At 73.6% G+C, this 227,617-nt stretch carries 202 protein-coding genes, 4 pseudogenes and 1 riboswitch (1 of these 207 cut by a window edge); of the genes and pseudogenes, 110 read left to right on the top strand and 96 right to left on the bottom strand.

What is annotated here, in order from left to right; all coding sequences use genetic code 11:
- The 3 genes from pseI to V6U88_RS14910 all read right to left on the bottom strand — a co-directional run.
- On the bottom strand, positions 1-465 hold the 5' portion of the coding sequence (pseI, locus tag V6U88_RS14920; RefSeq protein ID WP_334453410.1) for a pseudaminic acid synthase. 588 nt of this gene lie to the left of the window's left edge; 465 of the gene's 1,053 nt are visible here — the first part of the coding sequence; the start codon lies at positions 463-465; the stop codon falls past the left edge of the window.
- 136 nt (positions 466-601) lie between these two features.
- Positions 602-1,738 (bottom strand): glycosyltransferase family 2 protein, encoded by a 1,137-nt coding sequence (locus V6U88_RS14915; protein ID WP_334453408.1) that lies wholly within the window; start codon positions 1,736-1,738, stop codon positions 602-604.
- Between the two features lie 89 nt (positions 1,739-1,827).
- Positions 1,828-2,376 (bottom strand): polysaccharide pyruvyl transferase family protein, encoded by a 549-nt coding sequence (locus V6U88_RS14910; protein WP_334453406.1) that lies wholly within the window; start codon positions 2,374-2,376, stop codon positions 1,828-1,830.
- Between the two features lie 130 nt (positions 2,377-2,506).
- Between V6U88_RS14910 and V6U88_RS14905 the strand changes: the two genes are divergently transcribed.
- The 5 genes from V6U88_RS14905 to V6U88_RS14885 all read left to right on the top strand — a co-directional run bounded on the left by V6U88_RS14905 (position 2,507) and on the right by V6U88_RS14885 (position 7,705).
- The gene (locus V6U88_RS14905) at positions 2,507-3,721 is read left to right on the top strand and encodes an acyltransferase family protein (protein ID WP_334453404.1); all 1,215 of its coding nucleotides are present in this window, start codon (positions 2,507-2,509) and stop codon (positions 3,719-3,721) included.
- 205 nt (positions 3,722-3,926) lie between these two features.
- Positions 3,927-4,427: a hypothetical protein gene (locus V6U88_RS14900; protein WP_334453402.1), complete on the top strand. Its 501-nt coding sequence runs from the start codon at positions 3,927-3,929 to the stop codon at positions 4,425-4,427.
- A gap of 154 nt (positions 4,428-4,581) precedes the next feature.
- Positions 4,582-5,343, top strand: a complete 762-nt coding sequence (locus tag V6U88_RS14895) for a hypothetical protein (RefSeq protein ID WP_334453400.1) — start codon at positions 4,582-4,584, stop codon at positions 5,341-5,343.
- 301 nt (positions 5,344-5,644) lie between these two features.
- A riboswitch (cyclic di-AMP (ydaO/yuaA leader) is annotated at positions 5,645-5,786 on the top strand.
- Positions 5,787-6,022: 236 nt separating this feature from the next.
- On the top strand, positions 6,023-6,844 hold the full coding sequence (locus V6U88_RS14890; RefSeq protein ID WP_334453398.1) for a C39 family peptidase: 822 nt from the start codon (positions 6,023-6,025) through the stop codon (positions 6,842-6,844).
- Between the two features lie 105 nt (positions 6,845-6,949).
- On the top strand, positions 6,950-7,705 hold the full coding sequence (locus V6U88_RS14885) for an alpha/beta fold hydrolase (RefSeq protein ID WP_334453396.1): 756 nt from the start codon (positions 6,950-6,952) through the stop codon (positions 7,703-7,705).
- A 49-nt stretch (positions 7,706-7,754) separates the two neighbouring features.
- Here the strand turns inward: V6U88_RS14885 and V6U88_RS14880 are convergent, their stop codons facing one another.
- The 5 genes from V6U88_RS14880 to V6U88_RS14860 all read right to left on the bottom strand — a co-directional run bounded on the left by V6U88_RS14880 (position 7,755) and on the right by V6U88_RS14860 (position 14,057).
- Entirely contained in the window at positions 7,755-8,690 is a 936-nt protein-coding gene (locus tag V6U88_RS14880; RefSeq protein WP_334453394.1) for a peptidoglycan-binding protein, read from the bottom strand.
- Between the two features lie 269 nt (positions 8,691-8,959).
- Positions 8,960-10,675 (bottom strand): CDP-glycerol glycerophosphotransferase family protein, encoded by a 1,716-nt coding sequence (locus V6U88_RS14875; protein ID WP_334453512.1) that lies wholly within the window; start codon positions 10,673-10,675, stop codon positions 8,960-8,962.
- A 27-nt stretch (positions 10,676-10,702) separates the two neighbouring features.
- Positions 10,703-12,214 (bottom strand): bifunctional cytidylyltransferase/SDR family oxidoreductase, encoded by a 1,512-nt coding sequence (locus tag V6U88_RS14870; RefSeq protein ID WP_334453391.1) that lies wholly within the window; start codon positions 12,212-12,214, stop codon positions 10,703-10,705.
- 138 nt (positions 12,215-12,352) lie between these two features.
- Positions 12,353-13,171: an ABC transporter ATP-binding protein gene (locus tag V6U88_RS14865; protein WP_334453389.1), complete on the bottom strand. Its 819-nt coding sequence runs from the start codon at positions 13,169-13,171 to the stop codon at positions 12,353-12,355.
- Complete coding sequence (locus V6U88_RS14860; RefSeq protein ID WP_334453387.1) at positions 13,164-14,057, bottom strand: ABC transporter permease; 894 nt, start codon at positions 14,055-14,057, stop codon at positions 13,164-13,166. Before V6U88_RS14860 ends, V6U88_RS14865 begins: the two co-directional genes overlap by 8 nt.
- A gap of 176 nt (positions 14,058-14,233) precedes the next feature.
- Between V6U88_RS14860 and V6U88_RS14855 the strand changes: the two genes are divergently transcribed.
- The 3 genes from V6U88_RS14855 to V6U88_RS14845 all read left to right on the top strand — a co-directional run bounded on the left by V6U88_RS14855 (position 14,234) and on the right by V6U88_RS14845 (position 19,126).
- Positions 14,234-14,872, top strand: a complete 639-nt coding sequence (locus V6U88_RS14855) for a TetR/AcrR family transcriptional regulator (protein WP_334453384.1) — start codon at positions 14,234-14,236, stop codon at positions 14,870-14,872.
- 144 nt (positions 14,873-15,016) lie between these two features.
- Positions 15,017-17,119 (top strand): DUF6077 domain-containing protein, encoded by a 2,103-nt coding sequence (locus tag V6U88_RS14850; RefSeq protein WP_334453382.1) that lies wholly within the window; start codon positions 15,017-15,019, stop codon positions 17,117-17,119.
- A gap of 249 nt (positions 17,120-17,368) precedes the next feature.
- Positions 17,369-19,126: a CDP-glycerol glycerophosphotransferase family protein gene (locus V6U88_RS14845; protein ID WP_334453380.1), complete on the top strand. Its 1,758-nt coding sequence runs from the start codon at positions 17,369-17,371 to the stop codon at positions 19,124-19,126.
- A gap of 60 nt (positions 19,127-19,186) precedes the next feature.
- On the opposite strand, the gene V6U88_RS14840 is transcribed toward V6U88_RS14845, so the two are convergent.
- Positions 19,187-19,525 (bottom strand): DUF952 domain-containing protein, encoded by a 339-nt coding sequence (locus V6U88_RS14840; RefSeq protein WP_334453378.1) that lies wholly within the window; start codon positions 19,523-19,525, stop codon positions 19,187-19,189.
- A 133-nt stretch (positions 19,526-19,658) separates the two neighbouring features.
- Between V6U88_RS14840 and V6U88_RS14835 the strand changes: the two genes are divergently transcribed.
- Both V6U88_RS14835 and V6U88_RS14830 read left to right on the top strand, forming a co-directional pair.
- The gene (locus V6U88_RS14835) at positions 19,659-20,315 is read left to right on the top strand and encodes a response regulator transcription factor (protein WP_334453376.1); all 657 of its coding nucleotides are present in this window, start codon (positions 19,659-19,661) and stop codon (positions 20,313-20,315) included.
- A gap of 10 nt (positions 20,316-20,325) precedes the next feature.
- Positions 20,326-21,708 (top strand): annotated as a pseudogene (locus V6U88_RS14830) (sensor histidine kinase); the annotation flags it as partial.
- 139 nt (positions 21,709-21,847) lie between these two features.
- Here V6U88_RS14830 and V6U88_RS14825 read toward each other — a convergent pair.
- The 4 genes from V6U88_RS14825 to V6U88_RS14810 form a co-directional block, all read right to left on the bottom strand.
- The gene (locus V6U88_RS14825; RefSeq protein ID WP_334453511.1) at positions 21,848-22,750 is read right to left on the bottom strand and encodes a TAXI family TRAP transporter solute-binding subunit; all 903 of its coding nucleotides are present in this window, start codon (positions 22,748-22,750) and stop codon (positions 21,848-21,850) included.
- 121 nt (positions 22,751-22,871) lie between these two features.
- Positions 22,872-23,522, bottom strand: coding sequence for a hypothetical protein (locus V6U88_RS14820; RefSeq protein ID WP_334453374.1), 651 nt, complete (start codon positions 23,520-23,522; stop codon positions 22,872-22,874).
- A 99-nt stretch (positions 23,523-23,621) separates the two neighbouring features.
- Positions 23,622-24,416: a peroxide stress protein YaaA gene (gene yaaA / locus V6U88_RS14815; RefSeq protein WP_334453372.1), complete on the bottom strand. Its 795-nt coding sequence runs from the start codon at positions 24,414-24,416 to the stop codon at positions 23,622-23,624.
- 22 nt (positions 24,417-24,438) lie between these two features.
- A complete protein-coding gene (locus V6U88_RS14810) occupies positions 24,439-26,061 on the bottom strand; it encodes a hypothetical protein (protein ID WP_442934631.1) in 1,623 nt (540 codons plus the stop codon).
- A 118-nt stretch (positions 26,062-26,179) separates the two neighbouring features.
- Between V6U88_RS14810 and V6U88_RS14805 the strand changes: the two genes are divergently transcribed.
- On the top strand, positions 26,180-27,223 hold the full coding sequence (locus V6U88_RS14805) for an App1 family protein (RefSeq protein WP_334453368.1): 1,044 nt from the start codon (positions 26,180-26,182) through the stop codon (positions 27,221-27,223).
- A 350-nt stretch (positions 27,224-27,573) separates the two neighbouring features.
- Here V6U88_RS14805 and glgB read toward each other — a convergent pair whose 3' ends face one another.
- The 3 genes from glgB to glgA are packed head-to-tail and all read right to left on the bottom strand — an operon-like array spanning position 27,574 to position 33,049.
- The gene (gene glgB / locus V6U88_RS14800) at positions 27,574-29,676 is read right to left on the bottom strand and encodes a 1,4-alpha-glucan branching protein GlgB (RefSeq protein ID WP_334453366.1); all 2,103 of its coding nucleotides are present in this window, start codon (positions 29,674-29,676) and stop codon (positions 27,574-27,576) included.
- Positions 29,664-31,802, bottom strand: coding sequence for an alpha-1,4-glucan--maltose-1-phosphate maltosyltransferase (locus V6U88_RS14795; RefSeq protein ID WP_334453364.1), 2,139 nt, complete (start codon positions 31,800-31,802; stop codon positions 29,664-29,666). The genes glgB and V6U88_RS14795 overlap by 13 nt, the downstream gene beginning before the upstream one ends.
- 38 nt (positions 31,803-31,840) lie before the next feature.
- Entirely contained in the window at positions 31,841-33,049 is a 1,209-nt protein-coding gene (gene glgA / locus V6U88_RS14790; RefSeq protein ID WP_334453362.1) for a glycogen synthase, read from the bottom strand.
- 72 nt (positions 33,050-33,121) lie between these two features.
- Between glgA and glgC the strand changes: the two genes are divergently transcribed.
- Positions 33,122-34,354, top strand: coding sequence for a glucose-1-phosphate adenylyltransferase (glgC, locus tag V6U88_RS14785; protein ID WP_334453359.1), 1,233 nt, complete (start codon positions 33,122-33,124; stop codon positions 34,352-34,354).
- 43 nt (positions 34,355-34,397) lie between these two features.
- Positions 34,398-36,041: a phosphoglucomutase (alpha-D-glucose-1,6-bisphosphate-dependent) gene (pgm, locus tag V6U88_RS14780; RefSeq protein ID WP_334453357.1), complete on the top strand. Its 1,644-nt coding sequence runs from the start codon at positions 34,398-34,400 to the stop codon at positions 36,039-36,041.
- A gap of 14 nt (positions 36,042-36,055) precedes the next feature.
- Here the strand turns inward: pgm and V6U88_RS14775 are convergent, their stop codons facing one another.
- Both V6U88_RS14775 and V6U88_RS14770 read right to left on the bottom strand, forming a co-directional pair.
- Positions 36,056-36,985, bottom strand: a complete 930-nt coding sequence (locus V6U88_RS14775) for an NAD(+)/NADH kinase (protein WP_334453355.1) — start codon at positions 36,983-36,985, stop codon at positions 36,056-36,058.
- An 89-nt stretch (positions 36,986-37,074) separates the two neighbouring features.
- Positions 37,075-40,191, bottom strand: a complete 3,117-nt coding sequence (locus V6U88_RS14770; protein WP_334453353.1) for a M14 family metallopeptidase — start codon at positions 40,189-40,191, stop codon at positions 37,075-37,077.
- 350 nt (positions 40,192-40,541) lie between these two features.
- Between V6U88_RS14770 and V6U88_RS14765 the strand changes: the two genes are divergently transcribed.
- The 4 genes from V6U88_RS14765 to V6U88_RS14750 all read left to right on the top strand — a co-directional run bounded on the left by V6U88_RS14765 (position 40,542) and on the right by V6U88_RS14750 (position 45,782).
- The gene (locus V6U88_RS14765; RefSeq protein WP_334453509.1) at positions 40,542-41,807 is read left to right on the top strand and encodes an O-antigen ligase family protein; all 1,266 of its coding nucleotides are present in this window, start codon (positions 40,542-40,544) and stop codon (positions 41,805-41,807) included.
- Positions 41,808-41,896: 89 nt separating this feature from the next.
- Positions 41,897-43,240 (top strand): lipopolysaccharide biosynthesis protein, encoded by a 1,344-nt coding sequence (locus V6U88_RS14760; protein WP_334453351.1) that lies wholly within the window; start codon positions 41,897-41,899, stop codon positions 43,238-43,240.
- 76 nt (positions 43,241-43,316) lie between these two features.
- Entirely contained in the window at positions 43,317-44,666 is a 1,350-nt protein-coding gene (locus V6U88_RS14755) for a glycosyltransferase (protein ID WP_334453349.1), read from the top strand.
- Between the two features lie 27 nt (positions 44,667-44,693).
- On the top strand, positions 44,694-45,782 hold the full coding sequence (locus tag V6U88_RS14750) for a glycosyltransferase (protein WP_334453347.1): 1,089 nt from the start codon (positions 44,694-44,696) through the stop codon (positions 45,780-45,782).
- Between the two features lie 69 nt (positions 45,783-45,851).
- On the opposite strand, the gene V6U88_RS14745 is transcribed toward V6U88_RS14750, so the two are convergent.
- On the bottom strand, positions 45,852-47,024 hold the full coding sequence (locus V6U88_RS14745; RefSeq protein WP_334453346.1) for a glycosyltransferase: 1,173 nt from the start codon (positions 47,022-47,024) through the stop codon (positions 45,852-45,854).
- 425 nt (positions 47,025-47,449) lie between these two features.
- On the opposite strand from V6U88_RS14745, the gene V6U88_RS14740 reads away from it, so the two are divergent.
- From V6U88_RS14740 to wecB, 3 genes are all read left to right on the top strand, one after another.
- The gene (locus tag V6U88_RS14740) at positions 47,450-48,112 is read left to right on the top strand and encodes a sugar transferase (RefSeq protein ID WP_334453345.1); all 663 of its coding nucleotides are present in this window, start codon (positions 47,450-47,452) and stop codon (positions 48,110-48,112) included.
- Positions 48,109-49,005 (top strand): NAD-dependent epimerase/dehydratase family protein, encoded by an 897-nt coding sequence (locus V6U88_RS14735; RefSeq protein ID WP_334453343.1) that lies wholly within the window; start codon positions 48,109-48,111, stop codon positions 49,003-49,005. The genes V6U88_RS14740 and V6U88_RS14735 overlap by 4 nt, the downstream gene beginning before the upstream one ends.
- Before the next feature lie 334 nt (positions 49,006-49,339).
- Positions 49,340-50,425 (top strand): non-hydrolyzing UDP-N-acetylglucosamine 2-epimerase, encoded by a 1,086-nt coding sequence (gene wecB / locus V6U88_RS14730; RefSeq protein ID WP_334453341.1) that lies wholly within the window; start codon positions 49,340-49,342, stop codon positions 50,423-50,425.
- A gap of 190 nt (positions 50,426-50,615) precedes the next feature.
- On the opposite strand, the gene V6U88_RS14725 is transcribed toward wecB, so the two are convergent.
- A complete protein-coding gene (locus V6U88_RS14725) occupies positions 50,616-51,047 on the bottom strand; it encodes a hypothetical protein (protein WP_334453339.1) in 432 nt (143 codons plus the stop codon).
- 215 nt (positions 51,048-51,262) lie between these two features.
- The gene (locus V6U88_RS14720; protein ID WP_334453507.1) at positions 51,263-53,767 is read right to left on the bottom strand and encodes a Tex family protein; all 2,505 of its coding nucleotides are present in this window, start codon (positions 53,765-53,767) and stop codon (positions 51,263-51,265) included.
- A 34-nt stretch (positions 53,768-53,801) separates the two neighbouring features.
- Between V6U88_RS14720 and V6U88_RS14715 the strand changes: the two genes are divergently transcribed.
- The gene (locus tag V6U88_RS14715) at positions 53,802-55,313 is read left to right on the top strand and encodes a deoxyguanosinetriphosphate triphosphohydrolase family protein (protein ID WP_334453337.1); all 1,512 of its coding nucleotides are present in this window, start codon (positions 53,802-53,804) and stop codon (positions 55,311-55,313) included.
- 73 nt (positions 55,314-55,386) lie between these two features.
- Here V6U88_RS14715 and V6U88_RS14710 read toward each other — a convergent pair whose 3' ends face one another.
- The 6 genes from V6U88_RS14710 to V6U88_RS14685 form a co-directional block, all read right to left on the bottom strand.
- The gene (locus V6U88_RS14710) at positions 55,387-56,529 is read right to left on the bottom strand and encodes an MBL fold metallo-hydrolase (protein WP_334453335.1); all 1,143 of its coding nucleotides are present in this window, start codon (positions 56,527-56,529) and stop codon (positions 55,387-55,389) included.
- Between the two features lie 213 nt (positions 56,530-56,742).
- Complete coding sequence (locus V6U88_RS14705; protein WP_334453333.1) at positions 56,743-57,696, bottom strand: SDR family NAD(P)-dependent oxidoreductase; 954 nt, start codon at positions 57,694-57,696, stop codon at positions 56,743-56,745.
- Positions 57,693-58,877, bottom strand: a complete 1,185-nt coding sequence (locus V6U88_RS14700) for a zinc-dependent alcohol dehydrogenase (protein WP_334453331.1) — start codon at positions 58,875-58,877, stop codon at positions 57,693-57,695. The genes V6U88_RS14705 and V6U88_RS14700 overlap by 4 nt, the downstream gene beginning before the upstream one ends.
- A gap of 210 nt (positions 58,878-59,087) precedes the next feature.
- Entirely contained in the window at positions 59,088-59,849 is a 762-nt protein-coding gene (locus tag V6U88_RS14695) for a succinate dehydrogenase/fumarate reductase iron-sulfur subunit (protein ID WP_334453329.1), read from the bottom strand.
- The gene (locus tag V6U88_RS14690; protein WP_334453327.1) at positions 59,846-61,783 is read right to left on the bottom strand and encodes a fumarate reductase/succinate dehydrogenase flavoprotein subunit; all 1,938 of its coding nucleotides are present in this window, start codon (positions 61,781-61,783) and stop codon (positions 59,846-59,848) included. The genes V6U88_RS14695 and V6U88_RS14690 overlap by 4 nt, the downstream gene beginning before the upstream one ends.
- A gap of 2 nt (positions 61,784-61,785) precedes the next feature.
- A complete protein-coding gene (locus V6U88_RS14685; protein WP_442934630.1) occupies positions 61,786-62,517 on the bottom strand; it encodes a succinate dehydrogenase cytochrome b subunit in 732 nt (243 codons plus the stop codon).
- A 29-nt stretch (positions 62,518-62,546) separates the two neighbouring features.
- On the opposite strand from V6U88_RS14685, the gene V6U88_RS14680 reads away from it, so the two are divergent.
- Complete coding sequence (locus tag V6U88_RS14680; protein WP_334453325.1) at positions 62,547-63,482, top strand: LysR family transcriptional regulator; 936 nt, start codon at positions 62,547-62,549, stop codon at positions 63,480-63,482.
- Between the two features lie 45 nt (positions 63,483-63,527).
- Here V6U88_RS14680 and V6U88_RS14675 read toward each other — a convergent pair whose 3' ends face one another.
- The 7 genes from V6U88_RS14675 to hrpA all read right to left on the bottom strand — a co-directional run bounded on the left by V6U88_RS14675 (position 63,528) and on the right by hrpA (position 75,258).
- Positions 63,528-66,971: a ThuA domain-containing protein gene (locus V6U88_RS14675; RefSeq protein WP_334453323.1), complete on the bottom strand. Its 3,444-nt coding sequence runs from the start codon at positions 66,969-66,971 to the stop codon at positions 63,528-63,530.
- Between the two features lie 193 nt (positions 66,972-67,164).
- Positions 67,165-67,956: an ABC transporter ATP-binding protein gene (locus tag V6U88_RS14670; RefSeq protein WP_334453320.1), complete on the bottom strand. Its 792-nt coding sequence runs from the start codon at positions 67,954-67,956 to the stop codon at positions 67,165-67,167.
- A 7-nt stretch (positions 67,957-67,963) separates the two neighbouring features.
- Positions 67,964-68,968: an ABC transporter substrate-binding protein gene (locus V6U88_RS14665; RefSeq protein ID WP_334453318.1), complete on the bottom strand. Its 1,005-nt coding sequence runs from the start codon at positions 68,966-68,968 to the stop codon at positions 67,964-67,966.
- Between the two features lie 51 nt (positions 68,969-69,019).
- A complete protein-coding gene (locus tag V6U88_RS14660) occupies positions 69,020-69,937 on the bottom strand; it encodes an ABC transporter permease (RefSeq protein WP_334453316.1) in 918 nt (305 codons plus the stop codon).
- Between the two features lie 101 nt (positions 69,938-70,038).
- A complete protein-coding gene (locus tag V6U88_RS14655; protein ID WP_334453314.1) occupies positions 70,039-70,776 on the bottom strand; it encodes a cupin in 738 nt (245 codons plus the stop codon).
- Positions 70,760-71,116 (bottom strand): cupin domain-containing protein, encoded by a 357-nt coding sequence (locus V6U88_RS14650; RefSeq protein ID WP_334453312.1) that lies wholly within the window; start codon positions 71,114-71,116, stop codon positions 70,760-70,762. The genes V6U88_RS14655 and V6U88_RS14650 overlap by 17 nt, the downstream gene beginning before the upstream one ends.
- A 98-nt stretch (positions 71,117-71,214) precedes the next feature.
- Positions 71,215-75,258: an ATP-dependent RNA helicase HrpA gene (gene hrpA, locus V6U88_RS14645; protein ID WP_334453310.1), complete on the bottom strand. Its 4,044-nt coding sequence runs from the start codon at positions 75,256-75,258 to the stop codon at positions 71,215-71,217.
- A gap of 147 nt (positions 75,259-75,405) precedes the next feature.
- On the opposite strand from hrpA, the gene V6U88_RS14640 reads away from it, so the two are divergent.
- Positions 75,406-75,879: a cytidine deaminase family protein gene (locus tag V6U88_RS14640; protein ID WP_334453308.1), complete on the top strand. Its 474-nt coding sequence runs from the start codon at positions 75,406-75,408 to the stop codon at positions 75,877-75,879.
- 11 nt (positions 75,880-75,890) lie between these two features.
- Here the strand turns inward: V6U88_RS14640 and V6U88_RS14635 are convergent, their stop codons facing one another.
- Positions 75,891-76,250, bottom strand: a complete 360-nt coding sequence (locus V6U88_RS14635) for a YciI family protein (protein WP_334453306.1) — start codon at positions 76,248-76,250, stop codon at positions 75,891-75,893.
- Positions 76,251-76,386: 136 nt separating this feature from the next.
- On the opposite strand from V6U88_RS14635, the gene V6U88_RS14630 reads away from it, so the two are divergent.
- The 4 genes and pseudogenes from V6U88_RS14630 (at position 76,387) to V6U88_RS14615 (ending at position 80,457) form a co-directional block, all read left to right on the top strand.
- Positions 76,387-77,433 carry a FecCD family ABC transporter permease gene (locus V6U88_RS14630; protein WP_334453304.1) on the top strand — a complete coding sequence of 349 codons (1,047 nt, stop codon included), beginning with the start codon at positions 76,387-76,389 and terminating at the stop codon, positions 77,431-77,433.
- Positions 77,430-78,503: a FecCD family ABC transporter permease gene (locus V6U88_RS14625; protein ID WP_334453301.1), complete on the top strand. Its 1,074-nt coding sequence runs from the start codon at positions 77,430-77,432 to the stop codon at positions 78,501-78,503. The genes V6U88_RS14630 and V6U88_RS14625 overlap by 4 nt, the downstream gene beginning before the upstream one ends.
- Before the next feature lie 26 nt (positions 78,504-78,529).
- Positions 78,530-79,291 (top strand): annotated as a pseudogene (locus tag V6U88_RS14620) (ABC transporter ATP-binding protein); the annotation flags it as partial.
- 221 nt (positions 79,292-79,512) lie between these two features.
- Complete coding sequence (locus V6U88_RS14615) at positions 79,513-80,457, top strand: ABC transporter substrate-binding protein (protein ID WP_334453299.1); 945 nt, start codon at positions 79,513-79,515, stop codon at positions 80,455-80,457.
- A 133-nt stretch (positions 80,458-80,590) separates the two neighbouring features.
- Here V6U88_RS14615 and V6U88_RS14610 read toward each other — a convergent pair whose 3' ends face one another.
- Together V6U88_RS14610 and V6U88_RS14605 are read right to left on the bottom strand one after the other, a co-directional pair.
- On the bottom strand, positions 80,591-81,229 hold the full coding sequence (locus V6U88_RS14610; protein ID WP_334453297.1) for a CatB-related O-acetyltransferase: 639 nt from the start codon (positions 81,227-81,229) through the stop codon (positions 80,591-80,593).
- Between the two features lie 65 nt (positions 81,230-81,294).
- Entirely contained in the window at positions 81,295-82,191 is an 897-nt protein-coding gene (locus V6U88_RS14605) for a sigma-70 family RNA polymerase sigma factor (RefSeq protein ID WP_334453295.1), read from the bottom strand.
- Between the two features lie 358 nt (positions 82,192-82,549).
- Between V6U88_RS14605 and V6U88_RS14600 the strand changes: the two genes are divergently transcribed.
- Positions 82,550-83,194 (top strand): TetR/AcrR family transcriptional regulator, encoded by a 645-nt coding sequence (locus V6U88_RS14600; RefSeq protein WP_334453293.1) that lies wholly within the window; start codon positions 82,550-82,552, stop codon positions 83,192-83,194.
- A gap of 165 nt (positions 83,195-83,359) precedes the next feature.
- Here V6U88_RS14600 and V6U88_RS14595 read toward each other — a convergent pair whose 3' ends face one another.
- Positions 83,360-83,917, bottom strand: a complete 558-nt coding sequence (locus tag V6U88_RS14595; RefSeq protein ID WP_334453291.1) for a GNAT family N-acetyltransferase — start codon at positions 83,915-83,917, stop codon at positions 83,360-83,362.
- Positions 83,914-85,981 (bottom strand): annotated as a pseudogene (locus V6U88_RS14590) (penicillin acylase family protein). The gene V6U88_RS14595 and the pseudogene V6U88_RS14590 overlap by 4 nt, the downstream one beginning before the upstream one ends.
- Before the next feature lie 99 nt (positions 85,982-86,080).
- On the opposite strand from V6U88_RS14590, the gene V6U88_RS14585 reads away from it, so the two are divergent.
- The 7 genes from V6U88_RS14585 (at position 86,081) to V6U88_RS14555 (ending at position 94,911) form a co-directional block, all read left to right on the top strand.
- Positions 86,081-86,791: a siderophore-interacting protein gene (locus V6U88_RS14585; RefSeq protein ID WP_334453288.1), complete on the top strand. Its 711-nt coding sequence runs from the start codon at positions 86,081-86,083 to the stop codon at positions 86,789-86,791.
- Positions 86,788-88,050 carry an MFS transporter gene (locus V6U88_RS14580; RefSeq protein WP_334453285.1) on the top strand — a complete coding sequence of 421 codons (1,263 nt, stop codon included), beginning with the start codon at positions 86,788-86,790 and terminating at the stop codon, positions 88,048-88,050. The genes V6U88_RS14585 and V6U88_RS14580 overlap by 4 nt, the downstream gene beginning before the upstream one ends.
- Positions 88,051-88,162: 112 nt before the next feature.
- Positions 88,163-89,710: a pyridoxal phosphate-dependent decarboxylase family protein gene (locus V6U88_RS14575; RefSeq protein WP_334453283.1), complete on the top strand. Its 1,548-nt coding sequence runs from the start codon at positions 88,163-88,165 to the stop codon at positions 89,708-89,710.
- 29 nt (positions 89,711-89,739) lie between these two features.
- Entirely contained in the window at positions 89,740-91,032 is a 1,293-nt protein-coding gene (locus tag V6U88_RS14570) for a lysine N(6)-hydroxylase/L-ornithine N(5)-oxygenase family protein (RefSeq protein ID WP_334453281.1), read from the top strand.
- Positions 91,029-91,598, top strand: a complete 570-nt coding sequence (locus V6U88_RS14565; protein ID WP_334453279.1) for a GNAT family N-acetyltransferase — start codon at positions 91,029-91,031, stop codon at positions 91,596-91,598. The genes V6U88_RS14570 and V6U88_RS14565 overlap by 4 nt, the downstream gene beginning before the upstream one ends.
- Positions 91,595-93,379 (top strand): IucA/IucC family protein, encoded by a 1,785-nt coding sequence (locus V6U88_RS14560; protein ID WP_334453278.1) that lies wholly within the window; start codon positions 91,595-91,597, stop codon positions 93,377-93,379. The genes V6U88_RS14565 and V6U88_RS14560 overlap by 4 nt, the downstream gene beginning before the upstream one ends.
- Positions 93,376-94,911 (top strand): MFS transporter, encoded by a 1,536-nt coding sequence (locus V6U88_RS14555; protein WP_334453275.1) that lies wholly within the window; start codon positions 93,376-93,378, stop codon positions 94,909-94,911. The genes V6U88_RS14560 and V6U88_RS14555 overlap by 4 nt, the downstream gene beginning before the upstream one ends.
- A gap of 54 nt (positions 94,912-94,965) precedes the next feature.
- On the opposite strand, the gene V6U88_RS14550 is transcribed toward V6U88_RS14555, so the two are convergent.
- The 3 genes from V6U88_RS14550 to trmB form a co-directional block, all read right to left on the bottom strand.
- Positions 94,966-95,610 carry a hypothetical protein gene (locus V6U88_RS14550; protein WP_334453273.1) on the bottom strand — a complete coding sequence of 215 codons (645 nt, stop codon included), beginning with the start codon at positions 95,608-95,610 and terminating at the stop codon, positions 94,966-94,968.
- A gap of 119 nt (positions 95,611-95,729) precedes the next feature.
- A complete protein-coding gene (locus tag V6U88_RS14545) occupies positions 95,730-98,234 on the bottom strand; it encodes a DEAD/DEAH box helicase (RefSeq protein ID WP_334453271.1) in 2,505 nt (834 codons plus the stop codon).
- A gap of 176 nt (positions 98,235-98,410) precedes the next feature.
- Positions 98,411-99,124 (bottom strand): tRNA (guanosine(46)-N7)-methyltransferase TrmB, encoded by a 714-nt coding sequence (gene trmB, locus V6U88_RS14540; RefSeq protein WP_442934629.1) that lies wholly within the window; start codon positions 99,122-99,124, stop codon positions 98,411-98,413.
- A 132-nt stretch (positions 99,125-99,256) separates the two neighbouring features.
- Between trmB and V6U88_RS14535 the strand changes: the two genes are divergently transcribed.
- Together V6U88_RS14535 and V6U88_RS14530 are read left to right on the top strand one after the other, a co-directional pair.
- The gene (locus V6U88_RS14535) at positions 99,257-99,871 is read left to right on the top strand and encodes a hypothetical protein (protein WP_334453268.1); all 615 of its coding nucleotides are present in this window, start codon (positions 99,257-99,259) and stop codon (positions 99,869-99,871) included.
- An 8-nt stretch (positions 99,872-99,879) separates the two neighbouring features.
- On the top strand, positions 99,880-100,560 hold the full coding sequence (locus V6U88_RS14530; protein ID WP_334453266.1) for a class F sortase: 681 nt from the start codon (positions 99,880-99,882) through the stop codon (positions 100,558-100,560).
- Between the two features lie 3 nt (positions 100,561-100,563).
- Here the strand turns inward: V6U88_RS14530 and V6U88_RS14525 are convergent, their stop codons facing one another.
- The 3 genes from V6U88_RS14525 to V6U88_RS14515 all read right to left on the bottom strand — a co-directional run bounded on the left by V6U88_RS14525 (position 100,564) and on the right by V6U88_RS14515 (position 102,790).
- Positions 100,564-100,884, bottom strand: a complete 321-nt coding sequence (locus V6U88_RS14525; protein WP_334453264.1) for an antibiotic biosynthesis monooxygenase family protein — start codon at positions 100,882-100,884, stop codon at positions 100,564-100,566.
- A 78-nt stretch (positions 100,885-100,962) separates the two neighbouring features.
- Positions 100,963-101,760, bottom strand: coding sequence for an exodeoxyribonuclease III (locus V6U88_RS14520; RefSeq protein ID WP_334453261.1), 798 nt, complete (start codon positions 101,758-101,760; stop codon positions 100,963-100,965).
- A gap of 109 nt (positions 101,761-101,869) precedes the next feature.
- Entirely contained in the window at positions 101,870-102,790 is a 921-nt protein-coding gene (locus V6U88_RS14515) for a proteasome assembly chaperone family protein (RefSeq protein ID WP_334453259.1), read from the bottom strand.
- A 420-nt stretch (positions 102,791-103,210) separates the two neighbouring features.
- Between V6U88_RS14515 and V6U88_RS14510 the strand changes: the two genes are divergently transcribed.
- From V6U88_RS14510 to V6U88_RS14500, 3 genes are all read left to right on the top strand, one after another.
- Complete coding sequence (locus V6U88_RS14510; RefSeq protein WP_334453256.1) at positions 103,211-104,089, top strand: peptidase M23; 879 nt, start codon at positions 103,211-103,213, stop codon at positions 104,087-104,089.
- A 67-nt stretch (positions 104,090-104,156) separates the two neighbouring features.
- Positions 104,157-104,303, top strand: coding sequence for a hypothetical protein (locus V6U88_RS14505; protein WP_334453253.1), 147 nt, complete (start codon positions 104,157-104,159; stop codon positions 104,301-104,303).
- A 35-nt stretch (positions 104,304-104,338) separates the two neighbouring features.
- A complete protein-coding gene (locus V6U88_RS14500) occupies positions 104,339-105,118 on the top strand; it encodes an EcsC family protein (protein WP_334453251.1) in 780 nt (259 codons plus the stop codon).
- 127 nt (positions 105,119-105,245) lie between these two features.
- On the opposite strand, the gene V6U88_RS14495 is transcribed toward V6U88_RS14500, so the two are convergent.
- Positions 105,246-106,097, bottom strand: coding sequence for a GDSL-type esterase/lipase family protein (locus V6U88_RS14495; protein WP_334453249.1), 852 nt, complete (start codon positions 106,095-106,097; stop codon positions 105,246-105,248).
- A gap of 133 nt (positions 106,098-106,230) precedes the next feature.
- Positions 106,231-106,842 (bottom strand): antibiotic biosynthesis monooxygenase, encoded by a 612-nt coding sequence (locus tag V6U88_RS14490; RefSeq protein ID WP_334453247.1) that lies wholly within the window; start codon positions 106,840-106,842, stop codon positions 106,231-106,233.
- A 280-nt stretch (positions 106,843-107,122) separates the two neighbouring features.
- Here V6U88_RS14490 and V6U88_RS14485 point away from each other — a divergent pair, with 280 nt between their 5' ends.
- Genes V6U88_RS14485 through V6U88_RS14465 form a run of 5 tightly spaced genes read left to right on the top strand, consistent with a single transcriptional unit; the run spans position 107,123 to position 111,691 of the window.
- Positions 107,123-107,386, top strand: coding sequence for a DUF6343 family protein (locus tag V6U88_RS14485; RefSeq protein WP_334453245.1), 264 nt, complete (start codon positions 107,123-107,125; stop codon positions 107,384-107,386).
- Positions 107,387-107,400: 14 nt separating this feature from the next.
- Entirely contained in the window at positions 107,401-108,813 is a 1,413-nt protein-coding gene (locus tag V6U88_RS14480; protein WP_334453244.1) for an NADP-dependent succinic semialdehyde dehydrogenase, read from the top strand.
- Between the two features lie 41 nt (positions 108,814-108,854).
- Positions 108,855-109,820: a TIGR03885 family FMN-dependent LLM class oxidoreductase gene (locus V6U88_RS14475; protein WP_334453243.1), complete on the top strand. Its 966-nt coding sequence runs from the start codon at positions 108,855-108,857 to the stop codon at positions 109,818-109,820.
- Between the two features lie 36 nt (positions 109,821-109,856).
- On the top strand, positions 109,857-111,437 hold the full coding sequence (locus tag V6U88_RS14470) for a Na+/H+ antiporter (protein ID WP_334453242.1): 1,581 nt from the start codon (positions 109,857-109,859) through the stop codon (positions 111,435-111,437).
- Entirely contained in the window at positions 111,434-111,691 is a 258-nt protein-coding gene (locus V6U88_RS14465) for a UBP-type zinc finger domain-containing protein (RefSeq protein WP_334453241.1), read from the top strand. The genes V6U88_RS14470 and V6U88_RS14465 overlap by 4 nt, the downstream gene beginning before the upstream one ends.
- An 18-nt stretch (positions 111,692-111,709) precedes the next feature.
- Here the strand turns inward: V6U88_RS14465 and V6U88_RS14460 are convergent, their stop codons facing one another.
- Positions 111,710-113,005: an MFS transporter gene (locus V6U88_RS14460; RefSeq protein ID WP_334453240.1), complete on the bottom strand. Its 1,296-nt coding sequence runs from the start codon at positions 113,003-113,005 to the stop codon at positions 111,710-111,712.
- A 139-nt stretch (positions 113,006-113,144) separates the two neighbouring features.
- On the opposite strand from V6U88_RS14460, the gene V6U88_RS14455 reads away from it, so the two are divergent.
- Both V6U88_RS14455 and V6U88_RS14450 read left to right on the top strand, forming a co-directional pair.
- On the top strand, positions 113,145-114,347 hold the full coding sequence (locus tag V6U88_RS14455; protein ID WP_442934628.1) for a snapalysin family zinc-dependent metalloprotease: 1,203 nt from the start codon (positions 113,145-113,147) through the stop codon (positions 114,345-114,347).
- Positions 114,348-114,483: 136 nt separating this feature from the next.
- The gene (locus V6U88_RS14450; protein WP_334453238.1) at positions 114,484-114,993 is read left to right on the top strand and encodes a GNAT family N-acetyltransferase; all 510 of its coding nucleotides are present in this window, start codon (positions 114,484-114,486) and stop codon (positions 114,991-114,993) included.
- Positions 114,994-115,128: 135 nt separating this feature from the next.
- Here V6U88_RS14450 and V6U88_RS14445 read toward each other — a convergent pair whose 3' ends face one another.
- Entirely contained in the window at positions 115,129-117,738 is a 2,610-nt protein-coding gene (locus tag V6U88_RS14445; RefSeq protein ID WP_442934627.1) for a glycoside hydrolase family 9 protein, read from the bottom strand.
- A gap of 221 nt (positions 117,739-117,959) precedes the next feature.
- Between V6U88_RS14445 and V6U88_RS14440 the strand changes: the two genes are divergently transcribed.
- Positions 117,960-118,685 (top strand): PP2C family protein-serine/threonine phosphatase, encoded by a 726-nt coding sequence (locus tag V6U88_RS14440; protein ID WP_334453237.1) that lies wholly within the window; start codon positions 117,960-117,962, stop codon positions 118,683-118,685.
- Between the two features lie 6 nt (positions 118,686-118,691).
- Here the strand turns inward: V6U88_RS14440 and V6U88_RS14435 are convergent, their stop codons facing one another.
- From V6U88_RS14435 to V6U88_RS14425, 3 genes are read right to left on the bottom strand one after another with little or no spacing between them, the layout of a single operon-like run.
- A complete protein-coding gene (locus V6U88_RS14435) occupies positions 118,692-121,328 on the bottom strand; it encodes an ATP-dependent RNA helicase (protein WP_334453236.1) in 2,637 nt (878 codons plus the stop codon).
- 24 nt (positions 121,329-121,352) lie between these two features.
- A complete protein-coding gene (locus tag V6U88_RS14430; RefSeq protein ID WP_334453235.1) occupies positions 121,353-121,553 on the bottom strand; it encodes a DUF397 domain-containing protein in 201 nt (66 codons plus the stop codon).
- A gap of 40 nt (positions 121,554-121,593) precedes the next feature.
- A complete protein-coding gene (locus tag V6U88_RS14425) occupies positions 121,594-122,436 on the bottom strand; it encodes a helix-turn-helix domain-containing protein (protein ID WP_334453233.1) in 843 nt (280 codons plus the stop codon).
- A gap of 143 nt (positions 122,437-122,579) precedes the next feature.
- On the opposite strand from V6U88_RS14425, the gene V6U88_RS14420 reads away from it, so the two are divergent.
- Genes V6U88_RS14420 through V6U88_RS14410 form a run of 3 tightly spaced genes read left to right on the top strand, consistent with a single transcriptional unit; the run spans position 122,580 to position 125,366 of the window.
- Positions 122,580-123,206, top strand: coding sequence for a GOLPH3/VPS74 family protein (locus tag V6U88_RS14420; protein WP_334453231.1), 627 nt, complete (start codon positions 122,580-122,582; stop codon positions 123,204-123,206).
- A gap of 49 nt (positions 123,207-123,255) precedes the next feature.
- Entirely contained in the window at positions 123,256-124,776 is a 1,521-nt protein-coding gene (locus tag V6U88_RS14415; RefSeq protein WP_334453229.1) for an APC family permease, read from the top strand.
- Complete coding sequence (locus tag V6U88_RS14410; protein ID WP_334453227.1) at positions 124,773-125,366, top strand: GNAT family N-acetyltransferase; 594 nt, start codon at positions 124,773-124,775, stop codon at positions 125,364-125,366. The genes V6U88_RS14415 and V6U88_RS14410 overlap by 4 nt, the downstream gene beginning before the upstream one ends.
- A gap of 182 nt (positions 125,367-125,548) precedes the next feature.
- Here the strand turns inward: V6U88_RS14410 and V6U88_RS14405 are convergent, their stop codons facing one another.
- On the bottom strand, positions 125,549-126,373 hold the full coding sequence (locus V6U88_RS14405) for a SigB/SigF/SigG family RNA polymerase sigma factor (protein ID WP_334453225.1): 825 nt from the start codon (positions 126,371-126,373) through the stop codon (positions 125,549-125,551).
- Between the two features lie 379 nt (positions 126,374-126,752).
- Here V6U88_RS14405 and V6U88_RS14400 point away from each other — a divergent pair, with 379 nt between their 5' ends.
- Positions 126,753-127,508, top strand: coding sequence for a hypothetical protein (locus V6U88_RS14400; protein WP_334453223.1), 756 nt, complete (start codon positions 126,753-126,755; stop codon positions 127,506-127,508).
- Here the strand turns inward: V6U88_RS14400 and V6U88_RS14395 are convergent.
- Positions 127,457-129,046 (bottom strand): phospholipase D family protein, encoded by a 1,590-nt coding sequence (locus V6U88_RS14395; protein WP_334453500.1) that lies wholly within the window; start codon positions 129,044-129,046, stop codon positions 127,457-127,459. The two genes, V6U88_RS14400 and V6U88_RS14395, sit on opposite strands and share 52 nt — an antisense overlap.
- Before the next feature lie 135 nt (positions 129,047-129,181).
- Here V6U88_RS14395 and V6U88_RS14390 point away from each other — a divergent pair, with 135 nt between their 5' ends.
- On the top strand, positions 129,182-129,310 hold the full coding sequence (locus V6U88_RS14390) for a hypothetical protein (protein ID WP_257028442.1): 129 nt from the start codon (positions 129,182-129,184) through the stop codon (positions 129,308-129,310).
- Between the two features lie 43 nt (positions 129,311-129,353).
- Here V6U88_RS14390 and V6U88_RS14385 read toward each other — a convergent pair whose 3' ends face one another.
- Positions 129,354-130,340 (bottom strand): pirin family protein, encoded by a 987-nt coding sequence (locus tag V6U88_RS14385; RefSeq protein WP_334453221.1) that lies wholly within the window; start codon positions 130,338-130,340, stop codon positions 129,354-129,356.
- Between the two features lie 10 nt (positions 130,341-130,350).
- On the bottom strand, positions 130,351-130,830 hold the full coding sequence (locus V6U88_RS14380; RefSeq protein ID WP_334453220.1) for a MarR family winged helix-turn-helix transcriptional regulator: 480 nt from the start codon (positions 130,828-130,830) through the stop codon (positions 130,351-130,353).
- A 210-nt stretch (positions 130,831-131,040) separates the two neighbouring features.
- On the opposite strand from V6U88_RS14380, the gene V6U88_RS14375 reads away from it, so the two are divergent.
- Positions 131,041-131,631, top strand: a complete 591-nt coding sequence (locus tag V6U88_RS14375) for a DUF1684 domain-containing protein (protein WP_334453218.1) — start codon at positions 131,041-131,043, stop codon at positions 131,629-131,631.
- 55 nt (positions 131,632-131,686) lie between these two features.
- On the opposite strand, the gene V6U88_RS14370 is transcribed toward V6U88_RS14375, so the two are convergent.
- Positions 131,687-132,274, bottom strand: coding sequence for a general stress protein (locus V6U88_RS14370; RefSeq protein ID WP_334453216.1), 588 nt, complete (start codon positions 132,272-132,274; stop codon positions 131,687-131,689).
- 343 nt (positions 132,275-132,617) lie between these two features.
- Here V6U88_RS14370 and V6U88_RS14365 point away from each other — a divergent pair, with 343 nt between their 5' ends.
- Positions 132,618-133,397: a glucose 1-dehydrogenase gene (locus V6U88_RS14365; protein WP_334453214.1), complete on the top strand. Its 780-nt coding sequence runs from the start codon at positions 132,618-132,620 to the stop codon at positions 133,395-133,397.
- Positions 133,398-133,579: 182 nt separating this feature from the next.
- Positions 133,580-134,080, top strand: coding sequence for a metallophosphoesterase family protein (locus tag V6U88_RS14360; protein WP_334453213.1), 501 nt, complete (start codon positions 133,580-133,582; stop codon positions 134,078-134,080).
- A gap of 3 nt (positions 134,081-134,083) precedes the next feature.
- Here the strand turns inward: V6U88_RS14360 and V6U88_RS14355 are convergent, their stop codons facing one another.
- On the bottom strand, positions 134,084-134,299 hold the full coding sequence (locus tag V6U88_RS14355; protein ID WP_334453212.1) for a DUF3072 domain-containing protein: 216 nt from the start codon (positions 134,297-134,299) through the stop codon (positions 134,084-134,086).
- A 99-nt stretch (positions 134,300-134,398) separates the two neighbouring features.
- Between V6U88_RS14355 and V6U88_RS14350 the strand changes: the two genes are divergently transcribed.
- Together V6U88_RS14350 and V6U88_RS14345 are read left to right on the top strand one after the other, a co-directional pair.
- Complete coding sequence (locus tag V6U88_RS14350) at positions 134,399-135,346, top strand: NAD(P)/FAD-dependent oxidoreductase (protein ID WP_334453498.1); 948 nt, start codon at positions 134,399-134,401, stop codon at positions 135,344-135,346.
- Positions 135,347-135,445: 99 nt separating this feature from the next.
- Positions 135,446-136,438, top strand: a complete 993-nt coding sequence (locus V6U88_RS14345) for an anti-sigma factor RsbA family regulatory protein (RefSeq protein WP_334453211.1) — start codon at positions 135,446-135,448, stop codon at positions 136,436-136,438.
- On the opposite strand, the gene V6U88_RS14340 is transcribed toward V6U88_RS14345, so the two are convergent.
- The 3 genes from V6U88_RS14340 to V6U88_RS14330 all read right to left on the bottom strand — a co-directional run bounded on the left by V6U88_RS14340 (position 136,397) and on the right by V6U88_RS14330 (position 140,634).
- Positions 136,397-137,683, bottom strand: a complete 1,287-nt coding sequence (locus V6U88_RS14340) for a cation:proton antiporter (RefSeq protein ID WP_334453209.1) — start codon at positions 137,681-137,683, stop codon at positions 136,397-136,399. The genes V6U88_RS14345 and V6U88_RS14340 overlap by 42 nt on opposite strands.
- 68 nt (positions 137,684-137,751) lie before the next feature.
- Positions 137,752-138,465: an HAD family hydrolase gene (locus V6U88_RS14335; RefSeq protein WP_334453206.1), complete on the bottom strand. Its 714-nt coding sequence runs from the start codon at positions 138,463-138,465 to the stop codon at positions 137,752-137,754.
- A gap of 42 nt (positions 138,466-138,507) precedes the next feature.
- Entirely contained in the window at positions 138,508-140,634 is a 2,127-nt protein-coding gene (locus V6U88_RS14330; RefSeq protein WP_334453205.1) for a SpoIIE family protein phosphatase, read from the bottom strand.
- Positions 140,635-140,835: 201 nt separating this feature from the next.
- Between V6U88_RS14330 and V6U88_RS14325 the strand changes: the two genes are divergently transcribed.
- The gene (locus tag V6U88_RS14325) at positions 140,836-141,699 is read left to right on the top strand and encodes a mechanosensitive ion channel family protein (RefSeq protein ID WP_334453204.1); all 864 of its coding nucleotides are present in this window, start codon (positions 140,836-140,838) and stop codon (positions 141,697-141,699) included.
- Positions 141,700-141,767: 68 nt separating this feature from the next.
- On the opposite strand, the gene V6U88_RS14320 is transcribed toward V6U88_RS14325, so the two are convergent.
- Positions 141,768-142,136 carry a DUF6401 family natural product biosynthesis protein gene (locus V6U88_RS14320; protein ID WP_334453203.1) on the bottom strand — a complete coding sequence of 123 codons (369 nt, stop codon included), beginning with the start codon at positions 142,134-142,136 and terminating at the stop codon, positions 141,768-141,770.
- A 165-nt stretch (positions 142,137-142,301) separates the two neighbouring features.
- Between V6U88_RS14320 and V6U88_RS14315 the strand changes: the two genes are divergently transcribed.
- Positions 142,302-142,751 carry a hypothetical protein gene (locus V6U88_RS14315; RefSeq protein WP_334453202.1) on the top strand — a complete coding sequence of 150 codons (450 nt, stop codon included), beginning with the start codon at positions 142,302-142,304 and terminating at the stop codon, positions 142,749-142,751.
- On the opposite strand, the gene V6U88_RS14310 is transcribed toward V6U88_RS14315, so the two are convergent.
- A complete protein-coding gene (locus tag V6U88_RS14310; RefSeq protein WP_334453199.1) occupies positions 142,748-142,960 on the bottom strand; it encodes a hypothetical protein in 213 nt (70 codons plus the stop codon). The genes V6U88_RS14315 and V6U88_RS14310 overlap by 4 nt on opposite strands.
- A gap of 162 nt (positions 142,961-143,122) precedes the next feature.
- Here V6U88_RS14310 and V6U88_RS14305 point away from each other — a divergent pair, with 162 nt between their 5' ends.
- The gene (locus tag V6U88_RS14305; protein ID WP_334453197.1) at positions 143,123-144,313 is read left to right on the top strand and encodes an MFS transporter; all 1,191 of its coding nucleotides are present in this window, start codon (positions 143,123-143,125) and stop codon (positions 144,311-144,313) included.
- A gap of 73 nt (positions 144,314-144,386) precedes the next feature.
- Here the strand turns inward: V6U88_RS14305 and V6U88_RS14300 are convergent, their stop codons facing one another.
- The 4 genes from V6U88_RS14300 to V6U88_RS14285 form a co-directional block, all read right to left on the bottom strand.
- Positions 144,387-144,650 carry a hypothetical protein gene (locus tag V6U88_RS14300; protein WP_334453195.1) on the bottom strand — a complete coding sequence of 88 codons (264 nt, stop codon included), beginning with the start codon at positions 144,648-144,650 and terminating at the stop codon, positions 144,387-144,389.
- A gap of 118 nt (positions 144,651-144,768) precedes the next feature.
- A complete protein-coding gene (locus V6U88_RS14295; protein ID WP_334453192.1) occupies positions 144,769-145,230 on the bottom strand; it encodes an SRPBCC family protein in 462 nt (153 codons plus the stop codon).
- Positions 145,231-145,282: 52 nt separating this feature from the next.
- On the bottom strand, positions 145,283-145,699 hold the full coding sequence (locus tag V6U88_RS14290; RefSeq protein ID WP_334453190.1) for a DUF2795 domain-containing protein: 417 nt from the start codon (positions 145,697-145,699) through the stop codon (positions 145,283-145,285).
- Positions 145,700-145,752: 53 nt separating this feature from the next.
- Positions 145,753-146,736, bottom strand: coding sequence for a YihY/virulence factor BrkB family protein (locus V6U88_RS14285; RefSeq protein WP_334453188.1), 984 nt, complete (start codon positions 146,734-146,736; stop codon positions 145,753-145,755).
- 156 nt (positions 146,737-146,892) lie between these two features.
- Here V6U88_RS14285 and V6U88_RS14280 point away from each other — a divergent pair, with 156 nt between their 5' ends.
- Positions 146,893-147,315 carry a ChaB family protein gene (locus tag V6U88_RS14280; RefSeq protein WP_334453187.1) on the top strand — a complete coding sequence of 141 codons (423 nt, stop codon included), beginning with the start codon at positions 146,893-146,895 and terminating at the stop codon, positions 147,313-147,315.
- Between the two features lie 60 nt (positions 147,316-147,375).
- Here the strand turns inward: V6U88_RS14280 and V6U88_RS14275 are convergent, their stop codons facing one another.
- Positions 147,376-148,809: an aldehyde dehydrogenase family protein gene (locus V6U88_RS14275; protein ID WP_334453186.1), complete on the bottom strand. Its 1,434-nt coding sequence runs from the start codon at positions 148,807-148,809 to the stop codon at positions 147,376-147,378.
- Between the two features lie 72 nt (positions 148,810-148,881).
- On the opposite strand from V6U88_RS14275, the gene V6U88_RS14270 reads away from it, so the two are divergent.
- On the top strand, positions 148,882-150,486 hold the full coding sequence (locus V6U88_RS14270; protein WP_334453183.1) for a phytoene desaturase family protein: 1,605 nt from the start codon (positions 148,882-148,884) through the stop codon (positions 150,484-150,486).
- Positions 150,487-150,642: 156 nt separating this feature from the next.
- On the opposite strand, the gene V6U88_RS14265 is transcribed toward V6U88_RS14270, so the two are convergent.
- Both V6U88_RS14265 and V6U88_RS14260 read right to left on the bottom strand, forming a co-directional pair.
- Entirely contained in the window at positions 150,643-151,410 is a 768-nt protein-coding gene (locus tag V6U88_RS14265; RefSeq protein WP_334453181.1) for a polyprenol monophosphomannose synthase, read from the bottom strand.
- 82 nt (positions 151,411-151,492) lie between these two features.
- Positions 151,493-151,951, bottom strand: a complete 459-nt coding sequence (locus V6U88_RS14260; RefSeq protein WP_334453180.1) for an SRPBCC family protein — start codon at positions 151,949-151,951, stop codon at positions 151,493-151,495.
- A gap of 176 nt (positions 151,952-152,127) precedes the next feature.
- On the opposite strand from V6U88_RS14260, the gene V6U88_RS14255 reads away from it, so the two are divergent.
- The 8 genes from V6U88_RS14255 to V6U88_RS14220 are packed head-to-tail and all read left to right on the top strand — an operon-like array spanning position 152,128 to position 160,822.
- Positions 152,128-153,843 carry an HAD-IIIA family hydrolase gene (locus V6U88_RS14255; protein ID WP_334453178.1) on the top strand — a complete coding sequence of 572 codons (1,716 nt, stop codon included), beginning with the start codon at positions 152,128-152,130 and terminating at the stop codon, positions 153,841-153,843.
- Positions 153,840-154,814, top strand: a complete 975-nt coding sequence (locus V6U88_RS14250; protein WP_334453176.1) for a glycosyltransferase — start codon at positions 153,840-153,842, stop codon at positions 154,812-154,814. The genes V6U88_RS14255 and V6U88_RS14250 overlap by 4 nt, the downstream gene beginning before the upstream one ends.
- Positions 154,799-156,016, top strand: coding sequence for a glycosyltransferase (locus V6U88_RS14245; RefSeq protein WP_334453175.1), 1,218 nt, complete (start codon positions 154,799-154,801; stop codon positions 156,014-156,016). The genes V6U88_RS14250 and V6U88_RS14245 overlap by 16 nt, the downstream gene beginning before the upstream one ends.
- On the top strand, positions 156,016-156,711 hold the full coding sequence (locus tag V6U88_RS14240; protein ID WP_334453174.1) for a D-sedoheptulose-7-phosphate isomerase: 696 nt from the start codon (positions 156,016-156,018) through the stop codon (positions 156,709-156,711). Before V6U88_RS14245 ends, V6U88_RS14240 begins: the two co-directional genes overlap by 1 nt.
- An 11-nt stretch (positions 156,712-156,722) precedes the next feature.
- Positions 156,723-158,219, top strand: coding sequence for a PfkB family carbohydrate kinase (locus V6U88_RS14235; RefSeq protein WP_334453172.1), 1,497 nt, complete (start codon positions 156,723-156,725; stop codon positions 158,217-158,219).
- Complete coding sequence (locus tag V6U88_RS14230; RefSeq protein ID WP_334453171.1) at positions 158,216-158,917, top strand: SDR family oxidoreductase; 702 nt, start codon at positions 158,216-158,218, stop codon at positions 158,915-158,917. Before V6U88_RS14235 ends, V6U88_RS14230 begins: the two co-directional genes overlap by 4 nt.
- Entirely contained in the window at positions 158,914-159,855 is a 942-nt protein-coding gene (locus V6U88_RS14225) for a glycosyltransferase family 9 protein (protein ID WP_334453170.1), read from the top strand. Before V6U88_RS14230 ends, V6U88_RS14225 begins: the two co-directional genes overlap by 4 nt.
- Entirely contained in the window at positions 159,839-160,822 is a 984-nt protein-coding gene (locus tag V6U88_RS14220; protein WP_334453168.1) for a DNA topoisomerase IB, read from the top strand. The genes V6U88_RS14225 and V6U88_RS14220 overlap by 17 nt, the downstream gene beginning before the upstream one ends.
- Positions 160,823-161,008: 186 nt before the next feature.
- Here V6U88_RS14220 and V6U88_RS14215 read toward each other — a convergent pair whose 3' ends face one another.
- The 8 genes and pseudogenes from V6U88_RS14215 to V6U88_RS14180 all read right to left on the bottom strand — a co-directional run bounded on the left by V6U88_RS14215 (position 161,009) and on the right by V6U88_RS14180 (position 168,575).
- Complete coding sequence (locus tag V6U88_RS14215; protein ID WP_334453496.1) at positions 161,009-161,287, bottom strand: helix-turn-helix transcriptional regulator; 279 nt, start codon at positions 161,285-161,287, stop codon at positions 161,009-161,011.
- A gap of 212 nt (positions 161,288-161,499) precedes the next feature.
- Positions 161,500-161,943: pseudogene (locus V6U88_RS14210) on the bottom strand (helix-turn-helix domain-containing protein); the annotation flags it as partial.
- Between the two features lie 230 nt (positions 161,944-162,173).
- Positions 162,174-162,677: a hypothetical protein gene (locus tag V6U88_RS14205; RefSeq protein ID WP_334453166.1), complete on the bottom strand. Its 504-nt coding sequence runs from the start codon at positions 162,675-162,677 to the stop codon at positions 162,174-162,176.
- A gap of 50 nt (positions 162,678-162,727) precedes the next feature.
- Positions 162,728-164,359, bottom strand: coding sequence for a RecQ family ATP-dependent DNA helicase (locus tag V6U88_RS14200; RefSeq protein ID WP_334453164.1), 1,632 nt, complete (start codon positions 164,357-164,359; stop codon positions 162,728-162,730).
- 71 nt (positions 164,360-164,430) lie between these two features.
- Positions 164,431-166,269 (bottom strand): vWA domain-containing protein, encoded by a 1,839-nt coding sequence (locus V6U88_RS14195; RefSeq protein ID WP_334453162.1) that lies wholly within the window; start codon positions 166,267-166,269, stop codon positions 164,431-164,433.
- Positions 166,270-166,272: 3 nt separating this feature from the next.
- Positions 166,273-167,316 carry an ATP-binding protein gene (locus tag V6U88_RS14190; RefSeq protein ID WP_334453495.1) on the bottom strand — a complete coding sequence of 348 codons (1,044 nt, stop codon included), beginning with the start codon at positions 167,314-167,316 and terminating at the stop codon, positions 166,273-166,275.
- Positions 167,317-167,421: 105 nt separating this feature from the next.
- The gene (locus V6U88_RS14185; RefSeq protein ID WP_334453160.1) at positions 167,422-168,372 is read right to left on the bottom strand and encodes a TIGR03557 family F420-dependent LLM class oxidoreductase; all 951 of its coding nucleotides are present in this window, start codon (positions 168,370-168,372) and stop codon (positions 167,422-167,424) included.
- A 77-nt stretch (positions 168,373-168,449) separates the two neighbouring features.
- Complete coding sequence (locus V6U88_RS14180) at positions 168,450-168,575, bottom strand: hypothetical protein (RefSeq protein ID WP_255541416.1); 126 nt, start codon at positions 168,573-168,575, stop codon at positions 168,450-168,452.
- 221 nt (positions 168,576-168,796) lie between these two features.
- On the opposite strand from V6U88_RS14180, the gene V6U88_RS14175 reads away from it, so the two are divergent.
- On the top strand, positions 168,797-170,281 hold the full coding sequence (locus V6U88_RS14175) for a glycoside hydrolase family 3 protein (protein WP_334453157.1): 1,485 nt from the start codon (positions 168,797-168,799) through the stop codon (positions 170,279-170,281).
- Positions 170,282-170,353: 72 nt separating this feature from the next.
- Here the strand turns inward: V6U88_RS14175 and V6U88_RS14170 are convergent, their stop codons facing one another.
- Entirely contained in the window at positions 170,354-170,641 is a 288-nt protein-coding gene (locus V6U88_RS14170; protein ID WP_334453156.1) for a GNAT family N-acetyltransferase, read from the bottom strand.
- Positions 170,638-171,864 (bottom strand): cysteine desulfurase-like protein, encoded by a 1,227-nt coding sequence (locus V6U88_RS14165; protein ID WP_334453154.1) that lies wholly within the window; start codon positions 171,862-171,864, stop codon positions 170,638-170,640. Before V6U88_RS14165 ends, V6U88_RS14170 begins: the two co-directional genes overlap by 4 nt.
- Positions 171,865-171,948: 84 nt before the next feature.
- Here V6U88_RS14165 and V6U88_RS14160 point away from each other — a divergent pair, with 84 nt between their 5' ends.
- From V6U88_RS14160 to V6U88_RS14130, 7 genes are all read left to right on the top strand, one after another.
- Entirely contained in the window at positions 171,949-172,314 is a 366-nt protein-coding gene (locus tag V6U88_RS14160; RefSeq protein WP_334453153.1) for a hypothetical protein, read from the top strand.
- A 55-nt stretch (positions 172,315-172,369) separates the two neighbouring features.
- Entirely contained in the window at positions 172,370-173,191 is an 822-nt protein-coding gene (locus tag V6U88_RS14155) for a DUF1206 domain-containing protein (RefSeq protein ID WP_334453151.1), read from the top strand.
- A gap of 70 nt (positions 173,192-173,261) precedes the next feature.
- Positions 173,262-174,458, top strand: coding sequence for a mechanosensitive ion channel family protein (locus V6U88_RS14150; protein WP_334453150.1), 1,197 nt, complete (start codon positions 173,262-173,264; stop codon positions 174,456-174,458).
- A gap of 183 nt (positions 174,459-174,641) precedes the next feature.
- Positions 174,642-175,076 carry a phage holin family protein gene (locus V6U88_RS14145; RefSeq protein ID WP_334453148.1) on the top strand — a complete coding sequence of 145 codons (435 nt, stop codon included), beginning with the start codon at positions 174,642-174,644 and terminating at the stop codon, positions 175,074-175,076.
- Entirely contained in the window at positions 175,073-175,414 is a 342-nt protein-coding gene (locus V6U88_RS14140) for a DUF3618 domain-containing protein (protein ID WP_334453146.1), read from the top strand. The genes V6U88_RS14145 and V6U88_RS14140 overlap by 4 nt, the downstream gene beginning before the upstream one ends.
- Positions 175,411-175,683 (top strand): DUF4235 domain-containing protein, encoded by a 273-nt coding sequence (locus tag V6U88_RS14135; protein ID WP_334453144.1) that lies wholly within the window; start codon positions 175,411-175,413, stop codon positions 175,681-175,683. Before V6U88_RS14140 ends, V6U88_RS14135 begins: the two co-directional genes overlap by 4 nt.
- Positions 175,684-175,970: 287 nt before the next feature.
- Positions 175,971-176,174, top strand: a complete 204-nt coding sequence (locus V6U88_RS14130; protein ID WP_007075740.1) for a cold-shock protein — start codon at positions 175,971-175,973, stop codon at positions 176,172-176,174.
- A 167-nt stretch (positions 176,175-176,341) separates the two neighbouring features.
- Here V6U88_RS14130 and V6U88_RS14125 read toward each other — a convergent pair whose 3' ends face one another.
- Both V6U88_RS14125 and V6U88_RS14120 read right to left on the bottom strand, forming a co-directional pair.
- The gene (locus V6U88_RS14125; protein ID WP_334453142.1) at positions 176,342-176,536 is read right to left on the bottom strand and encodes a hypothetical protein; all 195 of its coding nucleotides are present in this window, start codon (positions 176,534-176,536) and stop codon (positions 176,342-176,344) included.
- An 88-nt stretch (positions 176,537-176,624) separates the two neighbouring features.
- The gene (locus tag V6U88_RS14120) at positions 176,625-177,608 is read right to left on the bottom strand and encodes an aldo/keto reductase (RefSeq protein WP_334453141.1); all 984 of its coding nucleotides are present in this window, start codon (positions 177,606-177,608) and stop codon (positions 176,625-176,627) included.
- 85 nt (positions 177,609-177,693) lie between these two features.
- On the opposite strand from V6U88_RS14120, the gene V6U88_RS14115 reads away from it, so the two are divergent.
- Together V6U88_RS14115 and V6U88_RS14110 are read left to right on the top strand one after the other, a co-directional pair.
- Positions 177,694-178,485 (top strand): trans-aconitate 2-methyltransferase, encoded by a 792-nt coding sequence (locus V6U88_RS14115; protein ID WP_334453140.1) that lies wholly within the window; start codon positions 177,694-177,696, stop codon positions 178,483-178,485.
- The gene (locus V6U88_RS14110; RefSeq protein WP_334453139.1) at positions 178,482-179,507 is read left to right on the top strand and encodes an adenosine deaminase; all 1,026 of its coding nucleotides are present in this window, start codon (positions 178,482-178,484) and stop codon (positions 179,505-179,507) included. The genes V6U88_RS14115 and V6U88_RS14110 overlap by 4 nt, the downstream gene beginning before the upstream one ends.
- 414 nt (positions 179,508-179,921) lie before the next feature.
- Here the strand turns inward: V6U88_RS14110 and V6U88_RS14105 are convergent, their stop codons facing one another.
- Both V6U88_RS14105 and V6U88_RS14100 read right to left on the bottom strand, forming a co-directional pair.
- Positions 179,922-181,325 carry a HAMP domain-containing sensor histidine kinase gene (locus V6U88_RS14105; protein WP_334453137.1) on the bottom strand — a complete coding sequence of 468 codons (1,404 nt, stop codon included), beginning with the start codon at positions 181,323-181,325 and terminating at the stop codon, positions 179,922-179,924.
- A 29-nt stretch (positions 181,326-181,354) separates the two neighbouring features.
- Positions 181,355-182,044 carry a response regulator transcription factor gene (locus V6U88_RS14100; protein ID WP_334453135.1) on the bottom strand — a complete coding sequence of 230 codons (690 nt, stop codon included), beginning with the start codon at positions 182,042-182,044 and terminating at the stop codon, positions 181,355-181,357.
- A gap of 73 nt (positions 182,045-182,117) precedes the next feature.
- Here V6U88_RS14100 and V6U88_RS14095 point away from each other — a divergent pair, with 73 nt between their 5' ends.
- Positions 182,118-183,035 carry an ADP-ribosylglycohydrolase family protein gene (locus V6U88_RS14095; protein WP_334453132.1) on the top strand — a complete coding sequence of 306 codons (918 nt, stop codon included), beginning with the start codon at positions 182,118-182,120 and terminating at the stop codon, positions 183,033-183,035.
- A gap of 2 nt (positions 183,036-183,037) precedes the next feature.
- Here V6U88_RS14095 and V6U88_RS14090 read toward each other — a convergent pair whose 3' ends face one another.
- A complete protein-coding gene (locus V6U88_RS14090) occupies positions 183,038-183,877 on the bottom strand; it encodes a DUF1775 domain-containing protein (protein WP_334453130.1) in 840 nt (279 codons plus the stop codon).
- 222 nt (positions 183,878-184,099) lie between these two features.
- On the opposite strand from V6U88_RS14090, the gene thrS reads away from it, so the two are divergent.
- The 3 genes from thrS (at position 184,100) to V6U88_RS14075 (ending at position 187,565) form a co-directional block, all read left to right on the top strand.
- On the top strand, positions 184,100-186,106 hold the full coding sequence (gene thrS, locus V6U88_RS14085) for a threonine--tRNA ligase (protein ID WP_334453128.1): 2,007 nt from the start codon (positions 184,100-184,102) through the stop codon (positions 186,104-186,106).
- Positions 186,107-186,373: 267 nt separating this feature from the next.
- Positions 186,374-186,886: an HIT family protein gene (locus V6U88_RS14080; protein WP_334453494.1), complete on the top strand. Its 513-nt coding sequence runs from the start codon at positions 186,374-186,376 to the stop codon at positions 186,884-186,886.
- Between the two features lie 46 nt (positions 186,887-186,932).
- Positions 186,933-187,565 (top strand): CG0192-related protein, encoded by a 633-nt coding sequence (locus tag V6U88_RS14075; RefSeq protein WP_334453126.1) that lies wholly within the window; start codon positions 186,933-186,935, stop codon positions 187,563-187,565.
- 117 nt (positions 187,566-187,682) lie between these two features.
- On the opposite strand, the gene V6U88_RS14070 is transcribed toward V6U88_RS14075, so the two are convergent.
- The gene (locus V6U88_RS14070) at positions 187,683-188,192 is read right to left on the bottom strand and encodes a hypothetical protein (RefSeq protein ID WP_334453124.1); all 510 of its coding nucleotides are present in this window, start codon (positions 188,190-188,192) and stop codon (positions 187,683-187,685) included.
- 67 nt (positions 188,193-188,259) lie between these two features.
- Here V6U88_RS14070 and V6U88_RS14065 point away from each other — a divergent pair, with 67 nt between their 5' ends.
- The gene (locus V6U88_RS14065) at positions 188,260-189,318 is read left to right on the top strand and encodes an aldo/keto reductase (protein WP_334453122.1); all 1,059 of its coding nucleotides are present in this window, start codon (positions 188,260-188,262) and stop codon (positions 189,316-189,318) included.
- Positions 189,319-189,411: 93 nt separating this feature from the next.
- Here the strand turns inward: V6U88_RS14065 and V6U88_RS14060 are convergent, their stop codons facing one another.
- Positions 189,412-191,574, bottom strand: coding sequence for an elongation factor G-like protein EF-G2 (locus tag V6U88_RS14060; RefSeq protein ID WP_334453119.1), 2,163 nt, complete (start codon positions 191,572-191,574; stop codon positions 189,412-189,414).
- A 253-nt stretch (positions 191,575-191,827) separates the two neighbouring features.
- Between V6U88_RS14060 and pgsA the strand changes: the two genes are divergently transcribed.
- From pgsA to V6U88_RS14015, 9 genes are all read left to right on the top strand, one after another.
- A complete protein-coding gene (pgsA, locus tag V6U88_RS14055) occupies positions 191,828-192,448 on the top strand; it encodes a phosphatidylinositol phosphate synthase (RefSeq protein ID WP_334453117.1) in 621 nt (206 codons plus the stop codon).
- Entirely contained in the window at positions 192,445-193,383 is a 939-nt protein-coding gene (locus V6U88_RS14050) for a phosphatidylinositol mannoside acyltransferase (RefSeq protein WP_334453115.1), read from the top strand. Before pgsA ends, V6U88_RS14050 begins: the two co-directional genes overlap by 4 nt.
- Before the next feature lie 16 nt (positions 193,384-193,399).
- Entirely contained in the window at positions 193,400-194,569 is a 1,170-nt protein-coding gene (locus tag V6U88_RS14045) for a glycosyltransferase family 4 protein (RefSeq protein ID WP_334453113.1), read from the top strand.
- A 17-nt stretch (positions 194,570-194,586) separates the two neighbouring features.
- A complete protein-coding gene (locus V6U88_RS14040) occupies positions 194,587-195,081 on the top strand; it encodes a hypothetical protein (RefSeq protein WP_334453110.1) in 495 nt (164 codons plus the stop codon).
- A gap of 185 nt (positions 195,082-195,266) precedes the next feature.
- Positions 195,267-196,184 carry a pyridoxal 5'-phosphate synthase lyase subunit PdxS gene (gene pdxS, locus V6U88_RS14035; protein ID WP_334453107.1) on the top strand — a complete coding sequence of 306 codons (918 nt, stop codon included), beginning with the start codon at positions 195,267-195,269 and terminating at the stop codon, positions 196,182-196,184.
- Positions 196,185-196,282: 98 nt separating this feature from the next.
- A complete protein-coding gene (gene pdxT, locus V6U88_RS14030) occupies positions 196,283-196,888 on the top strand; it encodes a pyridoxal 5'-phosphate synthase glutaminase subunit PdxT (RefSeq protein ID WP_334453104.1) in 606 nt (201 codons plus the stop codon).
- A gap of 285 nt (positions 196,889-197,173) precedes the next feature.
- A complete protein-coding gene (locus V6U88_RS14025; RefSeq protein WP_334453101.1) occupies positions 197,174-197,926 on the top strand; it encodes a YebC/PmpR family DNA-binding transcriptional regulator in 753 nt (250 codons plus the stop codon).
- Between the two features lie 4 nt (positions 197,927-197,930).
- A complete protein-coding gene (locus tag V6U88_RS14020; RefSeq protein WP_334453099.1) occupies positions 197,931-198,545 on the top strand; it encodes a DUF402 domain-containing protein in 615 nt (204 codons plus the stop codon).
- Positions 198,546-198,612: 67 nt separating this feature from the next.
- The gene (locus V6U88_RS14015) at positions 198,613-199,176 is read left to right on the top strand and encodes a GNAT family N-acetyltransferase (RefSeq protein WP_334453097.1); all 564 of its coding nucleotides are present in this window, start codon (positions 198,613-198,615) and stop codon (positions 199,174-199,176) included.
- Positions 199,177-199,224: 48 nt separating this feature from the next.
- Here the strand turns inward: V6U88_RS14015 and V6U88_RS14010 are convergent, their stop codons facing one another.
- From V6U88_RS14010 to V6U88_RS14000, 3 genes are all read right to left on the bottom strand, one after another.
- Positions 199,225-200,175 (bottom strand): permease prefix domain 1-containing protein, encoded by a 951-nt coding sequence (locus tag V6U88_RS14010; protein WP_334453095.1) that lies wholly within the window; start codon positions 200,173-200,175, stop codon positions 199,225-199,227.
- Entirely contained in the window at positions 200,172-200,513 is a 342-nt protein-coding gene (locus tag V6U88_RS14005; protein WP_334453090.1) for a PadR family transcriptional regulator, read from the bottom strand. The genes V6U88_RS14010 and V6U88_RS14005 overlap by 4 nt, the downstream gene beginning before the upstream one ends.
- 128 nt (positions 200,514-200,641) lie before the next feature.
- Entirely contained in the window at positions 200,642-201,322 is a 681-nt protein-coding gene (locus V6U88_RS14000; protein WP_334453087.1) for a hypothetical protein, read from the bottom strand.
- A gap of 180 nt (positions 201,323-201,502) precedes the next feature.
- Here V6U88_RS14000 and V6U88_RS13995 point away from each other — a divergent pair, with 180 nt between their 5' ends.
- Positions 201,503-202,972 carry a protein kinase domain-containing protein gene (locus V6U88_RS13995; RefSeq protein WP_334453085.1) on the top strand — a complete coding sequence of 490 codons (1,470 nt, stop codon included), beginning with the start codon at positions 201,503-201,505 and terminating at the stop codon, positions 202,970-202,972.
- Here the strand turns inward: V6U88_RS13995 and V6U88_RS13990 are convergent.
- On the bottom strand, positions 202,969-203,526 hold the full coding sequence (locus V6U88_RS13990) for a hypothetical protein (RefSeq protein WP_334453083.1): 558 nt from the start codon (positions 203,524-203,526) through the stop codon (positions 202,969-202,971). The two genes, V6U88_RS13995 and V6U88_RS13990, sit on opposite strands and share 4 nt — an antisense overlap.
- Positions 203,519-204,058: an RNA polymerase sigma factor gene (locus V6U88_RS13985; RefSeq protein WP_334453081.1), complete on the bottom strand. Its 540-nt coding sequence runs from the start codon at positions 204,056-204,058 to the stop codon at positions 203,519-203,521. Before V6U88_RS13985 ends, V6U88_RS13990 begins: the two co-directional genes overlap by 8 nt.
- Positions 204,059-204,299: 241 nt before the next feature.
- Between V6U88_RS13985 and dnaE the strand changes: the two genes are divergently transcribed.
- A complete protein-coding gene (gene dnaE / locus V6U88_RS13980) occupies positions 204,300-207,833 on the top strand; it encodes a DNA polymerase III subunit alpha (protein WP_334453079.1) in 3,534 nt (1,177 codons plus the stop codon).
- A gap of 33 nt (positions 207,834-207,866) precedes the next feature.
- Here the strand turns inward: dnaE and V6U88_RS13975 are convergent, their stop codons facing one another.
- Both V6U88_RS13975 and V6U88_RS13970 read right to left on the bottom strand, forming a co-directional pair.
- A complete protein-coding gene (locus tag V6U88_RS13975; protein ID WP_334453077.1) occupies positions 207,867-208,577 on the bottom strand; it encodes a response regulator transcription factor in 711 nt (236 codons plus the stop codon).
- Complete coding sequence (locus V6U88_RS13970; protein WP_334453076.1) at positions 208,574-210,160, bottom strand: sensor histidine kinase; 1,587 nt, start codon at positions 210,158-210,160, stop codon at positions 208,574-208,576. Before V6U88_RS13970 ends, V6U88_RS13975 begins: the two co-directional genes overlap by 4 nt.
- A 114-nt stretch (positions 210,161-210,274) precedes the next feature.
- Between V6U88_RS13970 and V6U88_RS13965 the strand changes: the two genes are divergently transcribed.
- The 4 genes from V6U88_RS13965 to V6U88_RS13950 all read left to right on the top strand — a co-directional run bounded on the left by V6U88_RS13965 (position 210,275) and on the right by V6U88_RS13950 (position 215,431).
- Positions 210,275-211,666: a cation:dicarboxylate symporter family transporter gene (locus tag V6U88_RS13965; protein ID WP_334453074.1), complete on the top strand. Its 1,392-nt coding sequence runs from the start codon at positions 210,275-210,277 to the stop codon at positions 211,664-211,666.
- 133 nt (positions 211,667-211,799) lie between these two features.
- The gene (locus V6U88_RS13960; RefSeq protein ID WP_334453072.1) at positions 211,800-212,297 is read left to right on the top strand and encodes a DinB family protein; all 498 of its coding nucleotides are present in this window, start codon (positions 211,800-211,802) and stop codon (positions 212,295-212,297) included.
- A gap of 395 nt (positions 212,298-212,692) precedes the next feature.
- Positions 212,693-214,135 (top strand): FAD-dependent oxidoreductase, encoded by a 1,443-nt coding sequence (locus V6U88_RS13955; RefSeq protein WP_334453071.1) that lies wholly within the window; start codon positions 212,693-212,695, stop codon positions 214,133-214,135.
- Between the two features lie 258 nt (positions 214,136-214,393).
- Positions 214,394-215,431, top strand: a complete 1,038-nt coding sequence (locus V6U88_RS13950; protein WP_334453069.1) for an aminotransferase class V-fold PLP-dependent enzyme — start codon at positions 214,394-214,396, stop codon at positions 215,429-215,431.
- 73 nt (positions 215,432-215,504) lie between these two features.
- Here V6U88_RS13950 and V6U88_RS13945 read toward each other — a convergent pair whose 3' ends face one another.
- Together V6U88_RS13945 and V6U88_RS13940 are read right to left on the bottom strand one after the other, a co-directional pair.
- Positions 215,505-216,905 carry an FAD-dependent oxidoreductase gene (locus V6U88_RS13945; RefSeq protein ID WP_334453068.1) on the bottom strand — a complete coding sequence of 467 codons (1,401 nt, stop codon included), beginning with the start codon at positions 216,903-216,905 and terminating at the stop codon, positions 215,505-215,507.
- A 321-nt stretch (positions 216,906-217,226) separates the two neighbouring features.
- Complete coding sequence (locus V6U88_RS13940) at positions 217,227-218,399, bottom strand: acyl-CoA dehydrogenase family protein (RefSeq protein WP_334453067.1); 1,173 nt, start codon at positions 218,397-218,399, stop codon at positions 217,227-217,229.
- A gap of 85 nt (positions 218,400-218,484) precedes the next feature.
- Here V6U88_RS13940 and V6U88_RS13935 point away from each other — a divergent pair, with 85 nt between their 5' ends.
- The 9 genes from V6U88_RS13935 (at position 218,485) to V6U88_RS13895 (ending at position 227,367) form a co-directional block, all read left to right on the top strand.
- Entirely contained in the window at positions 218,485-219,141 is a 657-nt protein-coding gene (locus V6U88_RS13935) for a TetR/AcrR family transcriptional regulator C-terminal domain-containing protein (protein WP_334453066.1), read from the top strand.
- A 44-nt stretch (positions 219,142-219,185) separates the two neighbouring features.
- Positions 219,186-220,628: an aldehyde dehydrogenase family protein gene (locus V6U88_RS13930; RefSeq protein WP_334453065.1), complete on the top strand. Its 1,443-nt coding sequence runs from the start codon at positions 219,186-219,188 to the stop codon at positions 220,626-220,628.
- Positions 220,625-221,701 (top strand): zinc-binding dehydrogenase, encoded by a 1,077-nt coding sequence (locus tag V6U88_RS13925; RefSeq protein WP_334453064.1) that lies wholly within the window; start codon positions 220,625-220,627, stop codon positions 221,699-221,701. Before V6U88_RS13930 ends, V6U88_RS13925 begins: the two co-directional genes overlap by 4 nt.
- A gap of 333 nt (positions 221,702-222,034) precedes the next feature.
- Positions 222,035-222,796 (top strand): ABC transporter ATP-binding protein, encoded by a 762-nt coding sequence (locus tag V6U88_RS13920; protein WP_334453063.1) that lies wholly within the window; start codon positions 222,035-222,037, stop codon positions 222,794-222,796.
- Complete coding sequence (locus tag V6U88_RS13915; protein ID WP_334453062.1) at positions 222,783-223,475, top strand: ABC transporter ATP-binding protein; 693 nt, start codon at positions 222,783-222,785, stop codon at positions 223,473-223,475. Before V6U88_RS13920 ends, V6U88_RS13915 begins: the two co-directional genes overlap by 14 nt.
- 46 nt (positions 223,476-223,521) lie before the next feature.
- A complete protein-coding gene (locus V6U88_RS13910) occupies positions 223,522-224,778 on the top strand; it encodes an ABC transporter substrate-binding protein (protein WP_334453060.1) in 1,257 nt (418 codons plus the stop codon).
- Positions 224,775-225,656: a branched-chain amino acid ABC transporter permease gene (locus V6U88_RS13905; RefSeq protein WP_334453058.1), complete on the top strand. Its 882-nt coding sequence runs from the start codon at positions 224,775-224,777 to the stop codon at positions 225,654-225,656. The genes V6U88_RS13910 and V6U88_RS13905 overlap by 4 nt, the downstream gene beginning before the upstream one ends.
- Positions 225,653-226,669 carry a branched-chain amino acid ABC transporter permease gene (locus tag V6U88_RS13900; RefSeq protein WP_334453057.1) on the top strand — a complete coding sequence of 339 codons (1,017 nt, stop codon included), beginning with the start codon at positions 225,653-225,655 and terminating at the stop codon, positions 226,667-226,669. The genes V6U88_RS13905 and V6U88_RS13900 overlap by 4 nt, the downstream gene beginning before the upstream one ends.
- A gap of 77 nt (positions 226,670-226,746) precedes the next feature.
- The gene (locus tag V6U88_RS13895) at positions 226,747-227,367 is read left to right on the top strand and encodes a transcriptional regulator (RefSeq protein ID WP_334453056.1); all 621 of its coding nucleotides are present in this window, start codon (positions 226,747-226,749) and stop codon (positions 227,365-227,367) included.
- Positions 227,368-227,617 lie beyond the last annotated feature (250 nt).

Raw genomic sequence — 227,617 nt, 5'->3', positions numbered from 1 at the left:
CAGGGGCTTGCCGGTGCCGGCGACAAGCCGGATCAGCGGCAGGTCGACCAGCTCCGACGAGGCGATCTTGTACGCGGGCGCGTCCAGCTCCTCCAGCAGCTCCACCGCCGTGGCGTCGAACGGCGAGGAGAAGACGGTCAACCCCCGCTCGCGGGCCCGGGCGAAGATCGGCGCGTGCCACTCGTACGGCGTGTGCGCCCGCTCGTAGAGCCGGTACAGGTTCTCCCCGCCCCACAGCTCGTGCCCGCCGGAGATCCGGAAGGCCGGGGTGTCGACGTCGATGGTGATGGTGTCCGGCCGGTACGTCTGGAGCTTGAGCGCGTGCGCGCCGCTGGCCGCGACCGCGTCAACGATGGCCAGCGCCCGGTCCAGCTCACCGTTGTGGTTGCCGGACATCTCGGCGACCACGAAGGGTCGCTCCCCGGTCCCGACCACGTGCGGTCCGATCTTCACTGTCGTCGTCATGCCGACCTCTGTCCGCTGTGCGTCCGCGCCCGGGCGCGGTCCCTGCCTCGTCGTCCGTGGACGACCTGGAAAACTGCGCCGCCGTGGGCCTCCGACCCGGCTCCGGACGCGCACGGCGGTGCGACGGAACTCGTCGTCACGGCGCGCCGCGACCGGCCAGCGCGTCGCTCACCTCGGCCCGGTCCGCCCCGCGGGCGGCGGCCCCGTCCACGGCGGGCGGCGCGGCACCGGCCGGGGCCGCGGCGGGCCGGCGCAGCCGGCCGGCGAGCCGGTGGGCGTGACGCAGCACCGCGTACGCGAGGTAGCTGTCCCGGCCGACCAGCCGGTGCTTGAGCCCGACCACCCCGCCGGGGCGGGGGTAGCCGCCGGTCGGCAGGTGGCGACGGTACTGTGCGGCCACCCGGTGGAAGAACTCCCGGCGCAGGTGCGGGTGCAGCCGGTCGTCGTTGCCGACCACCACCAGCATGTGGTTGACCATCAGCCCGAACAGCTCGGCCCGCAGCCGCTCGTCCGGGTACCGCCGCCCGACCCAGTCCAGCAGCCGGTCGTACTGGTCGAAGGCGTCGAAGTGCCGGCCGCTGCGGGTGGAGGTGATCGCCCCCTGCCGGCCCTGCCGGTAGAGGTAGCAGACCCGGTCCAGCACCGAGATCTTCTCCGCGCCGATCAGCAGCGGATGGCTGAACGGGATGTCCTCGTACCAGCCGGGGTGGAAGCGCAGCTCCAGCTCGTCCATGAAGGCGCGGCGGACCACCTTGTTCCAGGCCGTGTGCTGCACCCGCAGCAGCTGCGGCCGGTCCGCCAGGCGCACCACGTCGGGCACGCCGCGCAGCAGCGGACTGCTGGCGTCGAGCTCGCGCCGCCCGCCGTCGTGCACCCGCACGTGGTCCACGAGCAGCACGTCGGGGCGGTGCGCGCGCAGCCGGTCCAGCACCGCGGGGATGGTGCCCGGCGGCAGCCAGTCGTCGCTGTCGACGAACCAGACGTACTCGCCGGTCGCCACGTCCAGGCCGGCGTTGCGGGCCGGGCCCAGGCCGACGTTGCTGCTCAGGTGCACGGTGTGCACCTCGGGCCGGCCGGCGGCGTACGAGCGCAGCATCTCCCCGCACCGGTCCGGGGAGGCGTCGTCGACGGCGACCAGCTCCACCCTGCCCCGCTCGCCGGCCGGGACGTCCGCCCGGATCGACTCGAGGCACTGGTACAGGTACGCCTCCACCCCGTGGACCGGCACGACGATGCTCAGCAGGACGGTGGCGGGCGTCGGCTCGTTGACCACGCCGCCACCCTGGTGCACCCGGGTGGACGGGCACGGAACCTGACGTATCCGGCGGAGATGGAGTTACTGAACAGCGCCCGAGCGGTGGGTTAACGGCTCAGGATCCGCCGCACCGGCGTGCCGACCGCCTTCCTGACCCGGGCCCGCAACCGCTGCTCCTCCAGCGTCCGCAGCTGGCCGCCCAGCTGGGTGTTGCGCTCGCGCAGCCACTGGATCCGCTCCAGCAGGGCCTCCGGGGAGGTCGCGGTGGCCGGGCGGACGGCGGGCGGGAAGCTGGTGGCGCGTACCCGCTCGTCGAAGCGGGTGGCGGCGTCGCCGTCGTCGAACGCGTTGCCGAGCCGGTGCGCGGCGAGGAACGCGGCCATCCGCTCGTAGCGGGCCCGGTGGCCGGCGTGCAGCGCGGTGTAGTCCGCCTCGGCGTAGAGCTGGGCGGCGTCCACGTCGGCGGGCACCTGCTTCATCGTCCGGTGCGGGATGTCGAAGTACCGGGCCAGTTCCAGGGTGCGCGAGTCGTGCGCGAAGAGGTAGCCGGGGGTGCCGGCGACCAGCGCGGTGATGGTGCCGTGGATCCGGGTGCCGAAGGCGAAGTCGAAGCCGGAGAGGTAGTCCATCCACCGGCCCGCTGGTGGCGGTCCCACCAGCCGGTAGGGTCCCCGGACGGTGGCCCGACCGGTGCCACCGTCCGGGGTCGGGCCGCGGTCGCGGCGGCGAGCGGCCGGGGGAGGAGAGGTACGTGCGGGTGAGCGTGGCGACGGCGGGGTGCCCGACATGACGAGCGCGGTGGGCGCACCGACGGCCGCCGCGAGCCGGCTGCCCTCGCTGACCGGGCTGCGCTGGGTGGCCGCGATGCTGGTCTTCGGCTACCACGCGGGCACCATGCGGATCGTCGGCGAACCGGACTACCAGGCGGTCGTCGGCGCGGTCTTCACCCTGGGCCTCTCCGGGGTGCAGTTCTTCTTCATCCTCAGCGGGTTCGTGCTGGTCTGGTCGGCCCGCGACGGGGACCGGCGGCGCGACTTCTGGCGGCGGCGGCTCGCCAAGGTCTACCCGAACCACGTGCTGACCTGGGCGGCGGCGCTGCTGGTGATGTGGTGGTTCGCCGACACCATCGTGCCCCGCGCCGCGCTGGAGAGCCTCTTCCTCGTGCAGGCCTGGGACCCGACGCCCGGCTACTTCTACAGCATCAACACGGTGAGCTGGTCGCTCTCCTGCGAGCTGTTCTTCTACCTCTGCCTGCCGCTGGTGCTGCCGGCCCTGCGCCGGGCCCGCGCCGGCCTGCTCTGGGCGGTGGTGGCGGCGGTGCCGCTGCTGATCGTGGCGCTCTGGCCGGGGCAGGCGCTGGTGCCGGAGGAGAGCACCTGGTGGTTCACCCAGATCTTCCCGGTGGTCCGCTCGCTGGAGTTCTGGCTGGGCGTGGCGGCGGCCGAGCTGATGCGGCGCGGCCGCTGGCGGGGCCCCGGACTGCCGCTGGCCAGCCTCGTCTTCGTGGTCACCTGGGTGGTGGCGGGGCAGTGGATCCGGGCCGAACTCTGGGCCGCGATCCTCTCCGTGGCGTACATCCTGGTCATCACCGCGGCGGCGGACGCGGACGTACGCGGGCTGCCCTCGCCGTGGCGGCACCGCCGGCTGGTCTGGCTCGGTGAGGTCTCGTTCGCCTTCTACCTGGTGCACGTGCTGGTGATGGTCACCGTGCTGCGGGCCACCGGCCACCTCGGCGTCGGGCTACCCGGCTGGTGGGGCCCGCTGGCGGTGCTCGGCTTCCTGGCGGTGAACCTGGTGCTGGCCGCCCTGCTGCACCGCTGGGTGGAGACGCCGATGATGCGCCGCCTGGCCCCCCGCCGCCGCCGGCCCGCCCCGGCACCCGAGCCGTCCACCCTGGACACCGAGCCGCCGCCGCGCGCCACGCCGGCACCCCGGGCCGCCGGCACCGACGCCCCGGCGGGCCGCCCGATCGAGTACGCGGGCCCGCGCGACCCGCACTGAACCCCCGTCCACCCTGGCCGGTCCAGCGCGGTCCGGTCCCGGGCCCGTCGACCTCGCCCGCTTTGGCGGCATGTCGGGGTGACGTTGCCGAGGGATTGCCCGACACGCCGCAAACGGGAGGCGCTCGTAGGTCGCCCGGTCGTGAGTGCCGCGCCGACACGCCGGCGACGCTGCGATCACCTGGCATCGGCGGTAGCGTGGTGCCGTGCTCCCGGTCGCGCCCACCAGTCCGTTGTGGTGGGTCGCGCGCTGGAGTTCCCGGCTGCTGACCGGCCTCGCCCTGGCGGTCGCGCTCTCCCTCGGCGGTTCGGCCGCGCCCGACGCCGGCGCGCTCGCCGCCGCCCCGCGCCCAGCCAACGCGCCGGCCTTCGCCGACCTGGCGGTTCCCGACGTGTCCGCCGTCCGCGCGGCCGCCGTCGACCTCGCCGCCGTCCCCGCCACCCTCGTCGTCACGTTCGCTGACGGCTCCGCCGCGACGCTCACCGCCGGCCCCGCCGCGACGCTCACCTCCGGGCCCGCCGTCACGCTCGGCGTCGGGGACGCCCAGCGCGCGGGCCGCGCCCTCGTCGCCGCGCCCGCCGCCCCACTCGACCCGGTCGCCTCGATCGACCCGGCCGGCCGGCCGGCCCACCCGGTCACCGCGCCGCTGCCCCTGGCCGGGCTGGCCGTCGGCGCCACCGGTCCCCGCGCCCCGCCGCTCGGCTGACCGCCCACGCGGGGGTGACCCGCGACCGCACCTGTCGAGAACCCCATCACCGCACACGCCCGCCGGTACGCGTCGTCGCCCTCGGCCTCGCCCCGCCGCCCCCGGGCCGCGTGCAAACTCCTCATCCGCGTCCCCCTTCCGGGAGGTGCCGACCATGAACACCGTCGTCTACCAGTTCCTCGTCGAGGTCCCGACCGCCGCCGCCATCTGGTCGGCCCTGCTCGTGCTCGCCCTGACCGTGCTCACCGTGCTGGTCGCCCGCCCGGAGCGGGAGGCCGCCGCCGACCCGGCCGTCGATCCGTCCCCGGCCACCACCCCCGCGACGGAGCTGGCGGACCTGCGCCGGTACGCCGAGGAGGTCGCCGTCGCCGCGGCCGGCGCCGCCCAGACCGCCCGCCGGTGGCGGGAGGCCTGGCTGGCCGCGCAGGAGGAGGTGGACCGGGCCTGGGAGGCGTACGACGAGGCGGAGACCGCCGCCCGCCGCTTCGTCGGCGCCGCCGCGCTGCCCGCCCCGCACACCCCCCGCACGCCGGCCGAGTACGCGGGCCGGGAGCGTTGGCTGCACCAGGCGGCGGTGGCCGCCCACTGGCGGGGTGAGCTGCCCGTGGAGCGGCTGCGGGACGTCTTCGCGCACCGGGACGGCTGGGACCCCCGGCGGCACCCGGTCGAGCAGGAGGTGCTGCTGGCCCGGGCGGTCCGCGACGGCCGGCGGGACGCGTACCGGGTGGCGGCCGGGCGGGAGCGGTCGGCGTGGCGGGACGCCGAACTGGCCGCCGAGGCGGCCCGCGCCCTGGCCGCCGAGGCGTACGCGGCGGCGCAGCGGCTGCGTCCGGGGCGGGTGCCCGCGCCACGGGCGGCGACGGCGGCGGCGCGGACGACGCCCGCGGCGCGCTGGCGTCCGGCCCGGGTGGGCTGACGCGCGACCGAATCGTTACCTGAATTCCGTGAGTCGCGTCACCGGAATCGGGGAAACGGTCATCGGTAACAGTCGGTGACATCGATCGCCGCGAACGGCGGACCTTGCTGCCCGGCTGTCCGGTTGTGACCCGACCGTGCCATAACAAACGCCTGTCCCATTGAGTGACGTCAGTGCCGAACTGTACGGCAAATTCGTGGCACCGATCATGTTTACGCAGCTGGGGACGCTTGGCGGGCAGGTGGAGCGGCCAGTAGTGTCGCCCCGGTCCGGTGCGGTTTCCGATCGCAAGAGGCGACGCCGCGCCGACCCGCTCAATCGTGATTTCCACGAACCGGGGACCCACGCACGTCTGGGGTGAATCCGCGGGCCACGGCCCGTGGTAGGGCGCTCTTCCCGCCCGAATCCGTCAGCTAACCCGGTAGGCGGTGTCGGAAGGAGTTTCCACTTCGTGCAGCACTCTCGCATCCCTCGGCTTTCTCTCCACCTCGGTACCGGGGTGTTCCCGCAGGTCCGCCGCGCCCTCGCGCGCTGATCCGGCCCACACCCCGCCGCCCGGCCACTGCCCGGGCGCACCCCCGCCGAGCGGCCCCCACACCGGTCCTGACACCGCGGGTGACGTCCCGTCACGCGCCGGCCCGGCACGCCGCTCCCGCCCTCGTACCGTGGAGGAAAACACGTGAAGCACACCCTGAAGCGGCAGCTGCGCCGGCTGGCCGGCGAGCGGTCGTACCAGCTTGTCGCCGGTTCGGCCGCCGCGCTCGTGCTGGTCTCCGGCGCCACCACCCTGCTCGCCGACGAGGCGCCCGCCCGCCAGCAGACCTCGGCCGCCGTCGCCGCCGAGGTGGCGCCCCGGCTGGACGACATCGCCACCCGCGGCCAGGCCCGCGCCGCCACCAATCACCGCCCGTCGCCCTCGCCGAGTGCCTCGCCGTCGGCCGCCACCAGGGGCAAGGCGGACCCGGACCTGACCCGCAAGGCGGCCCCCAAGCCGCCGTCGACCAAGGTCCTGCGGATCGACTACCAGGCGCAGAACACCTACTACAACTGCGGCCCGGCGGCGGTGCGCAACGCGCTCAGCGCGGCCGGCGTCGAGCGCAGCCAGGACGAGCTGGCCGGTCCGCTCGGCACCACCGAGATGGGCACCAACTCGGCGCGGGACACCACCCGGGTCCTGAACCAGTCGGTCAAGGGCGACCCGTACCGCACCCGGATGTTCGAGGGCACCCCCAGCTCCGCGCAGATCGACCGGCTCCAGGCCGACGTCATCGAGGCGATCAACGACGGGCGGGGTGTCGTCGCGAACGTGGCGGGGTCCGCCACCGACACCGCCGGTGGCTGGCACTCCTTCCCGGGCGGCCACTACATCGCCGTGGTCGGCTACAAGAACGACGGCCGTACGGTCCGGATCGCCGACTCGGCGGACCCGAACGTGCCGACGTACTGGATCAGCACCATCGACCTGGCGAACTGGATCGCCACCCGCGGCTACTCGGCCTGATCCGCACCGCCACACGTACGGGCACCGGCTCCCCTGGGAGTCGGTGCCCGTCGTCGTCGGAGCGGGTCTCGCGCGGCGGAACCGGGCGATGGCACACTGCGCCCCATGACCGACGACTCGGGTACCCGCCGACTGCTGTTGCTGCTGCACGGGATGGGCGCCACCGGCGACGTGTGGCTGCCCTGGGCGCCGTTGCTGGAGCATCGCTGGCCGGGGCGCTGGCTGGCGCCGGACCTGGCCGGGCACGGCTTCTCGCCGCCACTGCCGGGCTACTCCTTCGCCGGGCTCGCCGGCCAGGTCGCGGCGGGGCTCGTCCCGGCGGCCGAGGGCGCGCGGCCGGGTGAGCGGCTGGTGGTCCTCGGGCACTCCCTCGGCGGGGTGGTCGCGCTGGCGCTGGCCGCCCGCGAGGCGGGGCTGCCGGTCGACGCGGTGGTGGGGCTGGGCATCAAGGCGGTCTGGTCGCCGACCGAGCTGGCCCGGGCGCGGGAGCTGGCCGAGCGGCCGGTGACCTGGTTCGCCACCCGGGACGAGGCGGCCCGCCGCTACCTGAAGGTGGCCGGCCTCGGCGGGTTGTTCGCGCCGGACCACCCGGTGGTCGACGCGGGCCTGCGCGTCGAGGACGGCCGCTGGCGGCTGGCCATGGACCCGGCCGCCTTCGCGGTCGGCGCGCCGGAGCTGCCCGCCCTGCTGGCCGCCACCGACGTCCCGGTGCTGCTGGCCCGGGGCGAGCACGACCCGATGGTCACCGACGCGCAACTCGCCGAGCTGGGCGTGCCGGTGGTGACCCTGCCCGGCCTCGGGCACAACGCGCACGTGGAGGACCCGGCGGCGGTGCTGGCCCTGCTCGACCCGTACCTGTGAGCGGCGGCGGGCGGCCGGGCCCTGGCCCGACCGCCCGCCCCCGGGTCGCTCAGTAGCTGCAGCCGCTGCTGGGCAGGCTGGCCGCGGCCGGCACCGTCGCGCCGTCGTAGATGGCCAGCAGCAACCGCTGCGGGCACCGGTTGACGCCGCCGACCCGGACCTCGATGTGCAGGTGCGGTCCGGTCACGTTGCCGGTGGCGCCGGTGTACCCGATGATCTGCCCGGCGCTGACCCGCGCGCCGGCGGCGACCGAGCGCGACGACAGGTGGCAGAACAGGTAGTACGCGCCGTCGTCGCCGGTGATCCCGACGCCGTAGCCGCAGCTGCCGCCGGCGTGGGACACGGTGCCGGCGGTGATCGCGTACGTGGTCACCCCGGTCTCGGTGGGCAGGTCGATCGCGGGGTAGTCGTGGTGCGGGTCGTCGTACTCGGAGCGGGGCAGCACCGACCGGTCGATGACCGGCGCCCAGGTGCCGCCGCCCCCACCGCCGCCGACCAGCCACTGCCAGGTGGTGGCGCCGACGGTGGTGCCGCCGGTGAGCCCCCGGCCGGACTTGAAGGCGGAGACCGCGGTGGTGGTCGAGGCGCCCCACACGCCGTCGACGGTGAGGCCGTAGCCGTACTTGTTCAGCGCCGTCTGCAACGCCCGTACGGCGTTGTTGTTCGCGCCGACGTCCAGGGTGACCACCAGCTTGCCCCAGGTCAGCGGCCCGACGATCCCGTCGGCCGCCAGCCCGTTGGCGGACTGGAAGGAGCTGGTCGCGGCGGCGGTGCCGGCGCTGTAGTACCCGTCGACGGTGAGCGTCCGGCCGTGGTGCCGGAGCAGGAACTGGGCGGTGCTGACGTTGGCGCCGCCGGTGCCGGTGCTCAGCGTCGGCCAGTTGGGGGTGGCGGCGTGGGCCGCGCTCGGCGCGGCCAGCATGGTCAGGACGGCGAGGGACGCCGCGCCGAGCCAGCCGGCGACGCGGCGGAGGGGTGATGGCATGTGCGCACTCCCGGGGGACGGAGGGAGGCGAGCGGCGTCGGGGCGCGCCGCGTCGCCGGTGCGCGGTCGCCGGTGGCCGTGCCGCCGCCGGTCGATCGCGCGCCCGGCTGCCAGTATGCTGACGGCAATAAATATTTACAATGGTGAGAAGTTGTAAATAACTTTCGCCGTGCGCGTCGCCGCGCGGCCCGTTCGGAGTGCCCGTGACCAGCGCGGACAGCGCGACGCCCCGCGCCGCCGGGGCGGCGCGGGGCGTCGGGTGCGGGGATTCAGGCGGTGCGGGAAACGGCCGCGTCGCCGCGCGTGCCGGCCTGCGACGCGCGCGGCACCGGCGGGTTCCAGCCCGGCTCCAGCTCGCGCCGGGCCGCGTCGAGGAACCCGTCGGCGTACGAGTCGGCCGGGAAATCGCCCAGGTAGCGGCGGCGGGTCTCCCACCGGGCCGAGGCCAGCGGATCGGTGTCCAGCAGCCCGGTCAGCACCTCGTCCACGTTGGACATGTCCCGCCGCAGCACGTAGCCGGAGCCGGCGAGGGGGAACCGCGCCACGAAGTCGTCTCCGTCCACGCCCATGTCGGTCACCGCGTACGGCTTGCCCGAGTACAGGAAGTCGGAGATCACCCCGGAGACGTCGGAGACCAGCGCGTCGGCCCGGTTGACGCAGTCGACCAGGGACAGCTCCCGGCTCGCGGCGGCGCCCCAGAGGTGCTGCCGGCCGGTGCGGGTGCGGTCGGCCGCCAGCAGCTCGGTCAACCGCGCCAGCTGCCGCGCCGAGGCCGGGTTCTGCGAGGTGTACGGGTGGGCCCGCAGGATCACCGTTGCGCCCCGGTCCAGCAGCCGGCGCAGCAGCGTCTCCGCGACCGGCAGCGAGCAGTAGTTGGCGTCGGCGTGGTGCCCCGTCCAGGTCGGCGTGTAGAGCACCGTGGGATGCGGCAGGCCGGTGACCGGCTCGGTGCGTACCTCGATCGCCTCGACCTGCGGGCGGCCGACCACGACGAACTTCTCCGCCGGGATCTCCACCCCGGCGCGGGCGTACCGCTCGACGGCGGCCGGACCGGCCACGAAGATCCGGTCGAAGATCGCCGAGACCGGGTTGGCGCTCGGCGCCTTGTCGCTGTCACCGTGGTGCAGCTGCACGTGGGTGAGCTGGGAGAACCGGATGCAGTGGCTGTTCTTCGCGCCGTGGTTGACGTAGAACGCCACCCGCAGGCTCGGCACCAGCGCCTCGTCCATCGCCTTGAGCGTGGGGCAGTAGACCACCGGCGCGCTGGTGGCGGCGGCGATGGTCGGCAGGAACTCCGGTTCCCGCAGCAGCACCACGAACGGCCGCCCGAGCCGCTCCAGGTACGGCAGCCACATGGTGACCTGGTACTCCGAGCCGGGGGGCGCGGAGAAGTAGAGCAGGAACTCCGGCTGGTGCGCGCGCAGCGCCCGGGCCACCGGGCCACCCCCCGCCGCCGGCCGGAACCGCCGGCGGGCCAGGTCGAGCCCGACCGCCGCGCACGCGCCGGCCACCAGCAGGCTGGCGGCCAGCGCGACGAGGGCGGGCAGGGTGAGGGCGGCGGCCACCGCCGCCACCCCGAGCAGCGCCAGCAGCGCGCCACCGAGACGCGCGGCGACCAGCGGGGTCCAGGTGCGCACCGGCAGGTTCGCCGCCCGGATCTCCAGGTTGCCGGCGTCGCGCAGCGGCCCCACCAGCAGCACCAGGCCGAGCAGCACCAGCGCGGTCAGCGCCAGCGCCGGGTCGAAGCCGCCGTCGAGGCGGCGGGCGTACCCGACCAGGATGCCGGCGGCGAGCAGCACCGACTCGGCGCTGATGTCGGCGCCCGGCCGGACCCGGCGTTCCGCCGCGGCCGCGACGAGCGCGGCCACCGCCAGCGCCAGCCCCCAGGCGGTGGCGCCGGTCAGCGCCACCACCAGGAACGCGACCACGGCCAGACCGGTGGTCAGGCCTCGTGCGATCAGTTTCCTGACCAGGTCACCACGCATGTCGCGCACTCGTCTCCGCGGTCGAGGTCAGCCGGCGTCGACGCCGCTGGCCACCCGGTCCTGGTCGGCGGCGGTGGGCTGCGCCGGCACCGGGGCCGGCTCGCCCGGCGCCCGACGTACGTCGATCACCTGGCCGGTCAGGTCGGAGATCAGCACGTCCAGCGAGGACTGGGCCACCGTCTCGGCGGCGAGCAGGGTGTGCTCCGGCTCCTCGCCGAAGGCCTTGGTCCGCATCGGGGTCGCGGTGCGCTCCGGGTTGATGCAGTTGACCCGCACCCCGAACTCGGCCCACTCGTCGGCCAGGGCCTGGGTCAGGTTGACCAGGGCGGCCTTGGTGGAGGAGTAGAGGGCGTACTGGGCCCGGCCCCGGGTGTAGGAGCTGGAGGTGTAGAGCAGCAGCTGACCCTTGGTCTGCTGCAGGTACGGCAGGGACTGCCGGGCGGCGATGACCGGGCCGACGAAGTTGACCTGGAGCACCCGGTCCATCGCCTCCTGCTCCATCTCGGCCAGCGAGCCCTTCTCCAGGATGCCGGCGGTGACCACCACGTGGTCGATCCGGCCGGTGGCCTCGAAGGCGGTCTTGAGCGCGGCCTCGACGTCCTCGGCGCGCTCGACGTGGGTGCCGGTGGAGGAGCGGCTGAACGGGAAGACCTGGGCGCCGTAGCGGCGGGCCAGCTCGGCCAGGTCGTGGCCGATGCCGTAGCTGCCGCCGAAGATGACGATCGTGCGGCCGGTCAGCTCCTCGGTGTAGCTGCGGTGGTCGGTCAGCCGGGGCGCCTGGGCGGCGGCGAGCTGGAAGAGCTTGTCCGCCAGGTGCACGTCGACCGGGTGGGTGACCTTGATGTTCTCGTCCGAGCCGTCGATCACCTTGATCGGCGTGCCGGGCAGGTACCGCAGCACCACGCCGCAGTCGTCGGTGGCGGCGAAGTCCGGGTCACCCTCGGCCCGCCGGTACGCCTCCCGGATGGTGCCGGAGCGGAACGCCTGCGGGGTCTGGCCGCGGCGCAGCGTGGCGCGGACCGGGATGTCGGTGATGCACTCGTTCTCGTCGACCTGGATGATCGTGTCGGCCGAGGGGATCGCCACGTCGACCGCGGCGTAGGTCCACAGCGCGTTCACGCACTCGCGCACGATGCGGGCGCTGACCAGGGGCCGGACCGCGTCGTGGAAGAGGATGTTGACGTCGCCCTCACCCACCGCGTCCAGCGCGATCCGGGTGGTGGCGTTGCGGGTGTCGCCGCCCTCGATCACCTTGCTGACCTTGCGGAAGCCGGCCTTGTCGACGATCTGCTGGGCGTCGGCGACGTGGCCGGTGGCCATCAGCACGATGATCTCGTCGATCTCCGGCGCGGCCTCGAAGACGGCCAGGGTGTGCTCGATGATCGGCTTACCGGCGATCTTCAGCAGCTGCTTCGGGATGCCCAGGCCGAGCCGGGTCCCGGTGCCACCGGCCAGCACCACCGCCACCGTCCGCGAGGGCCGCCATGGCGCCGGGGTCTCCGGTGCGGCGTCCGGGCCAGTGGTGTGGTCCTGCGTCATTGCCGATCCTCACTTCCAGGGATGCCTGAATGAAAGATTTCGCCCGAGTGGCGACGGGTTGAACCTTAACGCGCGGACCGCGCCGCCCCAACGGGGCGACGCGGCCCTCCGGCACCGTGTCGGTGCCGTGCGGTTTCGCTACTTGCCGTTGGAGAACGCCTCGTATGCCCGGATGACCTCGTCGGTCGGCCCGTCCATCCGCAGTACGCCCGATTCCAGCCAGATGGTCCGTTCGCAGGTGTCCCGGATCGAGGAGAGCTGGTGGCTCACCAGGAACACCGTGCCGGCGCCCTCGCGCAGCTCGCGGACCCGCTGCTCGCTGCGCTTGCGGAAGCCCTTGTCGCCGGTCGCGAGCGCCTCGTCGATCAGCAGCACGTCGTGCTTCTTGGCCGCGGCGATGGAGAAGCGCAGCCGGGCCGCCATGCCGGAGGAGTACGTCCGCATCGGCAGGCTGGCGAAGTCGCCCCGCTGGTTGATCCCGGAGAACTCGATGATCTCCGGGGCCAGCCGGGCCACGACGTCCGGGTGCATGCCCATGGCCAGGCAGCCGAGCGTGACGTTCCGCTCGCCGGAGAGGTCGTTGAGCAGGGCGGCGTTCACGCCGAGCAGCGAGGGCTGGCCCTGCGTGTAGACCGCGCCCCGGTTCACCGGCAGCAGGCCGGCGATGGTGCGCAGCAGGGTGGACTTGCCGGAGCCGTTGCTGCCGATCAGTCCGATCGCCTCGCCCCGGTACGCGGTGAAGGAGACCCCCTTGACCGCGTGCACCTCCTGGATGTTGGGCGCGGAGGAGCGCTTGACCAGGCGTCGCAGCGCGGCCACCGGGGTGCTGCCCCCGCCGGCGCCCTTGTGTACCCGGTAGATCACGTGCGCGTCGTCCACCACCACGGTGGGGATCCGCTCCGTCAGCCTGGGCAGCGTGACGGTGACGTCGTTGGACGCCTCGTACTGGTCAACCACGGCCGTACTCCTGTTCGCCGCGCCAGAAGTAGATGAAGCCCCCGACACCCGCCAGCACCGCCCACGCCGCGCCGACCAGCCAGAGCTGGGCCAGCGACTCGTTGAGCAGTGGCGCCCGCTCGAGGAGGGAGTAGCGGGCCAGCTCGATGTAGACCAGCATCGGGTTGAACTGGACCACCGTCGTCGCCCAGCCCGGCAGCCGCTCGAAGAGGCTGACGCTGTAGAGGACGCCGGAGCCGTACATCCAGGTGCGCAGGATGAAGGGCATGACCTGCTTCAGGTCGCTGGCCTTCGAGCCCATCCGGGCGACCAGCATCACGATGCCGGCGTTGAAGACCGCCTGGAGCAGCAGCGCCGGGACCACCATCAACCACTTGAGGGTGATCGGCTCGCCGGTCGCCAGCACGATCCCGATCAGCACGACCATCGAGGCCAGCAGCTGCTGGAACTGGGTGACCGTGGCGGCCAGCGGCAGGCTGGCCCGGGGGAAGTGCAGCGCCCGGATCAGCCCGAGGTTGCTGCTGATCGACTGGGTGCCGGCCAGCACCGCGCTCTGGGTGAAGTTGAAGATGAAGAGCCCGGTGGTCAGGTACGCGATGAAGTTCGGGATCTGGTTCTGGGCCAGCACCACGCCGAAGATCAGGTAGTAGACCAGGGCGTTGGTGAGCGGGGTCAGCACCTGCCAGATCTGACCCAGCTTGGCGTTGCTGTACGAGGCGACGAGCTTGGCGTTGGCGTACGCGGCGATGAAATGCCGGTAGGACCACAGCCGGCGGCTGTATTCGGCCAGGGAGGGGCGCTCACCGGCGACCCGTAGTCCGTGCCGGGCGGCCAGCTGCGCCTGGGTCAGGCCCGTTTCGGGGTCGACCAGCGCGGTGTCGGCCATGGAAGGGCGCTCCGATCTTTCGTGCCAAAGGGATGCGCGCGACGATGGAATCTTAAGGGGAGCTGTGTGCGGAGGCCGCCTCGTCGCTGCGTGGACGGTAGTCCAAAACACGTCGGGACGCAACCGTACCGTCGTTGCGCTACATTGGCCCACGTGACAGGTGCGGAGAGACCCCGATGACCAGCGAGAAGAGGCGTACGCCGGCCGGCGCCGCGGTGCTGAGGGGCGACATCACCAAGGCCATCCGGCGCGCGCTGATGCAGGAGCTGGCCGCGGCCGGCTACGGCCGGCTCTCCATCGAGGCGATCGCCCGCCGGGCCGGGGTCAGCAAGACGGCGATCTACCGGCGGTGGAGCTCCAAGCTCGAGCTCGTCCTGGAGACCGTGGTCTCCGCCGCCGGCAACAAGCTGCCCGCGCTGGACACCGGCACCCTCCGCGGCGACCTGACGCTGCTGTTCCAGCTGGTGGCGCACGCGCTGAGCCACCCGCTGGCCTCGCAGATCATCCCCGACCTGCTCGCCGAGGCGGCCCGCAACCCGACCATCGACGCGACCCTGCAGCAGGTGCTCCGAGCCAAGCAGCAGGAGCTCGGCGGCCAGCTCATCGGCCGGGCGGTCGAGCGGGGGGAACTGCCGGCCGGCACCGACCCGGACGCCGCGGTCGACCTGATCGTCGGGCCGCTCTACTGGCGGCTCGCCATCGCCCGCACCCCGCTCCCCGACACGTACCTCGACACCCTCGTCGAGGCGGTCGCGGCCGGCCTCGGCGCCGAACCGACGCTGCCCCGCCAGCGCGAGGCGCCGGTGTCCGGCTGACCCGGCGGGCGCCACCTCTGGTGGGGACGTGACCTCGTGCCCGATTCCGCTAGGCTGGCCCCCGCCGTGCCGGAGCCCGCTCCGACACCTGGCCGTGCATCCCATTTCTCCCCATCTTCATCCGTACGACGACAAGGACGATTCGTGCCCCACGTCGAACACGTCGCCGTCGCGCCCGCCGGCTCCGGCCCGGAGGCCGGCCGGCCGGAGTCCGGGCGGACCGGCGCCGCACAGTCGCGGTCCACCTCGGCGCGACTGCGGTCCCTGGTCGCTGCGGCACCCGTGCTGCTGACCGACGCGGGCGTGGTGGCGTTCGCGCTCTGGACCGTGCTGTACCACCTCGCCTTCCTCGTCGACCTGGCTCCGTCGGTCACGTTCCTGGTCTGGGCGGCGACCTGCGTCGCCGTTCTCGTCGCCCGGCTCTGGTGGCGCCGCCGGGCCGCCTCGGCGCCGGCCACCGAGCCCGAAGACGCAACCGCCGCCGACGCGGCGGTTCCCGCGCACCCGCGCCCCCTGCTCGTCGGGGTCCTCGCGACCGCTGCCGTCGCCGCCGTCGCCGCGGGCCTGACCGCCCAGAAGGAAGGCCCTGGCTCGGGCATCCCGTGGTGGATCCCGGGCGGTCTCGGCGCGGTCGCCGCGGTCGGCGCGCTGTTCCTGACCCGGCGCCGCTGGCTGGCCACCCCGCCGGCAGCGGCCCCGAGCGCCGCGCCCACCCCGCTCGCGTCGGCGTACGCCCTGCTCATCGCCGTGGGGGCTGCGGTCTCCGGGCTCTTCTTCGCGCGCAACTCCGTCGACGACGCGTTCTTCATGGGCAAGTCGGTCTGGGTCGCCGAACGCGACGAGGTGCCGTTGCGCGACTTCCTGTTCACCGACGGCGTCGCGCCGGCGATGAACGCCCAGCCGCCGGTGCCCTCGATCGAGGTCTTCTACGGCGCCTTCGCGCATGTCTTCGGCCTGCACGCCTCCTCCGCGACCTGGTACGTCGTGACACCCGCCATGGCGGTGCTGGCCGTGCTGGCCCTGTGGCGACTGGTGCACCGGTGGGCGCCGCGCCGTGCCCCGCTCGCCTTCACCGTGGCCGTGGCCTACCTCTACCTGGTCGCGGGCGAGGACGCCGCCCTCGGCACCTTCCACCTGACCCGGCTGCACCAGGGCAAGACCATGTTCGTGGCGGCGGTTGTGCCGCTGATGTGGGTGTACCTGACGGAATGGTTCGACTCGCGGTCGAAGCGAGGGCTGTTCCTCATCGCCGCGCTGTCCGTCGTGGCCACCGGCCTCACCACCACCTCAGCCATCATCCTGCCGCTGCTGGTCGGTGGCGCGGCGTTCGCGATGCTGGTGGTGGGCCGGTGGCGGGACGCCCTGCTCGCCGGTGCCGCCGCGCTGCTCTACCCGGTCGGCGCGACGATCTGGTCCCGGCTCAACGCGGGCCCGATCACCGAGAACGCGGCGGCGGCCTTCTACGACGCCGAGCTCACCTACCGGCGCACGTTCCTGTTCGGCGTGCTCGGCGTCATCGGTGGTCTGGCCCTCTGGCTCGGCCCGCTGATCGCCCGCCGGCGCACCCCGCAGCTGATGGTCGGCGGCAGCACCCTGGCGATGAGCGTGATCCTGGTCCCGGGCGTGCTCGAGGTGATCAACAGCCTGACCGGCATCGGCGTCGTGCTGTGGCGGGTGCCGTGGATGTTCGCCCTCACCGCGGTCGTCGGCCTGCTCTGCACCGTCGACCTGCCGCGCCTGCGGGCCGTCGGCAGCGCCGCCGTCGCGGTGGCCCTGGTCGCCGGGTTCGCCGTCCTCGGCACGCCCATGTGGTCGCCGAAGAGCTACGTGACGGTGCACGACGAGCCGGTGTGGAAGGTGCCGGAGACCCGCAAGCAGGTCGTCTTCTGGATGACCCGCCTGGACCGGCCCGACGGCGTGGTGCTCGCCCCGTCCACCTTGATGCACACCGCCCCGATGGTCACCAGTCGGATGCGGGTGGTCAGCCCGAACGACCGCTACCTGCCGGACTACGACATGAAGTCGCAGTTCGTGCAGGACCGGTTGAAGCTGGTCGCGCTCGCCAACGGCGCCACCGAGCTCGCGCCGGTTCCCGAGCTCTCCGCGGCGATCGAGCGGCTGGACGTCACCACGATCTGCGTCTGGTCCGGGAACCAGGTCGCCCGCGACCTCGCGCCACAGCTGGGCTTCGAAGAGTTCGCCAAGCGCAAGCGGCCGGGGGCGGTGACCTGCTTCCGCCGGAGTTGAGACCGCGGGTCCGGCGCAGCCGTCCCGTCCTGCGGGGTGGGCCGGCTGCGCCGGGCGTCCGCGCCGGGGGACGGACGACCCGGAAACAGCGTTGACACCCAAGCGTCGCCTCGGCGTCCACTCGCGTTAAGGTCGCAGTCACCCGCAGCCGGTCGAACCGGACACGGCGCGGCGGAACCACCCACGTCGCGGCGTGACGTCGACGACCACGGGCATCGCCCGTCATCGATCTCGTAGGGAGCGTACTCGTTGTTCGGCACGTTAATGGAACGCATCGGCGTCGCCGCCCGTGGCGCGCTGCTGGTGCTGTCCTACCTGGTCATGCTCGTTGCGGGCGCCCTCGGCTGGGTCCCGGTCTTCGCCGTGGCCGGGCTGGCCGCCGTCGTCGGTGAGTACGCCCTCACCCGGTGGTCGCCGCCGTCGGACCTGCTGCTGGAGAAGGTCGGCCTCAACCGCGGCTACCGGCAGCTCAGCCGGGACCTCGCCACGGTGCTGCTGGTCGCCGCGACGGTCGGGCTGACCGGGACCGAGCTGACCTGGCTGCTGCTCCTGCCGGCCGCGGTGTGGGTGACCGCGGTCTTCTCCGGCGCGCTCAACACGATGATCGACCGCCGGAACCCGATCTCCGCGCTGGTCCGCAACATCGAGCTGGGCCCGATCCGGTCCGCGCCCCGCCCGCCGCAGTGGGCCGCCGACCTGGCCGGCATTCCGCTGGCCGTGGTCAACGTGCTGCTGATCCCGGCCGCGGTGGTGAGCGCGGTGCGCGACGACGCCGCCCCGGTCCTGGTGGTCGGCGCGGTGGCGGCCGTCGTGGCGGCGGCGGTCGGCGGGATCATCGCGCTGACCTGGCTGCGCGGCCGGGGCACCGGCAAGAGCCCGGTGCTGCCGGTGCTGCAGCGCTGGCTGGACAGCTACCGGCCCGAGGTGGCGCTCTACTTCGCCGGCCCGGCCAAGGACGTCTACCAGGCCAACATGTGGCTGGCCCCGACCGAGGCGCTGAACCAGCGCGGCATCGTGCTGATGCGCAGCAAGGAGGCCTTCCTCGAGCTGGCCGACACCCGGCTGCCGGTGGTCTGCGTACCGGCCGGGGTCGACTTCATGAACCTCGAACTGGGCAGCGTCCGCGCCGCGCTCTACGCCGCCAACGTCGGCGCGAACATCCACATGCTCCGCGAGCCGGGCATGAAGCACGTCTTCGTCGGTCACGGCGACAGCGACAAGGCGGCCAGCGTCAACCCGTACAGCAAGGTGTACGACGAGGTGTGGGTCGCCGGCCTCGCCGGCCGCGAGCGCTACGCCCGGGCCGCTGTCGCCGTGCGCGACGAGGACATCGTCGAGATCGGACGTCCGCAGCTCGCCGGGGTGCACACCTTCGGCGCGCCCGCGCAGGACCGGCCGTTCACCGTCCTCTACGCCCCCACCTGGGAGGGCTGGCTGGAGGACGACCCGTACCACACCTCCGTGGTGCTGATGGGGGAGCGGATCGTCAAGGGCGTGCTGGCCACCTCGCCCGCGGTCCGGCTGATCTACAAGCCGCACCCGCTGACCGGCTCCCGGTCCAAGGAGGCCAAGGCGGCGCACGAGCGGATCGTGGCGCTGGTCCGGGCGGCCGGCGGCGATGTCGACGCCACCTCGCTGGACGGGCCCGGCCACCGGGTGGTCACCGGCCGCGTGCCGGCGCTGTTCGACTGCTTCAACCAGACCGACCTGCTGATCAGCGACGTCTCCAGCGTGGTCTCCGACTTCGTGCAGAGCCAGCGGCCGTACGTGGTGGCCAACCCGAGCGGGCTGCCCGAGGACGAGTTCCGCCGGGAGTTCCCGACCTCGCGGGCGGCGTACCTGCTCTCGGTCGACTGCGGCGAGCTGGAGAAGATCCTCGCGCTCACCCGGGCCGGCGACGACCCGATGACCGAGGCCCGGCGCGAGCTGAAGACCTACCTGCTCGGCCCGGCCGAGGCCAACCCGATGGAGCGGTTCCAGGAGGAAATCGGCCGGCTCTGCCACTGATCCACCGGCACCAGGGGCCCGGGACGACACGTCGTCCCGGGCCCTTCGCCGTGTCCCCGCTCAGCGCAGCAGGTCGGCCACCGCCTCGGCGGCGGGCACGTCCGCCGGCAGCTCCGCGACGTCGGTGACCGCCGCCAGCGGCAGCCGGCCGTACAGGTGCGGGAACCGGGCGCCGTCGCGCGACGGCTCCCAGCGAAGCTCGTCGCCGAGCCGCTGCGGGTCGACGGTGAGCAGGGCCAGCCCGGTGGCGCCGGCGTAGTGACGCCGGGCGGTCTCCACGATCTGGTCCGCCGCCGAGAAGTGCAGGAACCCGTCCTGGCGGTCCAGGGCGGAGGCGGGGACGTACCCGTCGACACCGGCCCGCGCCCACTCGTCGACCGTCACCAGTTTGTAGATCATGACGGCAGCGTACGACCCGCTCCACCCGCCCCGGGGCCGGTCGGCCGGGTCCACCGGCCGGACCGGGCCTCCCGCCCGTCGCGCTCGTCTGCCACCATTCGCACGTCATCCGTACGACGAATGGGGGTCACCGGTGCGCATCCTGCTGGTCGAGGACGACCGACGGGTGGCCGCCGCCCTCTCCTCGGCGCTGACCCGGCGCGGGTACGAGGTCGAGCACGCCGCCACCGTCGCCGCGGCGCTCTCCGCCGCCCCCTGCGACCTGGTGCTGCTGGACCTGACGCTGCCCGACGGGGACGGCACCGAGGTCTGCCGGGAGCTGCGCCGGCGCAGCAGCCAACTGGGCATCATCGCGGTGACCGCCCGGGGCGAGGAACGCGACCGGGTGCTCGGCCTGCGGCTGGGCGCCGACGACTACGTGGTGAAGCCGTTCTCGATGGTCGAGCTCCAGGCCCGGATCGAGGCGGTGCTGCGCCGCGCCTCGCACACCGTGCCGGAGCGGGGCCTGATCGAGGCCGGCGCGGTGCGCATCGACGTCGCCGCCCGTACGGTCACCGTCGACGGCCGGTCGGTGGCGCTGACCCGCAAGGAGTTCGACATCCTGCTGTCGCTGGCCCGCCAGCCCGGCGTCGCGGTGCCCCGGGACCGGATCCTGCTGGACGTCTGGGGCACCACCTGGGCCGACCGGCACACCGTCGAGGTGCATGTGGGCTCGCTGCGGGGCAAGCTGGGCGAGCCCCGCCTGGTGGAGACCGTGCGCGGGGTCGGCTACCGGCTGCGCGGCGAGTGAGGGGCGGCAGGTGCGTCGTCGACTGGTCACCAGCTACCTGCTGCTGATGGTGCTGGTGCTGCTGGCGTTGGAGACCCCGCTGGCGGCCACCCTCGCCTCCCGGGAGACCGACCGGGTACGCGCCGACCGGCTCGCCGACGCGACCCGGTTCGCCTCGCTGGCCGGGCCGGCGCTGCGCGGCGGCGTACCCGGGCCGCTCAGCGGCGAGCTGGCCGCCTACGAGGAGCTGTACGGCATCGGCGCGGCGGTGGTGGACCGGGACGGCCGTACCGTGGTGGGTTCGCCGGGCTGGCGCGGCGGCCGGGACGCCGAGGCGGCGCGCGACACGGCGCTGTCGGGCCAGCAGTTCAGCGGTCCGGAGGCGGTCTGGCCGTGGGTGGACGGCCCGCTGCTGGTGGCGGTGCCGATCAACGACGGCGGTGAGGTGCTCGGCGCGGTGGTGACCGCCACCCCGGCCGGCAAGGTCCGCCGCACGGTGACGGTCTGGTGGCTGCTGCTGGCCGGGATCGGCCTGCTCGCCGTGCTGGCCTGCGTCTCCACCGCGTTCGGGCTGGCCGGCTGGGTGCTGCGACCGGTGACCGAGCTGGACGCGGTGACCCACGAGATCGCCGAGGGCGACGGGGGTGCGCGGGTGCAGCACCGGCTGGGCCCGCCCGAGCTGCGCCGGCTCGCGGCCAGCTTCAACAACATGGCCGACGCGGTCTCCGACGTGATGGACCGGCAGCGGGCGTTCGTGGCCCACGCCAGCCACCAGCTGCGCAACCCGCTGACCGCGCTGCGGCTGCGGGTGGAGGAGCTGGGGCCGAGCCTGACCGACCCGGACGGCCGGGCCGAGCACCGGCTCGCCCTGGAGGAGACCGACCGGCTGGCGCTGGTGCTCGACGCCCTGCTCACCCTGGCCCGCGCCGAGCGGGAGGAGAACCAGCGGGTGACCGTGGACGCGGCGGAGGTCGCCGCCTCACGGGTCGCCGCGTGGGAGCCGCTGGCCCGGCACCGCTCGGTCGCCCTCCGGCTGCACACCACCGGCCCGGCGTACGCCCGGACCGTGCCCACCGCCGTCGACCAGGCCCTCGACGCGCTGATCGACAATGCGGTGAAGTTCAGCGGGGCCGGGGGAGAGGTGACCGTGACCGTCCGGTACGCCGACGGCGGCACCGCCCTGGAGGTGCGCGACACCGGGCCGGGCATGACCCCGGGGCAGCTCGACCAGGCCACCGAGCGGTTCTGGCGGGCGCCGGACGCGCAGAACATCGACGGCGCGGGGCTGGGGCTGACCATCGTCGCGGTGCTGGTGGACGCCTCCGACGGGCGGCTGACGATGCGCGCCGGCGAGCCGCGCGGCCTGGTCGCGGAGCTGTGGTTCCCGGCGCCCTGGGACGGCTCGACGGGTGACGCGGAGGCCGCACCGGCCCCCGAGGGCCACGTTGCCGCCGACGAGACGGGCCCGACGGACGCCGTGGTCCCGGGCCAGGCGGGCCCCGAGCCCGCCACCGGACCGGCCGGCGTCGACGGACCGCCGGGGTCCGCCCCGGTCAGGGCTTGACGGAGCGGTACCAGCCGGCCGCGCCCGGGTGCAGCGGCAGCGGCGCGGTGGCGATCGCCGAGCGGGGACTCATCCGGCCGGCCGCCGGGTGGGCGGCGGCCAGTTCCGCCCGGCGTTCCATCAGCAGCCGGGTGACCTCCCGGACCAGCGGCTCCGGCAGGTCCGCCCGGACGATCAGGTAGTTCGGGTTGGCGACCGTGGTGACCGGGTCGAGGCGGTAGACCGAGCGCGGCACGTCCCGCGACACGTACACCTCCCGGTAGCTGCGGCGCAGCGGCTCGGTCCACTCGCCGAGGTCGACGATGCGGGTGGCCGAGTCGGCCGCCAGTTCGTCCACCGCCCGCACCGGCAGCCCGCCGGAGAAGAAGAACGCGTCGATCGTGCCGGCCCGCAGCGCGGCCACCGAGTCGTCCAGGTTGAGGTGCGCCTGGCGTACCCGGTCGCCGCCGAGCCGGGCGACCTCCAGCAGCCGGGTCGCGGTGACCTCGGTGCCGGAGCCCGCCGCGCCCACCGACACCCGCCGGCCGCGCAGGTCGGCCACCGTCCGGACCGGGCCGCCGGCGGTGGTGACCAGGTGCAGCAGGTCGTCGTAGACCCGGGCCACCGCGACCGTCGACGGGTGCGCGGCGGGCCCGGTGGGCAGCACGTCGGCCTGGGTGAAGCCGAGTTCGGCCGCCCCCGCGCCGACCAGCCGCACGTTCTCGGCGGAGGCGGCGGTGACCACCACGCTGGCGCGCACGCCGGGCAGCTCGCGGTTGAGGATGGCGGCCAGCGACTGCCCGAAGGCATGGTAGACGGCGGTCGGGCTGCCGGTGGCGATCCGGATCGGCACCGGCTCGGCCGGGGTGTCCCGGCACGCGCCGAGCCCGGTCGCCGACACGGCCAGCAGCATCAGCAGCGCCGCCGGGGCGGCGACGCGCCGCCAGGCGGTGGCGGTCCAGCAACGGCTCACGGGCAGCACTGTGCGCCGCGCACCGCCCCGGGCGCAAGCCCGTGTGGTCGAGGTACCCGGCTCAGCGGGCCGGGGCGAGCGCCGCGCGGTCCATGATCCTGAGCCGGTCCGGGCCGTCGGCGACGCTGACCACGAAGCAGCCGGCCCCCGGCCGGAGCAGAGCCGGGACCTCCAGCAGGGCCGCGCTGCGGACCAGCACGGCGGCCAGCTCCCGGTCGGTCAACCGGATGCCCAGGATGTGCCGGCGCACGTGCCGCCCGCCGGCCAGCAGCGCCGACCGCCAGGCCGCCGCGGCCAGCCGGGAGCGCCAGGCCGCCCGCGCCGTCGACGCGCCGGGAGCCGGCCCGGTCAGCAGCTCACGGCGGCCCCGCCGCCAGCCCGACTCGCGCAGCTCCGCGTACGCCGCCCGGTGTTCCCGGGGCACGTGCAGGCGGTGCAGTTCGTACCGGCGGCGCAGCCCGCCGCTGACCACCTCGTGCTCCACCGGCACGTCCAGCCGGTTGAGCAGCTGCCGCATCCGCAGCGCGGCGTCCTCCCGGTTGAACTCCGCCACCGGACGGTACGGCTCGACCGGGCCGCGCACGGCGGCCGGCGGGGGTGTGCAGCGGACCAGGCAGGCCACCTCGAACGCGTCGCCCAGGGTCAGCCAGTCCATCGGCGGCGGGGGCGGCGGAACGCGGGGCCGGTCGAGCAGGGTGGGTTGCGGGGCCATCGGACCGCTCCTTGTCGGCGTCGGGGTCCCCTTACCGTCACCCGCCGACCGGCCGGGTTCCACCGATCCGGCCCAGCCTTGAGGAAATCTTGCGGCTGGCTAGAGTTCGGTGACCACCACGTCGAGCTGCCGGGGGCGCCCGGCGGCGGTCGGCTGCTCCTCGACCGTGTACTTGAGGTCACGCAGCGCGGTGACCAGCCCGGTGGCGGTGCGTGGCCGGGCCCCGGCGAGAAGCAGGTCGCGCACCAGCCGACCCTTGGTCGCCTTGTTGAAGTGGCTGACCACGCTGCGGGTCGGCCCGGCCGGCGTCTCCCGCTCGTGCAGCACCCGCACCGTCACCGTCCGGCCGGCCAGCTCGCCGCGGGGTGTCCAGGTGGCGGCGTACGCGCCGGAGCGCAGGTCCAGCACCGGCCCGTCGCCGGCCGCCGCCGCCATCGCCGGGGCCAGGGCCTGCCGCCAGTACGCCGACAGCGCCCCCACCCCCGGCAGCTTCGCCCCGATCGGGCAGCGGTACGGCGGGATCCGGTCGGTGAGGCGTACCGCGCCCCAGAGGCCGGAGCTGATCAGCACCGTCCGGCGCGCCGCGCGCTGCGCCGGGGCCGGCAGCGAGGCCAGGTCGAGCGCCTCGTAGAGCACCCCGGTGTAGACCTGCCCCGCCGGTGCGGTGGCCGCCCGGTCCAGCCGCGCGTTGCGGGCCAGCTCGCCCCGCTGGCCGGCGCTGAGCCCGAGCGCGGCCAGCGCCGCCGCCTCGTCGCCGCTGCTGAGCGTGATCAACGAGGCCAGCACCTCCTGGCGGGCCGGAGTCAGCTCGGGCAGGGAGAGCCGGGTCAGGTCGAGCCGCCGGCCCGTGCCGGCGTCGGCCTTCCCCTCGGAGGGCGGCAGCAGGATGAGCACGCCGCCAGCGTACGGGCCGGGCTCAGCGCCACGGCCGCACGGCGGTCGGCGGGTGGTACACGCGATATCCGGCGACCTCCACCAGGGCGGCGGCGTCGGCCTGCTCGCGGAGCAGACGGCGCAGCCGGCGTTCCGCCGCGGAGCCGACCTCCACCACGTACCCGGGCCGCTCCGCCCGGCCGACCTGCTCCCAGTACGGCCGGTAGCGGTTCTGCCCGGGGGTGAGCGCGCCGTCGAGCACCGCGCAGACCACCCGCTCGCCGGTGGCGAAGGTGAGCCGATTGCAGGTCCAGTAGTCGCCGTACACCTCGCGCAGCCCGGTCCGGCGCACCGCGTCGGCCAGTTCCCGCGCCTGCCGCTCCTCGTCCTGGGCCGCCTTCGTACCGGTCAGGAAGAGCCCGGTGGCCACCACGGCGGTGGCGGTCAGCCCGGCCAGCGCGGCGGTCGCGGTCGCCCCGGCCAGCCGGCCCGCCGCACCGACCGTGCCCCGCCAGCAGGCCACCGCCGCCGCCCAGAGCGGCCAGAGCACCGCGGGCAGGGAGATCTGCAGCACCGACAGGTAGCGGGCGTTGCCCAGCGGGTCCGTCACGGTGAGCGGACTGCGGACGTACGCGAGCAGGGTCAGCGCCGCGCCGGCGACCAGGGTGAGCTGCGCGACCGGCCGGACCCGCCGGGCGGTGGGCAGGCCGGCGGTCCGGCGGTACGCGACCAGCGCGAGCAGCGCGGCGAGCGCCAGCAGCACCGGGTAGAGCAACCCGAACCACTCCTGCCAGCGGGCGCAGCCGGTGATCGGGCAGAGCCCGGTGGCCAGCGGCACCCCCTCCAGCAGGCCGCCGCGCACCCGCGCCGACCAGGGCGGGGGCGGGCCGGCGGTGGCGCTGACCTCGCGCAGCACCGACAGCGAGTCCGAGCCGGGCGGCGCCACCAGGTTGTCCCAGATCATCGGTGCCACCCCGACGACGAAGCCGGCCACCAGCAGCAGCCCCGGCCAGCCGAGCAGGTCCCGGCGGGCGGCGTAGAGCAGCAGCAGCCCGGCCACCGCCAGGTACGGCACGATCAGCCAGTCCGACCAAAGCGCCAGCCCGGCCAGCAGCCCGGCGGCGCCGATCGCGGCCCACCGGCGGCGCACCCGGCCCTGCGCCAGCGCCACGGCGATCAGCAGCATCGCCAGCACCGCCGGTTTCACCTCGGGCCGGCCGCCCACCACGGTCAACTGGTCGCGGACCACCCGTTCGGTGCCGAGCGCCAGCAGGCCCACCACGAAGGTGGCGAACCAGGGCGAGTAGAGCCGCCGGGTCAGCCGGTACGCCAGCCAGAGGAAGAGGGCGTAGAGCACCAGCAGCGGCAGCCGCAGCACCGGCCAGCTCGGCCCGGCCAGCGCCACCAGCGGCGCCGCCAGGTACGCCTCGGCCATGCCCATGTAGTGCTGCCCGTAGAGGAACACCGGGCGCTCCCGGCCGGCGGCGATGTGCACGGCGGCCAGGCCGAAGGTCGCCTCGTCGCTGTTGGAGGGGGGAATGGTCAGCAGGGTCAGCACCAGCCGGTAGCCCACCGCGGCCACGCCGAGCAGCAGCGCGACGAGCGCCGGCCGGTCGAGCCGCGGACGCCCCGCGTGGTCCTGCGGTTCTGATGTCGACACGACCAACGCCCCCGTCGTCGTCCCGACCGGAGTGTGTCACGCCGTGACGGAGGCCCGGGGCGGTTCCGGGGAGCCCGGCACCTCTCGCGTGGCCGCTTCCGCCCACGTGTGGCAGGGTTGCAGCGTGCCACCCACTCCCGCTGGCCAGCTGGCCGTACCGAATCTGCACCGGGCCGCACGGATCGAGGACGCCGTCCACCAGCTGGTGGAGCGTCGCCTACGGCGCACCGGCTGGCAGGCCAACATCGTCGCGTACGCGGGCTACGGCGCGCCGGGCTGGGCGCGGGTGCTCTGCCGGGTGCTGCTCGGCCGTCCGGACACCCGGCAGCGGGGCCGGCTGGACAAGGTACGCGGCTGGCGCAGCTTCACCACCCTGCCGGCGAAGCACGTCAAGGTGACCATCGAGGCGGGTGGGGTCACCCACGAGGCGCAGGCCGACCGGAGCGGCTTCGTCGACACCGTCGTCGAGGGCGACTTCACCCCCGGCTGGTCGTCGGTACGCCTCAGCGTCGCCGACGCCGAGCCGGCCGAGGCGTTGGTGCGGATCCTCGACCCGGAGGTCCGCTTCGGCATCCTCTCCGACATCGACGACACGGTCATGGTCACCGCGCTGCCCCGGCCGCTGCTGGCCGCCTGGAACACCTTCGTCCTGGACGAGCACGCCCGGGCCGCGGTGCCCGGCATGGCGGTGCTCTACGAGCGGCTGGCCACCGCCCACCCGGGCGCGCCGGTCTTCTACCTCTCCACCGGGGCGTGGAACGTCGCGCCGACGCTGACCCGGTTCCTCTCCCGGCACCTCTACCCGGCCGGTCCGCTGCTGCTGACCGACTGGGGCCCGACCGCGGACCGGTGGTTCCGCAGCGGCCGGGAGCACAAGCGGGCCACCCTGGCCCGGCTGGCCCGGGAGTTCCCGGAGGTGCGCTGGCTGCTGATCGGCGACGACGGGCAGCACGACCAGGAGATCTACCGCGAGTTCGCCGCCGCCCACCCGGACAACGTCGCCGGGGTGGCGATCCGTCGCCTCTCGCCGACCCAGTCGGTGCTGGCCGGTAGCCTGCCCGCCCCGGCCGGCCAGTCCTCCTCCTCGGGGCCGGTGGGGCAGAAGTGGCTCTCCGCGCCGGACGGGGCCGGGCTCTGGAAGCTGCTGCGCGACGCCGGCCTGGTCTGACGTACCGCCCGACCAGGCCGCGCCGTGGTGCATGCCTGGTCGATGTCGCAGTGAGCGACATGCCTCTGAGGCATATTTATGACTCAGAGGCATATCGCTCACCAGGAACATGTCTCCCAGGGCGACCGGACCGACCGGCCCGCGACCGGACCGACCGGACCGACCGGCCCGCGACCGGACCGACCGGACCGACCGGCCCGCGACCGGACCGACCGGACCGACCGGCCCGCGACCGGACCGACCGGACCGACCGGCCCGCGACCGGACCGACCGGACCGACCGGCCCGCGACCGGACCGACCGGCCCGCGACCCGGGCGGGACACCACCAGCCGACCCGGGAAGAGCGCGGTCAGTCGCGGCGGAGCCAGAGGACGCCGAGCGGCGGCACCCGCAGCGCGACCGACGCCGCCATGCCGTGCCACGGCACGTCCTGCGCGTGCACCGCGCCGAGGTTGCCGACCCCGGACCCGCCGTAGTGCTGCGCGTCCGTGTTGATCACCTCGGTCCAGGTGCCGCCGGCGGGCAGGCCGATCCGGTAGTCCTCCAGCGGCAGGGCGGAGAAGTTCGCCACGCAGACCAGCGTCGCGCCGTCGGGGGCGATCCGGACGAACGAGACGGTGTTGTGGGCGACGTCGTCCCCGGCGATCCAGCGGAAGCCGGCCGGGTCGGTGTCCTGCGCCCAGAGCGCCGGCGTGGCCCGGTAGGCCGCGTTCAGGTCGGCGACCAGCCGCTGCACCCCGGCCCGGGCCGGGTCGTGCGACAGGTACCAGTCGAGACCGCGCTCCTCGCTCCACTCCCGATCGTCGGCCAGCTCGCAGCCCATGAAGAGCAACTGCTTGCCCGGGTGCGCCCACATGTACGCCAGCAGCGCCCGCACGTTCGCCAGCCGCTGCCAGGTGTCGCCGGGCATCTTGGCCGCCAGCGACCCCTTGCCGTGCACCACCTCGTCGTGGCTGATCGGCAGCACGTAGTTCTCGCTCCAGGCGTACGCCAGGGAGAAGGTGAGCTGATGGTGGTGGTGCTGCCGGTAGATCGGGTCCTTGGAGGTGTAGAGCAGGGTGTCGTGCATCCAGCCCATGTTCCACTTGAACCCGAAGCCGAGCCCGCCGTCGGCGGTCGGCCGGGTCACCCCGGGCCAGGCGGTGGACTCCTCGGCGATCATCACCACCCCGGCGTGGTGCTTGTAGACGGTGGCGTTGACCTCCTGGAGGAACGCGATCGCCTCCAGGTTCTCCCGGCCGCCGTGCACGTTCGGGGCCCACTGCCCCTCCTGGCGGGAGTAGTCCAGGTAGAGCATCGAGGCGACGGCGTCCACCCGCAGGCCGTCGACGTGGAACTCCTCGCACCAGTAGAGCGCGTTGGCGACCAGGAAGTTGCGCACCTCGTGGCGGCCGAAGTCGAAGACGTACGTGCCCCAGTCGGGGTGCTCGCCGCGCCGCGGGTCGCGGTGCTCGTACAGCGGGGTGCCGTCGAAGCGGGCCAGCGCCCACTCGTCCTTGGGGAAGTGCGCCGGCACCCAGTCCAGGATCACGCCGACGCCCGCGCCGTGCAGTGTGTCGACGAGGTACCGGAAGTCGTCCGGGTCGCCGAAGCGGGAGGTCGGCGCGAAGTAGCCGGTGACCTGGTAACCCCAGGAACCGCCGAACGGGTGCTCCATCACCGGCAGGAACTCCACGTGGGTGAAGCCCATCTCGGTGACGTACGCGGTCAGCTGCTCGGCCAGCTCCCGGTAGCCCAGCCCGGGCCGCCAGGAGCCGAGGTGCACCTCGTACACGCTCATCGGCTCCTGGTGCGGCTGCCGCCGCGCCCGCCGCTCCAGCCATTCGGCGTCCGACCACTGGTACGTCGAGTGGTGCACCACCGAAGCCGTGGCCGGGGGCACCTCCGCGTACGCGGCGAGCGGGTCGGCCTTGTCCCGCCACCGCCCGTCGGCGCCGAGGATGCGGTACTTGTAGCGGGCGCCGACCCGTGCCTCGGGCACGAAGATCTCCCACACCCCGCTGGAGCCGAGGGAGCGCATCGGCCAGCCGTCGTCCGCGCCCCAGCCGGTGAAGTCGCCGACCACCCGTACGCCACGGGCGTTGGGCGCCCACACCGAGAACGCCACGCCCTCGTCGAAGACCCGGGCGCCGAGCGCCTCCCAGAGCCGCTCGTGGCGGCCCTCGCCGATCAGGTGCAGGTCCAGCTCGCCGATGGTCGGCGGGTAGCGGTACGGGTCGTCGGTGACCTGCCCGTCGGCCTCGATCCGGTAGTCGAGCACGGTCCCCTCGACCCGGGTCTCGAAGACGCCGACGTCGTGCACCCGCTTCATCGGGTGCCGCTCGTCACCGATCCGCAGCATCACGTCGCCGGCGCCGCGGCGCATGGCGCGGATCGTGGTCCACCCGTCGGCGGGGTGCGCGCCGAGCATGGCGTGCGGGTCGTGCGTCGCGCCGGCGATCAGCTGGTCCATCGGGCGTCCTTAGCGGCGGAAGCGGTCGGGTCGACGCCACCCGCGAGGCCGCCCGCCGGGGCGGGAGCGGTCGGGGCGGTGCCACCCGAGAGGTCGGCGGGTACGTCTTCGACGGTCAGCTCGGCCGGGGCCGGGACCGCCGGCGCGGGTGCCGGGGGCGACGCCGGCCGGCGGACCGTCAACACGTGCGCGGGCTGAAGGTACGGGTCGAGGCGGACGGCGTTGCGCTGCCCCCACTCGTAGCTGGTGCCGGTCAGCTCGTCGTGGACGGTGAACCGCTCGTGCCAGTCGAAGCCGAGCGCGGGCATGTCCAGAGTGGTGTTGCCCCACTGCACGGTGTGCGAGTCGAACGAGCAGACCACGATGACGGTGTTGCCGCTGTCCGGGTCGTGTTTGGACCAGCAGAGCAGTGCCGGGTTGTCGATGTCGTGGAAGCGCAGGTTGCGCAGCTGGTGCAGGGCCGGGTTGTCCCGGCGTACCCGGTTGAGGGTGGCGATGAACGGCGCCAGCGAGCGGCCCTGCGCCTGCGCGCCGGCCCAGTCCCGGGGGCGCAGCTCGTACTTCTCGTTGTCCAGGTACTCCTCGGCGCCGGGGCGGGCGACGTGCTCGAAGAGCTCGAACCCGGCGTATACGCCCCAAGAGGGGGAGAGCAGCGCGGCCAGCACCGCCCGGATCTTGAACATCGGCGGGCCGCCGTGCTGCAACGAGGAGTGCAGGATGTCCGGCGTGTTCGGCCAGAAGTTCGGTCGCATGTAGTCGGCCGCGGCCACCAGCTCCTCGCAGTACGCCCGCATCTCCGCCGCCGACGTGCGCCAGGTGAAGTACGTGTACGACTGGGTGAAGCCGATCTTGCCGAGCCCGTGCATGATCGCCGGCCGGGTGAACGCCTCGGCGAGGAAGAGCACGTCCGGGTCGACCTTCTTGACCTCGGCGATCAGCCAGTGCCAGAAGTCGAACGGCTTGGTGTGCGGGTTGTCCACCCGGAAGATCCGGATGCCCTCGCCGACCCAGTGCAGCACCACCCGCAGCACCTCGGTCCGGATGCCCTCCGGGTCGTTGTCGAAGTTCAGCGGGTAGATGTCCTGGTACTTCTTCGGCGGGTTCTCCGCGTACGCGATGCTGCCGTCGGCCCGGGTGGTGAACCACTCCGGGTGCTCGGTCACCCAGGGATGGTCCGGCGCGCACTGCAACGCCAGGTCCATCGCCACCTCCAGCCCCTGCTCGGCGGCGGCGGCGACGAAGTCGCGGAAGTCCTCCGGCGTACCCAGGTCGGGGTGGATGGCGTCGTGGCCGCCCTCCGCGGCGCCGATCGCCCACGGCGAGCCCACGTCGTCGGGCCCGGCGGTCAGCGAGTTGTTGCGGCCCTTGCGGTTGACCCGGCCGATCGGATGGATCGGGGGCAGGTAGAGCACGTCGAAGCCCATCGCCGCGACGCCCGGGAGCCGGTCCATCGCGGTGACGAAGGTGCCCGAGCGGGCCGGCGAGTCGACGGTGGCCGGGATCGCGCCCTCGGAGCGGGGGAAGAACTCGTACCAGGCGGAGAAGAGCGCGCGGGGGCGGTCCACCCAGAGCCGGCGCTGCTCGCCGGTGGTGACCAGCTCGCGCACCGGGTTCTCCCAGAGCAGGTCGGCCAGCTCCAGGGCCGGGGTGACCCGGCGGGGCAGGTCCAGCTCGGTGTCGCGCAGCGCGGCCACGGCGGACTTCACCCGCACGACGTCGGCGGCCGGCACCAGCTCGGCCGCCGCCGTCAGCACCCGGACGCCCTCGGCGAGGTCGTTGGCCAGCTCGGCCGGCCCCTGCCCGGCGGCGATCTTCTTGGTCACCGCGTTCTGCCAGGTCAGGTAGGGGTCCTGGAACGCCTCGACGGTGAAGACCCAGTCGCCGACCGCGTCGGGGCGGATGACGGCGTGCCAGGTGTCCTGCCCCGGCTCGCCGGGGCGCATCCGGGTGAAGGGGCGCGCCGCGCCGTCCGGGCCGCACCAGACCACGTTGCAGCCGAGCGCGTCGTGCCCCTCCCGGTAGGCGCGGGCCGACACGGGCACCACCTCGCCGACCACCGCCTTGGCCGGGTAGCGACCGCAGGCGACGACGGGGGAGACGTCTTCGATCGGGAACCGTCCGCTCACCCCGACAACCTACTGCGCGAGATCGCTTCGCGCTCGGGTCAGCCTGCCGCTCCCACCGACCGGTACACCTCCATGGTGCGGGCCGCGACGGCGTCCCAGGAGAAGTGTTCGACGGCCCGCCGCCGCCCGGCCCGGCCGAACTCGGCGGCCCGTGCCGGGTCGGCCAGCACCTCGTTGATCCGGGCGGCCAGGTCGGCCACGAACCGCTTCGGCTCCAGCGGCCGGCCGGAGCCGTCGCCGGCCTGTTCGATCGGCACCAGCAGCCCGGTCTCGCCGTCGGCGACCACCTCGGGGATGCCGCCGGTGGCGGTCGCCACCACCGCCGTCTCGCAGGCCATCGCCTCCAGGTTGACGATGCCCATCGGCTCGTAGACCGACGGGCAGACGAAGATCGTCGCGTGGGTGAGCACCTGGATCACCTCGTGCTTGGGCAGCATCTCGGCCACCCAGACCACCCCGGAGCGGTTGGCCCGCAGCTCGCCGACCAGACCCTCCACCTCGGCCGCGATCTCCGGCGTGTCGGGGGCGCCGGCGAGCAGCACCAGCTGGGTGTCGGCGGGCAGCTCCCGGGCCGCGCGCAGCAGGTAGGGCAGGCCCTTCTGGCGGGTGATCCGGCCGACGTACACCACGCTCGGGCGGGACGGGTCGATGCCGAGCCGGTCCACCACGTCGGTGCCGGGGTCCGGGGCGTACTGGGCGGTGTCGATGCCGTTGTAGACCACGCGGACCCGGTCCGGGTTCACCTCCGGGTACGCGGTCAGGACGTCGCGGCGCATCCCCGCGCTGACCGCGATGATCGCGTCGGCGGCCTCCACCGCCGTGCGCTCGCACCAGGACGAGAGCGCGTACCCGCCGCCGAGCTGCTCGGCCTTCCACGGCCGCAGCGGCTCCAGGCTGTGCGCGGTCACCACGTGCGGCACGCCGTGCAGCAGCTTCGCGGTGTGCCCGGCCAGGTTGGCGTACCAGGTGTGGCTGTGCACCACGTCGGTGCCGGCGCAGCCCGCGGCCATCTCCAGGTCGACGCCCATGGTGCGCAGCGCGGCGTTCGCGCCGGCCAGGCCGGCCGGTTCGGCGTACGCGGTGACGCCGGGCTCGGTGCGGGGCGCGCCGAAGCAGTGCACCCGGACGTCGGCGAGTCGGCGCAGTTCCCGGGCCAGGTACTCGACGTGCACCCCGGCTCCGCCGTACACCTCCGGCGGGTACTCCCGGGTCAGCAGATCCACGCGCAGCCGTGCCGATTCCGTCATGCCCCCGCACCCTAGTGCAGAACTGTGCCCGTACGAGTGGTGAAGTCGCAGCGGGATGGATAGCGTCGGGACATGGCTGCCAAGGTGCTCGCGATCGTCCTGGCCGGCGGAGAAGGCAAGCGCCTCATGCCGCTCACCACGGACCGGGCCAAGCCGGCCGTCCCGTTCGGCGGGATGTACCGCATGGTCGACTTCGTCCTGTCCAACCTGGCGAACGCCGGCTTTCTCAAGATCGTCGTGCTGACCCAGTACAAGTCCCACTCCCTGGACCGGCACATCACCAAGACCTGGCGGATGTCGACGATGCTCGGCAACTACGTCACGCCGGTGCCGGCGCAGCAGCGTCGTGGCCCGTGGTGGTTCGCCGGGTCCGCCGACGCCATCTACCAGAGCTTCAACCTGATCAACGACGAGCAGCCCGACTACGTGATTGTCTTCGGCGCCGACCACATCTACCGGATGGACCCCCGGCAGATGGTGGACGACCACATCGCCTCCGGCGCCGGGGTCACCGTGGCCGGCATCCGGCAGCCGCTGTCGATGGCCGACCAGTTCGGCGTCATCGAGGTCGGCGAGGACGGCCGGCGGATCCGGGCGTTCCGCGAGAAGCCCACCGACGCGGTCGGCCTCCCCGACGCACCGGACCAGATCTACGCCTCGATGGGCAACTACGTCTTCAGCACCGGCGCGCTCTGCGAGGCGGTCGAGCGGGACGCGGAGGACAAGACCAGCAAGCACGACATGGGCGGCAGCATCATCCCGATGCTGGTGGAGCGGGGCGAGGCCAACGTCTACGACTTCAAGGACAACGAGGTGCCGGGCAGCACCGACCGCGACCGCGGCTACTGGCGGGACGTGGGGACGCTGGACTCGTTCTACGACGCCCACATGGACCTGATCAACGTGCACCCGGTCTTCAACCTCTACAACTTCGACTGGCCGATCTACAGCAACCAGCCGCCGTACCCGCCGGCCAAGTTCGTCCACCAGTGGGGCGAGCGGGTCGGCCGGGCGGTCGGCTCGATGGTCTCGCCCGGCGCGGTGATCTCCGGCTCGCTGGTGGAGAACTCGATCGTGTCGCCGAAGGTCAAGGTCCACTCCTGGGCGCACGTCGACGGCGCGGTGCTGATGGAGGGCGTCGAGATCGGCCGGCACGCGGTGGTCCGGCGGGCCATTCTGGACAAGAACGTCTTCGTCCCCGAGGGCGCGGAGATCGGCGTCGACCTGGAGAAGGACCGCCAGCGCTACACCGTCTCCGACAACGGCATCGTGGTGATCGGCAAGGGCCAGCGCGTCGAGCCGTGAGCCCCGCCCGCACCTCAGTCACGAACATCAGGAGGATCCCGCAGTGGCCCACCCCCGTGCCGGACAGCCCGCCGAGCCCGCCGACCTGGTCGACGTGCCCCGGTTGCTGACCGCCTACTACGCCGAGCACCCGGACCCCGACGACCCGGCGCAGCAGGTCTCCTTCGGCACCTCCGGCCACCGCGGGTCGGCCCTGCGCAACGCCTTCAACGAGGACCACATCCTCGCGGTCACCCAGGCGCTCTGCGACTACCGCCGCGAACGGGGCCTCGACGGCCCGCTCTTCCTCGCCCGGGACACCCATGCGCTCTCCGCGCCGGCCGAGGCCAGCGCGCTGGAGGTGCTCGCCGCCAACGGCGTCACCGTGCTGCGGGACAGCCGCGACGGCTACACCCCCACCCCGGCGCTCTCGCACGCCGTGCTGACCCACAACCGGGGGCGCACCAGCGGCCTCGCCGACGGCATCGTCATCACCCCGTCGCACAACCCGCCCGACGACGGCGGGTTCAAGTACAACCCCACCCACGGCGGGCCCGCCGACACCGACGTCACGAAGTGGATGCAGGACCGGGCCAACGCGATCCTCGCCGCCGGCCTCAAGGAGGTCCGGCGCATCCCGTACGCCCGGGCCCGCGCCGCCGACACCACCGCCGGGTACGACTTCCTCGCCGGCTACGTCGACGACCTGCCCGCAGCGATCGACATCGACGCCATCCGCGCCGCCGGGGTGCGCATCGGCGCCGACCCGCTCGGCGGGGCCAGCGTCGCGTACTGGGGGGAGATCGCCGAGCGGCACCGGCTGGACCTGACCGTGATCAACCCGACGGTCGACCCGACCTGGCGGTTCATGACCCTGGACGGCGACGGCAAGATCCGGATGGACTGCTCCTCGCCGAACGCGATGGCCTCGCTGATCGCCGCCCGCGCCGACTACCAGGTCTCCACCGGCAACGACGCCGACGCCGACCGGCACGGCATCGTCACTCCCGACGGCGGCCTGATGAACCCCAACCACTACCTGGCGGTGGCGATCGGCCACCTGTTCCGTACCCGGGAGCAGTGGGGGCCGGCGGCGGCCGTCGGCAAGACGCTGGTCTCCTCCTCGATGATCGACCGGATCGCCGCGGACCTGGGCCGTCCGCTGCTGGAGGTGCCGGTGGGCTTCAAGTGGTTCGTGCCCGGGCTGCTCGACGGCGCGGTCGGCTTCGGCGGCGAGGAGAGTGCCGGCGCGTCCTTCCTGCGCCGCGACGGGAGCACCTGGACCACCGACAAGGACGGCATCCTGCTCTGCCTGCTCGCCTCGGAGATCATCGCCACCACCGGGCGGACGCCCAGCGAGCACTACGCCGAGCTGACCGGGCGCTTCGGCGCCCCCGCGTACGCCCGGATCGACGCCCCGGCCACCCGCGAGCAGAAGGCCGTGCTCGGCAAGCTCTCCCCGGAACAGGTGGGCGCCACCGAGCTGGCCGGCGAGCCGATCACCGCGACGCTCACCGCCGCGCCCGGCAACGGCGCGGCGATCGGCGGGCTGAAGGTGACCACCGAGTCGGGCTGGTTCGCCGCCCGCCCGTCCGGCACCGAGGACGTCTACAAGATCTACGCCGAGTCGTTCCAGGGGCCGGAGCATCTGGCCCGCATCCAGGAGGAGGCGAAGGCGCTCGTCGACGGGGTGCTGGCCAAGGCCTGAGCGCGGGCGCGCGGTCAGCGCGGCGGGGGCAGCTCGCGGCGGTTCAACTGCTCCCGCATCCCGTCCGGCAGCAGCTCGCGCAGCTGCTCCGGCAGCAGCGGCAGGTCCAGCAGGCTGAGCTTGAGCTGTTTGCGCTCCTGGTAGCGGCGGGGGTCCAGGCGTACCACCAGCCCCGCGTCCTGCTGGTACCGCAGGTGCACCGCGCCCTCGGTCGAGGCCTCCCGGATGATCACGCCGTCCATCTCCACGGCCACCGGCGCCGAGCCGGGCAGCAGCTCCAACCGGATGGTCTCGTCGCCGGAGAGCACCACCGACCGGGAGATGCCGCTCATCGGCGCCGACGGCGTCAGCACCAGGGCTTGCGTCGCCGGCGAGATCAGCGGCCCGCCCGCCGCGTAGCTGTACGCCGTCGAGCCGGTCGGCGTGCTGACCACCAGTGCGTCGCAGCGGTAGTAGCCGTACCGCTGCCCCTCCACGGCCAGGGTGGCGGTGACGAAGCCGGACCCCGGATGACGGACGAGGGCGATGTCGTTGAACGCCACCACGTCGTCCCCGCACACGTCGCAGGCCAGGCAGGCGCGCGACTCGACGGTGAAGTCGTGGGCGACCAGCCGGTCCAGCGCCCGGGGCAGATCCGGCGGCTCGACCTCGACGAGGAAGCCGAGCTTGCCCAGGTGCACCCCGAGCACCGGCTTCGGGTCCCGCACCGCCGAGCGCAGCGCACCGAGCATGGTGCCGTCCCCGCCGATGCTGATCAACGCGTCCGACCGGTGGGCCAGATCCGCCTCCGGCACCAGCTCCACCGACGGCGGCACCCGGTGCCGGTCCTCGGCGCGGACGGCGAGGCTCTTACCGTGCCGGACCGCCCAGCGTTCGATGATCTCTACAACCTCGGAGACGTCCCGGGTGGGATGCAGCACCAGACCGAACAGGAACCCCGCCACCGGTACAGCTCATCACACGGGCCGCCGCTCCGGCAGCCGTACGGACAGGTGCGGCGGCGGTCAGACACCGCCGCCGCACCCGCGTGGCGTTACCGCCGGGGCCGTCCGCTCAGGTGCGCCAGCGACCGGGCGACCAGGTCGTCCCGGGCCGCCGGGGCCAACCCCTCCAGGCCGAAGCCGAGATAGACGGTGTCGTCGGTGACCACCGCCGCGCCCTCGGTGAACGCCTGCTGGCTACGGGCCCAGTCGTTGCCGCCCGGCGCGGAGCCCGGCGGCGGCCCGGCCACCGTCCAACCACCCAGGTCCGGCGTCTCGAAGGAGGTCTCCGAGACGACCGTGCCGTCGGTGATCACCCGCGCGTCGTCCAGGAAGACACCCAGGCCCTGGGTACCCCAGTCGGAGACGTACGAGATGGAGACCTCGACCTGCTTGCCGGCGTACGCCGACAGGTCGACGGCGAACTCCCGCCAGCCGCCGGAGCTGCCGGTGGCCGCGTTCCAGCTGCCGGTGCTGCCCGTGGGGGAGCAGTCGGCGCCCTGGTAGTGGGCGAGGAACGGATGCAGGGCCTCCACCCAGCCCGACTCGCAGCTCTCACCGGTCTCGGTGCCGGTGCGGCCGTTGGCGTCCGGCAGCGTCGTCCAGTCGTCGCTGCCCACCTCGTGCGCCTCGACGATCAGGAAGTCCCAGTTCTGCTCGATGTCGTACGAGGCGAAGAAGCGCAGCTCCCCGCTGGTCGCCGAGGTGAGGTCGACGGTGCGGGTGAGCCGCTTGTACGACTCGTCGGACCGCCCGCTGTACAGGTACCACTCGCCGGTGCGGGGGTCGAACGGGGCGCTGCCCGGCCGGGCCCAGTCCACCGCTGCCGAGCTGGCGAACTGCGGGAACTCATCCGGGGGCAGGAAGCTCGACGTGGTGAGGAACGAGGCCGTGTGGTCCTGGTTTCCCGCCGAGCCGGGCGCGTTGAGCTGCCCCTCGAAGCCGGCGAAGGCCCCGTCCGCGCCGCGCAGCGGGTACGGGGTGCCGTCCGGGTCGCTGCCGCCGTCGCTGACGTAGTTGTACGCCCCCAGGTAGTACTGCTGGAAGTCGTTCAACAACGGCAGGCAGGTGGCGTCGTCCGGGTCGGCGCACTCCGCCACGGCCGGGTCCGGCTGGTAGACGTACGAGCCGTTGGCGGCCTGGGCGAAGAGCGCGTACTTGCCGCTGACCAGCAGCTTGCCGCCCTCGTTGAGGTAGTCGCGCACGGCCAGCTCGGTCTCCAGGGCCGCGCGGGCGGCGGTGCCGCCGACCTGGCCGGGGGAGCGCAGGATGATGTCGTCGCCGGTCTCCCAGACCACCGCCCGGTAGTGCGACAGCACACCCAGCGGGTGCGGGGCGGCGCGGCCCATCGCGTCGAAGTCGTAGACGTCGCTGCTGCGGCCCGCCTTGGCCAGGGAAGCGGCGATCTCGTCGGCGTACTTCGCGCTGGTTCCGCCGGTCTGCGCCGGGCTGAGCCCGGTCACGTCCTCCACCGCGAGCACCAGTACGTCCCCGCCGATGTCGGTGTGCACCCGGTAGGTGAAGCGTTCGCTGGCCACCGGGCCGCTGCGCGGCTTGACCCCGGTGAACCACACCTCGACCCGGTCACCCGGCTTCGTGCCGGTCACCGTGCCGCGCAGCTCGGCGTAGTAGTCGTCGTGCGTGTCGCCGTACCGCTCACCGCCGCGCCACTCGCGGACCTTGACGGTCTTGGGACGGCCGCCGTTGACCACGTAGTGCATCCGGACGTCCCGCAGCGCCCGCCGGGTGATCGACGCGACCTGCTGGGTGCGCCCGTAGGACGTGTTGAAGGAGTCGACCACGAAGTCGGGGGTACTGCGGCCGACCACCGACACCGGGTCGTCCGGGTCGGCCGCCGACTTCGCCACCGACAGCGCGAACGGCAGGTTCTTCGCCACCTCGGCGGAGATCAACTTCTCGTCGTCCGGGAAGATGAACCCGCTGATGCAGTCCTCCGGCCGCCACTGGTCGTCCGGGTCCGAGGCGGCCGCCGCCTGGCAGGTCGACATCTCCGGAGTGAAGCCGAGGGTGCCGTAGCGGACCGTGGCGTGCGAGTCGGTGTCGCCATTGGTGGTGTACAGCTCGGCGGAGATGTCCGGGTCGTAGCCGGGCACCGCCGGGTGGGCGTCGTCGCCGACCATCGCCTCGTAGATGACGTCGTCCGGGGTCGGCGTGCTCACCTGCCAGCCGACGCCGTAGAGCAGCAGCTGGGCGGCCGAGTGGTAGTTGACGAAGAACTCGAAGCCGACCCGCTTGAAGAGCCGGTCCAGCGCCTTGGTCTCCGGCTCCGAGTTGGGCGCGGGGCCACGGTAGGTGTCGCTGTTCGGCTCCGGCGAGGAGCCCTCGTCGTCGTAGCCCCACTTGTAGCTGAAGTTGCGGTTCAGGTCGACGCCGTCGGCCGTGGTGACCTGCCCGTCACCGTCGTTGTCGCGCAGGTTCTTGCGCCACAGCCGGTTGCCCGGGGTGAAGGTGTGGTCGTAGCCGTCCGGGTTCGCCACCGGCAGGAACCACAGCTCGGTGCGGTCCACCAAGCGGGTGATCTCCGGGTCGCTGCCGTAGTTGTCCAGCACGTGGTGCAGCAGGCGGCGGGTCATCTCCGGGGTGATCCACTCGCGGGCGTGCTGCGCGCTGCCGTAGAGCACCGCCGGGCGTCGCCCGTCCGGTACGGTCCGGGCGTTCTTCGTCACCTTCACCGCCAGGATCGGTTTGCCCTGGACGGTGCGACCGATCGTCTCCAGCTTGGCCAGCTTCGGGAACCGCGCTGCCGTGGCGGTGATCTCGTCCCGGAGGCCACCGGGCTCGCTGTACGACCGGAACGCGTCCCAGCCGGCCGCCGCCTGCTCGCGCAGCGCCCGGGACGCCTCCTTGCCGCGTACCTTCTTGACGTCCAGCCGCACGCCCTGGTCGGCCAGGCGCGCCGCCTCCCGCTTGCTGAGCACCGTCTCGACCCGGGTGGCCCCGTTCTCATCGGTGCCGCGGTGGTCGTGGCCGAGGTCGACGCCGGACGCGCGCAGCTTCTCCAGCTGTTGCGGGTCGAGCGTGCCGACGTACACCTCCAAGCTGTCGCGGCCGCCCGGGTCAGACGGTGGCCGTGCGCTCGCCGGTGCGGTCAGCGCCAGCGCGCCGACCAGGGTGAACACGCCGGCGATCGCCAGCCGTGTTGGTCTCATCGCATCCCCTTCGGTGGAAGGACCTGTGGGGCGAGCCTTCCGCCCGGCGGAGATGAATGTCAATGGGCAAGCAGGTCAATGCCGAGAGCGGTTCGGCCCGGTCGGCACCCGGCACAGGAGCCGTGGCCGAGCGAACTGGGCGGCCTGCTCGCCCGACGGTGGGCACCGGCGCGGCGGGGCGGTGCGGGTAGTGCCCAGTCGCCGGGTCGGGAGCCAAGCGCGAAGGCGCATAACCATGTCCGATTTTGCCCGTTAGACCCCAGGGCAGCACAGGGACATCCGCACAGCGAGCGGCGGACCGGTCAGCGACGGGGGCGATCGTGCCAGGGAACGGGGGACCCGCCGGCTTGGTGGCCGTGCCGGGACAGGACGTCGCGGAGCGGACCGGACCCGGTCCGCTGTCGACGGTGGCTCGCGGGGTCGTTCCCGCTCTGTTCCTCACCTTCGATCAGTTTCCCAGACTCGTGGGGAGGACCCTCCTCGTCGTCGCCGTGGTGCTGGCCGTGCCGCTGTTGATCTCCGAAGTCACGCGCCCGTCCAGCCGGTCGCGAGGCGTCGTTGCCTGGGTCCTGCTGGCCATTGGAGTGCTCGCCCTGCCGGGGTTCCTGCGGCCTCCGGAGACGGAATACGGCCAGCAGAAACTCTTCTTTCTCGTTACGTTGACCCTCCTCGCCGCTCTCTCGACCGCAGTCCTGCGCGGCTGGTCGGACTGGGAACTGTTCTGCAAACTGGTGGTGCTTGCGACCGCCGTCCTGGCTGTCGCGGCGTTGACTGCGGACTCGCAGGACGGCCGGTCGGCAGGGTTCGGCTCCAATCCGATCTGGCTGGGCCGCGCGATCGGCGTGGGAATGCTGGCGGTGGCGTGGCTGTACTTCCGGCGGCGGCTGTCGGCTGTCCTGACCGCCGTGTCGGCGCTACTGCTCGTGCCCGGCCTGCTCGCCACCGGATCCCGCGGGCCGCTGCTCGCCACTGCGGTCGGCCTGTTCGCGCTTGCCCTCGCCGGCCTACGGCGGCGAGAACGGCAGGCCAAGAAGGAATGGGTCGGCGTGACCATGATCGTCGGCGTCGTGTTGGCGATCACGATGATGCCCTGGTTGCGGCCGATCAGGTTGCACGCTCTCCTCACGGATCCGGAGGACGAGCTCTTCAACTCGGCGCGGGGCGAGATGTTCGACCACACTCTCTCCCTCATTCGCGAAAACCCCTGGGGCGTTGGCTACGGGAACTGGAGCGGAGCCGTTGGCCTGCTGGGCTTCGACTACCCGCACAATCTCTGGCTGGAGTTGCCGGCCGAGGCCGGTTGGCTCATTGCCGGCGCCCTGGTCCTCTCGACAGCCCTCGTGGCGATGCGGCTGTGGGTGGTGGCGCGGTCCGACGCGAGGGCCAGTCTGGGTCTCGGGCTCCTGCTGTTCAGCACCGTCGCGGTGTCGACTTCCGGCGACATCAACGGCAACCGGCTCCTCTTCATCGCGCTGGCCCTGGGACTGCTGATCCTGCGGCGGGCGAAGAGGGGCGGCGCGGGCGGCCAGTCCCGGACCGGCTCCGGGTACCTGCGTCGTCCCGGACTTGTTCCGCCCGGGCCGGCGGATGTGCCGCGCCGCACATTGGTCCCCTGATGCGCTCCCGGTGGTCCCGGGGTGGCGGCGCTCGTCAGCGCGCCGGCCAGAGACGGCTCGGCTCGGGTCGGCTGGGGCTGATCCCCGCGATGACGTGGCTCGATCCTGTGCGGGCCCGACTGACCGCCAATCGACGCGGGGTGCTGAGCATCGCGCTGGGATCCGCCGGGGCCCAGGTGCTTGCGCTCGCGGCTGCTCCTCTGCTGTCCCGGTTGTACAGTCCGGAGGACTTTGGTGTCTTCACCGTCATCGCCGCGTTGGTGACGACGATCGGCACGGTCGCGGCCCTGCGCTTCGAGTTGGCCGTCCCGTTACCCGAGCGGGAGCGCGACGCCTACGGCTTGGTCGTCCTCGGGATGGCGGCTGCCTTCGGCACGGCGGTTCTCGGCGCGGTGGTGGTGCTGTCGAGTGGGGACGTGGTAGCCACGCTCTTCGGCCAACCGGCGCTGCAGTCGTGGTTGTGGTTGGTGCCACCGGCCGCCGCCGGCACGTCGGCGGTGCTGGTGCTCAATCAACTGGCGGTCCGGCATCGTCGGTACGCCTCGATCGGCCGCCGTACCCTGCTCCAGTCACTGGCCAGCACGCTGACGCAGATCGGCGCGGGGATCGCCGGGATGCGGTCCGGAGGGCTGGCACTGGGACTCGGCGTGGGCCAGGTCGCCGGCGTGTTCGCGCTCCTACACACCGCTGGCCTGCGCGGCACCGAAGCACAGGCGGGACGACGCGGTCAGCAGCTCGTAGCGGTCGCGCGACGGTACTGCCGCTTCCCGCTCCTGGCAGCGCCCTCGGGACTGCTCAACGTCCTGGGGTTGCAACTACCGATTCTGTTGATCGCCTACTGGTACGGCGGCGCGGTCGCGGGTCACCTCGGTCTCACCCAGCGCGTCATCGCCGTGCCCGCCGCGCTCGTCGCGTCGGCGGTCGCCCAGGTGTACCTCGCCGAGATCGCGCGTGCCGTACGGAACGCCGACCCGCACGGGCGGGCCATCTTCATCCGGGTGAGCAGAAAGTTGGCGCTGGTCGCCGCGCCGAGTGCGCTCGTTCTCCTTGTCGGCGCTCCATGGATCTTCTCCGTCCTGTTCGGGGAACAGTGGGGCAGCAGCGGGGTGTACGCGCAGGCTCTCGCGGTGTACACGGCGGCGCAGATCGTCGCCTCGCCGCTGTCCCAGACGCTGGTTGTCTTCGAACGGCAAGGGCTTCAACTCATCTGGGACGCGGCCAGGTTCCTGCTGGTGACCGGAGTCGTATCCGGCGTCGCGTTGTCCGGAGCGTCGGCCGTCACCGCGGTCTGGTCGCTGGGGATCGCCGGAACGCTCGCATACGCGGCGTCCTGGCTGTTGTCCCTCCGCGCGGTCACGCTCGGTAGCGAGAGAACGACGCGGACGAGTCCGGCCCTGGACCTGGGCCTCGTGCCGGTCCGTTCGACCCGATGAGCGGAGCGAACTGGGGGAGTTGCGACTGTTTGCGCTTCTAGCGGTCGCTTCTTTCGTTGACAACGTAGGAGGAACTATGGCGAACCGGCTGCTGATCGTGGCCTACCACTTTCCGCCGGCCGAGACGGTCGGGGCCCGGCGTCCGGCTGCGCTGGCCGAGTTCGCTGCCGAGCGCGGCTGGGATGTACGTGTACTGACGACCGGTGAGGTGGCCCCGGGCGAATCGACGCCGGTGCCATCGGGAATCGAGGTGGTGCGGGCCAACCCGGTACCTCGGCTTCCACGGCTCCAGCGTTCGCTGGCGTCCGGCTCGGCCGGGACCCAGGCCAAGGAATCGGGATCACGCTCGGCCGCGCGGGTGAGAGACGGCGCCACCGAGCTTCGCCTCCGAACCAACCGGTGGTTGTGCCGGTTTGGCTACGAGGTGCTCGTCCCGGATACGAAGGTGAACTGGGTATGGCCGGCCGTCAGGCGATTCCTCGACAGTCGCCAGGACTGGCGGCCCGACGTGATCCTTGCGACGGGTCCGCCCTTCTCGGTCTTCGCGGCGGCAGCCAGGCTGTCTCGCAAGCTGGGTGTGCCGTGGGTCGCGGACTACCGGGACCTGTGGTCAGCCGGCAACGAGTACTGGATCCGTACCCGTGTCCGGCGCTCCGTCGACCGTCGGGCCGAGCGCCGCCTGCTCCGCACGGCCGCCGCCTGCGCCACCGTTTCTGAGCCCTGGGCGGATGCGATGCGGCGCGCGTTCGGCCTGGAGACCCACGTCATCATGAACGGCATCGACCGCCGCCCGACGCAGCCCGCGGCCGATGTGCTCCCGGAGACGTCCAGTGGCGCAGGCGCCGGCCCGATCCTGACGTTGGCCTACACCGGATACCTCTACCCGGACAGGCGTGACCCGGGACCGCTGTTGGAGGCCGTCGCCTCGCTGGGGAAGGACGCCGCGCGGATCCGCGTCGTCTTCGCCGGTGAGGACAACGGGATCGTCACGAGGGCCGTCAAGCGCACGGGAGTGGCTGGAAGTGTCACACTGCTCGGCCAGGTCTCGGCAGAGAAGTCCTGGCGTATCCAGGCAGAGGCGGACATCCTGGTGCTGCTGATGTGGAACGACCCGCGTGACGCCGGAACGGTGACCGGGAAGATCTTCGACTACCTGCTCGCGCGGCGCCCGATCCTGTTGCTCGGGTACGAGGCCAGCGTGGCCGCCGATCTCATCCGGACGCGTGGCGCAGGGGTGGTGTCGAACGACAAGCGGGTGATCGCCGACCAATTGCGAGCATGGCTGGCCGAGAAGGAGCGCGACGGTCGGATCCCAGCCGTTCCCATGTCCGCCCTCAATGGCCTCTTTCGAGAAGACCAGTTGGCGAAGTACCTGGAGATTCTCCGACGGCTCGCCCTGCGCGGCGAAACGGCTCAGCGGGTGTAGCTCTCAAGTCCCACGAAAGGACGGGTCGTGGACGTTCGACGGCAGAGCCGGCCAACAGTGCTCTTCATGGCGGCGGTCGGGGTGACGTTGGAGCGGTTCGTCGCCCCCATCTCCCACGGCCTCGCCCCGCACGACGTCCGCCGGATAGCGGTGGCTGGTCGGGGGAGCATCCCGGAGTCGCTACGACACAGCTTCGACGAGGTCTACGAGGTCACACCGTTCCGTCGGGCGACGGTCCGGGACGTGATGCGCGCAGGGCTGGATCTCGCGCGCATCGTGCGAGCGGAGCGGCCTCGGCTGCTGCACCTGCACACGCCGTACGCGGTGGCACTTGGACGCCTCGTTGCCCGCGTGACCGGGACCCGCCATCTCGCCGTCGTGCAGGGCACCCTCTTCGACAGCCCGGATCGGGCCGGACGGCTCTTCTCACTCGTCGAGACCATGTCCGCTCGGTTGACCCCGATCCATGTCACAGTGAACGCGGACGATCAGGAGACCTATCGGCGCATCGCCCCGCGCAGCCAGGTCCATCTCGCTCCCTGCAGCGGTGCCGGCGTCGACCCGAAGCGACTCCAGGCGCCGGAGGGCGTCTGGCGGGCCGAGAGCGCTCCTCCGCGGGCCCTGGTCATGGGGCGACTGACCCCGGACAAGAACATCGACCTGGCGGTCAGCGCCTGGCGACTGGCCCGGCAGAGCGTCCCCGAGCTGGAGCTGCGGATTGTGGGATCGACCGTCGCCGGAGAACCGCCGTGGCATGCCCCGGAGGAGTCCGGCCTCTCCACGGCAGGGTGGGTGTCGCATCCCGGAGCCGAGTTCGCCTCTGCCGACGTGGTGCTCCTGACCAGTCTCCGCGAGGGTTTTCCGATCACTCTCGTCGAGGCGCTGCTGGCCGGCACCCCGGTCGTCGCCGTCGACAACCGCGGCACCCGGGCCGTGGCCGAGCAGGTGTGGGAAGGGTTCGGTCTGGTGCCGCCCCAGCCGGCGGCCATCGCGTCCGCGCTGCTCGCCCAACTGCGGGCGCGGACCGTACGGCTGCGCCCGGAGGCGGCCGGGCACTGGCATCAGGACAGTGTGGTGGACTTCCACGTCGCGCACATACTGAAGGCGATCGGCTGACCTCGGGTCCTGGACCGGGGTCAGCCGGGCCGCCCGGTGTCGCTCCGGCGCGGCGCCCGAAGGGTCGGCTCAGCCTCGCGTGGCAGGCTCGGTGACCGACCGGTGACTCCTCTGCCGAACCAGGTCGAGGAAGTGCCGGCGTGTCACGTCGAGCCGTTCCGCCCGGAAGTCGTGGGCGCGGGCAAGGTTGCGGGCCGACGCCTCGGCCGCCCGACTCCGGTCCGCCAACATCCGGCTGATCGACTCCGCCAACCGCGCCGGATCGTCGCGCGGCACGAGGTCGTCCGGAGACAGCAGCTCGGGTATGCCGCCGACCGCCGAGCCGATCGCCGGCAGTCCGCGGGCCATGGCTTCGATGAGCGCCCGGGGCATACCCTCCGTCCGGGACGGCATCACGAACAGGTCCGCCGCGTCCAGTTGGTCCCGCACGGCCTCGCCCGGCGGCAGCGCGCCGGCGAAGGTCACGCGGTCGGTGATGCGGTGCTGCCGGGTGAGCTCCACCAGATGGGCGCGGAACCTGCCGTCGCCGACGTGGACCAGCCGCAGCTCCGGGTGGGAGCGGGCCAGTAGCCCGAGCGCCTCGAGCAGGGTGTCGATGCCCTTGTACAACTGATCGAGCGACCCGACGGAGACCAGCCGCGACGCGGCGGCGAACGCCTCGACCGGCCGTGGCCGCGTGACGTAGGCGCCGCTGGGCAGGTTGACGTCCGAGCAGCTCACTGCCGGGACACCGGCCCCCGCCGGATAACGCGTCTGCAACGCCGTGTCCGTGACGTAGCAGACGGCTGAGGCGCTCCGGCACTGGGCGGCGAGCTGCGCGGTGAACCGGTGCCGGATCAGCGGCCGGAGCGGATGGCGGACGACTCCGGGCGCGAAGACGTCGTGCGGGTCTCCGATCACCTCGAGTGCGTACGGCTGCCGCCGTCGGCGCAACTCGCCGTACAACACCGTCGCGATCTGCGACGGGGTCCGCATGATGCAGGCGTCCTGGGGCGTCACGGCGGCGACCACCGCCTCGCGGACCGCCCTCCGCCTGGCAAGGTACTGCCGAGGGCCGACGTAGTACGGCACCGGCCACACGTCGACGTTCGGGCCGTCGATGGCGGCGGCGCCGGCCGGTCGGTGCGCGACGTCCTCGACCCGGGCCACGATCCGTACCCTGTCGAAGGCGGCGAGGTAGCGGGACCAGGCCGGGTAGGCCGGCCCCGCAGTGGTCCAGACCCGCCCGTCCGGAGTGCGCACGAAGCGCTCCTCCGCCGTCACCACCACTCTCACCGCAGACCGTCCACGTCGTCACTCCGTTGTTCGTCGTCGTGGTCCGGAAGTTCCAGACCTCCAGTTCCGGCACCTGCCGGTGCAACGACAGGCACCGGCCCTCGGTTTCGCCCTGTGTACGGAGGGTCACTTGGTGATCGGCTGACTCGTTGCACGGGGTGCTGCCGACGGGTGGGCCGCCGTACCTCGGTGGCGTGGCGCCGGCCTCGCCGACGGCCGGAGGGTGTTCACGCCACCTCGCATCGGCGATCGATCAATCCGGCAAAAGGTCTATAAGCGCCTTAAGAGTCTGATAGGACATAAACGTGATGAAGGGACAAGATTCATCTACCGCTGTGCTCGAAGAGCACAGCGACGGGATCGCTCATCCCCGCGTCTCGACGGCGTACGAAGTGACGAAGCGCGTGATCGACGTGGTGGTGGCCCTCACGGTGCTGATCGTGGCCGCGCCGGTGATGGCCGGGGTGGCGCTCGTGGTGTTGCTGGCCCTCGGCCGACCCGTCTTCTTCCGCCACACCCGTCCGGGCCGCGACGGGCGCCTGTTCGACATGGTCAAGTTCCGCACCATGCATCCCGTCGACCCGGCGCGTGGCCTGGTGACCGACGCCGAACGGCTGACCCCGGTCGGCCGCTGGCTCCGTGCCACCAGCCTCGACGAACTGCCCGAGTTCTGGAACGTCCTTCGTGGGGAGATGAGCGTCGTCGGCCCCCGTCCCCACCTGGTCAGCTATCTGACGCGCTACACCCCTCGGCAGGCGCGACGGCACGAGGTCCGCCCTGGCATCACCGGCCTCGCCCAGGTGCGCGGACGGAACGCTCTGACCTGGGAGGAGAAGTTCGAGTACGACGTGGAGTACGTCGACCGGCGGTCCCTCCCGCTGGACCTGAAGATCCTCCTGGCGACGGTCCGGGTGGTGCTGAGCCGGGAGGGGATCTCCGCACCGGGAGCGGCCACCTGGCACGAGTTCACCGGCACGCCGAACGGTTCGGAGCATGCCGGCGGAGCCGTCCGTGAATCGCCCGCCGACGCGCGGGTCAGGTCGGGGCGCCTGTGAGGAAGGTCCTCCTCCTCGGCGCAACCGGCTTCCTCGGTCGGCACATCCAGGCCCGTCTCGACGGGCATCTGTTCGTCCAGGCACCGACCCGTCGGGAGTACAACCTCGTCGACACCGACGTGGCGACGTTCGTCGCACTGCTCCGCCGTGAGCAGCCGGACGTGGTGGTCAACGCGGCGGGACCGATCTTCGGCTCCCCACACGACTACCTGCGGGCCCATGTCCTGGGAACTGCCAAGCTCATCGAGGCGATGACGATCGCGGTCCCGTCGGCACGGCTGATCCGGATCGGCTCGGCAGCCGAGTACGGTCGGGTACCGCACGGCGTCGCCGTGGACGAGGAGCACCCGGCCGAGCCGGTCAGCGAATACGGACTGAGCCATCACACCGCCACCCGGCTGATGGAGATGGCTGCCGCAGCGGGTCGGCTCGACACCGTGGTGCTCCGGGTCTTCAACCCGATCGGCCCGGGGATGCCCACCGGAAACATGCTCGGGCGCGCTTCGGCACTGCTCCGGGCGGCCGCGGAGCGGGGCGACCAGACTCTGCCAATGGGTCTGCACGACACCTACCGCGACTTCGTCGACGTGCGGGACGTCGCGGACGCGGTCTGGGCGGCGACGTGCTGCCCGCGCCAGCCCGTTCGGGTGTTCAACGTGGGTAGCGGCCGTGCCGTGTCGATCCGTTCGGCCGTCCGACTGCTCGCTGACGCAGCCGGGTTCCACGGCGAGATCACTGCGGCTTCCCTCCCGTCGGACGCCGCCCGTTCCGCCGCCGTCCCCTGGATGTGTGCCGATATCAGCCGCTCGGCACGGTTGCTCGGCTGGTCGCCGGAGCGAAGCATGGCCGACTCCTTGGAGGCACTGTGGGCTGAGTGCGCGCACGCCGGGTAGACCCGCCGGCGGCGGTGACCAATGCCGACGACCAGGCAGGGGCGGTGCGCAGATCCAACTCTCCGCCAGCGCCGTGGTCTTGACCGTGCTGACCACAGCGTGCAGCAGTGCTGGTGCTGGGGCGTAGTCCGCGCGGCCGCCCGTCGCCGGGCCGCCGCTGCGCGCTGAGCACCGAGGTCCACCCCTTCTGCTCGGTCCGGTGTCTTATGTGGACCTGGTCCTTGCCGCGCTTGCGGCCACCCACTACCAGCAGCAATGCCAGGTATTTGAACTCCAAATCGCACGAGTAGTGCAAGTACCGTGCCGGTCAACGCTCACTGCCACAAGGAGACACATGTCAACCACTGCTGTCCTACACGTCACGGGCGCACGCCCGAACTTTCCCAAGGCGGCGCCGGTGATCCGTGCACTCGATCGTTTCGGCATTCGGCAGCGCTTGATACATACCGGGCAGCACTATGACGAGCGGATGTCGGAGGTCTTTTTCCGGCAACTGGGCCTGAGGGAGCCCGACATCAACCTAGGCGTGGGATCGGGGAGCCACGCAAGCCAGACCGCGGACATCATGACCCGCCTGGAAGAGCTGCTGGTAGCAGATCCACCAGGGCTCACTGTCGTCTACGGTGACGTCAACTCGGCGCTCGCTGCGGCCCTCGTCGCCACCAAGCTGCACATCCCCGTGGCTCATGTTGAAGCTGGCCTGCGCAGCTTCGACCGGTCCATGCCCGAGGAGGTCAATCGCATCATCGTCGACCGGGTGTCCGACTTGCTGTTCGCCACAAGCCCCGACGCCGCAGTGCATCTCGGGAACGAGGGAATTTCAGCGGACAAGGTCTTCCTCGTCGGCAATCCGATGATCGACACGCTTCTGGATAACCTCGACCGTTTCGACATCGCCGGTATCCGTGCCGCCCTTGCCCTGCCCGACCGCTACGTCGTGGCGACGCTGCATCGGCCGGCAAACGTTGACGACCCTGCTGACGCCAATGATCTTGTGAAGGCGATGCACGCCGTTGCCGACCAGATTCCGGTTATCCTGCCGCTACATCCGCGCGGGCGAGGCCACCTTGAGAATGCGGGCCTGAGCTCGCATCGCGCGCTGCGGGTGATCGAGCCGCTGGGGTACATCGAGTTCGTCAGCCTGGTACGCGGCGCGGCGGCCGTTGTCACCGACTCCGGCGGGGTGCAGGAGGAAACGACGATGCTCGGGGTTCCCTGCCTTACCTTGCGACCCAACACCGAACGCCCGATCACGATCACACACGGCACCAACCGCCTCGTCAGCCGTGCAGCGCTTGCCGAGGTCGTCGCAAGCACCCTCGAGGCGGAGCGGCCCGCCACGTGGCGTACCCCGCCGTTGTGGGACGGAAAGGCGGGCGAGCGTATCGCCGAAATCATCGCGAGCGAACTTCGCCTGTAGGAGCCGGTCGAAGCGGCGCTGGCCGCGGCGACGGGCTCAGTCATCTGACCGCCGCCCAGCTCACGGAGCTGGCGGCCGCGGGCGGCCGGCTCGACACGGCGGTGTTGCGGGTTTTCGACCCGATTGGGGGGCGTGCTTTGGCCGAGACCGCCGGCTGCACGGGCCTGGCCGGTCGCGGCCGCCGCGCGGGTCAGCGCCAATCGTCGCCCGCGTCGAGCCGCAGGTTCAGCATGGTCGCCAGCGGCAAGGACTCGCCGTCACGCCCGCCCCGGCCGACGACCAGCGGCGGCGGTGACGGCTCGGGCCGAGCGCCGAGCAGCCGCGACCGGAGACTGGCTGGCACGATTAACAGGTAGAACCGTCCCGCGGGGTCGACGGCGCGGCTGCGGGCACGGTCGACGTACCAGCCGGTCAGGTGGGTGCGGTACCGGCCCCGCCCGTCATAGGGGGCCGCAGTGAGCCGGCTGGTGGGCAGGCCACGCCGGGTCGCCTCGGCGGCGAACCGCACCACCAGCTCCGTCGCTTCGGCCTGCTCGGCCGCGCGCTGCCGCGCGTCGGCCTCGGCGTGCGCCCGCACCGCCCGGCGCTGTCGCTCTCGCCACTCCAGCCCGTTGTCCGCCACGCCGACACGGTACGCGGCTCCGCACCGTCCGGGCCGCGTCGGTGACCCCTCCCCGGGAGGCCGCGTCGGGCGGCGGCCTGGACCCGTGTGTGTTACCCGGACACGCTGCCGAGCTGAGTCGCTTCTGACATCAGCTCGACAGCGTCGGCGAAAGTGTCCGGCGGCCCTGCGCTCGGACCCACCTCGGCCATACCCCGGCCGCGTCCGGCACGCCCTCAGGCCAGGCCGGCGCGGCGCAGCGCATCCGCCATCGCGCTGTTGGCCGGGGCGGCCGGCGCCTCGCGCCCCGGCCGCTGCTGCTGCCTGTCCCGCGAGCCCCGGTCCCCGCCCAGGCGGCCGCCGCGCTGACCACCGCCCTGGCCGTCACCGCGCTGTCCGGCCTCGCCCCGGTCCCGCTGGCCGCCACCCCGCTGACCGCCTCGCGCGCCGCGCTGATCGCCCTGCGGACGGCCGCCACCCGCCGGGGCCTCCTCGTCCAGCCGGAGGGTGAGCGAGATCCGCTTGCGGGGCACGTCCACGTCGAGCACCTTGACCCGGACCACGTCGCCGGACTTCACCACGTCGCGGGGGTCCTTGACGAACGTCTGGGACATCGCCGACACGTGCACCAGGCCGTCCTGGTGCACGCCGACGTCGACGAACGCGCCGAACGCGGCGACGTTGGTGACCACGCCCTCCAGCAGCATTCCCGGGGTCAGGTCGCTGATCTTCTCCACCCCCTCGGCGAAGGTGGCGGTACGGAACTCCGGTCGCGGGTCGCGGCCCGGCTTCTCCAGCTCGCCCAGGATGTCGGTGACGGTGGGCAGGCCGAACTTCTCGTCGACGAAGTCGGTGGCCCGCAGCCCGCGCAGGATGGTGCTCTTCCCGATCAGCGAGCGCAGGTCCTGCCCGGTGCTGGCGAGGATCCGCCGCACCACCGGGTACGCCTCGGGGTGCACGCTGGAGGAGTCCAGCGGGTCGTCGCCGCCGGGGATGCGCAGGAAGCCGGCGCACTGCTCGAACGCCTTCGGGCCGAGCCTGGGCACCTTCTTCAGCTCGGCGCGGGAGCGGAACGGGCCGTTGGCGTCCCGGTGCAGCACGATGTTCTCCGCCAGGCCGGCGCCGATGCCGGAGACCCGGGTCAGCAGCGGCGCGGAGGCGGTGTTGACGTCCACGCCGACGGCGTTGACGCAGTCCTCGACCACGGCGTCCAGCGAACGGGAAAGCTTCACCTCGGAGAGGTCGTGCTGGTACTGCCCGACGCCGATCGAGCGCGGGTCGATCTTGACCAGCTCGGCGAGCGGGTCCTGCAGGCGGCGGGCGATGGAGACCGCGCCGCGCAGCGAGACGTCCAGCCCGGGCAGCTCCTGCGAGGCGTACGCGGAGGCGGAGTAGACCGACGCGCCGGCCTCGGAGACCACCACCTTGGTCAGGTTGAGCTGCGGGTGCCGCTTGATCAGGTCACCGGCGAGCTTGTCGGTCTCCCGGCTGGCCGTGCCGTTGCCGATGGCGACCAGCTCGACGCCGTGCGCCCCGGCGAGCCGGGCCAGGGTCTCGATCGAGGCGTCCCACTGCCGGCGCGGCTCGTGCGGGTAGATCGTGTCGGTGGCCACCACCTTGCCGGTGGCGTCGACCACGGCGACCTTGACGCCGGTACGCAGGCCCGGGTCCAGACCCATCGTCGCGCGGGTGCCGGCGGGCGCGGCGAGCAGCAGGTCCCGCAGGTTGGTGGCGAAGACCCGGACGGCCTCCTCCTCCGCCGCCTGCCACAGCCGCATCCGCAGGTCCGCGCCGAGGTGGATGAGGATCCGGGTACGCCAGGCCCAGCGCACGGTGTCGGCCAGCCACTTGTCGGCGAGCCGCCCCTGGTCGCTGATGCCGAACCGGCCGGCGATCACCGCCTCGTAGCGGCTCGGACCGGCGGGCGCCGCGTCGGCGTCACCCTCGGCCTCCGGGTCCATGGTCAGGTCGAGCACGCCCTCCTTCTCGCCCCGGAACATCGCCAGGATCCGGTGCGAGGGCAGCTTCGGGTACGGCTCGGCGAAGTCGAAGTAATCGGCGAACTTCGCGCCGGCGGTCTCCTGGCCGTCGCGTACCCGGGAGACCAACCGGCCCCGCGACCACATCTGCTCGCGCAGCGTGCCGATCAGGTCGGCGTCCTCGCCGAAGCGCTCGATCAGGATGGCCCGCGCGCCCTCCAGCGCGGCGGCGGTGTCGGCGACGCCCCGGTCGGCGTCGACGAAGCCGGCCGCCGTCTCGCGCGGGTCCCGCGCCGGGTCGGCGAGCAGCGTGTCGGCGAGCGGCTCCAGCCCGGCCTCGCGGGCGACCTGCGCCTTGGTCCGCCGCTTGGGCTTGTACGGCAGGTAGATGTCCTCCAGGCGGGACTTCGAGTCGGCCGCCATGATCTGCGCCTCGAGGGCCTCGTCGAGCTTGCCCTGGCTGCGGATGGACTCCAGCACCGCGGCCCGCCGCTCGTCCAGCTCACGCAGGTACCGCAGCCGCTCCTCGAGGGTGCGCAGCTGCGCGTCGTCGAGCAGGCCGGTGGCCTCCTTGCGGTAGCGGGCGATGAACGGCACGGTGGCGCCGCCGTCGAGCAGCTCCACGGCCGCCCGCACCTGACGCTCCGCGACGCCGAGCTCGTCGGCGATCCGCTGATGAACAGACTCGGTCACGATCTTGATCCGCCTTCGCTGTGGGTTCCGTGCTGCATTCTGCCGCCCGCCCCCGACGGCGCTCCCCATACCCGCCCGACGCGCCTGCGCTAGCGTTGCGATCATGGAACAACCTGCGGATCCGCGGGCCCGCCGGCTCTTCGGCGGCAGCGCGCGGGCGCTCGGCGACCTCGCCGCCAGTCCGTTCCGGGCCGACCGGGACCGGATCGTCGCCTCGCCATTCTTCGCCCGGCTCAACGGCGTCACCCAGGTGATCAGCCCGGGCGGTTCGGGCCTGCTGGTGCACAACCGGCTCACCCACAGCCTCAAGGTCGCCCAGGTGGCCCGGGCGATCGCCGAGCGGCTCACCGCCGAGCCGGCGCACCGCCGGCTCCTCGACGACCTCGGCGGCTGCGACCCGGACGTGGTGGAGGCCGCCGCGCTCGCCCACGACCTCGGCCACCCGCCCTTCGGGCACCTGGGGGAGCGGGTGCTGGACCGGCTGGCCCGGCAGCGGCTCGGCCTGCCCGACGGCTTCGAGGGCAACGCGCAGTCGTACCGGATCGTCACCAGCACCGAGATCCGCGGCGCGGCCACCACCGGGCTCGACCTGACCGCCGCCGTCCGCGCGGCCCTGCTGAAGTACCCGTGGACCCGGCTGGACCACCCGGACCCGCACCCGCGGCACCTCACCCCGGCGCCCCGGGGCGCCGCCGCCCCGCCCGACGACCCGGAGAGCGGGTCGGTGAAGTTCGGCGCGTACCGGACCGAGCTGGCCGACCTGCGGCAGGCCCGGGAGCCGTTCGCCGGCCGGATCGCCGACTGGCAGCAGACCGTCGAGGCCTCGGTGATGGACACCGCCGACGACATCGCGTACGCCATCCACGACGTGGAGGACTTCTACCGGGTCGGGGTGCTCCAGCAGGGCGCGGTGGCCGCCGAGCTGATGGCCTGGCAGCGGGAGGGCGGTCACCTGCGGGCGGTCACCGACGCGGCGCTGACCGGCGCGGCCCGCCGGCCCGGCTCGGCGATCGAGCGGCTGCGCCGCCAGCTGCACCGCAAGGACGGCTGGATCGCCGACGACGAGGCGTTCGCCGCCGCCGTCGAGCACGTCCGCCAGGAGCTGGTCGAGGGGCTGCTGGCCATCCCCTTCGACGGTTCGATCGAGGCCGAGCAGTACGTGGCCCGCTTCTCCGCCCGCTGGACCACCCGGTTCGTGGACGCGATCACCGTGGTCCGCGAGCCGTCGGTGCGCTCCGGGCACGTGCTGCTCGCCCCGGCCCAGTGGCACGAGGTGCAGGTGCTCAAGTTCGTCCACCACCGGTTCGTGCTGGCCCGCCCGGACCTGGCGCTGCACCAGCGGGGACAGGCCCGGCTGCTGGGCGCCCTGGTCGAGGCGCTCTGGGAGTGGCTGCTCGACCCGGAGGAGGAGTCCCGGCTGCCGCGCCGGCTGCACGACCTGGTCGAGCTGGCCGAGGCGGAGCTGCACCCGCGTACCCCGGACCGGATCGGCCGGGCCCGGGGCCGGGCGATCGTCGACTTCGTCGCCCAGCTCACCGACGGCCAGGCGGTCGCCATGCTGGACGCCCTCTCCGGCCGCTCCGGCGCCCTCTGGACCGACGCCTTCGTGCTCTGAGCGCCGCTCCCGCGCCGTCGGGCGCGGACGCCGCGCGGTGCCGGCTCCTGGGCCGGCACCGTCAGCGGGTACGTCAGGCGACCGCCTGCCACCAGCCGTCCACCGGCGGCGGGTCGTCCACCACCACCCGCTCGCCGGGCCGGGGCACCACCAGCCGCACGTCACGGGCCTTCGCCTCGGCCCAGAGCCGGTCCACCGGCTCGGACCAGTCGTGCAGGGCCAGGTTGAACGTCGCCCAGTGCACCGGGAGGAAGAGCCCGCCGCGCAGGTCGAGGTGGGCGGAGACGGCCTCCTCGGGGAACATGTGGATGGCCGGCCAGGCCCGGTCGTACGCGCCGATCTGCATCAGGGTCACGTCGAACGGCCCGTGCTCCGCGCCGATCTCGGCGTACCCGTCGAAGTAGCCGGAGTCACCGGTGTAGAAGATCTTGCGGTGCGCCCCGGCGACGACCCAGGAGCTCCAGAGCGTGCCGTCGCGGCGCAGCCCCCGACCGGAGAAGTGCTGGGCGGCGGTGGCGGTGATCTCCAGCCCGCCCACCCGGTGGCTCTCCGACCAGTCCAGCTCGACGATCCGCTCCGCCGGTACGCCCCAGCGGTCGAGGTGGGCGCCGACCCCGAGCGGAACCAGGAACGGCGCGGACTGCCGCCGGGTCAGCTCCTGCACGGTGGCCATGTCCAGGTGGTCGTAGTGGTCGTGGGAGATCAGGATGGCGTCCACGGCGGGCAGGTCGACCAGGCGTACCGGCGGCTCGTGCAGCCGCTTCGGGCCGACCGCGCCGGAGGGGGAGCAGCGCTCGCTCCAGACCGGGTCGAGCAGCACCCGGTGCCCCTCGATCTCGATCAGCGCGGAGGCGTGGCCGTACCAGACGACGTTGAGCTCACGCTCGTCGGCGGCCGGCGCCGGGGTCGGACGCAGCAGCGGCACCAGCGCGCGGGGACGGCGGCGCTGCTTGCCGAAGAGCAGCTCCCAGACCAGGTTGCGGCCCGGTTCGCCGGGGGTCATGGTGCGGGTCTGGGCCCGGTTGTGGAAGGTGCCGTCGCGGAACTGGGGGGAGCGGGCCGCCCGTTGCGCCCGGGCTCCGGTCAGCCGGCCGCCCAGCGCCGCCGGCACGTCGCGCGCCGCCCACGCCAGGCCGGCCACCGCGGCCAGCCCCGTCATCCGCCACAGCCGCCCGCCGAGTGCCCGGTCGAGTTCCCGGTCCGCTGGTGCCCGCATCGCCACGTCCCCTCCGCCGTCTCCCGCAAGTACACGCTAGTCACCGCGCCGCCCCCGCACCCACCTCCACCCGCACCCGCGCACTTTCCGAGAAAGCGTCCCTGTGGCGCCCCGCAACGCCCCCTCACCTCGACCTGCACCCAGCGCACTTTCCGAGAAGGCGCCTCCTCTGAAAGTGCGGGCGAAGATGGCGCGGCGGGTGGGGGAGGGGGGTCAGCGGAGGCGGCGGAGGGCGGCGGTGCCGGCGGTGACCGCGGAGGTGGCGGTGTCGCCGACGGCGCGGGCCAGGCGGGGCAGGTCGGGCAGCCAGCCGCCGCGCATCGACTCGCCGGCGGGGTTGGGGGCGAAGACCGCGCCCTCGTGCGGCGGCATCGGGTGGTCGGTGAGCCCACCCCAGCGCATCAGCGGGCCGACCAGGGCGTCGTAGACGCCGGGCAGCACGGTGAAGCCGACCCGCATGATCAGGTTGATCCGACCGACGGAGATCTCCCGGCGGGGCCGGTCGGCGCAGTCCACGATCGCCCGGGCCACCCGTTCCGGAGTGGTGATCGGCAGCGGCGGCCGGCCCTGCCGGCCCAGGTAGTTCGCCGCCTGCTGATAGACCGGGGTGTCGACGCTGCCGGGCGTGACCAGGCAGACGTTCACCCCGGGCAGGTCCCGCGACTCCTGCTGCAACGTCCGGGCCAGGCCCTGCAGCCCCCACTTGCTGGTCACGTAGCCGCTCATGTAGGGCGCGGTGATGTGCCCGAGCACCGAGCCGGTGAGGATCAGGGTGCCGCCGCCGGCGGCCTTGAAGTGCCGCAGCGCGACCCGGGCCACCCCGGCGGAGGCGAGCAGGTCCGTCCGCACCACCTGCTCGAAGACCTCCGTCGGGATCTCCTCGAACCGCCCGTACGCCATCACCGCCGCGGTGTGCACCCAGACGTCGATCCGGCCGAACTCGCGTACCGCCGCGTCGGCCAGGGCGTCGAGCGCGCCGGGCTCGGTGACGTCGGTGGGTACCTCGTGCACCTCGGCGTCCGCGTCCCGGCACTCGCGGCGTACCTCGGCGAGGGTGGTGGGGGAGCGGGCGGCGAGGACCAGGCGGTCCCCGCGCTCGGCGAACTCCCGGGCGGCCGCGCGGCCGATGCCGCTGGTCGCCCCGGTGACCACCACCACCCGGCTCACGGCGCGAGCACGACCTTGACGCAGCCGTCCTGCTTCTTCTGGAACATCTCGTACGCCTGCGGTGCCCGCTCCAGCGGCACCCGGTGGGTACGCAGGTCCTCCACGCCCAGCGGGTCGTCGTCGCCGGCGAGCAGCGGCAGGATCTCGTCGGTCCAGCGGCGCACGTGGCACTGCCCCATCCGCAGCTGGATGCCCCGGTCGAACATCTCCATTAGCGGCATCGGGTCGACCTCGCCGCCGTACACGCCGGAGATGGAGACGGTGCCGCCCCGGCGGACCGCCTTGAGCGCGGCCTTGAGCACCACCAGGCGGTCCACGCCGACCTTGTCGGTCATGGTCTGGGCCAGCTTGTCCGGCAGCAGCCCGGCGGCGGTCTGGGCCAGCTTGCCCGCGGGGGCGCCGTGCGCCTCCATGCCGACGGCGTCGATCACCGCGTCCGGGCCGCGCCCGTCGACCAGGTCGATCAGGGTGGTCGGCACGTCGTCGAGTTCGCTGACGTCGAGGGTCTCGATGCCGTGCCGGCGGGCCATCTCCAGCCGCTCCGGCACCAGGTCCAGCCCGATCACCCGGTCGGCGCCGAGGTGGCGGCCGATGCGCGCGCAGAACTGGCCGACCGGGCCGAGGCCGAAGACGGCGAGGGTGCCGCCGGGCGGGGTGTCGGCGTACGTCACCGCCTGCCAGGCGGTGGGCAGGATGTCACTGAGGTAGAGGTAGCGCTCGTCGGCGCCGGTCTCGGGGATCTTGACCGGGCCGAACTGGGCGTGCGGGACCCGCAGGTACTCGGCCTGGCCGCCGGGGACCGAGCCGTAGAGCGAGGTGTAGCCGAACAGCGCCGCGCCCTTGCCCTCCGAGGTGACCTGGGTGGTCTCGCACTGGGCGTAGAGCTGCCGCCGGCACATCCAGCAGTCGCCGCAGGAGATGTTGAACGGGACGACCACCCGGTCGCCCGGCTTGAGCCGGGTCACGCCCGGGCCGACCTCCTCGACGACGCCCATCGGCTCGTGCCCGAGGATGTCGCCCGGCTTCAGGTACGGCCCGAGCACCTCGTAGAGGTGCAGGTCGGAGCCGCAGATCGCGGTCGAGGTGATCCGTACGATCGCGTCGGTCGGCTCCTCGATCCGGGGGTCGGGTACCTCCTCCACCCGGACGTCACGCTTACCGTGCCAGGTCAGTGCCTTCATGCCAGCTGTCCCCTCTCGGTGCCGTCCATGGGACTGCTACCCCGAGCGGGCGGCTTGAACCGGTGCGCCCGGTGCACCCAGAACACCCGGCGGCTCATCCCGGCTCCGGCGGTGCTTTCCCGGCGTACCCCCGGAAAAACACCGACCGCCGCACCCCCGGGCGGGGTACGGCGGTCGGTGCGGTGTCGTGCGGGCGGACCCGCGCGGCGGTCAGGAGCCGGGGGTGCCGGCGCCCTTCGCGGTGGCCTTCAGGTAGTCGCGGTTGAGCCGGCCGATGGTGTTCAGCGGGATGCCCTTCGGGCAGACCGCGGTGCACTCACCGGCGTTGGTGCAGCCGCCAAAGCCGGCCTCGTCGTGCGCGTCCACCATGCCGATCACCCGGGTGTAGCGCTCCGGCTGGCCCTGCGGCAGCAGCGAGAGCTGGGTGAGCTTGGCGGCGGTGAAGAGCATGCCGGAGCCGTTCGGGCAGGCCGCCACGCAGGCGCCGCAGCCGATGCAGGCGGCCGACTCGAAGGCCGCGTCGGCGTTGGCCTTGGCCACCGGCGTGGAGTGCGCCTCGGGCGCGCTGCCGGTCGGGGCGGTGATGTACCCGCCGGCGGCGATGATCCTGTCGAAGGCGCCCCGGTTGACCACCAGGTCCTTGATGACCGGGAAGGCGCGGGCCCGCCACGGCTCGATGTCGATCGTCTCGCCGTCGGAGAACTGCCGCATGTGCAGCTGGCAGGCGGTGGTGCCGCGCTGCGGCCCGTGCGCGTCGCCGTTGATCATCAGGCCGCACATGCCGCAGATGCCCTCGCGGCAGTCGTGGTCGAACGCGACCGGCTCCTCGCCCTGAAGGATGAGCCGCTCGTTGAGCACGTCGAGCATCTCCAGGAACGACATGTCCGGGGAGACGTCGTCGACCTTGTACGTCACCATCCGACCCTTGTCCTCGGGGCCGGACTGGCGCCAGATGCGCAGGGTCAGGTTCACTTGTAGCTCCGCTGCGTGGGGTGGACGTATTCGAACTTCAGGTCTTCCTTGTGCAGCACGACCGGCTCACCGGTGCCGGTGTACTCCCAGGCCGCCACGTAGGCGAACCGGTCGTCGTCGCGCTGCGCCTCGCCGTCCGGGGTCTGGTGCTCGGCCCGGAAGTGGCCGCCGCAGGACTCCTCGCGGTGCAGGGCGTCGATGCACATCAGCTCGGCCAGCTCGAAGAAGTCGGCCACCCGGCCGGCCTTCTCCAGCGACTGGTTGAGCCCCTCGCCGTCGCCCGGCACCCGCACCCGCTGCCAGAACTCCTCCCGCAGCGCGCGGATCTCGTCGATGGCCTTGCGCAGCCCGGCCTCGCTGCGCTCCATGCCGCAGTGCTCCCACATGATCTGGCCCAGCTCCCGGTGGAACGAGTCCACGGTCCGGTCGCCGTTGACGGCCAGCAGCCGGGTGATCCGGTCCTCGACGTCGCGGCGGGCCGCGATCGCCTCGGGGTGGCTGGCGTCGACCTTGTCGAGCGGGCCGGCGGCCAGGTAGTTGGCGATCGTGCTGGGCAGCACGAAGTAGCCGTCGGCCAGGCCCTGCATCAGCGCCGAGGCGCCGAGCCGGTTCGCGCCGTGGTCGGAGAAGTTCGCCTCACCGATCACGAACAGACCGGGGATGGTCGACTGGAGGTCGTAGTCGACCCAGAGGCCGCCCATCGTGTAGTGCACGGCGGGGTAGATCCGCATCGGGACCTCGTACGGGTCCTCGCCGGTGATCCGCTCGTACATCTCGAAGAGGTTGCCGTACTTCGCCTCGATCGCCTTGCGGCCGAGCCGGTTGATGGCATCGGCGAAGTCGAGGTACACGCCGAGCTTGGTCGGGCCGACGCCCCGGCCCTCGTCGCAGACGTTCTTCGCGGCGCGGGAGGCGATGTCCCGGGGGACCAGGTTGCCGAAGGAGGGGTAGATCCGCTCCAGGTAGTAGTCCCGCTCGTCCTCGGGGATGTCGCGCGGCGCGCGGTCGTCGCCCTTGGCCTTCGGCACCCAGACCCGGCCGTCGTTGCGCAGCGACTCGCTCATCAGGGTCAGCTTCGACTGGTGGTCGCCGGAGACCGGGATGCAGGTCGGGTGGATCTGCGTGTAGCAGGGGTTGGCGAAGTACGCGCCCTTGCGGTGCGCCCGCCAGGTGGCGGTGACGTTGCAGCCCTTGGCGTTGGTGGAGAGGTAGAAGACGTTGCCGTAGCCGCCGGAGGCGAGCACGACCGCGTCGGCCATCTCGGTGCTGATCTCGCCGGTGACCAGGTCCCGGACGACGATGCCCCGGGCCTTGCCGTCGACGACGACCAGCTCCAGCATCTCGTGCCGGGCGTTCATCTCCACGTTGCCCAGGCCGATCTGCCGCTCCAGCGCCTGGTACGCGCCGAGCAGCAGCTGCTGGCCCGTCTGGCCCCGGGCGTAGAAGGTCCGCTGCACCTGCGCGCCACCGAAGGAGCGGGTGTCGAGTAGGCCGCCGTACTCGCGGGCGAAGGGCACGCCCTGCGCCACGCACTGGTCGATGATGTTGACCGAGACCTCGGCGAGGCGGTGCACGTTCGACTCCCGGGAGCGGAAGTCGCCGCCCTTGACGGTGTCGTAGAAGAGCCGGTGCACCGAGTCGCCGTCGTTGCGGTAGTTCTTGGCGGCGTTGATGCCACCCTGCGCGGCGATCGAGTGGGCCCGCCGCGGGCTGTCCTGGTAGCAGTAGGACTTGACCCGGTAGCCCTGCTCGGCGAGGGTCGCCGCGGCGGAGCCGCCGGCCAGGCCGGTGCCCACCACGATGACGGTCATCTTCCGGCGGTTGGCCGGGTTGACCAGCTTGGCCTCGAAGCGGCGGGTTCCCCAGCGCTTCTCGATGGGGCCCTCGGGTGCCTTCGTGTCGGCGATCGGGTCGCCCTCGATGAAGAGATCCATGGTCAGGACACCAATCCGGTGAGTACGGCGAACGGGACCAGCAGGAAGCCGCCGCAGATGCCGACGGCGACGACCAGCGCGATCGCCCGGTTGCGGCGCTCACCCTTCGGCGTCTGCTGGCCGAGGCTGCGCAGGCCGCTGAAGATGCCGTGCCGCAGGTGGAAGCCGAGGGTGACGACCGCCAGGGTGTAGAAGAGCGTGACGTACCAGCGCTCCGGCGCGAAGTCGGCGACCACGTTGGCGTACGGCTTGCTGGGGTCGCCGACCGGGTTCAGGTGACCGCTGGTCAGGTCCAGGAGGTGGTAGATCACGAAGAGCAGGATGATCACCCCACCCCAGCGCATCGTGCGGGCGGCGTAGCTGCCCTGGACCTTCTTGCGGTGGGCGTACTTGACCGGCCGGGCGGCGCGGGCGCGCAGGGCGAGCGTGGTGGCGGCCCAGATGTGGCCGAGCACCGCCACCAGCAGCGCCGCCCGCAGGATCCACAGGAACCACACGCCCGGCAGCAGCGGCTTGCCGATGTCGCGCAGCCAGTGCGCGTAGTGGTCGAACGACGTCGCGCCCGTGAAGACCTTGAGGTTGCCGACCATGTGCGCGACGAGGTACAGCACCAGGAAGATGCCCGTCACCGCCATGACGGCCTTGAGGCCGACGCTGGAGCGGAGGGGCGACCGAGTTTTCGTGACTACCACACGACCGACGCTAGGAGCACTTCGATCAGTCGTCCAATGCATCGACCTCGCAGTCTTGATAGCCGTAAGCTATGCAGATGCAGCTCCATCAGCTCAAGTACTTCGTGGCGGTAGCAGAAGTACGACATTTCACCCAAGCCGCCGACCTTGTCGGCATAACGCAGCCCTCACTGAGTAAGCAAATTCACGCCCTGGAGACCGACCTGGGGGCCCCGCTCTTCGAACGGCTAAGGGGCAACATCGCCCTCACCGCGGCCGGCGAGGTGCTGCTGCCGTTGGCCAAGCGGATCCTCGCCGACGTCGACACCGCCACCCGCGAGGTGCAGGAGCTGGTCGGCCTGCGCCGGGGCCGGGTCCGCCTCGGCGCCACCCCCAGCCTGGCCACCTCGCTCGCCCCACCGGTGCTGCGCCGGTTCCGCGACGCCCACCCCACCGTCGACCTGCGGGTGGAGGAGGGTGGCTCGCAGGACCTGGTCCGCGACCTGCTGCGCGGCGACCTCGATCTGGCGCTGATCATCATGCCCGCCCAGGGCACCGACCCCGGGCTGCGCGTCGACCCGATCCTGCGGGAGAGCCTCGTCGTCGCGTCGGTGGAACCGCTGCCCGCCGCCCGGGAGAACGGCCAGCTGCGCATCACCGACCTGCGCGATCAGCCCCTCGTCATGTTCCGCGAGGGCTACGACCTGCGCGACGCCACCATCCAGGCGTGCCGGGACGCCGGCTTCGAGCCGACCATCTCCGTCGACGGCGGTGAGATGGACGCCGTGCTCAGCTTCGTCGAGGCCGGGCTCGGCGCCGCGCTGGTGCCGGGCATCGTGGTCGCCCGCCGGGCCGGCATCCGGGTCACCCGGCTGGCCCCACCGGGCGTCCGGCGGACCATCGCGGTGGCCCGCCGCCGCGACGTCGTCCCCACTCACGCCGGGCGCGAGCTGCGCCGGATACTGCTGGAGTACGTGCACGACGCCACCGCCACCGACGAACTGCCCTCCGGGGTGGAGCCGCTGTGACGCCGGTGGCGGTGCGCCGGAGGAGACGCACCGCCACCGGTCGGCTCAGCCCACCGTGATCGTCACGGAGGTGGACATCGGGCAGCCGGCGCTGTCGGTCATCGTCAGCCGCGCCGTGTACGTCCCCTTCCGGGCGTAGGTGTGGCTGGCCGTGGCCCCGTGCACCACTGCCGAGTTGTCCCCGAAGTCCCACTCCCGGTCCGCGACCGTACGGCCCGACGGCGCGGTGGCCGTACTGGAGAACGCGACCGTCAGGGGCGCGGTGCCGGCGCTCGGCGTGGCGGTGGCACCCACCGAGCCGCCGGTCTCCTGCTTCACCCCGGCGCCGTTGAACCGCAACCAGTCCAGCGAGAGCAGGTCCGGTGTGCCGCCGGTCTGGGCGGCGTTGACGAACCGCAGGTAGAGCGTGGTCGTGCCGCCGGGGTTGGTCAGCGGCACCGTCGGCGAGACCAGGTTGTCCCAACCGCCGGTGCTGCCGATGGTGGCCTTGCCGAGCAGCGTCCCGGTGGGCGAGCCGGCGCGGAACTCCACGTCGCCGCCGACGCCCCCGGAGGTGGCGCCCACTGTCACCGAGCCGATGCCGGCGAGGTTGACCGGCCCGAAGTTGATCCAGTCGCCGTGGTCGACGTCACCGATCCGCTTCCCGGCCCGGGCGGTGGCCCGCTCCAGCACGGTGGTCCCGCTCTGCCCGTCGAAGTGCTCCGCCTCCTTGCTCTTGGTCTGCAACTCGGACTTCGTCGAGCCGACCAGCGCCGGCACCCCGGTCGCCCCGCCGTCGGTGTACTGCGCGGTCAGCACGGTGTAGAGGTTCTGCCCCGGCCCGTGCCCGTCGCCGGCCCCGCCGTCGGTGAGCACCACCCCGGAGCAGCCGGTGTAGTTGTCCAGCGGGTGGGTGTGCGAGTCGTGGCCGAGCTGGCTCTGCACCACCACCCGGGAGCAGTCGATGACGCCGTCCTCCGGGTCGGTGACCGTCACCGTGTACGGGATCCGGTCGCCGAAGTCGAAGAAGCCGCCGTTCGGCACGCTGAGCGTCACCACCGGCCGGGTGTTGCCCACCGTGATCTCGGTGGTGGCCACCGCGGTCGCCCCGCCGGTCCCGGTGACCGTCAGGCGGGCGGTGAACCGCCCCTTGGCGGTGTACGTGAAGCTCGGGTTCGCCGCCGTGGAGTCGGTCGTGCCGTTGCCGTCGAAGTCCCAGGCGTAGCTGATCGGCCCGCCGTCGCCCGAGGCGGAGCCGGCGCTGGAGAAGGTGACCGCCAGCGGCGCCGGCCCGTTGTCCCGGCTCGCGGTCGCCTTCGCCACCGGCGGCCGGCCGTTGGCGACGTAGTCGATCCGGTAGATCCCGGCGCCGTCGTTGCTGCCGCCCCGCCCGCTGCCGCTGCCCGCGCCGAAGTCGATGACGTAGAGCGAGCCGTCCCGGCCGAACTCGGCCTCGAAGGGCTGCACCCAGGACATGTCCCCGAAGATCCCGTTGATCGACTGGAGGTCACCGACCTTCGTCGGGCCGAACCGGGCGTTGGTGAAGGTCTGCGCGGTGGTGTGCGTGGAGAGCGTCTTGAACCACTTGCGGGTCAGCTCGTAGACGATCCACTTCCCCTCGAAGTACGCGGGGAACTTGCTGATCCGCGGGTTGGCCGGGTCGTAGTCGTAGACCGGGCCGCTCATCGGCCCGCCGCCGCCGGTGCCCACCTCCGGGAACTGGGTGGAGGCCGAGTAGGCGTACCAGACCAGCGCCGGACGGGCGGCCGGCAGGGTGGTCAGCCCGGTGTTGTTCGGCGAGTTGTTCACCGGCGCGGCGCAGTTGAACTTCGCCCCCGAGGTCGAGGTGGCGAAGTTGTAGTCGTTGAACGGGATGTTGTTGCCCACGCAGTACGGCCACCCGTAGTTGCCGGCGCTGGTGATCCGGTTGAACTCCACCGTCCCCTCCGGACCCCGGTTCGGGTCGGCGGCCCGGGCGTCCGGCCCGTAGTCGGCGACCAGCAGCGCGTTGCTCACCGGGTCGACGGTGATCCGGAACGGGTTGCGCATGCCCATCGCGTACACCTCGGGCCGGGTCTTCGCGGTGCCCGGCGGGAAGAGGTTGCCGGCCGGCACGGTGTACGTCCCGTCGGCCTGCGGCCGGATCCGCAGGATCTTGCCGCGCAGGTCGTTGGTGTTGCCGGAGGTGCCCTGGGCGTCGAAGGCCCGCCGCCCGGCCCGCTCGTCGATCGGCGTGAAGCCGCTGGACTCGAAGGGGTCGGTGTTGTCACCGATGGCGGCGTAGAGGTTGCCGGAGCGGTCCATCGCCAGCGAGCCGCCCATGTGCGAGTTCGCCCGCGCCTCCCCGCGCAGCGTCGGGATGGTCAGCAGCCGCTTCTCCGAGGCGAGGCTGATCGCGTTGTTCGCCACCGTGAACCGGGAGAGGTTGAGCTGCTTGAGGGTCTTGTCCGACCAGAGCAGGTAGAGCCAGTTGTTGGTGGCGAAGTTCGGATCCAGGGTCATCCCGATCAGCCCGTCGGACTGGCTGGTCTGCTCCGGGGTGTACGCGAAGTCGATCAGCGTGGTGACGGCGAGGGTGCTCTGGTTGATCACCTTCACCGCGCCGGTGCGCTGGATGTAGAAGACCCGCCGGTCGGGGGCGACGGCCAGCTCGAAGGGGTCGGAGAGGTCGGCGGTGACCAGCGGCACCCGCTGGAAGTTGGCGGTCTTGGTGGCTCCGCAGTCGCCGGGCGCCGCGCCGGCCGCCCACTCGATGCCGCCGCGCAGGTGGGCCAGGAACGCCGGCTCGGCGAACGACGACGAGGAGTGCCCGCCGGCGGTGTACCAGGACCGGCCGCCGTCGTAGTTCTGGCACCAGGAGTACGCGTGGTCGACCCCCTCGTCCAGCCCGTTGATGCCGTCGCGCACCTTGATCTGGGCGAGCGTGTGCACCTTGCCGGTCGGGTTGGTGCGCCAGTTGTACCACTCCTCGGAGCGTTCCCAGAGTTCCGGCAGGCCCGTGGTGGACGGGTGGGCGTGGTCGAGCACCTTGACCCGGCCCGGGTACGTCCCGCCGGTGGCGGAGAAGTCCGGGTGGTAGTCGAAGATCGTGCCGACCAGTCCCTCGTACCAGGTCCAGTCGCGTTCGCTGGCGGTGGCCGCGTGCAGCCCGACCCAGCCACCGCCGCCTCGGATGTAGTTCTGCAGGGCGGTGCGCTGGCCGGCGTTGAGCAGGTCGCCGGAGGTCGGCGTGGAGTTGGTGTTGTTGAAGACCAGCACGTCGAACCGGGCCAGGTTGGCGTCGGTGAAGGCGCCCGCGTCGGTGGTCGCCTCGACGGTGAAGTTGTGGTCGACCCCGAGCTGCTGGATCGCGGCGATGCCGGCCGGGATCGAGTCGTGGTAGAAGTTCGTGACCTTGGAGAAGACCAGGACGTGGAAGCGGGGCGCGGCCTGCGCCGGGGTCGGGGTGAGTCCGATCAGCAGCGCGAGGATGCTGATCAGGGCCAGCGGTACGGGGTGACGTCGTCTCATTGCGGGCGCTCCCGGTGGGGGACGGGCGGGTGGGGCACGCAGGGTCCTGCCGCCGACGCGCGACGGCGTCGACCAGCGGTAGGGACGAAGGGCGGCGGCCCCGGCGCCGCCGGCCGCCGGGCAGGTCGGCGACCGGGCGGTCCGGTGTCGGCGTGAGCGGTCGGCGGGGGATGCCGGCCGGGCGGGGCGGGGGTCAGTGGTTGGCGTCGGCGCCGAGCAGCTGCCGGATCTCGGTGGCCAGTCGGTCGAACCTCCCGTCGCTCATCACCTCGGCGTAGCGCCGCTGCGGCGGCAGCGGCACCGGCAGGGTGCGGATGATCCGGCCCGGGCGGGGGCTCATCACCTCGACCCGGGTGCCGAGGAACACCGCCTCGGCGATCGAGTGGGTGACCAGCAGGATGGTCGTGCCGGTCTCCCGCCAGATCCGGTGCAGTTCGGTGTTGAGCTGCTCGCGGGTGAGCGCGTCCAGGGCGCCGAAGGGCTCGTCCATCAGCAGCACCCGGGGCTGGTGCAGCAGCGCCCGGCAGAGCGCCACCCGCTGCTGCATGCCGCCGGAGAGCTCGTGCGGCAGGGCGTCCTCGAAGCCGGTCAGCCCGGTCAGCGCGATCAGCTCGTCGGCCCGTGCGGCGGCGAGCCGGCGGTCCAGTCCGCGCATCTCGGCCTGGAGCAGGATGTTGCGGCGTACCCCGCGCCATTCCAGCAGGGCGGCGCGCTGGAAGACGTACCCGATGTCCTTCTGCGGCCCGGCGACCGGGCGGCCCAGCAGCGACACCGACCCCGACGTGGGCCGGACCAGCCCGGCGACCACCTTCAGCAGGGTGGACTTGCCGCAGCCGGAGGGGCCGACGATGGTGACGAACTCGCCGGGTTCGGCGCGCAGGGTGACGTTGTCGACGGCGGTGGTCCGGGACCGCTTCGAGGCGAACCGGACGGTCAGGTCGGTCAGGTCGACGGCGGTGCCGGTGACCGTGGCGGCGGGGGTCATCGCCGGCTCACCCCTTCCCGGCGTGCGAGGCGTCCCAGTAGGTGGCGGCCGGGCCGGCGTCCTTCAGCTCGGCGTACTTCGACATCAGGCCGATCGTCTCGGTCCACTTCGCCTCCGCGTTCACCCCGGGCACGCCGCCGGCGCCGGTGTCCAGCAGCGGTACGGCCAGGGTGAGCTGCTTGACCAGCACCTCCTTGGCCGGTTCGTTCTCGGCCAGCTCGGCCATCGCGTCGGTGGCGCCGGGGATGTCCTTGGCCGCCTCGGTCCAGGAGCGCTGGGTGGCCTTGACGAACGAGCCGACCAGCGCGGCGTCTCCGCTGAGGGTGGCCTCGTTGACCACCAGCCCGGTGCCGAGCAGGTTCATCCCCCAGTCGGCGTAGAGCAGGTGGTCGACCTGCTTGCCGGTCTTCGCCTCGATGGTCGGCCCCTGGTCGTGGAAGAAGCCCTGGATGGCGTCGACCCGCCCCTCGGAGAGCGCGGCGATCTTGCCGGCGGCGTCCAGGTTGACCACCTTGACGTCGGCGGGCTCCAGGCCGTTGGCCTTCAGCCAGCCGGGGAAGGTGGCGTAGAGCGCGTCGCCGGGGGTGCCGCCGACCGTCTTGCCCTTGAGGTCGGCCGGCTTGCTGATGCCCTTGTCGGCGAGGAACTCGATCGAGGCGGGACCCTTCTGGAGGAAGACCCCGACGCTCTTCACCTTCATTCCGGTGCCGATCGCCTTGAGCAGCGGCGGGGTGTCGGCCCAGCCGAAGTCGGTCTGCTTCTGGGCCACCGCCTGGATGGTCTTGCCGGAGCCGCCGCCGGCCTTGATCTCCAGCTCGATGCCCTCGTCGGCGTAGAAGCCCTTCTTCAGTCCGTAGTAGAACGGGGCGTGCTCGCCGTAGGGCACCCAGTTGAGGGTGAGGGTGACCTTCTTCTTCCCGTCGGCGGTCCTCGCCGGGCCGGGGGAGTCGCCGCACCCCGCCATCGGGAGGAGCAGCAACAGTGCGGCGCCGGCGTACGCGAGACGTTTCATGGGTGCCTCCAGCAGCGGTGCGGACGGTGGGGTGTGGTGGTGCGGAACGGGTCAGGAGGTGGTCAGCGGCACGCCACTGCGACGGCTGGCGTGCCAGGGGATGAGCAGCGCCTCGGCGACCTCGACCACCACGAACAGCGCGATGCCGATCAGCGACATCAGGAACAGGTCGGCGAAGAGCAGCGCGGCGTCGAGGTTGCCGTTGGCGAGCAGCAGGACGTAGCCGAGGCCCTCGTCGGCCCCGACGAACTCGCCGACCACCGCGCCGACGACGGCGAGGGTGACGGCGACCTTGAGCCCGCTCATCAGGTGCGGCAGCGCGTTCGGAAAGCGGATCTTGCGGAAGGTGCGCCAGGGGCCGGCGCCCATGGTGGCCGCGAGGTCGATCAGTTCCGGGTCGGTCGAGCGCAGCCCGGCCACGCCGGAGATCACCACCGGGAAGAAGGCGATCAGGACCGCCAGGATGACCTTCGGCGCGAAGCCCACCCCGAACCAGACCACCAGCAGCGGGGCGATGGCGATCTTCGGGATCACCTGGGCGAAGAGCACGATCGGGTAGATCGCCCGTTCCATCGTCCGGGAGTAGGCGATCAGGATCGCGGTGCCGAGCCCGAGCAGCGCGGCGAGCACGAAGCCGACGACCGTCTCGTAGAGCGTGACGGTGGTGTTGCGCAGCAGGAACGGCCACTGCTCGACGGTGGTGGTCCAGACCTGCCCGGGGGTGGGGACGAGGTAGTTCGGCACGTACCCGCGGGCGGAGACGAACCACCAGACGGCGACGACGGCGGCGAGCAGCAGGACCGGCCGCCAGAGCGCCTCGGCCGTCGCCGCCAGCCGTCGGGCGACGCGGGACCGGGGCGCCGGTTCCGGATCGGCGGGTGCCGCCGGGGGTGGGTCGGCGGGGACCGTCGGTGGGGTGGGTGACGGCTCGGCCAGTTCCACGCCCTGGTTGACCGCTTGCTCGGGCACGGGACTCCTCCTCGGGAATCGGTGGGGCGGGGCGGCCGGACCGGGTAAGCGCTTTCTTGAAAACGGCGAGGTCCGGATCAGGGGACGCATCGGCCGGCGGGTCAGCCGGCGGGGTAGGTGTCGAGCAGCCCGCACATGCCGAGCCGGCCGTGCTCGTGCGGCCGGTTCCGCCAGCGGACCCGGGCGTCGGCCAGGTGCTCCGGCCGGCCCTCGGCGAGCGCGTCCAGGTGCCGGCCGGTCCGCTCGGCCGCGTCCAGCGCGCCGGTGCGCCAGCGTCGCCGCCAGCGGTCCAGCCCCGGCCGGACCAGCCGCGCCGCCGCCGCGTGGAACTCCCGCAGCGGCCCCGGGTCGCCGGCGGCCAGGGCCGCGCGCAGCCGCAGGAAGCCGTGCACGGCCAGGTCCCGACGCGCGTACGCGGCCGCGAGGTCGCCGCCCGGCGCGCCGCCGCCCGGCAGCCGTACGGCGGTGGCGTACCGGTCGGCGTCGGCGAGCAACTCGGGGGGCAGGGTCAGCACCGCGTCCCCGGCCTCCGGCAGGCCGCTGTTCTGCATCAGCACGGTGATCTCCAGCCGGTCGTGGTTGACCAGCCGGTGGATCGTGCCCGGCTCGAACCAGACCACCGCGCCGGGGTGCAGCGGGATCTCCCGGTATCCGTCGAGGGTCAGGGTCTGCACCAGTCCCGCGCCGCCGGTCACCACGTACCCCTCGGTGCAGGCCAGGTGCAGGTGCGGGGTGCCGCCGGCCAGCCCGTCCGGCGCGGTGGTGTCGTAGACCCGTAGGCGGGAGACGCCGACGCCGCCGGGCAGCGTCACCGGCGCCGGCTCAGTCGACGTACTCATCGGTGTCGTCCGCCGCGGGCAGGCAGACCACCAGCGCGGTGAGGTCGCCGATGGCGCGGTGCCGGGTGCCCGGCCTGATCAGGAAGGCCGACATCGGCTTCGCCTCGTGCCGTACGCCGTCCAGCTCCACCTCGCCGGTGCCGTCGAGGATCACGTAGACCTCGGTGGCGACCCGGTGGTAGTGGGTGGTGGCCTGCTGCACTCGCAGCAGGTGCACGCTCATCGCGCCGCCGGACTCGGCGACGAAGGCGCGGCGGGTGATCCCGCAGGAGCAGCGGTGCGGGGGCAGTTCGTCGAGGACGGCGGTGGGATGGCCGTCCGGAAGCAGGGGGGAGGGCATCGGGTGGACCGCCTTTCGCCTGAGGAAAGGGCTTTCCTAGGCGCAGACGCTAGACCCGTCCACTGCAAACAGTCAATGGTTTGTTGCAGTGGACGGGGTCAGCGACCCTCGGCGTCGTCCATCGCCCGGTAGATGCGCTGCTCCGACACCGGGTACGGGGTGCCCAGCGCCTGGGCGAACACGTTCACCCGCAGCTCCTCGATCATCCAGCGGATCTGCCGGACCGCCGCGGACTGCCGGCGGCTGGGCGGCAGCGCCGCCACCATGTCGGCGTACTCCTTCTGCACCACCGCGATCCGGTCCTGCTGCTGCTTGTCCCGCTGCGGGTTGCCGGGCAGCCGGTCCAGCCGCCGCTCGATCCCGGTCAGGTAGCGCAGCAGGTCGGTCAGGCGCGCGTACCCCGCCTCGGTGACGAATCCCTTGTGCACCAGTCCGGAGAGCTGCTGGCGGATGTCGGCCAGGGCGGCCACCACGGCCAGGTTCCGGGTCGCGCCGAGCCGCTGCTCCACCGCGTACGCGGCGGCGAGGACCCGGCGGACCCGCTCCATCACCTCGACCACGGTGTCGACCAGGTCGGCGCGGACCCGCTCGCGCAGCGCGGCGAAGCCCTCGGCGTCCCAGGCCGGTCCGCCCGCGTCACCGATCAGCTTGTCGATCGCCGCGCCGGTGGCGTCGGAGATCAGCTCCTGCACCCCGCCGTGCGGGTTGCGGCTCAACGCCAGCTTCGCCTCGTTGGACAGTCGCCCCTGGAGGAACTTCGCCGGCGACGGCACGGTCAGCCGCAGCAGCCGCCGGGTGCCCGCCCAGTGCGCCGCGGCCTGCTCGGCCTCGGAGTCGAACACCTTCACCCCGACCGTCGTGCCCTCGTCGACCAGCGCCGGGTACGCGGTCACCGCGTAGCCGGCCCGGACCTGCTCGATGGTGCGAGGAAGATCGTCGATGCTCCACTCACGGAGGCCCGTCCGGGCGACGTCGGGCGCGGCGGCGGCCACGACCTGGCGTACCTCCTGGCGCAGCCGGCGTTGCAGGGCCGGCAGGTCCTTGCCCTCGGCGACCGGCTTGTTCTCCTCGTCGAGCACCCGGAAGCTGACCCGCAGGTGGGCCGGGAGCCGGTCGAGGTCCCAGGCGTCGCGCGGCACGGTCACGCCGGTCATCCGGCGCAGCTGCCGGGTCAGCGCGTCGAGCAGCGGCTCCTCGCCCGCGGGCATCGCCGCCAGCGCGGCCCGGGCGAAGTCCGGCACCGGGACGAAGTTGCGCCGGACCGCCTTGGGCAGCGACCGGATCAGCGCGACGACCAGTTCCTCGCGCAGCCCCGGCACCTGCCAGTCGAAGCTCTCCGCCGGCACCTGATTGAGCAGCGGCAGCGGGATGTCCACGGTCACCCCGTCGGCCGGGGTGCCCGGGTCGAAGGTGTAGGTCAGCGGCAGGGTGACCCCGTCGGCCTGCCACTCGTCCGGGTAGTCGGCCTCGTCCACCCCGCCACGCCCGGCGTTGACCAGCAGCTCCCGGGTGAAGGTGAGCAGCTCGGGCTGCTCCCGGCGGGTCGTCTTCCACCACGAGTCGAAGTGCCGGCCGGAGACCACGTCGGCGGGGATGCGCTGGTCGTAGAAGTGGAAGATCGTCTCGTCGTCGACCAGGATGTCCCGCCGCCGGGCCCGGTTCTCCAGCTCCTCGATCTCGGTGAGCAGCCGCTGGTTGTCCCGCCAGAACTGGTGATGGGTCTGCCAGTCGCCCTCCACCAGGGCGTGCCGGATGAACAGCTCCCGGGACAGCGCCGGGTCGATCCGCCCGAAGTTGACCTTCCGGGAGGTGACCAGCGGAATGCCGTACAGGGTGACCTTCTCGTAGGCCATCACCGCGGCCTGCTTCTTCTCCCAGTGCGGCTCGCTGTAGCTGCGCTTGACCAGGTGCTGCGCCAGCGGCTCGACCCACTCCGGCTCGACCCGCCCGGCGACCCGGCCCCACAGCCGGGAGGTCTCCACCAGCTCGGCCGCCATCACCCAGCGCGGCGGCTTCTTGAACAGCGCCGAGCCGGGGAAGATCCCGAACTTCGCGCCGCGCGCCCCCAGGTACTCGTGCTTCTGCGCGTCCTTGAGCCCGATGTGGGACAGCAGGCCGGGCAGGAGCGACTGGTGCACCTTCGGGGTGTCGATCTCCTCCGGCAGGTCCGCGGTCGGGCCGCGCCGGCCGCCGTCCGCCTCGGCCTGTTCCGCGCCGCGCCGGCCGCGTCCGCCGCCGCCGCCCTGGTCCGGGGTGCGCAGCACCTGGCGCAACTGGCTGACGATGTCCTGCCACTCGCGGACCCGCAGGTAGTTCAGGTACTCGGCCTTGCACATCCGGCGGAACGCGCTGGACGACAGCGCCCGCTGCTGCTCCCGCAGGTACCGCCAGAGGTTGAGGAAGGCGACGAAGTCCGACTCCTTGTCGGCGAACCGGGCGTGCGCCTGGTCGGCCTGGGCCTGCTTCTCCGCCGGCCGCTCGCGCGGGTCCTGGATGGAGAGCGCGGCGGCGATCACCACGACCTCGGTGGCGCAGCCGTTGCGCTCGCCCTCGAGGACCATCCGGGCCAGCCGCGGGTCGACCGGCAGCTGGGCCAGCCGCCGGCCCAGCGCGGTGAGGCGCTTCGCCGGGTCGCTCTCGGTCGGGTCGAGCGCGCCCAGCTCGTGCAGCAGGTTGACGCCGTCGGCGACGTTGCGCCGGTCGGGCGGGTCGATGAACGGGAAGGCGGCGATGTCACCCAGCCCGATCGAGGTCATCTGGAGGATGACCGAGGCGAGGTTGGTGCGCAGGATCTCCGGGTCGGTGAACTCGGGCCGGGAGAGGAAGTCCTGCTCGTCGTAGAGGCGGATGCAGATGCCGTCCGAGGTACGCCCGCAGCGGCCCTTACGCTGGTTGGCCGACGCCTGGGAGACGGCCTCGATGGGCAGCCGCTGCACCTTGAGCCGGGTCGAGTAGCGGGAGATCCGGGCGGTGCCCGGGTCCACCACGTACTTGATGCCGGGCACGGTCAGCGACGTCTCGGCGACGTTGGTGGCCAGCACCACCCGCCGGCCCGCGTGCGGGGCGAAGACCCGGTGCTGCTCGGCGCTCGACAACCGGGCGTACAGCGGGAGGATCTCGGTGCCGAGCAGCGACCGCTTCTTCTGCACCAGCTTGCCCAGGGCGTCGGCGGTGTCCCGGATCTCCCGCTCGCCGCTGAGGAAGACCAGGATGTCGCCGGGCCCTTCGGCGGCCAGCTCCTCGACCGCGTCGCCGATGGCCTGGATCTGGTCCCGGACGTTCTCCTCGTCGTCGCCCTCGTCCTCCTCGGCCTCGCTCACCTCGACCAGCGGCCGGTACCGCACCTCGACCGGGTACGTCCGCCCGGAGACCTCGACGATCGGGGCCGGCTCGCCGTCGGCGTCGGCGAAGTGCTTCGCGAACCGGTCGGTCTCGATGGTGGCCGAGGTGATGATCACCTTGAGGTCGGGACGGCGGGGGAGGAGCTGCCGGAGGTACCCGAGGATGAAGTCGATGTTGAGGCTGCGCTCGTGCGCCTCGTCGATGATCAGCGTGTCGTACTGGCGCAGCATCCGGTCGGTCTGCAACTCGGCCAGCAGGATGCCGTCGGTCATCAGCTTGACGAGGCTGCGGTCGCTCACCTGGTCGGTGAAGCGCACCTTGTAGCCGACCACGTCGCCCAGCTCGGTGCCGAGTTCCTCGGCGATCCGGTCGGCGACCGTGCGGGCGGCGAGCCGGCGGGGCTGGGTGTGCCCGATCAGCCCGTTGATGCCGCGCCCCAGCTCGAGGCAGATCTTGGGCAGCTGGGTGGTCTTGCCGGAGCCCGTCTCACCGGCCACGATCACCACCTGGTGGTCGCGGATGGCGGCGGCGATGTCGTCGCGGCGCTCGCTGACCGGCAGCTGCGCCGGGTAGGTGATCACGGGCACGGCGGCCCGCCGCTCCGCCAGCCGGGCCTCGGCCCGGGCCACGTCCGCGGCGATCTCGGCGAGCGCGCCGTCGCGCCGCTGCGGGTCCCGGAGCTTGCGTACGCCGTCCAGCCGCCGCTGCAGGCGGCGCTGGTCGCGGAACATCAGCGGGGAGAGGCGGCGGTGCAGCTCGCGGACGGTGACGGCATCGGCGGGTACGGCTGGATTCTGCATGTCGTCGCCAAGGATAGGCAGCCGGCCGCCGCAGCGCCCCCGGGTTACCCGGTCGTGCCCGCCACACCCCGGCGGCGTCGCTGCCCGGGGCGGGTGGTCGGCCAGGCTAGAGTTTCCGCGGACCGACACCGATCCGGGGGCCGCGACATGACGATGCTGGACACCGACCGCGCGCTGGTGCAGGCGGCGACCGCGGTCGCGAAGCTGCGCTGCCGCAGCGACAACCACACCGTCGCCGCCGCCGCCCGGACCGCCGACGGGCGGGTCTTCACCGGCGTGAACGTCTACCACTTCACCGGCGGCCCGTGCGCCGAGGTGGTCGCGATCGGCGCCGCCGCCACCCAGGGGGCGGGCGAGCTGGAGGCCATCGTCGCCGTGGGTGACCGGGGACGGGGGGTCATCCCGCCCTGCGGGCGGTGCCGCCAGGTGCTGCTGGATTACTTCCCGTCGATCAAGGTGATCCTCGGGCCGATGGACGCGCTGCGGCCGGTGCCGATCACCGACCTGCTGCCGGAGACGTACGTCTGGGCCGACCACCAGCTCGACGCGCCGATGCCGGTACGCACCGGGCAGTGGCCGATGCCGATCGTGCCGAGCAGCCGGCCGGCCTCCGAGGACTGACCGCCGGCCCCTCAGTCGCCGGCGGCGGCCTCCAGCATCGACCGGGGCACGCCCACGCTCTCGTAGCGCACGTTGCCCTCCGGCACCAGCCAGCTCGCCACCCGGACCACGAGCTGGCCGGCGCGCACCGCCGGGTCGTTGGCGTACAGCTCGCGCGCCTCGGCCGCGCCGATCGGCAGCACGGCGAGACCGCGCAGGGTGGGGTCGTCGGGGTCCAGGAACGGTCCGGCGGCGAGCACGAGCCCCTGCTCCACCAGCCCCGCCTGATGCGCCAGGTGGGCGTCGCGCAGCAGGTCCGCCGCGTTCCGGGGCAGCTCCGGCGCGTCCGCCGGGCGGCTGAGCAGGACGACGGTGTGCTGGTCGAATCGCATGGACCCAGGGTAGGGGTGATTTTCCCCGGTTGGTTCCCGTGTGCCCGGGTCGGCGGCTTATCGACGATGCTCGGTTAGGACACCCTTCACGTCTCCGCTAAGGTAAGGCGAACCTTAGTTCCAGCTCGGGAGCATCGTGACCACCCTCGCCGCGCGTCCGGTCGGCGCCGCCCGCCGCACCGGCGGACAGCGGGGCCGCCGCACCGCCGTCGCCGTCGCGGCCGGGCTCGCGCTCCTGCTCGCCGTGCTGGCCAGCCTCGCGCTGGGCAGCCGGCCGTTGGCCGTGGGCCAGGTCTGGGACGCGCTGGTCGCCCCCGACGGGGGCACGGCGAGCACCATCGTGCGCGAGCTGCGGATGCCGCGTACCGCCCTGGGTCTGGTCGTCGGCCTCGCCCTCGCCGTCGCCGGGGTGCTCTTCCAGGCGCTCACCCGCAACCCGCTCGCCGAGCCGCGGATCCTCGGCATCAGCGCCGGCGCCTCCTTCGGCGTGGTGCTCGCCATCGCCGTCTTCGGCGTCGGCAGCCTCGCCGGGTACGTCTGGTTCGGCATCGCCGGCGCGCTCGGCGCCGGCCTGCTGGTCTTCGCCGTCGCCAACCGGACCCGCGAGGGCGCCAGCCCGGTCACCCTCGCGCTGATCGGCGCGGCCCTCGACGCCAGCCTCGCCTCCGTCGTGTACGCGCTGCTCAGCATCGACGCGCGCACCTTCGAGGAGTACCGGTTCTGGGTCGTCGGCGGGCTGACCGGGCGGGACCTCGGCGTCGCCGCGCAGGTGCTGCCGTTCGTGCTCGCCGGGCTGGCCCTGGCCGCGGTGGTGGCCCGCGGCCTCGACGCGCTCGCCCTCGGCGACGACGTCGCCCGCGGCCTGGGCCACCGGATCGGCCTGGTACGCCTCGGCGGCGGCGTGGCCGCCGTGCTGCTCACCGGCGCCGCGGTCGCCTCCGCCGGGCCGATCGCCTTCGTCGGGCTCGCCGTGCCACACCTGGCCCGGGCCCTCGTCGGAGCCGACCACCGCTGGACGCTCGGCGTCTCCGCCCTGCTCGGCCCCACCCTGCTGCTGGGCGCGGACATCGTCGGCCGGCTGATCGCCCCGCCCGGCGAGGTGCCGGCCGGGATCATCACCGCGCTGATCGGCGCGCCGCTGCTGGCGTACCTGGTGCGCCGGGCGAAGGTGGTGACCGCGTGAGCGTCCGCGACGTGACCGCCGCCGCCCCGACCGGCTTGGCCGGGCTGCCCGGACGATCCCTGCTGCGGGTCGGGCCGGTCAGCCTCCAGGTGCGCCGCCGCGCGGTGCTCGTCGCGCTCGCCTGCATCGTGCTGCTCGCCCTCGCCGGGCTGCTCAGCCTTAGCCTCGGCACCCCGTACGTCGCCCCGGCCGACGTGCTCCGCGCGCTCTCCGGCGCCGGCACCCCGTACGACCTGGTCGTGCTCGACCTGCGGCTGCCCCGGCTCGTGCTGGCCGCGACGGCCGGTGCGGCCTTCGGGATCGCCGGCACGCTCATCCAGAGCGTGGCCCGCAACCCGCTGGCCAGCCCCGACGTCATCGGCATCACCCAGGGCGCCGGGCTGGCCGCCACCGTCGCGATCACCACCGGCGCGGCCGCCGTGCTGGTCGCCCCGGCCGCCCTGGTCGGCGGGCTCGCCGCCGCGGTCCTGCTGCTCGCGCTGGGCGCCCGGCACGGGCTGGCCGCGCAGCGGTTCGTGCTGGCCGGCGTCGCCGTCGCGTTCGCGCTGCGGGCGCTGACCGAGGTGGTCATGCTCTCCGCCGACCCGATCGACGGGCTGCGGGCCCAGATCTGGCTGATCGGCACCCTCGCCGGCAAGGGCTGGACCGAGACGGTCTGGATCGCGCTCACCCTGGCCGTGCTGCTGCCGGTGCTGGCCTGGGCCGGTTGGGCGCTCAACGGCTCCGCGCTCGACGACGACACCGCCCGGGGGATCGGGCTGCGGCCGGTGGCCCGCCGGATCGGCCTGGCCGCCACCGGCGTCGTCGTCGCGGCCACCGTCACCGCCCAGGTCGGCGCGGTCGACTTCGTCGCCCTGGTCGCCCCGCAGGTGGCCCGCCGGCTGGTCCGGGCCGAGCGGCCGCCGCTGGTGTGCGCCGCGCTGCTCGGCGCGCTGCTGCTGGTGCTGGCCGACCTCGCCGGCCGGCGGCTGTTCGCCCCCACCCAACTGCCGGCGGGCGTGCTCACCGCCGCCATCGGCGGGCCGTACCTGATGTTCCTGCTGGTCCGCGGCCGTCGGCGGTCGTCGTGACGTCCACCCCTGGCACAGGAGGCGCGATGCTCTCCACCCGCGACCTGGTCGCCGGCTACGACGAACGGACCGTGCTGGACGGGCTCGACCTCGAGCTGCCCGCCGACGCGTTCACCGTCATCGTCGGGCCGAACGCCTGCGGCAAGTCCACCCTGCTGCGCACCATGGCCCGGCTGCTCACGCCCCGACGCGGCGCCGTGCTGCTGGACGGCACCGCCATCCGCGACCTGCCCACCCGGGAGGTGGCCCGCCGGCTGGGCGTGCTGCCGCAGAGCCCGCTGGTGCCGGAGGGCGTCACCGTGGCCGACCTGGTCGGGCGCGGGCGGCAGCCGTACCAGCGGTGGTGGCGGCAGTGGTCGGAGGAGGACGCCGTCGCGGTGGACCGCGCGATGGCGCTCGCCGACGTCGCCGGGCTCGCCGACCGGCCGGTGGACACCCTCTCCGGTGGTCAGCGGCAGCGGGTCTGGATCGCGATGACCCTCGCCCAGGACACCGAGGCGCTGCTGCTGGACGAGCCGACCACCTTCCTCGACCTGGCCCACCAGGTCGAGGTGCTGGACCTGCTGCACCGGCTGCGCGCCGAGCGGGGCCGCACCGTGGTCGCCGTGCTGCACGACCTCAACCAGGCCGCCCGGTACGCCGACCACCTGGTGGCGATGCGGGCCGGGTCCGTGGTCGCCGCCGGGCCGCCCCGGGAGATCCTCACCGCGGAGCTGGTCCGGGACGTCTTCGGGCTGGACTGCGTGGTGGTGCCCTGCCCGGTGACCGGTGCCCCGCTGGTGGTGCCCGGCCTCACCAGCCCGTCGCTGGCCCCGCTGCCCGGCGCCCCGCTCTCCGCTCCCGCCGTCGACGTGCCTGCGGCCGTCGGTTCCATGTCCACCGCCGGCACGCCCTCAGCCGCCGGCCCGGCCGGCTCGAATCCCGTGGGCCCGACCGCTCCGGCGGCCCGCCCTCCAGTCGACGGCGCGGACGACCCGCGCGTCGGCCCGTACCCCTCGAAAGGACTCTGATGCGTCGTCTCGCCGCCACCCTCACCGCGGCCCTCGCCCTCGGCGTGGGCCTCACCGCCTGCGGGGAGAGCGATCCGGTCGCCGGCACCGCCACCGGGGAGACCCGGGAGATCACCCACGCCATGGGCAGCACCAAGGTGCCGGCCGAGCCGAAGCGCGTGGTGGTGCTCGACACCGACAAGATCGACACCGCGATCTCGCTCGGCGTGACGCCGGTCGGCGCCGCCACCGCCGGTGAGGCGAAGAGCTGGCCCACCTACTTCGGCGAGGAGAAGCTCGCCGGCATCAAGGAGGTCGGGGTGCTCACCGAGCCCGACCTGGAGGCCATCACCGCGCTGAAGCCGGACCTGATCCTGGGCAGCAAGTTCCGCCAGGAGAAGTTCTACGACGAGCTGAGCGCCATCGCGCCCACCGTCTTCACCGAGAAGGTCGGCATCACCTGGAAGGAGAACCTGCTCCTCGACGGCAAGGCGCTCGGCAAGGAGCAGCAGGCCCGTGACCTGCTCACCGGGTACGAGAAGCGGGCCAAGGAGTTCGGCGCGAAGCTGGGCGACGCCGCCTCCCGCGAGGTCTCCATCGTGCGCTTCATCCCGGGCAACATCCGGGTGTACGGCCCGGACTCCTTCTCCGGCATCGTCGTCGGCGACACCGGGCTGGGCCGCCCCGAGCGGCAGCGCCTGGAGGGCAAGGAGGACAAGCGCTTCGACCTGGTCAGCGCCGAGCGGATCAACGAGGTCGACGGTGACGTCATCTTCGTGACCGCGTACGGCGAGAAGGCCGCCGCCGAGCAGGCCAAGGTCACCGCCGGCTCGCTCTGGAAGGGTCTGTCCGCCGTCAAGGCCGGCAAGGCGCACGTCGTCTCCGACGAGGTCTGGATGACCGGCATCGGCGTCGGCGCCGCCAACAAGATCCTCGACGACCTCGCCAAGTACCTCACCGCCTGACCCTCCCGACGCCCACTTCCAGAGAAAGAGTGGCTACTCCACGGGGAGTAGCCACTCTTTCTCTATATGAGGAATCGGTGTCGGCGGGCGTGGGGCGTGGGCGGGGCTGACCTGCCATCGATCGACACCTAATTCATGCGACCTCCAGTCCCTGTTCGGCGGCGATGCGGGCGATGTCGGCCGGGGTGCCGGCCATGATGGTGTGCGCGTGTTCGGTGACGAGTTCGGCGGGCCAGTCCCACCAGGCGGCGCGGCGGAGCCGTTCGATGTCGGAGTCGTCGAATCGCTGGCGGATCGGGCGGGCCGGGTTGCCGCCGACGATGGTGTACGGCGGCACATCGGCGGTGACCACCGCACCGGCGGCGATGATGGCGCCGTCGCCGATCCGCACGCCGGGCATGACGGTGGCCCGGTAGCCGAACCACACGTCGTTGCCGACGACGGTGTCGCCACGGCTCGGCATCCCGGTCACGATCTCCAGCGTCTTCTCGGCCCAGTCACCGCCGAACATGGTGAACGGGAAGGTGGACACCCCCATCGTGGGATGGTCGGCGCCGGCCATCAGGAACCGGGTGCCGGTGGCGATCGCGCAGTACTTGCCGATGATCAGCCGCTCCGGCCCGTAGCCGTAGAGCATGTTGCGGTGCTCGAAGTCGGTCGCGCCGTCGGGGTCGTCGTAGTACGTGTACTCACCGACGACGATCTTCGGCGAGGTGACCAGGGGTTTGAGGAAGACCACGCGGTCGAAGGCGGGGAGCGGGTGGACGGTCATGGGGTCAGGTGACAAGAGATGTCCTCGGGCTGAGATGGTCTCGTGCTTCCGGCTTGGGCGGTGCGTCACGCGTGCAGGTCGGCCAGCACGCGGGCGCGAGTGGGATGGCGCAGTTTTCGCATCGCCTGGCTTTCGATCTGGCGGATGCGTTCCCGGGTCAGCCCGTGCTTCTTGCCGATCTGGTCCAGGGTCTGGGGTCGGTCGTCGTCCAGGCCGTATCGCTGGCAGATCACGACCGCTTCCCGCTCGGACAAGGTGGCGAGCACGGTGTTCAGGTAGCGGCGCCGCCACTGGGCCGCGACCGTGGCGGCGGGGCCGGGCGCGTCGTCGGGAATGAGGTCGCGCAGGCCGGTGCCAGCGTCCACGCCGACCGGGATGTCGAGCGAGACCGGATCCCGGTCGTAGCGCAGCAGCAGTTCCACCTTGTCCACGGACAGGTCCAGGCGCGCCGCGATCTCGCCGGGCGTGGGGTCCCGATCGAGCTCCTGGGCCATCGCGCGGCGAGCGCGGTTCACCCGGTTCAGCTCCTCCACCAGGTGGGCGGGTAGCCGGATGGTGCGTCCCTGGTCGGCCAGGGCCCGCCCGATCGCCTGCCTGATCCACCAGGTGGCGTAGGTGGAGAACTTCAACCCACGCCGGTGGTCGAACTTGTCCACCGCGCGCATCATCCCGATATTGCCCTCCTGAATCAGGTCGAGCAGGGGCAGCCGCCCGGCCACGGCGTACCGCTTGGCGATCGAGACGACCAACCGGAGGTTGGCCTCGGCCATGTGCTGCTTGGCGCGCTGTCCCTCCGCCGCGTGCCGCCGCAGCTCGGCGCGCTGGGCGGGGCCGAGCTGGTCGCCGTCGGCGTCGAGTCGCTGCTGGGCGATGACTCCGGCTTCAATGCGTTCCCCCAGGCGAACCTCCTGCTCCGCGGTCAGCAGCGGCGTACGGCCGATCCTCTTGAGATAGTCGGCCACCGCGTCGGTGGTGAGGCCGGCGGTCGTGGCGCGGGTAGTGGCAGGCAAGAGGTGTCCTTCCGGATCGGCGACTGGAGTCGGTCGGTCGGGTCGGTCAGCGGCGGCCGGGGATCCGGCGCGGGCCGCGCTGGCGAACCGGTAGTGCGGTGCGCTGCCGCATCGCGACGACGCGGTGGTCGGTACGCGGGTGTCGCGCCTTCCCGGCACCGCCCCGGTTATCAGCGGTGATGTTGCGGAGTTTGGCTGACATGGTGGCTGCCCTTCTGTGCCTGCCGCTCGCTTGCACGGACCTAAATTTAGATCCGACCCAAAGAGATGTCAAGGATAAATTTTGGCTGGACCCACGTATAGTGACGGCATGACCGCCCAGACCACTGGCCTCCGCGCTCTCAAGAAGCAGCAGACCAGGGAGAAGATCTCCAACCAGGCCACCCGGCTGTTCCTCGAACGCGGCTTCGACAACGTGACGATCGCGGATGTCGCGGCTGCGGCCGAGGTGGCCAAGATGACCGTGACCAACTACTTCCCCCGTAAGGAAGACCTGGCCCTGGACATGCACGACGTCTTTGTCCAGCAGCTCGCCACGACCGTCCGCGAACGCCAACCGGGCGAGTCGGCGCTCGCCGCGCTGCGCCGCGCCTATCTGACCGCGGTGGCCGCGCACGACCCGGTCATCGGGTTCTCCGGCCCCCGGTTCGCCCGCATGATCACCGATAGCCCGGCCCTGGTGGCCCGTCTCCGCGAGTTCCACGACGACCGGGAGAAGGCCCTCGCCGCCGCCCTGACCGAGGCAACCGGCGCCGAGCCCGACGACATCACCCCTCGCGTCGCCGCCACCCAACTGGCCGGCGTCCACCGGCTGCTGTTCGAGGAAACCATGCGCCGCACCCTGGCCGGCCAGGACAACGACGACATCGCCCAGGCCATCACCCGTAATGCGCACGTCGCCTTCGACGCTCTCGAACTCTCACTCGCCGACTACGCCACCCGCCCAGCCCCATAGCCGCTCCGTGTCACGCCGGCAGGACCAGGCCGGCGGTGGTCGGCGGCCAATCGATGTGCTGGGAGCGGGCCATCGTGGGAGTGATCGACACGTCCTGCGGCCACTCCACAGACCGACACGCCGCAAACCGCGCGGGCCGGCGAACCGAGGGCCGGCGGGCGGGGGTCAGGGGGTGGGGTGGTCGGATTCGAAGCGGGAGCGGGTGAGGAAGGCGAGTTGGGCGCGCTTGTCGGGCATCTCGATCTCCTCGTCGAAGGTGAAGCCCTCGCGTTCCAGACGCCGCAGCGCGAGGTGGTTGCGGACGTCCGGTTCGACCACGATCCGCTGCCGGGTGGGGTCGCGGAACAGGAAGCGGGCCAGGGCCGGGCCGACGGCGGTGGTCAGGCCGCGCGGTGTCTCCCGGTCGGGGGCGAGCAGCAGGTGCATCCCGATGTCGCCGGGCTGCACCGGGTACCGCTCGCCGACCGGGTCCGCCTCGGGCAGGTAGGTCTGGAACAGGCCGACCGGAACCCCGTCGAGCATGATCAGGTACGCGTGGTGGGTGGTCAGCCCGTCGATGAAGGCGTACACCTCGCGCACCTCGTCCACGGTGTACGCGCCCATACCCCAGAACCTCGCGCGCGGCTGGGTCACCCAGCCGTGCAGCAGCTCGGCGTGGGCGGCCGGGTCGACCACGACGAGCCGCAGCTGGCCGAAGCCGGGGATGTCCTGCTGGTACGTCACGTGTTCTCGTCTCCTGGTTCTCGGGTCAGGTGTCGCCAGTCGGTGTCCACCGGGTCCAGCTCGCCGGCCGCCCAGCGGGGCAGCTGGTCGGCGAAGTGCGGGTCGTCGGGGCGTCCGGACGCGCCGAAGGGGACGATCCAGCGGCTGCGGGCGCGGTCCGCGAGATCCCACACGTAGCGGGCGACCGGCCCGCGCCAGCAGGCGTCGGAGACGCCGGGAACGCTGGTGGTGGCGAGCACGCAGTCGGTGTCGCCGCCCAGCGAGACCGCGGCCCGCATGGCGGTCACCGCCGCGTCGACGGCGGGGGCCACCCCGAGGTGCACCGGGCGCAGCAGGTGCCGCCGGCCCCAGGCCGTCGGCGGCCCCTCGGCGGCCACGTCGGCCAGGGCCGCGGCCGCCACCGGCGCCACGTCGACGCCGAGGCGGTGCAGCCCGGCGACGACGCCGTCGAGGGCATGGCCGAGGCGCGCCAGCGGGTCCGTCCACGGCGTGAACAACTCGTCGTACGCGCCGGGGGCGCGCAACGGACGCAGGCTCGGGTGCGCGTGCAGCCGGCGGACCAGGGCGGTACGCCAGGCCGCGAAGGCGCCGGCGTCGTGGCTGTCGGCCCGCATCGCGCCGCCCCAGGCGGTGAGCCGGTCCCGCAGCTCCCGCGCGGGCGGGCTGAGCTGGTCGGCGTCGAGCCGGTCGAGCAGCGCGCGCAGCGGAGTGGCGGCGAGCCGGGTGTCCATGTGCACGTCCTGCGGCGCGACGCCGTCGGCCAGCAGGGCCCGGATCCGGTCGGCGCGGTGTGGCGGGGCGAAGTCGACGCCGAGGTCGGCCACGTCGGGGCGGCGGTCGTTGGCGCAGACCGCGACCTCCTCGACCGCGACCGGCTTGGTCTCGGCGTAGCCTCCGCGCCAGCGGTAACGCGGGTCCCAGCCGGGCACCGGTTCCCGCCGGCACCGCTCGTCCCGTTCGGGCACGAGCCCGGCGACCAGCTGGTGCACGGCTCCGCTCCGGTCGGCCACGAGGACGCTGTTGACCGGCTCGACCCAGGAGCGCAGTGCGTCGGCGACGTCGTCGACGGTGCGGGAGCGCAGCAGCGGCAGCAGCGCCTCGAAGCCGAGGTCCGCCTCGACCCGGGCCGGGGTGCGCAGGCTGATCGCCTCGCCGGTGTGCCGGTCGTGGTCGATCACCGGCCCGCGCGGCGTCTCGATCACCTCCACGGTCTCCGGTTCGCCGCCGCGTACGTCGATCCGCTCGACGTGGCGCCGCGCCGGCACCCAGCCGTCGGCGTCGCGGGCCAGCACCCGGTCGCCGTCGCGCCGCAGCTGCTCGCGGTAGAGGTTCTGGTAGTCGGCCATCGCGTTGGTGACCGCCCAGGCCACCTCGCCGGCGTGCCCGAAGTGGGGCAGCCCCGGCACCCCGGGGAAGGCGAAGCCGAGCACGTCGAACTCGGGGCAGGCCAGGCGTACCTGCTGGTAGATGCCGGGCAGTTCGAGCAGCCGATGCGGGTCGCCGGCGATGACGGGCGCCCGGCCGGTCGCGGCGTCGCCCGGCACCGCCCAGGCGTTGCTGCCGGCCCCCCCCGGGCCCCTCGACGGCGAAGAGGTCGGTCGCGTCCGGGCCGAGGGTCGCGGCGACGTGGGCGTGCCAGAGCTTGTTCGGGAAGGTGGAGAAGAGGATGTGCTGGACTGCGAAGACGCCCAGCGGCGACCACGGCTGCCAGCGTCCGGGGGCCACCCCGACCGCCGCGAACTCGGGGGCACCGGCGGCGCCCTCGGCGAGCCCGTCGTTGACGCCGGCCGCGTAGGCGGCGACCCAGCGCCGGGTGGCGGGGGAGAGGCGGTGGAAGCACCGCCGGGCGGTGTCGTCGAGTCGGGCGCGCCGGGCGAACCGGTCCCAGCTCAGCGCGTCGGGGCCGACGTGCGCGGCGAGCCGCCCCTCGGAGCGCCATCGTTCGACCTCGATCTGCCAGGCCCGGTCGAGGGCTGCCACCCGGCCCTGCAGCCGGGCCAGCTCGTCGACCGAATCGGCGCGCAGGTGCGGCACGCCCCGGGCGTCGCGATAGACGCCCGTCATCGCACGGCCGGTCCGGAGCCCCGGTGAGCCGCGTGCTCATCGAATATCAACTTAGGTTAGCCTCCCCTAACTAAGGCGAACCTTACTGGAGGGTCAGACGTGAAGCGCAACTGGGAGGCCCTGGTGCTCAAGGCCATGGGGGGCCGGAACTTCCGGCTCACCGTGCTCGGCGCCGAGTCGGTCGGCGGTCACTACCAGCGGCTGCTGGTGGACGGTGGTGGCCTGCTGGAGGCCTGCGGGGTGCACCCGACCATGTGGATCCGGCTCTGGTTCGACGACGACGGCCGGCCGCACCAGCGCGCGTACACGCTGGTCGACCCGGACCCGGCCACCGGGCGGTTCCACCTGGAGTTCGCCCTGCACGACGGGTGCGCCGCGCGCTGGGCGGCCGCCGCCGAGGTCGGCGACACCATCGAGGCCACGGTGCAGGGCAGCTCGTTCCGCCTGCCCGATCCCGCGCCGGCGCACCTCTACCTGATCGGCGACGCCGCCTCGCTGCCGGCGGTGAACAGCCTGCTCGACACCGCCGCCGACATCCCGGCGACGGTGTGGCTGGAGTACGCCCACGAGGGCGAGCAGGCTCTGACGCCCCGGGCCCGCACCGGACACGAGGTGACCTGGGTCCCCCGCCAGGACGAGGGGCGGCACCTGGTGGAGACGGTCTGCGCGGCGCTGCCCGCCGCCCCGGACGCCCACTACTGGGTCGCCTGCGAGGCGGCCAGCACACGCAGCATCACCCGACACGTACGGCGCACCCTCGGCGCGGGCCGGCACCAGGTGACATCACTCGGGTACTGGAGTGCCCGGTGAACGGTCGCCTCGGCACGCTGACGGCGCTCTACGTCACCCAGTACCTCGGGGTCGGCTTCATCACCGTCGGCCTGACCGCCATCCTGCGCGACGGCGGCACGTCGCTGGACACGTTGGCGCTGCTGCAGTTCGTCGGCCTGGTCTGGCCGCTCAAGTTCCTCTGGGCACCGCTGCTCGACCGGTACGGATCACGCCGCCGGGGCCACTACCGCTCCTGGCTGCTGGTGCTCCAGGGCGGCCTGGTGCTGTCCCTGCTGGCCCTGCTGCCGTTCGACCGCCCCGCCGGGCAGCTCGGCCCGATCGTCGCGATCTGCGCCGCGTACGTCTTCCTCTCCGCCACCCAGGACATCGCCGTCGACGCGGTCGCCGTCCGGCTGCTGTCGGCGCGCGGCCGGGGGGCCGGCAACGGCGTCCAGGTCGCCGCCAGCTACCTCGGCAACCTGCTCGGCGGCGGTGCCTGTGTGGTCGTCTACGACCGGTTCGGCTGGCGGGCGGCGGTCCTGTTGCTGGCCGGGCTGACCGCGCTGGGCCTGCTGGTGGTGTGGCGGTTCCGGGAGCCGGTGCGGACCGACCGGGTGGGCTCCGCCGGTCAGGCGTACCGGGCGCTGCTGTCGGTGTTCGCCCAGCCGGGCTGTCGGTGGTGGACCTTCGGCGTGGTGCCGTTGGTCTACACCGGCGCCGGTGCGCCGTACGCGCTGGTCACGCCGGCGTTGGTGGACGCGGGCTGGTCGCTGGGGCGGATCGGGGTGGTGACCGGCGTGGTCACCAGCGCCCCGGCCGTCGTGGCCGGGCTGCTCGCCGGCGCAGGCGTGGGCCGGTTCGGCCGCGGCGCGGTCCTGGTGGTCGCGGGGGTGTCCCTCGTGGTCTCCACGGTGCTGCTGCTGCCGCTGCTGACCGGGCGGGCGCCGGTGGGCGCGACGGTCGCGGCGCTGTGCTGCTTCATGGCCGCGTACACGGTGGCCAACGTGGTGCTCTACACGGTCAACATGGACTACTCCCGGCCCGGCACCGGCGGCACCGACTTCACCGTCCTGTCGTCCTTCGGGCTGGTCTGCTCGTTCGTGGCGGCCTCGGTCGGGCTGGCCGCCGCCGATCGGGCGGGGTGCCCCGTGGTCGCGGCGGCCTGCGTGGTCCTGGTGCTGCTCGGCGTCGTGGTGGGCGTCGCCCACCAGCGGCGGTTCGCCCCCGCGGCCGACGCCTCCGGCGAGGAGCCGCAGCGGACGCCCGAACCCCGACGCGCCGAGCCGGTACGGCGTTGACCGTAACTTAGGTTAGGGTAACCTAACTTCACTCGATCAACTCGGGACCGCTGGTGGACGCCGCGCCGTCACCCGTCCTCCCGCCGTGCCCACTCGACCATTGAGGACTGCCATGCGTCTGCCCGGAGCAACCGTTCAGGCCCTCCCGACCGAAGCGGTTCCCGGTCCGGCGACCGCCGGCCGGGCCCACCTGTTCACCGCCGGCTCCGTCGCCCACTACCGCCGGGTGCTGGCCGACGGGATCGACCGGGTGGCCGAGCGGGTGGCCGCCGCCGACCGCCCCTTCACCGGCGTGACCCCGCAGGACCTCGCCCCCCGGATCGCCGGCATCGACCTGGATCGGCCGCTCGGCGACACCGGGGCGGCGCTCGACGAACTCCAGGACGTCTACCTGCGCGACGCCGTGTACTTCCACCACCCGCGCTACCTGGCGCACCTGAACTGCCCGGTGGTGATCCCCGCGCTGCTCGGCGAGGCGGTGCTCAGCGCGGTGAACTCCTCCATGGACACCTGGGACCAGAGCGCCGGCGGCACCCTCATCGAGCGCCGGCTGATCGACTGGACGGTCGACCGCGTCGGGCTGGGGCCGGCCGCCGACGGCGTGTTCACCAGCGGCGGGACGCAGTCCAACCTCCAGGCGATGCTGCTCGCCCGGGAGGAGGCCGTCGCCGCGGACGGCGGCGCGGGCGCCCGCCCCGAGTCGCTGTCCCGGCTGCGCGTGCTCACCTCGGCGGCCGGCCACTTCAGCGTGCAGAAGGCGGCGAAGCTGCTCGGCCTCGCCGCCGACGCGGTGGTCGCGGTGGGCACCGACGCCGACCGCCGGATGCGTACCGACGAGCTGGCCCGGGAACTCGACCGCTGCCGCCGCGAGGGGCTGCGGGTGATGGCCGTGGTGGCGACCGCCGGCACCACCGACTTCGGCACCATCGACCCGCTGCCGCAGATCGCCGACCTCTGCGCGGCGGCCGGCGTGTGGCTGCACGTCGACGCCGCGTACGGCTGCGGGCTGCTGGTCTCGCCGACCCGGCGGCACCTGCTCGACGGCATCGAGCGGGCCGACTCGGTGACCGTGGACTACCACAAGTCGTTCTTCCAGCCGGTCAGCTCCAGCGCGCTGCTGGTGCGCGACCGCCGGGTGCTGCGGCACGCCACCTGGCACGCCGACTACCTCAACCCGGCCCGCGCCGTCGAGCAGCGCATCCCCAACCAGGTGGACAAGAGCATCCAGACCACCCGCCGCTTCGACGCCCTGAAGCTCTGGCTGACCCTGCGCATCATGGGTCCGGACGCGGTCGGGGCGCTCTTCGACGAGGTGATCGACCGGGCCGACGCCGCCTGGCGGCTGCTCACCGAGGACCCCCGGTTCGAGGTGGTGACCCGGTCCCAGCTCAGCACCGTGGTCTTCCGCTACCTGCCGACCGGTCCCGGCCGGCCCCTCGTCGACGAGGCCAACCTGTACGCCCGCGAGGCGCTCGCCGCGTCCGGCGCCGCCCTGGTCGCGGGGACCACGGTGGACGGCGCGCACCACCTGAAGTTCACCCTGCTCCACCCGGAGACCACCGTGGACGACATCGCCCACGTCCTCGACCTCATCGCCGAACACGCCGGCTGGTACGTGCGTACCCGCACGGCCGGTGAGCTGTCCTGCCCGATCCGCTGACCGGCCCGTTGCGCGCCTTGGAGAAATGCATGTCGACCCATGACTTCATCGCCGTCGGGCTGGGCCCGTACAACCTGGGCCTGGCCTGCCTGACCGCGCCGATCGGCGACCTCGACGGCCTCTTCCTGGAGGCCCGCGACGACTTCGCCTGGCATCCCGGCATGCTGCTGAACTCCGCCCGGCTGCAGACGCCGTTCCTCGCCGACCTGGTCACCCTGGCCGACCCCACCTCGCCGTACTCGTTCCTGAGCTACCTCAAGGAGTCCGGGCGGCTGTACCCGTTCTACATCAGGGAGAGCTTCTTCCCGCTGCGCAGCGAGTACAACGACTACTGCCGGTGGGCCGCGGCGAAGCTGTCCTCCGTCCGCTTCGGCCACGAGGTCACCTCGATCGAGTACGACCCGGCCGACGAGCGGTACGTCGTGCACGCCACGGTGGCCGGTGAGCGGGTCACCCACCGGGCCCGGCACCTGGTGCTCGGCACCGGCACCCCGCCGCACGTCCCCGACGCCTGCCGGGACCTCGGCGGCGACGTCATCCACAACTCGCGGTACCTGGAGCACCGGGCGGCGCTGCGGGCCAAGCGCAGCGTCACCGTCGTCGGCAGCGGGCAGAGCGCCGCGGAGATCTACCACGACCTGCTCGCCGACATCGGCACCCACGGCTACCAGCTCAACTGGGTCACCCGGTCGCCGCGGTTCTTCCCGCTGGAGTACACCAAGCTCACCCTGGAGATGACCTCGCCGGACTACGTGGACTACTTCCACGCCCTGCCGGAGGCGACCCGCTACCGGCTGGAGGCGGAGCAGAAGGGCCTGTTCAAGGGGATCAACGCCGACCTGGTCAACGACATCTTCGATTTGCTCTACGCCCGCAGCGTGGCCGGCCCGGTGCCCACCCGGCTGATGACCAACACCGCGCTGACCGCCGCCACCCACGACCCGGCGAGCGGGACGTACACGCTCGGCCTGCGCAACGTCGAGCAGGGCCGCGACTTCACGCTCACCACCGAGGGGCTGGTGCTGGCCACCGGCTACCACTACCGGGTGCCCGCCTTCCTGGAGCCGATCCGCGACCGGCTGCGCTGGGACTCGCAGGGCCGCTTCGACGTCGCCCGCAACTACGCGGTCGACCACACGGGACACGGCGTCTTCCTCCAGAACGCCGGCACCCACGCGCACAGCATCACCTCGCCCGACCTGGGCATGGGCGCGTACCGGAACTCCTGGATCATCCGCGAGCTGACCGGGCGCGAGCACTACCCGATCGAGGAGCGCATCGCCTTCCAGGAGTTCGGCGTGCCGGTGGGGGCGACCGCATGACGGTGTACCGCCGGGTCGACGACCGGCTCGGCGAGTTCGCCCTGCGTACCCTCGACCCGGACGGCGACGCGGCGCTGTTGCACGGCTGGGTCACCCACCCCAGGGCCGCGTTCTGGATGATGCAGGACGCCGACGTGGCCCGGGTGGCGCAGGAGTACCGGCGGATCGCCGCGCACCCGCACCACGACGCGTACCTCGGGTCGTGGCGCGGCCGGTCCGCCTTCCTCGCCGAGCGGTACGACCCGGCCCACGTCGAACTCGTCGGCCTGTACGACGCCGTCGACGGCGACGTCGGCATGCACTTCCTCTGCGCGCCCCCGGACACCCCCGTGCACGGCTTCACCCGGGCCGTGATCACCACGGTCATGGCCTGGCTCTTCGCCGACCCGGCCACCCGCCGGGTCGTCGTCGAGCCGGACGTGCGCAACCACGCCGTGCACGCGCTCAACGCGGCCGTGGGCTTCACCGTCGTCGGCCCGATCCGCAAGCCCGAGAAGGACGCCCTGCTCAGCGTCTGCACCCGTGACCAGTTTCTGGCCGCCACCCGAGGAGAGCTGCCCGCGTGAACCCGACCGCATCCGTGGACCACCTGACCCCGCCGCGCTGGGCCGAGGCCAACCGGCTGCTGGTCCGCAAGGCCCTCGCGGAGTTCGCCCACGAACGGCTGATCACCCCCGAACCGCTGGGCGGCGACCGCTACCGGGTGCGTAGCGACGACGGCGCGACGGAGTACCGGTTCACCGCCCGGCTGCTCGCCCTGCGGCACTGGCAGGTCGACGCCGCGAGCATCACCCGGCACCGCGACGGGCGGGAGCTGCCGCTGGACGCCGTCGAGCTCTGCCTCGACCTGCGCGAGGCGCTCGGCCTCACCGATGCGGTCCTGCCGGTCTACCTGGAGGAGATCACCTCCACCCTGGCCGGTACCGCGCACAAGCTGGGCAAGCCGGCGGTGGCGGCCGCCGAACTGGCCCGGGCGGACTTCCAGGACGTCGAGACCCAGATGACCGAGGGCCACCCCTGCTTCGTGGCCAACAACGGCCGGATCGGCTTCGGGGTGCACGACTACCACCGGTACGCCCCGGAGGCCGCCCGGCCGGTCCGGCTGCTCTGGCTGGCCGCGCACCGCGACCACACCACCTTCAGCTGCGCCGCCGACCTCGACTACGGCACCCTGGTCCGCGCCGAACTCGGCGACGACACCCTCGCCGGCTTCGCCGACACCCTCACCGGGCTGGGACTCGACCCGGCCGACTACCTGCTGATCCCGGTGCACCCCTGGCAGTGGTGGAACAAGCTCGCCGTCACCTTCGCCGGCGAGGTCGCCCGGCGGCAGCTGGTCTGCCTCGGCGAGGGCCCCGACGAGTACCTCGCCCAGCAGTCGATCCGGACCTTCTTCAACGTCACCCACCCCGAGCGGCACTACGTCAAGACCGCCCTGTCGGTGCTCAACATGGGCTTCATGCGGGGCCTGTCCGCCGCGTACATGGAGCACACCCCGGCGATCAACGACTGGCTCGCCGGCCTCGTCGACACCGATCCCGTGTTCCGGCGCAGCCGGCTCACGATCATCCGGGAGCGGGCCGCGATCGGTTACCGCCACCGGCAGTACGAGGCGGCGACCGACCGGTACTCCCCGTACCGGAAGATGCTGGCCGCGCTCTGGCGGGAGAGCCCGGTGGCCGGGCTGGAGCCGGGCCGGCGGCTGGCCACGATGGCGTCCCTGCTGCACGTCGACCGGGCCGGCCGCTCGGTCGCCGGCGCGCTGGTCGCGGAGTCCGGGCTGGCACCGGCGGTCTGGTTGCGCCGCTACCTCGACGCCTACCTGGTCCCGCTGCTGCACAGCCTCTACGCCCACGACCTGGTCTTCATGCCGCACGGCGAGAACGTGGTCCTCGTGCTGCACGACGGGGCGGTCGAGCGGGTGATCTTCAAGGACATCGCCGAGGAGATCGCGGTGCTGGACCCCGAGGCCGACCTGCCGCCGGCGGTGCGGCGCATCCGGGTCGCCGTACCCGACGACGAGAAGATCCTGTCGATCTTCACCGATGTGTTCGACAGCTTCCTGCGCCACCTCAGCGCCATCCTGGTCACCGAGGGCGTGCTGGACGAGGAGGGGTTCTGGCGCACCGTGGCCGAGTGCGCCGCCGACTACCAGGAGAGCGTCCCGCACCTGGCCGACCGGCTGCGCCGGCACGACCTCTTCGCCGCCGAGTTCCCGCTCTCCTGCCTGAACCGGCTGCAACTGCGCAACAACCGGCAGATGGTCGACCTCGCCGACCCGTCGGCCGCGTTGCAGTTCGTCGGCACCCTGGCCAACCCGCTCGCCCGCTTCGCCCCGCCGCGATGAGCGCTCCCGGCGCGGTGCACGATGGCACGCGGTCGGTGGTGGCTCGACCGGCCGGTCCGGTCCGCCACCGTTGGCTGATCCTGGCCGTGCTCTGCCTGGCCCAGGTCACCGTGGTCCTCGACAACACCGTGCTGACCGTGGCGATCCCGGTGCTCACCGGCGAACTGGACGCCAGCACCGCCGACGTCCAGTGGATGATCAACGCGTACGCGCTGGTGCAGTGCGGCCTGCTGCTCACCGCGGGCAGCGCCACCGACCGGTACGGGCGGCGCCGGATGCTGCTCGCCGGGCTCGTTCTGTTCGGCGCCGGCTCGCTGGCCGCCGGGCTTGCGGAGACCAGCGGTCAGCTCATCGTCGCGCGGGGTGGCATGGGAATCGGCGGGGCCCTGCTGGTCACCGCGACCCTCGCGGTCGCCATGCAGATCTTCGACCCGGCGGAGCGGACCCGGGCGATCGGGCTCTGGGCAGCCACCAGCGCGCTCGGCTTCGCGGCCGGGCCGCCGATCGGCGGCGCGATCCTCGCCCACCTGCCGTGGAACGCGATCTTCCTGGTCAACGTGCCGATCGTGCTGGTCTGCCTGTTGGCCGCCGCGGCGCTGGTGCCGGAGTCCCGCGACCCGGTCGGTGGCCGCCTCGACGTGCTCGGCGTGCTGCTCTCCACGGCCGGGCTGACCGGGGTGGTCTGGGCGATCATCTCCGGCCCGGACCGTGGGTGGGCGGCCCCGGCGGTGCTCGGCGCGGCCGGGGCCGGCGCGCTCCTGCTGGTGCTCTTCGTGGCCTGGGAGCGGCGGGTGGCGGCCCCGATGCTGGACATGACCCTGTTCTCCGAACGCCGGTTCGTCGGCGCGGTCTCCGGGGTCGTCCTGATCACCTTCGGGGCCACCGGCGCGCTCTTCCTGCTGACCCAGCACCTCCAGTTCGTGCGCGGCTATTCGGCGTGGGAGGCGGGGCTGCGGATGGTGCCCTTCGCGCTCTCCATCGTCGTGCTCAACGTCGCCGGCGTCGCCGCCCGGCTGATCCGCCGGCTCGGGTCGCCGACGGCGATCGCCCTGGGGATGGCGCTGCTGGCCGGCGGTCTGACGGTCGTCACCCACGCTCCGGGGGACGGCTACCCGGTGCTGCTCGGTGGGCTGCTGCTGATGGGCGCCGGCTGCGCGCTGGCCAACCCCGCCATCGTCGAGGCGGTGATGAGCGCGGTGCCGGCGCGCAAGGCCGGCGTCGGCGCGGGGGTGGACGGCACCATGACCGAGGTCGGCGGCAGCCTCGGTATCGCCGTGCTCGGCGCCGTGCTCAACGCCCGGTTCGCCGCGCTGCTGCCGACCGCCCTGGCCGGGGCGGGATCCTTTCCCGCCGCGGTGGCCGCCGCGCGGTCGGAGACCGAACGGCAGGCGGTCTCCGACGCGTTCCGCACCGCGCTGGAGACCGGGCAGACGGTGGGCGCGGTCGCCGTCCTCGTCGGCGGCCTGGTCACCGCCGGGCTGCTGCGCCGAGCCGACCGCACCGGCTCATCCCGGCCTGTCACCGCCGAGTGATACCGCCGGGGCTTCCCGTCCGGGCCGGTGGGCGGCCCGGACGGGGACGCCGGGTCAGGCGGCGGTGGACCAGATCGCCCGGAAGGCGGCGGCCTCCCCGGCCAGCCACTGCTCGACCTGCTCGGGCTTGATCGTGTCGGGCATGCGGTGCGCCGCGCCCCGCCGCACGTCCACCAGGACCGGCTCGGCGTGCGGCAGCACCGCGTCCATGTGCCGGGCCATCAGGTGCAGGGTGGCCAGCGTCGCCTCCTCGCTCGGCGGGGTCTCGTCGAAGTGCAGCCGGATCGCCTCGGCGTGCCCGTCGGCGTACCGGACGCCGAAGTGCGGGTTGATCTTGACGGGCAGGTCGCCCAGCATGGCGAGCGCGTCGCGGGTCTGGGCCAGGTCGATGCCGGCCGGGTCGCCGAGGGACTCCAGCCAGGCCGTCGCCCCGGGGACGAGCGCCTGGTAGAGCGGGCGCCAGCGGGGCTTGACCACGTCGGCCACGCCGGCGAGGTGGGTGCCCCCGGTGTGGAAGGCGATGTCGGCCTTGAGGGCCTTGACGAACTGGCCGTGCGGGTTGAAGCCGGAGCGGCTGGCCCGCTGCTTGCGCAGGCCGCCGACGAAGGTGGCCTTGGTCGGGCCGGTGCGGTCGACGTACCGGGTGAAGCCGAGCAGCGTGGCGTAGGGGGTGAGCGGCGTGGAGGCGGGCGCGGTCACGGGCGTCCTCCCAGGTCAGGAACTCGATTAGTACATACATTCTAATCGACGAGGGTGACAACGCCCAGGGTACGAAAGGGGCCGCCCGGACACTCCGGACGGCCCCGCGAAACTCTTTTCTACAGCTGCCCGACGTCGGTGATCCGGACGACGGCGGCGCCCGCCTCGTCGGAGGCGGCGAGGTCGACCTCGGCGCTGATCCCCCAGTCGTGGTCGCCCTCGGGGTCGTCGAGGATCTGCCGCACCGTCCAGCGTTCGCGACCCTGCTCGATCATCAGCAGCGCCGGCCCGCGCGCGTCCGGGCCGACCCCGATCGAGTCGTACGACTCGAAGTACGGCTCCAGCGCCTCGGCCCACGCGTCGGCGTTCCAGCCCGACGCGGAGTCCAGCTCGCCGAGGTCGTACCAGCGCCGCAGCGCGGCCAGCTCGACCCGGCGGAACAGCGCGTTGCGCACCAGCACCCGGAAGGCGCGGGCGTTGCGGGTGACCGCCGGCGGCTTGTCCTCCAGCGACGAGGCCACCTCCGCCACGTCGGACGGGTTGCGCAGCCGCTCCCACTCGTCGATCAGGCTGGAGTCGACCTGGCGCACCAGCTCGCCGAGCCACTCGATGAGGTCGACCAGCTCCTCGGTCTTGGCGTCCTCGGGCACCGTCTGCCGGAGCGTCTTGTACGCGTCGGCGAGGTAGCGCAGCACCAGGCCCTCCGAGCGGGACAGCCCGTAGAACTGCACGTACTCGGTGAAGGTCATCGCCCGCTCGTACATGTCCCGGACGACGGACTTGGGGGAGAGCTGGTGGTCGGCGACCCAGGGGTGGCCCTGCCGGTACATCTCGTACGCGGCGTCCAGCAGCTCGGCCAGGGGCTTGGGCCAGGTCACCTCGTCGAGCAGCTCCAGGCGGGCCTCGTACTCGATGCCCTCGGCCTTCATCGCGGCGACCGCCTCGCCGCGGGCCTTGAACTGCTGCGCGGAAAGCACCTGGCGCGGGTCGTCGAGGATCGACTCGATCACCGAGAGCACGTCGAGCGCGTACGACGGGGACTCGACGTCGAGCAGCTCGATCGCGGCCAGCGCCAGCGGCGACAGCGGCTGGTTGAGCGCGAAGTCGAGCTGGAGGTCGACGGTGAGGCGGACGCGGCGGCCGGCCTCGTCGGGCTCGTCGAGCTGTTCGACCACCCCGCCGGCGCGCAGGGCCCGGTAGATGGCGATGGCGCGGCGGATGTGCCGGCGCTGCGCGGCCCGGTCCTCGTGGTTGTCGGTGAGCAGGTGGCGCATCGAGGCGAACGCGTCGCCGGGGCGGCCGATCACGTTGAGCAGCATCGAGTGGCTGACCTGGAAGCTGGAGGTCAGCGGCTCCGGCTCGGCCTCGACCAGCCGCTCGAAGGTGGGTTGGCCCCAGCCGACCGAGCCCTCCGGCGGCTTCTTCTTGACCACCTTGCGCCGCTTCTTCGGGTCGTCGCCGGCCTTGGCCAGCGCCTTCTCGTTCTCGATGACGTGCTCGGGGGCCTGCACCACGACCCGGCCGAGGGTGTCGAAACCGGCCCGTCCGGCCCGCCCGGCGATCTGGTGGAACTCGCGCGCCTTGAGCAGCCGGGTGCGCACCCCGTCGTACTTGGACAGGCCGGTGAAGAGCACCGTGCGGATGGGCACGTTGATGCCGACACCGAGGGTGTCGGTGCCGCAGATGACCTTGAGCAGGCCGGCCTGGGCCAGGGTCTCCACCAGGCGTCGGTACTTGGGCAGCATGCCGGCGTGGTGCACGCCGATGCCGTGCCGGACCAGCCGGGACAGCGTCTTGCCGAAGCCGGAGGTGAACCGGAAGTTGCCGATGGCCTGGGCGATCATGTCCTTCTCGGCCCGGGTGCAGACGTTGACGCTCATCAGCGCCTGGGCGCGTTCCAGCGCGGCGGCCTGGGTGAAGTGCACGACGTAGACCGGGGCCTGCTTGGTCTCCAGCAGCTCCTCCAGGGTCTCGTGCAGCGGCGTCATCGCGTACGAGAAGAGCAGCGGGACCGGCCGCTCGGCCGAGCGGACCACGGCGGTGGACCGCCCCGTGCGCCGGGTCAGGTCGTCGACGAACCGGGTGGTGTCGCCGAGGGTGGCCGACATCAGGATGAACTGCGCCTGCGGCAGCTCGATCAGGGGCACCTGCCACGCCCAGCCCCGGTCGGGCTCGGCGTAGAAGTGGAACTCGTCCATGACCACCTGGCCGACGTCCGCCCGGGTCCCCTCGCGCAGCGCCAGGTTCGCCAGGATCTCGGCGGTGCAGCAGATGATCGGGGCGTCGGCGTTGACGCTGGCGTCGCCGGTGAGCATGCCGACGTTCTCGGCGCCGAAGACCTCGCAGAGGGCGAAGAACTTCTCCGACACCAGCGCCTTGATCGGCGCGGTGTAGAAGGTGGTCCGATCGTCGGCCAGGGCCGCGAAGTGCGCCGCGATCGCGACCAGGCTCTTGCCGGAGCCGGTCGGCGTGTTCATGATCACGTTCGCGCCGGAGACGATCTCGATGACCGCCTCCTCCTGGTGGGGGTAGAGGTCGAGGCCACGCTCCTTCGCCCAGCCGGCGAACGCGTCGTAGAGGGTGTCGGGGTCGGCGCTTCGAGGCAGCGCGGCAGTGAGCGTCATAGCGCCCCCATCGTGCCCGCCCACCACCCCCACCCGCCAACCGGGTACACCGCCGCCCCCTCACGTCGGGCCCCTCGCGCCGCACTTTCCGAGAAAGCGGGGCTGTTCCCGCCCCGATGGGCACTCTTTCGCGGAAAGTGCGCCCGAAGCCGGCGGGGCCGGGCGGGCCGGCGGGGTCAGGGGTGGCGGGGGTGGATGAGGTCGAAGACGGGGCGGCCGGCGGTCAGGGCGCGGCGTTCGAACTTGGTGATCGGGCGGTGCGCCGGTCGGGGGGCGAAGCCGCCGTGCGGGTCCGCCAGTCCGGGGTCGGCGGTCAGCGTCTCGCGCATCGACTCGGCGTACTCGGCCCAGTCGGTGGCGCAGTGCAGCGTCCCGCCGGGGCGCAGGCGGGAGCGGAGCAGCGCGACGTGCTCCGGCTGGATGATCCGCCGCTTGTGGTGCCGGGCCTTGGGCCAGGGGTCGGGGAAGAAGACGTGCACCGCGTCCAGCGCGTCGGCCGGCATGGCCCGGACCAGGTCCAGCGCGTCGCCCTTGGCCACCCGGACGTTGCGCAGCCCGTGCCGTTCCACCAGCTCCAGCAGGTTGCCGAGGCCGGGTGTGTGCACCTCGACCGCCAGGTAGTCCCGGTCCGGGTCGGCGGCGGCCATCGCGGCCGTGGCGTCGCCCATGCCGGAGCCGATCTCCAGCACCACGGGCGCGCCCCGGCCGAAGAGCGCGGCCGGGTCGAAGGGACCGTCGAGGTCGGCGATGTCGAACCCGTACCCGGGCCAGAGCCGCTCCAGCGCGTCCGTCTGGCGGCCGCTCATCCGGCCGCGGCGGGGGTGGAAGGTGCGGATCCGGGCGGCCGGCGGGGCCGCCGGGACGGCGGGGTTCAGGTCGGTGGAGGTCACAGCGACCCGAGCGTACGCGACGGTTCCGGCGTATCGGATGTGATGTACGCCCGGGGGTGAGACGATTCATCCCGTACGGCAGGCCGGCGCTCGCTGCCCCGGCGCTGCCCGAGGCGGCCGGAAGGGGGCAGGATGTCGATCACGCTCCAGCGCACCGCGTTGGCGGTCACGTTCGGTGCCCTCGGCCCGGCGCTGTTCGGGGTGGCCCCGGCGCTCGCCGCCCCGCCACCCGCGGGGACACCGGCCCTCGTCCCGCCACCCGCGGTGGCCCCGGGCCCGACCGAGCCGGGCCAGATCTGGCCCGAGCCGGGCGGCACGGCGCAGCCGCCCGCCAACGTCGTCTTCGTCGAGGTGCGCCCCAGCCCCGTGCAGCCCGGTTACCTGGTCGGCATCCAGGCCAGCTGCCGGGACAACTCCATCCCCGCGACCGTCGTCTCCGACGCCTTCGGCCGGGTGCAGGTGCACTCCCAGCGCGGCGAGCTGACCGCCTCGGCGATGGTCAAGGAGCGCACCCGGCCCGGCAACTACCGGGTCAAGCTGGAGTGCCGGGACGGCGCGACCGCCTCGACGATGCTCCAGGTGGTCAAGTCGATGAAGCCCAGCCCCGGCCCGCAGACCGGCTTCGGCGGCGCCGCCGGCGGCAACCTCACCGGTCTGCTCGTCCCCGGTGGCCTGGCCCTGACCATCGCCGGGGCGACCGTCGGCATCGTCGCGGCCCGCCGCCCCCGTGGCGCTGCCCGAGGCTGAGCGGCGCGATGGCCCCGCAACCCGCCTCGACACCGGCCGCCCGGCGCGACCGGGCCCGCGCCCGCAGCCCGTGGACCGTGCCGCTCGCGGTGGCGCTGGTGCTGCTCGGCGTCTTCGCCACCGGCGCGGGTCTCGGCCGTACCGTCGGGCCGCTGGACTGGGCCGCCGGCCAGCAGCGCCCGGCGAGCGCGCAGGAGCGGCCGACCGCCGGGCGCGGTGGGCTGCCGGCCAGCCGCCCAGTGAGCCTGGCGGTGCCGGCGATCCGGGTGACCGCCCCGGTGGCCCCGGTGGGCCAGGCCGAGGACGGGTCGATCGACGTGCCGCCGCTGGACCGGCACCACGAGACCGGCTGGTATGACCGGGGCCCGACCCCGGGCGAGGCGGGCCGGGCCATCATCGTCGGGCACGTCGACTCCAAGAGCGGCCCGGCCGTCTTCTACGACCTGCGCAAGCTCAAGCCCGGCGACCGGATCGAGGTGACCCGCCGGGACCGCAAGGTCGCTGTGTTCACGGTCGACTCGGTCGAGTACTTCGACAAGTCGAACATGCCGGCCGACCGGGTCTACGGCAGTGCCGGGCCGCCCGCGCTGCGGCTGATCACCTGCGGCGGGGCCTGGGTCGGCGGCCGGACCGGGTACGAGGACAACGTCATCGCCTTCGCCTCGCTGGCCGAGACCCGCGATCCCTGACGGTCAGCCCTTGCCGGCGACCTGCTGGACGACCTCGAACTCCAGCAGCGTCGCGCCGGAGGCCACCGGCCGCCGCTGTTCGCCGCCCTCGCCGCCGGCGTGCGCGGCCCGCGACGGGCCGGCCGCCCAGGCCTGGTACGCCTCTTCGCTCTCCCAGCGGGTGTAGACGAAGTAGCGGCTCTCGCCGGCGACCGGGCGGAGCAGCTCGAAGCCGAGGAAGCCGGGGGAGTTCTCCACCGCGCCGGCCCGGGCGGCGAACCGCTTCTCCAGCTCCTCGCCGGAGCCGGCGGGGACGTCGATCGCGTTGATCTTCACGACTGCCATGGCTCCACCCTAACCAGCGGCCCGGCACCCGGCCCGGCGGTCATCCGCGTCGGGACGTCCGCCGGGCCGGGGAGGGACTCAGATCGGCTCGACGGTCGGCACCAGATCGGCGTCGACCACGATCGGGGCGTGGTCGGAGGGGCCCTTGCCCTTGCGGGCCTCCCGGTCGACGTACGCCGAGCGGACCGCCCGGGCGAACGGCGCGGAGGCGTACACGAGGTCGATCCGCATGCCCTTGTTCTGGTGGAACATCCCGGCCCGGTAGTCCCAGTAGGTGTAGGGGTGCGGACCCTTCATCGGGGTGGGCACCACGTCGACCAGCCCGAGGTCGCGCAGCGCCGCCAGCGCCGCCCGCTCGGCCGGCGTGACGTGGGTGGAGGTGACGAAGAGCGCCGGGTCCCAGACGTCGTCGTCGGTGGGGGCGACGTTGAAGTCGCCGCAGACCGCCACCGGCGTCCCGCCGGCCAGTTCCGGCTCCAGCGCGTCCCGCAGCGCCGCGAACCAGGCCAGCTTGTACGCGTAGTGCGGATCGTCGGGGGAGCGCCCGTTCGGCACGTACACCGACCAGACCCGGAGCCCGGCGCAGTCGGCGGAGATCGCGCGGGCCTCGGGCTCGGGGAATCCGGGTTCGCCGGGGAACCCGACCGCCACGTCGGCCAGCCCGACCCGGGACAGGATCGCCACCCCGTTCCACCGGCCGTCGCTGTGGCTGGCCACCTCGTAGCCCAGCTTGCCCACGTCGGCGACCGGGAAGGCGCCGTCCGGGCACTTGGTCTCCTGCAGGCAGACCACATCCGGGCCGGTGGTGGCCAGCCAGTCGAGCAGCCGGGGCAGGCGGGCCTTCACCGAGTTCACGTTCCAGGTCGCCAGGCGCATGCCTCCAGCCTGCCGCATCCCGCCCGCACACGCCCGGCCAGCCGCTCCGGCGCGTCACCTGTCCTCGTCGATCCAGGGAACGACAGCTGCCCTGGACCGACGAGGTGGGTCAGCCGTTGGGGGTGTCGCCGGGTCGGGTCTGCTCGGCCAGGAACCGCTCCAGCTCGGCGCCGAGCTCGTCGGCCGTGGGCAGGGGGCCGGCCTCGGCGGCCAGCAGGTTCTTCTCGCCGCGTCCGCGGGCGAACGTGTCGTACTGCTCCTCCAGGGCCTGGACCAGCGCGGCGGCCTCGTCGGTCTGCGCGACCTGCCGGTCGATCTCGACCCGCACCACCTCGGCGGCGGCCCGCAGGCTGTCGCTGGGCAGCAGCAGCCCGGTGCTGCGCGACACCGAGGAGAGCAGCACCTCGGCGGCGGCCGGGTACTCGGTCTGCGCGACGTAGTGCGGCACGTGCGCGGCGAAGCCGATCGCGTCCCGGCCCGCCTCGCCGAGGCGGTACTCCAGCAGGTGCCCGACGCTGCCCGGCACCTGCACCCGCTGCAACCAGGGTTCGTAGCCGGCGATCAGCTCGCGCCGGGTGGCGTGCGCGGTCACCCCGGTGGGGCGGGTGTGCGGCACGGCCATCGGGATCGAGTTCAGCCCGGCGGTCAGCCGGACGTCGAGCCGGGTGGCGAGGGCGGCCACGGCGGCCACGAACCGCTCCCACTGCAGGTCCGGCTCCGGGCCGGTGAGCAGCAGGAAGGGGGTCTCGTCGTCGTCGTGCAGCAGGTGCAGCGCCAGCTCCGGCGCGTCGTAGTGCTCCCAGTGGTCCTCGACGAAGGTCATCACCGGGCGGCGGGAGCGGTAGTCGAAGAGCTGGTCGACGTCGAAGGTGGCGATCCGACGTGACTCCAGCGAGGTGAGCAACTGCTCGCGGGCCAGGCGGCTGGCGTTGCCGGCGTCGACGAAGCCGGTCAGGGCCTGGATCAGCACCGGCTGCCCGAGGTCGGGCAGATCGTCGGTGAGCTGGTAGAGCTCGTGTGGGTCGAGCACCGGTCGGACCTCCTGAGGAAACGCGCGTACGGGCGGCCGTGCGCGCACGGCTCCCGGTTCGCCGAACGTACCCGCCGCAGGTATCCATTCCAGCAAGGGGCGGTTCGCCGCGATCCTGGTGATCAAAGCCGGACCAAGTACCGCATTTCGGCGATCATCCGAGGCGCGGTTGTCCGTTCGTCCGCGGCTTGCTCATCCGAACGGTGGATATAGCGGATCATGTGGGCGGTGACGGGGGTCTCGCCCCGGCTGCTCCGGGCCTCCCGGCCCCGGGGGGCGTTTCGGAAATGCCGGTTCTGCGGCGTTTCCCACCGCGACCACGCGTCACCGCCGACGCGCCCGAGTCGGGTGCGCCGGATTGTGGTCAGGGCCACTTCCACGCGCTGGGTGGCCGGTGGATCGCCTGCCTAGCCTCGTCGGATGCGTGACGACGACACCATCGACGACCAGTACGCCCACGAGGGCCCGACTGGCCGTTCGGACGATACCCCCTCGTCCGTTCAGGTCGGCGTTCTCCGTGTCCCCGCGGCGACCCCCACCCTCCGTACCCGCCTCGGCGCCCTCGTTAACCCCCTGATCCGCCGCCCCTCGCGGGTCGCCCTCGCCAGCGGCGTGGTCTCCTGCCTCGCCCTGGCGGCCCTCGCCGGCGCGCAGGCCCTGCCGGCCGAGCGGCTCGACCCGGTCGCCGCCCAGCCGGCGCTCGCCGAGCGGGCGCAGGAGGACGCCGCCTCCCGCGACCACGGACGTACCCCGGTCAACGGGAACCCCGGCACCCCCGGCAAGGCCTCGACCGACTCCTCGTCCCGGGACGAGCCGAGGAAGGCCAAGCCCAGGCCGACGCCGAAGCCGAGGCCGAAGCGGATCGCCCCGGTGGCCGGCCTGGACCGGGCCCAGATGGAGAACGCCAAGGCCATCGTCAAGGCCGGCCGGGAGATGGGCGTCCCCCGGCAGGCGCTGATCATCGCCGTGGCCACCGCCATGCAGGAGAGCAACCTCTACAACTACGCCAGCGGCGTGCTGCCCGAGTCCCAGAACTACCCGCACCAGGCCATCGGCTGGGACCACGACTCGGTCGGACTGTTCCAGCAGCGGCCGAGCAGCGGTTGGGGCGCGGTCCGCGACCTGATGGACCCGGAGTACGCCACCCAGGCGTTCCTCTCCGCGCTGCTGGAGATCCCCGGCTGGCGGGACCTGCCGCTGACCGTCGCGGCGCAGTCGGTGCAGGTCTCCGCGTTCCCCGACCTGTACGCCCAGCACGAGTGGCGGGCCACCAAGGTGGTGGAGGCCATCCTGGCTTGACCGGTTTCCGGTTCTCGGTTGTCCGTTCGGGGTACACATAATGCACAACCACCGAATGGAGAACGACATGTCACTGGTGCAGCGGATCACCGCCTTCCTGCGGTCACCGAAGGGGCAGCAGCTGGTCGACCGGGGCCGGCGCGAGCTGGCCAAGCCGGAGAACCAGACCAAGCTCAAGCAGGTGACCAGCCGGCTCTCCGGCCGGCGTCGCTGATCGTCCACCGCTCGCCCTCGACACCGGGAGCCCCCGTGACCGATGCCGCCCCCGTCGACGACGAACCCACCGCACCCACGCCGCCGCCGGTCACCCCGGCGGCGGCGGTCACCCCGCCGGTCGCCCGGGCGGGGGAGCCGGACGCCCCCGAGGCGCCGCCGGCCCGGCTCTGGGACCGGATGCGGGACGACCCGCAGTACGCGCCGGAACACCTCGCCCTGGAGGCGGTGCGCCGGCTGGGACCGGAGGCTGCCGAGTGGGCCGCCCGGGCCCGCGCCGAGCGCCCCGACGTCTCCGCCGACGACCTCGCCGAACAGGCGATCCGCAAGTTCGTCAACCGGGCCCGCCTCTCCGGGGCGGTCTCCGGCGCGGCCGGGCTGCCCGGTGCGGTGATCGACGTCGGCGTGCTGGCCTGGACCCAGGCGCGGCTGGTGCTGCACATCGCCGCCGCGTACGGCGTCGACCCGGTGCACCCCGACCGGGCCACCGACCTGCTGGTGCTGCAGAAGGTGCACAAGGTCGCCGAGAGCGCCCGACTGGCCCTGGGCGTCGCGGCGGGGCGGGAACGCGCCGGTGCCCTCTTCGGCCACGGCGCGCAGAACCCGCTCGGCAAGGTGATGCTCCGCCTCGGCGTGCGACTGGCCCAGATGGCCGGGGTGCGCGCGGCGAAGCGGATGTTCGCCAAGGTCGTGCCGGGCGCCGCCATCATTCTCGGCACCTGGGCCAACTCGTCGGCCACCAAGGACCTCGCCGAGCGCGCCCGTGAGCTCTACCGGACCGGTCGCGGCGGCGTGCCGCAACCCCGCCGCTCCTGACCACACGCCGGTACGGCGGTGCCCCGATCTCCGGGGCGCCGCCGTTTCGCGTGGGCGGCAGGGCTCGGGCGGCTACGAACGGCTGTCCGTCCGCCCCGGGTCGCCCGGCATGATGGCGCGACGGGGGTCAGAGCCGCCAGCCGGCGGTCGAGAAGGTGACGTCGGCGAGCCGGTTCTGCCCGGCCACGTTGGGGTGGAACCAGTCCAGCGCGTTGACCTCGTCCAGGGTGAAGCGCACCCGGTGCACCGCCCCGCCGTCGTGCCGACAGCGCGACCCGTACGCCCGGCAGGCCGCCTTCAACTGGGCGTTGTAGTCGTCGACGCGCTGACGGAACCGGGCCCGGCGGGCCCGGTCGGCGGGCGCGGTGGAGGTCGCGTTGGCCAGCAGCGACGGACAGATGCCGGCCCGCCAGACCCGCACGGCCCGGGACTCGGTGTGCCCGACCTCCCAGAGCCGGTACAGGTCCGGGATGCTGACCACCAGCACCCGCGCCTTCGGCCGCCCCTTGCGCAGCACGCGCAGGCCGCGGTCGACCTGGGTGCGGAACGTCGCCACCGGCGTCATCGTGTCGATGTCGTCGCGGCAGGCGTCGTTGGCGCCGATCAGCACCGTCACGTAGTCGGCCTTGTCGCGTACGGCCGCCTGGGCCTGCCCGGCCAGCGCCTCGGCGCGCGCCCCGGGCGCGGCGTGGTTGTGGGCCCGGCCGCGGATGCCCGCGTCGGCCTCGAGCAGCCGGCGGTAGTGGCTCTCCACCCGGATGCCGTCGCCGGTGGACCACGAGTTGCGCTGGCACGAGGTGAGCACGAGGCAGGAGCCGAAGCCGGTGGTGATCGAGTCGCCGAGCGCGGCCATGGTGGTGGGCAGCCCGGGTGGGCCGGAGTCCCGGGACGGCCGGGGCGAGGCGCTGCCCCCTTCCTCGCAGGCGAGGGCGACCAGCGCCAGCAGGCAGGCGGCGGCGGCGACCCAGCGTCGAGGCATTGTCTTCCCCCGGTCCGGCGGCGCAGAGCGACAGCGCGGTAACTCTACGGGGAGGTCCGAACGGGTCGGGCCGCTCGTGTCGACTTTCGGGCAGAGCAAATATTTAGAAACATGGATTTGATAGAACGGCGGCTCAGCGCGATGCGCGCCACGGTGGCCGCTGCCCGTGCAGCCACCAGTGCAGCGCCCGGGTGATCCAAGGCAGCACCAGGTACGTCATCAGCGGCGTCAGGCAGAGCGTGATGAGCAGCGTCCGCACCGCCAGCGGCACCCCACCGATGAACCGGGCGGTGAGCAGGGTGGCGGTGAGGCTCAGCGGGAAGAACGCCAGCCAGATCGTCACGGCCTGCTTCCAGCGCGGCGGGGACGCCGCCACGGCCGGCTCACCCACGGCCGGTGCCAGGTTCTCGACCACGTGGTCGACCGGCGGGTCGAACCACCCCTCGATCCCGGTACGCCGCTCGACCCGGGTGTGCTCGACGATGCCCTGCGCGGAGGTGAGCCACCAGGTCCGCTGCGGGGACTCCTCCCAGCGGCGTAGCGTCTCCTGGTCGGCGAAGCGGTAGAGCATGTGCCACTCCGGCGAGCCGGGGGCGCTCTGCACCCAGCCCACGCCGAGGAACCCCGGGAAGCTCTCGGCCAGCGCGGTGCCGGCCCGCATCCAGGCGACCATCTCGTGGGCGCGCGCCGGGTCGGCCCGACGGGCGATGGCGACGGTCACCGGCCCCGCGTGGGTCATGGTCATGCCCTCATCCTTCCCGCCCGCTCCGGTGTCGGCCCGGTCGCGACGCACCGGTGTAACGCAACGCACCGCCGCCCGCATCCGCGGCATACCCGCTCCGTGGCCGGCATCACCGCCCCGCCCCCGACCCCCGGTCCGCCGGTCCGCGCGCTCTGCGGCGTGTGGGGCGGTGCGAGGGCGAGAACACCCCGACACGCCGCAAACCGTGCCTGCCCGGGCCGGCGGCCGGCCGGGCCGGGCGGGACGGCGGTTAGGGCCAGTCCTGCGGGGGTAGCCCGGAGGGATGACGAGATCGCAGCCCAGGCGTGCCCGTGGCACGGTCGGGCACGCGTACAGCGCGTTGAACCTCCGGCTCTTGCTGGCGCTGTTCGGCCTGGTCACCATGACCGTCTTCGCGGTGCTGGCGTTCCGTGCCGACGTGGTGTGGCTGGGCGTGGCGTGCGCCGTCCTCGCCGTGGTCGCCGTGGTCGACCTGTTCGTCATCCAGCGCCGCCGGGCCGCGCGCCGCCGCGAGGAGCCGGGCGTGCGGCACTCACTCTTCGAGTGACAGGAGTACGAGAGATGCCGATCGCCACCACCAATCCCGCCACCGGCCAGGTGCTCAAGTCGTACGACCCGATGTCGGACGAGCAGCTCGACGCCGCGATCGACCGGGCCGACGTGGCGTTCCGGGACCTGCACGGCACCACGATCGCCCAGCGGGCGGAGTGGATGAACGCGGCGGCCGACCTGCTCGACGCGGAACGGGACGCCACCGCCCGGATGATGACCACCGAGATGGGCAAGACGTACGCGGCGGCGAAGGCCGAGGTGACCAAGTGCGCCACCGCCTGCCGGTTCTACGCGGCCAACGCCGAGCGGATGCTCGCCGACGAGCCCGCCGACGCCGGCGCCGTCAAGGCGAAGCGCGCGTTCGTGCGGTACCAGCCGATCGGGCCGGTGCTGGCGGTGATGCCGTGGAACTTCCCGCTCTGGCAGGTGATGCGCTTCGCCGCGCCGGCGCTGATGGCCGGCAACACCGGCCTGCTCAAGCACGCCTCCAACGTGCCGCAGACCGCCCTCTACCTGGAGGACCTGTTCCGCCGCGCCGGGTTCCCCGAAGGCGCGTTCACCACCCTGCTGGTCGGCTCGGAGGCCGTGGACCGGATCCTCAGCGACCCGCGGGTACGCGCCGCCACGCTGACCGGCAGCGAGGGGGCGGGCCGCTCGATCGGCCAGATCGCCGGGCGGGAGCTGAAGAAGACGGTGCTGGAACTCGGCGGCAGCGACCCGTTCGTGGTGATGCCGTCGGCCGACCTGGACCGCGCGGCCGAGGTCGCCACCACCGCCCGCTGCCAGAACAACGGCCAGTCCTGCATCGCCGCCAAGCGGTTCATCGTGCACACCGACGTCTTCGACGCCTTCGCGGAGAAGTTCGCCGCCAACATGGCGGCACTGCGGGTCGGTGACCCGATGGACTCCGACACCGACGTGGGGCCGCTGGCCAGCGAGCGCGGCCGGGACGAGATCCACACCCAGGTGCAGGACGCGGTGGACCACGGTGCCACCGTGCTCTGCGGCGGCGAGAAGCCGGCCGGCGACGGCTGGTTCTACCCGCCGACCGTGGTCACCGACCTGAACCCGCAGATGCGGATGTGGGCGGAGGAGGTCTTCGGCCCGGTCGCCGGCCTCTACCGGGTGTCGTCGTACGAGGAGGCGATCGAGGTCGCCAACGGCACCTCCTTCGGCCTCGGCTCGAACGCCTGGACCACCGACCCGCAGGAGCAGGAGCGCTTCGCCACCGACCTGGACGCCGGCAGCGTCTTCCTCAACGGGATGACCACGTCCTACCCGGAGCTGCCGTTCGGCGGGGTGAAGAACTCCGGCTACGGCCGGGAACTGTCCGCGGTCGGCATGCGGGAGTTCTGCAACACCAAGACCGTCTGGGTGGGGGAGGGCGCGGCGTCCGCCGGCGCCGGCGCGCACGCCGAGTAGCACGCTTTTGGCCGGACACCGTCATGGGTAGGGAAGGATCCATGACGGTGTTCGGCTTCCACGCCTCTCACGAGCAGATCCACCCGAGCCGGCTGCTGGAGGCGGTGATCCACGCCGAGCGGGCCGGCTTCGACGCCGCCATGTCCTCGGACCACTTCTCGCCGTGGAGCACCCGGCAGGGCCAGTCCGGCTTCGCCTGGTCCTGGCTGGGTGCCGCCCTCCAGGCCACCGGCCTGCCGTTCGGCGTGGTCAACGCGCCCGGCCAGCGCTACCACCCGGCGATCATCGCGCAGGCCATCGGCACCCTCGGGGCGATGTACCCGGGCCGGTTCTGGGCCGCGCTCGGCACCGGCGAGGCGAGCAACGAGCACATCACCGGCGACGGCTGGCCGCGCAAGGACGTGCGCTCCGCCCGGCTTCGCGAGTGCGTCGACGTCATCCGGGCGCTGCTGGCCGGCGAGGAGGTCAGCCACGACGGCCTGGTCCGGGTCGACCGGGCCCGGCTCTGGACCCGTCCGGAGCAGCCGCCGGCCCTGATCGGCGCGGCGGTCAGCGTCGCCACCGCCCGCTGGTGCGCCGAGTGGGCGGACGGCCTGATCACCGTGAACGCCCCCACCGCGCACCTGCGGGAGATGATCGACGCGTACCGGGACGCCGGCGGGCGCGGTCCGCTGCACCTCCAGGTGCACGTCAGCTGGGCGCCGGAGCAGGCCGAGGCCGAGGCGATCGCGTACGAGCAGTGGCGCAGCAACATCTTCGCCCCGCCGGTCTGCTGGGACCTGGACACCGCCGAGCACTTCGACGTGGTCTCCGAGCAGGTGCCGATGGAGAAGGTCGCCGAGGTCGTCAACATCTCGGCCGACACCGGCCGGCACGTCGGCTGGCTGGAGGAGTACGTCGAACTCGGCTTCGACCAGATCGCGCTGCACCACGTCGGGCAGGAGCAGCGGGCGTTCATCGACACGTTCGGCGCGCAGGTGCTGCCGAAGGTGCGAATCAACGCCTGACCCCGGCGGGCCGCGGGCCGCCTAGGCTCGTACCTCATGGAGGCTCTGTTCGAGGTCGTGGTCTTCCTCGCGATCGCGACGTTCGGCGCGGCGCTGGCCCGGCGGTTGGGGCTGCTCGCGCCGATCCTGCTGGTCGTGGTCGGCCTCGCCCTGTCCTATCTGCCCGGCTTCCCGCAGGTACGCCTCGACCCGGACCTGGTCCTGGTCGGCATCCTGCCGCCGCTGCTCTACGTCGCGGCCCTGGAGACGTCGGTGCCGGCGTTCCGGCTCAACCTGCGGCCGATCCTGCTGCTGGCGGTGGGACTGGTGCTGTTCACCGCGTTCGTGGTGGGCACCGTCGTGTACCTGCTCATGCCCGGCCTGCCGTACGCCATCTGCCTGGCGCTCGGCGCGGTGGTGGCGCCGCCCGATGCGGTCGCCGCCACCGCGGTGGCCCGGCGGGTCGGGCTGCCCCGCCGGATCGTGACCATCCTGGAGGGGGAGAGCCTGATCAACGACGCCACCGCGCTGGTGCTGCTCCGTGTCTCGATCATCGCCGCCACCGTGAGCGGCGGCCGGGTGGAGTTCGGAGAGGTGGCCTGGGAGGTGCTGCGGTCCACCGGCGGCGGCGTCCTGGTCGGCCTGCTCGGCGTGGTCGTCTTCGGCTATCTGCACAAGCGGACCGGTGACGCGCTGCTGGACAACGCGCTGTCGCTGATCGTGCCGTTCGCGGTGGTCTTCGCCGCCGAGGAGATCCACGCCTCCGGGGTGGTCGCGGTCGTGGTGACCGGGCTCGGGATCGGCCACAAGATGCCGCTGCTGATGTCGGCGGCCTCCCGGCTGCAGGTCGGCGCGTTCTGGCGGATGGCCCGGTTCCTGCTGGAGGGGCTGGTCTTCCTGCTGGTCGGCCTCCAACTACGGGACGTGGTCCGAGACCTCGACGAACCGGTCGGCCGGCTGGCCGGCGTCACCCTCGCGGTGCTGCTCGCCGTCATCCTGTCCCGGTTCGTCTGGCTCTTCCCCGCCACCTACCTGGCCCGGCTGGTGCCCCGGGTGCGGCGCCGGGACCCGGCCCCACCGGTGCGGGTGCCGATCATCATCGGCTGGGCCGGGATGCGCGGGGTGGTGACCCTCGCCGCCGCGCTGGCCCTGCCGCTGACCCTGGCCGGTGGCCGGCCCTACCAGCGGGAGCTGTTCATCTGGCTGGCCTTCGCGGTGATCGTGGTGACCCTGGTGGTGCAGGGCGCCACCCTGCCGCTGGTGGCCCGCCGGCTGAAGCTGCCGCCGGACGACCCGGTGCAGGACGCGCTCTCCGCCGCGGCGGTGCAGCAGCAGGCCAGCAAGGCGGCCCGGGACCGGCTGAACGAGCTGGCGCCCGGCGCGCCGCCGTCGGTGGTGGAGCGGCTGCGCGAATTGCTGGAGGCGCGGACCAACCTGGCCTGGGAGCGGCTGGGCGGCGAGGGCCGGGAAACCCCGTCCCAGGCGTACGGCCGGCTGCGGCAGGAGATGATCGACGCCGAGCGGGAGGTGTACCGGGCCGCGCGTGACTCCGGCCGGATACCGGAGGAGGTGCTGGTGCGGGCGTACCGTGACCTGGACCTGGAGGAGTCTTTGCTGACCCGGGAGGCCCACGAGTGAGCTGCCAGCATATGACCGAGGCGGGCGACGCCGAGCCGCAGGCCGAGGACGTCTGCCCGGACTGCGTCGCGATCGGCAACGACTACTGGGTGCACCTGCGCGCCTGCCTGAGCTGCGGGCACGTCGGCTGCTGCGACTCCTCGCCGTACCAGCACGCGACGAAGCACTTCGAGTCCAGCGGGCACCCGGTGATGCGCTCGATCCAGCCGGGGGAGACCTGGCGCTGGTGCTTCGTCGACGAGGAGGTCGGCTGACCGCTCCGGTTCTCCGGATCAGCGGCGGGCGCGTGCTCTCCGTCGAGCCGCAGCGCCGAGCGCCCGTGCGGGCACGCCGTTCGCGTCCCGCCCCGCACCGACGGCGAGAGCCCGCCGGGTCAGCGTCGGGACGAGCAGCCCGACGAGGGCGAAGAGCAGGGCCAGCGCGCCCCACCCGGCGACCCCGCCGTCGAGGACCGCCCAGGTCAGCAGCGCCGGTCCGACGGCCCGGGCGAGACCGGCGAGCACCCCGTCCACCCCCTGGTACGCCCCGATCGCCTCGCGCGCGGCCAGGCCGTAGGCGAGCCCCGCGCCGGCGGTGCCGTGCCACAGGTCGCCGACGGTGTAGACGGCGGTGGCGAGCAGCAGCAGACCGGTCGCCGGCCCGGCCGGCATGCCGGCGGTGGCCGCGTACATCAGCATCGCCACCGCCAGCACCAGGCCGGCCCGGCGCATCGCGGCGGCGGCCGGGACGGCGGTGTCCGCGCCCCGGGCGAGCCGCACCGCCAGCAGCACGGTGAGCGACGTGTTGACCAGCAGCACCGCCGACACCACGGCCGGCGGCGCCCCGGTCCGGTTCACCGCCCACAGCGGCACGATCAGGGTGAGCACCGTGGCGTGCAGCGCCAGCACCGCCGACGCGGCGCTGACGGCCAGGAACGGCCGGTCCCGCAGCGCCCGCGCCGTCCGCACCGGCCGCGCCGGGCCCGCCGGGCCCGCTGGGGGCGAATGGCGGGGCAGTCGCATCAGCAGCGCCGCCGACACCAGATAGGTGGTCGCGTTGCCGACCACCAGCACCTGGTACGCCAGGTGCGTGTCGGCCGCGAGCGCGAACGCGGCCAGCCCGGCGCCGAACGCGATGCCGAGGTTCGCCACCGCGCGCAGGGTGGCGAAGGCGTGCACCCGCCCCTCGGGTCCGCCGACGGCGGCGACCAGGGCGGCGCGTACCGCCAGGTTGCCGGAGGTGAGCAGCGCGTCCAGCATCGCCACCACCAGGAACGCGGGGAACGACCCGACCAGCAGGTACGCCCCGGCGACCGCGGCCTGGAGCAGTTGCAGCAGCGCCCGCAGCGTACGCGGGTCACGGCGGTCGGCCAGGCCGCCGAGCGGGACGGCGGCGGTCAGCCCCAGCAGCCCGGCGAGGGTGAGCCCCAGCCCGACCGCCGCGGGGTGCAGCCCGACGTCCCGGGTGAGGTAGAGCGGCGCGCCGGCGAGCCAGAGCCCCGAGCCGACCGTGTTAGCGAGGGTGGCCAGGGCCAGCGTCCGCAGCCGGCCGGGTGGGGGCAGCGGCGACCAGCGCGTGCGGACGCTCATCCCGTTGACGCTAGGAGCCGAGGCGTCGCCGTCGGTGTTCCGGCGCGGGCGACGCCGGTCACAGCTATGGCCACCATATGACGATTTCGGTATCACACCGACAATCATCGATACATCTAGCATCAATGAACATCTATTGATGGGAGGTCGGATGTTCCGACGACAAAGCTTCTCGCGTACGGCGGGCGCCCTGCTCGCGATGGTGCTGGCGACGCTCGGCCTGGTGGCGGTCGAGGCGACCGCGGCCTCCGCCGCCGTCCGGACCGTCTACTACGACGCCAGCCGGGCGGGCGAGTTCCGCACCAACTTCGACCAGGCCGCGACGATCTGGAACAGCTCGGTGAGCACCGTCCGGCTCGCGCCCCGCACGCCCGGCAACATCACCATCTACGTCGACGACGGCTGGCCCCGGGCGCAGCCGACCGGGCTCGGCTCCGGCCGGGTGTGGATGGGGCGGCAGGCCGTGAACCAGGGCTACGACCGGACCCGGATCGCCAGCCACGAGATCGGACACATCCTCGGCCTGCCCGACCGCCGCACCGGGCTCTGCTCCGACCTGATGTCCGGCAGCAGCGCGCCGGTCTCCTGCAGGAACGCGTACCCGAGCGCCGCCGAGGCCTCCCGGGTGAACTCGCTGTTCGGCGGCACGCTCGCCGCCCCCGCCACCGGCGTCAGCTACACCTGGACCGGCGCCGACGACGCCGGCCCGTTCGTGGTCGGTGGCCGTCCGGCCAGCGAGAACTACCCGTGGATGGTCTACGTCTCCGGCTGCACCGGCACGCTGATCAAGGCGAACTGGGCGGTCACCGCCCGGCACTGCTCGACGCCGACGTCGGTGCGGGTGGGCAGCGTCAACCGCACCACCGGCGGGACCGTGGTCCGGGTGACCCGGGCGGTCAGCCACCCCTCCGTCGACGTCAAGCTGCTGCAACTGGCCAGTTCGGTCAGCTACGCCCCGGCTCCGATCCCGGCCACCTCCGGTGCCGTCGGCACGGCCACCCGGATCATCGGCTGGGGCCAGACCTGCCCGCAGCGGGGCTGCGGCTCCGCGCCGGCGGTCGCCAACGAACTCGACACCTCCATCGTCTCGGACAGCCGGTGCATCGGCATCAACGCGACGTACGAGATCTGCACGAACAACACCAACGGCAACTCCGGCGCCTGCTACGGCGACTCCGGCGGCCCGCAGGTGCGGCAGGTCAACGGGGTGTGGAACCTGATCGGCGCGACCAGCCGGTCCGGCAACAACAACTCCACCTGCGCCACCGGCCCGTCGATCTACGTCGACCTGCCGTCGATCCGCTCCTGGATCAACACGCAGGTGGGTGGCCTGCCCGCCTGAGCACGACCCGTCCCTCCCGGGGCGTCCGTTCCCACCGCAGCGGGCGCGGACGCCCCACCGGGCCGCCCCCACGGCGCCCGGCCCGGCAGCAGAAAATGACTGGCAGCAGCACCGTCGCCCTGGTGGGGTCGGGACCGTGGAGCGGATCAGAACGGCCCGGGCGGACGAACTCGCCGACCTGCAACGCATCGAGGTGGCCTCCGGGGCGCCGTTCCGGGAGATCGGCATGGTCGACATCGCCGACGCGCAGCCGCTCGGCTTGGACGTGCTCGGCGAGTGCCAGCGGGACGGCCGGGTCTGGGTGGCGGTCGGGGCCGACGACCGGCCGATCGCCTTCGCCGTGGCGCACCTGGTCGACGACTGTGCGCACGTCCAGCAGCTCAGCGTCCACCCCGCGCACGCCCGCCGGGGCGTCGGCCGGCGGCTGCTCGACCACGTGGCCGGGTGGGCAGCACAGCGGGGCCTGCCGGCGCTGACCCTGACCACCTTCCGCAGCGTGCCGTGGAACGCGCCGTACTACGCCCGGTGCGGATTCGTGTCCCTGGCACCGGCGCAGGTCGGCCCCGCACTGGCGGCGGTGCTGGCGGCCGAGGCCGACCTGGGGCTCGACATGACCGACCGGGTGGCGATGCGGCGTCCGGTCTGACCGGCCCGGCCACGGTGACGCCGGAACACGTCGCCGACTTCCGAGCCGGGCACGCTCTCAGGGAAAGAGTGGCCTTCCGGCGCCGGGAGGCCACTCTTTCCCTGTAGGTGGGCGGATCTTGACCGCGGGGTGGGGTCAGGACGAGGTGCAGGCGGCGCCGTTGAGGGTGATCAGGTTCGGGGCCGGGTTGGCGAGGGTGCCGGCCTTGGCGATCAGGCCGAAGGTCACGCTGCCGCCCGGCGGGATCTTCGCGTTGTACGGCAGGTTCCGCGCCGTCACGGTGGCCCCGGACTGGCTGACCTGGGCCGTCCACGCCCGCTCGACCTTCTGGTCACCGGTGAAGGCGTACTGGACGGTCCAGCCGTTCACCGCGCCCGTGCCGGTGTTGCGGACGGTGACCTGCGTGTTGAAGCCGTCCGACCAGGCGCCGTGCACCTGGTACGTGGCGGCGCAGCTGGGCGCGGGCACCGCACCGGCGTCGCCCTGGTCGGCGAGGAACGAGGCGAGCCAGGCCAGCGCCGAGTTCCAGTTGATCGCCACCTCGTTGGTCGCGTACGAGTTGATGTCGTCGACGTAGCAGAACATCGGCTTGCAGCCGGCGAGCAGCTGCGCGGCGTACGGGTCCTGCAGGGCGGCGTTCGGCCCCCCGGCCAGCGAACCGGCCGGCGGGTTCGGCAGGTCGGGGTTCAGCTGGTGGGCGAAGATGCGGCTGTGCTGGTTGCGGGCGTGCTGCTCGCCCCAGCCGGTCACGTACGACATGTTGAGCGCGTTGCGGCCCAGCAGGTAGTCCATCGCCTGCACGGCCCCGTCCCGGTACGTGGCGTCCCGGCTCAGGTCGAAGGCGGTGGCCAGCACGATCGCGTTGTTGACGACGTTGCTGTTGCTGCCCCACACGTAGCTGCCGGCGTCACCGGGCAGCGGCAGGCCGTACGCCTGGGCGCGCAGCGCGGCCAGGTACCGGTCGGCGGCGTCGGTGACCGAGGCGCGGATGCGGGCCTGCTCGGCGGCCGGCAGGCCGTTCGGCACGGTGGCCAGGTCGAGGCGGCCGAGTGCGGCCACGCTCTGCCAGCCGAAGGCCCCGCCGGCGGCGAAGACGTCGCCGGTGTGGTGCGGCGAGGCGGTCAGGTCGTCCAGGTAGCTCTTCTTTCCGGTGGTCAGGTACAGCTCGACCGCCGCCCAGTAGAACTCGTCGGTGACGTTGTTGTCCTCGTACGCCCCGCCGCCGGTGCCGTCGGCCGCGCTGGCGTAGATCGCCGGGTGCGCCTCGGCCGCCGCGTACGCGGTCGTCGCGGCGGTGCCGCAACGCGCGGCGAAGGCGGCGTCGTACGGGGCGAACAGGCGGGCGCACTGGGCGGCCACGGCGGCCAGGTTGAGGGTGGCCGCGGTGGACGGCGGGTGCAGCTCGCGCGGTTGCGGGTCCTCGTGCGGGGCCAGCGGCAGGCCGGTCCAGTTCCGGTCGTGGATCTTGTGGTGGGCCATCCCGGCCAGCGGCCGGCCGGCCGGCACCTGCATGCGGAGCAGGAACTCGATCTCCCAGCGGGCCTCGTCGAGCACGTCGGGGACCCCGTTGCCGCGCTCCGGCACCCGCAGGGTCGCGTCGCCCAGCGCCGCGCCGCCGTCGGCGGTCTCCGCGGTCTTGGTCCGCTCGAAGGTGTTCAGCAGCTGGTAGGTGGCGATGCCGCCGTTGACCACGTACTTGCCGTGGTCGCCGGCGTCGTACCAGCCGCCGCGCACGTCGAGCGAGTAGTCGCAGACGCCGGGCTGGCAGGGCACCTCGGTGTCGCCCCGGTTGGGCGCGACGCCGACGTGCCCGGCCGGGCGGGCGTACTCGGCGCCGATCAGGTCGCCGTCGATGGCGGTGCCGCTGCGCTGGGCGTAGAAGAACTGGAGCGAGTCGGCGCGCAGTCGGTCGTAGACGGCGCCGGAGATGTCGAACGGGTGGCTGGTCTCGCCGTCGGCGACCAGCGTGTAGCCGATGCCGGGCGTGCGGTACGCCGAGAAGTCGATGGTCTGCGTGTGCTGCCCGGAGGCGGCGTCGATCCCGCGCGGGGTGCTCTCGCCGCCGGCCACCACCGCCCCGGCGGCGGACCGGAGCTCCCAGCGCAGCGGGTCGGTCGCCTCGGTCACCACGGTGGCGTTCTTCGGCCCGCCGGGCAGGTAGCCGACCTGGTTGACCCGAACCCGGGGCCCGGTGTCCGGCTGGTACGGCGGGGCCGCCTCGCCGCCGCGCAGCGAGACGTTGTCCAGGCAGATCCGCTGCTCGGCGGCGGACCCACCGACCTGGAAGATCAACTGGGCGTTGGGGTTGTCGTCCGGCACCGTGAAGGTCTGCTCGACCCGGGTGCTCTCGGGGCCGGCGGTCGCCGCCACGGCCGCGTACGTGGTGTAGGGGGCGCTGCCGAGCTGGAGCACGGCCTTGACGGCGAGGCCGGGGGTGGCGGAGATGTCGAAGCCCAGCCGGTACTCCGCGCCGGCGTTGAGCCGGACCCCGTCGTGACCGATGCCGGCGTCCCACGGGTTGGCCGACCCGCCGGCCACCGTGGTGCAGAGCCGGCCGTCGGCCGCGTCCAGCGCGCCGGTGCCGTAGGAGAACCAGGGGGCGACACCGGCGCTGAAGTCGCCGTTGCGCAACTGTTCGGGTGCGTCCGGTGGGACCTCGGCGTGGGCCACGCCGGCGCCGGCGCCGGTGAGGGCCAGGGCGGTCGCCGCCAGCAGCGCGAGGTGGCGGCGTCGGATTGGGATCACGGGGATTCCTTCCGGGCGGGGGATGAAGAGAGAGCGATCTCTGGGAGCGCTCCCAATATCAGCCCGATGTTTCCAGCGCATTCCTCCGGTGTCAATCGATCCGGCTGGATGACCTTCCGGTACGCCGCCGAACGTGAAGGACAGTGAGATTCGCCGCGCCACGGCCCGTCGTCCTGATCTCCTAGAGACAACAGCGGCCTCCGCCTGGCAGGCTGCCTCCCATGACCCTGAAGCTTCGTTCCGTCGGGGCGAGCGACCGTGGGCTGATCCGCAGCGGAAACCAGGACGCCCTGCACGCCGGTGCCTGGCTCGTCGCCGTCGCCGACGGCATGGGCGGGATGGCGGCCGGCGACCTGGCCAGCCGGATCGCCATCGACGCCATCGCCCCCCTGGACGTCCAGACCCCCGAGGACGCTCTGGTCGCGGCGCTGCAGAGCGGCATCGAGCTGGCCACCGCGCGGATCCGCCAGGCGGTCACCGAGGATCCGGAACGGCAGGGCATGGGCACCACGCTGACCGCCCTGCTCTTCGCCCGGACCGGCAGCTGCCTGGCCCTGGCCCACGTCGGCGACTCCCGGGCCTACCTGTTCCGCGAGGGCACCCTCAAGCAGATCACCCGGGACGACACCTTCGTGCAGATGCTCGTCGACCAGGGCGTGATCGGGCCCGAGGAGGCCGCCAGCCACCCCCGGCGGGCGGTGGTCACCCAGGCTCTGCAGGGCGAGGAGGTCTCCCCGACGTACGCGACCATGGTCCCCTGGGCCGGGGACCGCTGGCTGCTGTGCAGCGACGGCCTCTCCAACGTGGTCCGTCCCGACACCCTCGCCGAGGTGCTGGCCGAGACCGCCGACCGGGAGCTGTGCGCCCGCCGCCTGATCGACCTGGCGCTGCGGGCCGGCGGCCCGGACAACGTCACCGTGCTGATCGCCGACATCGTCGAGGAGTAGCTGCCCTCAGCGCCGCCGAGGGGTGGTGCGCCGGGTGGGCGTGGCGCTGCCCGGATCCTCCGGCCACGGGTGGCGCGGGTACCGCCCGCGCAGCTCGGCGCGGACCTGCGGGTACCCGGTACGCCAGAACGACGCCAGGTCGGCGGTGACCGCCACCGGCCGACCGGCCGGGGAGAGCAGGTGCAGCAGCACCGGCACCCGCCCCTCGGCGATCCGGGGGGCCGCCGGCCAGCCGAAGGTCTCCTGGAGCTTCACCGCCAGCACCGGCGCCGCCGGGTCGGCGTAGTCGACCCGGACCTTCGAGCCGCTGGGCACCTCGATCCGCTCCGGGGCCAGCTCGTCCAGCCGGGCCGCCTGCCGCCAGGGCAGCAGCCGGCGCAGCGCGGCGGCCACGTCGATCCGGGCCAGGTCGGCCCGGCGCCGCGCGGCGGCCAGCTCCGGGCCGAGCCAGTCGTCGACGGCGGCGAGCAGCGCGGCGTCGGTGACCTCGGGCCACTCGTCGCCGAGCGCCCGCCGGCAGAACGCCAGCCGCTCCCGCAGCGCCCGGGCCTGCGGCGTCCAGCTCAACACCGCCAGCCCCTCCTGGCGCAGCCCGTCGCGCAGCGCCGCCGCCACCAGCCCCGGCTCCGGCCGGGCCAGCGGGCGGGTCGACAGCTCGATCGCGCCGAGCCGGAACACCTCCCGGGCCACCACGTCGCCGTCGGTCCAGCCCACCTCCCGTGCCTGGCGCAGCAGCGGGCCGCCGGCCTCCCGGGCGGTCGCCTCGTCCAGCCCGGCCGCCAGCCGCACCCGGGCGGTCGGCGCGCCGGGGGACCGGTCGGCGACCGCGACGGCCAGCCAGTCGAGGCCCGCCAGCCCCGACCCGGGCGTCAGCTCCGCCGCGGTCCCGCCGGCCATCAGGTACGACGTCCCACCGGCCCGGCGCACCCGCGCCAGCCGTTCCGGGTACGCCAGCCCCACCAGCAGCCCGGCCGCCAGGTCGTCCGGCAGGTGGTCCCGGCCCCCCGACCCGGGGCCGTCGCCGCCCCGCCGTCCGGTACGGGCCGAGCCGGACCGGGTCTCGGCCGGGGTCTCGCCGGCCATGCCGGTCCGGGTGCCGGACGGCGTCGCGCCGGCCGGGTCGCCGCCGGTGCCGCCGCCGGTGGGCAGGGTGGCGCGCAGTCGGCGTACCTCGGTCCGCCAGCGCGCGGTGGCACCCGGGTCGGCCCCGGCGCGCAGCCGCCGCCAGCCGGCGACCAGGTCGTCCTCGCGGCCGGTCAGGCCCTCCTCGGCCAGCAGCGCGACCAGTTCCGCCGCCCGGTCCGCGCCGACCCGCGGCGCGCCGTCGAGCAGCGCCCGGCCCAGCCGGGGATGGGCGCCGGCGGCGGCGATCGCCCGGCCCCGCGGGGTGATCCGGCCGTCGGCGTCGACGGCGCCGAGGCTGGCCAGGGTCTCCCGGGCCACCGTCAGCGCCGCCGCCGGCGGCGGGTCGGGCAGGGCCAGGCCGGTGCCGTCCGGGCTGCCCCAGGCCGCCAGCTCCAGGGCGAATCCGGTCAGGTCGGCGGTGGCGATCTCCGGTTCGGGCTGCGCGGCCAGCCGTTCGTGGGTGGCCGCCGACCAGCAGCGGTAGACGTGGCCGGGCGCCTCCCGACCGGCCCGCCCGGCGCGTTGCGTGGCGGCGGCCCGGGAGACCGGGACGGTGACCAGGGCGCCCAGCCCGCGGGAGAGGTCGGTGCGGGCCACCCGGCTCAGCCCCGCGTCCACCACCACCCGGACGCCGGGCACGGTCAGGCTGCTCTCGGCCACCGAGGTGGCCAGCACCACCCGGCGGCGGTCGGCGGGGCGCAGCGCGGCGTCCTGCGCGGGGCCGGGCAGCCGCCCGTGCAGCGGCAGGACGGCCACCCGGTCGGTCAGGTCCGCCAACCGCCGGGCGACCCCGCCGATTTCGCCCGCCCCGGGCAGGAAGACCAGCAGGTCCCCGTCGCGCTCGTGCAGCGCCCGCCGGACGGTGGCCGCCACGTGGTCGAGCAGGGCCGGGTCCACCCGACCGGCGCCGGGCGGTGTCACCGGCCGGGGCGGGGGCGCCCAGATCCGGGTGACCGGGTGCAGCGCCGCCTCGGCCCGGACCACCGGGACCGGCCGGTCGGCGCCGAGCAGCGCGGCGAACCGGTCCGCCTCCGGCGTCGCCGACATCGCCAGCAGCCACAGGTCGGGGCGGAGGGCGGCCCGGGAGTCCACCGCGAAGGCCAGCGCCAGGTCCGCGTCGAGCTGTCGCTCGTGGACCTCGTCGAGCAGCACCGCTCCGACCCCGGGCAGCTCGGGGTCGTGGTGCAGGCGGCGGACCAGCAGGCCGGTGGTGACCACCTCGATCCGGGTGGTCGGGCCGACCCGGCGCTCGCCGCGCACCGCGTACCCGACCCGTCCACCGACCCGCTCGCCGAGCAGGTCGGCCATCCGGCGGGCCGCCGCGCGGGCGGCCACCCGGCGTGGCTGGGCGACCACCACCCGGCCGTCGACCTCGTCGGCGACCGCGAGGGGCGCGAGCGTGGTCTTGCCGGTGCCGGGCGGCGCCACCAGCACCGCGCCGCCGGCCTCGGCCAGCGCCGCGACCAGCGCCGGCAGCACCGGGCTGACCGGCAGTCTCAGGGATACGTCGGAGAGCACGGTGCCCACTGTGGCACCCGGCGGTCAGCCGGGGCGCACCGCGTCGACGCCGGTGACGAAGGCGGTCCAGGTGGCGGGGGAGAAGACCAGCACCGGCCCGCTGCGGTCCTTGCTGTCGCGGACGGCGACCCGACCGTCGACCGGGGCGACCTCCACGCAGTTGCCGTTGCCGCTGCTGCGCGTGCTGGTGCGCCAGTCCGCCCGGATCAGGTCGAGCGCGGTCATCCCCGTACCTCTCGTCTTCTGCTGGCGTGCCCCGAATCGGTCACGCAAAGTAACGAGAAGCCTCCTCCAGGCGGGCCACGGAGTCCGCCGGATCCAGTGCCATCCGGCACAGCTCCTCGTGCACCAGGCTATACCCGCGCACGTGACCGGCTTCCTCCAGAGCCAGCCCCATCGTGAGATTGTCCAGGTAGACCACGGAGGCGTCGGCGGCGTCGGCGAAGTTCAGGATGACGTACGGCGTGCTCATCGCCGGATGCCCGCCGGCATCGAATGGAAGTACGTAAATAGTCACGTTGGGTGATTGTGCGACGGTGGCCATGTGGGTCAGCTGCTCGGCCATCACGGCCGGACCGCCGACCGGGCGCCGCAGCACCGCCTCGTTGAGCACCACCGAGAGCTGCACCGGGGACTCCCGGTGCAGCACCTCCTGCCGGCGCAGCCGGGCGGCGACCTTGCGCTCCAGCCCGTCCTCGCCCGCGGTACGCCGGTAGATCTCCCGGGCGTACGCCTCGGTCTGCAGCAGGCCGGGCACCGACTCCGCCTCGTACGTGCGCAGCGTCGCCGCCTCGGCCTCCAGTCCGACGTAGAACTCGAACCACTCCGGCAGGACGTCGCTGTAGTTCTGCCACCAGCCGCGCTGCTGCGCCCCACGGGCGATCTCGATCAGCGCCTCCGCGTCGGCGCCGGTGACCGCGTACAGGGCCAGGGCGGCCCGTACGTCGCGCGGCTTGATGCCGATCTGGGCGTTCTCGATCCGGGACAGGTTGCTCTTGGACATGTCGAGCTGGCGGGCGGCGACGTCGAGCGTCATGCCGGCACGCTCCCGCAGCTGGCGAAGCTCGCGGGCGATGCGGCGGCGGCGGACGGTGGGGCTGGCGGTCACCCTCTGAGTCTGGCACGGCAAGATCCGCAGGTCGCATCAGCACGGAGTGCAACTATCGAATCTGGGAGTTGCATTGATCGCAGGGTGCGGGCATCCTGTCACCCGGCGTCGATCACTTGTGGACAACCCGCGTTGGAGGCTCGTTGCTCATCGCTGACGAGTTCTTCCTCATCGCCCACAACGACAGCCGGGGCAAGGCGAGGCTGCACCCGTCCGCGACCGGGCTGGGGCTCGCCGGCGCCCTCCTCGGCGAGCTGGTCCTGTTCGGACAGATCACCGTCTCCGGCGGGCTGGTCACGGTGGTGGACCGGCGTCCACCGGCGGACGCCCTCGCGCACACCGTGCTGGACCAGTTGATCGGGGAGTCGCAGCACCAGTCGGTGCGTACCTGGCTGAGCTTCCTGGCCCAGTCGGCGACGACGTCGGTGGGGGAGCGGCTGGCCCGCGCGGGGGTGCTGCGCCGGCAGGAGAGCCGCCGGTTGCTGCGCACCAGCGTCAGCTACGTCCCGATCGACCTCAACGTGGTGGCCTGGCCGGCCACCCGGCTGCGCGCTCTGCTCGACCGGCCGGATCCCCCTGGAGTGCCGGACGCCGCCCTGCTCGGCCTGGTCAGCGCGGCCGGGCTGACCCGGGAGGTGCTCTGGAGCGCCGGCCCCCGGGCCCACCACCGGCTCGCCGTGCTCATTCCCGCCCTGCCCGCCCCGCTGCGGGAACTCGTCGCGCACACCGAGGCCGCCGTCGGCGCGGCCGTGCTGCGCGGCGGCCCCTGATCTGCGCCACCGCCACCCCCTCATCCCCCCTCGAACCGGAGCAGCCCCCATGCCTCCCACGACGCTGGAACGCCCCAGCAACGTCTCCGACGCCCTGGCCCGTGGCCGGTTGGGCGTCCCCTCGGTCATCTTCTTCGTCCTCTCCGCCGCCGCGCCGTTCACGGTGATCGCCGGGGTGGTCACCACCGGGTACGCGGTCACCGGCGTGACCGGCATCCCGCTGGCCTTCCTGGCGGTCGCCGCGGTGCTCGTGCTCTTCTCCGTCGGCTACGTGGCGATGGCCCGCCGGGTGGCCAACGCCGGCGCCTTCTACGCCTACATCTCGCGCGGGCTGGGCCGGCCGGCCGGCGTCGGCGCGGCCTGGGTCGCGCTGATCGCGTACAACGCCCTCCAGGTCGGGCTCTACGGCACCATCGGCATCGCCGCGGAGCCGGTGCTCGACCGGCTCTTCGGCGGTCACCCGCACTGGTGGGTGGTGGCCCTGGTCGCCTGGGCCCTGGTCGGCGTGCTGGGCCTGCTCCGGGTCGACATCAACGGCCTGGTGCTGGCCGTGCTGCTGATCACCGAGATCGCGGTGATCGTCGTCTACGACCTCGCCCAGCTCACCCACCCGGCGGGCGGTGCGGTCAGCGTCGCCGCGCTGTCGCCGGAGAACCTCGTCGTCCCCGGCGCCGGGGCGGTGCTGGTGCTGGCCATCACCGGCTTCGTCGGCTTCGAGTCCTCGGTGGTGTTCAGCGAGGAGAGCAAGGACCCGCGTCGTACGGTGCCGATGGCCACCTACCTCTCGATCGCGATCATCGCGGCGCTCTACGCGCTGTCGTCCTGGACGATGACCGTGGCCACCGGGCCGGACCGGATCGCCGAGCGGGCCGGCGAGGACAGCGTCCTGCTGATCTTCAACCTGGCCGGCGAGCACCTCGGCGACACCGCGGTGCTGATCGGCCAGGCGCTCTTCGTGACCTCGGTGCTGGCCGCGATGATCTCGTTCCACAACACCACCGCCCGGTACGCCTTCGCACTCGGCCGGGAGCGGGTGCTGCCCGCCGCGTTCGGGCAGACCTCGCCGCGCACCGGGTCGCCCCGGGTGGCGTCGCTCGCGCAGACCGTCCTCGGTCTGGTGGTGATCGTGCTGTACGCGGTCAACGGCTGGGACCCGGTGCTGCAGCTCTTCTACTGGGCCGGCACCGGCGGCGGCTTCGGCGTGCTGCTGCTGATCGCGGCGACCTCGGTGGCGGTGATCTCGTTCTTCGCCCGGCAGCGCGTACCGGAGACCCTCTGGCGGCGGGCGATCGCCCCGGGCCTGGCGGCGGTCGCGCTGGCCGTGATCATCGTGGTGGCGCTGGACAACTTCGCCAACCTGCTCGGCGTCGCACCGGACTCCCCGCTGCGCTGGGCGATCCCCGCGGTCTACCCGGTCGCCGCGCTGCTCGGCCTGCTCTGGGGCCTGGTGCTGCGGCGCAGCCGCCCCGACGTGTACGCGCGGATCGGCCTGGGCGCGGAGAGCGCCGCCGCGGCCGTGCTGCCGGAGCCGGGCCAGCCGGCACCGGTCGAGGCGGGGGCGCGGCGGTGAGCGGGCTGACCGTCGAGCGGCTCGGGCCGGCGGAGACCCGGGCGGTCGCCGAGCGGATCGCCGGCGCGTTCGCGGCGTTGCCGGCGACCCGGTGGCTGGTGCCGGACGCGGCCAAGCGGGAGGCGGTGCTGGCGGACAACTTCGAGATCCTGGTCGAGCACGCCATGCGGCACGGCCTGGTCCATGCCACCGCCGACCGGTCGGGCGTGGCGGTCTGGTTCCCGCAGTCCGGCGACCCGGTGCCGCCACCGGCGGACTACGACGAGCGGTTGGCCGCCGCCTGCGGCGAGTGGACCGAGCGCTTCCAGCACCTGGACACGCTCTTCGAGGCGCACCACCCGCACGACGACCACCACCACCTGGCGTTCCTGGCGGTGGCGCCGCAGCGGCAGGGGCAGGGCGTCGGCACCGCCCTGCTGCGGCACCACCTCGCGACGCTGGACGCCGCCTGCGTGCCGGCGTACCTGGAGGCGAGCAGCGAGCGCAGCCGTGACCTGTACGCCCGGCACGGCTACCGGGGGTCCGAGCCGTTCCGGCTGCCCGACGGCACCCCGTTCTTCCCGATGTGGCGGGAACCGGCCGGCCGCTGAGGCCGACGCCTCGCGGTGTGCGGCGGGTGGGGGTGTCCACGTCTCGGACACGCCGACACGCCGCACACCGCGAGGCGGCTCATCGGGTGCGGGCACGAAACGGCCCGGCCGGCGAACCGCCGACCGGGCCAGAAGGACGCGACGGTGGCCGGTTCCGCCGACCCGGCCGCCGTCCGTGTCCCCTAGTACGTTCCGTCGAGCTGACCCCGCAGCTTGGTCAGCGCCCGGGCCAGCAGCCGCGAGACGTGCATCTGCGAGACGCCGATCTGCTCGGCGATCTGCGACTGGGTCAGGTTGCCGTAGAAGCGCAGGGTCAGGATCTTCTGCTCGCGCTCGTCCAGCGTGGCGAGCGCCGGGCCGAGGGCGACCCGCAGCTCGGCCAGCTCGAACTCGCCGTCCTCGCCGCCGAGCATGTCGCCCAGCTCGGTCGCCCGGTCACCGTCGCCGGTCGGGGTGGACAGCGAGACCGCGTTGTACGCGCGGGCGCCCTCCAGGCCCTCCAGGACCTCTTCCTCGGTGAGCTTGAGGTGGGCGGCGATGTCGGCGACCGTCGGCGAGCGGCCGAGGGTCTGCAGCAGGGAGCTGTTGGCGTCGGAGATGGCCAGCCGCAGCTCCTGCAGGCGGCGGGGCACCCGGATGTCCCAGGTGCGGTCGCGGAAGTGCCGCTTGAGCTCGCCGATGATGGTCGGGATCGCGTAGCCGGCGAAGTCGACGCCGCGGGAGGGGTCGAACTTGTCGATCGCCTTGATGAGGCCGACGGCGGCGGTCTGCGCCAGGTCGTCGGTGGGCTCGCCACGGCCGCTGTAGCGGTGGGCCAGGTGGTTGGCGAGCGGCAGCCACGCCTCGATCGCCCGATCGCGCATCGCGGCCCGGGACGGGTGGTTGGCGGGCAGCGCGGCCATCGCGTTGAGCAGGTCGGCGGCGCTGTCGGTGAGCGCGCGCGGGTCCAGCTTCTCGGTGGTCGTCGCGGTGGTGGCCGGCTGCTCAGTGGTCGCTGGCGCGGTCATGGGTGGTCCTCCCTGCACCTCGTCCGCGGGTAAAAAGACGTGACGCTGTGGTTTAGCTTCAGATGGTCCGTTCGGGACTCACCTTAGCCTGATCGGCTTGACGAAATCTAGCCGAAAGGACGATGTCCTTAAGTAATTTTGCGTCATCAAGTTCTCATGACGGACATAATCCCGTCGGTTTGTGATCACCGTTACCGGGTCGCTCGTCCGATGGGGCGTCCGACGCACACCCGTAGCGTCCCCGTCCGGTCGGTCGTCCCGCCCGGGCCGACCGGTCAAGCGCCGACCCGACACGGTGGAGGAGTGTCGGCTTTCCGTCGTTGTCCCATTGACGGGACCGCACGTAGCGTCGCTCTACACCCATCGGTACGGAGGCGTCGTGCTGGACCCCGCGGATCCGCAACTCGTCGTCGACAGTCGCACGCTGCACTTCAGCTGGCTGCCGGCGGATCCGGACGCCGTCGCCGCGCTCGTGCCGCGCGGACTGCGGCCGCGACCGGACCGGCAGGTCTTCATGAACCAGTACGTGGTGGACGACGACGCCCAGACCTCCGGCTTCGGCGCCTACTCTCTGACGTACCTCGGGGTGGCGCTGGACGGGGTGAACGCCCCCGACGGGGTGACGGCGGGCGGCTGGTGGACCCACTACGTCACCTCCAGCCCACTGGTGCGGGAGTACGCGGCCGCCCGCGGCGCCCCCGCCGTGCTCGGCCGGACCACCATCGACGTGCGGGGCGAGGCGCTGGTGGCCGAGACCGTGGCCGACGGGGCGCCGCTGATCCGGGCCCGCGCGCGGGTCGGCGAGACCGGGCACCTGGTCCGGTCCGGGCACCACCGCTACTTCACCCGCTGCAACGGGCAGCTGCTCAGCGCCGTCTACCCGTTCATCGCCGAGACGGTCGACCCGTTCGAGATCGAGTCGGTGGAGTTCCTGGAGCCGGGGCACCCGGTCTACGCGCTGCGCCCGGAGAACCCGCTACTGATCACCTGGGGCTTCTACGCCCCGCGCACCTCGTTCGCGTACCCGGGTGGGCTCACCCCGTACGCCGGGCAGCCGGCCCGGGCGGAGCACGTGGCGACGCCTCACCAGGTGCCGGCGCGCCGGTCCCGCAGCGGCCTGCCGTCCGGGTCGTAGACCAGCCGGTACGCCGGCAGCGCCCAGAGCCGGGTCAGCCAGGGCAGCCGCTCCGGCCGGTGCGGGCGTAGCCGGCCGGGCGGCCGAGGGCCCCGGCGACCGGCGTCGTACCACCGCTGGAGCGCGTCGGCCGCCGAGGTGATCGCCTTGATCGCCGCCGCCGGGTCGAGCAGGTCGTCGTCCTCGCCGCCGTCCGGGTCGCGGTCGAGGTGCTCGCGCCACAGCCGCAGGCGCAGCTCCCGGGCGAAGACCCGGGCCCCGTCGCCCGCGCCGGCCGGATCGACGGGCGCCCGCTCGTCGCGGGTGTCGTCGAGCACCGCGCAGGAGAGCTCGCTGTCGTGCGTCCAGGAGCGGCGGTTGAAGTTGTCGCTGCCGACGCTGGCCCAGACGTCGTCGACCACGCACACCTTCGCGTGCACGTAGACCGGCTCGCCTTCGTGGTTCTCCAGGTCGAACACGTGCACCCGGTCCGGGGCGGCCTTCTCGCAGAGGGAGAGCGCCTGCTCGCGGCCGACCATGTTCGGCGGCAGGGCCAGCCGGCCGTCCACGTCCGGGTGGCGGGGGACCACCGCCACCAGGTGCAGGTCGGGATTGTTCCCCAGCGCGTCGGCGAACAGCTCGGCCACCTCGGCGGACCACAGGTACTGGTCCTCCAGGTAGATCAGCCGGCGGGCCCGCCGTACCGCCTTGGTGTAGCCGCGGGCCACCGTGCGCTCGCCGTCCGGGGCGAAGGAGTAGCGGGGCCGGACCGCCGGGTAGGTGCGCAGCACCTGGATCCGGTGCGGGCCGCAGGGCGGCGGGTCGGCCGGTTGCTCCGGCAGCGCGTCGGGGCTGAGGTCGGCGCCGCGCAGCCGGTCGCGCAGGTAGGCCAGCGGGTTCTCCGAGTCCAGCGGCATCGGGTCGGTCCAGCGCTCCCGGAACGTGGTGTCCAGCGCGCCGACCACCGGGCCGCGGACGGCGAGCTGCACGTCGTGCCAGGGCGGATGCGGGCCGTACTTCGGAGACATCTGCACCGCCTGCGGGTCGCCCCGGTGCGCCGCGTCGTCGCGCCGGCTGTGGCACAGGTCGATGCCGCCGGCGAAGGCGATGTCCCGCTCCGGCGCGCCGGGGTGCCGCAGTACGACCAGCTTCTGGTGGTGCGAGCCGCCCCGCCGGACCCGCTGGTCGAGTAGCACCTCGCCGCCGGCGGCGCAGACCGCCTCGCTGAGGCTGCGGTTCTCCGTCTCGCTGTAGGAGAGGGCGTCGAGGTGGGAGCGCCAGATCAGGCCCTTGACCAGGACGCCGCGCTGGGCGGCCTGCGCGAAGAGCTGGGCCACGGTCGGTCCGTCCGGGCGCATCCGCTGGTCCGGATCGCCGCGCCAGTCGGTGAAGAAGAGGTGGTCGCCGGCGCGCAGCGCCTCCACCTCGGTTACCAGCCGGTCGAAGTACGCCGCACCGTGAATCAACGGCTCGGCGAGGTTTCCGGTCGTCCAGACGGGTAACTCCGAGACCGGGTTGGCGCGTTCGTCAGCGGTCAGGAACCAATCCTGGGTCGCCACGTTCCAGCCCCCCGAGGTCGTCGACAACGTCCTCACGGTAGGTGCCGTGCCACCGGTCCGCACGCCGGGTCTGCATCCGGGTGCCCTGGTGGGGGCCCTGTCACACCGAGACCCGAACACCGAGGAGGCCACCGCATGCCCGCCGAGACGACGAACCCCGTGACCGAGTACCGCCCCCAGGCGGTCGAGAGCGAACGGGGTGCGCTGTTGGCGGTGTTGCTCATGGTGATTCTCGGAGTCGCCGGGATCTTCGCCGTCTCCTGAGGTTTGGCGTGGGGCGCCCCGGCGAACCGGGGCGCCCTCGTCGTCAGGGACGCTCGCCCTGACCGCCGGTGTGCGGCAGCCGCTCGGCGGGCACGACGCCGAGCCGGCCGGCCTGGAAGTCCTCGAAGGCCTGGATCAGCTCCGCGCGGGTGTTCATCACGAACGGCCCGTAGTGCGCCACCGGCTCCCGGATCGGCCGGCCACCCATGATGTAGAGGTCCAGCGCCGGGGTGTTGGCGTCCTGCCGGGCGTCGGCGGTGACCCGCAGCGCGTCGCCCGGCCCGTGCACGGCCAGCTGGCCGGTGTGCACCGGCCGCCGGTCGGTGCCGACCGTGCCCCGGCCGCCCAGGACGTAGACCAGCGCGTTGAACTCCGGCTGCCAGGGCAGGCTCAGCTCGGCGCCGGGCTGGAGCGTGACGTGCGCGATGGTGATCGGGGTGTGGGTCGAGCCCGGCCCCTGGTGTCCGGCCACCTCGCCGGCGATCACGCGGATCAGCGCCCCGCCGTCCGGCGTGGTGAGCAGCGCGGCCTCCCGACCCCGGATGTCCTGGTAGCGCGGCGGCTTCATCTTGGCCACCTTGGGCAGGTTGACCCAGAGCTGGAGGCCGTGGAACAGGCCACCGCTCATCACCAGGTGCTCCGGCGGGGCCTCGATGTGCAGCAGGCCTCGGCCGGCGGTCATCCACTGGGTGTCGCCGTTGGTGATGGTGCCGCCACCACCCTGCGAGTCCTGGTGGTCCATGATCCCGTCGATCATGTAGGTCACGGTCTCGAAGCCGCGGTGCGGATGCCACGAGGTGCCCTTCGGCTCGCCCGGGGCGTAGTCCACCTCACCCATCTGGTCCAGGTGGATGAAGGGGTCCAGCTCGGTCATCGGCACCCCGGCGAAGGCCCGGCGCACCGGGAAGCCCTCACCCTCGTAGCCGCGCGGCGCGGTGATCAGGCGGCGCACCGGACGGTAGCTGGTGCTCTCGTCGAGACGGGGCAGGCGGGGCAGGACGAGGACGTCGTCGACGGTGATGGCGGGCATCGCGAACTCCTTAGTCGCTCAGGGTGGACGACGCGTCGCGGTCGGCGCGCAGGCGCCGGCCGAGTCGTTCGAAGACCCGGGTCAGGGTGGCCACCTCGACGTCGTCGAGGTCGTCCATCAGGTGCCGGCGGACCGAGGCCAGGTGCCCCGGCGCGGCCTCGCGCAGGGCGAGCAGCCCGGCGGCGGTCAGCACCGCCTCGCTGCCCCGGCCGTCCTGCGGGCAGGACTGCCGGGCGACCAGGCCGCGCCGCTGCATGGAGGTGATCTGGTAGGTCAGCCGGCTGGGGGAGAAGACCAGGCGGTTGGCCAGCTCGCCCATCCGCAGCCGCTGCCCCGGCACCTCGGCGAGCAGGACCAGCACGTGGTAGTCGGCGAAGCTCAGGCCGTGGTCGGCGCGCAGCTCCTCCTCCAACTGGGTGAACAGCCGCTGGCTGGCCTCGATGTACGCGCGCCAGCCGGCCATCCGCTCACGGTCCAGGCTCTCGGTCACGCCAAGAGAGTAGCACTATTTAAAATTTCAACAAACTGCCCCGAGATCGGGCCGTCAGCCCGGAACTACGCGGGCACCCAGCGCTCGTGCCGATTTGAAACAGTGCGCGTCGAGGGCATCCCTCACGGACCGGTACGGCGACCGCCGGCCGCCACGTCGAGGACCGGCCGGCCACCGACGCCGAACCCTTGGCCCGGCTAGGCTCGGCGGGTGGACGACCTGGAACTGCTCGACTGGCGGGAGCGGGTGGCTCGCCTCTACCTCTCCGACCTCGACCTGACCGGATTCCGGGCGGCCCGGGACGAACTGTTCGCCGGGCATCCGGCCAGTCCGGTGCCCGACGCCGACCGGGCCGCCTTCACCGGGCTGGGCTGGTTCCCGCCGAATCCGGACGCCGTGATCGAGGCGCCGCTGCGCCCCGCCTCCGGCACCGAGCGCATCGACACCGGCGGCCCGGACGGCGTGGTGGCGTACCGGCGGGTGGCCGTGGCGCAGACGCCCTGGGGCGAGCTGACCCTCTGGTGGATCGAGGCGTACGGGGGCGGGCTCTTCGTGCCGCTGCGCGACGGCACCAGCGGCCGGGAGAGCTACGGCGGCGGGCGGTACCTGACCGACACCGTCAAGGGCACGTACGGCCGGGGACTCACCGTGCTCCCCGGCGGGCGGGTCCGCCTGGACGCCAACTACCTCTACAACCCCAGCTGCGCCTACGACGACCGGTGGGCCTGCCCGCTCGCCCCGCCGGAGAACCGGGTCGACGTGCCGATCCGGGCGGGCGAGCTGGCGTACCGGCGACCCTGACCCGGCACCGCGACGGCCCCGGCGCGCGGTGCGCCGGGGCGTCGGGGAGACCGGTTCAGCGGGCGGTCGCGCCGGTCGGGGTGAGGTGCATCCGGCCCAGCAGCTGGCGCGCCTGTTCGGCGACGTCCGCCTCCACGGTCACCGCGTACTGGCCGGCGCGCAGCGAACTGGCCGAGGTGAAGTCGCGCTGGCCGCCGGACATGGCGTGCGCGACCGCGCCGAACACGGCACCCCAGATCGCGCCGATCACCAGCCCGACCAGGATCACCGCCAGCCAGTTGCCGACCGTGAAGATGCCGAACAGCAGGCCGATGAAGAGCCCGAACCAGGCTCCCGTGCCCGCGCCGAGCAACGCCGCCCGTCCGGTCGTCAGCCGGCCCAGCACCGTCTCCACCAGCGTCAGGTTCGTCCCCACGATCGCGGTGCGCTCCACCGGGAACCGGTTGTCGGCCAGATAGTCCACCACCCGCTGCGCCGACGGGTAGTCCGGGTACGACCCGATCGTCACGGTGGGCGGCCCGGTCTGCGGGCCGTGCCCGTCGCCGCTCGGCGCCGTCGGGCGGCCGGCCGGGCCGGACGGGAGGTTCTCGCCGCCCGCCGTCCCGGGACGCCAGGCCGCGCTCGGGTTCGAGGGTCTGGTCATCGCTGCCTCCTTCGTCGGCCACCCGTCTTCCCGAGGGTCCCCACCGGTAACGCCCAACCGCCGCCCGCGTCGAGGAATGCTGCTTCCCGGCCCCGGGTAGGCACCGGCGTGCAGCGCGGACGACGCGGTGACCACGGTGTGCCGGCCGACGGCCGCACCGCCGCACCGGTGGACCGGGCCGGCTCGGCCGGCCGGTGGTGCCCCGCCCGGTTCCACGGGCCGTCGGTGCGCGGGCGGCTGCTCGACGACCGTGACACCGCCGCAGACGAGCGGCCCGACGGGGCCACGCAAGGTGACCGACAGCCCGTGCCGGCCGGTGCGGGACCACGGAGGGAGCAGGCTGATGGCGGGACGTCTCGAGGGGATGACGGCGCTGATCACGGGTTCGGACTCGGGGATCGGGCAGGCCACCGCGATCGAGTTCGGCCGGGAGGGCGCCGACGTGGTGGTGCACTACCTGCACGACCACGCCGGGGCCGACCACACCAGGGCGCAGGTGGAGAAGGCGGGCCGGCGGGCGGTGGTGGTGCAGGGCGACATCAGCGTGGAGCACCAGGTGGAGGCGATGTTCGACGAGGCGCTGACGGCGTTCGGCAGGTTGGACATCCTGATGAACAACGCCGGGGTGGACGCCTCGGGCATCCCGGTCGCGGATCTGGACACCGAGACGTGGGACCGGGCGATCCGGACGAACGTCTACGGGACGTTCTTCTGCTCCCGGCGGTTCGTGCAGCACCGTCGTGACGAGGGCGGGCGCGGGCGGATCATCAACATCACCTCGATCCACCAGGAGGTGGCCCGGGCCGGCGGGGCGGACTACGACACCAGCAAGGGCGCGATGCTGGAGTTCGCCAAGAGCCTCGCCCTGGAGGTCGCCCCGATGCACATGAACGTCAACAACATCGGGCCCGGGATGGTGCTGACCCCGTTCAACCAGCGGGCCATCGACGACCCGCAGTACCTGGAGGAACAGGTGCAGTCGATTCCGTGGAAGCGGGCCGCGCAGCCCGAGGAGATCGCGAAGCTGGCGGTCTTCCTGGCCAGCGACGACGCCGACTACGTCACCGGCTCGACCTACTTCATGGACGGCGGGCTCATGCAGAACCAGGGCCAGGGCGCCTGATCGCGCCCCGCGCCGGTCAGCCGGCGGCGCGACGCAGCCGCGCGGCGGTGGCGTCGCCCGCCGGGTCGACCGAGGCTCCTCGACGGTCGGTGTCCAGCGGGGTGCCGAAGGTGGACATCCCGGCTCGGCGTGGACCGGCCGGACGCGTGGTGCGGAGCCGACGGCGGGCGGACAATGGCCGGATGCGCCTGGTCATCCTCGCCGACACCCACGTACCGAAGCGGGCGCGCGACCTGCCCGCGCCCGTCTGGGCGGCGGTCGAGGCCGCCGACATGGTGGTGCACGCCGGAGACTGGGTCGACGTGGCGCTGCTGGACGCGCTCACCGCCCGGGCCCGCCGGCTGGTCGGTGTGTACGGCAACAACGACGGCCCGGAGCTGCGGGCCCGGCTGCCCGAGGTGGCCCGGGTCGAGCTCGACGGCCTGCGGGTGGCGGTGGTGCACGAGACCGGCCCGAAGACCCGGCGGGAGGAGCGCTGCGCGGCCCGATTCCCCGACCGCGACCTGCTGATCTTCGGCCACTCGCACATCCCGTGGGACAGCGTCGCCCCGGGCGGGCTGCGGCTGCTCAACCCCGGCTCACCCACCGACCGGCGGTCCCAGCCGTACGCCACCTACCTGACCGCCCGGGTGGCGGCGGGGCGGCTCGACGAGGTCGAGCTGCACCGCCTGCCCCCGCGCTGAGGGTCACCGGCCCCGGCCGGTCTCCTCCTGCAACTCGTCGATCCGCCGCGACGCCTCGGCCTTGGTCAGGTCGTCCGGCACCTCCTCGCCGGCCTCCCGGGCCAGCGTGTGCAGGTACGACTCCTGGGCGGCGGTCGGCGGCTCCTCGCCGGTCACCCAGTCCTCCGGGTCCTTGATCGCGCCCCGTGGGTCGGGCTGCTGCCTGTTGCGGTCGGCCATGATGTCCCCTTTCTTCGAACAGGTGTACCCCTACCCAGGCTCCCGGTCCTTCATGCCGCCCCCCGCCACGGCACATACGATCATCCGGTGGACTCGGGCGTGATCGTGGTGGGAGCCGGCATCGCCGGCGTGGCGTGCGCGGGGGAGCTGGTCCGGGCGGGCGTCGCCGTGCAGATCCGGGAACGCGGCCGGGTGGCGGGCGGGCGGATGGCCAGCCGGCGCTTCGACGGCCGCCCCGCCGACACCGGCGCCGCGTACTTCACCGTCGACGACCCCGACTTCACCGAGGTGGTGCACCGGTGGCGGGCCGCCGGGCTGGCCCGGGAGTGGACCGACACCTTCGTGGCGTACGGCCCGGACGGCCGGCGCGAGGTGACCGGCCCGATGCGCTGGTCCGCCCCGCGCGGCCTGCGCTCGCTGGTCGAGGAGCTGGCCCGGGACCTGCCGGTGACCGTGGACCGGCCGGTCATGACGGTGCAGCCGGGCCCGACGGTGGACGGAGCCGGGTGCGCCGCGGTGGCGCTGTGCATGCCCGGCCCCCAGGCGGCGCTGCTGCTCGACCCGGCGCTGGCCCACGCCGGCCGCGCCGCACTGGACCAGCGCTGGGCGCCGACGCTGAGCGCGGTGCTGCGCTTTCCGAGCCGCCGCTGGCCGGACTTCCGCGGCGCCTTCGTCAACGACCACCCGCTGCTCGCGTTGGTCTGCGACGACGGCGACCGGCGCGGCGACGCCGCCCCGGTCCTCGTCGCGCACACCACGCCGGAGTTCGCCGCCGGTCACCTGGCGCAGCCGAACGCCGCCGGGCCGGCCGTCGAGGAGGCGGTCCGGGACCTGCTCGGGCTGCCCGAGCCGGCCGAGCTGGTGCACGTGCACCGCTGGACGTACGCCCGTCCGACCTCCGCCGGGGACGGGACGTACCACCTCGACGACGACGGCGTCGGGCTGGCCGGGGACGCGTTCGGCCGGCCCCGGGTGCAGAGCGCCTGGCGCTCCGGGCGGGACCTGGGGCGCGCCCTGGCCGAGCGGGTGCTCGCCGTTCGTGGTTGACCGGTACCGGTGCGCGCACCGGCTCCCGGCGGTGGGCGTATCGTCCGTGCGGGGAGGTGTGCGCGACGTGGACGGGGATTCCGGACGGCGGGGGGCGGCGTGACCGGCCACGGCCTGCGCCATGACGCGCTGCTCTACGCCGACGACCACGACTACCTCGACGCGATCCGCGCCTTCGTTGCCGCCGGCCGGGCCGCCGACGAGCCGGTCCTGGTCGCCGTGCCCGCCCACCGCCTCACCCAGGTCGGGGCCGTCCTCGGCGCGCCCGCCGGGGTGACCCTCGCCGACATGAGCGCGATCGGGCGCAACCCGGCGGCGATCATCCCCACCGCCCTGCGCGAGTTCGTGCACCGGTTCCCCGGCCGTCGGCTGCGGATCGTGGGGGAGTCGCTCTGGCCGGGCCGGCGGCCGGCGGCGTACCGGCACTGCGTCGAGCACGAGGCGATGATCAACCTGGCGCTCGGGGCGTACCCGCTGAGCGCGCTCTGCCTCTTCGACCGGTCCCGGCTGCCCGCCGACGCCCTCGCCGACGTGGGCCGGACCCATCCCGTCGTGCGGCTCGGGGCGGTGACCCGGCCCAGCGCCGGCTACCAGCACCCGGACAAGGTGCTGGCCGGCTGCGCCCAGGCGCTGCCCCCGCCCCCGGCCGACGCGGCGACGCGCCGGGTGGAGGCCGCCGACCTGGCCGCGCTGCGGGCCGCCGTGGCCGCCACCGCCGTGGCCGCCGGACTGCCCTCCGACCGCGTCGACGACCTCCGGATCGCGGTCACCGAGCTGGCCGCCAACGTGATCACCCATGCCGGTGGGCCCGCGACGGTGCGCTGGTGGGTGGCGGCGCCGGACGAGCTGGTCTGCGAGGTCAGCGGCGACGGGGTGATCGCCGACCCGCTCGCCGGCCGGCTCCCGGCCCCGACATCGGCCGAGCGGGGCCGCGGACTGCTGCTGGTGCAGCAGCTCTGCGACCTGGTCGACATCCGGGTGGTGGACGGGGGCAGCACCGTCCGGGTGCAGATGGACCTGCCGGTGCCGGCCGTGCTGCCCGCCCCGCGCTCAGCCCCGGACGCCGTCGAGCGCGGGCTCGCTCCGCTCTGACGGCTGCTCGGTGCGCTCGCCCGCCCGGTCCAGCAGCTGCATGACCGGGGTGGCGGCGATGCCGTGCACCACCACCGAGACGACCACCACCAACCCGACGGTCGCCCAGATCAGTTCGGCCTGGGGGAAGTCGGTCTTGGTGGTGGCGTACGCCACGTAGTAGAACGAGCCGACACCGCGGATGCCGAAGAACGAGATCACCCAGTGCTCGGCCGGGCGCCCCGGCGCGCCCCGCAGCGACAGCCAGCCGACCAGCGGCCGGACCACGAAGACCAGGGCCAGCCCGACCGCCGCCGCCGGCCAGGTCAGCGGGCCCAGCAGGCCGCCGATCACCGCGCCGCCGAAGAGCAGCAGCAGCATGACCGTCAGCAGCCGCTCGATCTGCTCGGCGAAGTCGTGCAGCACCGAGTGGAACTCGTGGGTGCGTTCGGCCGCCCGGATCGCCCGCGCGGCGACGAAGACGGCCAGGAAGCCGTACCCGCCGACCACCTCCACCAGCCCGTACGCCAGGAAGGTGGCGGCCAGGGCGAGGAAGCCCTCGGCGTGCCGGGCCAGCCGCAGCTCGCTGGGGGCGCGGAAGAACAGCTTGCCCAGCAGCCAGCCGACGAGCAGCCCGCCGCCGACCCCGACGGCGAGCTTGTAGAGCACGTCGACGGTGAACCACTCGCCGAACCACTGGGCCGGGGCGAGGCTGGTGGTGGCGATGGCGATGGCCGCGTACACGAAGGGGAAGGCCAGCCCGTCGTTCAGGCCGGCCTCGGAGGTGAGGGCGAAGCGGACCTCGTCCTCGGAGTCCTCCACGTCGGTGGGCTCGCCCACCTGCACGTCGGCGGCGAGCACCGGGTCGGTCGGGGCCAGCGCCGCCCCGAGCAGCAGCGCCGCGGCCGGCACCAGGCCGGCCCACCACCAGCCCAGCAGCGCCACCGCCGCGATGCACACCGGCATCGCGATCGCCAGCAGCCGCCAGGTGGACGACCACCGCCGCCAGCTCAACGGCCGGTCGATCTTGAGGCCGGCGCCCATCAGGGCGACGATCACCCCGATCTCGGTGAGGTGGGTGGTCAGGTCGGGGTGGGCCAGCGGGTCCGGCGACGGCAGCCCGGTGGGCAGCAGGAAGACCAGCATGCCCAGGCCGAGGAACGCGATCGGCATGGACAGCGGGCGGCGCTCCAGCAGCCTGGGCAGGACCCCGGCCAGCAGGGCGCCCACGCCCACCAGCGCGAACGCGACATCGACCGGTTCCACGGCACCACCTCTCCCATCTCGCCCGCGCCCACGTGCGAGGTGGGGACTGTGCCCCGTCGGCCGAGGGGTTAAGCCTCGGTGTCCGCCTTGTCCCGCGGTGACGTACGCCTCGGCGTGACGAGGGGGGAGTCGGCCAGTGCGGCCAGCAGCGCCGTCGGGTCGTCGTACACGGCGACCGCGCCCGCCCCGGCCAGCTCGCCCCGGCTGGTGCCGCCGCAGGTCAGCCCGATGCAGGGGATGTCGAGCTTGCCGGCCGCGGCGACGTCCCAGACCGAGTCGCCGACGAAGACCACCCGTCGGGCGTCCAGGCCGGACTGCTCCAGGGCGGCGACCAGGATGTCCGGGGCCGGCTTGCTCTGTTTCGCGTCGGCCGAGGAGGTGACGGTGTCGACCACGTCGTCGGCGTCCAGCGCCGCGCGCAGCGCCGCGACCTCGTGCTCGGCGGCGGAGGTGGCGAGCACCACCCGCAGGCCCCGGGCGGCGCAGGCGCGCAGCAGCTCCGCCGCGCCGGGCAGCGGGACGAGCCGCTCCCAGTACTCGGCGAAGAGGCTGTCGTGGGCGTCGCGCAGCTTGCCGTCGGCGTCCCGGTCGCGTTCGGGGCCGAGCAGGTGGTCCAGGAGCTTGTCCGAACCCATCCCGATGGACCGGTGGATCTCCGCCATCGGCACCCGGTGGTCGGCCTGCCGCAGCGCCTCCCACCAGCTCACCGTGTGCAGGTAGGTGGTGTCGACCAGGGTGCCGTCGACGTCGAAGAGGACGCCGGAGGGAGTCTCTGCGCTCATGGGCGTCCTCCTACCCCGCTCGGGCGCCGCTGACGCCCGTGCTCATCCCGACGGGATGAGGATCTCGAACCAGACCGTGGAACCACGGACCGTGGGATCGGTGCCCCAGGCGTCGGAGAGCTGCTCGATCAGCCCGAGACCCCGGCCCCGGCTGCTCAACGTGTCGGTCTGCGCCCGGGTCACGGTGCCCCGGGTGCCGGAGTCGGCGACCGACACCAGCAGGCGCTCCGGGCTCAGGTCGATCTCCACCCGGGCGGCCGTGCCGGCGTGCAGCAGCGCGTTGGTGGTCAGCTCGCTGGTGCACAGCACCGCCGCGCCGACCACCGCCTCCGGTACCCGCCAGTCGGTCAGCTGCGCGGTCATCCAGTGCCGCACCCGGCTCGGCGCGGTCGGCTCGGCCGGCATCTCCATGCTCGCCGAGCGGCTCGGCTTCAGCGCGTGCTCCACCGCCAGCACCGCCACGTCGTCCTCCGTCGCCCCGTGCACCGCGCCGGTGGCCACCGCGCAGACCGCCCGCGGGTCCCCGCTGGCCGCGTCGGCCACCGCCGCGGCCAGCCGGTCCAGGCCCGCGGTGAGGCTCTGCCGACGCCGCTCGACCACCCCGTCGCTGTACAGCAGCAGGGTGTCCCCGGGCTGGAACGGCACGGTCGCGGTACGCGGCCGGCACCCCAGCCCCAGCGGGGCGCCTGTCGGCAGCTCGACGAAGGTGGTCGTCACCGAGCCGTCGGGGTGGCAGCGGCGGACCAGCGGCGGCGGATGCCCGGCGCTGGCCAGCGTGATCTCGCCCCGGTCGGCGTTCACCACGCCGAAGACCACCGTGACGAAGAGCTCCTGGGTGCCGGTCTCGGTGCCGAGGCTGGCCACCAGCCGGTCCAGCCCGGCCAGGACGGCGTCCGGGCGAGGGTCGGACAGCGCGAGCGCGCGCAGCGCCGCCCGTACCTGCCCCATCCGGGCCGCCGCCTGCACGTCGTGGCCGGCGACGTCGCCGAGGACCACGCCCAGGTCGCCGGTGGGCAGCAGGAAGGCGTCGTAGAAGTCGCCGCCGGCGGCGTTGCCGTCGACGCCGGGGTCGTACCGGGCGGCGATGCGCAGCCGGGGCAGCGCCGGCAGCCGCTCCGGCAGCATGCTGCGTTGCAGCAGCTGGGCGGTGCCGTGCTGGGTCTCGAACCGGCGGGCCCGCTCGGCCGCCTGACCGACCAGCTCCGCCGAGGCGGCCAGCAGCGCCCGCTCCGCGGCGGACCAGCCGTGCGGGCGCTGGTAGCCGACCGCGAGCCCGCCCCGGATCACCGAGGAGCGCAGCGGCAGCGCGGCCAGCGCGCGGATCTTCTGGTCGTGCCGGTCCACCGCGCTCGCCCGCAGCGGTTGGCCGTCGCCGACGAAGTACGGCACCCCGCTGCGGGCGGTCACCACGACGGGATCGGGGGAGTCGGCGGGAACGGGTCGCCACAGCGGGGGCAGCCGCTCGTCGGCCTCGTCGAGCAGTTCGCCGCGGATGCGCCGGACGATCCGCCAGCCCGGGCCGTCGTCGACCGCGAAGGTCACCCGGTCGGCGTCGAAGGAGCCCAGCGCGTAGCGCAGGGTCACCCGGGCCACGTCGTCGAGGGTGAGCGTGCCGGAGAGGGCGGCGGCGAAGTCGCTGAGGCTCTGCAACTGCTGGGTGAGCTGCGTGGTCTGGGCGGCGACGGTGAGCACGCCGACGATCCGGCCGGTGCTGTCGCGCACGGGCGAGTTGCCGCGGGTGAAGACCGCGTGGTCGCCGGTGGTCGCCAGGTGCTGGTCGGCCGGGAGCACCGACTCCCGCTGGAGGAACGACTCACCGCGCCGGTACGCCCGCTCGATCACGTCACCGACCCCCGGCAGGTGCCACAGGTCCGCGAACACCTCGGGGGCGGGCCGGCCGAGGGCCGCCGGGTGCCGGTCGCCAATCAGTTCGGCGTAGCCCTGGTTGTAGAGCAGGACGAACCCGTCGCCGTAGTAGAGCGCCATCGGCACCGGCGAGGCGAGGATGACGTCCACGAGCGCGCGCACCGCCGGGTCCCACTGCTGGGGCGGCCCGAGCGGGGTGTTCGCCCAGGGGTGGGCGAGCACGGCCGCCGCCACCTGCGCGACCGGGGCCGGTCCGGGGGCGGCGGGCGGTGGCGTGGGGACTCGCCCGACCGTGCCTGGCATGTCACGCAGCCTAGCCGGAGCGTTGCGCCGGAGTTCCGATCATGCCCCCCGGCCGCCCCGCAGGGTCCGTCGCCGGTGGTGTTAGGGCAGCTCGCGAGCCCTTTCGGCGGACATGTCGGGAAATTGATCCCGGGTGTCGCGGCGTGCTGCGGAGGCGACCGGGTATCCGCCCGGCGCAGTCCATGCGACAGGAGGGACATCATGCCGGAAACCCTTGCGGTCAGGCAGGCCGACATCGGCGACGCTCTGGGCGACATGTGGAGGTCGGTGCTGCTCTTCATCCCGAGGGCGATCGCGTTCATCGCGATCCTCGTGGTGGGCTGGATCATCGCCCGAGCGGTACTCAAAATCGTGGACACCGTACTGGAACGGGTGGGGTTCGACCGCGCGGTCGAACGGGGCGGCATCAAACGCGCACTTGAACGCACCAAGTACGACGCCAGTGACATCCTGGCGAAGCTCGCGTACTACGCGGTCCTGCTGTTCACCCTGCAGTTCGCCTTCGGGGTATGGGGACCGAACGCGATCAGCGACCTGATCCGGGGCGTGGTGGCGTGGCTGCCGCGCGCGTTCGTGGCGATCGTCATCGTGGTCGTGGCGGCCGCGATCGCCAACGCGGTCCGGGACCTGGTCACCGGGGCGCTGGGGGGCCTGTCGTACGGCAGGATCCTGGGCGACCTGACCGCGATCTTCATCCTGGCGCTGGGCGTCATCGCCGCGCTGAACCAGGTGGGCATCGCCACCACGGTGACCACGCCGGTGCTGATCACGGTGCTCGCCACCGTCGCCGGCATCATCGTGGTCGGGGTCGGCGGTGGTCTGGTGAAGCCGATGCAGAGCCGCTGGGACCGCTGGTTGGACCGGGCGGCCGAGGAGTCGCGGGCCATCCAGGAGCACCGTCAGGCGCAGGCGGCCGGGCGGGGCGACATGAACCGGCAGATGGCGGACCGGGGCGGCCAGGCCGCGCCGCGGCCCCAGGAGGGGGTCCACCCGATGGCCGGGAGCCGGGGGCAGGGCGGCAACGTGGGCGAGGAGACCCAGCAGTTCCGTCGTCCGGGGACCTGAGTCGGCGGCGTACCGGTGGAGGGGGTCCGTGCGTGGCGCGGACGCCCCTCCGTCGTGTCCGGAGCGGGTCAGGCAGCTTCGAGGTGCCGCGGGTCGAGCGTGCGGGCCAGCGCGCAGATCGCCAGCAGGCGGATGCTGAGCCAGTCCGGCTCGCTCCAGTCGACCGCGCCGGTGGGCGGGACCAGACCGTGCTCCAGCGCCGCGGCCCGCAGGCCGTCGGCGTACCCGACCAGGGCCGCCGGGGTCAGCGGGTGCCGGTCGCCGTCGAGGCTGTCCCGGACCGCCGCCGCGTGCTGGTCGACCGCCGCGAGCAGGCCGGGGTTGGCGGCGGCCGCGGCCAGGCCGGAGGCGCCGACCGAGGTGCTGAGCAGGGCGAGGGCGGACCGTGCCGCGCTCGCGGCGGTCCGGGTCGCTACCTGGGGGTACGGCACACGCATGGTGACCGAGGTTAGCCACCCGGCGGCCCCGGCGGCCTCGGCCGCTCGGCCGGTTCCGGGTCCTCCTCCGGTCGGCGGCCCTCCTCCGCGGGGATTGACCCGGCGGAGCGTGGGCAGAAGGAGAACCGGGCGCGAACGGGCGCTGCCGGCACGATGGAGGCACGGATGGGACAGCACGCGGACGGCCCGGACCGGCAGCACCGCCGGCCGGACGGGGTGACCGACGACACGGTGGCCGCGCTGGGCAAGCTCAGCGAGGCGCTGGAGACGGTGGAGCGGGCGCGCGGGCACCTCTACTCGCTGCACCAGTTGATCGGCCACGCCGACCTGATGCTCGACGACGCGGTCGCGCAGTTCCGGGCGGCCGGCCACGACGACATCGCGGAGCGGGTCCGCACCGAGCTGCTCGGCCGCAACGTGATCGCCGGGCGCTGGACGTTCCAGATCGTCGAGGACTTCGACGACAACTACTACGCGATCTTCCGCAAGCTGGACCGCGCCGCCCGGGATCAGCTGGTGGACGGCCGTCGCCACCTCTACGAGGCGGAGATGAAGGAGCGGCGCCGCACCCCGGGCCACCCCGGGCACGAGGCGCGCCCGGACAGCGACGGCTAGTCGGCCGTCGGCGCGTCGGCCGGACGGCGACGGGCCGTGTCGTCGGCGATGATGACGGTGGCCACCATGAGCGCGACGCAGAGGCTGAACAGCCAGGAGTCGTCGGCGACCAGCTTGGCCGAGACCGGGGCCTGGAGCGCGGCGAGCAGGAAGCCGAGCCAGGCGAGACGCCGCTGACGTGGGGTGAGGAAGCCGGAGCCCTGTTGCATCCCGAAAGTCTGACGCGAGGCCCCCGGATTGCCGTCACCCGATCGGCCGATTCTGGATGGCCTGTCCGCATTTCTGCCCGTCCGGGCGTTGCTTTTTACCGGTTCGGAGGAAGTCACCGCCGCGTCGTAGTGTTCTCGGTGGATCCGGCATGATGTGCGCCCGTGTCCGCCACCCCGCCCCGCGCCGCCCTGCTCCTGCTCGCCTACCTCGCCTTCGTCAGCCTCGGCCTGCCCGACGGGCTGATCGGGGTCGGCTGGCCGTCGATCCGGACGGACCTCGGCGTACCCACGGAGGCGGTCGGCCTGGTGCTCGCCGCGGGCACCGTCGGCTATCTCGCCTCCAGCCTGCTCGCCGGCTTCACCCTCGCCCGACTCGGCGTCGGCTGGCTGCTGGCCGGCAGCACCGCGCTGGCCGGCCTGGCGCTCACCGGGTACGCCGCCACCCCGTACCTGGCCCTGATGATCGGTTGCGCGATGGTCCTCGGAGTCGGCTCGGGCGCCATCGACTCCGGGCTGAACGCGTACGCGGCCGGGGCGTTCGGGCCGCGGCACATGACCTGGCTGCACGCCTTCTTCGGCCTCGGCGTGGCGATCGGCCCGCTGATCATGACCGCCGTGCTCGGCACCGGGCTGAGCTGGCGCTGGGGCTACGGGCTCGTCGCCGTGGCGCAGGTCGCCCTGGCCGTCGCCTTCGCGCTGACCGTACGGGCGTGGCGGAACCGGCCGGCGTACGCCGCCGGGCCCGTCGCGGTCGCCGCCGGGCCGGTGCCGGTACGCGAGACGCTGCGGCTGCCCGCGGTGTGGCTGGGCGCGCTCGCCTTCGGGGTCTACGTGGCGATCGAGATCACCGCCGGGCTCTGGGCGTTCCTGCTGCTCACCGAGGGGCGTGGGCTGGCGGCGGGCACCGCGGGCCTGGTTGTCTCCGGGTACTGGGGGAGTCTCTTCGTGGGGCGGGTGGTGCAGGGCGTGGTCGCCGAGCGGCTGGGCGCCGGCCGGATCCTGTGGGGGAGCCTGCTCGGCATGGCCGCCGGCGCCCTGCTCATCGCGCTGCCCGGCCCGGCCTGGGTGACCGTGGCCGGTCTGTTCCTGGTGGGCTTCGCCGCCGCGCCGGTGTTCCCGCTGCTCACCCTCACCACCGCAGAGCGGGTCGGCGCGGCGCACGCGGACCGCGCGATCGGCGTCCAGATCGCCGCCGCCGCCGGGCTCGGCGGGGCGCTGATCCCCGGCGGGCTCGGGGTGTTGTTCGGCCACACCTCGGTGGCGCTGCTGGGGCCGGCGCTGACCGTCCTGGCGGTGCTGCTGTTGTTCCTGTACGCCCTCGCCAGGCGCGGGCCGGTGGCCGGCCCGCGGTGAGCCGCCCCCGCCGCTCGGCGGGCGGGGCCGGACGGGCCCGCCCCGGGCGCACCCGCCCGGGGCGTTGCGCGGCTCAGAGGGTGTCGGGGCCGGTCCGGCCGGTGGTGGAGGGCCGGTACGCGCGCTCCGAGTCGGTCATCTCCCGCCGCTCGGCCTCCGGCCCGGCGCCCCGGTCGACCGCCTCGGGGCCGTGCCCGAAGGCGGCCTCCTCGCCGGCGTCGTGGCCGGTCACGTCGTCGGCCTGTCCGTCGATGGTCGACCGGGCGATCGCCCGGTCCAGTGCCTCCAGCGGGGTCTTCTGCTCGTCCCGCCACACCCTGTCGTCGTTCTCCGTCATCCCCCTGCCGTACCCGGCGCGGATGATCGCAAACGGCCGGCGAGGCCGGGGCCCGGACGCGGCGATGGCCGCCGGATCACCGGCGGCCATCAGAATGCGTGAGTTGCGGGGGGACGGGTCACGGCTGCGGGCGGTCCACCTTGCCCCGCCAGGCGCCGGTCTCCTGACCGCGGCGCTCGATGAACTGCTTGAAGCGCTCCAGGTCACCCTTGGCGCGCCGGTCGACCACGCCCAGCTTGTCGCCGGCCTTCTCGACCACGCCGTGCGGCTCGAAGTCCATCTGCAGGGTGACCCGGGTCTTGCCCGCGTCGAGCCGGTGGAAGGTGACCACACCGGCCTGCTGGGTACCGCCGGTCGACTTCCACGCCACCCGCTCGTCGGGGAGCTGCTCGGTGATCTCGGCGTCGAACTCACGCTTGACCCCGGCGATCTCGACGGTCCAGTGGGTCATCGTGTCCGACAGCTGCCGGACCTCCTGCACCCCCTCCATGAAGTGGGGGAACTCCTCGAACTGGGTCCACTGGTCGTACGCGGTGCGGATCGGGACGGAGACGTCCACGTGCTCGGTAACGCCGCTCATGACGATTCCTCCTCTGGCCGCTGGTGCGCGTCCGGATCATGGGCCGATCCGGTCACCAGCGCGTCGTTTCGTTCTTGTTGCCCAGTGCGGCCCACACCTCGGAGATCGTGCGGTACCGCGTACCGTCGGGCAGCCGCTCCAGCGCGGCGATGAGGTCGGCGGGCGCCTCGTTCTCGCGGGCGTTCGCGATCAGCGCCTCACGGTTGCCGGGCAGGGCGGTCATCGTGATGAAGCGCCCCAGGCGGCTGCGCTCCTCCACGTCCCGCGAGCTCATGCCCTTCGGGGCGCCGGTGCGCAGCTCACCCGCGGGCGCGGTGGTGGCCTCCGGCTGGTCCTCGCCGGCCGGCTCGGGCTGGCGGAACTCCTCGGCGCGCGAGCCCCCGGTACCCGGCCCCTGGAGCAGGCCGGCGACCTCCTGGCTCATCTGCTCGTCGATCCTCGGTCCGTGCTTGCTGCTGCCACGTTCCATGCCCTGTGTGCTACCCCTCGCGGCCCGGGGGAAACGCCGAACCCGGCACGCGGTCACGAATCGGCAGGGGCCTTCGGCGGCAGGACCGGCTCGCCCGGGTCCTCCGCACCGGCCTGGAGCACCCGGCCCCGCTGCAGCTCGGCGTTGATCTGTACGCCGAACATCAGCGCGCAGTTGGACAGGTAGAGCCAGACCAGGAAGGCGATGACCGCGCCCAGGCTGCCGTACGTGACGTCGTAGGAGCCGAAGTTGGCGACGTACAGGCCGAAACCGGCGGAGGCGACGATCCAGGAGAAGAGGGCCACCGCCCCGCCCGGGGTCAGCCAGCGGAACCGCGGCTGCTGCACGTTCGGGGCGATCCAGAACAGCAGGGAGAGCAGCGTCATCATCACCAGCGCCAGCACCGGCCACTTGGCGATGCTCCACACCGTGCGGGCCAGCCCGCCGGCACCCACCAGGTTGCCCACCGCGTCGGTCACCGGCCCGCTGACGATCAGGCCGAGCGCCACCACGGCCAGCAGGATCAGCGACAGGGCCGCCAGGCCGATCTGCAGCGGACGCAGCCGGTAGAACGGCCGTCCCTCCTCGACCCCGTAGATCGCGTTGGAGGCCCGGGTGAACGCCCCGATGAACCCGGACGCCGACCAGAGCGCGCCGAGCAGACCGAAGCTGAGCAGCACCTTCGCCCCGCTCTGCTGGTCGACCACGGTGCGCACCACCGACACGAAGCCGTCGTCGGCGACCACCGAGCCGGCGCCGAGGTCCCGGGCCAGGTCCAGCACCGTGTCGACGGTGCGCTCGCCGTCGGAGACCAGGCCGACGAGGGCGACCACCACCACGGTCGCCGGGAAGAGGGCGAGCACGCCGTAGTAGGTCAGCGCCGCCGCCCAGTCCGCGCAGTTGTCCTTGATGAAGTTGCGCCCGCTGCGCACCAGCGCCCCGCGCCAGGTGGACCAGCGCAGCTGCCGTACCCGGGCGGGGACCCGCAGCCCCTCCCGGCCGTCGGCGACCGCGGTCGGCTCCGTCGTCGCTGCCATGTCCCGCTCCTGTCGCCCCGGCCCCGCCGGATCAACCGGCACTCGCTGGCCCCGCCGGTACCCGGTGCCGGAAATCGACAAACCCGGCGGGCGAGTTTGCCGCTGGGGTCCCCGGGAACCGTTCATGCGGAGCACACCGACGCGGAGGAGGACGAGATGCCCGGGCGCGAGGTACTGCCCAGCACGCTGCGGCGCTCCCCGGAGAAGGCGCAGCGCACCTGGGAGAAGACGCACGACTCGGCGGTGGACACCTACGGCGAGGGGGAGCGGGCGCACCGCACCGCGTTCGCCGCCGTCAAGCACGAGTTCGAGAAGGTGGGCGACCACTGGGAGCCGAAGGGACGCAAGGGACCCAGCGACCGGCAGGCGCAGGGCGGCGGACCGGCCCGGCGGGCCCCCACGGCGAGCGGCGTGGACGCCAACGCCACCAAGGACCACCTGATGGACGTGGCCAAGAAGTTGGACGTGCCGGGCCGGTCCCGGATGACCAAGCCGGAACTGGTCAAGGCGATCGAGAAGGCCAACGCCCGGCAGACCGCGCAGGCCCGCGAGAGGTCCAAGGCCCGCGGCGGTCGTTGAGCCGGGGGTACGACGCACGGGAGCCCGGGACCGCACGGTCCCGGGCTCCCGCGTCACCGCTCACCAGTGGCCGCCGCCCGGCGCCTCGATGTGCACCGTCTTGACGGTGCTGAACTCGTCGAGCAGCTCCGGGCCGTACCCGAAGCCCTGTCCGCTGCCGCGGCGCGGCTGCGCGGCACCGCCCGGTGCGCCGCCGAACACCGCGTTGACCTTGACGGTGCCCACCGGCAGTTCCCGCCAGGCCCGCTGCGCGTGGCTCATCGACGCGGTGAGCACCGTGCCGGCCAGCCCGTACGGCGAGTCGGCCGCGCAGCGCAACGCCTCGCTGAACGAGTCCACCACCACCACGGGCGCCACCGGCCCGAAGGTCTCCTCGCGGACCAGCGTCATCTCGTGCCGGCAGCCGGTCACCACCGTCGCCGGATAGAACGCCCCCGGCCCCTCCGGCAGCACACCACCGGTCCGCAGCGTCGCCCCCTCGGCCACCGCCGCGGTCACCTGGCCGTGCACGTGGTCGCGGTGCCGCCGGTCCACCAGCGGCCCCAGCTCGGTCTTCGGATGCCGGCCCGGGCCGACCCGCAGGGCCTGCGCCCGGTCGACCAGCGCGTCGGCGAAGTCCTCCGCCACGTCCCGGTGCACGTAGATCCGCTCCACCGCGACGCAGATCTGCCCGGCGTTGGCGAACGCGCCGATCGCCGCCTGCCCGGCCGCCCAGACCGGGTCCACCCCGGCGTCGACGATCAGCGGGTCGCTGCCGCCGTTCTCCAGCAGCGCCTTCGCGCCGGTCCGGGCGCACGCCGCCGCGATGGCCCGGCCGGTGGCGGTGGAGCCCACATGGGCCACCACGTCCACCTCCTGCGCGGCCAGCGCCGCGCCCACCTCGCCACCGCCGGTCAGCAGGGTGAGCACCCCGGCGGGCAGCACCCCGTCGAGGATCCGGGCCAGCAGCCAGCCGGTGGCCGGGGTCCGCTCGCTCGGCTTGTACAGCACCACGTTGCCGGTGACCAGGGCCGCGCCGAGCAGGCCGCAGGAGACCGCCACCGGGTCGTTCCACGGGGTGATGGCGGCCACCACCCCGCGCGGCTCCGGCGCCATGAAGTCGATCGCGTCCACGCTGCCGTGCAGCGTCCGCCCGCCCCGCACCGGGGCCAGCTCGGCGTACTGTCGCAACGTGCCGATGCCCGCCTCCACGCCGCCCCGGGCGTCGCCGAGCGGCTTGCCCATCTCCGCCGTCGTCGCCGCGGCCAGTTCGTCGGCCGCCCCGGCCAGCGCGTCCGCGGCCCGGTGCAGCGCCGCCGCCCGCTCCGCCGGGGCCGTCGCCGCCCACTCCGCCGCCGCGCCCCGGGCCGCCTCGACCGCCTTGGCGACCTCGTCCGCCGTCGCCACCGGGACGGTGCTGACCGGCGTGCCGTCGGCGGGATCGTGCACCACCAGTTCGCCGCCCGCGCCGCCCGCGCCCCACACTCCACCGATGAGCTGTTCAACCCTGTACATGCGGCAGTGGATGCCCCGGTCCCGGCAGAGCAAACGCGTTTCGCCCGGTTGCTGGCCGGGTAGGCGGATCGGATGATCGCGACCGGCACGGAGACCGCCGACGCCGTCGTCGTCGGCGCCGGGCACAACGGACTGGTGGCCGCCAACCTGCTCGCCGACGCGGGCTGGGACGTGCTGGTCCTGGAGGCCACCGGCGCCCCCGGCGGGGCGGTGCGGTCCGCCGAGGTCACCGCCCCCGGCTACCTGAGCGACCTCTACAGCTCCTTCTACCCCCTCGGGTACGCCTCGCCGGTGCTGCGCCGGCTGCGCCTCGACGCCCACGGGCTGGCCTGGACGCACGCCCCCGACGTGCTGGCGCACGTGCTGCCGGACGGCCGGGCGGCGGTGCTCAACCGCGACCCCGACCGCAGCGCCGCGTCGATGGAGGAGTTCGCGCCCGGCGACGGGCAGCGCTGGCTCGACACGTACGACGACTGGCGGGTCATCTCCCGTCCCCTGGTGAACGCCCTCTTCACCCCCTTCCCGCCGGTCCGCGACGGGCTGGAGCTGCTGGGCCGGCTCCGCACCGCCGGGGCGCTGCGGCTGGCCCGCCGGCTGGTGCTGCCCAGCCGGCAGTTCGGGCACGAGGTGTTCCGGGGCGAGGGCGCGCCGGCGCTGATGGCCAGCTGCGCCCTGCACACCGACCTGTCGCCGGACGACGCCGGCTCGGGCATCTACGGCTGGCTGCTCGCCATGCTGGGGCAGGAGGTCGGCTGGCCGGTGCCGCTGGGTGGCGCACAGCGGATCACCGACGCGCTGGTGGCGCGACTGATCGCCAAGGGTGGGCGGATCACCTACTCCGCCCGGGTCGACCGGGTGCTGGTGGCCCGGGGCCGGGCGATGGGCGTACGGACCGAGGGCGGCGCCACCTGGCGGGCCCGCCGCGCGGTGCTGGCCGACGTGCCGGCGCCCACGCTCTACCTGGACCTGGTCGGCGCCGCCTGGCTGCCGCCCCGGCTGGTCGAGGACCTCGACCACTTCCGCTGGGACGGGTCGACGGTCAAGGTCGACTGGGCGCTGGACGGGCCGATGCCGTGGGCCAACCCGCAGGTCGCCGGGGCGGGCACGGTGCACCTGGCCACGGACGTCGACGGGCTCACCCGCTACGCGGCGGACCTGGCCTGCGGGGACGTGCCGGAGGACCCGTTCCTGCTGGTCGGCCAGATGACCACCGCCGACGCGACCCGGTCACCGGCCGGTACGGAGTCGCTCTGGTCGTACACCCACCTGCCATTCCGGCGGAACTGGCGGGCCGAGGACGTGGCCGCGCACGTGGACCGGATGGAGGGGGTGCTGGAGCGCTACGCCCCCGGCTTCAAGGCCCTGGTCCGGGGCCGCTTCGTGGCCGGCCCGGCCGACCTGGAGGAGCGCAACCCGAGCCTGGTCGGCGGCTCGGTGGGCGGCGGCACGGCCGCCGCGTACCAGCAGCTCTTCCTGCGTCCGGTGCCCGGGCTCGGCCGGCCGGACACCCCGGTCGACCGGCTCTACCTGGCCAGCGCCTCGGCCAACCCGGGCGGCGGGGTGCACGGCGCGCCCGGCGCGAACGCGGCGCAGGCGGCGCTGAGCCGCAACCGCGCCCTCACCGGGGGCCTGTACGCCCGGGCGATCGGCGCCGCACACCGTGCGGTCTACCGCTGACCTGGCCCGTGGCCGCGACCCGGCCGACGGGAAGTGCCCCGGGGGGTCAGGTGTGACAGAGCGATATGCCTGAGGGACGCAGCTACGCCTCTCAGGCATATCGCGCACGCTGCCACGGCAGCACTGCCCGTGACGGCCGGGCGGGGGAGGGACCGGTCAGCGCTCCAGGTTGCGGTGCCGGGTCCGCAGCTTGAACGGCATCAGGGCGCTCTCCACCTTGGTGGCGGTGGTCATCTTCGAGGCGCCGTCGCGGCGCTCCTCGAAGCGGATCGGCACCTCGAGGATGGTGTGCCCCAGCTTGGTGGCGAGGTAGTGCATCTCGACCTGGAAGCTGTACCCGTTGGACTGCACCCGCTCCAGGCCGATGTCGCGCAGCGCGTCCGCCCGCCAGATCTTGAAGCCCGCGGTGAGGTCACGGATGCGCACCCGCAGCAGGGTGTGCACGTAGAGGTTCGCCCAGCCGCTGAGCGCGCGGCGGTAGAGCGGCCAGTTCTCGTCCAGCTCGCCACCGGGGACGTACCGGGAGCCGATCACCACGCCGGCCTGGGTGGAGAGCAGCGCGCCGAGCATGCCGGGCAGCGCCTCCGGCGGGTGGGACAGGTCGGCGTCCATCTGCGCCACGTAGTCGGCCCCGCCGTCGAGCGCCCGGCCGATCCCGTCGACGTACGCCCGGCCCAGGCCCTCCTTGCCGGCGCGGTGCACGACCTGGATCCGGTCGGGGTGCTCGATGGCCAGCTTGTCGGCCACCTCGCCGGTGCCGTCGGGGGAGTTGTCGTCCGCCACCAGCACCTTCAGGCCGGGCAGCGGCAGGGAGAGGAGCCGCTCGACCAGCACCGGGAGGTTGCCCGCCTCGTTGTAGGTCGGGACCACGACGGTCAGGCGTGCTTCCCGCCACGGCGAGGGCAGCTCCACGGGTTCGATCATGACGGACATCCTCTGGTTGCCGACGGTTTTCCCCCAAAGGGTAGCCAGTGCCCCGTCGGGCCTCGTCGAGGCTCCCCGCCTCTCACCGCGGCTCGCGCTGATCCGCCTTCTGCCGCACCGCGATGTCGCAGAGCCGGCTCAACGTCTCCTTGTTGCGCTGGTGCAGGACCAGGTCGTTGAGCTTGTTGCGGACCCAGCGCAGCGGCCCGGCCGCGAAGTCCTCGCCGATGCGGACGCGGGTGGCGCCGTCGCCGACCGGTTCCAGGGTGAACACCACGATCGCCTCACCGGCCGGCCAGAGCCCGGCCTTGACGACGAGCTTGTGCGGCGGCTCGCAGGCCAGCACCGTCGAGGAGTCCTCCAGCGAGAACGGCCACGGCCCGGCCTTGTGGTGCAGCTGGGTGCCCACCCGCGGCCAGTCGTGGTCGACGTCCCGCACGTGCACGGTGCCGACCACCCAGTCGCTGTACGTCCACCCGTCGGCGAGCACGGCGAAGACGTGCTGCGGCTCGGCGTCGATTACCTTCTCCACAATCGCCACTGCCGTGCAGTACCCCGGCGGTGACGGTGGCTAACCGGCCGCTGCGGGCAACGCGTTAGCTTCTCCGGGGCGGCGGGTAAGGCCCCGTCGGCGACCTGTGCGCGGCCCGGACGGCGACGAGCCGTAGCGCCGGGTAGATGATGTTTACTCCCCGGGGCTCCGGGAACGCGCCGCCCGTGCGACGGGACCAGTTGGAGCCGGATCAGCGCAGGTCAGGCCGGGTCGACCCGGCCGTCGACCGGGGCGTGATCCGGCCGGTCCTGTTCGACGCGGTGCTGCTGGACCGGGACGGCACGTTGGTCGAGGACGTGCCGTACAACGGCGATCCGGAGAAGGTGCGGCCGGTGCCGGGTGCGCGGGCGGCGCTGGACCGGTTGCGGGCCGCGGGGCTGCGCCTGGGGGTGGTGACCAACCAGTCCGGGCTGGCGAAGGGGTTGTTCACCGCCGGACAGCTGCGGGCGGTGCACGCCCGGATCGAGGAGCTGCTGGGGCCGTTCGACACCTGGCAGGTCTGCCCGCACGACGAGGGGGACGGCTGCGGCTGCCGCAAGCCCGCCCCCGGTCTCGTCACCCGGGCGGCCGCGGCGGTGGGCACCACGGCGGCCCGTTGCGTGGTGGTGGGCGACATCGGCCGCGACATGACCGCCGCGCTGGCCGCCGGCGCCACCGGCGTGCTGGTGCCGACCCCGGTGACCCGGCCCGCGGAGGTGGCCGCCGCCCCGCACGTCGCGCGTGACCTGCCGGCGGCCGTCGAGGAGATCCTGCGCCGCCAGGCCGCGCTGCGTCCCACCGCACCGCGGCGGACCGGGACGGTGCTGGTGGTGCGCGCCGACTCCGCCGGGGACGTGCTGGTCACCGGCCCGGCGATCCGCGCCGTCGCCACCGGCGCGCGGCGCGTCGTCCTGCTGCACGGCCCGCGCGGCCGGGACGCCGCCGCCCTGCTGCCCGGCGTCGACGAACTCGTCGAATGGCCGCTGCCGTGGATCGACGGCGACCCGGCCCCGGTCGACCCGGACGACATCCGCCGGCTCACCGACCGGCTCGCCGCGGTACAGGCCGACGAGGCGGTGGTCTTCACCTCCTTCCACCAGTCACCCCTCCCGCTCGCCCTGCTGCTGCGGCTGGCCGGGGTGCCCCGGGTCAGCGCCATCAGCGACGACTACCCCGGCTCCCTGCTCGACGTGCGACACCGGGTGCCCGACGGGCTGCCTGAACCGGAGCGGGCGCTGGCGCTGGCCGCGGCCGCCGGCTTTCCGCTCCCGGCCGCCGACGACCCGGCGCTGCGCGTCCGCACCGACGGGCTGCCGCCCCCACCGGCCCGCCTCGGCGGCCCCGGCTACGTGGTGCTGCACCCCGGCTCGGCGGTGCCGACCCGGGCCTGCCCGCCCGAGCTGGCCGCCCGGATCGTCCGGGTGCTCACCGCGGCCGGACACCGGGTGGCGGTCACCGGCGGAGCGGACGAGACGGAGCTGACCGCCCGGGTGGCCGGGGACGTCGGCATCGACCTGGGCGGCCGGACCGGCCTCGCCGACCTCGCCGCCGTGCTCACCGGCGCCGCCGCACTGGTGGTGGGCAACACCGGCCCGGCGCACCTGGCCGCCGCGCTGGGCGTACCGGTGGTCAGCCTCTTCGCCCCCACCGTCCCGTTCGGACAGTGGGGGCCCTACCGGGTGCCCGCCGTCCGCCTGGGCGACGCGGGCGCGCCCTGCCGGGACACCCGGGCCACCCGCTGCCCGGTGCCCGGCCACCCCTGCCTGTCCGCCATCGAGCCGGGGCACGTCCTGGCCGCGGTACGCCTGCTCGGCGTACCCGCCGACGCGCCTCCGCCGGGCGCGGCGCCGGCCACGGTCGGCATCGACCCGGTGATCGCCGGCGGCGGGAGCGCCCGATGAACATCCTGGTGTGGCACGTGCACGGCTCCTGGACCACCTCCTTCGTGCACGGCAAGCACCGCTACCTGGTGCCGGTCACCCCCGACCGCGGCGCGTACGGGCTGGGCCGGGCCCGCACCTACCCGTGGCCGGAGAGCGCCGTGGAGGTCACCCCGCAGCAGCTGCGGCGGGAGCAGGTCGACGTGGTGCTGCTGCAACGCCCCGAGGAGATCGACCTGGCCTGCGACTGGCTGGGCCGGCGGGTCGGCCGGGACGTGCCGGCGGTGTACGTCGAGCACAACACCCCCAAGGGGGACGTGCCGAACACCCGCCACCCGATGGCCGACCGCGACGACCTGCTGCTCACCCACGTGACCCACTTCAACGAGCTCTTCTGGGACAACGGCGGCACCCGCACCGCCGTGGTGGAGCACGGGGTGGTCCCGCCGGCGGTGGAGTGGACCGGCGAACTGGACCGGCTCGCGGTCGTCATCAACGAGCCGGTGCGCCGCTGGCGGGTCACCGGCACCGACCTGTTGCCGCGCTTCGCCGAGCTCGCCCCGCTGGACGTGTTCGGCATGAAGGTGGCCGGGCTCGCGGCGCACCTGGGCCTGCCCGCCGACCGGCTGACCAGCCACGACGACGTGCCGCAGCACCGGATGCACGCCGAGCTGGCGCGCCGGCGGGCGTACCTGCACCTGTGCCGGTGGACGTCGCTGGGGCTGAGCCTGATCGAGGCCATGACGATGGGCATGCCGGTCGTCGCGCTGGCCACCACCGAGGCCGTCGAGGCCGTGCCGCCCGGGGCCGGTGCCCTCTCCACCCGGGTGGACGTGCTGCTGGAGGCCGCGGGGCGGTTCGTCGCGCAGCCCGCCGAGGCCCGCCGCGTCGGTGCCGAGGCGCGCGCCGCCGCCCGGGCCCGCTACGGCCTGGACCGTTTCCTCGCCGACTGGGACCGCCTGCTGGAGGAGGAAGTATGCGCATCGCGATGATCTCCGAGCACGCCAGCCCGCTCGCCATCCTGGGCGGTGAGGACGCCGGCGGGCAGAACACCCACGTCGCGGAGCTCTCCGCCGCGCTGGTGGCCGCCGGGCACGACGTCCGGGTCTACACCCGGCGCGACGCCGTCGACCTGCCGGTCAGCGTCCGCGCCCCGGCCGGGTACGACGTGGTGCACGTACCGGCCGGTCCGGCCGAGCCGCTGGCCAAGGACGCCCTGCTGCCGCACATGAAGGAGTTCAGCGGATGGCTGGTGGACCGGTGGCGCGGCGGTGACTGGGTGCCCGAGGTGATCCACGCGCACTTCTGGATGAGCGGCCTCGCCGCGCTCACCGCCAGCCGGCAGACCGGGGTGCCGGTGGTGCAGACCTACCACGCGCTCGGCGCGGTGAAGCGGCGCTACCAGGGCGTGCAGGACACCAGCCCGGCGCGGCGGATCGCCTACGAGCGGGAGCTCGGCCGCTCGGTCGACCGGGTGGTCGCGCAGTGCCAGGACGAGGTGGGCGAGCTGGTCCGGCTCGGCGTCCCGCGCGCGCGGATGACGGTCGTGCCGTCCGGGGTCAACCTGGCCAGCTTCGCCCCGCTCGGCCCGGCCGCCGAGCGGGAGCCCGACCGGCCCCGGATCCTCACCGTCGGGCGGCTGGTGGAACGCAAGGGGTTCCAGACCGTGATCCGGGCGATGGCCCTGGTGCCCGACGCCGAGTGCGTGGTGGTCGGCGGCCCACCGGCCGGCCTGCTGGAGACCGACCCGTACGCCCGCCGGCTGCGCGCCCTCGCCACCACCTGCGGGGTGGCCGACCGGGTCAGGCTGGTCGGCGCGGTGCCCCGGGAGGAGATGGGCCGCTGGTACCGCTCCGCCGACGTGCTGGTCGCCGCCCCCTGGTACGAGCCGTTCGGGCTCACCCCGCTGGAGGCGATGGCCTGCGGCGTGCCGGTCGTCGGCACCGCGGTGGGCGGGATCAAGGACACCGTGGTCGACGGGGTGACCGGGGACCTGGTCCCGGCGCGCGACCCGCAGGCCCTGGGCACGGCGATCCAGCGGCTGCTCGACGACCGCATCCGCCGCTTCGGGTACGCCACCGCGGCGCTGCAACGGGCCCGGCGCAGCTACTCCTGGGCGAGCACCGCCGAGCGGCTGGCGGAGCTGTACGGCGAGGTGGCCGCGGTGCGCCGGCCGAGCCGGGTGGTCGCCTGATGACGACGGCGCCCGAGGGACTGCTGGACGCGCACGTGACCCTGCTGGCCGAGGCGCTGCTGCCCTACCGGTCCTCGGAGCAACTGCTGGCCCGCTGGGGCACCGAGCTGGCCGCCACCCTGGCCGGCGGGGGCCGGCTGCTGGTCGCCGGCAACGGCGGCAGCGCCGCCGAGGCGCAGCACCTCACCGCCGAACTTGTCGGCAAGCTCCGCGACGACCGCCGGCCGCTGTCGGCGATCGCGCTGCACGCGGAGACCTCCGCGCTGACCGCGATCGGCAACGACTACGGCTACGACGAGGTCTTCGCCCGGCAGGTCCGCGCCCACGGCCGCCGCGACGACATCCTGCTGCTGATGTCCACCAGCGGCGCCAGCGCCAACCTGCTGGCCGCCGCCCGCGCCGGACGGGAGGTCGGGCTGCGCTGCTGGGGGTTCACCGGCCCGGCGCCCAACCCGCTCGCCGAGGCCTGCCACGAGGTGCTCGCCATCGCCTCCCCGGAGAGCCAGGTGGTGCAGGAGCTGCACCTGGTCTCCACCCACGTGCTCTGCGAGTACGTCGACCGGGCGCTGCCGGCGGCGCTGGCGGTGACCGCTCCGGCCGATCCCGCCCCCGTCGACGGGCCGCCCGCGCCGGTGCGCACCGGTGTCGAGGTGGTGCTCGACGGCGGCGGCGAGCAGCGGGTCGAGGCGGGATGAGGGGGCCGGCGGTGCGCGGACCCCTGGTGGTCATCGGCGACACGCTGCTGGACCGCGACGTCGAGGGCGTGGTGAACCGGCTCTGCCCGGACTCGCCCGTACCGGTGCTCGACGAGACGTCGTACGCCGACCGTCCCGGCGGCGCCGGCCTGGCCGCGGTCTTCGCCGCCGCCGGAGGCGCCACGGAGGTGGCGCTGGTGACGGCCCTGGCCGACGACGCCGGCGGCGCCCGGCTGAGCTGCCTGCTCACCGCCGCCGGGGTCCAGGTGTACGCGCTGCCCCTGCCCGGCACCACCCCGGAGAAGATCCGGTTGCGGGCCCGCGGCCGGGTGCTGCTGCGCCACGACCGGGGCGGGTCGGCCGTCGACCCAGGACAGCCGAGCGAGGCGGTGCTGCGGCTGATCGCCGGGGCGTCCGCCGTGCTGGTCAGCGACTACGGGCGCGGCGTCGCCCGACATCCCGCGCTGCGTGCCGCGCTCGCCGCGACCCGCGCGCCGGTGGTCTGGGACCCGCACCCGCGCGGGCCCGCGGCGGTGCCCGGGGTCACCCTGGCCACCCCGAACGAGGCGGAGGTACGCGACCTGACCAAGGTCCCGCCCGGCTCGTCCCGGCTGGCCACCGCCGCCCGGGGCGCGCAGGGGCTGCGCGAGCGGTGGCGCGCCGGCGCGGTCGCGGTGACCCTGGGCGGCGACGGCGCGCTGCTCTGCCACGCCGGCGCCACCCCGCTGGTGGTCGCCGCCCCGGTCAACGCCGAGGGGGACACCTGCGGGGCGGGGGACCGGTTCGCCTCGGCGGCCACCCTCGCGCTGGCCCGTGGCGCGCTGGTCTCCGAGGCGGTGCAGGAGGCGGTGGCGGAGGCGTCGGCGTACGTGGCCGGCGGGGGAGTGGCGGTCGCGCTGCCGCCCGAGGTCAGCGCCGCCGCGCCGGTGCCGCTGGGTGGCGGCGGGGAGCGGATCGGGGCCGCCGCCGCCGGCGCGGTGGTGGCCGAGGTCCGCGCGGCCGGCGGCACGGTGGTCGCCACCGGCGGCTGCTTCGACCTGCTGCACGCCGGGCACGTGGCCACCCTCCAGGCCGCCCGGCAGCTCGGCGACTGCCTGATCGTCTGTCTCAACTCCGACGCCAGCGTCGCCGGGCTGAAGGGGCCGGAGCGCCCGGTCGTGCCGCAGGGCGACCGCAGCCGGCTGCTCGCGGCGCTGGGCTGCGTCGACGCGGTGCTGGTCTTCGACGAGTCGACCCCGGACGCGGTGCTGGGCTGGCTGCGACCGGACATCTGGGTCAAGGGCGGCGACTACGCCACCGGCGGTGGCGATCCGGCGAGCCTGCCGGAGGCCGAGACGCTGCGCCGCTGGGGCGGGCACGCGGTGGTGGTGCCGTACCTGGACGGGCGCTCCACCACCGACATGATCGCGGCGGCCCGGGGCGAGCGCCCCGGGGCGTACCGCGCCGCACCCGCCGGCGCCGCCCGGCCGGCCGGTGCGCAGCGTCCGACGGCGGAGGGAGCACGATGACGAACAGTCCACCCGGTGCCGGCCCGACCGTCCTGGTCACCGGCGGATCGAGCGGGCTCGGCGCGGCGGTGGTCACCGCGGTGGCCCGCGCCGGCGGCCGTCCGCTGGTGCTGGACCGGCAGAGCCCCGGTGACGGGGTGCCCTGGATCGAGTGCGACCTGGCCGACACCCGGGCCGCCGAGGAGGCCACCCGTCAGTTGGCCGAGCGCTCCGGCGGACTCGACGCGGTGGTCACCGCGGCCGGCATGGACGTGCCCGGCAAGCTCGCCGACGTACCCCGGGAGACCTGGGAGCGGATCGTCGCGGTCGACCTGCTCGCCACGGTGGCGGTGATCCGGGCGGCGCTGCCCTACCTGGAGGCGTCCCGGGGCGGGATCGTCACGGTCGCCTCCACCCTCGGGGTGAAGGCGGTCAGCGACGCCACCGCGTACTGCGCGGCGAAGTTCGGGGTGGTCGGCTTCACCCGTGCGCTCGCCGCCGAACTCGCCGGCCGGGTGAACGTGACCCTGCTGATCCCCGGCGGGATGCGCACCGCCTTCTTCGACGAGCGCGACCCGCAGTACCGGCCCGGCCCGGACGCCAAGCTCAACGCGCCGGGCGACACCGCCGCCGCGGTGATGTTCGCCCTCTCCCAGCCGCCCGGCTGCGCGGTGCGCGAGATGGTGGTCTGCGCCGAGCAGGAGACGTCGTACCCGTGATCCTCGTGCTCCGCGCCCTCGGCGTGGGCGACCTGGCCACGGCGGTGCCGGCGCTGCGCGCGCTGCGGGCCGCGTACCCCGATCGGGAGCTGGCGCTGGCGGCGCCGGCCTGGCTCGGGCCGTTGGTGGATCTCATCGGCGGCGTCGACCGGCTGCTGCCCACCGACGGCCTGGGCCCGCCGCCGTGGCCGCCGCCACCGGTCGCGGTCAACCTGCACGGGCGCGGTCCCGGTTCGCACCGGATGCTGGCCGGCGCGGGCCGGCTGCTGGCGTTCCGCTGCCCCGAGGCCGGCCACCCGGACGGCCCGCGGTGGCGCGCCGGTGAGCACGAGGTGCACCGCTGGTGCCGGCTGCTCGCCTGGTACGGGATCCCCGCCGACCCCGGCGACCTCGCCCTGCGCCGGCCGGCGGCGGGCCGGGCGCCGGCCGGCGTGACCGTCGTCCACCCGGGCAGCAAGATCCCCGAGAAGCGCTGGCCGGCGGCCCGGTTCGCCGCCCTCGCCCGGGCCCTCGCCGAGCGGGGACACCGGGTGGTGGTGACCGGCTCGGCCGACGAGCGCGAGCTGGCGCGGCGGGTGGCGGGCGCGGCGGGCCTGCCCGGCGCCACCGTCCTGGCCGGCCGGACCGACCTGGGCGAGCTGGCCGCGCTGGTCGCCGGCGCCCGCCTGGTGGTCAGCGGCGACACCGGCGTCGGGCACCTCGCCACCGCCTACGCCACCCCGTCCGTGCTGCTCTTCGGCCCGGTCCCGCCGGCCGAGTGGGGTCCACCGCCGGACCGCCCCCGGCACCGGGTGCTCTTCGCCGGAGCCCGGGATTGGCCCGGCCCGCCCGGGGTAGGAAGCCACCCGACGTTGGCGGCCCTGCCGGTGGACCGGGTGCTGGCCGCCGTGGAAGAGGCCGAAGAGGCGGTGCGGGTCTCCGGTGCGATTGCGGCGTAGTGATCCGGGCCGGGCGGGATACGGGCGCCGCCGGGCCGGCAAGGGCTGGGTGTTCCTCGACCCCCGGGGCGAGCCGGTCCGCGACCCCGACGAGCTGGCCCGGCTGCGCGAGCTGGTCATCCCGCCCGCCTGGCGGGACGTCTGGATCGTGCCGTACCCGAACGGGCACATCCAGGCGACCGGCGTCGACGCGGCCGGCCGCAAGCAGTACCTCTACCACCCGGAATGGCGGCGCAGGCGCGACGAGGCGAAGTTCGACCACGTCCTGGAGGTCGCCCACCGGTTGCCGGTGCTGCGCCGGCGGATCGCCGACGACCTGGGCAAACGGGGCCTCAACCGGGACCGGGTGCTGGCCACCGTCGCCCGGCTGCTGGACATGGGGATGTTCCGGGTCGGCAACGACCAGTACGCGGTCGGCGAGGACGCCACCTTCGGGGTCTCCACGCTGCGCCCCGAGCACGCCCGCTCCCGGGGCGGGTGTGTGGTCTTCGAGTTCCCCGCCAAGGGCGGCATCGAGCAGGTCCGCCGGATCGAGGACCGGGAGCTGTGCCAGGTGCTGACCAACCTGCGCCGGCGGCGCCGGGCGGAGGAGCGCCTCTTCGGCTACTGGGACGGGCGGCAGTGGCGCGACGTGCGCAGCGACGAGGTCAACGATTACCTGCGCGACGCCAGCGGTGGGGAGATGACCGCGAAGGACTTCCGTACCTGGCACGCCACCGTGCTCGCGGCGATCGAGCTGGCCACCGTCGGCGTGCCGCGCTCCGTCACCGCCCGTCGCAAGGCGGTCGCCGGGGTGATGAAGGAGGTCGCCGAGCTGCTGGGCAACACCCCGACCGTGGCCCGGACCTCCTACGTGGACCCGCGGGTGGTCGACCTGTACCACGAGGGGGTGGTCGCGCCGGTCCGGCCGGACACCCCACGGTCCGAGGCCGAGCGGACGGTCCTGGAGCTGCTGGAGGACGCCTGACCGGCCCCGTCGTCAGTCCTGGGGGGAAGAGCGGCGGGGCCGGGGCCAGTGCGGCGGGGCCGCGGACGGTGGTGCCGCCGTCCGCACGGCAACCGGGGCGGCCGCCCGTGACAAGGAGGTCACGGGCGCCACCGCGGTCCCCCGTTATCGGTGGCCGGCACGGGCCTGCCGACCGCCGATCCGCAGTCAGTATGGCGACGTCGAGTTGACGACGGATGCCGCGTTGTTGACGATCCGTGCCTGTTCCCGCCGGGCCGCCCGGTACCCCTGCGGGGACTCGCCGTAGGCGGCCCGGAAGGCGCGGCTGAACACCGCCTTGTCCGCGAAGCCCCAGCGGGCGGCGACGGCCTGGATCGGCCGGTGCGCCTGCGCCGGGTCGGCGAGGTCGCGGCGGCACCGCTGCAGGCGCAGGTCCCGCACGTACGACGCCACGGTGGTCTCCTCCGCCTCGAAGAGCCGGTGCAGGGTGCGGACGGAGACGTGGTGGGCCTCGGCGACGTCTGCGGGCTCAGCGTGGCGTCGCCCAGGTGCCGCTGGACGTAGGCGCGCACCTGGGCGAGCAGCGCCCGGCGGCGGACCTCCCGGGGCACCTCGTCCTCGGCGACCAGGTGCCGGCCGAGCAGGGTGGCGATCAGGTCGAGACCGGTCGTGCCGAGCCGCTCGGCGTCCGCCGCGTGGTACTGCTCCGGGTGGCCCGCGATCTGCACCAGGTACTGCGCCAGCAGGGCGCCCACCCCCTCGGTGCCGGACATCCGGCCGGCGAGCAGGGGAGCGAGCCGGTCCGGGGGCAGCGGCAGCGCGCCGTACGGGATCAGGGCCACCACGGAGGTGGCGAGCTGCCGTCCGCCCTGCTCCCCCTCGTGGCTGACCTGGTGCGGGCGCGACCCGTCGTAGAAGGTGAACTCCCAGGGCTGGAGCACGCTCTGCCGACCGGCCTGCCCGGAGGAGCCGGTGCCGGTGGTGGTGAGGGCGAGCAGGAAGTAGTCCAGCTCGGTCTGCCGGGCCAGCTTGGCGGTCCGGACCGCGTCCAGCGAGGGGTAGCGGTAGTTCACCAGCTGGATCGGGCCGAGGGGGATGATCTCGGCGCGGGCGGTGAAGTCGTCGGCGTGCACGGACTTCATCCGCAGCGGCGCGGCGGTGCGGGCGACGAGGTCGAGCCACATGCCGAACCGCTCGCGCGGCGGCAACGCCTCCGTGTCGACGACGTTCCGGTCCAGCATCTTCCCGCCCACCCATCTCTCCGTTGCGTGCGGTCGATTGTCGGGCAGCGACGCGGCGGGCGGAAGTCGACCGGAGACGGCGGATCCGCGCCACCCCGTCGGGGGCGCGCGGATCTCCTCGACGGCGCCGGTCAGTCGTTGAGCACGTGCGAGAGCCGGTCGCGGAAGCGGCGCTCCGAGTCGCTGACCTGGTCACCGCCGAGGCCGAGCAGACCGCCGGTGGCGGCGGCGCCGACCACCTGCTCGGCGATCTCCACCAGCCAGTGCTTGTACGCCCCGGCCTCGCCCTCGTCCACCTTGGCGGCGAGCAGCGCGGACGCCTGGCCGGCCCGGGCCAGCACGTCGTCGATCAGGCCCTGCGGGTCGGCCGGCTCGATGACCGGCAGTTCCTCGCCCGCCTCCGGGTCGCCCACCCGGGACACGATCTCCCCGGCGACCGCCGCGACCAGCGGGTTGGCCGACTCGCGGCCGGCGGAGATGGTCTCCAGCCCGGCGGCGTTCTCCGCGCGGGTGCGCCGGCTGCCGTCGTGCTCCGCGGCGCTGGCCGCGGTCAGGACCGCCTGCGGCAGGCCGACCAGCAGCCCCCACTCCTCGTCGGAGAATCCGAACCCGGTGTACGCCGGCTGTTCGATCACGACTGAGCCCCTCTCGTTTCGTTGCGTCTGCGCCCCGGTGCCCGGTCAGGCTAGTCCAGCGTCAGCAGGCCCTGTTCGGACACCACGGGCACGGAGAGCGTCTTGTAACCGACCTCGTCGAAGAGCACCGTCATCCGGTCCTCCTCGTAGTTGAGCACCAGCCCCGGCCCCCACTCGGGGTGGCGGACCTGGCTGTGCACCGGGAACGGCCCGACCGCGCCGTCGTCGGCGGTGCTGGTGCCGGCGTGGCAGTTGTCGCAGTGTCCGCAGACCTCGGACATCTGCTCACCGAAGTACGCCAGCAGCGTCTGGCCGCGGCAGGCGGTGGTCTCGGCGAAGGCGCGCATCATGTCGGTGCGGGACCGGGTCACGGTCTGCTGCCGTTCCGCCTCGGCCAGCGCCGCCGCGGCGGCGTCCACCGGCGTGGGGGAGTAGCGCGGCGCGCCGATCTTCTGCCGGGCCCGCGGCTCGGCGGCCCCGATCTGCTCCAGCAGGGACAGGTACTGGCCGAGCTTGCGCGGGCCCAGGCCGGTCACCTCGCGCAGCTCCTTCTTGGTCCGCGCCTGCTTGCGCAGCAGGGCGGCCAGGTCGCGCAGCTCGGTGGCGTCGGGCAGGCCGCCGCTGAAGTAGCGTTGCAGCCCGACGTCCTCCGCCTGCCAGAGCAGCAGCACCCGGGCCGGCGCGCCGTCGCGGCCGGCGCGGCCGATCTCCTGGAAGTAGCTGTCCGGGGAGTCGGGCAGCGCCATGTGCACCACCCAGGCGATGTTCGGCTTGTCGATGCCCATGCCGAACGCCGAGGTGGCCACCATGATCGGCACCTGGTCGGCGAGGAACGCCTCGTGCAGGTCGTGCCGGGCGCCGGTGGGCATCCCGCCGTGGTAGTACTGCGCCGGGAACCCCGCGTCGGTCAGCCGCTGCGCCAGTTCCTCGGCGGCCCGCCGGGTCGGCACGTAGATGATGCCGGGGCGCTGGTCGTCGCGGAGCAGCGCCACCAGCCGCCGCCACCGGTAGTCGTCGGTGGGGCAGTGCGCCACCTCCAGGAAGATGTTGGGCCGGTCCAGCCCGGAGACCACCACCTCGGGCTCGCGCAGTCGCAGCCGGGCGATGATGTCGTCGCGGACCGGGGGCGAGGCGGTGGCGGTCAGGGCGACCACCGGCGGCCGGCCGATGCCCTCGATCAGGTGACCCAGCGCCAGGTAGTCGGGGCGGAAGTCGTGACCCCACGCCGAGATGCAGTGCGCCTCGTCGATCGCCACCAGCGCCGGCTTGAGCGATCTGACCTCGGCCAGCCGGTCGGGGTTGCTGAGCTGTTCCGGGGTGATGAAGAGGAACTCGGCCCGGCCGTCGCGGATCTCCTCGATCGCCTCGGCCTGCTGGGCGGGGGACTCGTCGGAGCTGATCCGTACCGCCCGCAGCTCGGGGCGCTGCCGTTCGTTCAGCGCGGCGATCTGGTCCTGCTGCAACGCCAGCAGCGGGGAGATCACCACCGTCGGACCGGGGATCAGACTGGCCGGGATCTGGTAGATCGCCGACTTGCCGGCGCCGGTGGGCAGGACCACCAGCGCGTCGCGTCGCTTCATCACCGCGCGCATCGCGGCGAGTTGGTTGGGCCGCAGCGCGGTCCAGCCGAAGAGGCTCCGCGCCGCGCGGCGCAACGTCGTCGAGTGCATGGACAGCTTCATCGAGGGCCGGAGGTACCCGAGCCGATCACCGGCGAAACCGGCGGGGCGCGCGGAGTGCCCCCGGTGGTGGCTCAGGTCATCCGGAAGACCGGGCCGCGCGGGGTGAACGGCAGCCGGGCGCCCGCCGGCACCAGGAACGCGTGGTCGCGCCGGATGCGCAGCACGTCACACTCGCCGTCGGTGACGACCAGGATCGGCCCGTCCGGCGGGAAGTCCTCGGCCCGCTCCAGCAGCCGGATCCCGGGTTGCAGCACGGTGCCGCCCCGGCCGCGTACCCGCACCCGGCCGGCGATCTCCTCCACCGGCAGGTAGCCGGCGTCGTAGGCCACCGCGTCGCAGAACACCACCCGGGCGGCCGGTACGTCCCGGGCCGACGCGTACGACGCGACCGCGCCGAGCGCCCGACCCATCAGCCGGGCGCTCATCGACCCCGAGGTGTCCAGCACCACCCCGAACGTCGGCCGGCGCTCCCGCTCGTCCGGGCGGTGCCAGCCGGGGCGGGGGATGCCCGGAGTGCTCGCCTGGCGGCGGGACGGGCGGGCGTACGACCGCTGCCGCTCGCGGGCCGGGAAGTGCGCGTCGAACCAGTGGGCCAGCTGCACGTCCCACGGCGGCGGCGGCGCGTCGAGCACCCGGATCTCGGCCACCAGGCCGGCCGGCAGCAGACCGCGCCCGGCCGACTCGTGGAACGCCAGGCCGCTGGTCAGCGCGCGGCGGTAGTACTCGTCCAGGTCCACCGCCCGGCGCGCCTCGCCGGGCCCGGGGGTCCGCTCGCCGAGCATGTCGCCCAGACCGGTGCCGCGCAGCGTGGCGAGCCGGCGGTGCCGGCGCAGGTCGGTGGCGAGCAGGTCGTAGACCGCCTCGCTCGACAGCCCCCGCAGCTGCGGGTCGTGCAGCAGCCCGTCCGGCATGGTGCCGACCGCCATCTCGACCAGCCAGCCGTTGATGACGTAGTCGGTGGCGACGTTCCACAGGTACGGGTCGCGGTGCGCCACCCGGTCGGCGTGGCGCAGCGCGGCGTGCAGCATCTCGTGCGCCAGCACGAACCGGCACTCCTGCTCCGGCATCGCCCGCAGCGGGTTGACGTAGATCTCCCCGGCGTGCGCGTCGACCGCCGCGACCGCGATGTCCCAGGACCGGGCCAGCTCCACGTCGGCGACGATCCGGAAGCCGGCCGCCAGCGCCCCGAGCAGCGGGTACGACGAGACGAACCAGCGGCGCGCCCGCTCCCACGGGTTGTCCCGCGTCACGCCCCCGGGGCCGGGCCGCGGCGCGCCGGCGGCCTCCACCGCCGCGCTGGCCGCCGCCGCCAGCCCCACGGCGAACCGCTCCGGCCAGGTCGGTACGCGGGTGCCCGCCGGCGGCCGCCAGCCGTACCGGTCCGGCGGCGGGGGCCGGTGGTCGAGGTCGCCGCCGTGCCCGCCGACGCCGCAGTCGGCGTACCCCTCGGGGACGCCGCCGGCGCGCCACCGGGCCGCCAGTCCGGCCTCCTCGCCGCCGGGCAGCGGGGTGGGCAGCGGGCGCGGCGGCCGGCCCAGCTTCGCGTCCAGCTGGAACCGGGCCACCGCCAGGCAGGCGGCGGCGTCGGCGGCGTGGTCGAGCGGGCCGGCCCGCCCCGGGTCGAGGTGGCCGAAGCCGAGGTGCAGCAGGCAGTGCACCAGCACCCAGTACCACTCGTCGGTGTCGCCGCGCCGGCGCCGGTTGACCACGATCTCCCCGTCGTGGCGGACCCGTGCCCAGCCCTGCCGGTCGGTGAGCTCGGCGTCGTCGAGCCAGCGGAACCCGGCGCTCGGAAACGCGCCGGAGAGCATCGGCCGGAACATCGGGTGCGCGTGCACCCGCTTCGCGGCCCGGTCGAACGCCTCCTCGTTCGGGTCCGGCCGGCGGCCGGCGCGTCGGCGGGTGGCCATCGCTCAGGCCCGGGCCGCGACCAGGCGGGGCAGGTCCCGGGTCACCTCGACCAGGAACCACGCCGGCAGCACCGGCATCCCGTCGTCGTCGGTGGCGACGACGAGCTGGGCGCACTCCAGGGAGATCTCGGCCAGCTCGACCAGCAGGCCCTTGGTGCGCAGGGCGAAGTCGCGGACCGCGCGGGAGGCGTGGTCGCGGTCGGCCGGCAGCTCCTTGACCAGTCGCGCCCGGAACGCCTCGGCGAAGAAGTAGAGCAGGTCCCGGTCGGTCGCGGCGCGCGGCCAGCCGGCGTCGCCCCGGACGATGGCGTCCAGGCCGTAGTGGTGACGCACCGTCTTGACGTACGCGGTGAAGCCGGCCGCGTGCTGCCCGCTCAGCGTGCCGGCCGCCAGCAGCCGGACGGTCGCCTCGTCGACACCCTCGCCGAAGGAGCGCAGCGCGTCGGAGAGCATGTGCCAGCTGCGCGGGGTGGAGAAGGGCTCCTCGGTCTTCGGCGGGGCCACCCACAGCTGGTCGGGGCGCTCGGTCAGGTAGTCCAGCACCCACGGGTGCAGGCCCGCGCCGGCCGCCCAGGCCAGCCAGTCGGTGGCCGAGGCGCGCAGGTGCACGTGCACCAGCCGGTTGACCAGCGCGGAGGCCATCGGCCGGGCGAGCGCGTTGTCGGTGGTCCGGTTGCCGGCGCCGATCACGATCGAACCCGCCGGCAGCTCGTACGAGCCGATCCGGCGGTCCAGGATCAGCGAGTAGAACGCCTTCTGCACCTCGGGGCTGGAGGAGTTCAGCTCGTCGAGGAAGAGGCAGTACGGCTCGCTGCGGGCGATCGACTCGGGCGGGGCGAAGCGGCTGCGCCCGTCGCGCAGCTCCGGCACGCCGATCAGGTCCTCGGCGGCGAGCTGGGTGCCGACCAGCGTCACGCAGGGCAGGCCGAGCGAGTCGGCGAAGGCCCGGACCAGGGAGCTCTTGCCGATGCCCGGCGCCCCCCAGACGAAGACGGGCCGGACCACCGCGACGTGCAGCAGCAGCGCGGGCAGTTCGGCCGGGGTCACGGTGAGGGCGGAGTGCACGCCGATCATGATCGGCGGGCGGGGTCGGCCGTGCACGTGAATATCGCGTCCGGGCCGGCTCCCCGCGCCGGCCCCGGACGCCGCGGGTCAGCGCAGGCGGGGCAGCACCTCGCGCTGGTAGAGGTCGAACAGGCCCTGGGCGTTCGGGCCGACGTTGGCCACGTACACCTCGTCGAAGCCGGCCTTGGCGTACTGGTCGATCATCTCCAGGTGCGCGTCGGCGCTGTTGCCGCAGACGAACGACTCCTTCATCATCTCCGGCTTGACCAGCTGGGCGGCCTGCTCGAAGTGGCGCGGGGAGGGGAGCACCTGGGACAGCTCGCCCGGCACGCCGGCGTTCGGCCACTTCTCGTACGCGATCCGCATCCCCTCGTCCTCGCTGTCGGCGTACGCCGCCTTGAAGCCGGCCTGACAGGGCTTGTCGCCGCCGCCGCTCTCCCGGAACCGGCGGACCATGTCGGCGTCGGGCATGACGCTGACGTAGCCGTCGCCGATCCGGGCGGCCAGGTCGATCGCCTTGGGGCCGAAGCCGGACACGTAGACCGGTGGGGGCGCGTCGGGCAGGGTGTAGATCCGGGCGTGTTCGACGGTGTAGTGCTTGCCGTGGTGGTTGACGAATCCGCCCTGCCACAGCTCGCGCATCACCTCGACCGCCTCCTGGAGCATCTCCAGCCGGACGTCGGTCTGCGGCCAGGCGTCGCCGAGGATGTGCTCGTTGAGCGCCTCGCCGGAGCCGACGCCGAGCACGAAGCGCCCGGAGTGCAGGACGGCGCTGGTGGCCGCGGCCTGGGCGAGCACCGCCGGGTGGATGCGGACGGTCGGGCAGGTCACCGCGGTGGTGACGGGCAGCGAGCAGACCTGGCTGAGCGCGCCGATGGTCGACCAGACGAAGGGACTCTGCCCCTGCGCGTCCACCCATGGGTGGTAGTGGTCCGAGATCCACAGCGCCTCGAACCCGGCCCGTTCGGCGCCGCGCGCCTGCTCCAGCAGCTCCGCCGGGGTGAACTCCTCACTGGACAGGAAGTAACCGATCTTCATCTTTCCCCCTCGCCGTCGCCCGGCGCCGGTCGCGCCGTGCTGACCAGGGGTGCCCTACCCCGGACTCGGGGGATCAGTCAGCGGCGGCCGAACATGGCCCGGATGGCGGCGAGCAACAGCAGGCCGCCGACCACCACGCCGAGCAGGCGCACGCCGGGGACGTCGGCCGGCGAGGTGGCGTCGGCGAGTGGCAGCAGGTCCATTCCCGCACTGTCGCACGCCGCCTCGGAGGACGCCAGACGGTAACAGTAAGGTTTATTGACTATTTCGTTGCCCGGTGTGACCATGGCAGCACCGCGACGGCGACCGGCCGTCGGAAGATCACACGGGGGTACGGGGGCCGCATGAGCGAGCGGAGCGAGCGAATCATCGGGCACAGCGCAGCCGAGCCTCATGACGCCGCCGGCCGAAGGGCGGCGGCGTCATGAGCGAGCGCAACCTGGCGGGCCTGGCGGCCGCCGTCCTGCAGCCCGGTTTCGTCGGCACCACCCCGCCCGAGTGGGTCTGCCGGTGGCTCGGCGAGGGGCTCGGCGCGGTGGTCCTCTTCGCCCGCAACGTCGTCGAACCCGGCCAACTCGCCGAGCTCACCGCGACCCTGCGCGCCGAACGCCCCGACGTCCTGGTGGCCATCGACGAGGAGGCCGGCGACGTCACCCGGATCGAGTCGGCGCTGGGCAGCTCCCGGCCGGGCAACTTCGCCCTCGGCGCCGTCGACGACCCGGAGCTGACCGAGGAGGTCGCCCGTGACCTCGGCGTCGAACTCGCCGCGCTCGGCGTCACCCTCAACTACGCCCCGGACGCGGACGTCAACAACAACCCGGCCAACCCGGTGATCGGGGTGCGGTCCTTCGGCGCCGACCCGCAGCTGGTCGCCCGGCACACCGCCGCCTGGGTACGCGGCCTGCAGTCCGCCGGCGTGGCCGCCTGCGCCAAGCACTTCCCCGGCCACGGCGACACCCAGGTCGACTCGCACCACGACCTGCCCCGCATCGGCGCCGACCGGGCCCGCCTCGACGCCGGCGAGCTGGTCCCCTTCCGCGCCGCCGTGGCGGCCGGGGTGCAGGCCGTGATGACCGGGCACCTGCTCGTGCCCGCCCTCGACGAGGAACTGCCGGCCACCCTCAGCCCCCGCATCCTCGGCGACCTGCTCCGCGACGAGCTGGGCTTCTCCGGGGTGGTGGTCACCGACGCGGTGGAGATGCGCGCGGTCACCGACCGGTACGGCTTCGCCGGCGCGGCCGTGCGCGCCCTCGCCGCCGGGGCCGACGCGGTCTGCGTCGGTGGCGAGCGGGCCGACGAGGACGCCGCCCGGCACCTGCGCGACGCGATCGTCGCCGCCGTCGTCGCCGGCGAGCTGCCCGAGGAGCGGCTCGCCGAGGCGGCCAAGCGGGTCGGTCAGCTCGCCGCCTGGACGGTGGCCGCCCGCGCCGACCGTCCGTCGGCGGCCGTGTCGCCCGCCGACGGGTCGGTGGTCGGCCTGGCCGCCGCGCGCCGGGCGCTGCGGGTCAGCGGTGCCGCCACCGCGCTGCCGCTGGTCGCCCCCGCCCACGTGGTGGAGTTCTCCCCGCCGCGCAACATCGCCATCGGTCCGGAGACGCCGTGGGGCATCGCCGCCCCGCTGGCCGCGCTGCGCCCCGGCACCACCAGCGCCCGGTTCGCCGAGGCCGAGGTGCCGGCGGAGCCGACGGCCGGGGCCGGCGGTCGGCCGGTCGTCCTGGTCGTCCGCGACCTGCACCGCCACGACTGGATGCGCGACGCCGTCGAGCGGGCCCTGACCGCCCGGCCGGACGCGGTCGTGGTGGAGCTGGGCGTGCCCGAGCTGGTCGTCGGCCGGGTGCACGTGGCCACCCACGGCGCCACCCGGGCCGGCGCCCGGGCCGCCGCGGAACTGCTCGCCGGTCCGCGCTGAACCGCGCCCTGGGGGGACCGGGGGTCCGCTGCGGCGGACACCCGGCCCGCCGCCCGGCGGCGTCGGCCGTTGCTACGCCGGCTGGAAGATCAGGTCGGCGTACTCGGGGTGCCGCTCGATGTAGGCCCGCATGAACGGGCACTGCGGCACCAGCCGGCCGCCCTGCTCGCGTACCTGATCCAGGGTCGCCCGGACCAGCGCGGCGCCGACCCCCATGTCCTGGAACTCCGGGCGCACCTCGGTGTGGGTGAAGATCCGCACCTCGCCGCGCGGCAGGTACGCCGTGAAGCCGGCCAGCGCGTCGTCGACCAGGATCTCGAAGCGGTGCTTGGCGGGGTTCTCCTCGACCAGGAAGCTCACCGGCCCATTGTCTCCCGCCGCCGGGCCAGGGTGTCGAGTTCGGCCAGCAACCGGTCCACCTCGTCGGCCGTGTTGTAGTGGTAGACGCTGGCCCGCACCGCCCCGCCGTCCGCCCGCAGCCCCATCGCCTGGAAGTACTCGTAGGCGTAGTAGTCCCCGGCGGAGAGGCAGAGCCCCGCCTCGCCCAGCGCCGCCGCCAGCCCGGCCGGCGACCAGCCGGCGAGCCGGAAGGACACCGTCGGGCAGCGCCGCGCGGCGGCCCCGTACACGGTCACCGCGTCGTTGTCGGCCAGCCCGGCGAGCAGCCGGTCGAAGAGCCTCTCCTCGTACGCCTGGGCGGCGGCCAGCCCGGCCCGGACCCGCTCCCGCCGGTCGCCGGTCGCGGTCGGGTCCAGCCCGGCCAGGTGGTCGACCGCGGCGGCCACCCCGGCCAGCAGCGGGAAGCTCGGCGTACCGGCCTCGAAGCGGTCCGGCACCGCGTCGGAGGAGGGCACCAGCTTGGCCGGACGCAGCGACTCCCAGCGCGCCGGGTCGGCCACCATCGCGGCCAGGTGCGGGCCGGACCACTTGTAGGCGCTGGTGACCAGGAAGTCCGCCCCGGTGGAGGCCAGGTCGGTGGGGCCGTGCGGCACCGAGTGCACGCCGTCGACGCAGACCAGCGCCCCGGCGGCGTGCGCGCTCTTGGCGATCGCCGCCACGTCCGGCACCGTGCCGATGGCGTTGCTGCCGGCGGTCACCGCGACCAGCCGGGTCCGCTCGCCGACCAGCTCGGCGTACTGGCCGGCGGGCAGCTCACCGGTGGCCGGGTCGAACTCCGCCCAGCGCACCGTCGCGCCGGCCGCCCGGGCCGCCTGCACCCACGGCCGCACGTTCGCGTCGTGGTCGAGCCGGGAGACCACCACCTCGTCGCCCGGGCGCCAGGTGTCGCCGAGGGTCCGGGCCAGCGTGTACGTCAGCGCGGTCGCGCTCGGCCCGAGCACCACCCCGCGGGGCGTCGCGCCGAGCAGGTCGGCCACCGCGGCGCGGGCGGCGTCGACCAGCTCCAGCGCGCGCCGGCCGGGCGCGAAGGCGGGGGTGCGGTTGCCGAGCGCGGTGCGCATCGCCGCGCCGACCGCGTCGATCACCGACTGCGGGGTCTGGGTGCCGCCGGCACCGTCGAAGTGGGCGAAACCCTCGGTCAGGGCGGGGTAGGCGGCCCGGGTCCGGGCGATGTCGAACGGCATGACCGGACCCTAACGCGGTGCCCCGCCCCGTCCGATGATCACTCAGCGGTGGCGGTCTCGCCGCCGTCTCGTACCCTTGGTCGGGTGACGACGCGATCCGGTACCTCCCCTCTGACCCCCACCCGCCGTGTCGCCGGTCTGCTGGCCGGCCTGGCGCTCGGCGTGGCCGTGCTGGCCGGATGCAGCTCCGAGGGTGCCCAGACCGACTGCGGCCTGGACGCCTGCACGGTCGTCTTCGACCGCGGCGTCGACGCGCGGGCCACCATCCTCGGCGTCGAGGCCAAGCTGATCGGCGCCCAGGGCGACCAGGTCACCGTCGAGGTCGCCGGCGAGCAGCTCTCCCTCACCGTCGGCCAGCAGGCCACCGAGGTGGGCGGCTTCGCGGTCACCCTGGACAGCGTCACCGACCAGGAGGTCACGATCCGCGTGGCGCGCAACAGCAGCAGCTGAGCCGGGCGGCGTCGCGCCACGTTTGACGATCTCCGCATTCGGAGACTGTGGCGCCATGTCTCTCACCCGGAACGCCGAAGCCACCGCCGCCCGTACCGCGGACAGCCGGTGGCTGGAACTCCTCGCCCGGGCCGGTTTCCTCGGCTACGGGGTCGTGCACCTGCTCTTCGCCTGGCTGGCCCTGCAGATCGCCTTCGGCAAGCCGGGTGAGAACGGCGACCAGTCCGGTGCGTTGCGCACCATCGCCGCCCAGCCGCTGGGCAAGACGCTGGTCATCCTGATCGCGGTCGGCCTGCTGGCGATGGCCATCTGGCAGGGCCTGGAGGCGGCCGTCGGGCACCGCGCCGAGCAGGGCAGGGAGCGCGTCTGGGAACGGCTCGCCTCCGCCGGAAGGACGATCGTCTACCTGTACTTCGCCTGGACCGCCTTCAAGGTGTTCAAGGACGCCGGCTCCAACAGCGCCGACCAGCAGGAGGCGCTCACCGGCAAGCTGATGACCTCCGGCAGCGGCCGGCTGGTGGTCGGCCTGGCCGGTCTGGTGCTCGCCGCCATCGGCGTCGGTCTGGTGATCTACGGCCTGGTCAAGCGCTTCGAGAAGCACCTCAAGGCCGGCGAGATGAGCCCGAAGACCCGCACCCTGGCCCGCCGGCTCGGCATCGCCGGCTACGTCGCCAAGGGCATCGCGTACACCATCGCCGGCCTGCTCATCGTCGTCGCCGCGGTGAAGTACGACCCGGAGAAGGCCCGTGGCCTGGACGCCGCGCTGCGCACCCTGCGCGAGCAGTCCTACGGCCAGGTCCTGCTGGTGCTGGTCGCCCTCGGCATCGCCGCCTTCGGCACGTTCTGCTTCCTCCAGTCCCGGTATCGCAAGGTCTGAGCTGGTCGATTCCGGAAACGCCGGGCACCATAGGGCTTTTGCCCGAAGCCCGGCCGGAGGGAGAGAGCCTGTGCAGGACTACCTGGGAACGATCGCCGCCGCGGCCATCGCGGCGGCGATCGCTGTGTTGCTCGTCGAGGTGGTGCATCGCATGATCCGCCGGTTCGGCCGGCGCTCACTGCTGATGACCGAGCTCACCGAGCACGCGCACCGCCCGTTCCAGGTGGCCGGTACCGTCCTCGCCGTCCAGTTCGCGGTCCGGTTCACCACCGGGTACGCCGTCGGCACGCCCTGGCGGCAGGTGGTGCTGCACACCCTGGTGCTGGCCGTGGTGGCCGCGGTCGCCTGGCTGGTCGCCTCGCTGCTGGTGGTGGTCGAGGACACCGCCCTGGCCCGGTTCCGGGTGGACGTGCCGAACAACCGCCACGCCCGCCGGGTACGCACCCAGGTGGTGCTGCTGCGTCGGCTGACCATCGCGGTGATCGTGGTGCTGGCCGTGGGCGTGATGCTGATGACCTTCCCCGCCGTCCGCGGCATCGGCGCCGGCGTGCTGACCTCCGCCGGTGTGGTGGGTGTGGTCGCCGCGCTGGCCGCCCAGAGCCTGCTCGGCAACGTCATCGCCGGCCTCCAGCTCGCCTTCAGCGACGCGGTACGCCTCGACGACGTGGTCGTGGTCGAGGGGGAGTGGGGCCGGATCGAGGAGCTGACCCTCAGCTACGTGGTGGTGCAGATCTGGGACGACCGCCGGCTGATCCTGCCCACCTCGTACTTCACCAGCAAGCCGTTCCAGAACTGGACCCGCACCGAGGCGGCCGTGCTCGGCACGGCGGAGTTCGAGGTGGACTGGGCGGTCCCGGTGCAGGCGATGCGCGAGGAGCTGCGCCGCCTGGTGGAGAGCACCGAGCTGTGGGACGGCCGGGTCTGCGTGCTGCAGGTGACCGACGCGACCGGTGGCAGCATCACCGTCCGGGCGCTGGTCAGCGCCGCCGACGCGGGCAGCCTCTGGGACCTGCGCTGCCTGGTCCGGGAGCACCTGGTCGGCTGGATCCGGGACCACCGCCCGACCGCGCTGCCGCGCAACCGCACCGAGATCGGCGACGCCTCCGGCGCCCTGGCCTGGCAGTGGGTGCAGCCCCGCCGGCCGGTGCGCCGGCGCCAGGAGCCCGAGGTGCCCGACGACGCCCGGGTCTTCGGCGGCAGCGACGACGGCGCCGCCCGCAGCGAGGCCTTCGTCGGCCCCGAGGAGCACGCCGACGCCCGCCGCTGAGCCGGCCCCCACCGCACCCGCCTACCCGCCCGCGCGCGTCGGCGGGTGCTTCGTGGTAACGGCTTCCGCGTTTCGCCGGACGCTGCGGCCCCTCCTGCGGTCAGATGTGGTTGGTCACTGCGCGCAGGATTGACGGGCGGCGACTCCGGGCATACAGCGCGGTGATGATGAAAGGAGGACAGCATGGCTGACGTCGCGAACCACCAGACGTCCCGGACCGGGAGCGAGCCGTCCACCGCCGAACTGGTGCAGCGGGCCACGGAGCAGGTCTCCCGCCTCGTGCGGGACGAACTGGCGCTGGCCCGGGCGGAGTTGACCCAGAAGGGCAAGCACGCCGGGATCGGAATCGGTCTCTTCGGCGGGGGTGGTGCGCTGGCTTTCTACGGGCTGGGCGCGCTGATCGCCGCCGGGGTGCTGCTGCTGGACCTGGTCATGCCGGCGTGGCTGGCCGCCCTGATCGTGGCGGTGGTGCTCTTCCTGGTCGCCGGGGTGCTCGCCCTGGTGGGCAAGAAGCAGGTCAGCCGTGCGGTCCCCCCGGTGCCGGCGTCGACGGTGCAGAGCGTCCGGGCGGACGTGGACGTCGTCACCGCCGCGGTGAAGGACAGGGGACGGGCATGACGGGCAACGGGACCGGCGACGCCGAGGCGCTCCGCGCCGAGATCCGGCGTACCCGGGTCGAGCTGGGCGAGACGATGGAGCTGTTGGCCGCCAAGGCCGACGTGAAGGCCCGGCTGCGGGAGTCCGCCGGTCAGGCGAAGGAGCGGATGCGCGTGCAGGCGGCGCAGACCGTCGCCCGGGTGCGCGGGCAGGCGGCGCAGAAGGCCGACGTGGCGCGGGCCCAGGCGCACGAGAAGCGTGCGACGGTCCGGAGCAACCCGGTGCCGTGGGCGACGGTCGCGGCCGGCGCCGTGGCGGCGGTGGTCGTGCTGCTGATCGTCCGAGGGAGGCGCAGGTGAGCAAGGGCATCGGTAGGGCCGCGTACAAGCCCGTCGGGGTGATGCTCGGTCTGGCCGCCGGTACGGTCGCCGGGGCGATCTTCCGGCAGGTCTGGACGATGACGGCCGGCGACGGCGAGGCTCCCAGCGCGACCGACGAGGACCGCGGCTGGGGCGAGATCCTGGCCGCGGCGGCGTTGCAGGGCGCCATCTTCGCGGTGGTCCGGGCGGCGGTGGACCGCGGCGGCGCGGTCGGCGTACGACGGCTGACCGGCCGCTGGCCGGACTGAATCCGAGCGGGTCGAAGGCCCCCCACCGCATCGACGGGTGGGGGGCCTTTCGCACGGCTGCGGGCACCCGCCCAGCGATCTTCGGCATCCGTCAGGTCACATGTCGGAGAATTTCGTCCGTTAGGCTGTGCAGAGCTTTTGCGTACGTGGTTAAGCTGGCCCGGCTGTTGGAGATGGCGTGGGTTGAGAGAAGTCTCCTTCGTGGGGGCCGCCTCAGGCGCCGCTGCTCGAAAACGGCCAATCGGCCGCACGGCGTGCTCGGCCGCCAGTTTTAGAAGGAGATACACATGGCGCAGGGAACCGTGAAGTGGTTCAACGCTGACAAGGGCTTCGGCTTCATCACCGTCGACGGCGGGGGTGCTGACGTGTTCGTCCACTTCTCGGCCATCCAGACCAGCGGCTACCGCACGCTGGAGGAGAACCAGCGGGTGGAGTTCGAGATCGCCCAGGGTCAGAAGGGTCCGCAGGCCGAGCAGGTCCGCCCCATCTGAGTAGTGCCGGTCGGCAGCCGCCGGCCCGGGTGATCCGGCCCCCCGGATCGACGAGAAGCCCCGTGTCCTCCAGGGACGCGGGGCTTTCCGCGTTTGCGGGCCTCGGTGCCGGCGGGCCGGGCCGGTGCCGGCCACGGTCGCCGCCGGCCGGTGGCCGGCCGAGGCGGTCAGGTGCGGCGGCGGGCCTTCAGGCCGCGCCAGAGCACCACCAGTCCGATCAGGATCAGCACCGGCCCGATGACCGCCCAGATCCGTCGGTCGGTCATCACGCTCCCGCCGACGTACCCGAGGCCCTGCACCGTCCACACCGCTCCGACCACCACGGCCAGCAGCCCGAGGGTGAGCGTGAGCCAGCCCCTCATCGGTCCCTCCTCACCTGCGCCGGCGGTCCCGGCCTCCGGTCAGCATGCGGCCCCTGCGGGCGGTACGCGCGCACCGCGCCGACGCGGCTCACCACCGGTCGTGCACCCGGGGTCGGACCAGCTCGTCGTAGACCGCCCGGACGGTGTCCCGCTCGGCGGCGCTCAGCGGCGGCAGGTCGGCCGCGGCGGCGTTGCCCCGCGCCTGCGCGGCGTCGCGGGCGCCGGGGATGACCACGGTGACGCCGGGCTGGTCGATGATCCAGCGCAGCGCGAACTGGGCCATCGTGCGCCCGGTGCCGACCAGCGGGGCGAGCCGCCGCACGACCGCCAGGCCCAGGTCGTAGTCGACCCCGGAGAAGGTCTCGCCGACGTCGAAGCTCTCCCCGTGCCGGTTGTAGCTGCGGTGGTCGTCGGCGGGGAAGGTGGTGTGCTCGTCGTACCGGCCGGAGAGCAGGCCGCTGGCCAGCGGCACCCGGGCGATGACGCCCACCCCGGCCGCGGCGGCGGCCGGCAGCACCCGCTCCAGGGGCTTGAGCCGGACCGCGTTGAGGATGATCTGCACGCTGGCCACCCCGGGCCGGGCGATGGCGGTCAGCGCCTGCTCGGTGGTCTCCACGCTGACGCCGTACCCGGCGACGCGCTCCTCGGCGACCAGCGTGTCGAGGGCGTCGAAGACCCGGTCGTCGGCGAAGACGGCCGTGGGCGGGCAGTGCAGCTGGACCAGGTCCAGGGTGTCGGTGCCGAGGTTGGCGCGGGACCGGTCGGTCCAGGCCCGGAAGTTGTCCAGGGTGTACGCCTCCGGCGTCTGCTCCACCCGGCGGCCCATCTTGGTGGCCACGGTCAGGCCGTGCCCGGGCCGCTCCCGCAGGAACCGCCCGATCAGCTGCTCGCTGCGCCCGTCGCCGTAGACGTCGGCGGTGTCCAGGAAGGTGACCCCGGAGTCCACGGCGGCGGCGAGGACGGCCCGGGCGTCGCCCTCGCTGACCTCGCCCCAGTCGGCGCCGAGCTGCCAGGCGCCGAGGCCGACCACACCCACCCGCCGGCCGAGCCGGTCGAAGCTGCGCTGTTCCATTGGGTCGAGCCTAGTGATCGCCTTGCCGGGCCGCAGCGCGGGCCGTAGGGTCATAGCAAGACGTACGTACGGTTTGGAGGCTGTGATGTGGGACCCGACGACATACCTGCGCTACGGCGACGAACGGTCCCGCCCGTTCCACGACCTCGTCGCCCGCGTCCCGGCCGACCGGCCGCGGGCCGTGGTCGACCTGGGCTGCGGGCCCGGCACCCTGACCGCCACCCTCGCCGCCCGCTGGCCGACCGCCCAGGTCCACGGGGTCGACTCGTCGCCGGAGATGATCGACCGGGCCGCCGCCCTGGCCGCCCCGGTCGAGTTCACCGTCGGTGACGTTTGGGACTGGCGGCCCGCGCCCGACGTCGACGTGGTGGTCTGCAACGCCGTCCTCCAGTGGGTCCCGCAGCACCGGGAGCTGCTCGCCCGCTGGGCGCGCGAGCTGCCCGCCGGCGCCTGGCTGGCGTTCCAGGTGCCCGGCAACTTCGACGCCCCCTCGCACCGGGCGTTGCGCGAGGTCGCCCGCCGCGACCGCTGGGCGGCCACGCTGGCCCCGCTGCTGCGCGACACCCCGGTCGACGACGCCGTCGACTACGCCGCCGCGCTGGCCGCCGCCGGCTGCGCGGTCGACGCCTGGGAGACTGTCTACGTGCACCTGCTGCCGGCCGACACCGCCGACCACCCGGTGCTGGCCTGGATGGAGGGGACCGCGCTGCGCCCGGTCCGGGCCGCGCTGGACGCCGCCGACTGGGCGGACTTCCGGGCCGAGCTGGGGGTACGCCTCGGCGAGGCGTACCCGGTGCGGCAGGGTCAGGTGTACTTCCCGTTCCGCCGGATCTTCACCGTCGCCCGTACCGGCGCCCGTGCAGAGGAGAACCTGTGACCGACCTGCCCACCTTCATCGCCGGACTGCCCAAGGTGGAGCTGCACGTGCACCACGTCGGCTCCGCCTCACCCCGGATCGTCGCCGAGCTGGCCGCCCGCCACGAGGGACGCAGCCCGGTCCCGGCCGACCCGGCCGCCCTCGCCGACTACTTCGCGTTCCGCGACTTCGCCCACTTCATCGAGGTCTACCTCAGCGTGGTGGACCTGATCCGGGACCCGGAGGACGTCTGGATCCTCACCCACGAGGTCGCCCGCGAGCTGGCCCGCCAGCAGGTCCGCTACGCCGAGCTGACCATCACCCCGTACTCGCACGTGCGCCGGGGCATCCCCGCCCCGGCGTTCTGCGAGGCGATCGAGGACGCCCGCAAGCGGGCCGAGGCCGACTTCGGCATCGCCCTGCGCTGGTGCTTCGACATCCCCGGCGAGGCCGGGTTGCCGGCGGCCGAGGAGACCCTGCGGATCGCGCTGGAGCAGCGGCCGGACGGGCTGATCAGCTTCGGCCTCGGCGGCCCGGAGATCGGGGTGCCCCGACCGCAGTTCAAGCCGTACTTCGACCAGGCCCGGGCGGCCGGGCTGCGCTCGGTGCCGCACGCGGGGGAGACCACCGGCCCGCAGACGGTCTGGGACGCCCTGCGTGACCTGGGCGCGGAGCGGATCGGGCACGGCATCTCCGCCGCCCAGGACCCGGAGCTGCTGGCGTACCTGGCCGAGCACCGGATCGCGCTGGAGGTCTGCCCGACCTCCAACATCCGCACCCGGGCCGTGGCGCACCTGGACGAGCACCCGCTGCGGCGGCTGGTCGACGCCGGCGTGCTGGTCACCATCAACTCCGACGACCCGCCGATGTTCGGCACCACCCTCAACGACGAGTACGCGGTGGCCGCCCGGCTGCTCGACCTCGACGCCGACGGGGTGGCCGCGCTGGCCCGGGACGCGGTGACCGCCTCGTTCCTCGAACCGGGCGAGAAGTCCCGGATCAGCGCCGAGATCGACGCCTGGGCGACGACCGGGACGCGCTGACCGGCCGGGTCACGTCGCCGCGGTCCGGGCCACGCCGCCCGGGCCGCCGTCAGGCGAGCACCGGGTCCTGCCAGAGCGCCAGCGTGAGGGCGATACCCGCGCCGACCACCACGGCCCAGCGCAGCAGCCGGGTCAGGGACGGGGTCATCGGGTCACCTCACGACTGTCGGGCCGGGGAGAGGTGGGGCGCGCGGCGGGGGTGGGTGTGGGGGGACCGTGCCCCCGCCGCGCGCCCGGGCTCCACCGGCCGGCAGTTGTCAGGGGCGACAAGACCGGTGGAGCTGATGGGTTCCCCCTGATCCTGGCAGCGCCCAGCCGGCCTGCCGACCGTGTTAATCCGGATCTAAGGAAGACTTGCGCCGCCCCACAAACACCGCCGCCGGCCCGCGCCGCTCGCGTCACCGGCCGGCCGGTTCAGTCGTCGGCCGACCGCTGCCGGGGCCACCGGCGCCCGCCGGTCTTCTGCTCCCGGGCCTCCCGGGCCATCCGGCCGACCAGCCCGAAGCGGTTGACCTGCCGGGGCGTCGCCTCCGGGTCGGCCAGCAGCATCACCACGCTCGCCCCGCCCAGCCGGGCCCGGTCGATGCTCACCGAACCGTTGGCCTGCAACGCCACCCGCTTGGCGATGTCCAGCCCCAGCCCGGTCGAGCCCTGGTCGCTGGCGCCCCGGCGCAGCGCCCGGTCCGGGTTGGCGATCCCGGGGCCGGCGTCGTCGATCCGGATCGCCACGTAGCCGTCCCGGCGGGAGACCGCCACCTCGAACGCCGTCCCCTGCGGGGTGTAGCGGAACACGTTGCCGATCACCGCGTCCAGCGCGGCGGCCAGTTCGGCGCGCGGCACCGGCGCGGGGATGCGCAGCTGGGCGCCGCTGACCCGATGCGGCCGGTTCTGGTCACCGGCCAGTGCCGCCCAGAAGACCATCCGGTCCCGGACCACCTCGCTGACGTCGCACTCCGCCGGCCCGGCCTCGTGGGCCACCGCCTTGCGGGTGGTCTTGATCAGCACGTCGATCTCGCCCTCGAGGGTGACGATCGCCTGCCGGATGCGCCGGATCGTGCGCCGCCGGTCCAGCTCCGCCGGAGTGAAGGAGCCGACGCTCGTGTCGTCGGAGTCCAGCCCCTCGGCGTCGAGCCGCAGCACCGTCAGCGGGGTGCGCAACCGGTGCGACAGGTCCGCCACCAGCTCCCGCTCGTCGGTGCGGGCGGCGACCAGCCGGTCGGCCATCCGGTTGAACGCGTACCCGGCCTCGGCCAGCTCCCGTGGGCCGCTCGGCTCGACCCGTACGCCCAGGTCGCCGTCGCCGACGGCCAGGGCGGCCTTGACCAGCCCGCGGGTGGAGTCGACCGCCCGGGCCGCCACCCGGTCCACCACGATCACGGCGGCCCCGATCAGGGCCAGGGCGACGGCGGCCAGCAGCAGCCAGGTGCCGCCGGAGCCCTCGTCGAGGTCGGCCTCGGGGACGAAGACCTCCACCACGGCGACCCGGTCGTCGAGCACCACCGGGTCCAGCCGCAGCACCCCACCGGAGACGTCGGTGGTCACCGACCGCTTCTGAGCGCGGGCCCGCTGCAGGTCCGCCTCGGCGGCCCGGCCGGCCTCCTCGTCCCCGCCGAGCCCGTGCACCACCGGGCGGGTCTCCGGGTCGTCCCCGCTGGCCTCCACGGCCCGCCGCACGGCCGCCGGCTCGGTGCTCACCGCGAGCGCCCCGGTGACCAGCGCGCTGCGGCGCGCCGCGTCGGCCAGCGCCTCCTCGCGGACGTCGTCGCGCAGGCTCAGCCCGAGCGGGACCAGGAACGCCAGCGCGACCAGCGCACACATGCCGGCCGTGAGGTAGGCCAGCGCCAGCCTCAGTCCGGGGCCACCAGCCGGAAGCCCACCCCCCGCACGGTGCGCAGGTAACGAGGCTTCGCCGCGGACTCGCCCATCTTTCGGCGTAGCCAGTACAGGTGAACGTCGATGGTCTGGTCCTCGCCGACCGACGGCTGCCGCCATACCTCCTCCAAGAGTTCCCGCCGGGACACTACCCGGCCGGGTCGCGCGGCGAGATACGCCAGCAGGTCGAATTCCTTGCGGGTCAGCGCCAGCGGCTCCCCGTCGAGCACCGCGCTGCGCTCGCCCACGTCCACCCGCAGGCCGCCGACGGTGTGCACGGCCGGCTGCACGGTACGGCTGGCCCGGCCGACCCGGCGCAGCACGGTGGTGATCCGGGCGTCCAGGTGCGCGCCGGTGAACGGCTTGACCATGTAGTCGTCCGCGCCGGCCCGCAGCAGCCGGACCACCGACTGCTCGTCGTCGCGGGCGGTGGCGATGATGATCGGGACGTCGGTGATGCCGCGCAGCATCCGCAGCGCGTCCGACCCGTCCAGGTCGGGCAGGCCGAGGTCGAGCACGACCAGATCGGGGGTCTCGGCGGCGACCCGGCGCAGCGCGTCCAGCGCGGTGCCGACCGCGTGCACCGCGTGCCCCCGTTCGGTCAGGGAACGCAGCATCGCGCCGCGTACGACGTGGTCGTCTTCGACCAGGAGCACGGTGGCCACGTCAGCACCGTACTGCCCGTGGCAAGTTGATCGCGTTGCGGAGGACCCGCGCACGGGGCAAGCTGGCACGACGATGACGTTCACCCTGTTTCCCGACACCCGGCTGGCCCTGGCCCGGGACAGCCTCACCGGCCTGTCCGTCGGCGACGCCCTGGGCGGGATGTTCTTCGTGCCGGGGCGGGGCGTGGCGCCCTGGCGGGACGGCCTGCCGGCCGGGCCGTGGCCGTGGAGCGATGACACCGAGATGGCCTGTTCGGTGGTCGGTTGCCTGGCCGACGTCGGCACGATCGACCGGGACGCACTCGCCGCCGCCTTCGCCGCCCGTTACGAGCCGGCCCGCCGGTACGGCGCCGGCGCGGTCGAGTTGCTCGAACTGATCCGTACCGGCACGCCCTGGCCGGTGGCCGCCGCGTCCGCGTTCGACGGGCAGGGTTCCTGCGGCAACGGCGCGGCGATGCGGGTCGGCCCGCTCGGCGCCTGGTTCGCCGACTCCACCACCCGGGCCGCGGCGCAGGCCCGGGCGTCCGCCGAGGTCACCCACGCCCACCCCGAGGGGGTCGCCGGCGCGGTCGCGGTGGCCGTCGCCGCCGCGCTGGCCGCCCGGGCCCGCCTCGACGGCGACCGCCCCGACCCGGCCCGGCTGCTCGCCGCGGTCGCCGCCGCGCTGGACCCCGCCGCCGAGGTGCACCGCCGGGTACGCCGTGCCGTCGGGTTGCTCGGCCGGGGCCTGCCGGAGGTCGTCGACGCGCTCGGCAACGGCTCCCGGGTCACCGCGCAGGACACCGTGGCGTTCACCCTCTGGGTCGCCGCCACCCACCTCGACGACTATCCGGCGGCGATCCGGACCTGCGTGGAGGCGGGCGGGGACGTCGACACCACGGCCGCGATCGTCGGCGCGATCGTCGCCGCCCACACCGGGGTCGGCACGCCGGGCGGGGTGCCCGACGGCTGGCTGGCGGCGCGGGAGCCGCTGCCCGACTGGGCGCGCTGAGCTCAGCGCGACCCCACCGGTTCGCCCACGCCGACGGTCGAGCGCTCACCCTCGGGCTGCTCCTCCGTCGACGGCTCACCCTCGGGCTGGTCGCCCTCGATGTCGTCGGCGGGCTCGGCCCGGTGCCGCCCGCGGCTCACCGCCCAGCCGATCAACGCGCCACCGCCGAGGCCGACCAGCAGGCCGCCGCCGAGCAGCACGTCCGCGTTCGGCCCGCCGTCCCCGGCGGGCTCCGCCTGCGTGGCGTCGTCGCCGGCCGGCGCGGCGGCGGCCGGGCCACCGTGGCCGTGTCCGGGCGCCGCCCCCGGAGCCGCCGGCTCCAGGGCCAGGGTCGGGGCCGGGTGCGCGCCGCCGGCCGGGTCGGCCCAGCGCACCACCGTCCCGTCGGAGTACGTCTGCACCAGCTCGAAGCTCATCCGGTCGGCCTGCGGCAGCGGGCCCATCGCCAGGGCGAGCCGGGCCGGCCCCGGCTCCGGCTTCCCGGCGGCCCGGGTCCAGACCACCGAGGCGGTCACCGTGGTCACCGAGGGCGCGTGGATGCCGGCGACCGGGGCGTCCAGGTTCCGCGAGGTGATCAGCGGCGCCCAGCCGTCCACCGACAACGGGTAGACCTCACCGATCGGCGCGTCCGCAGGGAGCTTGACCTCGATCTTCTCGGTGCGCGCGCCGGGTCGCTCCTCCGGCACCACGAAGGTCATCTCCACCGCGTCGCCCTGGGTCGCCCGGGTCGGCGTGGTCGTCACGTCCGCCGCCAGCGCCGCACCCGGCCAGGCGAGCGCCCCGGCGGTCGCGGCGGCCAGCACGAGACCGGCCCGTCGGCCGCCGTTGCGGGTGATCGCCATCTGTGCCCCCATCCGTCGCCACGCGGCCGGCTCCGGTTTCCGGCCACACCCGGTAGTTCGGATCGCGGGCGGGAAAGGTTCAATCCGCGCCCGCACAATCTGCGAGCTTCGGCGGACACGCGGGCCCATCCTTTCCCGACGACCGGGCGGAAAGGGGCGACAGATAGCATCGCAGGAGCCGGAAACGGCGCCATCCGTACTGTCTGCAGCTGAGGAGTCACCGTGTCCGCACCCCGTACCCCCGTCGTGGCCGACCCCGTCGTCGTCGCCGCCGGGACGACGGCGGCCGACGCGGTGGCCGCTGCCGGGCTGCCCGTGGCCGGGCCGAAGGCGATCGTGGTGGTCCGCGACCCGCAGGGCGTGCTGCGCGACATGGACTGGAAGCCGGCCGAGGAGACCACCGTCGAGCCGGTCACCCTCGACTCGCCGGACGGGCTCAACGTGCTGCGCCACTCGACGGCGCACGTGCTCGCCCAGGCCGTGCAGGACGTCTTCCCGGAGGCCAAGCTCGGCATCGGCCCGCCCATCGAGAACGGCTTCTACTACGACTTCGCCGTCGACAAGCCGTTCCAGCCGGACGACCTGGCCAAGCTCGAGAAGCGGATGCAGGAGATCATCAAGTCCGGCCAGCGGTTCCGCCGCCGCCGCTTCAACAGCCTGGACGAGGCGAAGGCCGAGCTGGCCGCCGAGCCGTTCAAGCTGGAGCTGATCGACGTCAAGGGCGAGGGGCTGGACTCCTCCGAGGTGATGGAGGTGGGCGGCGGCGAGCTGACCATCTACGACAACCTCGCCGCCAACGAGGAGAAGGTCTGCTGGTCGGACCTGTGCCGCGGGCCGCACCTGCCGCACACCCGGCTGATCGGCGCGTTCAAGCTGATGCGCTCGGCCGCCGCCTACTGGCGCGGCTCGGAGAAGAACCCGCAGCTGCAGCGGGTGTACGGCACCGCGTGGCCGACCCGCGACGAGCTCAAGGCGTACCTGAAGCTGCTGGAGGAGGCCGCCCGGCGCGACCACCGCAAGCTCGGCGCGGACCTCGACCTGTTCAGCTTCCCCGACGAGATCGGCTCCGGCCTGGCGGTCTTCCACCCGAAGGGCGGCATCATCCGCCGGGAGATGGAGAACTACTCGCGCCGCCGGCACGAGGACGCGGGCTACGAGTTCGTCAACACCCCGCACATCACCAAGGCGCACCTGTTCGAGACCTCCGGCCACCTGCCCTACTACGCCGAGACGATGTTCCCGCCCATGCAGCTGGAGGGCGCGGAGTACTACCTCAAGGCGATGAACTGCCCGATGCACAACCTGATCTTCAAGGCGCGCGGGCGGTCGTACCGGGAGCTGCCGCTGCGCTTCTTCGAGTTCGGCACGGTCTACCGGTACGAGAAGTCCGGGGTGGTGCACGGCCTGACCCGGGTGCGCGGCCTGACCCAGGACGACTCGCACATCTACTGCACCCGCGAGCAGATGGCCGGTGAGCTCTCCACCCTGCTGTCGTTCGTGCTGGACCTGCTGCGCGACTACGGCCTGGACGACTTCTACCTGGAGCTGTCCACCCGCGACGACTCGCCGAAGTTCATCGGCTCGGACTCCGACTGGGCCGAGGCGACCGAGGCGCTGCGCACCGCCGCCGAGTCCTCCGGGCTGGACCTGGTGCCCGACCCGGGCGGCGCGGCCTTCTACGGCCCGAAGATCTCGGTGCAGGCCAAGGACGCCATCGGCCGGACCTGGCAGATGTCCACCATCCAGGTCGACTTCAACCAGCCGGAGCGCTTCGGCCTGGAGTACCAGGCGGCCGACGGCACCCGGCAGCGGCCGGTGATGATCCACCGGGCGCTGTTCGGCTCGATCGAGCGCTTCTTCGGCGTGCTCACCGAGCACTACGCGGGGGCGTTCCCGGCCTGGCTGGCCCCGGTGCAGGTGGTCGGCATCCCGATCCGCGAGGACCACACCGACTACCTGCACGGCTTCGTCGCGGCGTTGCGCGCCGAGGGCGTCCGGGCCCAGGTGGACGCCGGTGACGACCGGATGCAGAAGAAGATCCGTACCGCCCAGCAGCAGAAGATCCCGTTCATGGTGATCGCCGGCGACGACGACGTGGCCGCCGGCACGGTCTCCTTCCGCTACCGGGACGGCTCCCAGCGCAACGGCGTCCCGATGGCCGAGGCGGTCACCCACGTCCTGGACGTGATCAGCTCCCGCTCCAACTCCGGCCCATCCGCCCAGAGCTGACCCTCTTCTTCGCCCCGTCAGGTCCCCTCAAGATCCGCGCACTTTCCGAGAAAGAGTGGCTGTTCCTCGCCGGATGGCCACGCTTTCTCGGAAAGTGCGGGCGGAGGGGGAGTGGGGTACGGGTTGGGGCGAGGTGGGCGCGCTCACGTCCCGGGTCCGGCGGCCGGTGCGGACGGGTGGGATCCGGGGCGGTGACCGTAGGATCGGCGTGTGACTGGGGCGGCGCGGCACTCTGACGACGGCACGGACATCACCGGCGACGCCGGCCTGGCGGACGGGCTGGAGCGGCTCTGGACGCCGCACCGGATGACCTACATCTCCGGCGAGGACCGTCCCGAGGGCGGCTACGAGAAGCCCGCCGGCTGCCCGTTCTGCCTGGCCCCCGGCCTGCCCGAGGGGGAGAGTCTGGTGGTGGCGCGCGGCGTGCACGTCTTCGCGGTGCTCAACCTCTACCCGTACAACCCCGGGCACCTGCTGGTCTGCCCGTACCGCCACGTGGCCGACTACACCGAGCTGGACCCGGCGGAGACGATCGAGCTGGGCGTGTTCACCCAGACCGCGATGCGGGTGGTCCGCATGGTCAGCAACGCGCACGGGTTCAACCTCGGCATGAACCAGGGCGGCGTCGCCGGCGCCGGCATCGCCGCGCACCTGCACCAGCACGTCGTACCGCGCTGGGGCGGCGACGCCAACTTCATGCCGGTGATCGGCCGGACGAAGGTCCTGCCCCAACTGCTCGCCGACACCCGCGACCTGTTCGCCAAGGCCTGGCCGGCCTGAGCGCGGGTCCCGCGCGCGCACCCGGCATCGACATATGATCTTGCGTATGGCCCTGCTGCACCGCGCCACGCTGCGCCCCACGAAGCTCGAACTGCTCACCGGGTGGCTGCCCGGCCGCGGCTGGTACGACGGACCGGCCGGCGTCGACGTGGCGCGCGTCGCGGGCTACCGGTTCGACGACCCGGCGGGTGCGGTCGGCATCGAGACCCTGCTCGTCCGGGCCGGTGACGGGCCGGTCCACCAGGTCCCGCTCACCTACCGGGACGCGCCGCTCGACGGCGGCGACGACTGGCTGATCGGCACCACCGAGCACTCGGTGCTCGGCCGGCGCTGGGTCTACGACGCCTGCGGCGACCCGGTCTACGCCGCCGCGCTGGCCGCCGCGATCCTCGCCGGGACCGGTCAGGCCCAGGAGTACGTCGAGGTCGACGGCGGGCGGGAGCTGCGCCCTCCGACGATGGTCATCGACAGCAGCGGTGCCGGTGGTGCCGACCTGCCCCAGGTGGGTACGCCCCGCCGGGTGGTGGACGCCGACCCGACGCTGATCGTCACCGACACCGTCGAGCTGACCGTCGTCCGCCGCCTCGACCGGGGTACCTCGCCGGCCGGCGCCGCGCTGACCGGCACCTGGGAGGGCCAGCCGGACCCGGTGCCGCTGGCGTACGGCACCCGGCGCTGACCGCCGCCGGACCGGCGGTCGCCGGCACAGGGCGCGCGGATCAGCACCGCCACCGGCTCGGCCAGACGCCGGGCAGCCGGGCCTGAGCCCAGGCTGCCCGCCCCCGGCGCCCGCCCGTCACCGCCGCTCGCCGGCGCCGTCCCCGCCGTCCGCGCGGATCCGCGCCACCAGCTCCGGCCAGCTCTGCACCCGCTGTACGCCGGCCAGGTGCGCCCGGTGCGCGGCCACCTCGTCCTCCCGGGGCCGCAGCAGGTACCGGTGCGGCACAGTGTCCAGGTAACCCAGCACCTCCAGCCGATCGTCGACGAAGTGGGTCAACCCCAGCCCCGCCGCGATCGGCCCCTTCTCCGGGCGGGTACGGCAGAACCGCAGCCGCTCCGGGCCGATCCCGGTACGCGCGTGGAAGTCGTGGTGGGCCAGCCAGTCCCGGGTCCGCCGCTCGGTCGGCTCGGCGCACTTCGACACGACGTACACCTCGTCGAAGAGCGGGACCAGCGCGGCCAACGCCTCGAACACCCCGTCCATCGGCGGCGTACGCAGGTAGTTGTCGCCGAAGAACGAGGTGTCCTCCGTCCCGTCGCTCAGCTCGATGATCACACCGCCGACGTCCACACCCAGCCGTCCCATGCGGTCGATCCTGCACCAGCGGTGACATTCCTGCCCCTCGACCCGGTGGAGGTGGCAGGATGCGGCGATGGCAGTGACGACGCGGAGGTTGGGCCGCAGCGGCATCGAGGTCAGCGCCCTGGGCATGGGGTGCTGGGCGATCGGTGGCCCCTGGGCCGAGGGCGCCCGGCCGCTGGGCTGGGGCAGGGTCGACGACGAGGAATCCGTCCGGGCCGTACGCCGGGCGCTCGACCTCGGCGTGACCCTCTTCGACACCGCCGACACGTACGGGGCCGGGCACGGCGAGCGGGTCCTCGGCAGGGCGCTCGCCGGCCGGCGAGACGAGGCGGTCATCGCCACCAAGTGGGGCTACACCTTCGACGAACGCACCCGCCAGGCCACCGGCGAGGACCCCTCCCCGGAGTACCTGCGCCGGGCGGTCACCGACTCGCTGCGCCGGCTGGACACCGACCGGATCGACCTCTACCAACTGCACCTGGGCGACCTGCCGCTGCCCCGGGTGGAGGCGCTGCTCGGCACCCTGGAGGACCTGGTCGCCGACGGGCTGGTCCGCGCGTACGGCTGGAGCACCGACCGGGCCGACCGGGCGGCGGCCTTCGCCGAGGCCGCCCCCCACGCCACCGCCGTGCAGCACACCCTCTCCGTGCTCCGGGACACCCCGGCGATGCTGGCCGTCTGCGACAAGCACGACCTGGCCAGCGTCAACCGGGGCCCGCTCGGGATGGGGCTGCTCACCGGCAAGTACACCACCGGCTCCACGCTGCCCCCCGACGACGTACGCGGCGTCGCCCCGACCTGGCTGGAGTGGTTCCGTGGCGGGCGGCCGGCGCCGGAGTGGCTGCGCCGGGTCGCGGCGGTGCGCGGCGCGCTCACCGCGGACGGGCGCACCCTCAGCCAGGGTGCGCTGGGCTGGCTCTGGGCCCGCAGCGCCCGGACCGTGCCGATCCCCGGGTGCCGGACGGTCGCCCAGGTGGAGGAGAACGCCGCCGTGCTGCGCCTCGGCCCGCTCGCCCCGGACCACTTCGCCGAGGTGGAACGCCAGCTCGCCGCCCTGCGCACGGCCGCCCTGCGCGACGCCGACCGCCCCCACTGGCCGATGCCCCCCATCCCCGCCGCCCGCCCCTGACCCCCTCGCCGCCCACCCGAGATCCGTGCACCTACGGAGAAAGCGTGGCTGTTCGGCGAGGAACAGCCACGCTCTCTCTGAAACTGCGGAGGGTCAGGGGTGGGAGGTGTGCTCCTTGCGGGCCTGTTCGGCGAGGTGGGCGGGCATGGGCTCGTAGCGGGCGAACTCGCGGCGGAACGTGCCGGTGCCGTGGGTCATCGAGCGCAGCTCGACCGCGTACCGGACCAGCTCGGTGGCGGGCACCTCGGCGCGGATCACGGTGCGGCCCTCGGCGTCCGGGTCCGGCTCGGTGCCGAGCACCCGGCCGCGGCGGCCGGACAGGTCGCCCAGTACCGGGCCGACGGAGCCGTCGGGCACCCGGATCGCCACCTCGTCCACCGGCTCCAGCAGCGCCGGCTGCCCCTGCTCCGCGGCGTCGCGCAGCGCGAGCGCGCCGGCGGTCTGGAAGGCCGCGTCGGAGGAGTCGACGCTGTGCGCCTTGCCGTCGACCAGGGTCACCCGCAGGTCCACCACCGGGTGGCCGGCGACCAGGCCGCGTTCCATCTGCGCCCGGACGCCCTTCTCCACCGACGGGATGTAGTTGTGCGGGACGGCCCCGCCGACCACCCGGTCGACGAACTCGAAGCCGGCGCCGCGCGGCAGCGGCTCCACCTCGATGTCGCAGACGGCGTACTGGCCGTGGCCGCCGGACTGCTTGACGTGCCGGCCGTGGCCCCGGGCGCCGACGGTCAGCGTCTCGCGCAGCGCCACCCGCACCGGTTCGGTCTCCAGCTCCACGCCGCCGCTGCGCAGCCGGTCGAGCACCACGTCGGCGTGCGCCTCGCCCATGCACCAGAGCACCAGCTGGTGGGTCTCCGGGTTGCGTTCCAGCCGCAGCGTCGGGTCGCCGGCGACCAGCCGGCTCAGGTTGCGGGCCAGGGCGTCCTCATCGGCCCGGCTCTTCGCCACGATCGCCACCGGCAGCAGCGGCTCGGGCATCTCCCAGGGGGCGACGAGCAGCGGATCCTCCTTGGCGGAGATGGTGTCGCCGGTCTCCGCGCTGCCCGACTTGGTGATCGCGCAGATGTCGCCCGCCACGCAGGCGGGCACCTCGCGCAGCGCCGCGCCGAGCGGGGTGTAGACGTGCCCGACCCGCTCGTCGGCGTCGTGGTCGGGGTGCCCACGCTCGGCCATGCCGTGCCCGGAGACGTGCACCACCTGGTCGGGGCGGAGCGTGCCGGAGAAGACCCGCACCAGCGAGACCCGGCCGACGTGCCGGTCGACGGTCGTCTTGACCACCTCGGCCACCAGCGGGCCGTCCGGGTCGCAGCTCAGCGGCGGCCGGGGCGAGCCGTCCACCCCGGTGACCGCGGGCACCTCGTGCTCCAGCGGGGACGGGAAGGCGGCGACCAGGCCGTCCAGCAGCGCGTCCAGGCCGACGCCGGTCTCCGCGCAGACCGGCACCACCGGGTAGAAGTGGCCCCGGGCGACCGCCTTCTCCAGGTCGGTGATGAGCACCTCGGTGTCGATCTCCTCGCCGCCGAGGTAGCGGTCCATCAGGGTCTCGTCCTCGCTCTCGGCGATGACCCCCTCGATCAGCTCGTTGCGGGACTCCAGGATCGCCGGCAGGTGCTCCGGGTCCGGCTCGCGCACGGCGGCGGGCAGCCCGGCCGAGTAGTCGAAGACCCGGCGGGTGATCAGCCCCATCAGGCCGGCCACCGACTCGCCGTCGTCGCCGAGCATCGGCAGGTAGAGCGGGATCACGTTGTCGCCGAAGACGCGCTGGCACAGCGCCACCGCCTCGTCGAAGTCGGCGCGCGGGTGGTCCAGCCGGGACACCGCGACGGCCCGCGGCATGTCCACCGCGGCGCACTCCTCCCAGAGGGCGGCGGTGGCCATGTCCATGCCGTCGGCCGCGGAGACCACGAACAGCGCCGCGTCGGCGGCCCGCAGGCCGGCCCGCAGCTCGCCGACGAAGTCGCCGTACCCCGGGGTGTCCAGGAGGTTGACCTTGACGCCCTGGTGCATCAGCGGGGCGCAGGCCAGGCTGACCGAGCGCTGCTGGCGTACCGCCGCGGGGTCGTGGTCGCAGACGGTGGTGCCGTCGGTGACGCTGCCGGCGCGGCCGATCGTGCCGCTGGCCGCGAGCAGCGCCTCGACCAGGGTCGTCTTGCCCGCCCCGGAGTGCCCGACGAGCACCACGTTGCGAACCCTGCCGGGCTCGGTCACCACCGGCGCCGCGCCGGTGACACCCTTCTCCTGGTTCTTCTGCGCCATCGCGGCGCACCTCCCTCAGCCGTGGTTGGTGGCGACCGCCGCGCGCGACGGGGAAGCGGGCCCGGGCGGGTGCCGCGGCGATATCCTCCGGTGCTCTCCTGAACGACGGGTACTCAGACGGGTGGGTCGGTGAGCTGGCTCACCTCCCACACCCGATCTCACACCCGTTGCGGAGCGGACACAAGCCTCCGCCACGCGGGTCGGACGACCGGCTGTGTCGCCGACCGCTGGCGGCCGTTATCGTGGGACCGCCATGGCGAAGATCTTCCAAGTGACGGCCCGCGCGGGGATGACCCGCGTCGTGGAGCCGGTCGCGCGCGGCCTGCTCCGCGCCGGCGTGTCCCCCAACGCGGTCACCGTGACCGGCACCCTCGGCGTGCTCGTCGGCGCCCTCGGCTTCGGCGCCCGGGGAGACCTGGTCGCCGGCGCCCTCATCGTGACGGTCTTCGCGCTCACCGACCTGCTCGACGGGACGATGGCCCGGATGAGCGGCGGCTCCACCCGGTTCGGGGCGTTCCTCGACTCGAGCATGGACCGGATCGCCGACAACGCCGTCTTCGGCGCGGTCGCGTACTGGCTGGCCACCGAGCACGACTACTCGGGGGTGGCCGCGGCGCTGCTCTGCCTGGCCGCCGGCGGGCTGGTCTCCTACGTCAAGGCCCGCGCCGAGGGGCTCGGCATGACCTGCAACGTGGGCATCGCCGAGCGCACCGAGCGGCTGCTGATCGTCGGGGTGGGCGGGCTGCTCACCGGGCTCGGCGTCGACCATGCCCTGGAGGTCGCCCTCTGGCTGCTCGCCGCCGTCTCGATCTTCACGGTGGGGCAGCGCATGGCGCACGTGTACAAGCAGGCCCAGCTGGTCGGCCGGGAGTGAACCTCACCGAGCTCGGCTACCTCGCCGGGTGGCGCGTGGCCCGCGTGCTGCCCCGGCCCGTCGTGGCCGCGGCCTTCCGGGCGGGCGCCGACCGCGCTTACCGCTCCGGCGGCGCGGGTACGGCCCGACTGCGCGCCAACCTGCGCCGGGTGGTCGGCCCCGACCTGCCCGAGGCCGAGCTGGACGCGCTGGTGCGGCGCGGACTGCGCTCGTACGCCCGGTACTGGATGGAGGCGTTCCGCCTGCCGGCGCTGAGCCGTTCCGAGATCCTCGCCGGGTTCCGGCTGGACCCGGTCGGGGTGCGGCGGCTCGCCGACGACGTGGCCGCCGGCCGGGGCGCGGTGGTCGCCCTGCCGCACGCCGGCAACTGGGACGCCGCCGGCGCCTGGGTCGCCGCCACCGGGTGGCCGATCACCACGGTCGCCGAGCGGCTCAAGCCGGAGTCGGTCTACGAGCGGTTCGTCGCCTTCCGCCAGGGGCTGGGCATGGAGATCCTGCCCACCCACGGCGGCGACCGGCCCGCGTTCGACGTGCTGGTGGACCGGGTACGCGCCGGCGCGGTGGTGCCGCTGCTGGCCGACCGGGACCTTTCCGCCCGCGGCGTGGAGGTGGAGTTCTTCGGCGGTCGGACCCGGATGCCGGCCGGTCCCGCGCTGCTCGCGGTCCGCACCGGCGCCCCGCTCTACGTGGCCTCGATGTGGTACGAACCGGACGCGGCGTGCGCCTCGATCGAGGGCCCGCTGCCGCTGCCGGACCCGGACTCGGCACCCCTGGACCAGCGGGTCCGGCTGCTGACCCAGCGGATTGCCGACGGTCTGGCGGCGGGCATCGCGCGGCATCCGGAAGACTGGCACATGCTGCAGCGGATGTGGCTGGACCAGCGGAGCACGGGCAGCGGCGCGACAACAGCCACGCCGGTCACCGGCCAGGCCTGACGGGAAGGGCGCCTACGTGCGGATCGGCATCGTGTGCCCGTACTCCTTCGACGTACCCGGTGGGGTGCAGAACCACGTCATGGATCTCGCCGAGGCGCTGATCGGACTCGGTCACGAGGTGAGCGTGCTGGCCCCGGCCGACGAGGAGTCGACGCTGCCGCCGTACGTGGTCTCGGCCGGGCGGGCCGTGCCGCTGCCGTACAACGGGTCGGTGGCCCGGATCGCCTTCGGTCCGGTCTCCACCGCCCGGGTGCGCCGCTGGATCACCCGGGGCGACTTCGACGTGCTGCACGTGCACGAGCCGCTGACCCTGAGCCTGTCGATGCTCGCGGTGCTCTCCGCGCGCGGGCCGGTGGTGGCGACCTTCCACACCGCGATGACCCGGTCCCGGGTGCTCGCCGCCGCGCAGGGCGTGCTGCAGATCGTGCTGGAGCGGATCACCGCCCGGATCGCGGTCAGCGCCCTGGCCCGCAAGGTCCAGGTCGAGCACATGGACGGCGGCGCGACGGAGATCCCCAACGGGGTGGCGGTGGCGAAGTTCGCCGGCGTGCAGCCGCTGCCCGGCTGGCCGGGGGAGTGCGCGCCGGGCACCGGCGGCACGCTCGGCTTCCTCGGCCGCTTCACCGAGGCCCGCAAGGGGTTCCCGATCCTGCGCGACGCCTTCGTCGCGCTGGCCCCGCACCGGCCCGGGCTGCGGCTGCTGGTGGCCGGCCCCGGTGACCCGGACGACCTGTTCGGGCAGTTCCCGGCCGAGCTGCGCGACCGGGTGACCTTCCTCGGCATGGTGCCCGAGCAGGAGAAGCTCCGGATGCTGCGCAGCGTGCACCTCTACGTCGCGCCGAACACCGGCGGGGAGTCGTTCGGGATGATCCTCACCGAGGCGCTGGCCGCCGGCACCACGGTGGTCGCCAGCGACCTGGACGCGTTCCGCCGGGTGCTCGACGGCGGACGGGCCGGCCGGCTCTTCCCGACCGGGGACGCGGCGGCGCTGCGTACCGCCCTGGTGGACCTGCTGGACGACCCGCAGGGCCGGGCCGCGCTGACCGCCTGCGGCGACCAGGTGGTGGCGCACTACGACTGGCCGGTGATCGCCCGCCGGGTGCTGGAGGTCTACGCCGCGGCCATCGAGGCCACCGACGGCCGGGTCATCGACCAGGAATGGGTGGGGCTGGGCGGGGCGGTGTGACCACTACGATGCCGCACATGTGGTGGGTGGTGGGCGCGACGGTGCTGCTCGCCCTGGTCGCGGCGTACCTGATCTGGACGGCCGGCCGGGTCGAGCGGCTGCAGTCCCGGGCGGAGTCCGCGGCCCGGGCCCTCGACGCGCACCTGCTGCGCCGGGCGGCCGCCGCCGCGGTGCTGGCCGAGCGGCGCTTCGGCGTCGAGCTGTACGCGGCGGCCCGGATTGCGCTGGACGCCCCGCCCGAGGAGCGGGAGGCCGCCGAGAACGACCTCACCCGGCAGTTGCGGGCGGTACGGCTGGACCCGGCCGACCCCGTCTGCGAGGCGGTGATCGCCGCCAGCCGGCGGCTGGCCCTGGCCCGGCAGGTGCACACCGACCTGGTCCGCGACGCCCGGTCGGCGCGCAGCCGCCCGCTGGTGCGGCTGTGCCGGATGGGGCGCCGGCACCCGTGGCCCCGCTACTTCGACATCGACGACCCGACGCTCGTGGTCGCCGCCGAGGCCCCCGCGAGCTGACGTCGGCTTTCGGCAACGGTGCGGCCGATCGCCCGGTTTTCCCTGGTCCGGGCGGGTGTCCGAGCCCGGGTGATGACGGCCACAGTGCAGGCCACCCGGGGGCTGATTGGCTGTCGGACCGGCGTTGATCCGGCCGTAGCATCAGTCGCAAGCCACCCCCGAGCACGTCCGAGGAGCGATAACCCGTGCCCGAAACCACTCCCCAGAACGCCAGCAACACCTCCGTCGTCGGCACCGCCCGCGTCAAGCGCGGCATGGCCGAGATGCTCAAGGGCGGCGTGATCATGGACGTGGTCACCCCCGAGCAGGCCAAGATCGCCGAGGACGCCGGCGCCGTCGCCGTGATGGCGCTGGAGCGCGTGCCCGCCGACATCCGCGCCCAGGGCGGCGTGTCCCGGATGAGCGACCCGGACATGATCGACGGCATCATCAACGCCGTCTCCATCCCGGTCATGGCCAAGGCCCGGATCGGCCACTTCGTCGAGGCGCAGATCCTGCAGTCCCTCGGCGTCGACTACGTCGACGAGTCCGAGGTGCTGACCCCGGCCGACTACGCCAACCACATCGACAAGTGGGCCTTCACCGTCCCCTTCGTCTGTGGTGCCACCAACCTCGGTGAGGCGCTGCGCCGGATCACCGAGGGCGCGGCGATGATCCGCTCCAAGGGCGAGGCCGGCACCGGCGACGTCTCCAACGCCACCATGCACATGCGCAAGATCCGGCAGGAGATCGCCCGGCTCAGCTCGCTGCCGGCCGACGAGCTGTTCGTCGCCGCGAAGGAGCTGCAGGCGCCGTACGAGCTGGTCAAGGAGGTCGCCGAGACCGGCAAGCTGCCGGTGGTGCTCTTCACCGCCGGTGGTATCGCCACTCCGGCCGACGCCGCCATGATGATGCAGCTCGGCGCCGAGGGCGTCTTCGTCGGCTCCGGCATCTTCAAGTCCGGCAACCCGGCCCAGCGCGCCGCCGCGATCGTCAAGGCCACCACCTTCCACGACGACCCGGACGTGCTGGCCAAGGTCTCGCGCGGCCTCGGCGAGGCGATGGTCGGCATCAACGTCGACGAGATCCCGCAGCCGCACCGCCTCGCCGAGCGCGGTTGGTGAGCGCGAGGAGTGAGCCGATTCTGCGAGCCCCGCAGTCGCGAACGAAGGAGGGGCTGGTGAGTGCGGCGGGGTCGGGGAACGACGAGAGGACGATCAGCATGAGCGACGCACCGACGATCGGTGTGCTCGCGCTGCAGGGTGACGTCCGCGAGCACGTCGCGGCGCTGACCGGCGCCGGCGCGGACGCCCGTCCGGTACGCCGCCCGGCCGAGCTGGACGCGGTCGACGGGTTGGTCATCCCCGGCGGCGAGTCCACCACGATCAGCAAGCTCGCCGACATCTTCGGGATGCGTGAGCCGATCGACAAGCGGATCGCCGGCGGGATGCCGGTCTACGGGTCCTGCGCCGGCATGATCATGCTGGCCACCGAGGTCCTGGACGGCCGGCCCGACCAGCGCGGTTTCGCGGGCATCGAGATGACGGTGCGGCGCAACGCGTTCGGCCGGCAGGTCGACTCGTTCGAGGCCCCGGTGCGGATCGCCGGGGTCGAGGGCGAGCCGTTCCACGCCGTGTTCATCCGCGCGCCGTGGGTCGAGCGGGTCGGCGACGGGGTCGAGGTGCTGGGCCGGGTCGCCGAGGGCCCGGCCGCCGAGCGGATCGTCGCGGTCCGGCAGGGCAACCTGCTGGCCACCTCGTTCCACCCGGAGCTCACCGGCGACCTGCGGCTGCACCGCTACTTCGTGGAGCTGGTCCGCGCCGCCTGAGCGCAGCCGCGAGGGGCCCGTCCGGATCGGACGGGTCCCTCGCGGGCATTTTTTCCGCTCCGCGAGAGTTGTCTTCTTCGTGGCCCGGGTGCCCCGACGCTGCCCGCACGGGTAGCGGGTGTGACATGCCCGGGTGCGACCTCGGTAGGATTGCCGCGGTTCGGCAGGGCCATCGCCCGCCGCAGCCCTCCACGCGGAGCCGACCGGCCGTCTCGTCGTCGGTCGCGTGCGTGGAGTCGGCGCGGGCTGTCGACGCAGGCGTGGAATGACAGACGGAGGTACGAGATGTCCGGCCACTCAAAGTGGGCGACCACCAAGCACAAGAAGGCCGTCATCGACGCCAAGCGCGGCAAGATGTTCGCCAAGCTGATCAAGAACGTCGAGGTCGCGGCGCGGACCGGCGGTGGCGACCCGGCCGGTAACCCGACGCTCTACGACGCCATCCAGAAGGCCAAGAAGAACTCGGTACCGAACGACAACATCGACCGCGCGGTCAAGCGGGGCTCCGGCCTGGAGGCCGGCGGCGCCGACTGGCAGACGATCATGTACGAGGGCTACGGCCCGAACGGCGTGGCGATGCTCATCGAGTGCCTGACCGACAACCGCAACCGGGCCGCCACCGAGGTGCGCACGGCGCTGACCCGCAACGGCGGCTCGCTCGCCGACGCCGGCTCGGTGTCGTACATGTTCTCCCGCAAGGGCGTGGTGATCGTGCCCAAGGCCGGCACCACCGAGGACGACATCATGATGGCCGTCCTCGACGCGGGTGCCGAGGAGGTCAACGACCTCGGTGAGGCGTACGAGGTGGTCTCCGAGCCGACCGACCTGATCGGAGTCCGCACCGCCCTGCAGGACGCCGGCATCGAGTACGAGTCGGCCGAGTCCTCGCTGATCCCCAGCGTCAACGTGCCGCTGGACGAGGACGGGGCGCGCAAGGTCTTCAAGCTGATCGACGTCCTCGAGGACTGCGACGACGTGCAGAACGTCTACGCCAACTTCGACGTCTCCGACGACGTCATGGCCGCGGTGGACGCCTGATCCGGTGACCGGACGGCGCTTCCCGCCGGGCGACGTGGTCGTCCGGCGGGAGATCCTGCGCGGCGAGGTCTGGTTCGGTTGCCCGACCATCTGCGTCGAGGACTCGGCCGACCTGCTCGCGCTCTACCTGCCGCCGGGGGCCGAGTTCGGCTTTCCGGAGCTCGGCTCCTTCCCGTGCGGCCGTCATCCCTGGCAGACCGCCGGCCACACCGCGTGGTCGGGTCACGGCAAGCTGATGCTCCAGCGCCCGGGCGAGGCGCACTCGGTGGACGTCTTCTGGACCGGCGAGGACCGCGCCTTCGCCGGCTGGTACTTCAACCTCCAGGACCCGTTCCGGCGTACCCCGGTCGGGGTGGACACCCTCGACCACGAGTTGGACCTGTGGTGGCCGGCGGGCGCCGACCGGTACGTCTGGAAGGACGTCGAGATGTTCGCGCAGCGCCTCACCGAGGGGCGCTACCCGGGCATGGCGGATGCGATCCGCGCGGAGGGGGACCGGATCGCCGCCCTGCTCGACGCCGGCGAGCGCTGGTGGGACGAGGGCTGGGCGCACTGGCGGCCCGACCCCTCCTGGGCGGTACCGAGGCTGCCGGCCGGCTGGGACACCGTCGCCTGCTGACCCGTCCCGGCGGCCGCGCGGCGAAACCCGGCTGACCGGCCGCCCGGTCCCGCCGTAGCCTGCCGGGATGCTGGTCCCCGACCTCCCGATCCGCACCGACCGCCTCGACCTGCGGCTCTTCACCGCCGACGACTTCGCCGCCCTGCACGGCTACCAGTCCCGGGCCGACGTCACCCGCTACCTCTACTTCGGCCCGAACGACGAGGCCGCCAGCCGGGAGGCGTTGGCCCGCAAGCGCGCCCGGGTGGCGCTGCGGGCGGAGGGTGACGTGCTGAACCTGGCGCTGGTGCTGCGGGAGACCGGCGAGGTGATCGGCGACGTGCTGCTGATCTGGACGAGCGTCGCGCACCGGCAGGGCGAGATCGGGTACGTCCTGCATCCCGACCACGTCGGTCACGGGTACGCCACCGAGGCGGCCCGGGAGATGCTGCGGCTCGGGTTCGACGGGCTGGGCCTGCATCGGATCGTCGGCCGGCTGGACGCCCGCAACACCGCCTCGGCCCGGGTGCTGGAGCGGCTCGGCATGCGCCGGGAGGCGCTCCTGCGGGAGAACGAGTGGGTCAAGGGGGAGTGGACCGACGAGGCCGTGTACGCCCTGCTGGCCCGTCAGTGGCGGGCGGGTCCGCGCTGAACGGCACCGGTCCGGCGCCGGGAGTGCGCGCCGGACCGGGTGGGCTGCTCAGGCGTCGCGGCGGCGGGCCTTCACCGCGCTGTCGACGATGTCCCAGAGCGTGATCGCGGCGATGACCACGACCGAGGCCGTCGCGACGTTGCCGAGGTGCTCGCCCTCCCGCAGCCAGGCGAACCGGGCGACCAGGTCCGGGTTGAGCAGGCGGTCGGTGAGCAGCAGCCAGGCGACCGGCACGGCGAAGGCCAGGTCGAGCGCGACGTTGACCGCCACCAGCGGCCAGGTCCACCGCCGGGCGCGGTACTTCGCGAGCTCCAGTGCCAGGCCGGCGACGAGCACCGCCGCCAGCAGCGGCAGCCAGGAGCGCCAGAGCGCCGGGTCGAGCAGGGGGATCCGCTCGCCGTCGGTGCCGGTGACCCAGGGCTGGAAGTGCTGCCAGGGCAGGAACGCGAGGGTGAGCAGCAGCATCGCCACCGCCGCGCAGGTGTCGGTGAGCCGCACGTCCCGCTCCACCGGGCCCTCGGGGAGCTGGTCGACGGTCCAGTCCGGCAGGTTCAGCGAGGTGTCGGTCCGTTCCAGCACGGCGAAGCAGAAAGTCACCCAGAAGGCGATCTGCACCGCCGTCTGGAGGGCGGCGCTGATGCCGGCGCCGATCGCCGGGCCGGGTTCGCCGCCCACCGTCGCCTTGATCACCCCCACCACCACGCCGACGATGGCCGGCACGACGGCGAGCAGCCCCTTCAGCAGCCGCTGCCAGAGCAGGTAGTAGGTGGGGCCGATGAGCTGGAGCCGGCGGTCGGCGTACCGGGCGGCGAGCCGTTCCGGGTGGCCCATCTCGGTCAGCACCTCGCGCTCGGCCGCGGCGGCGTCCTGCCCGGTGGCGGTGCGACCGTCGATCATGTCCTCGATGGAGGCGCGCAGCTCCGTGGCGATCTCCGCCCGGCGCGGCGCGGGCACGGCCCGCAGGGTGGCGGCGACGTAGCGGTCGGTCAGGGAATTCATCGGTCCACTCCTTCGATCAGCCCGGCGACGGAGGTCTGCACGGCCGCGAGGTCGTCGAGGAGTCGGCGCAGCACGGCCTCGCCCTCCTCGCTGGTGCGGTAGAACTTGCGCGGGCGGCTCTCCTCGGTGTTCCACTCGCTGGTCAGCAGCCCCTGCTCCTCCAGCCGGCGCAGCAGGGGATAGAGCGTGTTCGCGTCGACCGGGAAGCCGTGCCCGGCCAGTCGTTGCAGCAGCGCGTAGCCGTAGTCGGGGTGCCGCAGGGCGACCAGGCTCGCCACCACCACCGTGCCCCGGCGCAACTCCTGGAGATGGGTCCGCAGGATCTCCTCGCTCACCATGCGTCACACCATAGTGTGTGCCACACAGTATTGTCTACGCCAACACTGTCGTGTCCGAGGGGAACGATGTGCCGCGGCGCGAACGAGGGGCGCCGGCGTGGTGCCGACGCCCCTCGTCCCGGGCGGGGTCAGCAGGAGCGGCCCTGCCGGAACCCACGCTCGACGAAGTCCGCGCGCCCCACCTCGAACCAGCCGACGCCCGAGCGGATCGGGTGCCCGGTGAACAGCTCCACCCGGCTGCCGAACCGGACCAGGTACGCCGTGTCGTCGCCGGCGTCGTTGCGGATCAGCTCACCGCGCGGGCCGTAGATCTCCTCCAGCTCGGCGAAGGACATGCCGACGCTCGCTCCCGCGGGCGAGCGGGGCGGGGCGGTGGCGGTGCCCACCGCGACCAGCCGCCCCTGGCGGAAGGTGAGGATGGTCTTTCCGGCCCACTCGCCGGTGACGCCGGTGTGGACCACGCCCGCGCAGCTGTCGGCCGTCCAGTCGATCAGGCCGGCCGCCGACAGCCGGGCCAGGCTCGCGCCGATGCGGAACGGGCCGGCACCCCGGACACTGAGCAGGTCGACCCCTCCGACGGCCTGGTGCACCGCCGCCTCGGTCGGGTGGCGCCGGTCGGCCCGGGGCCCCGAGGCGACGGCAACGACACCCCCCGGGAAGAGGCCGGCGGCGACGGATCGCCCTTCTGCGGCTGCGGTGCCGGACGGTGCCTCGGTGGCGGGCCGCGCGGCGGCCGGACCGGCCAGGGCGGGTACGGCGACGCCGAGGGCCAGCGCGCCGGCGAGGACGGTGGACGGGAGACGGTTCATGACGGGGCTCCTTGTCGGTGGTGCGGGTCTGTCACCCTGTTCGTCTCCGCGCCGGCCACATTGGTTCGTCGAATTTCCGACCGGTCCGTCCGTCGCCGGTCCGGCCCCGGTCGCGGCGGTCCCCACCACCCGGCTGCGCCGGTTACCGTCGCAGCGGGGACTGGCGACGGGGGTGGAGCGATGAGCACTCCGGCGTGGATCGGGCCCTACCGCATCGAGCGGCTGCTCGGCGCGGGCTCGTTCGCGACCGTCTGGCTGGGCCACGACCCGGTCCTGGACTCCCACGTGGCGATCAAGGTGCTGGCCGAGAACTGGAGCCACGACCTGCGGGTGCGGGAACGGTTCCTGGACGAGGCGCGGCTGCTGCGGCGGCTCGACCATCCCCGGCTGATCCGGGTGCACGCCGTGGGCGAGCTGCCCGACGGCCGGCCGTACGCGGTGCTGGCCTGGGCCGAGGGCGGCAGCCTGCGGGACCGGCTCGCCACCGGCCCGCTGCCGGTGGCGGACGCGCTGACGCTGCTCGGGGAGATCGCCGCCGGGGTCGCGGTCCTGCACCGGCACCGGGTGGTGCACCGCGACCTCACCCCCGGCAACATCCTCTTCGCCTCCGGTCCGACCGGCGAGCGGGTCCTCGTCGCCGACCTGGGCCTGGCCAAGGCCCTGGCCGCCGCGTCCGGGCTGACCGCCCGCGCCGGAACGCCCGGCTACATGGCCCCCGAGCAGGACGATCCACTGGCCGTGGTGGACACCCGCAGCGACGTCTTCGGGCTGGGGCGGCTCGGGCTGCGGCTGCTCGGCGACCCCGACGGCCGTCCCGGCCCGACACCCCGGTGGCGGCAGGGCGTACCGGCCGCCGTGCCGGGGGTGCTGCGCCGGGCCACCGCAGTCCGCCCCGCCGACCGCTACCCGGACGCCGACGCCTTCCAGGCGGCCCTGCGCCGCGCCGCCTCCCCGGCCGACGCGGCCGACGGGCATCCGTCCGACCTCGCGCCGCCCGCCGGGCCTCGGACCGAGCGGTCGGAGAGCGCGGAACACCCGAACGACCCGCCGTCCACCGACAGCGCGGCACCGGCCACCCGGCCGGGCCGGGGGCCGGCCCGCCGGTTCGGCCTGGCCGGTGCGGGCGCCCTGGCGCTGGTCATGCTGGGCGCCGTCGCCGGGGACACCGGCCCGCCCCGCGCCGACACCGGCCGGGGGACCAGCGGGCCGCTCAGCGTCGCGCTGCCGGCGGGGTGGCGGGCCACCGGCACCGGCTGGGCCGGCCAGTACGGCGACGACGGCAGGCTCGAACCGGCGCTGATCGTCGCGGCCGACCCGGGTCGCTGGGCGGCCGACCCGGACGTGCCGGGTGCCTTCGTCGGCCTCTCCGCCGACGCCGCCCGGCGTACCACGCCGGAGGGCTTCGTCGCCGAGCGCCCGCACGCGGACTGCGTGGCCGCCCCGCTGCGACGTACCCGGCAGGCGGGCGTCGACTGGGTGGTGGCCCGGTACGCCTGCCCGGCGGGCCGCCCGGTGATCGTCGAGGCGGCCGGGCTCACCGCTGGTCAGAACGCCCTGCTCTACGTGCAGATCGCCCCGCCGCCCGGCGGCGGCACGGAGTTCGTCGACGCGCTGCTGGCCAGGGTGCGGGTCCGCGCCACGGGCGACTAGACCACCACCACCGTGACCGTGTGGGACTCACCGCCCTGCGGGATGGTCACCCCGACCGTGCCGGCGCGCAGGAACCGGATGTCCACCACCCCGGCCTCGTAGTTGCGGGAGACCAGGTCCTCGCGGTCCACCGTCACCTCGCCCGGGCCGATGCCCTGGATGCGCAGCACCCCGCCGGCGGCCAGACACAGCGACTTCAGCAGCGCCACCTCGGTCTCGGCGAGGTCCAGGTCGTAGCGGACCGGGCCGAGGCACGCGCTCGACCGCGGGGACGGCGACGGGGTGCGCGTACCCCGGCTCCGGGTCGGTGCGGGCGGGAGCGGGACGGGCGGTCGCGGCGTGGCGGCGAGCGTGGCCGGGCCGGGTGGGCTGGACGGGGCGGGCGCGGCGCTGGTCGGCGGGGTGGCCGCCGGGGCCGGCGGCCGTACCGGCAGCGGCGCGACCGGGGTCTGTCCGCAGGCCGCCACCGCCACGAGCAGGCCCACGGCGACCGGCGCCGCCCACCGGCGGGCCGGTGCGGGCCCGGCGACCCGGCGGGGCGCGGTCTCAGTCACCGGACATCCGCTGCCGGACTTGCCGGCGGGCCAGGTGGACCCGGGACTTCGCGGTCCCCTCCGGCAGGTCGAGCAGGGCGGCGATCTCGCGGTAGTTCAGCCCGAGCACGTCGCGCAGCGTGACCACCTCGGCCAGCTCGGGGCGCATCGCGTCCAGCGCGTCGAGCAGGTCCAGCCGGGTGCCGGCGACCACGCTGGTCCGCCGGGGGTCGGGCCGGTCGGGCAGCGGCACCCCGCCGGACTCGACCAGCCAGCGCCGACGCAGCCCCCGGTACGTCGAGCGGGCCCGGTTGGCGGTGAGCCGGTAGAGCCAGGTGTGGAACGACGACCGGCCCTCGAACCGGCCGATGCCCCGCGCGAGCGCGAGCAGGGCGTCCTGGCAGGCCTCCTCGGCGTCCTCCCGATGCGGCAGCAGGCGGGCGCAGAGCCGCAGTACCTCGGGGCGTACGGCCGCCAGCAGCGCGTCGACCGCACCCGGTTCGCCGCGCGCGGCCGCCCTGGCCAGGTCGTCGATGTCGTCAGCGAGGAGCATCACACCGTCCCCTGCCCGCCGGTGGTGCCGTGCCGTCAGGCTACGGCCGTACCGGCTCCGCGGGGACCCCCGAGTCGGGCAGCCGACCCGCCCACGTGCCCGCCGGGTCGCCCCTGGGAGAGATCCACACCACCCGGGAGCGCACAGTCCGCGCGGCTGCTGGAGGTGCCCTTGAGCCCGGGGATAGGGTGGGCCGACCGACTTCCCACCACCCATGAAACCGACCCGGGGGGGCGCACGCATGGGCGATTCGTTCGCGCATCTGCACGTACACACCGAGTACTCGATGCTGGACGGGGCGGCCCGGCTCAAGGACCTCTTCGCCGAGGCCAACCGGCTCGGCATGCCGGCGGTGGCGATCACCGACCACGGCAACATGCACGGCGCGAACGACTTCTACAACCAGGCCATGGCCGCCGGCATCACCCCGATCCTGGGGGTCGAGGCGTACGTCGCGCCGGAGTCCCGCTTCCACAAGGCGCGGGTCAAGTGGGGTCGCCCGGAGCAGAAGAGCGACGACGTCTCCGGTAACGGCGCGATCACCCACAAGACCATGTGGGCCCGCAACGCCACCGGCCTGAAGAACCTCTTCACCCTCAACTCGCGCGCCTCCATGGAGGGCCACTACGTGAAGTGGCCCCGGATGGACATGGAGCTGATCGCCGAGCACGCCGAGGGCATCATGGCCACCACCGGCTGCCCGTCCGGCGCGGTGCAGACCCGGCTGCGGCTTGGCCAGTTCGACGAGGCGCTCAAGGTCGCCGCCAGCTACCAGGACATCTTCGGCAAGGAGAACTACTTCCTGGAGATCATGGACCACGGCCTCTCCATCGAGCGCCGGGTCCGCGACGGGCTCACCGAGATCGCCCGCAAGCTCGACATCCCGCCGGTGGTCACCAACGACTCGCACTACACCCACGAGGCCCAGGCCACCGCGCACGACGTGCTGCTCTGCGTGCAGACCGGCAGCAACATCGACGACCCGAACCGGTTCCGGTTCGAGGGCGGCGGCTACTTCATCAAGTCCGCCGAGCAGATGCGCGCGGTCGACTCCTCGGAGCTGTGGCAGCAGGGCTGCCGCAACACCCTGCTGGTCGCCGAGAAGGTCGACCCGACCGGGATGTTCGAGTTCCACAACCTGATGCCGCGCTTCCCGGTGCCCGAGGGGGAGACCGAGGAGTCCTGGTTCCGCAAGGAGACCTTCGCCGGCCTGGCCCGCCGCTACCCCGACGGGATCCCGGAGGGGCACGTCGTGCAGGCCGAGTACGAGCTGGGCGTCATCAACCAGATGGGTTTCCCGTCGTACTTCCTCGTGGTCGCCGACTTCATCCAGTGGGCGAAGAGCCAGGGCATCGCCGTCGGTCCGGGCCGTGGCTCGGCCGCCGGCTCGCTGGTCGCGTACGCCCTGGGCATCACCGACCTGGACCCGATCCCGCACGGCCTGATCTTCGAGCGGTTCCTCAACCCCGAGCGCGTCTCGATGCCGGATGTCGACATCGACTTCGACGAGCGTCGGCGCGGTGAGGTGATCAAGTACGTCACCGAGAAGTGGGGCGAGGACAAGGTCGCGCAGATCGCCACCTTCGGCACGATCAAGGCGAAGGCCGCGATCAAGGACTCAGCCCGGGTGCTCGGCTACCCGTACGCGGTCGGCGACCGGATCACCAAGGCGATGCCGCCGGCGGTGATGGGCAAGGACATCCCGCTCACCGGCATCTTCGACCCGAAGCACCCCCGCTACGCCGAGGCCGGTGAGATCCGGGGGCTCTACGAGTCCGACCCGGACGTCCGCAAGGTGATCGACACCGCCAAGGGCATCGAGGGGCTGATCCGGCAGACCGGTGTGCACGCCGCGGGCGTCATCATGTCCGCCGAGCCGATCATCGAGCACATCCCGCTGATGCGCCGCGACGCCGACGGGGCGATCATCACCCAGTTCGACTACCCGACCTGCGAGTCGCTCGGGCTGTTGAAGATGGACTTCCTCGGCCTGCGCAACCTCACGATCATCGACGACGCGGTCAAGAACATCGAGCTCAACCACGGCGAGAAGCTCGACCTGCTGGCGCTGCCGCTGGACGACAAGGCCGCCTACGAGCTGCTGGCCCGAGGGGACACCCTCGGGGTGTTCCAGCTCGACGGTGGGCCGATGCGCTCGCTGCTGCGGATGATGAAGCCGGACAACTTCGAGGACATCTCCGCCGTCCTGGCGCTGTACCGGCCCGGCCCGATGGGCGTCGACTCGCACACCAACTACGCGCTGCGCAAGAACGGCCTCCAGGAGATCACCCCGATCCACCCGGAGCTGGAGGAGCCGCTGCGGGAGATCCTGGCCCCGACCTACGGCCTGATCGTCTACCAGGAGCAGGTGCAGCGCGCCGCGCAGATCCTCGCCGGCTACACGCTCGGCCAGGCCGACCTGCTGCGGCGGGCGATGGGCAAGAAGAAGAAGGAGATCCTCGACAAGGAGTTCATCCCCTTCCGGGACGGCTGCCGCGAGCGCGGCTACTCCGACGAGGCGATCCAGGCGGTGTGGGACGTCCTGGTCCCGTTCGCCGGGTACGCCTTCAACAAGGCGCACTCCGCCGCGTACGGGCTGGTCTCCTACTGGACCGCGTACCTCAAGGCGCACTACCCGGCCGAGTACATGGCGGGTCTGCTCACCTCGGTGGGCGACGACAAGGACAAGATGGCGCTCTACCTGTCCGAGTGCCGCCGGATGCGCATCCAGGTGCTGCCGCCGGACGTCAACACCTCGGCCGGGCCGTTCACCCCGGTCGGCAGGGACATCCGCTTCGGCCTGGCCGCGGTCCGCAACGTCGGCGCGAACGTGGTCGCCTCGATCATGCGGTGCCGCGAGGAGAAGGGCCAGTACGCCGACTTCTACGACTTCCTGTCGAAGGTCGACGCGGTGGTCTGCAACAAGAAGACCATCGAATCGCTGATCAAGGCCGGCGCGTTCGACTCGCTGGGGCACCCGCGCAAGGGCCTGCTCGCCGTGCACGCCGACGCCATCGACGCGTACGCCGACGTCAAGCGCAAGGAGGCGGTCGGCCAGTACGACCTGTTCGGCGCGGGGTTCGGCGAGGCGGACACCGGCGGCAGCACCACGGTGATGCCGACCATCGGCGAGGGGGAGTGGGACAAGCGCGACAAGCTCGCCTTCGAACGCGAGATGCTCGGCCTCTACGTCTCCGACCACCCGCTCTTCGGTCTGGAGCACGTCCTCGGGGCGGCGGCGGACACCACGATCGCCGCGCTCGCCGAGGAGGGCGCGGTGCCCGACGGGGCGGTGGTCACCCTCGCCGGCATCCTCTCCGGCGTGCAGCGCCGGGTCACCAAGCAGGGCCGGGCCTGGGCCTCGGCCACGCTGGAGGACCTGGCCGGCGGGGTTGAGACGCTCTTCTTCCCGAACACCTACGAGGTGATCGGGCAGTACATCGCCGAGGACGCCATCGTGGTGGTCAAGGGTCGGGTCGACCGCCGCGACGACACGCCCCGGATCATGGCGATGGACATGTCCATGCCGGACGTCAGCACCAACCCGGCCAACAAGCCGGTCACCCTCACCATCCCGGTGCACCGCTGCACGCCGCCGCTGGTGGAACGGCTCAAGGAGACCCTGGTGCTGCACCCCGGCGACACCGAGGTGCACGTCAAGCTGCTCAACGGCGGCAAGACGACGACGCTGCGGCTGGGCCCGTTCCGGGTGGCGGCGACCACCGCGCTGATGGGCGACCTGAAGAGCGTGCTCGGCCCGGCCAACGTGAGCTGACCGGGCCGGGGGACGTCGCCGGCTGAGGGTCGGTCAGGTCGGCCGGTACTCGACCTCGGGGCGCCCGGGCGTGCCGTAGCGGGGGCTGCGGACCGCCCGGTCGATGGTCACCAGGTACTCCAGGTAGCGGCGGGCGGTCACCCGGGAGATGCCGGTGCGCCGGCTCACCTCGGTCGCGGAGAGCCCGGCCTCGGCGTCGGCGGGCGTGGGTCGCGGCCGGTCGGCCAGGGCGGAGAGCACCCGGTGCAGGGTCTGCACGTCCAGCCCCTTGGGCAGGGTGTGCGGGGCGGCGCCGCGCAGGGTGGCGAACATCCGGTCCACCTCGTGCTGGGCGGCCACCTCGCCGTCGGCGAGCGCCTGCCGGCGGTAGTCGGCGTAGCGCTCCAGCTTGTCGCGGAAGGCGGCGAAGGTGAACGGCTTGAGCAGGTAGTGGGTCACCCCGAGGGAGACCGCGGTACGGACCACCGCCAGGTCCCGGGCCGAGGTCACCGCGAGCACGTCGACGCTGCTGCCCGCCGCGCGCAACGCCCGGCAGACGTCCAGGCCGTGCACGTCGGGCAGGCGGAAGTCCAGCAGCACCAGGTCGATGTCCGCGCCGCCGCGCCGGCGCAGCGCGGCCATCGCCTCCCGGCCCGTGTGTGCCACCCCGGCCACCACGAAACCCGGCACCCGCTCGGTGTACGCGGTGTGCGCCTCGGCCAGCAGCGGCTCGTCCTCGACCACCAGCACCCGGATGTCGTTCATCGAGCCTCGCCGCCCCCGACCGGCAGGCGGACGGTGAACAGGCTCCCGCCGTCGCCCGAGCGGCCCACCTCGTAGCGCCCCCCGTGCCGGCGGACGACCTGCCCGACCAACGCCAGGCCGAGTCCGCGGCCGGCGCTCTTGGTGGACCAGCCGCGGCGGAACGCGTCGCTGACCCGCTCCGGGTCAAGCCCTGGGCCGTTGTCACCGACCCGGACCACCAGCTCGCCGTCGACCGCGCCGACGAAGACCTGGACCCGCCGCGGTGGCGCGTTGCCGGCGACCGCCTCCAGCGCGTTGTCCACCAGGTTGCCGACGACGGTGAGCAGGTCGGCGCCGGGCAGGGGGCTGCCGTCGAGGCGGCACTCCGGGTCGATCACCAGGTCCACGCCGCGCTCACCGGCCTGGGCCGACTTGCCGAGCAGCAGGGCGGCCAGCGCCGGCTCGGTCACCGCGCCGACCACCCGGTCGGTGAGCTGCTGCGCCGCGGCCAGGTCCCGGGTGGCCAGGCGCACCGCCTCGTCGGTACGGCCCAGCTCCACGAGAGTCAGCACGGTGTGCAGCCGGTTGGCCGACTCGTGGGTCTGCGCCTGCAACGCCTCGGTCAACGCGCGTACCGAGTCGAGTTCGTTGGCGAGCGCGCGCAGCTCGGTCTGGTCGCGCAGGGTGAGCACCGTGCCGAGCGCGATGCCCTCGAAGTGGGCGGTCCGCTGGTTGGCGACCAGCACCCGGTCGCCGGCCAGGACGGGCTCGTCGCGGGCGTCCCGGGCCGACGTCAGCAGCTCGGCCACCGCGGGCGGCAGGTCGATCCCGGCCACCGGCCGGTCGGTCAGCGGCGCGTCCGCGTCCAGCCCGAGCAGCCGGCGGCCCTCGTCGTTGACCAGCGCCACCCGGCGGTCGGTGGTCAGCACCAGCAGGCCCTCCCGCACCGAGTGCAGCACCGCGTCGTAGTACTCGTACATCCGGGTCATCTGGGCCGGTCCGAGGCCGTGTGTCTGCCGACGCAGCCGACGGCTGAGCAGCCAGGAGCCGGTGGCGGCGAGGGCGAGCGCCGGTGCGGCGACGCCGAGCAGCACCGGCCACTGGCCGAGCAGCTTGCGGTCGATCGCCTCGGTGGTGATGCCGACCGAGACCAGGCCGACGATCCGCTCGTCGTCGTACACCGGCACCACCGCGCGCACCGACTCGCCGAGCGTGCCGACGTTGGTGGTGGTGAAGGGCCGACCGGCCAGAGCCGGCGCGATGTCGCCGACGAACCGCTGGCCGATCCGCTCGCGGTGCGGGTGGGAGTAACGGGTGCGGTCGGGGGCCATCACCACCACGAAGTCGGTGCCGGTCGCCACCCGGGTGGACTCCGCGTACGGCTGGAGGGCGGCGCTGGGGTCGGCGCTGCGCAGCGCCGCGCGGACGTCGGGGGAGCGGGCGACGGTCTGCGCCACCGCGAGCACCTCCTCCTGCGCCGCTTGGCGGGAGTCGCTGCGGGCCAGCCAGACGGCCCCGGCGGCGCCGGCCAGGACGAGCAGTGTCACCACCACGGCCTGGAGGGCGAACAGTTGCCCTGCGATGCTCCACTGCCGCCGGGCCACGTTCCCCCTCCTCGTCCGCGCCGTGGTCACCGGCGCGCGTCGCCCGTGCTCCGACGGGATGAACAGAATGACCGCAAGGCTGTCTTGTGATGAGACGGGCTTCACATTGTCGACATGGACACCACCACATCCACCACCACACCGTCACCCCCGGTCCGTCGGGACCGTACCCGTTACCTCTACCTGGCCGTCATCGTGGCCGTGCTGGCCGGTGTCGTGGTCGGCCTCGCCGCCCCCGAGGTCGGCAAGGAACTCAAGCCGCTCGGCACGGGCTTCGTCAACCTGATCAAGATGATGATCAGCCCGGTCATCTTCTGCACCATCGTGCTCGGCGTCGGCTCGGTCCGGCAGGCGGCGAAGGTCGGCAAGGTCGGCGGGCTCGCCCTCGGCTACTTCCTGGTCATGTCGACCGTCGCGCTCGCCATCGGCCTGGTGGTCGGCAACCTCATCCACCCCGGCTCCGGGCTCGACCTGGGGCAGGACCTGGCCGGCTCGGGCAAGGCGGCCGCCGGTGACGAGGCCGGCGGAACCGTCGACTTCCTGCTCGGCGTCATCCCGACCACGCTCTTCTCCGCGTTGACCGAGGGGGAGGTGCTCCAGACGCTGCTCGTGGCGCTGCTGGTCGGCTTCGCCGTGCAGAGCCTGGGCCGGCGCGGCGAGCCGGTGCTGAACGCCGTGGGAATGCTCCAGCGGGTGGTCTTCAAGGTGCTCGCCATGATCATGTGGCTGGCCCCGATCGGCGCGTTCGGCGCGATCGCCGCGGTGGTCGGGGCGACCGGGATGGACGCGCTGAAGAGCCTGGCGCAGATCATGCTCGGCTTCTACGCGACCTGTCTGATCTTCGTGCTGGTGGTGCTCGGCGCGCTGCTGTGGTTCGTGGCCCGCATCTCGATCTTCTCGCTGCTGCGCTACCTCGGCCGGGAGTTCCTGCTGATCCTGTCGACGTCGTCCTCGGAGTCGGCGCTGCCGCGGCTGATCGCCAAGATGGAGCACGTCGGGGTGAGCAAGCCGGTGGTCGGCCTCACGGTGCCCACCGGGTACTCGTTCAACCTGGACGGCACGGCGATCTACCTGACCATGGCGTCCCTGTTCATCGCCGACGCGCTGGGCAAGCCGCTGTCGATCGGCGAGCAGGTGTCGCTGCTGCTGTTCATGATCATCGCGTCGAAGGGGGCTGCCGGGGTGACGGGTGCCGGGCTGGCCACCCTTGCCGGTGGGCTTCAGTCGCACCGTCCGGACCTGGTCGACGGGGTCGGTCTGATCGTGGGGATCGACCGGTTCATGTCAGAGGCGCGGGCGCTGACCAACTTCGCCGGCAACGCCGTCGCGACCGTGCTGGTCGGGACCTGGACGGGGGAGTTCGACCGGGACAAGGCCGGTCGGGTGCTGCGCGGCGACGACCCGTTCGACGAGTCGACCATGCTCGACGAGGACGCCGACGAGGACGAGTCCGCGACGCGGCGGCCGGCCGACGAGTCGGCCGTGCCGGCCGGCGTACCGGCCTGACGCCGCGGCGGCGGAACCACCCGGGGTCGCGCCGGCCGAGCGCCGGCGCGACCCCGACGGCTGGGCGGTGCTGCGCTGACCCGCCGGCGATCGCTGGTTGCCCCTGGGTGGCCGGTCTTGGGATGCTTCGCGCATGTCCTCCCTCCCGGCCACCTTCGCCGAAGACGTCATCGACCAGCCGGTCAAGGCCCAGTTCGAGGCGTTTCTCGACGAGCATCGGCGCGCGCTCAACGCCTGCCTGGACGGGCTGACCGAGGAGCAGGCGCGCCGATCGTTGGTGTCCTCCCGGACCACGCTGCTGGGGCTGGTGAAGCATGCGACGTTCGTGGAGAAGGTCTGGTTCGACGAAGCCGTCACGTGCCGGTCGCGTGCCGAGATCGGCATTCCCGCGACGCCCGACGAGTCGTTCATCCTCGATGGCGACGACACCATCGCCACCGTCCAGCGAGCACACGGCGAAGCATGCGAAGCGTCACGCCGCGCGACGTCGTCACTCGGTTTGGACGACATGCTCCGCGGCAACCGGCGCGGCCCGCTCCCGCTGCGCTGGGTGTACCTGCACGTGCTGCGCGAGCTCGCTCAGCACTGCGGGCACGCGGACATCCTGCGCGAGCAACTCCTGAGCGAGTAGCGCGCCGCCCGGTCGGCCATCCGGCAGCCGTCGGCGATGCGCGCCAGCGGGCGGCACCGGCGCTGTTTCGGATCTCTAGGTCAGTAGCCGGATGTGGGGCGCCTCCTGGCTTTCGATGAGGGGCGCCGAACAGTGTCGGCAGGACCCGGGTGCCGGCCGGATCATTGCGAAATGGTCTGGCGCGCTGCTGGCACGGGCGGCTCGGCCGTAGGGTTGCTCAGCATTGCGGGGATGGTTTGGCGGCCCGGGCGTCGACCGCGGCGGTGGAGCGGGGCGACCGGGTTCGACCCAGGGACCGAGGCGAGCCGCGGCACGTCGCTTGACCAATGACGGCGCGGGCTCCGGTGGCTACGGTCGTGGGTGCGAGGTTTCCCGACCGCTCGAGGAGTGATCGTATGGCCCCCTCTCCGTCCCGGCTCTTCGCGGAGATCGCGACCGCCGAGCGGCCGGCTCGGACCACAGTGGTCATGCGTCGTGCCGTGGTGCTGGGCGGCAGCATCGCCGGACTGATGGCGGCTCGGGTGTTGAGTGACCACGCCGAGGAGGTGCTGATCATCGAGCGCGACCCGTCCGAGGTGGACGACGGGCCCCGGCCGGGTGTGCCGCAGGGCAGCCAGGTGCACGCGCTGCTGCCCGCCGGTCAGGTCCAGTTGGAACGGTGGTTTCCCGGCATCGTCGACGAGGCGCACGCGCTCGGTGCCCCGCCGCCGCCCAGCGACGAGGGCGCGGCGAAGATCTTCGTGAACGGCGTGCTGGGGCTGCCGCCGGCACCGTCCGGCACCGGTCCGACGCTGATCACCACACGACCGTTCCTGGAGGCGCTGGTCCGGCGGCGGACCCTCGCCGTGGGCAACATCCGGATGGTGTACGGCCGTGCGGACGGCCTGCTCTTCGCCGACCGGCGCGTCACCGGTGCCCGGTACGTGCCCGAGGGCGGTGGTGAGCCGGTGGCCGAACCGGCGGACCTGGTGGTCGACGCGATGGGAAGGTCCAGCCGGCTGAGCGACTGGCTGGCCGACAACGGGTGGCCCCGCCCGCCGATGCAGCGGATGCCGATCAAACTGAACTACGCGACCGCGCTCTTCAAGCAGGACGAGAAGGTTAGCGACGCCTGGGTGGTGGTCTACCACACCATGGCCGGCAAGGGTCGTACCGCGCGGATCGGGGGGATCAACTCGGTCGAGGGGAACCGCTGGATCATGTTGGTGGCCGGCTACGACGAGGACCGGCCCAGCCGCGACGTCGCCGACTTCACCGCCCGCTGCCGGGAGCACTATCCGCAGATGTTCGGTGACATCGCGGAGTACGGCGAGATGCTCGGCGGCGTGGTCACGTACCACCAGGCCGACAGCCGACGCCGGGACTTCCACAAGCTCGACCGGATGCCCGCCGGACTGGTTGCCGCCGGGGACGCGATCGCCTCCTTCAACCCGGTGTACGGCCAGGGCATGACCTCCGCGATGCTGCACGCCTCCTGCCTGTCGGCGTACCTCCGGTCGAACCCGGACCTGCACGAGGAGCCGGCGCGGGCGTACTTCGCGCGGGTCCGGGTGATCGTCGATGCCGCCTGGCAGACCTCCACCACCGCCGACATCGAGCTTCCGCACGTCGACGGGCCGTACCCGCCCGGGTACCGGGTCACCAAGTGGTTCGGGGACCTGCTTTTCCGGGCCTCGCTGACCGATCCGGTGCTCAACGCCCGGCTGGGCCGGGTCACCACCATGCTCGACCATCCGGCGACGCTGAGCCAGCCCGGCACCCTGCTCCGGGCGCTCCGGCTCGGCCTGTTCCGGCGCCGGTCCGCCACCGGATCGACCACCAACCTCCGGCAGTCCTAGCAGGCGAAGAGACCGGTCAGGAATCGAGAAGCGCAGGTCACCGAGCCGCACCTCGCGTGATCATCGGTGGCGGTGCCGGGCCTTGCACCGATCCGCACGGGTTCGCCTGGGAGGCCGCGTCGCTGGCCGCCACGCCCTGACGGATCACCGCTGCCCGCCCCGCCCCGCCGGCGGTGCGGTTCGCAGGGTGTGTGCCGCAGGCCGCCGGTCGCGGATTGGCCGTGCCCGTCCGACGCCACCGGGCCTAGCGTCGGTGGCGTGGACATCGAGCAGGCGCAGCAGTTGTGGAAGCCGGAACCCGGCTGGTTGAACACCGCCTCCTACGGGCTCCCGCCCGAGCCGGCCTGGACGGCCTTGCAGGAGGCGCTGGCCGACTGGCGGACCGGGAGCAGCTCCTGGGAGGGCTGGGGGCAGTCGGTGGACCGGGCCCGGGCCGCGTTCGCCGGGCTGATCGGCGTACCGGCCGGGGACGTGGCGGTCGGCGCGGCCGTGTCCCAGCTCCTCGCACCGGTCGCGGCGGCCCTCCCGGCGGGCGCGAACGTGGTGGTCCCCGAGGTCGAGTTCACCTCGAACCTGTTTCCCTGGCTGGCGCAGGAGGAGCGCGGCGTCCGGGTCCGCACCGTGCCGCTGGCGGAGCTGGTCGACGCGATCGACGCCGACACCGATCTGGTCGCGTTCAGCCTGGTGCAGTCCGCCGACGGTGCCGTGGCGGCGTACGACGAGATCGTGGCCGCGGCCCGGGCGCACGGTGCGCTGGTCGCGGTGGACGCGACCCAGGCGTGCGGTTGGCTGCCGTTCGACGGGAGCCGGGCCGACGTGGTGGCGGTGGGCGGGTACAAGTGGCTGATGGGCCCGCGCGGCTGCGCCTACGCCTACCTGGCGCCCGAGCTGCGCGAGCGGCTGCGTCCGGACGCCGCCGGCTGGTACGCGGGCGCCGACCCGCACGCCTCCTACTACGGCCCGCCGCTGCGGCTGGCCGACGACGCCCGCCGGTTCGACATCTCGCCCGCCTGGTTCAGCTGGGTCGGCGCGGCGCCCGCACTGGAGGTGATCGCCGAGATCGGCGTGCCGGCGATCCGGGCGCACGACGTGGCGCTGGCCAACCGGTTCCTGGCCGGGCTGGGCCGGCCGCCGGGGGAGAGCGCCATCGTCGTCGTCGACGTGCCCGACGCCGAGCAGCGGCTGGAGCGGGCCGGAATCCGGGCGGCGGTGCGCGCCGGGCGGGTCCGCGCCTCCTTCCACGTGTACTCCACCGAGGCCGACGTGGACGCCGCCCTGACGGCGCTGACCGGCTGAGCCCGCCCAGGTCACGCGGCGGGCGAGCGTGCGGGTGGGCGGCTCTCACCGCCGCCCACCCGAGCGGCCCGGCTCACCGGGCCGCCAACTCCTCGACCCGAGCCGCCGGCTCCGCGACCCTCGTCATCGGCTCCGGACGGGCCACCTGAGGCGTGCCGCGCCGGCCCGACCAGAGCACCCGGGCGACGATTCCCGGCGCGAAGAGCCCCGGCGGCGGCGTCATCAGGTTCGCGACGCTCAGGAAGCGCCGCCCGACCACGGGGTGCCGCGCGGCGGCGGCGTGCAGCCGGGTGACGTACCCGTTGAGGAAACGGGTCCGGCGACTGCGCGGCCCGACGATCGTGGGATGGCGCAGGTCCGCGCCGACGGCCATGTCCCACGGCACGTCCACCACCTTCGCCGCACCGGCGAAGAAGCGGCGGGGCAGATCCCGCCGGCCCTGCCGGAGGCAGTCGCGCAGCACCATGGCCTCCACCGCGGCCACCGTCATGCCCTGCCCGTACGCCGGGTTGAAGCTGCACATCGCGTCGGCGACCGCGAGGAAACCCTCCGGCAGGCGGGTGAGGTGCTCGTAGCGGCGGCGCACGCTGGTGGGCAGCCGCATCCGCTTGGGCGGGCCGAGCGGCTCCGCCCGGCTCAGCAGCGCGTGCAGCTCCGGGGCGGGCAGCCGCCCGGCGAAGGCCAGGTAGCCCTCCGGGTCGGTGGGCGGTGCCTGGTCCGGGCCGATGCCGAGCAGGGTGACCATCCACCGGTCGCCCTCCGCCGAGATGGCCACCCCGCCGTACGGGGCGGCCGGCGACGGGCTGCTGATGAAGGCGGACCAGTCGGTCTCGCCAGGGATGCGGCGGTAGTCGCGGGAGACGTACACCGTCCGGGGGTCCACCCGGTCCTCGACGGGCGGCTGGTAGCCCAGTTCGGCGAGCCAGGTGGGGCCGCGGTTGCCGCGGCCGGTCGCGTCCACGACCAGGTCGGCGTCGTGGTGCTCCTCCGCGCCACCGCGGGGCAGGATGCGCGCGCCGGTGACGGCGCCACCGTCGGCGAGCAGCCCCACCGCCTCGCACCGGTCCCGGATCTCCACGGTGGGCAGTGCCCGGACCCGGTCCCGGACGTACGCCTCCAGGGCGCGCCGGCTGACGCAGAGCCCCTCCAGCCCCGAGGCGACCCGGGGGATCCGGTGGCCGTCGTTGACCCAGAGGCAGTCCCGCTGGATGTCGATGGCGGCGGCCCCCTGGGCGACGAGGTCGGCGGTCAGACCGGGGAAGAGCTCTTCGAGGACCTGGCGGCCCCGGGCGAGCAGGCCGTGCGAGTGCCCGCTCTGCGGCACGCCCTTGCGGTCGGCGGCCTCCGCCGGCAGCTCGTCGCGATCAAAGACGGTCACCTTCGCGTACGACTCGCTGAGCACCCGCGCGGCGAGCAGGCCGCCGATGCTGCCGCCGAGGACGATCGCCCGCCCGGTCACATTGGTGGTGGACACGGTTGACTCCGTTCATCAAATGGATGTCAACAGTGAGCGGCATGGCACCACCGCGGCGAAAGCGAATTGGCGGACGGCTAGCTGACAGTCGATTTCCCGCCGGCCGTCCCGCCCTTTCCGAACTGCCGGAAGATCGATTCACGGCGTGCGAAATCCCTGCTCAGGACGCATCTCTGGGTATCGCCGACCGGCATGGTGACCGACGTCTCAGTCGTCTACCGGTCACCATTCACCGACGGTCGGCGCACCAAAAGGATGACGGATCGACCTGGCCGATCAGGCACCGGGGGCAGGCCGGAAAAATGAGGAGCCGGCGCGGACTCAGGCCAGGTGGCCGCCGATCTTCGTGTATCCGCGCAGCAGGTCCCGCGAGATGATCAGTCGCTGCATCTCGTCGGTGCCCTCGAAGATGCGGTAGAGCCGCACCTGCCGGTACCAGCGCTCGACCGGTAGTTCCCGGGTGTAGCCCATGCCGCCGTGGATCTGGAGCACCCGGTCCACCACCCGGTTGACCATGCCGGCGCCGTAGAGCTTGCCCATGGAGGAGGCGTGCCGCGGGTCCATGCCCTGGTCGACCGTCCACGCCGAGCGCAGCACCAGCCAGCGGGCCGCCTCCAGTTCGGTCTCCGAGTCGGCGATCATCCACTGGATGGCCTGGTTGGTGCCGATCTTCGCGCCGAAGGTCTCCCGGGTGTTGGCGTAGTCGATGGCCATCTGCAACGCCCGCTCGGCGATGCCGATGGCGTGCGAGGGGATCGTGTAGCGGCCCTTGCCGATCCACTCCATGCCCAGCGTGAAGCCCTGGCCGATCTCGCCGAGGATGTTGCGGTGCGGCACCCGTACCCCGTCGAAGATCAGTGACGCCGGGCCGCCCTCGCCCATGGTCTGGATGAACTCCGAGCGCCAGCCCATCGCCCGGTCCACCAGGAACGCGGTAGCCCCGCCGTTGCGGGCGCCCTTCTCCCGGTCGGTCACCGCGACCACGATGGCGAAGTCGGCGTCGTTGCCGTTGGTGATGAAGGTCTTCTCGCCGTCGAGGATCCAGTCGTCGCCGTCGCGGCGGGCCGACAGCCGGATGTTCGCCGCGTCGGACCCGGCGCCCGGCTCGGTGATGGCGAAGCAGGAGATCCGCTCGCCCTCGATGGTGGGTAGCAGGAACTCCCGCTTCTGCTCCTCGGTGGCGTGGAACAGGATGTTGTCGGCCTCGCCGCCGAAGCGGAACGGCACGAAGCTGCGCCCCAGCTCCGTCCAGATCAGCGACTGCATGACGGCGGGCAGGTCCATCCCGCCGTACTCCTCGGGGGTGGCCAGCCCCCAGAAGCCGAACTTCTTCGCCTTCTGCTGCAGCTCGCGCAGCTCGTCGCGGGTCACGCCGGGCTGGTGGGCGCGCTCGCGGCGCAGCACCTCCTGCTCCAGCGGCATCACCTCCCGGGTGATGAACGACCGGACGGTGTCCCGGATCGCCCGCTCCTCGTCGGTCAGTGAGAAGTCCATGCTGGTCCCTTCCGCCGTCGTGGTGGCCGTCCCGCTTAAACTAGCGGTGTAAGTTTTCTGGCGTCCAGACCTCCGAGGAGTCCGTGTGCCCCGACCCCGGCAGCCCGTGCTCACCCGGGACCGCATCGTCGCCGCGGCCCTGGCCCTGATCGACGCCGACGGGCTGGCCGCCTTCTCCACCCGGCGGCTCGCCGCCGCGCTCGGCGTGCGCGGGCCCTCGCTCTACAACCACTTCGCCAACCGCGAGGCCATCCTGGACGCGGTCGCCGACAGCGTCACCGCCGCCGTGGACATCAGCGCCTTCGCCCGCCACGACTGGCGCGAGGCGCTGCGCCGCTGGGCCTGGTCGTACCGGGCCGCGCTCACCGCGCACCCGAACGTCGTGCCGTACCTGGCCCAGGGCCCCGGGCGGCGGCCGGCCGCGCTGGCCATGGCCGACGCGGTCTACGGGGCGCTGGTCAAGGCCGGCTGGCCGCCGGCGCGCGCCACCCACGTCGGGGCGGCGATGCGGTACTTCGTGGCCGGGTCGGCGCTCGGCTCGTTCGCCCGCGGCTTCGTCGAGGATCCCGAGCTGTACGCCGCGCACTACCCGCACCTGGGTCAGGCGCACCGGCTCGCCGAGCACCAGCGCAGCGTGGACGAGGGCGCTTTCGCCCTCGGCCTGGACGCGCTGCTGCACGGCCTGGCCGACGAGCACCGGCGCGTCGTCGCCGCGGTGGAACCACCCGGGGCGAACGGGTAGCGTCAAAACTCCCAGCGCTAGTTTCCTCACCCCCGAAGGACGACATGGATCTCGCCGCCGCGCCCACCGCGCTCCTGGTCCGCCGTCACCTCTACCTCGGCGGCGCCTGGGTCGACCCGTCCGGCAGCGCGCCGATCGCCGTCGAGAGCCCGGCCACCGGGGAGCTCGTCGGGCAGGTGCCCGCCGGTACCCCGGCCGACGTCGACCGGGCCGTCGCCGCCGCCCGGGCCGCCTTCCCCGGCTGGGCCGCCACCGCGCCGGCCGAGCGCGCCGCCCACCTCGACCGGCTGCACGCCGCGCTCACCGCCCGCGCCGACGACATCGCCCGGACCGTCGCGCTCGAACTCGGCACCCCGCTCAAGCTGGCCGCCCGGGTGCAGACCGGCCTGCCGCTGACCGTGCTGCGCGACTGCGTCGAGCTGGCCGCCCGGCCGCCCGCCGAGGAGACCATCGGCAACTCGCTCGTCGTGCGCGAGCCGGTCGGCGTGGTCGGCGCGATCACCCCGTGGAACTACCCGCTGCACCAGGTCGTCGCCAAGCTGGCGCCCGCCCTGGCCGCCGGCTGCACGGTGGTGCTCAAGCCCAGCGAGCTGACCCCGCTGACGGCGTACCTGCTCTTCGACGCGGTCGCCGAGGCCGGGCTGCCCGCCGGTGTGGTCAACCTGGTCCCCGGCACCGGGCCGGTGGTCGGCGAGGCCCTGGCCGCCCACCCCGACGTCGACATGGTCTCCTTCACCGGGTCCACCGCCACCGGCCGCCGGATCGCCCACCTCGCCGCCGACCGGATCGCCCGGGTCGCCCTGGAACTCGGCGGCAAGTCGGCCAACCTGATCCTCGCCGACGCCGACCTGGCCACCGCCGTCAAGGTCGGGGTGGGCAACGCGCTGCTCAACTCCGGGCAGACCTGCACCGCCTGGACCCGGATGCTGGTCCACCGCGACCGGTACGACGAGGCGCTGGAGCTGGCGGCGCGGGCCGTCGCGGCGTACCGGCCGGGGGACCCGTTCGACCCGGCCACCCGGCTCGGCCCGCTGGTCTCCGCCGCCCAGGCCGAGCGGGTCCGCGGCCACGTCGACCGGGGACTCGCCGACGGGGCGCGCCTCGTCGCCGGTGGCCCGGACGCCCCGCTGCCGCCCCGGGGGCACTTCGTCGCCCCGACCGTCCTGGCCGACGTGCACCCCGACAGCGCGCTCGCCCAGGAGGAGGTCTTCGGCCCGGTGCTCGCCGTGCTCCCGTTCGGCGACGACGACGAGGCCGTCGCCATCGCCAACAACTCCCGGTACGGGCTGGCCGGCGCGGTCTGGTCCGCCGACGCCGACCGGGCACTGGCGGTCGCCCGGCGGCTGCGTACCGGCCAGGTGGACGTCAACGGCGGCGCGTTCAACCCGCTCGCCCCGTTCGGCGGCTACAAGCAGTCCGGCCTCGGCCGGGAGCTGGGCCCGTACGGCATCGACGAGTTCCGCGAGATCAAGGCGATCCAGCGATGAGGGCGCTGGTCGCCCGCGCGCCCGGCGCGCCGCTGCGCGTCGAGGAGGTACGCCTGCCGGGGCCCGGCCCCGGTGAGCTGCGGGTGCGGATCCGCGCCGCCGGTGTCTGCCACTCCGACCTGTCCATGGTCAACGGCACCCTCGCGCCCGCGTACCCGCTCGTGCTGGGGCACGAGGCGGCCGGCGTGGTGGTCGAGGCCGGCCTCGACGCCCGGGTGCCGGTCGGCACGCAGGTGGTGCTGAACTGGGCGCCGGCCTGCCGGCGGTGCTGGCACTGCCGGCACGACGAGCCCTGGCTCTGCGCGGCCAACACCGCCCCCGCCGTGCCGCGCGGCGAGACCGCCGACGGCGTCCCGCTGCACGTCACGCTCGGGCTCGGCGCGTTCGCCGAGGAGGTGGTGGTGCCGGAGGCCGCCGTCGTCGCGGTCCCCGGCGACCTGCCGCCCGAGCGGGCCGCCCTGCTCGGCTGCGCCGTGCTCACCGGCACCGGCGCGGTCCGCAACACCGCCCGCGTCGCCGCCGGCCAGTCGGTCGCGGTGATCGGCCTCGGCGGGGTCGGCCTGTCGGTGCTCACCGCCGCCCGGGCCGCCGGGGCCACCCCGATCGTCGCCGTCGACGTGGCCGAGGCCAAGCGGGAGCTGGCCCGCGCCGCCGGAGCCACGCACTTCCTCCCGCCCGACGACCGCCTGTCGAAGGAGATCCGGGCGCTCACCGAGGGGCGCGGCGTCGACCACGCCTTCGAGTGCGTGGGACGGGCAGCCACCATCCGGACGGCCTGGCGGCTCACCCGGCGCGGGGGAGCGGTCACCGTGGTCGGCATGGGCGGCAAGGACGACCTGGTCAGCCTCTCCGCGCTCGACATCTTCCACTCGGCCCGGACGCTGCGCTCCTCGGTGTACGGCTCGTCCGACCCCGACCGGGAGGTGCCCGGCCTGGCCCGCGAGGTCGGCGACGGCACGCTCGACCTGACTCCGCTGATCAGCGGACTGATCACCCTCGACGAGGCGCCGGAGGCGTTCGACCGGCTCGCCCGCGGCGAGGGCGCCCGCTGGGTGGTCACCTTTCCCGACTGACGGTTGATGGGCGAGGTCGGGCCATGGTCTCGATCGCCCCGACCCGGTGACTCCGGGCGGAGGCATGGCCGGCCGCGCCAGCCCCGCCCCCACCGGTCAGGTGGCCGGGCCACATGGGAGCGGTCTCGCCGGGCATCCGCTCACCCCTGTCGATCCCTTCCGGCCCGCTCCCGACCGACGCTCATGTCGGCCGACCCCGCGCCGGGCGGCCGGAAAGTGTGGGGAACCGACATGGCTGCACTCCGGCCGTTCCCCGTAGGTTTCCTCCACGCGACGGCCCTGTGACCTCGGTCACCGACCCGGTCGTCGCAGTGACCTGCGGAGGATGAGGCGATGGCCGGGCAAGCGCTCCTGTCGGCGCGCGGGCTGACCCGTGACTTCCGGGGCTTTCGCGCGGTCGACCACGTCGACCTCGACATCGCACCGGAGAGCGTGCACGCGCTCGTCGGCCCCAACGGCGCCGGCAAGACCACCCTGTTCAACCTGCTCACCGGCTTCCTGCCGCCGACCGACGGCCGGATCGAGCTCGACGGCCGGGACGTCACCGGGCTGCCCCCGGAACAGGTGGCCCGGCTCGGGGTGGCCCGCTCGTTCCAGATCACCAGCCTCTTCCCGCAGCTGTCCGCCCGCGAGCACGTGGAGTTGGCGTTGCAGAGCCCCAGCGGGCTCGGCTGGCGGTTCTGGCGCTCCGCGAAGCTGATGGGCCGCTACCGGGAGCGGGCCGACGAGCTGCTGGACATGGTCGGGCTCGGCGCGCTGGCCGAGGCCCCGGCCGAGGCGCTGGCGTACGGGCGCAAGCGCGCCCTGGAGCTGGCCATCGCCCTCGCCCTGGACCCGAAGGTGCTGCTGCTCGACGAGCCGACCGCCGGGATGGGGCTGGAGGACGTCGACCGCACGGTGGACCTGATCGCCCGGGTCCGGGCCGGCCGGACCGTGGTGATGGTCGAGCACAACATGAGCGTCGTCGGCCGGCTCGCCGACACCGTCACCGTCCTGCAGGCCGGCACGGTGCTGGTCGAGGGCCCCTACGAGCAGGTCCGCGCCGACGAGCGGGTCATCACCGCCTACCTGGGAGCCGCTGATGCTGCGCATTGACACCCTCTCCGCCTTCTACGGCGAGGCGCAGGTGCTGCGGGAGGTGAGCCTGGAGGTGGCCGCCGGTGAGGTGGTCACCCTGGTCGGGCGCAACGGCGCCGGCAAGTCCACCCTGCTGCGCTGCGTGATGGGGCTGCACCCCGGCCAGCGCGGCACCGTCGAGCTGGACGGGCGGGACATCAGCCGGCTGCCGGCGTACAAGCGGGCGCGGCTCGGGCTGGGCTGGGTGCCCGACGACCGCGGCGCGTACGCCACCCTCAGCGTCACCGAGAACCTGACCCTGCCGCCCCGGGTCGGCCCGGACCCGTGGCCGCTGGAGCGGGTGTACGAGGCGTTCCCCGCCCTGTACACCCGGCGCGACTCGGCCGCCACCATGCTCTCCGGCGGCGAGCAGCAGATGCTCGCCCTGGCCCGGGTGCTGCGGATGGGCGCCCGGCTGCTGCTCTGCGACGAGCCCACCGAGGGGCTGTCGCCGCTGCTCGTGCAGCAGGTCGGCGACCTGCTGCGGGAGGCCAAGAAGCACGGGGTGACCGTGCTGCTGGTCGAGCAGAACCTGCACTTCGCCACCGGCGTCGCCGACCGGCACTACCTGCTGGCCGAGGGACGCGTCGTGGAGGCGATGGCCAACTCCGAGGTGCGCTCGCGGGAGCGCGAGCTGCTGGCGTACCTCGGGATCTGAATCATTTCGACGGCTGACCCGCGCGGTACCCGCGCGGATGAAAGGGATGGACATGCGTAGGAGCGTGGGTGTGGCCGCCGCGTCGGCGGCGGTGCTGCTGGCCGCGGGTTGCGGCGGCGGTGGGCCGCAGTCCGGCGGCGACCAGAAGCTGACCGGCGACAAGATCGTGCTGGGCGTGCTCAACGACCAGTCCGGGGCCTACTCGGAGCTGTCCGGGAAGAACTCGGTCAAGGCCGTGGAGATGGCCATCGCCGACTTCAAGGCCAAGCACGGCGACAAGGCGGTGACCACCGACATCACCGTCGAGACCGCCGACCACCAGAACAAGCCGGACGTGGCCAACGCCAAGGCGCAGGAGATGTACGACCGCAAGGGCGTCGACCTGATCCTCGACGTGCCGACCTCCTCGGCCGCGCTGAAGGTCGCCGACGTGGCGAAGGAGAAGAAGAAGCTCTACTTCAACATCGGCGCGGCGACCACCGACCTGACCGGCAAGAGCTGCAACAAGTACACGTTCCACTACGCGTACGACACCTACATGCTGGCCAACGGCACCGGCAAGACCACCACCGAGCAGGTCGGCAAGAACTGGTACATCCTCTACCCGAACTACGCCTTCGGTCAGGACATGGAGAAGAGCTTCTCCACCGCCATCACCGCCGCCGGCGGCACCGTGGTCGGCAAGGACGGCGCGCCGTTCCCGAACACCACCGGCGACTACTCCACCTTCCTGCTCAAGGCGCCGACGCTGACGCCCAAGCCGCAGGTGCTCGGCACCATGCAGGCCGGCGCCGAGCTGGTCAACGTGGTCAAGCAGTACAACGAGTTCAAGCTGCGGGACAAGGGCGTCGGGCTGGCGGTCGGCCTGATGTTCATCACCGACATCCACTCGCTGACCCCGGCCGCGCTCGCCGGCACCACCTACACCGACGCCTGGTACTGGAACTTCGACCAGCAGAACCGGGAGTTCGCCGACCGGTTCCAGAAGGAGACCGGCACCCGCCCGTCGTTCGCGCACGCGGCCAACTACTCCGCCGCCACCCAGTACCTGGAGGCCGTGCAGGCCGCCGGCACCGACGAGGCGGACACCGTGGTCAAGGGGCTGGAGGGCAAGGAGGTCAACGACGTCTTCCTGCGCAACGGCAAGATCCGCGCCGAGGACCACCGGGTCATCCACGACGCGTACCTGGCCCAGGTGAAGCCGCAGGCCGAGGTCGCCGAGCCCTGGGACTACGTGAAGGTCCTCAAGACCATCCCCGCCGCCGAGGCGTTCCGCGCCCCGTCCCCGGACTGCAAGCTGTGACCGGTTTCCTCCAGAACACGTTCAACGGGTTGGTGAGCGGGGCGTTCTACGCCCTGCTCGCCCTCGGGCTCGCGGTCATCTTCGGCATGCTCCGGGTGGTGAACTTCGCCCACGGGGCGTTCTACATGCTCGGCGCCTTCGGCGCGTACGTGCTGCTGGCCGAGGCGGGCGTGCCGTTCTGGGCGGCCCTGGTGATCATGCCGGTGTCGCTCGCCGTGGTGGGCATGATCCTGGAACGGGCCGTCATCCACCGGCTCACCCGGCTCGACCCGCTCTACAACTTCCTGCTCACCTTCGGCCTGACGCTCATCCTCCAGGACCTGGTGAAGACCCGCTACGGCGTGCAGTCCAGCCCGTACGCCACCCCGGACGAGCTCAGCGGCTCGGTCGACTTCGGACTCTTCGACTTCCCTGCGTACCGGGTCTTCATCCTCGGCTTCGCGGTGCTGCTCTGCGTCGCGGTGTGGTGGGTGCTCACCCGTACCCGGATCGGCATGGTGGTCCGGGCGTCGACCGAGCGACCGGAGCTGACCCGAGCGTTCGGCATCGACGTCGGGCGGTGGGTGACCCCGGTCTTCGGCTTCGGCATCGGCCTGGCCGGGCTCGCCGGGGTGCTCGCCGCACCGATGCGGGCGGTGAACCCGCTGATGGGCGCCGACCTGATCATCGTGGTCTTCGCGGTGGTGGTGATCGGCGGCCTCGGCTCGATCTTCGGCTCGGTCGCCGCCGGCTTCGGCATCGGTCTGGTGCAGGCGTGGGGCGAGGCGTACCTGTCCGAGTTCCCCATCGTGTCCCAGACGATCGTCTTCGTCGTGATGGCCGCCGTGCTGCTCTGGCGGCCGGCCGGGCTGTTCGGCCGTGAGGAGGCACCGGCATGACCAGCACCGTCGACACCCCGGCCGACGCGAACCGGCCGGCCCCGCCGTCCGGGCTCCTCGCCGTCGCCCGCGCACCCGGCTGGGTCCGGTACGCGCTGCTCGCCGCCGGCCTGCTCGCCGCGCTCTGGCTGCCCAACGGGCTCTACCCGGCGGTGGCCGTGGACATCCTCTGCTGGGCGCTCTTCGCCGTCTCGGTGGACCTGCTGCTCGGCTTCACCGGGCTGATGTCCTTCGGGCACGCGGCGTTCTGGGGCACCTCGGCGTACCTCACCGGCCTGGTCGCCATCCACGCCGGCCTGCCGTTCCCGGTCGCCGTGCTGGCCGGGGCGCTCGGCGCGGCGGCGCTCGCGCTGCCCATCGGCTACCTGGCGGTGAAGCGGACCGGCATCTACTTCGCCATGGTCACGCTGGCCTTCGCCCAGATGGTCTACTACGTGGCCAACGAGTGGCGCTCGGTCACCAAGGGCGAGAACGGCCTGCAGGGCGTGCCCCGGTCGCTGTTCGGCCTCGACCTGACCGACGACTACTACTTCTACTACGCGATCCTGCCGATCGTGCTGCTCGGGCTGGCCGCCGCCTGGCGGATCACGCACTCGCCGTTCGGCCGGGTGCTGGTCGGCATCCGCGACAACCCGGCCCGCGCGCGGGCGCTGGGCTACCCGGTGCACCGCTACAAGCTGACCGCGTTCGTGCTCTCCGGCTTCATCGCCGGTCTCGGCGGCGGGCTCTTCGCGGTCGGGCACCGGTTCGTCTCCCTCGACGTGCTGCACTGGACCACCTCCGGCAAGGCGGTCATCGTCGTCGTGCTCGGCGGCATCGGCACGCTGTGGGGCGGGGTACTCGGCGCGGCGGTCGTCGTCCGGCTGGAGGACTGGCTGTCGTTCTCCGGGTTCGAGGCGATCGGCCTGGTGACCGGCGGCATCTTCGTCCTCGTGGTGCTGCTGTTCCGCCGCGGGCTGTGGGGCACCGTCGCCGCCCTGGCGTTGCGCTGGATGGCCGCCCGGCGCAGATAAGTCCCGCGACGGCGCATCCGAACCGCGCCGTCCCAGCGAACCCCCTGGTAGTGACCGCACACCCGGGGGTACGTCTGGTGCTGACCGAACCGATGCCGGCCGACGCCGTCGAGGCGGCCCGCAAGCGGCTCGCCGTGGCCGCCGAGGACCTCGACGCCAACCAGGTCGCCGCGCTGGTACTCGACCTGGCCGCCGAGGCCGGCGTGGCGGCGGTCTGGGAGCGGGTCTGCGTACTCGGGAGCCTGCGGGGGCACAGCGCCACGGAGATCGCGATCGAACACGCGCTCTCCGAGGGCGTCCGGATCGGCCTGGACGTGTACCGCCGGGACCGCGGGCGCCCCCTGCCACCGGACGGGGTGCTGCTGGCCGGGGCGGAGCATGAGGCGCACTGCCTCGGGCTGCACGCCCTCGCCGCCGCGCTGCGCGAGCAGGGCCGGGGCTGCCTGCTGCTCGGGCCCGCGCTGCCCTGGGCCGCGCTGGCCTCCGCCGTGGCGCGGGCCCGCCCGCACACCGTCCTGGTCTGGTCGCAGACCCCGCTCACCGGCCGCGCGTACCGCCTGGTCCGCTTCGGCCGCGACGTTCCCGGGGTACGCCTCTTCGGCGCGGGACCGGGCTGGATCGAGCCCTTCCCGCCCCCGTCCATCCGCCTCACCACCTTCTCCGCCGCCCTAACCGCCTGCACCACCCCCCACCCGTAACCCGCCCTCTACCGCGCCCGCCCCCTCGCTGCGGTGATCATGAAGTTAGCGGCGGCGTGGATCTCCCCCACTGCCGCTAACTTCATGATCGCCGGTGTGTGGGTGGGGGTGGATATGCCGCTGGCCAGCACCCCGCTCGGGGGTGCCGGCCAGCGTGTTGTTCAGTGCGTCAGTTGTTCCAGTGCTTGGCGACGAGGTCGGCGGCCTGCTGCTCCCACTGGGCGTAGTGGAAGGGGTAGGCCGAGACCTG

Origin of the sequence: Micromonospora sp. CPCC 205739, assembly GCF_036906795.1 — a bacterium.
In the GTDB taxonomy this organism is placed as follows: domain Bacteria; phylum Actinomycetota; class Actinomycetes; order Mycobacteriales; family Micromonosporaceae; genus Micromonospora.
This window is presented reverse-complemented; position numbering and strand designations above follow the sequence as displayed.

Coding starts and splice junctions, on each gene's coding strand:
- V6U88_RS14770 (WP_334453353.1), bottom strand. CDS start 40,191: ATGAGACCAACACGGCTGGCGATCGCCGGCGTGTTCACCCTGGTCGGC.
- V6U88_RS14820 (WP_334453374.1), bottom strand. CDS start 23,522: ATGGCCCCGCAACCCACCCTGCTCGACCGGCCCCGCGTTCCGCCGCCC.
- V6U88_RS14405 (WP_334453225.1), bottom strand. CDS start 126,373: ATGACCGCGCCAGCGACCACTGAGCAGCCGGCCACCACCGCGACGACC.
- V6U88_RS14060 (WP_334453119.1), bottom strand. CDS start 191,574: ATGGCGCAGAAGAACCAGGAGAAGGGTGTCACCGGCGCGGCGCCGGTG.
- V6U88_RS14090 (WP_334453130.1), bottom strand. CDS start 183,877: ATGGCGATCACCCGCAACGGCGGCCGACGGGCCGGTCTCGTGCTGGCC.
- V6U88_RS14555 (WP_334453275.1), top strand. CDS start 93,376: ATGAGCGCTCCCGGCGCGGTGCACGATGGCACGCGGTCGGTGGTGGCT.
- V6U88_RS14840 (WP_334453378.1), bottom strand. CDS start 19,525: ATGATCTACAAACTGGTGACGGTCGACGAGTGGGCGCGGGCCGGTGTC.
- pdxT (WP_334453104.1), top strand. CDS start 196,283: ATGAGCGACGCACCGACGATCGGTGTGCTCGCGCTGCAGGGTGACGTC.
- V6U88_RS14545 (WP_334453271.1), bottom strand. CDS start 98,234: ATGACGCTCACTGCCGCGCTGCCTCGAAGCGCCGACCCCGACACCCTC.
- V6U88_RS14155 (WP_334453151.1), top strand. CDS start 172,370: ATGTCTCTCACCCGGAACGCCGAAGCCACCGCCGCCCGTACCGCGGAC.
- V6U88_RS13960 (WP_334453072.1), top strand. CDS start 211,800: ATGTCCTCCCTCCCGGCCACCTTCGCCGAAGACGTCATCGACCAGCCG.
- wecB (WP_334453341.1), top strand. CDS start 49,340: ATGTCAACCACTGCTGTCCTACACGTCACGGGCGCACGCCCGAACTTT.
- V6U88_RS14390 (WP_257028442.1), top strand. CDS start 129,182: ATGCCCGCCGAGACGACGAACCCCGTGACCGAGTACCGCCCCCAGGCG.
- V6U88_RS14460 (WP_334453240.1), bottom strand. CDS start 113,005: ATGAGCGTCCGCACGCGCTGGTCGCCGCTGCCCCCACCCGGCCGGCTG.
- V6U88_RS14650 (WP_334453312.1), bottom strand. CDS start 71,116: ATGCCCTCCCCCCTGCTTCCGGACGGCCATCCCACCGCCGTCCTCGAC.
- V6U88_RS14230 (WP_334453171.1), top strand. CDS start 158,216: ATGACGAACAGTCCACCCGGTGCCGGCCCGACCGTCCTGGTCACCGGC.
- V6U88_RS14275 (WP_334453186.1), bottom strand. CDS start 148,809: ATGTACAGGGTTGAACAGCTCATCGGTGGAGTGTGGGGCGCGGGCGGC.
- V6U88_RS14310 (WP_334453199.1), bottom strand. CDS start 142,960: ATGCAACAGGGCTCCGGCTTCCTCACCCCACGTCAGCGGCGTCTCGCC.
- V6U88_RS14295 (WP_334453192.1), bottom strand. CDS start 145,230: ATGAGCGGCGTTACCGAGCACGTGGACGTCTCCGTCCCGATCCGCACC.
- V6U88_RS13930 (WP_334453065.1), top strand. CDS start 219,186: ATGGATCTCGCCGCCGCGCCCACCGCGCTCCTGGTCCGCCGTCACCTC.
- V6U88_RS14200 (WP_334453164.1), bottom strand. CDS start 164,359: ATGAAGCTGTCCATGCACTCGACGACGTTGCGCCGCGCGGCGCGGAGC.
- V6U88_RS14570 (WP_334453281.1), top strand. CDS start 89,740: ATGTCGACCCATGACTTCATCGCCGTCGGGCTGGGCCCGTACAACCTG.
- V6U88_RS14415 (WP_334453229.1), top strand. CDS start 123,256: ATGCCTCCCACGACGCTGGAACGCCCCAGCAACGTCTCCGACGCCCTG.
- V6U88_RS14280 (WP_334453187.1), top strand. CDS start 146,893: ATGCCCGGGCGCGAGGTACTGCCCAGCACGCTGCGGCGCTCCCCGGAG.
- V6U88_RS14175 (WP_334453157.1), top strand. CDS start 168,797: ATGAGCGAGCGCAACCTGGCGGGCCTGGCGGCCGCCGTCCTGCAGCCC.
- V6U88_RS14320 (WP_334453203.1), bottom strand. CDS start 142,136: ATGCGTGTGCCGTACCCCCAGGTAGCGACCCGGACCGCCGCGAGCGCG.
- V6U88_RS14040 (WP_334453110.1), top strand. CDS start 194,587: ATGTGGTGGGTGGTGGGCGCGACGGTGCTGCTCGCCCTGGTCGCGGCG.
- V6U88_RS14245 (WP_334453175.1), top strand. CDS start 154,799: ATGCGCATCGCGATGATCTCCGAGCACGCCAGCCCGCTCGCCATCCTG.
- V6U88_RS14525 (WP_334453264.1), bottom strand. CDS start 100,884: ATGGCAGTCGTGAAGATCAACGCGATCGACGTCCCCGCCGGCTCCGGC.
- V6U88_RS13965 (WP_334453074.1), top strand. CDS start 210,275: ATGGACACCACCACATCCACCACCACACCGTCACCCCCGGTCCGTCGG.
- V6U88_RS13955 (WP_334453071.1), top strand. CDS start 212,693: ATGGCCCCCTCTCCGTCCCGGCTCTTCGCGGAGATCGCGACCGCCGAG.
- V6U88_RS13920 (WP_334453063.1), top strand. CDS start 222,035: ATGGCCGGGCAAGCGCTCCTGTCGGCGCGCGGGCTGACCCGTGACTTC.
- V6U88_RS14655 (WP_334453314.1), bottom strand. CDS start 70,776: ATGAGTACGTCGACTGAGCCGGCGCCGGTGACGCTGCCCGGCGGCGTC.
- V6U88_RS14165 (WP_334453154.1), bottom strand. CDS start 171,864: ATGCCGTTCGACATCGCCCGGACCCGGGCCGCCTACCCCGCCCTGACC.
- hrpA (WP_334453310.1), bottom strand. CDS start 75,258: ATGCAGAATCCAGCCGTACCCGCCGATGCCGTCACCGTCCGCGAGCTG.
- V6U88_RS14905 (WP_334453404.1), top strand. CDS start 2,507: ATGACGAGCGCGGTGGGCGCACCGACGGCCGCCGCGAGCCGGCTGCCC.
- V6U88_RS14115 (WP_334453140.1), top strand. CDS start 177,694: ATGTGGGACCCGACGACATACCTGCGCTACGGCGACGAACGGTCCCGC.
- V6U88_RS14710 (WP_334453335.1), bottom strand. CDS start 56,529: ATGCGGGCACCAGCGGACCGGGAACTCGACCGGGCACTCGGCGGGCGG.
- V6U88_RS13910 (WP_334453060.1), top strand. CDS start 223,522: ATGGACATGCGTAGGAGCGTGGGTGTGGCCGCCGCGTCGGCGGCGGTG.
- V6U88_RS14535 (WP_334453268.1), top strand. CDS start 99,257: ATGTCGATCACGCTCCAGCGCACCGCGTTGGCGGTCACGTTCGGTGCC.
- V6U88_RS14120 (WP_334453141.1), bottom strand. CDS start 177,608: ATGGAACAGCGCAGCTTCGACCGGCTCGGCCGGCGGGTGGGTGTGGTC.
- V6U88_RS14610 (WP_334453297.1), bottom strand. CDS start 81,229: ATGACCGTCCACCCGCTCCCCGCCTTCGACCGCGTGGTCTTCCTCAAA.
- V6U88_RS14490 (WP_334453247.1), bottom strand. CDS start 106,842: ATGACCATGACCCACGCGGGGCCGGTGACCGTCGCCATCGCCCGTCGG.
- V6U88_RS14240 (WP_334453174.1), top strand. CDS start 156,016: ATGACGACGGCGCCCGAGGGACTGCTGGACGCGCACGTGACCCTGCTG.
- V6U88_RS14300 (WP_334453195.1), bottom strand. CDS start 144,650: ATGACGGAGAACGACGACAGGGTGTGGCGGGACGAGCAGAAGACCCCG.
- V6U88_RS14475 (WP_334453243.1), top strand. CDS start 108,855: ATGACGGTGTTCGGCTTCCACGCCTCTCACGAGCAGATCCACCCGAGC.
- V6U88_RS14895 (WP_334453400.1), top strand. CDS start 4,582: ATGAACACCGTCGTCTACCAGTTCCTCGTCGAGGTCCCGACCGCCGCC.
- V6U88_RS14025 (WP_334453101.1), top strand. CDS start 197,174: ATGTCCGGCCACTCAAAGTGGGCGACCACCAAGCACAAGAAGGCCGTC.
- V6U88_RS14370 (WP_334453216.1), bottom strand. CDS start 132,274: ATGACCAGACCCTCGAACCCGAGCGCGGCCTGGCGTCCCGGGACGGCG.
- V6U88_RS14000 (WP_334453087.1), bottom strand. CDS start 201,322: ATGAACCGTCTCCCGTCCACCGTCCTCGCCGGCGCGCTGGCCCTCGGC.
- V6U88_RS14325 (WP_334453204.1), top strand. CDS start 140,836: ATGCCGGAAACCCTTGCGGTCAGGCAGGCCGACATCGGCGACGCTCTG.
- V6U88_RS14005 (WP_334453090.1), bottom strand. CDS start 200,513: ATGGTGAGCGAGGAGATCCTGCGGACCCATCTCCAGGAGTTGCGCCGG.
- V6U88_RS14575 (WP_334453283.1), top strand. CDS start 88,163: ATGCGTCTGCCCGGAGCAACCGTTCAGGCCCTCCCGACCGAAGCGGTT.
- V6U88_RS14290 (WP_334453190.1), bottom strand. CDS start 145,699: ATGGAACGTGGCAGCAGCAAGCACGGACCGAGGATCGACGAGCAGATG.
- V6U88_RS14265 (WP_334453181.1), bottom strand. CDS start 151,410: ATGATCGAACCCGTGGAGCTGCCCTCGCCGTGGCGGGAAGCACGCCTG.
- V6U88_RS14250 (WP_334453176.1), top strand. CDS start 153,840: ATGAACATCCTGGTGTGGCACGTGCACGGCTCCTGGACCACCTCCTTC.
- V6U88_RS14565 (WP_334453279.1), top strand. CDS start 91,029: ATGACGGTGTACCGCCGGGTCGACGACCGGCTCGGCGAGTTCGCCCTG.
- V6U88_RS14285 (WP_334453188.1), bottom strand. CDS start 146,736: ATGGCAGCGACGACGGAGCCGACCGCGGTCGCCGACGGCCGGGAGGGG.
- V6U88_RS14070 (WP_334453124.1), bottom strand. CDS start 188,192: ATGGGACGGCTGGGTGTGGACGTCGGCGGTGTGATCATCGAGCTGAGC.
- V6U88_RS14690 (WP_334453327.1), bottom strand. CDS start 61,783: ATGGATCTCTTCATCGAGGGCGACCCGATCGCCGACACGAAGGCACCC.
- V6U88_RS14485 (WP_334453245.1), top strand. CDS start 107,123: ATGACGAGATCGCAGCCCAGGCGTGCCCGTGGCACGGTCGGGCACGCG.
- V6U88_RS14145 (WP_334453148.1), top strand. CDS start 174,642: ATGGCTGACGTCGCGAACCACCAGACGTCCCGGACCGGGAGCGAGCCG.
- V6U88_RS14855 (WP_334453384.1), top strand. CDS start 14,234: ATGACCAGCGAGAAGAGGCGTACGCCGGCCGGCGCCGCGGTGCTGAGG.
- V6U88_RS14615 (WP_334453299.1), top strand. CDS start 79,513: ATGCGTCGTCTCGCCGCCACCCTCACCGCGGCCCTCGCCCTCGGCGTG.
- V6U88_RS14360 (WP_334453213.1), top strand. CDS start 133,580: ATGCGCCTGGTCATCCTCGCCGACACCCACGTACCGAAGCGGGCGCGC.
- V6U88_RS14875 (WP_334453512.1), bottom strand. CDS start 10,675: ATGCGTGGTGACCTGGTCAGGAAACTGATCGCACGAGGCCTGACCACC.
- V6U88_RS14760 (WP_334453351.1), top strand. CDS start 41,897: ATGACGTGGCTCGATCCTGTGCGGGCCCGACTGACCGCCAATCGACGC.
- V6U88_RS14680 (WP_334453325.1), top strand. CDS start 62,547: ATGCAGATGCAGCTCCATCAGCTCAAGTACTTCGTGGCGGTAGCAGAA.
- V6U88_RS14270 (WP_334453183.1), top strand. CDS start 148,882: ATGATCGCGACCGGCACGGAGACCGCCGACGCCGTCGTCGTCGGCGCC.
- V6U88_RS14335 (WP_334453206.1), bottom strand. CDS start 138,465: ATGAGCGCAGAGACTCCCTCCGGCGTCCTCTTCGACGTCGACGGCACC.
- V6U88_RS14440 (WP_334453237.1), top strand. CDS start 117,960: ATGACCCTGAAGCTTCGTTCCGTCGGGGCGAGCGACCGTGGGCTGATC.
- V6U88_RS14600 (WP_334453293.1), top strand. CDS start 82,550: ATGACCGCCCAGACCACTGGCCTCCGCGCTCTCAAGAAGCAGCAGACC.
- V6U88_RS14455 (WP_442934628.1), top strand. CDS start 113,145: ATGGGAGGTCGGATGTTCCGACGACAAAGCTTCTCGCGTACGGCGGGC.
- V6U88_RS14715 (WP_334453337.1), top strand. CDS start 53,802: ATGGAACAACCTGCGGATCCGCGGGCCCGCCGGCTCTTCGGCGGCAGC.
- V6U88_RS14125 (WP_334453142.1), bottom strand. CDS start 176,536: ATGAGGGGCTGGCTCACGCTCACCCTCGGGCTGCTGGCCGTGGTGGTC.
- V6U88_RS13915 (WP_334453062.1), top strand. CDS start 222,783: ATGCTGCGCATTGACACCCTCTCCGCCTTCTACGGCGAGGCGCAGGTG.
- V6U88_RS14700 (WP_334453331.1), bottom strand. CDS start 58,877: ATGAAGGCACTGACCTGGCACGGTAAGCGTGACGTCCGGGTGGAGGAG.
- V6U88_RS14010 (WP_334453095.1), bottom strand. CDS start 200,175: ATGAATTCCCTGACCGACCGCTACGTCGCCGCCACCCTGCGGGCCGTG.
- V6U88_RS14105 (WP_334453137.1), bottom strand. CDS start 181,325: ATGTGTGCGCTGGTCGCGCTGGCGTTCCTGGTCCCGCTCGGGCTGAGC.
- V6U88_RS13900 (WP_334453057.1), top strand. CDS start 225,653: ATGACCAGCACCGTCGACACCCCGGCCGACGCGAACCGGCCGGCCCCG.
- V6U88_RS14505 (WP_334453253.1), top strand. CDS start 104,157: ATGTCACTGGTGCAGCGGATCACCGCCTTCCTGCGGTCACCGAAGGGG.
- V6U88_RS14880 (WP_334453394.1), bottom strand. CDS start 8,690: ATGCCATCACCCCTCCGCCGCGTCGCCGGCTGGCTCGGCGCGGCGTCC.
- V6U88_RS13995 (WP_334453085.1), top strand. CDS start 201,503: ATGAGCACTCCGGCGTGGATCGGGCCCTACCGCATCGAGCGGCTGCTC.
- V6U88_RS14095 (WP_334453132.1), top strand. CDS start 182,118: ATGACGTTCACCCTGTTTCCCGACACCCGGCTGGCCCTGGCCCGGGAC.
- V6U88_RS14015 (WP_334453097.1), top strand. CDS start 198,613: ATGCTGGTCCCCGACCTCCCGATCCGCACCGACCGCCTCGACCTGCGG.
- V6U88_RS14430 (WP_334453235.1), bottom strand. CDS start 121,553: ATGACCGCGCTCGACCTGATCCGGGCGGACTGGCGCACCAGCACGCGC.
- V6U88_RS14635 (WP_334453306.1), bottom strand. CDS start 76,250: ATGCGATTCGACCAGCACACCGTCGTCCTGCTCAGCCGCCCGGCGGAC.
- V6U88_RS14365 (WP_334453214.1), top strand. CDS start 132,618: ATGGCGGGACGTCTCGAGGGGATGACGGCGCTGATCACGGGTTCGGAC.
- V6U88_RS14530 (WP_334453266.1), top strand. CDS start 99,880: ATGGCCCCGCAACCCGCCTCGACACCGGCCGCCCGGCGCGACCGGGCC.
- glgB (WP_334453366.1), bottom strand. CDS start 29,676: ATGGACCAGCTGATCGCCGGCGCGACGCACGACCCGCACGCCATGCTC.
- V6U88_RS14870 (WP_334453391.1), bottom strand. CDS start 12,214: ATGACGCAGGACCACACCACTGGCCCGGACGCCGCACCGGAGACCCCG.
- V6U88_RS14065 (WP_334453122.1), top strand. CDS start 188,260: ATGGCAGTGACGACGCGGAGGTTGGGCCGCAGCGGCATCGAGGTCAGC.
- V6U88_RS14640 (WP_334453308.1), top strand. CDS start 75,406: ATGACGATGCTGGACACCGACCGCGCGCTGGTGCAGGCGGCGACCGCG.
- glgA (WP_334453362.1), bottom strand. CDS start 33,049: ATGACGGAATCGGCACGGCTGCGCGTGGATCTGCTGACCCGGGAGTAC.
- V6U88_RS13940 (WP_334453067.1), bottom strand. CDS start 218,399: ATGGACTTCTCACTGACCGACGAGGAGCGGGCGATCCGGGACACCGTC.
- V6U88_RS14860 (WP_334453387.1), bottom strand. CDS start 14,057: ATGGCCGACACCGCGCTGGTCGACCCCGAAACGGGCCTGACCCAGGCG.
- V6U88_RS14185 (WP_334453160.1), bottom strand. CDS start 168,372: ATGAAGATCGGTTACTTCCTGTCCAGTGAGGAGTTCACCCCGGCGGAG.
- V6U88_RS14180 (WP_255541416.1), bottom strand. CDS start 168,575: ATGGACCTGCTGCCACTCGCCGACGCCACCTCGCCGGCCGACGTCCCC.
- V6U88_RS14195 (WP_334453162.1), bottom strand. CDS start 166,269: ATGGCCACCCGCCGACGCGCCGGCCGCCGGCCGGACCCGAACGAGGAG.
- V6U88_RS14885 (WP_334453396.1), top strand. CDS start 6,950: ATGACCGACGACTCGGGTACCCGCCGACTGCTGTTGCTGCTGCACGGG.
- glgC (WP_334453359.1), top strand. CDS start 33,122: ATGGCTGCCAAGGTGCTCGCGATCGTCCTGGCCGGCGGAGAAGGCAAG.
- V6U88_RS14520 (WP_334453261.1), bottom strand. CDS start 101,760: ATGCGCCTGGCGACCTGGAACGTGAACTCGGTGAAGGCCCGCCTGCCC.
- V6U88_RS14665 (WP_334453318.1), bottom strand. CDS start 68,968: ATGAAACGTCTCGCGTACGCCGGCGCCGCACTGTTGCTGCTCCTCCCG.
- V6U88_RS14480 (WP_334453244.1), top strand. CDS start 107,401: ATGCCGATCGCCACCACCAATCCCGCCACCGGCCAGGTGCTCAAGTCG.
- V6U88_RS14685 (WP_442934630.1), bottom strand. CDS start 62,517: ATGCATTGGACGACTGATCGAAGTGCTCCTAGCGTCGGTCGTGTGGTA.
- V6U88_RS13975 (WP_334453077.1), bottom strand. CDS start 208,577: ATGAACGACATCCGGGTGCTGGTGGTCGAGGACGAGCCGCTGCTGGCC.
- V6U88_RS14675 (WP_334453323.1), bottom strand. CDS start 66,971: ATGAGACGACGTCACCCCGTACCGCTGGCCCTGATCAGCATCCTCGCG.
- V6U88_RS14130 (WP_007075740.1), top strand. CDS start 175,971: ATGGCGCAGGGAACCGTGAAGTGGTTCAACGCTGACAAGGGCTTCGGC.
- V6U88_RS14140 (WP_334453146.1), top strand. CDS start 175,073: ATGACGGGCAACGGGACCGGCGACGCCGAGGCGCTCCGCGCCGAGATC.
- V6U88_RS14720 (WP_334453507.1), bottom strand. CDS start 53,767: ATGGGGAGCGCCGTCGGGGGCGGGCGGCAGAATGCAGCACGGAACCCA.
- V6U88_RS14825 (WP_334453511.1), bottom strand. CDS start 22,750: ATGCTGCTGGCCGTGTCGGCGACCGGGCTCGGCGCGTGCCGGGACACC.
- V6U88_RS14755 (WP_334453349.1), top strand. CDS start 43,317: ATGGCGAACCGGCTGCTGATCGTGGCCTACCACTTTCCGCCGGCCGAG.
- V6U88_RS14470 (WP_334453242.1), top strand. CDS start 109,857: ATGGAGGCTCTGTTCGAGGTCGTGGTCTTCCTCGCGATCGCGACGTTC.
- V6U88_RS14385 (WP_334453221.1), bottom strand. CDS start 130,340: ATGCCCGCCATCACCGTCGACGACGTCCTCGTCCTGCCCCGCCTGCCC.
- pgsA (WP_334453117.1), top strand. CDS start 191,828: ATGGCGAAGATCTTCCAAGTGACGGCCCGCGCGGGGATGACCCGCGTC.
- V6U88_RS13985 (WP_334453081.1), bottom strand. CDS start 204,058: ATGCTCCTCGCTGACGACATCGACGACCTGGCCAGGGCGGCCGCGCGC.
- V6U88_RS13925 (WP_334453064.1), top strand. CDS start 220,625: ATGAGGGCGCTGGTCGCCCGCGCGCCCGGCGCGCCGCTGCGCGTCGAG.
- V6U88_RS14075 (WP_334453126.1), top strand. CDS start 186,933: ATGGCCCTGCTGCACCGCGCCACGCTGCGCCCCACGAAGCTCGAACTG.
- V6U88_RS14330 (WP_334453205.1), bottom strand. CDS start 140,634: ATGCCAGGCACGGTCGGGCGAGTCCCCACGCCACCGCCCGCCGCCCCC.
- V6U88_RS14670 (WP_334453320.1), bottom strand. CDS start 67,956: ATGACCCCCGCCGCCACGGTCACCGGCACCGCCGTCGACCTGACCGAC.
- V6U88_RS14495 (WP_334453249.1), bottom strand. CDS start 106,097: ATGCCTCGACGCTGGGTCGCCGCCGCCGCCTGCCTGCTGGCGCTGGTC.
- V6U88_RS14315 (WP_334453202.1), top strand. CDS start 142,302: ATGGGACAGCACGCGGACGGCCCGGACCGGCAGCACCGCCGGCCGGAC.
- dnaE (WP_334453079.1), top strand. CDS start 204,300: ATGGGCGATTCGTTCGCGCATCTGCACGTACACACCGAGTACTCGATG.
- V6U88_RS14355 (WP_334453212.1), bottom strand. CDS start 134,299: ATGGCCGACCGCAACAGGCAGCAGCCCGACCCACGGGGCGCGATCAAG.
- V6U88_RS14510 (WP_334453256.1), top strand. CDS start 103,211: ATGCGTGACGACGACACCATCGACGACCAGTACGCCCACGAGGGCCCG.